A 199,565-nucleotide genomic window follows, 5' to 3' on the forward strand; every position below is an offset into this window, starting at 1 on the left:
CCCGTAATCGGGATGAACACCACGAGAGCGGTGCGAGAGGAGGAATAATCCCCTCGCACACAGCGTCCTCGCTGTGTTTTTTCAAAGGAACCTCGTCCCAGCCATGTTGGCCGGAGACGGGGTATCAACATATCTGGCGTTGATTTTTGGCACGCTGTTGAGTTCTCAAGGAACGGTCGCTTCCTTTGTACTCACCCTCTCGGGCTTTCCTCCGGGCGCTTCCCTTCGGTCTTGCGTTTCCGACTCTATCAGATCTTTTCTCGATCCGATTTCCTCGGTGCTTTCCAGGTTCCCGCTCTCGCGTTTCCCTTTCCGGCGGTTCCGACTTTATCAGAAGTTCTGAGTCGGTTTTCCCACCCGCTCCGGGCATCCGTGTCCAGCGCGTGAAGTGCTGGGGTTCCCGGTTGGGCGGAGCCGTAAACGTACTGGAGCGGGGCGCCCCGATGCAAATCGAGGCGCCCCGCTCCTGGCTCGTGCCGACGGGGCGTCAGACCTCCACGACCACCGGCAGGATCATCGGCCTGCGGCGATACGTCTCCGAGACCCACTTGCCGAGGGTCCGGCGGATGAGTTGCTGGAGCTGGTGGGGCTCCACGACGCCGTCCTGAGCGGACCGCTCCAGGACCTCCGTGATCCTCGGGATGACGTCGGTGAAGGCCGAGTCCTCGATGCCCGAGCCGCGGGCCTGGACGTGCGGGCCGCCGGTGATCTTGCCGGTGGAGGCGTCCACGACGACGAAGACCGAGATGATGCCCTCGTCGCCGAGGATCTTGCGGTCCTTCAGCGCCGGCTCGCCGACATCGCCGACCGAGAGGCCGTCGACGTAGACGTAACCGGCCTGGACCTTGCCGGAGATCTTGGCCTTGCCCTCGATCAGGTCGACCACCACGCCGTCCTCGGCGATGACGATCCGGTCGTGCGGCACGCCCGTGAGCGCGCCCAGCTCGGCGTTGGCGCGCAGATGGCGCCATTCGCCGTGGACCGGCATCAGGTTCTTCGGACGGCAGATGTTGTAGAAGTACAGCAGCTCGCCCGCGGACGCGTGGCCGGAAACATGCACCTTGGCGTTGCCCTTGTGGACGACGTTGGCGCCCCAGCGGGTCAGGCCGTTGATCACGCGGTAGACCGCGTTCTCGTTTCCGGGGATCAGGGACGACGCCAGGATCACCGTGTCGCCGTTGACGATGCGGATCTGGTGGTCCCGGTTGGCCATGCGGGACAGGGCCGCCATCGGCTCACCCTGGGAACCCGTGCAGACCAGGACCACCTCGTGGTCCGGCAGGTCGTCGAGCGTCTTGACGTCGACCACCAGGCCCGGCGGGACCTTCAGGTAGCCGAGGTCGCGGGCGATGCCCATGTTGCGGACCATGGAGCGGCCGACGAAGGCGACCCGGCGGCCGTACTCGTGCGCCGCGTCCAGGATCTGCTGGATGCGGTGGACGTGGCTGGCGAAGCTCGCCACGATGATCCGCTTGCGGGCGCCGGCGAAGACCTGCCGCAGGACGTTGGAGATGTCGCGCTCGTGCGGGGTGAAGCCCGGGACCTCGGCGTTCGTGGAGTCGGTGAGCAGGAGGTCGATGCCCTCCTCGCTCAGCCGCGCGAAGGCGTGCAGGTCGGTGAGGCGGTTGTCCAGCGGGAGCTGGTCCATCTTGAAGTCGCCGGTGTGCACCGCCATGCCCGCGGGGGTGCGGATGGCGACGGCCAGGGCGTCCGGGATGGAGTGGTTGACGGCGACGAACTCGCAGTCGAAGGGGCCGATGCGCTCGCGGTTCCCCTCCGCCACCTCCAGGGTGTACGGGCGGATCCGGTGCTCCTGGAGCTTGGCCTCGATGAGGGCGAGCGTGAGCTTGGAGCCGATCAGCGGGATGTCCGGCTTCTCGCGGAGCAGGAAGGGGACGCCGCCGATGTGGTCCTCGTGGCCGTGGGTGAGGACGATGCCCTCGATGTCGTCGAGGCGGTCCCGGATGGACGAGAAGTCCGGCAGGATCAGGTCGATTCCGGGCTGCTCCTCCTCGGGGAAGAGCACTCCGCAGTCGACGATCAGCAGGCGGCCGCCGTACTCGAAGACCGTCATGTTTCGGCCGATCTCGCCGAGGCCGCCGAGCGGGGTGACCCGCAGGCCGCCCTCGGGGAGCGGCGGCGGCGGGCCGAGTTCGGGATGCGGATGACTCAAAAGACTCTCCTCACCACACGCGCCACGTACCGGTACGGCACGTGGCGCGCATGACGTTCGTGCGGAAGCAGTTGTCGTTGTGGGGTGCGGGCACCGGTGACCCGCGTCTTCTGTTGTTCTTCAGTTGTGGAGCCCGTGTGGTGCCAAGTCTGTTGTCAGAGCTGTACCCCGCCGGCAGCAAGATCGATCTTGAGCTGGGCGATCTCCTCGGGCGAACACTCCACCATGGGCGAGCGCAGCGGCCCGCCGGGCAGGCCCTGGAGGGCGAGGGCGGCCTTGGTGGTCATGACGCCCTGGGTGCGGAACATGCCCGTGTAGACGGGGAGCAGCTTCTGGTGGATCTCGGTGGCCTTGACGACGTCACCGGAGACGTACGCGTCGACGAGGGCGCGCAGGTCGGGGGTGACCAGGTGGCCGACGACCGAGACGAAGCCGACCGCGCCCACGGAGAGCAGCGGCAGGTTGAGCATGTCGTCGCCGGAGTACCAGGCGAGGCCGGACTGGGCGATGGCCCAGCTGGCGCGGCCGAGGTCGCCCTTGGCGTCCTTGTTGGCGACGATCCGGGGGTGCTCGGCGAGCCGGACGAGGGTCTCGGTGTTGATCGGGACGCCGCTGCGGCCGGGGATGTCGTAGAGCATGACGGGCAGGCCGGTGGCATCGGCGACGGCCGTGAAGTGCCGGTACAGGCCCTCCTGCGGGGGCTTGTTGTAGTACGGCGTGACGACGAGGAGGCCGTGGGCGCCGATGCGCTCGGCCTCGCGGGCCAGCTCGATGCTGTGGTGGGTGTCGTTGGTTCCGACGCCGGCGACGACGTGGGCGCGGTCGCCGACGGCCTCCAGGACGGCTCGTACGAGGTCCGATTTCTCCGCGTCACTGGTGGTGGGGGACTCGCCGGTGGTGCCGTTGATGATCAGGCCGTCGTTGCCTGCGTCCACCAGGTGGGCGGCGAGCCGCTGCGCGCCGTCGAGGTCGAGTGCGCCGTCCGCCGTGAAGGGCGTGACCATGGCGGTGAGGACCCGCCCGAAGGGGGTCTGCGGAGTCGAGGTCGGAGCCATGGGTAACACGCTACTCGGTGCTCGATGCGGGGTGCGCCTGTGGGGTGCCGGGAAAGTCCGGACAAAGAAGGAGCCCGGCACTGCCTGCTCGGGGGTTCAAGCAGTGCCGGGTCCGTTTGATCAGGCTAGATGAACTTCTCTAAATGCCGCAATACGGACACTTCGCCAGGCTGATCAGTACATCCGTTCCCGGTGGGGGAACAAGGCTTCGTTACGGGGCCACACGCCCGTTCGCATTGAAGGCTGCGTACGTCAGCGGCATGAGCTTCGCCCACTCCGCCTCCATCTTCTCGCCGACCATCTCGATCTCCCGCTGCGGGAAGGACGGCACCTTGGCCAGCTCGTGCTGGGTGCGCAGGCCCAGGAAGTGCATGAGGGAGCGCGCGTTGCAGGTGGCGTACATCGAGGAGTAGAGGCCCACGGGGAGGGCGGCGCGGGCGACCTCGCGGGCGACGCCCTCGGCGAGCATCTTCTGGTAGGCCGCGTACGCCTGCTCGTACGACTCCCGCAGGGTGCCGCTGACCGCCTCGTGCTGGGCCGGGGTGCCCTCGACGAAGACGTACTTGCCGGGGCGGCCCTGCTGCACGAGCTTGCGGTCGGTGCCGGGGACGTAGAAGACCGGCTCCAGCTCCCGGTAGCGGCCGGACTCCTCGTTGTACGACCAGCCGACCCGGTGCCGCATGAACTCGCGGAAGACGAAGATCGGGGCGCTGATGAAGAAGGTCATCGAGTTGTGCTCGAACGGGCTGCCGTGCCGGTCGCGCATCAGGAAGTTGATCAGGCCCTTGGAGCGCTCGGGGTCCTTCTTCAGCTCGTCCAGGGACTGCTCGCCGGCGGTGGAGACGCGGGCGGCGAAGAGCACGTCGGCGTCCGAAGCGCTGGACTTCACCAGCTCGACGGTGACGTCACTACGGAACGTGAGCGACTCGGGGGTGGTCACGGGGGTCGGGGTCCTTCCCATCACTTCTGTGGTCGGCGACCACCTTACGGGGCGCCCGCCGGACGCCGGGCGGTGCCTCGTCGCCTCGCCTCCGAAAACACGGCGGCGAATTTTTCGGACATGGGCACCATTTGTGTCACTCGATCGTCTGTATCGGTGAGGTGTGCACGTTCGATCTTCAACCCGTCCATCGATCCCGAAAGGAGCGGCGACCGCGATGTTCCGTAGGCGCGAGCCCGTACCCTTCGCCTTCCTGGCCGAGGCGGACAGGTTCCGCAGCAATGTCACTCCCCCGCCCCGCCGTCGGGCGTCCGCCGGCGAGATGGCCGGGCGCTGGCTGCTGGGCCTGACCCTCGTCGCCGGGCTCGTGGGTGCCCTGGTCGTGGGCATGCCGGCGCTCTCCCCGTCGTCCGGTACGCCGGCTCAGCAGTCCCAGGCGTCCCAGGGGCGCTGAGCCGGGGGTACTGCCCCTTCCGGACGCTCAAGGCTGGTGAGCGGGAACACGGCCGGATAGCCTCACCGGCACAGCCCACGCGAGGACCGAGTGAGGACCAGCCGTGCCCCTGCCCTTTCTGACGGCCGACCGCACCTTCGAGACGGCAGCCGAGAGCGCGCTGCCCTATGACGCTCCGGAGCGCTGGCGGCGCCCGTACCGGCCCGGGCCCTGGCGCGTGGCCGTGGCCGCGCTGTGGCTGCTGCTGGCCTCGCTGGTCCTGTTCGCCGCGGTGCTCATCGCGCTGACCGGCTCGCTGTCCACCGCCGGGGCGGTCCTGGTCGCGGGCCTGGCGATCGTCGCCTGTGCGCTGCGGCTGCTGCGCATGGGGGTGTGGGTGAGCAGGCGCGGACTGCGCCGGACGGGCTTCCTGCTGACGCGGACGGTGCCGTGGGCGCGGGTCGTCTCGGTACGGACGGTGCAGCAGCCGGTGCGCTGGCTGGGGCTGCCGCGCACGGTGCAGGGGCAGGCGCTGGAGCTCGTGCGCAAGGACCGGCGTGCCGAGGACACCCCGCCGCTGCTGACCACGCACACGCTGGACTTCCTGGGCCGTCCGGTGGCCTTCGACCGGGCCGCGGACGCGGTGGAGGCGTGGGCCGCGGAGAACCGGCGCGGCTGACCCGGCAGGTACGGGGAAGGGGCCGGCCCGCGGTAATGCGGGCCGGCCCCTTCCGCGTCCGTGCCGAGGCGGAGCGGTGCTGCCGGTGGGCCTCAGGCCTGGACGGGTCTGCCTTCGTGCAGGGCGATGGCGCGCTGCATGGCCTTGCGGGCCCGTGGGGTGTCGCGGGCGTCGTGGTAGGCGACGGCCAGGCGGAACCAGCAGCGCCAGTCGTCGGGGGACGCCTCCGTCTCGGCCTTGCGCTTGGCGAAGACCTCGTCGGCCGAGTCGCGGTCGATCCGGCCGCTGGGGTGGCGCTTCAGCTCGTCGACCGGCAGGCCGCCCTCGGCGTCGAGCACGGCGGCGAGCTGGTTGGCCTTGCGGACGAACTGGGTGTTCTTCCACAGGAACCACAGGCCGATGACCGGCAGGATCAGCACCGCCACGCCGAAGGTGACGGTGAGGAGCGTGCCGGACTGGATGAGCATCACGCCGCGGCTGCCGACCAGGACGAAGTAGAAGACCAGGACGGCGGCCGTGACGAGGTAGGTGATCTTCGCGCGCATGGGAGTGGCTGTCAGCTCAGGTCCAGGAAGTGCTCCAGGCCGAAGGTCAGGCCCGGAGTCGACACCACGCGGCGGGCGCCGAGCAGGATGCCCGGCATGAAGCTGCTGTGGTGCAGGGAGTCGTGGCGGACGGTGAGGGTCTCGCCCTCGCCGCCGAGCAGGACCTCCTGGTGGGCCAGGAGGCCGCGCAGGCGGACGGCGTGCACGGGGACGCCGTCGACGCTGGCGCCGCGGGCCCCGTCCAGGGCCGTGACCGTGGCGTCCGGCGCCGGGGCCGTACCGGCCGCCCGGCGGGCCTCGGCGATGAGCTGGGCCGTGCGCGTGGCGGTGCCGGAGGGGGCGTCCACCTTGTTCGGGTGGTGCAGCTCGACCACCTCGACCGACTCGAAGTACGGCGCGGCGATCTGCGCGAACTTCATCGTCAGCACGGCGCCGATGGAGAAGTTCGGCGCGATGAGCACGCCGGTCTCCGGGGACTGGGCCAGCCAGCCCTTGAGCTGCGCGAGGCGCTCCTCGGTCCAGCCGGTCGTACCGACGACGGCGTGGATGCCGTGGCGCACGCAGAAGTCGAGGTTGCCCATGACCGAGGCGGGGGTGGTCAGCTCGACGGCGACCTGGGCGCCGGTCTCCGCCAGCGTCTCCAGCTTGTCGCCCCGGCCGAGGGCGGCGACCAGTTCCATGTCCTCGGCGGCCTCGACCGCCTTGACCGCCTCGGATCCGATCCGGCCCTTGGCACCGAGGACCGCCACGCGCAGCTTGCTCATGTTCCTGCTTCCTAACCGGTGGTGTTTCAGGCGACCGCGTCGTGCAGCCGGGAGGCCTGCTTGTCCTTGAGCGGGCCGATGACCGACAGCGACGGACGCTGTCCCAGGATGTCGCGGGCGACCGAACGAACCTCGTCCGGGGTGACCGCCGCTATCTTCGCGAGCATGTCGTCCACGGACATCTGCTCGCCCCAGCACAGCTCGCTCTTGCCGATCCGGTTCATCAGCGCGCCGGTGTCCTCCAGCCCGAGGACCGTGGAGCCGCGGAGCTGGCCGATGGCGCGGGCGATCTCGTCGTCGGTGAGGCCGTGCTGCGCGACATGGTCGAGTTCGTCGCGGCAGATCCGCAGCACGTCGTGCACCTGGCTGGGCCGGCAGCCGGCGTAGACGCCGAACAGGCCGCAGTCGGCGAAGCCGGAGGTGTACGAGTACACGCTGTAGGCGAGGCCGCGCTTCTCCCGGACCTCCTGGAAGAGGCGGGAGGACATACCGCCGCCGAGGGCGGTGTTGAGCACGCCCATGGCCCAGCGGCGGTCGTCGGTGCGGGCGAGGCCGGGCATGCCGAGGACGACGTGCGCCTGCTCGGTCTTGCGGCCCAGCAGCTCGACCTTGCCGGAGGTGCGGATCGTACGGCTGCCGTCGCGCGGGGCGATGGGCTGCACGTCGTGGTTCCGCAGGGCGCCCGCCTTCTCGAAGGCCGCGCGGACCTGGCGTACGACCTTGCCGTGGTCGATGTTGCCGGCGCAGGCGACGACGAGGTGGGTCGGGTCGTAGTGCTTCTTGTAGAAGCGGCGGATGCGGTCGGCGGTGAGGGCGTTGACCGTGTCGACCGTGCCGAGGACCGGGCGGCCGAGGGCGTTGTTGCCGAACATGGTGTGCGCGAACAGGTCGTGCACACAGTCGCCCGGGTCGTCCTCGGTCATCGCGATCTCTTCGAGGATCGCGCCGCGCTCGACGTTGACGTCCTCTTCGAGGATCAGCGAGCCGGTCAGCATGTCGCAGACGACGTCGATGGCGAGGGGCAGGTCGGTGTCGAGCACGCGCGCGTAGTAGCACGTGTACTCCTTGGCCGTGAACGCGTTCATCTCGCCGCCGACCGCGTCGAGCGCGGCCGAGATGTCCAGCGCCGACCTGCGGGTCGTGCCCTTGAAGAGCAGGTGCTCCAGGTAGTGCGTGGCGCCGTTCAGGGACGCGGTCTCGTCGCGGGAGCCGACGTGCGCCCAGATGCCGAAGGTGGCGGAGCGGACCGAGGGGAGGGTCTCGGTGACGATGCGCAGGCCGCCCGGGAGGGTGGTCTTGCGGACCGTGCCGATGCCGTTCTGACCCTTGATGAGGGTTTGGGTACGGGCGACGGCCCGCGCCTCCGAAGAGGGGCGGGCCGTCACCTTGGAGCTACGGGACGTCACTGCTCGGCGTCGTCCTTCGTCGTCTCGTCGGCTTCCTCGCCCTCGATCACCGGAACGAGGGAGAGCTTGCCGCGGGAGTCGATCTCGGCGATCTCGACCTGGACCTTCTGGCCCACGCCGAGGACGTCCTCGACGTTCTCCACGCGCTTGCCGCCGGCGAGCTTGCGGATCTGCGAGATGTGCAGCAGACCGTCCTTGCCGGGCAGCAGGGAGACGAACGCACCGAAGGTGGTCGTCTTGACGACCGTACCCAGGTACCGCTCGCCGACCTCGGGCATCGTCGGGTTGGCGATGCCGTTGATCGTGGCGCGGGCGGCCTCGGCGGAGGGGCCGTCGGCGGCACCGATGTAGATCGTGCCGTCGTCCTCGATGGTGATCTCGGCGCCGGTGTCCTCCTGGATCTGGTTGATCATCTTGCCCTTGGGGCCGATGACCTCACCGATCTTGTCGACCGGGATCTTGACGGTGATGATCCGCGGGGCGTGCGGGGACATCTCGTCGGGCCGGTCGATGGCCTCCATCATCACGTCGAGGATGTGGAGACGGGCGTCGCGGGCCTGCTTGAGGGCCGCGGCCAGGACGGAGGCCGGGATGCCGTCCAGCTTGGTGTCCAGCTGGAGGGCGGTCACGAACTCCTTCGTGCCGGCGACCTTGAAGTCCATGTCGCCGAAGGCGTCCTCCGCACCGAGGATGTCGGTGAGGGTGACGTAGTGCGTCTCGCCGTCGATCTCCTGGGAGATCAGACCCATGGCGATACCGGCGACCGGGGCCTTCAGCGGCACACCGGCGTTCAGCAGCGACATGGTGGAGGCGCAGACCGAGCCCATGGACGTCGAGCCGTTGGAGCTCAGCGCCTCGGAGACCTGGCGGATCGCGTAGGGGAACTCCTCGCGCGTCGGCAGGACCGGCACGAGGGCGCGCTCGGCAAGCGCACCGTGGCCGATCTCGCGGCGCTTCGGGGAGCCGACGCGGCCGGTCTCGCCGGTGGAGTACGGCGGGAAGTTGTAGTTGTGCATGTAGCGCTTGCGGGTCACCGGGGAGAGGGTGTCCAGCTGCTGCTCCATGCGGAGCATGTTGAGGGTGGTGACGCCCAGGATCTGGGTCTCGCCACGCTCGAACACGGCGGAACCGTGCACCCGCGGGATGGCCTCGACCTCGGCGGCGAGCGTACGGATGTCCGTGACGCCACGGCCGTCGATGCGCTTCTTCTCCTTGATTACGCGCTCGCGGACCAGCTGCTTGGTGAGCGAGCGGTACGCGGCGGAGATCTCCTTCTCGCGGCCCTCGAACTCCGGCAGGAGCTTCTCGGCGGCGAGGCCCTTGACGCGGTCCAGCTCGGCCTCGCGCTCCTGCTTGCCGGCGATGGTGAGCGCCTGGGCGAGCTCGGGCTTGACGGCGGCGGTCAGCGCCTCCAGGACGTCGTCCTGGTAGTCCAGGAAGATCGGGAACTCGCCGACCGGCTTGGCGGCCTTGGCGGCGAGGTCGGCCTGGGCGCGGCACAGGACCTTGATGAAGGGCTTCGCGGCCTCAAGACCGGCGGCGACGATCTCCTCGGTCGGCGCCTCGGAGCCGCTGTCGACCAGCTTGATGGTCTGCTCGGTGGCCTCGGCCTCGACCATCATGATCGCGACGTCGCCGTCCTCCAGGACACGGCCGGCGACGACCATGTCGAAGACGGCGTCCTCCAGCTCGGTGTGGGTCGGGAAGGCGACCCACTGGCCGCGGATCAGCGCGACGCGGACGCCGCCGATCGGGCCGGAGAAGGGCAGGCCGGCCAGCTGCGTGGACGCGGACGCGGCGTTGATCGCCACGACGTCGTACAGGTGGTCGGGGTTGAGCGCCATGATCGTGCAGACGACCTGGATCTCGTTGCGCAGGCCCTTCTTGAAGGACGGGCGCAGCGGGCGGTCGATGAGGCGGCAGGTGAGGATGGCGTCCTCGGACGGCCGGCCCTCACGGCGGAAGAAGCTGCCGGGGATCTTGCCGGCGGCGTACATCCGTTCCTCGACGTCCACCGTGAGCGGGAAGAAGTCGAGCTGGTCCTTGGGGTTCTTGGAGGCGGTGGTGGCCGACAGCACCATGGTGTCGTCGTCCAGGTACGCCACGGCGGAACCGGCGGCCTGCTTGGCCAGGCGGCCCGTCTCGAAGCGGATGGTGCGGGTGCCGAAGGGGCCGTTGTCGATGACGGCTTCGGCGTAGTGGGTCTCGTTCTCCACTAGCGTTTTCTCCTCGTCTTCGTCCCTGGGCTGCCCGTGTGGCAGGGGGACGGTGGTGGAGAAGCGCTCCGTGCGGTGCGGGCCGGTCTTCGATCGAAGCACCCGGGGCTCGCTTCCCCCCGGGGGCCACTACCGAGGACCGGCGGCGGCTAGGTGCGCTCCTCCTCGTTCTGTGTCGTACGTCGTTGTGCTGTCGTACGTCGTTGCGTGTCGTGCGTATTGCGTTGTGCTACCACACTACAAAGCGTGAGTGACACTCCGCACGTTTCCGCATGTACGACGAAGGGAGCGGTCCCCGAGTCCTTCCGGGAACCGCTCCCCTCACGGCGTCTTACTTGGCGCCCGCCGCACCGCGGCGGATGCCGAGGCGGTCGACCAGCGTACGGAAGCGCTGGATGTCCTTCTTCGCCAGGTACTGCAGCAGGCGACGGCGCTGACCGACCAGGATCAGCAGGCCACGGCGGGAGTGGTGGTCGTGCTTGTGGGTCTTGAGGTGCTCCGTCAGGTCGGAGATCCGACGGGAGAGCAGAGCGACCTGGACCTCGGGGGAGCCGGTGTCACCCTCCTTGGTACCGAACTCGGCGATGATCTGCTTCTTCGTAGCGGCGTCGAGCGACACGCGTACTCCTCATAGTCTGTTGAGTGCCACCGAGTGCCCCCGGTCTACATCTCGGGGGAGCTTCCGTTACTCGGGAGGCGGGGATCCGCTGGGCGCGGCCTCCAGAACACCGTGATGTCAGGGGTTCCGGGGGTGCGTACACAAACGGCCGTCACTCAGGGTACCAGGCGATGGCGGGGACCTTACGCCCGGTCGGTGAACCGTCCTGAGGGGCCGGTGTCCGCCACTAGGGTGAACGCCGGGACCGTACCTACCTCGGGAAGGGGTCGCTGCACCATGGCGGAGACGGAAGCGGAGATCAAGGCGCGCAAGGAGCGGGAGCGGGACGAGCTGTACGCGCTCGACATCTCGGGCGTGGAGTGGCACTGCGCGCCGGGCACGGAGGAGCACGAGGAGCGGGTCGAGATCGCATACCTGCCCGGCGGGGCGGTGGCGATGCGCTCCTCGCTCGACCCCGGCACCGTGCTGCGCTACACCGAGGCGGAGTGGCAGGCGTTCGTGCTGGGGGCGCGGGACGGGGAGTTCGATCTGAAGCCGATGGCGCACAACGGGGGCCTCGACGTGCAGTGAGCGGCACACGAGAAGGGGCGGCACGCGCGCGTGCCGCCCCTTTTCCTTGCCCGGATCCAGTGCCCGGGTCTAGCTGGTCATGGCGCGCGCCTTCGCGTACACGTCGAAGACGGCCAGGGTGAGCGGGATCAGCGTCAGCAGGACGAAGCCCTCGCAGATCTCCAGGAAGCGGCCCCAGAAGGGGGTCAGGCCGCCGCGCGGCAGGATCAGGCCGAGGGCCGTCACCAGGGTGGTGGCCAGGGCGATCGCCGCGATCAGCCAGATGGTGCGGATGTCGAGGTCGGTGCGGTCCCCGGCGAGCGCCGCGATCATGATGCGCCGCGGCGGGTTCAGGGCGAGGCCGAGGCCCAGCAGGACCAGGGAGCCGAGGCCGGCGGCCAGCACGGAGGCGACCTGGGCGGTGTAGCGGAAGAGCCCGGCGCGCATCAGCATGGCGACGCCGGTGGCGAACGCGAGCAGCTGGGCCCAGACGTCGTCGGAGAAGCCCAGTACGGCCGAGGCGCCGACGGCGAGCAGGGCGCAGCCGCCGACCATGCCGACGAGGAGTTCGTGGCCGCGCCGCGCCTGCGCCTCGATGCGCTCGGTGTCCACCGGCTCCTGGGTGGCGGACTCGGCACCGTAGGCGGAGCGGGGGGTGCCGCTGCTGGGGTTCTCGAAGCCGATCGGCAGCCGGGCGAACCGCATCGACATGCCGGGCAGGAAGGCGAGCGCGCCGACGGCGACGGGTGCGCACAGGGCGGCCGTCTCCCTGGGCGCCCAGTTCGTGAGGGTCGCGACGAAGACGACGATCGTGGCGACCGCGGAGGCGAACACGAAGGCGACGAAGGGGCCGTCGCCGTGCGGTGAGGACAGGGTGAGGATCAGGGCGGCGACGAGGACGGCCGCGCACGCCAGCAGGAACTGGAGTCTGCCGATGCCCTCGCCGCCGCTGAGCGGCAGCAGTCCGCTGCCCGCGACGCCGATGTTGGGCAGCGCGCCGAGGCCGAGGGCGACGGCGGAGCCGCGGTCGTCGTAGACGCGGGCGCGGACCGCGGAGAGCACGACCAGGAGGATGCCGGTGACGGCGGCGAGGATGCCGGCCAGCCCGTGCATGTCGTGGCGCGGCTCGGAGGTCCAGGCGACGAACGCGAGCAGCGCGGGCAGTACGCCGCCGCCGACGAGGCCGGCGGCCCGGGTCAGATCGCCGCTCCACAGCTTGTGCTGCTTGGTGACGGCGGAGGCGACGGCCTCGGCGACGTCGTCGAAGACGGCCGGCGGCAGGGACTCCGCGAACGGGCGCAGGGTGAGGAGTTCGCCGTCGAGAATGCGCTGGGCGGCGAAGGACCGGGCGCTGTCCAGCACGGTGCCGTCGGTGCGGACGAGGTGGTAGCCGACCGGGGCGCCCGCCGCGGGGCTCTGCTGGGACAGCCGGAGGATCTCCGGACAGAGGTCGGCGACCGGGACGTCGTCGGGCAGTGCCACGTCGATTCGGCTGTCCGGCGCGACGATGGTGACCCGGCAGAAACCGAGTCCGGTGCCGGATCCGGAAGGGGCTCCCGTCCCGGGTCCGCCGGTGGCGGCGGCCGTCATGCTCACCTGCTGCTCCCCCTCAGTGGTGGTGGTGCGTCTATGTCGTGAAGGTCCCGTGCCGGTTTGCCCGGTACTCGGTGACACGGGTGCCGCACGGCGGGATTCCGGGGTTCTCCCACCCCTCCATCGAGGGGTTTGTCCCCGTATATCCAGCCTGCTCGGCGTGTGCTCACGCGAACATCCGGCACCCTACCGCTCACCCGTGTCGTGTGAACTCAGTAGGATCACGCGGCGGCCTGCGCTCGCCGGACACGGGGCGGCGGGCGGAACGCCTGGGTCGGGCAAGGGAATTGGTGAGCGTGAGCCAGATTGTCGTAAAGCGCCCCCCTAGGGCGCTGCCGTCCGAAGTGCCCACGGAAGAGCTTGTTGTCCAGCCACCGCCCGAATTGCCGCGGGGGCACCAGGAGAGCGTGCTGATGCAGCTCCTGCCCACCCTGGGCATGGGCGGCTCCGTGGTCTTCTTCTTCACGAACGGCCAGCCGTTCATGAAGATCATGGGCATGATCATGATCGCCTCGACGGTGGCGATGTCCATCGCGATGGTGGTCCGCTTCCGCCGCGGCTCCCAGGGCCAGCTGGCGGACATGCGCCGCGACTACCTCAGCTATCTGTCGCAGACGCGCAAGTCCGCCGTGGCCACGGCCAGGACGCAGCGGGACGCGCAGTACTACCTGCACCCCTCCCCCGAGCAGCTCTGGGCGCTCGTCGCCGAGGGCAGCCGGGTGTGGGAGCGGCGGCCCGGCGACGAGGACTTCGCGCACGTCCGCATCGGTCTGGGCCCGCAGCCGCTGGCCACCCCGCTCGTCGCCCCGGAGACGGGTCCCGTCGAGCAGCTGGAGCCGCTGACCGCGGGCGCGATGCAGCGTTTCCTCGCCGCGCACAACACCGTCGGCGACCTGCCGATGGCGGTCTCGCTGCGCGCCTTCTACCACGTCACGGTCAGCGGCGAACCGCAGTCCGTACGGGCCTCGGCGCGCGCCCTGGTCGGCTCGCTGGCCTCGCTGCACTCCCCGCAGGACCTGCTCATCGCGGTGGCCGCGGGCCGGGAGGCGCTGCCGCACTGGGACTGGGCCAAGTGGCTGCCGCACGCGCAGGCACCCGGCGCCGTGGACGGTGCCGGTTCGCGCCGGCTGATCGGCATCGACCCGCGCGAGCTGGAGGACCTGCTGGCCGCCCGGCTGACCGGCCGGCCGCGCTTCCACCCCGCCGCCGCGCCGCTGCTGGACGAGCCGCACATCGTGCTCGTACTGGACGACCTGTCCCTGCTGCCGGACTCGGTGCTCGCCAACCCGGAGGGACTGCAGGGCGTCACCGTGCTGGAGGTGGTGGCCGGGGACCTCAGCACGGCGGGCGGCGACCTCTCCATCGTCGTACAGCCCGGCCTGCTGCGGCTGGAGTCCGGGCACGGCGAGGTGTACGAGGGCACCCCGGACGTCCTCTCCTACGAGTCCGCCGAGGCGCTGGCCCGGCAGCTGGCGCCGCTGCGCATGGCGTCGGGCGGCGACGACGACGAACCGCTGCTCGCGAACCTGGAGTTCACCGACCTCCTCGGCCTCGGTGACGCGGCGTCCGTCGACACCAAGCGGACCTGGCGCCCGCGCGCGCTCGCGGAACGGCTGCGGGTGCCGATCGGCCTCGGCGAGGACGGCCGGCCCGTGATGCTGGACCTCAAGGAGGCCGCGCAGGAGGGCATGGGCCCGCACGGCCTGTGCGTCGGCGCGACCGGTTCCGGCAAGTCGGAGCTGCTGCGCACCCTGGTCCTCGGCCTCGCGGTCACCCACTCCTCGGAGACCCTGAACTTCGTCCTCGCGGACTTCAAGGGCGGCGCGACCTTCGCCGGCATGGCGCAGATGCCGCACGTGGCGGCCGTCATCACCAACCTCGCGGACGATCTGACCCTGGTCGACCGCATGGGCGACTCGATCCGCGGTGAGCTGAACCGCCGCCAGGAGCTGCTCCGCGACGCCGGCAACTACGCCAACATCCACGACTACGAGAAGGCACGCGCGGCCGGCGCCCCCCTGCAGCCGATCCCGTCCCTCGTCCTGGTGATCGACGAGTTCAGCGAGCTGCTGACCGCCAAGCCGGACTTCATCGAGATGTTCGTGCAGATCGGCCGTATCGGCCGTTCGCTCGGCGTGCACCTGCTGCTGGCCTCGCAGCGCCTGGAGGAGGGCCGCCTGCGCGGCCTGGAGACCTACCTGTCGTACCGGATCGGTCTGCGCACCTTCTCCGCGGCCGAGTCCCGGGCCGCGCTCGGCGTCCCCGACGCCTACGAACTCCCGAACGTCCCCGGTTCCGGCTTCCTGAAGTTCGGCACGGACGAGATGGTCCGCTTCAAGGCGGCGTACGTCTCCGGCGTGTACCGCTCGGGCTCGCAGCGCCCGGCCCTGGGCGGCGGGCAGCTGCCCGTGGACCGGCGCCCGGTGCTGTTCACGGCCACCGAGGTGCCGGTGCAGTACACCGCGATCCCGCAGCAGCGCACGCAGTCCGAGCCCGAGGTGGACGAGGCGCTGGCCGACACGGTCCTCGACGTGATCGTGCGCCGGCTGGAGGCGCAGGGCCCGGCGGCGCACCAGGTGTGGCTGCCCCCGCTGGAGAGCCCGCCGTCGCTGGACGCGCTGCTGCCGGGCCTCGCGGCGGTGCAGGGCCGCGGCCTGACCCAGCCGGGCTACGAGGGCGCGGGCCGCCTGGTCGTCCCGGTCGGCCTCGTCGACAAGCCGTACGAACAGCGCCGCGACCGGCTGATGCTCGACTTCTCGGGCGCGGCGGGCCATATGCAGATCATCGGCGGCCCGCAGTCCGGCAAGTCCACCCTGCTGCGCAGCCTGATCTGCTCCTTCGCGCTGACGCACACCCCGCACGAGGTGCAGTTCTACGGCCTGGACTTCGGTGGCGGCGGTCTGGTCGCGGTGGACGGACTCCCCCACGTCGGCGGCATCGCCTCGCGCCTGGACCCGGAGCGCGTCCGCCGTACGGTCTCCGAGGTGTACGGCGTCCTGACCCGCCGCGAGGAGTACTTCCGTACGGCGGGCATCGCCTCGATCGCCGACTACCGCGCCCGGCGCGCCCGCGGCGACATCTCGGTCACCGACCAGCCGTGGGGTGACGTGTTCCTGGTCATCGACGGCTGGGGCAACTTCCGTACCGACTACGAGGCCCTGGAGTCGGCGGTCCTGGACATCGCCGCGCGCGGCCTCGGCTACGGCATCCACCTCGTCATCACGGCGTCCCGCTCGATGGAGGTCCGGGCGAACCTCAAGGACCACCTGATGAACCGCCTGGAGCTGCGCCTGGGTGACGTGATGGACTCGGAGATCGACCGCAAGGTGGCGGCGAACGTGCCCGCCGGCGTCCCCGGCCGCGGTCTGTCGCCGCAGAAGCTGCACTTCATGGCGGCGGTCCCGCGCATCGACGGCCTCACCTCCGACACGGACCTGGCCGAGGCCACGACCGCGCTGAACACCGAGGTCGGGCGCCACTGGCAGGCACCGGGCGCGCCCAAGGTACGGCTGCTGCCGCGCCGGCTGGAGGCGGCCGAGCTGCCCCCGGGCGACCGCTTCCGGCAGCGGGGCGTCGCCTTCGCGCTGGACGAGGAGAACCTGGAGCCGGTCTTCGTCGACTTCGAGCAGGACCCGTTCTTCCTCGTCTTCGGCGAGAGCGAGTCCGGCAAGTCCAACCTGCTGCGGCTGCTGATCAAGCAGCTGACGCTGCGGTACGGCGGCGACGAGGCGAAGTTCTTCGTGGTGGACAACCGCCGCTCACTGCTGGACGTCACACCGGCGTCCCACCTCGCCGAGTACATCCCGATGTCCAGCCAGATGGACCACCACATGGCGGCCCTGGCCGACCTCATGCAGCGCCGCACGCCGACGGCCGACGTCACGCCGCAGCAGCTGCGGGACCGGAGCTGGTGGCGGGGACCGCAGGTGTTCGTCGTCATCGACGACTACGACCTGGTCTCCACGTCCACCGGCAACCCGCTCGGCGGACTGACGGAGATGCTGCCGTTCGCCCGCGACGTCGGCGTCCGCTTCATCATCGCCCGCTCCTCCGCGGGCGCGGGCCGCGCCTCCTACGAGCCGTTCATGCAGCGCATGAAGGAACTCGGCGCCCAGGGCCTCCTCCTGGCCGGCGACCCGGCCGAGGGCGACATCCTCGGCGGCGTCCGGCCCCGTCCCATGCCGGCGGGACGAGGCGTCTTCGTGTCCCGGAAGCGGGGGAAGCCGTTGGTTCAGACGGGGTTGGTGGACGTGGAGTACTGAGACGCATCGGCCCTGCTCACTCGACGAGACTCCCGTCCCCCCTCGGGGGGGACGGGAGGAGGGGGAGGAACCGCGTATGGCGTGGGACGAGTGGCAACGGCTGAAGGCAGAGGCGGCGCAGGGCCAGTCGCCGCACATGCGCCTCAATCAAGTGGCTCCCGACAGCTCGGACAGCGGAAGTTCGCGTGGTGACCTCACCGTCCACCAGAAGGACCTCATGTTCCAGGACTTCGACCGGTTCAGCGATCACGCCCGCGCCTCTTCCATGAAGGCGGCCGGAGGGCTCAGGGGTGAGGGATTCTCGTCCATGAAGGCGGTCGGAGGGCTCCGGAGTGAGGGATTCGCCATCGGGGTCGCCCTCGACCATGTCGCCGAGCGCTGGGTCGACAGTGCCCGAACACTGAGCTGTTTCAGCGTTGCCGCTCCAGGGTGATGCCGGCGGCTTCACTCGTAGCGCCCTCAGCGGCCTGCGTTTCCGTGTCCCGGTCCAGCGCTCCGCTGTCGCCGTCCGGGCATGGCTGCGGGGTGGGCACCTCCCGTGCGTGCCCACCCCGCTGCCGTGATGTGTCGGTCGGTGCGGCCGACTTACATGAAGTAGCTGGCGGCCTTCCGGTCGCCGCCCTGGTAGTCACCGCCGGCCGCGTGCACGACCTTGCCGATCTGGACCAGGGCCTCGTGGATGCCCTTGGCCTCGCGGTCCCAGGCGGCCTGCTGCTCGGTGTACGCGTTGTGGGCCTCGCCCTCCCACATGCTGGCTACGCCGGCGACCTTCTGCTTGATCGCCTCAAGGCCCTCTTCGAGCTGACGCGCGTGGTTGGCCAGCTGGGTGGCGGTGTCGTCGAGGCTGCCATAAGTGACTTCGAGCTCGCCGCTGTTGTTGACGCCCATGATTGCTCCGTTGCTGAGAAGTGTTGGCCTGGCGGGGATCAGTAGCTGGACAGCGCCGAGTGCGAGCCGCCGAGGTCGACGTCGATGCTCTGGACCTGGGCGCGGACCTCGTCCTCCGTGCCGTCCTTGATCTTCCGGGTGTTGCTCATGGCCTCGATGAACTTGGCGAGGATGTTGCCGATCCGCACCATGCGCTCGTTGATCTCGGTCTGCTTGGCGTTGAACGCGCCGGCGCCGATGCCCTTCCAGTGGCCTTCGAGGCTGTCGATGAGGGCCTGCAGCTGCGTGAGCTGGCCCTTGATGCCCTCGAAACGGTGCAGAAGCTCCTTTTCGAGGACGATGATGTCCTTGTCACTTACCTTCTGGCGCCCTGTTGCCATTTCCATGCCTTTCTTTGTGAATTGACCTTGCCAGGCGCTGAGTCAGGCGCAGCACTGATGGCAAGCGGGCCGCTGCTCGCTCGGCGAGCGAGCAGGTATGTGGAAGTCCGCTCAGGCGTTACGGCGTGCGCGCAGCACGGCGAAGCCGGCGCCTCCGATGACGAGTACGGCTGCTGCGGCACCGATGATCACCCAGGTCTGGGTGCTGCTGCCGGAGTCGCTGTCCTTCGCGGCGGCGGAGGTGGGGCCGTTGGCGGAGCCGGCGTCCTTGGTGGGCTTCGTCGACGCCCCGGAAGAGGGCGCGGCGGAGGGGGACTTGGTGGCCGTGATGTCCTTGTCCGGGGCCGTTCCGTTCTCGGCGGCGAGGGGGTCGCGGTTTGCCGGGCCCGGGTTGATGTCCTTGTTGATCAGGACTCGGCGGGGACGGATGATGCCGTAGCCGAGGTACTTGCTGGGCTTGTCCTTGGCCCAGGTGCGGCCGGCGGTGTCGATGAACGAGCGGAGGACCTGGTTGGCCGTCCAGTCGGGGTGCTGGGACCAGACGAGGGCTGCGGAGGCGGAGGCGATCGCCGAGGCGTGGCTGGTTCCCCCCGTCGTGCAGTACTTGGTGAACGTGTTGTCGCACCAGGCTGGAACGTTGAGTCCTGGCGCCGAAAGGTCCACGTAGTTGCCGTACGTGGAGAACTTGCCAACAGTCCCGGACTTGTCAATCGCGGCTACACCGACGGCATACGGGTCACTTGCCGGATAGCTGCGTTTGTTTCCCTTGTCGCCGTCGTTACCCATGGCGGCGAACAACAGCTTGCCTTTGGAGGCCGCGTATTTGAGAGCCTCCTCCTCCTCCTCGGTGTAGTAAATGCTGCCGTAAGACATGTTTATGATCTTGGCGTCGCTGTCGGCCGCGGCTCTGATCGCCTTTTCGGAGGTGAGGGACCGGGCTCGCTCATCCTGATCCTTCAACGCATCGAGCCCCACGCGAATCGGAATGATCTTCGCTCCCGGGGCAAGGCCCTTGATGCCTCCACCAGCTCCCGTGCCAGCGATGATTTCCGCCATCGTCGTGCCATGGCCTACGTAGTCCTGGGTAACGTGGTACTTCGCGGCGCTCGGTACCTCGTCGAGGAGTACCTGCCCCTTCAGCGAAGGCGTATCCGGGTTTACCCCGGTGTCAATGACAGCGACCTTCACACCCTTGCCGGTGCTGTGCTTCCAGATCTCGTCGGCGCCCATCGCTTTCAGGTACCACTGCTTGGACTGAACATCATCCGCGGCCGCGGCTCCCGGGGCCAGTCCTGCCGACGCGATGACCAGCGTGCCCAGTACCGAGCACACAGCAGACAACCGTCTGGCGTTGCACCTCGTCAGGAGGGCGATTCTCGTGCCGCGTCGGCCGGTCCCTGGCTTCATGCCTGTGTACGTCCTCGCTCGTGTTCAGTCACTCGTCTGTGGCACATCGCGCCGCTGCTGCGACGGGCGGTGCTGTTCCTTCTCAGCGGTCCCGCCGGTACGGCCGGACTCACCACCCGAACCCTGCCGGCTGCCCAGCGCACCACGCCCGAGCCCCGCGCCACCGGACTCGGGGGTCTTGGCACTGTTACGGGGTGCACCGATCACACCCTCGGGGCTGCTCGCCGAGCGCAGCACCGCCTGACCCGCGCCGGGATCCGCCTTCGACGCAGGGGCGCCGACGACACCTCGCTGCCCGAGACCACCCTTCGTCGGCGGGGAGGAGACCGGGTCCTCGGCGCCGACGACCATACCGCGCGGGACCCGGGGGTTGGCCGCCCCTCCGGACGTCCGGCCCGTGACGGGCTTGCCACCCATGACACCGTTACGCGATGGGCCGGTGGGGCCAGTGACCCCTGTGCGTCCGCCAGGGTTATTGGTCGTCCTCGGCGTGCCACCGGTGACAGAGCGACCCATCGGCGTACGCCCGGACTGAACGGGCCCCCGGGCGCCGGGCTGACCTGCCGGCGTCGCACGTCCCAAGGCACGAGCGGGCTGTCCCGTTGGTCCCTGCGGCACTCGGCCACCGGCAACGGGGCGTGCGGTCGGGCCCGTCGGACCCTGCGACACCCGGCCACCAGCGACGGTGCGGCCCGTCTGGCTCGTGGGCCCCTGTGGCACTCGGCCGCCTCCAGTGCCCGATGGACCGGTGCGTCCTTGCGCGGAGGTGGGAATCCGGCCGGTCGGCCCATAGTTGGGGATACGACCAGTCGTCGGCGTGATGGGAGGTGCCATCGGACCCGTCGGCATCGGGGGCTGCCCGGGGCCGGCAGTCGGCACAGTGGGCGCCGGAGTGCTGGGCGGTGTGGCGGGCGCCTGGGGAGGCAGTGTTGTTGTGGTGTTGATCTCCGTGCCGACATCACGGCTGGAAGGAGCGCTGGGGTGGGGAACTTCCTTGAGGGGCTGTACACGCTCGCCGCCCCCTGTTCCGTTCGAGGGAACCGCCCCGTGGTGACTCTCGGCGCCGCCGCCGTGACTGCCACCGACGAACCCTTGACGCCCGCTCGCGGCGGACTCACCCGGACGAAGCGGTCCGTCGCTGTGCCCCGACGGCTTGGGCACTCCCACATCCGGAATAGGCGTATACGGCTTCGGGTCGGTCTCCATCGCCATACCCAGCGCCATCGCGGACACCGAATAGAACGACGCCAACCGGTTCACCTGGTTGATCGCCTCTTGCCGGTTCTTCTCGACCGCCAGGGCGGCAGCGTAGTCCGGGTTCCCGTCGACCTGCTTGGCCTTGGGCAGCTCGTGAGGCCGCTTCTGCTCGCCCGCGGGCCGGGTGTCCCGGGGCGGCATGGCCGTGCGTACGGAGGCCAGACCGGTGGCGGCGGCCGAGATCTCGGTCGCGGCGACGTCGGCGAAGGTCGCGAGTCCCTTGGTCCAGTCGACGAGGCCTTTGGTCCACGAGCGGAACTTCTCCGCGCCGTCGCCCTCCCAGTCGACGCCCTTGAGGTCCGTCTCCAGGTCCGTCGCCGCGTCGTGGATGGCCGTACGGGCGTCCCACAGAGCCCGGCTCGCCGTCTCCAGATGCTCGGGGTTGGAGTGATGGACCAGGTCGATCATCGCGTTGAGATCGTGGTTCTCGAAGTCTGTCCTGCCGAGGGACAGCGCCGCTCCGATCGGCGTACCCCTGAACCCGTTCTGCAGCCGACTGAACTTGTTGACGAAGCCGACCTGGCGGTTGGCCTGCTCGACGTCGGTCTTGTACTCGGGCTTCTGCTGCCAGTTGTCAGTCAATGGAACCCGCCCCCGCGGACTTGTGGTCGCCGCCGTGCTCACCAGCCCCGGCAGGCGGCTTCTCGGCGTGCTCGTCCTTCGGCTGCGTCGCCTTGTGATGCTCCTGAGCGAGGTGCGAGCGGATCTCCCAGAACCGGCGCCGTACCTCGTCCTCCGTGCCGTCGTATGTGACATCGGCCGCATGCGTCGCAAGCTTCAGAGCCTCGATCTGCAGGGCGAGGTTCTTCGACAGCGAAGTGAGGCGCTCATGCACCTGCTCGTACTTGCCGTGCAGATCGGTTGCCTCATGGAAGGGGATGTTCGAGCCGCTGAACGAGCTTGCGCTGAGCGTGTGCTCCGCAAGTCTGGACGGATTGCCTGGGGCCCCCTCGAAGGCAGCCAGCGCCCTGTCCACGTTCCCCTTGAACTTCGACAGCGCCTCGATCCCACGCCTCACGCCCGAGCCGTTGCCCACCACGACCCCTTCCCCGTCTCCCCGTTGATACAGCCGGACAGACCGGGCGGCACGCGGCCGCTCCCACGATCTATCGCTAGACCACTGTAGTCACTGTGTAAAACGCGGCCAACTGAACTCTGCGACGGTTCAGTTGCGATGGTGTCCCGAAGTGACCGACTCACGGCCACCCAAGACCGACAAGGCGGTCAATAGTGACAGAAGGCCCTGGGCATCTACGCAGAAGCTTCACATGCACGCGACAGGCAGGGGGCGAGGGAGCCCCGGGGAAGAACTTTGCGAGTACAAAACCTCACCCGCGCAGGAGCGACCCGGCGTTGCCGAACAGTTCGGACCCAGCGCCCGCAACGACCAACCAGGTCGGCCTCACCAGACGGTCTGGCGTACACGCCTCCGTCGAATTTTCACAGCCGACACTTCACACATAGCGGGCATGGTGCAAATTTTCCTCAGCACCGGTTGCTAGCTTGGCCCTGCACCGGTGTAACCACGGGGAGGGGTCCTTCCATGGCATGGGACGAGTGGGAACAGCTCAAGGCACGGGCTGCCGAGGGGCAGTCGGCACACATGCAGCTCAATCATGTCGACGGGGGCGGTGGCACCTACGGCCCCTACGTCCTCCCCAGCAAAACCGGTGATCTCAAGGTCGGCCACAAAGACCTGGAGAAGATCGGCAGCGCCGCCCACCACCTCTACGACCAACTCTGGGACAAGGCCCGCGTGGCGACCCCCAGCAGCGACTCCGCGGCCGGCGACCTCTCCAAGCAGGGCTTCGCCCTCGGCGCCGGGCTCCAGCACGTCTCGAACCGCTGGGAGGAGCAGCTGAAGTCCCTGATGGACGCCTGCGCCCAGATCTCCAACCACATGCAGGTCACCAAGGCCGTGCACGCGGACGACGAGAACTACATCCAGCGGCAGATGAGCAGCATCGACGCACTGGACGCCGGGTTCGACGAGAGGGTGGGGGCGCCGGGCAAGAAGAACCACTACGGGGCCGACGGCAAGGGCAAGAAGAAGGAGTAGCGGCGTCGTTGATGCCGCAGACGATCAGCCCATCCGGCACCGCTACCCCTGGGACGCCCGCCAATGAACTTCAACGCCCTCTACCACGCCAACTTCAAGCTGCTCGACGACGCCGTCACCGACTGGTCAACGCTGGTGAAGCACCTCGCGGACCTGAAGAAGGACGCTGAGGACAGCCTGCACAAGGCTGCCAACAAGGCCGAGTGGGCGGGAGTGAACGCCCATGTCTCCAAACAGTTCATCGGCAAGACGGCCGGCGAGTTCGGCGATGCCCACACGCAGGCGACCACCATCCACAAGATCCTGCTTGACACTCGGAACGAGCTGAAGTCGTTCCACCAGCAGCTCACGGACGCCGTCTCGCGGGGCAGGGAGAAGAATCTCACCGTCGTCGACGCCGGCGACGGCAAGTTCACGGTCATGGGCAACACACGGCCCGACTGGAGCTCGGACCCCAGCGGCAAGACGAGCGCGACCAACCAGAAGGACGTCGACGACCTCCGCGACGAGATCCAGGGCATCCTCAGCAAGGCCACCGAGAGCGACAGCACGGCCAAGACCGTCCTCATGGCGATCGTCGACCAGACCCAGATGGGCTTCTCCGACGCCAGCTACAAGGATCGGGACACAGCGGCGGAGGCAGTCAAGGAGGCCGACGAGCTTGCGAAGCTGGCGAAGAAGGATCCGGACGACCTCACGGTCAAGGAATTCGACCTCCTGAACGCCGGGCTGAAGAAGTACCACGACGATCCCCTGTTCGCCGAGCGCTTCACAACCAAGCTGGGAGCGAAGAAGACCCTGGAATTCTGGGCCGGTGTCGCAGATCCCATGGTGTCACCGGATCTCACCCGCGAGCGACGGGATCAGTTCGACGAATTGCAGAAGAGCCTGGGCCTGACACTGGCCACGGCGAGCCAGAGCGACACACCGGCGATGGCTCAGTGGAAGCGCGACGTCATCGAGTTGGGTGACCAAGAGGTAGGTACCCGAAGGAACTTCCTTGGTTTCCAGGTCATGAGCAATCTCATGCGTGTGGGCGACTATGACGACGCTTTCATGGCCGAGTACGGCAAACAGTTGATGGTGACAGAGCGGAAGTACACGAGCGACGGCAAGCACACCGGCTGGCAGCAGTTGCCTGTCAACCCGTATCTGAACCGGATGGGCGGCGACACCGGCTGGGACCCGCTGAGTGGATACCTGAAGGGTCTTTCCAACAGTCCGGCGGCGGCTACCGAGTTCTTCAACGACGACTTCATCCCGAAGGACGACGACCACAAGCACGCTGTCTCCAACTTCAAGTACCTGTTTGAAGAGCGCCATTGGCCGGAAGAAATCAAGAGCGACTTCAGCGGTGACGCAAGCGACGACGGGCGCAACAACCTGGCATCGGCACTGGAGGCCGCTGCCACGGGGCATCCCGCTGGGGAACTACCCACTGATGACACGCCGGCACACAATGCGGGCCAGGCCAAGCTGTTCGAGAACATCGTGTCTTCGATCTCGGACGACAATGGGCGCCTCACGGATCACAGTTACATGTCGGACAGCATCGGCCAGATCGCCTCGGAGTACCTACCGGATATCGACCGGGCGGCGACCGATGTCGACCCGCATCCGGAGAAAGGCGACGCGGACGGTCAGGCGGCGTGGGATCGTATCCAGAAGCTCTACCCGGCCCAAGGCGAGGTTGCCGAACTGGACCGCCGCGAGGTATCGCGTTTCCTCTTCGCCGTCGGCCAGGACCCACAGGGGTATGCAGCCGTCGAGGTGGGCCAGAAGAATTACATGGGCAAGTTGATGGAATACCATCTGAATCCGGACCTGCCCGAAAGCGAACGTCCCCATCACGATCTAGAACTCACCGTGCGGGATATTGCGCGACACTCCGGTCAGGTCTCAGGAACCCTGGCCATGGGGCGGAATGAAGCAGTCGCAGGACCAGCCGATGCCAAGGACAAGGACTTCGACCACTCGGTTGCCCAATGGAAGAACTTGCTGTCCGGAACTGTCGGTACCGGCATTGGCGTCGGCACCTCCTACATCGCGTCTCCGGCGGTCGGCGCTGGAGTGGGTGGTGCTGCCGGAACCGCCACCAGCATGATGCTGGAGGAACTCTTCAAGGACGCCGAGGGTAGCGCGAAAGATAACGCCGGCAACCAGATGGGCAAGGACTGGCAACTCGGCAACGAAAACAACATCAAGTACACCAGGAAGGCTGCCTTCAACGCAGCCAGGGCGTACCACCTCCCGCATGGTGACGACGTGTCCACGTGGGCGGAGGACTCCTCCTCCAAGGGATACATGGAAGGTGGCTCCTACATGCGGCAAGTCGGACCCGAGCTCGTAACGGACATCTGATGGCGACATCGAACGGACCGAAGAAGGCCGGATGCGCGTTTGCCCGGCGAGCCACGGCAGCCGCAGTGGCCGTTACCGTGCTCGGATTGATCTCCGGGTGCTCGGAGCCGGTGGCAAAGAAGGAGTACGACGTGCCCAGAGCTCTTTGTGGCATGCCGGTGGACTCGGGCCTCCTTTCCCCCTTCCTACCGGCGGGCAAGAAGGTCAGGGTCGTGGAAACGCGCCCGGTGCCTTCCAGGAAACTCTGCCGAGTTGATGTCGACGGCAAATGGGCGTTGATGGCGAATCTCCAGTGGTGGGAGGAGGACGTGGACGTCTCAACTGTCGTATTGGCCAACCCGCAGACGGATAAGTCCGCGCAGTCGACCGACGACGACTTCTTCTACACCGGCAGTGGAGCAGTCAAGTTGGTCAAAGGCTGCAAGAACCGCGATCACACACGGCACTTGCTGTACACCTCCGTGCAGCTCAGCGACCCCGACCGTGGCGACACTGCCGCCATGAAGAAGTTGGCGACCGCGTTCACAGAAGCCGTTGGGCGGTCCGATGAATGCTCGTAAGGCGGGCTTGGCCATCGCGGCCTGCCTGGCGTTGCTGAGCGGATGCGGTGGCGGGGAATCCGGAGAATCTGTCTCTCTCGATGCCGGTCAGGCGAGGGCGGTGCTGCCGGATGCCGCATCCGTGCCGGGATGGCAAAACACCGTGGAACCTGTCGTCTTCTCGCTGAAGAAGGAGAAGGCGATGGGATTCGGTCGGTGTTTCAAGGAGGGAGCACAAGACTCCTGCGCGCAGGTCCGCTTCATCGGCGCTTCGGGTCTTTACCGGCAGAAGAAGCCGAGCGTCGACTTCATCGTTCAGACGTACCGTGACGAGGCCACAGCCAAGTCCGCGTACGGGACCGTCTGGAAGATATGGAAGCAACAGATACTGCAGCCGAAGGCCACCTCGGCCGGCCAACTCGGCGATCAGCGGAGTGCGGTGGTCGGGTTGGGTCCATCGGCGGCTGAGGGGTCGAAGACTCTGATGATCCTGGTACGAGTGGGCAGCGTCATCACGTTGTCCATGGCCACATCGGCTCCCCAGGTCGATATGACGGATTCCTTCCTCACGCAGTTCGCCGATGCTTTCGCGAAGCGAGCCGAAGAAGCTCAGGCGGGCAAGACGCCATCGGCGGCGATCAAGGCGCCCACAAGCTGAACGGCAGGAGCGGCGAAGTCAGGAAGCGTGCCGGTGTACTCCTCGTCGCTGTCCTCTTGGCCAGCGCGGTGGCCGCCTGTTCCCGGTCGGCGCCCGCGCGCCACGGTATCCGCGGTCGGGGTCGAGCGCTGCCGGCTTGTCGTCGACGGGAAGACCGTGTTCTCCAGCAGTGTGGAGAAGCGCGGGTCGGGCACCTCCGCGAGAGACGTCGCCATGTCCGCCGTCGGGGTGGAGCCGACTGATGCGACCGCGGACGGTGGTCGCGTCATCTACTCCGCGACAGGCGCCGTAGGACTCGTCGAATGTCCCGGTGCCGTCTCGGCGGACAGCTCCCACTGGGCCACCCGTGCGGATCAAGGGCGGCTCGGACGCGTCGGACGTGCGCCGCCTCATCGAGGCCTACGCAGCCGCTGTGGCCGACGGACGGTGCCCATAGGGGGTCTGCCCGCTCAGCACTCCCCCGCCCGGCTCGTCACGCTGAAGACGGCCGCCCTCGTCGCGCCTCACCGTGTCGGAGTCCGTGGGTATGCCTTCGTGGGGCCGGCGTGGGCGACGTCGCCGTCCAGGGCGTCCGTGGCGCCCTGACCGCGCTGGTCAGTTCCCCTGACGCCTCATGCCCTGCCCCCCAGGGCCCTGCGCCTGCGTCGGGCGTCCCGCAGGGCGACCGCTCCTCCGCCCAGCCCCGCCACCAGGACCGCCACGCCTACCGCGACGTACGTCGCGATGCGGGCCGTGCGTTCCTGGGGGGTTTCGCCGAGGGTGAGTTCGGCGGGGGTGGGGGCCTCCGCATGGGTGAGGCCCGCGTCGGGGTGGGGGGACTCGATCGGGTGATCGTCCTCGGTGAGGGCGCGGACCGGGTCCACCACACCCCAGCCGACCAGGCGGTCGTGGCCAGCGATGGAGCGTTCGGCGGTCTGTTCGATCTGGGCCACGATCTCGCGGGGTGTCCAGTCGTCGTGCTTGGCCTTGATCAGTGCGGCCACGCCCGCCACGTAGGGGGCGGAGAAGCTCGTGCCGTTGTCCGAGCAGTGGCCGCCCTTCGGGACCGTGGAGATCATGTCGACGCCCGGGGCCGCCACGCCGACGAAGTCGCCGGACTGGGAGAAGGCCGCGCGTTCGTTGTTGCGGTCCGAGGCGGCTACGGCGAGGACGCCGTCGAACGACGCCGGGTACGTCTTCTTCACGTTGCCGCCCAGGCCGTCGTTGCCCGCCGAGGCGACGACGACGATCCGGGCCGCCAGTGCCTCGTTGATCGCGCGCTGCAGGTCGTCGTCCGGGGCGATGGCGTTGGCCGTGTCCTGGGAGATGTTGATGACGTCGGCCTTCTCCTTGATCGCGTGCCGGATCGCGTCGGCGAGAGTGGCGGCCGTGCCGTGGCCTTCCGCGTCGTTCTGCTTGATCGGGATGATCGTGGCCTCGGGGGCGAGGCCGACGAAGCCCGTGCCCTTCATGGGGCGGGCCGCGATGATGCCGGCCACGCGCGTGCCGTGGCCGACCGTGTCGGTCGTGCCCTTGGCGTTGCCGCGGTCGATGGGCTGGCCCTTCTTGTCCTTCGTGGGCAGGAAGTTGGCGCCCAGGGACGCGGCGACGGCCTTGGAGAGCTGCGGGTTGGCCGTGTCGACGCCGGTGTCGATGACGGCGACCTTCACGTCCTTGCCCTTGGACTGACTCCACAGCTCGTCGAGGTTGACGCGCTGCAGCGCCCAGGGTGTGCCCGTGTACTTGTGGTTCGTCCTGGAGAACGTGCACTGGTCGGAGGCCGGGTCGGCCGTGGCCGCGGGTGCGGCGACCAGCGTGGCGGTCATGGCCAGGGCCGTGGCCAGGGTCGTCCGGGTGCGGAGCGTGGGCGTCATCGTCGTACCCCTCGGGAGCATCGCCGTACCCCTCAGGAGCCCTGCGGCTGGCGGGCCGCCGCGGTCGACAGGCGGGGGCCGGTCGGCAGGAACTTGGACCAGGGCGCGGGGATGGGGGCGGGTTTCACGCCGGCGTAGCCGAGGCGGGTCTGCGCCAGCTTGGCCTCCTGCTGGAGCTGCTTGCTCTTCTTGGCCGACATGCCGATGCCCTTGTCGTCGGTGGCGCTGTCGTCGTTGGACTGCAGGGCGTAGCGCAGCCCGGTGTCGGTGACCAGGAACACACCGCCGACAGTGGTCTCGCTGCCCTGGAACTGGCGGTAGAGCTGGCCGGAGCCGGCGGTGACGTACGCGCTGGAGGAGCCGGTGGGCAGGACCGCCGGGAAGTCGGTGCCGGCCCAGGTGCTCAGGGTCGTGTCGCCGTTGTCGGGGTCGACGTGGTGCAGGACGTTGCAGACGGTGTTGCGGCTGCCGTCGGCCGTGGAGGGGTCGTTGACCGCGCTGGGCTTCTGGGTGGGCCACTTGTGGTCGGCGGCGAACGGCTCGCCCCGGGTGATGGCGCCCGCGCTGACCTCCTGGGGGTGCCCGGCCTGGCCGAGCTTGACGAGGTTCTCGCTGACCAGGAGGAGCTCGGCGACGAAGTCGGAGACGGGGGCGACCCGGCCGGGCAGGACGACGAAGTACTGCTCCTTGCCGTTGACCGGTGCCCTGAGCACCATGCCGACGCGGTTGGCCTGTGTGTCCAGCTGTCCGGGGGCGCCGGCGGCGGTGCCGGGGGTGCCGGTGATCGGCGGGAAGCTGATCGGGTCGCCCTGGTGCAGGGTTTCGATCCACGCCTTGTTCACCTGCTGCGGGGTGCGGTCCGCGCCCACGATGGTCTGCAGCAGCAGGCTGTCGGAGGCGTCCACCGGGTAGGCCCAGCCGGTGGCGTCGACCACGTACTGCTTCTTCTCCGGGGTGGTGACGTAGAGGAGTTCACCGCCGTGCAGCTTCTCCTTGGTGTCCCGCAGCTTGTCCTGGTCCCGGTCGGCCAGGACGAACGCGGCCTTCTGGATGGAGCTGCCGCTGCCGCTCGGGCGTTCGCAGACGGCCCACTCCTTGGCCGCGCCGGCCTCCTGCCCGGAGGGCAGCCGGTCGGGGGCGTAGGGGATGCCGATGGTGACCCCGTGCGGGATCTTGCCGTTGTCCAGGATCGACTCGTCGACGGTGACGACGTCGACGTCGCTCTGGCTGTCGAGGACGAGCTTGGCGGACGCCATGTTGAGCACCGGGTGCAGCTGGACCTTGTGCTTCGTCTCCAGCACCACGTACCGGGTGGTGGACTTGCTGGCGATGATCACCTTCTGCCCCGGCTTGTCCCAGCCCTCCGGTGCCGTCGGCTTGAACATGCCCCACGCGCCGAAGGCCGCCAGCACGACCGCGGCGACGATCGCGCCGGGCAGGATGGCGCGCAGCGGCCGGGGCGCCCCCTCGTCGGAGGCATCCGGTGACGACTGCACGAACGACGCGAGCATGCGGCGCTTCGCGAAGGTGTAGGCGTTGAGTTGATCCCGCCGAGATGCCATCTGTGCCCGTTTCTCCCCGTGTCTCACGCGGAGTGCGCCCGGGGACCTGCTCCCCCGCCCTCCGTTGTCGGACCCGGCCCCTACTATGCCTGGTACGGAGCGGGTCTCGTGGAGCGGGTAGGGTACCTGGGCCCTCAAGGGCCTTGTTCAGTGGCCTGGTTCCAGCGAGTTGTGAGCAAATCGGGGGGATGGAGTGATGGCTTCCGGAACGCGGACGCGAGCGCGCGGCCGGTCGGCGGCACAAGGTCGCGCGGCCGGGTCCGGGACGCCGCCGCGCGGGACGTCCGCCGGGCGCGGCGCGGAGCGGCAGCAGGTCACGCTCGGCCTCAGGCAACGGCCGGGCCAGGCCGGCTCGTTCCGTTTGCAACGGCTCGTGATGGTCGAGCTGGCGGCGGCCGTGCTGCTCGCCGGCTGGGTCGTCGGCATGGCGGCCCTGGTGCCGGCCGCGGTGGTCGCGCTGGTGCTGGTCCTGCTGGCCTTCGTACGGCGGCGGGGCCGGTCCCTGCCGGAGTGGCTCGCCACCGCGCGGGAGCTGCGGGCGCGTCAGAAGCGGGCCGCGAACACCCCGATACCGCCGGGCACGGAGCCCGGACTGGTCCCGGCGGTGGAGTGCGAGCCGGCCCTGCGGACGTACTCGTACGGCGCGCGTGACCGGCGGCCGGCCGGCATCGTCGGCGACGGGACGTTCGTCACGGCCGTGCTCCAGGTGGAGGCCGACGCGACCGCGCTGCGGGCCGAGCGGAGCCGCCAGCCGCTGCCGCTGGGCCTGGTGCGGGACGCGCTGGAGGTGGACGGGATCCGTCTGGAGTCCGCGCAGATAGTCCTGCACACGCAGCCGGCGCCCGCGCTGCACCTGCCCCAGCAGTCCGTGGCCGTCGCCAACTACCTTCCGTTGCAGGAGCAGACCGGCGCCCCTGCCGTGCGCATCACCTGGATCGCGCTGAAGCTCGACCCCGAGCTGTGCACGGAGGCCGTGGCCGCGCGCGGCGGCGGCCTCACGGGTGCGCAGAAGTGCGTCGTACGGGCCGCGGACCATCTGGCGAGCCGGCTGACCGGCGCCGGGTTCCGGGCGCGCGTGCTGGACGAGGAGGAGCTGGTCTCCGCCCTGGCCACCTCGGCCTGCGCCAATCCGCTGGTCACCGCCGAGGCGGGGCGCAGTGAGACCCGGGAGCGGCGCACGGAGGAGTCCGGGCGCAGCTGGCGCTGCGACAACCGGCGGCACACGACGTACTGGGTGCGGCGCTGGCCCCAGCTGGGCGGCGGCCGGGCCGAGTCCCTGCCGCAGTTCGTCGCCCGGGTCACGGCGATACCGGCCCTGGCGACCACCTTCAGTCTCACCCTCGCGCGCGGGGAGCGGCAGGAGGTGTCGCTGTGCGGGCACCTGCGGGTGACCGGGCGCAGCGACGACGAACTCGTGGCGGCGCGGCGGGCGTTGGAGGGCGCGGCCCGGCAGTCCGGGGCGGGCCTGGCCCGCCTGGACCGCGAGCAACTGCCCGGCATGCTGGCCACTCTGCCCCTCGGAGGTGCGCGGTGACGACGATCCCGACGACGGCGATGCCGCCGGGTACGGCTGCGCAAGGGGCGCAGGAGCCGTCCGGACCGCGGCGGACGGTCGACCGGCTGCGGCACGGGCTCGGCCTGATCGGGCCCCGGCACGGCCGGCACGGACTGTCCGTGCAGCAGCTGGACGCGCTCGCCCTGCCCATCGGGGACGACGGGGTGGTGGCCGGTGTCGACTCCGAGGGGCAGCCGGCCGTGCTGGGCATCAACCGGCCCACGCCGTACGACGTCGTCCTGATCGGCGGCCTGTGGACCGCGCAGGTGCTGGCGCTGCGGTCGGCGGCCACCGGCGCCCGGGTGGCGGTGGAGACGGGCCGGCCGCAGGCCTGGATGCAGATGGTGCACGCCATGGGCGGCGGGCAGAACGGCCTGTCGGTGTACGAGGTCGGGCGGGTGCCGCCGCAGGGCGCCTCCGCGGGTACGCCGGTGCTGGTCGTGCGGGACTGCGGTATGCGGCCCCCGCGCGGCCGGGTGGTCTCCGGACCCTGGCAGTCGGTGCTGACGCTGCTGCCGTACCTGAGCCCGGTCGCGCCCCGGCTGCTGCGGCAGGCACGGCTCGCGGGCATCCAGCGGGTCTCGCCGGACGAGGCGGCCGAACTGGGCCGCACGATGGGGCTGTCGCGGACCGAGGTGGAGTCGCTGCCGGGGCTGCCCGACGGTGTCACGCTGTGGTGCACCGACCGTGACCGGCAGTACGTGCTGACGCAACCCACCGACTCCGAGGTCGGATTGCTGGGCACACCGCGCCGGATGGACTGAACTGCCCTTACCTGTCCCTTTTGTTCGTGGTGTCGTGTACGGCTGCGCGGGGCGCGGACGGTGTCGGCGGGCGCGCGGTGGCCTGGTGGGCGCGTGCGGAAGGTGGGCGGGCCTGCCGAGGTGTGGCTCGTGGTGATTAGGCTGGGAGCGGGCGCGATGACAGGACCGGTGGACCGGGCGTCGGTGTCCCGGGGGGAGGGCCGGTGAATCGGCCTGCCCCGAACGACTACGGACGACTCGGTACGACACGACATGGTCGCCCCGGCACGGCATGAGGGTGCTCGACCACACCAGGAGGAACTGTGAGCAGCGATCGGGACGGGATGCGCGGGGGCTGGGACACACCCGGCGATGACCAGCCCGACGCGGAGGCCGTCGAGACCACCGGCGAGTTCACCATCGACTACGCTCCCCCCGCCTGGTACACGCAGAACGCGTCCGGTACGGCGGGCGGAGCGGGCGGCGTGGGCGGTTTCGGCGCGACCGGTGGCTCGGAGGCTGCCGGCGACTCGGGTGCCGCGAGCACTCCGGGTGCCGCTGCCGCTTCCGGGGCGCCGTTCCCGGCGGGCTCGCCCGCTCCGGGTGCGACGCCGCCGGCGCCGGTTCCGGGTGTGACGCCGCCGGCCACCCAGCCGACGGGCACGCCGCCGCAGGGCACTCCGTTCACTCCATCGCAGGGGACCGCATACGGTCCGGCGCAGGAGACTCCGTACGGTCCGGCGCAGGGTGCGTCGTTCACTCCTCCGCAGGGGGCTCCGTACGCTCCCCCGGCTCCGCCCGCGCCGCCGGTCGGCAGCCCTGTCCCGATGCCGCGGCTGCCCGAGGGCTTCGAGCTGCAGCAGCCGCAGCCGGCCCAGCAGGAGACGCCGGCCGCCTCCCCCGTGGTCGAGCCGGAGACGGACAGCGGGGACCTGGAGAGCGGGGCGACCATGCGGTTCTCCGCCGTCGCGCTGAAGCGCCAGATGGCCGAGATCGCCGAGCGCGAGGCAGCCGCCGCGAAGCCGGCCGAGTCCGGGGGCGAGGGCTCCGCGGAGGGCTCGGGTCCGGCGGACGACACGGGTACGGGAACCACCGCCGGTGCGGAGGAGTCCGGTGGTGAGGCTTCCGCGCGAGAGGGCGCGGTGACGGAGGGCGCCGTCTCCGCCGGTTCCGCGTCCGACGGGGACCAGGAGCAGAGCGAGAGCGGTCCGGCGGACGGGGCCGAGGGCTCGGTCGTGCCGGGAGCCGTGGAGCCGGCCGCCGCTGAGCCGACGGCCGCGGAGGAGGACGGCGCCGAGCAGGGCGAGGGCGGAGAGGGCTCCGCTGACGCCGCGCAGTCCGACGCGTCGGAGTCCTCGGACGCCGAGGGCAGCGTGGCTCAGCAGGGTGCGCCGGAGGACAGCGTCCCGGGTGACGGCGCCTCGGCCGACGCTGACCAGCAGACTGCCGCACCACACACGGACGCCCAGCAGACGGACGCCCCGCAGACGGACGCCCAGCAGACGGACGCCCCTCAGGCCGACGTCCAGCAGGCCGACGTCCAGCAGACGGGTACCCCGCAGACCGGTGAGCCGCTGCCCGCGGCCGCCCAGCCCGCCACCGGCCAGCCGGGCGGCTACGGCTTCCCGCACGCCCCCGTGGCCCAGCCCGGCCCCGTTGCCCCGGACCCCGCCGCGCCGCCCGCTCCCCCGGCTCCCCAGGGCGCCCAGCCCGGTTGGACCCCGCCGCCGGCCGCGCCGCAGAACGGGCTGCCCCCGCTGCCGCCCTCGTACCAGCCCGCCGCACCGGCTCCCGCGGCCCAGTGGCCCGCACAGCCCGCGCCGCAGCAGGCCGCCCCGCAGCCGCCCGGACCGATGCCCGGTCAGCAGCCGCAGCCGGCGGCTGGGCAGGGCCCCGCCGGTGTGCCCGGTCAGCAGCCGCCGTTCCAGCCGCAGGCCCCGCAGCCCGCACCCGCCGCGTGGCACCAGCCGAACCAGGCCGCCCAGCCGCACCAGCCCGGGCAGCCCAACCAGCCCACCGCGCCCGCCGCACCCGCCGCCGGGCCGCAGCCGTTCCCCAACGGCCCCACGGCACCCAACGGCCCCACGCCGGCCGGCGGTTACGGCTTCCCGCAGCCCGGCGGGCCCACCCCTCCGGCCCAGCCCGGCGGTTACGGCTTCCCGCAGCCCCCGGCTCCCCAGCCGAACCCCAACATGCCCACTCCGCCGAGCGGTTACGGCTTCCCCCAGCCGGGAACGCCCAACCCCCCGGCCCAGCCCAGCGGCTACGGCTTCCCCCAGCCCCCGCACACCCCGGGCTCCGCCGCCCCCGCGCCCGCCCCCGAGGCGGCGCAGGCCCCGGTCGACCCCCGGTCCGGTGCCGCGTGGCCGCAGGCCGTGCAGCATGACCAGCGGCAGCCGACCAACCCCGGTGCCGCGCCGCTCGGTTACACGGCGGCCGTGGAGCTGTCCTCGGACCGGCTGCTCAACAACAAGCGGCAGAAGGCGAAGAGCGGGCGGCCCGCCGCGGCGGGCGGCCGGTTCAAGATCGGTGGCAAGAAGGAGGAGGCCGAGCGGCAGCGCAAGCTGGAGCTGATCCGTACGCCGGTGCTGTCCTGCTACCGGATCGCGGTCATCAGCCTCAAGGGCGGCGTCGGCAAGACGACCACGACGACCGCGCTCGGCTCCACCCTCGCCACCGAGCGACAGGACAAGATCCTCGCCATCGACGCCAACCCGGACGCCGGTACGCTCGGCCGACGGGTGCGCCGGGAGACCGGGGCCACCATCCGTGACCTCGTCCAGGCGATCCCGTACCTCAACTCGTACATGGACATCCGGCGGTTCACCTCCCAGGCACCGTCGGGTCTGGAGATCATCGCCAACGACGTGGACCCGGCCGTCTCGACCACGTTCAACGACGAGGACTACCGGCGGGCGATCGACGTCCTCGGCCGGCAGTACCCGGTCATCCTGACCGACTCGGGCACCGGCCTGCTGTACAGCGCCATGCGCGGCGTGCTCGACCTCGCCGACCAGCTCATCATCATCTCCACGCCGTCCGTGGACGGTGCGAGCAGCGCCAGTACGACGCTGGACTGGCTGTCCGCGCACGGGTACGCCGACCTGGTCTCGCGGTCCCTCACCGTGATCTCCGGGGTCCGCGAGACCGGCAAGATGATCAAGGTCGAGGACATCGTGTCGCACTTCGAGACCCGGACCCGCGGGGTCATCGTCGTGCCCTTCGACGAGCATCTGGCCGCCGGTGCCGAGGTCGACCTCGACATGATGCGGCCGCGGACGCGCGAGGCGTACTTCAACCTCGCCGCGATGGTCGCCGAGGACTTCACCCGGCACCAGCAGGCGCACGGCCTGTGGACGAGTGACGGCAACCCGCCGCCGGTGGCCGCCCCGCCGATGCCGGGTCAGCAGATGCCGGGCCAGCCCATGCCGGGCCAGCAGCTGTACGGCGGCGGGCAGCCGTATCCGCAGGCACCGGGACAGCCGTACCCGCAGGCCCCGGCCCCCGGCCAGCCGTACGCCCCGCCGCAGCAGCCGTATCCGCCGCAGCAGCAGGGGCAGCAGCAGCCGTATCCGGGGGTGCAGCAGCCGGGCTACCCGCAGCCGGGGCAGCAGCCCCCGCAGGCCCCGCCCCAGCAGTAGGGACCCACTGAAAAGGGCGGCCGGTGCTCATCGCACCGGCCGCCCTTCGCACTCTGGGCGGTACGAGGTCTACTCCTCCGCCGCCACGATCTCCCGGCAGCGCTTCACGTCCGCGGCGATCTGCTCCAGCAGCGCCTCCAGCGACTCGAACTTCGCCTGGCCGCGCACGTACGCGAGGAAGTCGACGGCGACGTGCAGGCCGTACAGGTCGAGGCCGACGCGGTCGATGGCGTACGCCTCCACCGTGCGCTCGGTGCCGTCGAACTGCGGGTTCGTGCCGACGGAGATCGCCGCCGGCATGGCCTCGCCCTGGACGTGCAGATAGCCGGCGTACACGCCGTCGGCGGGGATCGCGGTGTGCGGGAGCGTCTCGACGTTGGCCGTCGGGAAGCCCATCTCCCGGCCGCGTTGGGCACCGCGGACGACGATGCCCTCCACCCGGTGCGGGCGGCCCAGGATCTCGCGGGCGCCCTCGACATCGCCCTCGGCGACGAGGCGGCGGGTCAGCGTGGAGGAGAACGGCTCGCCGCCGCCGGCCTCACCGGTGACGTACAGGTCGACGACCTCGACCTCGAAGTCGTAGACCTTGCCCTGCTCGGTGAGGAACTCGACGTTGCCGGCCGCCTTGTGGCCGAAGCGGAAGTTCGGGCCCTCCACGACCGCCTTGGCGTGCAGCTTGTCCACCAGGACCTTCACCACGAACTCCGCGGGCGAGAGCTTCGAGAACTCGGTGGTGAAGGGAAGGATCAGGACCGCGTCGACGCCCAGCTCGGCCATCAGCTCGGCACGGCGGTGGTGCGGGGCGAGCAGCGGCGGGTGGCTGCCGGGGCGGACGACCTCGCTGGGATGCGGGTCGAAGGTGACCACGACGGCCGGGACACCCAGTTCGCGGGCGCGGTCGACCGCGTGCTTGATGATCAGCTGGTGGCCGCGGTGGACGCCGTCGTAGGAACCGATGGTGACGACGCTGCGCCCCCAGTCCTGGGGGATGTCCTCCAAGCCACGCCAGCGCTGCACTGTGACCGCTCCTCGAACCCTTGTCCGTATCTACCTTGACCTCGTGGTGCAGGTCTAAGGGTGCCATGCCGGGTGCCCCGTGCCAGCATCGGCATAGGGGCTGTGACGGGGCGCACGTTCCCCGCCGCCGCTCGGGCCGGTGCGCGTACGCCCCGTACCCGCTCAGGCCGGTACATGATCGCCCCGTACCCACTCTCAGGCCGGTACCCGCACGCCCGCCAGATTCTCGATCATGCGGCGGGTGCTGGGGCCCACCACGGCGGCCCAGTCGTCCGGGGTGTCGGTCAGCCAGCGGGCCATGCGGGCGGCGAAGCCGGGCACGTGGCGGCCGAGGTCGACCAGGCCGCGGTCGAACCGGGTGGCGCCCTCGGGTGTGCGGACGAGGAGCAGGCCGGTGCGGTGGACGAGGCCCCGGACCTCCTCCTCCCCGGCATGCTCCGCCGCCGCGTGCAGGACGGCGTCCAGGACGGCCGGGTCCCGCTCCCGGGCGAGCAGGAACTCGAGCAGCTCGCGGCGGAGCGGGCGGGAGGCGGGCGTGCCGGCGGCGGCGAGGACGGTGGCGAGGGCGGCCCGGACCTGCTCCGGGCCGCCGTCCAGCAGGCCGGTGACCAGGGGCAGCAGGACCGGGCGGGCGGTGGGGCCCTGTTCGAGACGGCGGTCGACGTAGCCGGCGACGTGCCCGGCGGTCTCCGGGCGCAGCTCCACCGCCTCCCGGACCAGGGCGGCGACCCGGCGGGCCAGGGCCGGGGTGGTGACGTCGGCGAGGGTGCGCAGGGCCGCTCCGGTCTCCGGGCCGCCGGCGTCCGGGGCGCGCAGCCGGGCGCGGAAGGCCTCCAGGACGGGTTCCGGGTGTGTGGTCAGGGCCGGGACCAGGGCGCTCGGCGGGAACTGCGGGTCGCCGTCCGCGAAGTGCCGCAGGGCCGCGGTCAGATGCCGGTCGCGGGTCTGCGGGTCGCGGACCAGCAGGGCCAGGGCGCCGCCGTGCAGGGTGCAGTCGGCGGGGCGGGCGAGCAGGGCGAGGGCGGCGTAGCGCAGCAGCCCGCGGTCCGCGTCCGAGCGGACGTGCGGCGCCGTGCGCAGGCCGAACGCCACCGCGGCCACCCGGCGGGCGGGGCGTTCGTCGTGCGCCCAGCGGTCGACCGCCCGGCAGACGGCCGACGGCTCCTCCTCGGCGAGGACGGCGAGCAGCTCGTCGGCGCGCCGGTGCGCGCAGGCCACCAGCACCTCGGTGAGGTCGTCCAGGGAGCCGTGCCGGTGGGTGTGCAGCAGCGCCTGCGCGGCGGTGGCCACGGTGGCGTGCGGGGTCGCGGGCAACGGCCGCTCGTCGGTGAACCAGCGGGTGAGCAGGGGCTGTACGGCGTCCGGTGCGGCGGCGAGCAGTCCGGCGACGGCGTCCAGGTAGCGGTCGCCCGTCGCGGGCGGTGCCGGGTCCGCGAGCACGAGCCGGCGCAGCAGGTCGAGGCGCTCGGCGTCGGGGAGGGGCAGGGCGGTCCAGAAGGCGGGGCCGAACTCGGCGGGCACGGGCCGCTGGGTGCGGCGCCAGGCGACGACCCGGTCGGCGAGCAGCCGCAGCACTTCGGTGTACGGCGTCACGTCCGGGACCTGGAGCAGGGTACGGGCGAGCAGCCGGGCGGCCCACCAGGAACCGGTGTCGCGGTCCAGGGCGTCGGCCAATTCCCGCAGCCGCAGGGAGAGTTGACGCGGACCGTACTGGCGGGCGAGGAGCAGCAGGGCCTGGACGACAGGGCCGACGCGGTGGTGCGGCACCGGCACGGGCCGGGGCTCGCGCCCGGCTGGCAGCGGCTCGGCGGTGCGGTGCACCAGGACTCGCAGGGCCTCGTCCAGGTCCAGGTGCATGCCCTGGAGCCAGTCGGCCAGCTCCTCGTGGGCGAAGCGGTAGCCGCCGCCGGCCGGGACGAGGAGGCCCTCGGTGAGGACGGCGGAGGCCCAGCCGGTGCCGCCGCCGAGCCGTGCCGGGGCGAGGCCCCAGGGGAACACGGCCTCGAACGACTCCCGGTCCAGCTCCCCCTGCCCCGGTCCGAGGCTGCGCCGGGCCGCCTCGTGCACCTGCCCGGCCACCCGCGCGGCGAGCCGTCGTACGGCCGTACCGCGCAGGCCGCCGGCCGCGGCGAGCCGGACCGCGACGCGCAGGCACATCAGATCGAGGTAGGCGGCGAAGACGTCGTGCCGGTCGACGGGCCCGGCGGCCGGGGCGTCGGGTACGGCGGCCCGGACCTCGGACACCAGCCGGAGGGTGAGCGGATGCCGCGCGTCCCGTTCCCCGAGCACGCCGTCCGGGATCCCGTAACGGGCCCGGGCCCGCTCCCCCTCGCCGGCGGTGAGATCACCGAGCCGGAGACAGGGAGGGAGCGGGTCGGCGGCCGGACCGGCCGGCGCAGGAGCGGGAACCGGGTCTCCCGGGCGGGCCAGGACCGGGTGCGGAGCGACGGGGGCGGCCGGAGTGCGCCCGTCCCCGTCACCCGCCGGGACGTGCAGCAGCTCGCCGGGAAACACGCTTCCGGCCCGCTCCCAGTGCTCCTCGCGGCAGGCCACCGCGAGGCGGGCGCCCGTCTCGCGCAGCCAGTCGGCCGTGCCCCGGGCCCACTCGGGGAGGCGGTGGGCGAGGACGGGGGGCATCTCCTCGGGGCCGTCGAGGAGGAGCAGGAGCGGGCGGCCGGCGCGGGCGGCGAGGCGGGCCAGGTGTTCCGGGGTGACATCGCCGAGGTCGTCGGGCCGGACGGAGCGGGAGGCGGCGACGATCCGGGCGGCACGGGCCAGGGCGCGGCGGGCGGCGTCGGCCACCGAGCCGTCGGCGTCCATCAGGTCGGCGCCGCGCAGCCACAGCGTGGGGGCGGGCCGCTCGCCACGGGCGCGGCGGGCGGCGAGCGCCGCGAGTTCCGTCGTACGACCGCTGCCCGGGGCGCCGACGAGTCCGAGGACGGGCCGGTCGCCGTCGGCGAAGGCGGTCAACTCCCGGGCGACGCTGGCGCGTTCGACCGGCTCGACGGCGCCCGGGTGGCCGGTGAGGGCGCCCGGGGGGCCGTCCTGGCCCACGGAGGTGGTGGTCAGCTGGAGGATGCCGGCGAGGTTGAGGTCGGCGCCGTAGGCGGGCACGGTGGCCGCGTTGCGGGCGAGCAGGGCGGCGAGCGCGCCGTCGGCGGACCTCAGCGGCACCGCGAAGCCCGCATCGCGCCGGTCGGTCTGCAGGGCCGTGCCGAGGACGCCGACGACGGCGCCGGTGCGGGCGTCGAGCACCGGACCGCCGGCCGCGCCGCCGCCGAGCCGGAGCGCGTCCCGGCCGGCCGTGCCGATGGCCAGCTCCAGCGCGTCGTCCAGGAGGTGGAAGCGGTCCGTGGCGGTGTACGTGACCTGGGTGGCGGCCAGTACCCGCGCCTCGCGCCAGCAGCCGGCGGCGACCTGGACGTACGTACCGGCGTCGATCCGCTCCCGCACGGTCAGCGGCAGCGGCTCCGCATCGAGGCCCTCGGTGCGCACCAGGGCGAGGTCCAGGCCGGGCAGCGGGGTGACGGCGTCGGCGCCGACCACGCAGGTGCGGTCACCGGCGGCGTGCAGCACCAGCCGGGGCAGGCCGTCGACGGCCTCGTGGCTGGTGAGCAGGGTGCCCTCGTGGTCGGCGAGGAAGCCGAGGCCGCGCGGGCGTCCGGCCAGGTCCCGGATCCGTACGAGGGCGGCGTCGGCGCGGTCGGTGCCGGCGCGGGCACCGCCGCCCGGGGTGCCGTCGCCCCCGGGTGCGGCCTCCCCGAACGTACGCTCCCCGCACGCGCGCTTCCCGTCCGCAGGCCCCCGCTGTTCCCGGCGCCCGCCTCCGGTGCGCGGGCCCCGTCCCGCCATGGCCCTACCTCCCCGCCCGTCCCCGTGCCCTCACCTTCGACGGTAGGCGCGCGATGATCGGCGGGACAGATCGTGCGGCGAACGCGCCCCCTTCCGCTCCCCCGGTTCACTCCGAGCGCCTGCCCGGACGGGTGAATAGGCGGACGTTGCTGGATAACCCTAGGGGTGGGGGAACCGAGGGGGGATCGTGGAGCGGCGGCCGGGCCGGCCGCGTGGCCGGCTGGCCGCCGCTCCACGGCAGACAGTCCGGGGCCGGCTCGGGCGGAGCCGCCGAGAGGCGGAGCCGCCGGGAAGGGGCTCAGCCGAAGACGGCCAGGCTCTTCGCCTTGCCCCGGTGCTCCTCGACGAGCGCCAGGAAGCGGCCCTCGGCGTCGAAGACGGCCACGGGACCGGCGCCCGCGTACGCGTCGGGCATCTCCAGCCGTACGCCGTTCAGCAGCAGCCGGGACCGCTTGGCGTCGACCTGCCAGCGCGGGAACGCCGCCTGCGCGGCCTCGGCGATCGGCATCACGGTCAGCTCCTGCTGGAGCTGGTCCAGTGTCCTGGCCGCGTCCAGCTTGTACGGCCCGACGCGCGTCCGGCGCAGGGCGGTGAGGTGGCCGCCGACGCCCAGGTCGGCGCCCAGGTCACGGGCGAGGGCACGGATGTAGGTGCCGGAGGAGCAGACCACCGACACGACCAGGTCGAGCACGGGTGTGCCGTCCTCGGCGACCGCGTCCCGGACGTCGTACACGGCGAACGAGGAGACGGTCACGGGCCGGGCGGGGATCTCGAAGTCCTCGCCGTCCCGGGCCCGCTTGTACGACCGCACGCCGTCGATCTTGATGGCGCTGACCTTGGACGGGACCTGCATGATGTCGCCGGTGAGCTTGGCGATACCGGCGTCGATGGCGTCCCGGGTCACCCTGGAGGCGTCGGTGGACGAGGTGATCTCGCCCTCTGCGTCGTCGGTGACGGTGTTCTGGCCCAGGCGGATGGTGCCCAGGTACTCCTTCTCCGTGAGCGCGAGGTGCCCGAGGAGCTTGGTGGCGCGCTCGACCCCGAGGACCAGGACGCCCGTGGCCATCGGATCGAGGGTGCCGGCGTGGCCGACGCGGCGGGTCCTTGCGATCCCGCGCATCTTGGCGACCACGTCGTGCGAAGTGAAGCCCGACGGCTTGTCGACGATGACGAGGCCGTCGGGCGTGGTGTGCTTCTGCGTCATTCCGCGGCGTCGCCGTCCGTGTCGGTGTCGTCGGCGGGCTTCCTGTAGGGGTCGGCGCCGCCGGCGTACGAGGCGCCGGTGGCGGCGTCGCGCACCTTCTGGTCGGACTGCCGGGCCTTGTCGAGGAGGTCCTCGATGGTCCGGGCGGTGTCCGGCAGGGCGTCCGCGACGAAGGTCAGGGTGGGCGTGAACTTCACCCCGGCCGCGCGGCCCACCTCGGAGCGCAGGATGCCCTTGGCGCTCTCCAGGCCCGCCGCGGCTGCCTTCCGCTCCTCTTCGTCGCCGTAGACCGTGTAGAAGACGGTCGCCTCCCGCAGGTCACCCGTGACCCGGGTGTCCGTGATGGTGACGTGCGAGCCGAGCCGCGGGTCCTTGATCCCGCGCTGCAGCTTCTGGGCCACCACCTCTCGGATGAGGTCCGCCAGCCTTTTCGCCCGAGCGTTGTCGGCCACTGGTCCGTCTCCCGTTCTTTCTCTTGCTCGTGTTCTGTGATCAGTCGTCGTCGCCGTGGAACCGCCGTCGCACCGACAGCAGCTCCACCTCGGGGCGGGCGGCGACCAGCCGCTCACACCGGTCCAGTACGTCGGTGAGGTGCGCCGCGTCGCCGGAGACCATGGCGAGGCCGATGATCGCTCGCCGGTGGAGGTCCATGTGGTCCACCTCGGCCGCGCTCACCGCGTACTTCCGCTGGAGTTCGGCGACGATCGGGCGGACGACGGAGCGCTTCTCCTTCAGCGAGTGGACGTCGCCGAGGAGCAGGTCGAAGGACAGAGTCCCCACGTACATGTGTGTAACCGGTTCACCCGCCGGTACGGGATCGATGGCCCCGGGTCCGTGTGGCCGGGGACATCAAGAACGGTACCGCGTACCTGCCGGTGGCTCGACAGGGTTTCCTCGGCACCGCCTGCTGTGCGGGCCGTCCGGGGGCTCCGCTTCCGGACCCCCGTTTTCCGGGGGCGGAGCCCCCGGAACGGCGTGCTGGCCGACGGGACCGCAGTCCCGCCGGCCAGCACGAACCGTGGGCGTTACGCCCGCGGCTTCTCGCGCATCTCGTACGTCGCGATGACGTCGTCGACCTTGATGTCGTTGAAGTTTCCGAGGTTGATACCACCCTCGTAGCCTTCGCGGATCTCGGTGACGTCGTCCTTGAAGCGACGCAGGCCCTCGATGGTGAGGTTCTCCGCGACCACCTTGCCGTCCCGGATGAGGCGGGCCTTGGTGTTGCGGCGGACCTCGCCGGACCGGATGAGGACACCGGCGATGTTGCCCAGCTTGGACGACTTGAAGACCTCGCGGATCTCCGCCGTACCCAGCTCGACCTCTTCGTACTCCGGCTTGAGCATGCCCTTGAGGGCCGCCTCGATCTCCTCGATCGCCTGGTAGATGACCGAGTAGTACCGGACGTCCACACCCTCGCGCTCGGCCATCTGCGCCGCGCGGCCGGCCGCGCGGACGTTGAAGCCGATCACGATGGCGTCGGAGCCCATCGCCAGGTCGATGTCGGACTCCGTGACCGCACCGACGCCGCGGTGCAGGACGCGGATGTCGACCTCTTCGCCGACGTCCAGCTGGAGCAGCGAGGACTCCAGGGCCTCGACCGAGCCAGAAGCGTCACCCTTGATGATCAGGTTCAGCTGCTGGACCTCACCGGCCTTCAGCACCTTGTCCAGGTCCTCCAGGGACACGCGGCGCGTGCGCTTCGCGAAGGCCGCGTTGCGCTCACGGGCGGCACGCTTCTCCGCGATCTGGCGGGCCGTACGGTCCTCCTCGACCACGAGGAAGTTGTCACCGGCACCCGGGACGTTGGTCAGGCCCAGGACCTGGACCGGCGTCGACGGACCGGCCTCGGCGACGTTGTTGCCGTTGTCGTCGAGCATGGCGCGCACGCGACCGTAGGCGTCGCCCACGACCATCGTGTCGCCGACCCGCAGCGTGCCTCGCTGGACGAGCACCGTCGCCACGGCACCACGGCCGCGGTCGAGACGGGACTCGATCGAGATGCCCTGCGCGTCCTGGTTCGGGTTGGCCCGCAGGTCGAGCGAGGCGTCGGCGGTGAGGACGACGGCCTCGAGGAGGCTGTCGATGTGCAGACCCTGCTTGGCGGAGATGTCGACGAACATCGTGTCGCCGCCGTACTCCTCGGCCACCAGGCCGTACTCGGTCAGCTGACCGCGCACCTTGGTCGGGTCCGCGCCCTCGACGTCGATCTTGTTGACCGCGACGACGATCGGGACGTCGGCCGCCTTGGCGTGGTTGAGCGCCTCGACCGTCTGCGGCATGACGCCGTCGTTGGCCGCGACGACCAGGATCGCGATGTCGGTCGACTTCGCACCACGCGCACGCATGGCGGTGAACGCCTCGTGACCCGGGGTGTCGATGAAGGTGATCTTGCGCTCTTCGTCGTTGACCTCGGTCGCGACCTGGTAGGCACCGATGTGCTGGGTGATGCCGCCGGCCTCGCCCGCGATGACGTTCGTCTTGCGGATGGCGTCGAGCAGTCGGGTCTTGCCGTGGTCGACGTGACCCATGACGGTGACGACCGGCGGACGGACCACCAGGTCCTCGTCGCCGCCCTCGTCCTCGCCGAACTCGATGTCGAAGGACTCGAGCAGCTCGCGGTCCTCCTCCTCGGGGCTGACGATCTGAACCGCGTAGTTCATCTCGCCCGCGAGGAGCTGCAGCGTCTCGTCGGAGACGGACTGCGTGGCCGTGACCATCTCGCCGAGGTTCATCATGACCGCGACGAGGGACGCCGGGTTGGCGTTGATCTTCTCCGCGAAGTCCGTGAGCGACGCGCCGCGGGAGAGACGGATGGTCTCGCCGTTGCCGCGCGGCAGCATCACGCCGCCGACGCTCGGGGCCTGCATGGCCTCGTACTCCTGGCGACGCTGCCGCTTCGACTTGCGGCCACGACGCGCCGGACCACCGGGACGGCCGAAGGCGCCCTGCGTGCCACCACGGCCACCGGGACCGCCGGGACGGCCACCGAAGCCGGGACGGCCACCGCCGCCAGCGCCGGCGGGACCGCCGCCGAAGCCGCCACCGCCACCGGGACGACCGGCGAAGCCGCCGCCGCCACCCGGACGGGCGCCACCGCCGCCGGGACGGCCGGCGAAGCCGCCACCGGGACGACCGGCGCCGCCGGGACGACCCGCACCGCCGGGACCGCGACCGCCGCCACCGGGGCCGGGACGCGGACCCGCAGCGGGACGCTGCGGCATCATGCCGGGGTTCGGACGCGGGCCGGCCGGGCCGGGACGCGGACCGCCGCCCTGCGGGCGGGGCATGCCCGCCGGGCTCGGCCGGGGACCGCCGGGAGCCTGCGGACGCGGACCGCCGCCCTGGGCGCCGGGCGCCTGCGGACGGGGAGCGCCGCCGGGCCCGCCGGGGCCGGGACGCGGACCGCCCTGCGGGCGCGGGGCCTGCGGACGGGCCATGCCGGCGTTGCCGCCGGAGGTGAAGGGGTTGTTGCCCGGGCGCGGACCGGCCGGACGGGCACCCGGACGCGGGGCCTGGCCACCGGGGCGCGGAGCACCCTGGCCCGGACGGGACGCCTGGCCCTGACCCGGACCGGCCGGACGGCCGCCGGGCTTCGGGGCACCGGGACGGGCGCCCGGACGCGGACCCTGCGCGGCCGGAGCCTGCGGGGTCTGCGCGGCCGGAGCGGCCGGCGGAGCGGTGAACTCCGGGGCGGCCGGAGCCGGACGCGGCGCGGGCTTCGGACCCGGCACCGGACGCGGGCCCGGGGCCGGCGCGGGCGACACGGGCGCCGACGGGGCGGCCGGAGCCTGCGGGGCGGCGGGCGCCGTCGGAGGCTTGGGGGCGCCCGGCTTCGGAGCAGCCGGACGTGCCGCCTGCGCCGGAGAGGGCGCGGCGGGCTTGGGGGCGGCCTTGCGCGGGGCGGGCTTGCCGGCGGACTTGCCGGAGCCGCCCTGGAAGGCGTCGGTCAGCTTGCGTACAACGGGCGCTTCGATGGTCGAAGACGCCGAACGGACGAATTCACCGAGTTCCTGGAGCTTGGCCATGACGACCTTGCTCTCGACACCGAACTCCTTGGCGAGTTCGTAGACCCGGACCTTAGCCACTTCGCTCCTTTGAGGTCCGGGTTGAAGCCGGACCGTCGCTAGTTCATGGGCGTACTCATCGCGTACTCATCGAGTGCTCATCGCAATCTCGACCTGCTTTCGACTCGCGAGGTACCAAGCCGCACGGTGTTCCGTACGACATGTCTTACGGCGTTGCCTGCTCGGCAACTGTTGTCTCCTCGACGTACCGGCGCAACGCCTTTGTGTCGAGCGCTCCCGGGGCGCGCAGTGCCCGCGGGAACGCCCGGCGGCGTACCGCCTGGTCGAGACAGACCAGGGCGGGGTGTACATATGCACCCCGGCCGGGCAGCGTACCGCGAGGATCGGGGACGCAGGCGTCCTCGATCTTCACGATCCGCAGGAGATCGTTCTTGGCCGCCCGCTCCCGACACCCCACACAGGTGCGTTCAGGGCATGCTCGGGCGTGCGTCCGGCCAGACACCGTTAAGTCTACCTCCCCGTACCGACCTCACCCCTTTGGGGCAAGAATCGAACGGCTGTTGTCGTGATCTCAGCGACGTACGGCTTGGATCTATTCCCCGGCCTGCTCGGTGTCGGGCCGGATGTCGATCCGCCAGCCGGTCAGCCGGGCGGCGAGGCGGGCGTTCTGGCCCTCCTTGCCGATCGCCAGCGACAGCTGGTAGTCCGGCACGGTCACCCGGGCGGAACGGGAGGCCAGGTCCACGACCTCCACCTTGCTCACCCGAGCGGGTGACAGGGCGTTCGCGACCATCTCCGCCGGGTCGTCCGACCAGTCGACGATGTCGATCTTCTCGCCGTTCAGCTCGCCCATGACGTTGCGCACCCGGCCGCCCATCGGGCCGATGCAGGCGCCCTTGGCGTTCAGGCCCGTGCGGGTGGACCGGACGGCGATCTTCGTGCGGTGACCGGCCTCACGGGCGATCGCGGCGATCTCCACCGAGCCGTCGGCGATCTCCGGCACCTCCAGGGCGAAGAGCTTCTTCACCAGGTTGGGGTGGGTGCGGGAGAGGGTCACGGACGGCCCGCGGACGCCCTTGGCCACACGGACGACGTACGACCGCAGCCGCAGGCCGTGCGCGTAGGTCTCGCCGGGCACCTGCTCCTGCACCGGCAGGATGGCCTCCAGCTTGCCGATGTCCACGAGCACGTTCTTCGGGTCGCGGCCCTGCTGGACCACGCCGGTGACGATGTCGCCCTCGCGCCCCGCGTACTCGCCGAGCGTCGCGTCGTCCTCGGCGTCGCGCAGCCGCTGCAGGATCACCTGCTTGGCGGTGGTGGCGGCGATACGGCCGAAACCGGACGGCGTGTCGTCGAACTCACGGGGCTCCTGCCCCTCGGCCAGGTCCTCGGGGTCCTCCTTCGCCCACACGGTCACATGCCCGGTCTCCCGGTTGAGCTCCACGCGCGCGTGTCGGCGGCTTCCCTCGGTGCGGTGGTAGGCGATGAGGAGGGCCGACTCGATCGCCTCGACCAGCAGGTCGAAGGAGATCTCCTTCTCCCGAACCAAGCCCCGCAGGGCACTCATGTCGATGTCCACGGCTACGCCTCCTCCTCTTCCTTCATGTCCTTCTTGGTGTCCTTGCGGTTGAACTCGACCTGCACGCGCGCCTTGTCGATCTCCGGGAAGCCGAGTCTGCGGGTGGTGGCCTTGCGGCCCTTGACCCCGGGGACCTCGACGTCGAGACCGTCCTCGTCGACCTCCAGGATCCGGGCGATCAGCTCGCCGCCCTCCGTGAGCTGGAACTTCACGAGCCGGTCGGTGGCGCGCACGAAGTGCCGGTGCTCGGTCAGGAGGCGCTCCGCGCCGGGGGTTCCGACCTCCAGGTCGTACGCCGCGTCGCCCATCGCGTTGGTCTCGTCGAGCTTCGCCGAGAGCGCGCGGCTCACATCGGCGATCGCGTCCAGATCCGCTCCGGTGTCGGAGTCGACGACCACGCGCAGCACCCGCTTGCGTCCGACGGAGTCCACGGCGATCTCTTCGAGATCCAGTCCCTGGGACGTGACGAGCGGTTCCAGCAGCTCTCGCAGCCTCTCGCTCTGGGTGGTGCTCATCCGGGTGACTCCTCGGCCGCGTGTGCTGTTGTGGGATGGGTCGCGTGTCTGGTCAAAGGGTATCCGGTCGCGCGGGGTGTTGCCGTACACCTGTGGCCGGGCGGTGCCGGTGAGTGGTGCGCGCGGGGCGCGCGGGTACGGTGATCACGGGCGGCCCGCCCGCCGGTCGCTCTTCCTTCGCCGTTCCCTCCGCACGAGTTCCCGAGGACGTCCGCAGTGCCGTATCCCCCACCCCCGCGCACCCGCCCGGGACCGCGCAGAAGATCCCTGCTCGCCTCGGCCGCCGGGGCCGCCCTGCTGGCGGGATGCTCGGCCGGCCCGGACTCCGGCGACGACGGCCCCTCGGCCACGGAGCGTGCACGCGCGCGTGCGGCCCGGGACAGCCGGGGGCTGCTGGCCCGCTACGACGCCGTACTCGCCGCGCACCCCGCCCTGGCGGACCGGCTGCGCCCGCTGCGGACGCAGGTCGCGGCCCACGCGGCGGCCTTCGAGGACGGTACGACGGCCTCGGCCACGGCTTCGCCGACCGCCACGGCGTCGGCCTCCGCGACTGCCGTCCCGGCCGCCGAGAAGGACGCCGTGGCCGGGCTGGCGGCAGCCGAGCGGGCCCTCGCCGACCAGCGTGCGAAGGATCTGCTGAAGGCGCCGGGCGAGCTGGCGCGGCTGCTGGCGTCGGTCGCGGCGGCCGGTGCCGCGCACGCGTATCTGCTGACGGAGGGAGCCCGGTGAGCGACGGCACGGAGCAGGCCGAGATGACCGCGCTGCAGGCGGCGCTGGCGGCGGAGCACGCGGCGGTGTACGGCTACGGCGTCGTCGGCGGACGGATCGGCGAGCGGCGCCGGGGCGAGGCGCGGGCGGCGTACGACGCCCACCGGGCCCGCCGGGACGTGCTGGTGCGCGCCGTGCGTGACCTGGGCGGCACACCGGTCGCCGCGAGCGCCGCGTACGCGCTGCCGTTCCCGGTTCCGGACGGGACGGCCGCGGTACGGCTGGCCGCGCGGCTGGAGGAGCGGCTGGCCGGGGTGTACTCGGACCTGGTGCGGGCGGCGACCGGCGCGCGGCGGGCCGACGCGGCCGGGGCGCTGCGGGAGGCCACGGTGCGGGCGGTGCGCTGGAGCGGGGAGAGCGTAGCCTTCCCTGGGCTCGCCGAACGGTCCGGCGAACAGACGGGCGCGGCCGGCACGACTCCGTCACCGTCCGCGTCGATCCCGGCGTCGGCCTCCGCGTCGGTGACGCGTTAGGCGGCGGTACGGCGGGGCCGGTGCGGGGCCGTGCGGCGGGACCGCGAGAGGGCCTGCGGCAGGGGCCTGTTGCCCGGCGCCCGGCCGGGCAGGGGAGCAGGAACGGACGGGCCCCGGAGAGGGTCCCTGACAGAAGCAGACAGGGCCGACGGGCCCGACCGACAGGACCCGGAGGCCCCGGACGGCACGGCGGCACCGACAGGACCCGCGGGGCTCCGGGCACGCCCGGCAGGACTCGACGGGTCCGTCGGAACTCGACAGGAAGGGAACGGCTCGCGCATGGCTTTCGAAGCGCCGCAGCGGCTGGTGCGGGCGCTCGGTGAGACGGCACCGGCCGGGGACGACTGGCTGGCGCGGCTGCCCGCGACGGCCGAGCGGGCCGTCGCCCGGCGCGAGTTGACCGTCGAGCGGGTGCAGGTGCCGGGCGGGCGCAGCAGCCTTGTCGTGCTGGTGCGGCGGGTGGACGGCACGCCGGCCGTGCTGAAGCTGGCGCCGCCCCGGGCCCGCCCGGAGAGCGAGCGGGCGGCGCTGGCGCACTGGGCCGGGCTGGGCGCCGTACAGCTGCTGGAAGCCGACGCGGACGACGGGGCGCTGCTGCTGGAGCGCCTGCATCCGGATGTGTCGGTGCGGTCGCTGCCGGAGGCGAAGGCGTTGCTGGAGGCGGCGGGGACGCTGCGCAGGCTGTGGGTGGAGCCGCCGGCCGGGCATGTCTTCGAGACCGTCGCCGAGCGCACCGCGCGGCAGGCGGCGGCGATGCGGGCGAGTGCCGGGACCGATCCGGAGGCGGCCCCCCTGGTGGAGTCGGCGCTCGCCGCCCGGGAGGAGCTGCTGGCCGCGCCGCCCGAGCAGCTGCTGCTGCACGGCACGTTCCGGCAGAGCAAGGTGCTCGCCGGGGAGCGGATGCCGTGGCTCGCGGTGGGCCCGGACCCGGTGGTCGGCGAGAGCGCCTTCGACCTGGCCAGGCTGGTGCGGGACCGGGTGGAGGACCTGATCGCGACGCCGTCCGGCCCGGCCACCACCCGGCGCCGGATCAAGCGGCTCGCCGAGTCGCTGGAGGTCGACCAGGAGCGGCTGCGCGGCTGGACGCTGTTCCGGGCGGTGGAGTCCGGGGTGCGGGCCCGCCGGGTCGGCCGGGAGAAGGACGCGGAACTGCTGCTGGAGTTCGCCGGCTGGCTGTGACGGCGCGACGCCCCCGGAAAGTCCCCCGGGGGCGTCGTCTCCTCGTCCGGTGCTACGCGGTCAGGCGGGCGATCGCGTCCTCGACCGTCAGTTCCTCGCGCTCGCCGGTCTTGCGGTCCTTCAGTTCCAGGACGCCGTCGCCGGCGCGGCGGCCCGCCACCAGGATCTGCGGTACGCCGATCAGCTCGGCGTCGGTGAACTTCACGCCCGGGGAGACCCCGGCCCGGTCGTCCACCAGGACGCGGACGCCCGCGGCCGACAGCTTCTCGGCGACGTCGAGCGCCAGCTCGGTCTGCAGGGCCTTGCCGGCGGCGACGACGTGCACGTCGGCCGGGGCGACCTCCTTGGGCCAGCACAGACCCTGCTCGTCGGCGGTCTGCTCGGCGAGCGCGGCGACGGCGCGGGAGACGCCGATGCCGTAGGAGCCCATGGTGACGCGGACGGGCTTGCCGTTCTGGCCGAGGACGTCGAGCTTGAGGGCGTCGGCGTACTTGCGGCCCAGCTGGAAGATGTGGCCGATCTCGATGGCGCGGTCCAGCTTCAGGCCGGTGCCGCACTTGGGGCAGGGGTCGCCCTCCTGCACCACGACGACGTCCACGTACGCGTCGACCTCGAAGTCACGGCCGGCGACGACGTTCTTCGCGTGGGTGTTGTCCTTGTTGGCGCCGGTGATCCAGGCGGTGCCGGGGGCCACGCGCGGGTCGGCGACGTACGTGACCTTCTCGCCCAGGCCCTGCGGGCCGACGTAGCCGCGGACCAGGTCGGGACGCCCGGCGAAGTCCGCCTCGGTGACCATCTCGACGGTGGCCGGGGCGAAGTGCGCCTCGACCTTGTCCAGGTCGACCTCGCGGTCGCCGGGCACGCCCACGGCGACGATCTCGCCGTCCACCTTGACCAGGAGGTTCTTCAGGGTGGCGGAGGCCGGGACACCGAGGGAGGCGGCCAGGGTCTCGATGGTCGGGGTGTCGGGGGTGGGGATCTCCTCGAGCGCGGGCACGGCCGAGCCGTCGACCGGCTTCAGCTCGTACGTGATCGCCTCCGTGTTGGCGGCGAAGTCGCAGTTCGGGCAGTCGGCGAAGGTGTCCTCGCCGGCCTCGGCCGGGGCCAGGAACTCCTCGGACTTGGAGCCGCCCATGGCGCCGGCCGTGGCCGCGCAGATGCGGTAGTCGAGGCCGAGGCGCTCGAAGACGCGCTGGTAGGCCTGGCGGTGCAGGGCGTAGGAGTGGCCGAGGCCCTCGTCGTCCAGGTCGAAGGAGTACGAGTCCTTCATCAGGAACTCACGGCCGCGCAGGATGCCGGCGCGGGGGCGGGCCTCGTCACGGAACTTGGTCTGGATCTGGTAGAGGATCACCGGCATGTCCTTGTAGGACGTGCACTGGTCCTTGACCAGGAGGGTGAAGATCTCCTCGTGGGTGGGGCCGAGGAGGTAGTCGCCGCCCTTGCGGTCCTTGAGCCGGAACAGCTCCTGGCCGTACTCGTCCCAGCGGCCGGTGGCCTCGTAGGGCTCGCGCGGCAGCAGGGCGGGCAGCGAGACCTCCTGGGCGCCGATGGCGTCCATCTCCTCGCGGACGATGCGCTCGACGTTGGTGAGGACCTTCTTGCCGAGGGGCAGCCAGCTCCAGATGCCGGCGGCCGTGCGGCGGACGTAGCCGGCGCGGACGAGGAGCTTGTGGCTGAGGACCTCGGCGTCCGCCGGGTCGTCGCGCAGCGTCTTCGCCATCAACTGGGACATGCGCTGGACCGGTGCGTTGGCCATGGTTCTCGTACTCCTGCCGGGTAAGGGTGATGGCATAGGAGGTTAGCCGGGCCGCCTGTGCGGGCGGAAATCGGTTAACGCCTGCGCAGGGGGAGGGGGGCGCCCATCACGGCGTACGGCCGGGGTGCGCTCGGGAAGTGGACCTGGCGGGCCAGATCGACGTACCCGAGGGAGAAGTACAGGCCGCGGGCGGGGCTGTCGGTGTCGATCGCGGAGAGGATCGTGCGGGGTTCGTCGGCGGTGTCGGTGATGGTGGTGATCAGCCGCCGGCCGATGCCCCGGTTCTGGTGGTCGGGGTGGACGTGCAGCTCGGTGATGACGAAGGAGTCGTCCAGCCAGTGCTCGTTGCCGCCCGCGCGGAGGTAGGGCTCGACGACGGTGGACCACCAGTGGGTCCGGCTGTTGGGCATGCCGTAGACGAAGCCGATCAGCCGCCCCCGGCTGGTGGCGCCGAAGGCCCTCGCGCCGTTGTACTGCATGTGCCGCTGGACGATCTGGCGGCGTACGGCGACTTCGTCGGGGCCCAGCCCGAAGGCGACGGCCTGGACGGCCAGGGCCTCGTCGACGTGGGCTGCGAGGTCCAGGGGGCCGATCACGAGGTCCATGCCGGGAGCGTACAGGGGCCCCTCCGAAGAGGGCTCCTCAGAAGAGGATGCTCATGAAGGCGCCGGTCTCTTGGAAGCCCACCCTCCGGTACGTCCTGCGCGCCGCCGTGTTGAAGTCGTTCACGTACAGGCTCACCACGGGGGCGACGTCCGCGAGGGCGTAGCGCAGCACCGCCGCCATGCCGGGGGCGGCGAGGCCCTGCCCCCGGTACTCGGGGGCGACCCACACCCCCTGGATCTGGCAGGCCTGGGGGGTCGCCGCGCCGATCTCCGCCTTGAACACGACCCGGCCGTGCTCGTCGACGCGGGCGAAGGAACGGCCGGAGCCGACGAGTTCCGCGACCCGGGCCTGGTAGAGCAGGCCGCCGTCGCCGGCCAGCGGGGAGACGCCGACCTCCTCGGTGAACATCGCCACGCACGCCGGCATGATCGTCTCCATCTCGTCCTTGCGGACGCGGCGGACGTACGGGTCGGCGGCGATGTCGGCCGGCATGCGGTCGGTGACCATCAGGGGCTGGTGGGCCCGGACCTCGCGGGCCGGGCCCCAGTGCGGTTCCAGCAGCCGCCACAACTGGGCGGTGGATTCGGCGGGGCCGACGATGGAGGAGCAGCGGCGGCCGGCCCGCCGGGCGCGGTCGGCGAAGGCGCGGACGGCGCGCGGGGTGGCGCAGATGGGGACGAGGTTGGCGCCCGCGTAGCACAGGGACGTGAGCATGCCGTCCTCGTACCAGCCCCACATCTCGCCGCCGAGCCGCCAGGGGTCGAGACCCGCGACCTGGACCCGGGAGGCCACGAAGGCGTTCTGGACCGGCTCGCGGTCCAGAACGGCGAGCGCGGCGTCGAGGTCACTCGGTCCGAGCACCCGTGAGGTGGTCTGGGTCAACACGCGGCGGGGCCTCACGCTGGGGGTTCTGCTGGTCTCGGCACTGTACCTCGTGCGATTGCGCGGCGCTTCGGAGCAGGAACGGAGGGCGTCCGAGGCCGGTCCCGTCAAGGGCGTGTACGCGGTTCAGGTCTCCTGGGATTTCGGCGGAGGCATGGCTGAGTCCCGCCACCGGACAGTGGCGGGACTCGTGGAACAGGCAGGGGCGTCAGCCCGCCACCGACACCGACGGCTCGCCGGAGGCCGTGCCCTCGGCCTCCATCTGCTCGGCCAGCTTCATGGCCTCCTCGATGAGGGTCTCCACGATCTTGGACTCGGGGACGGTCTTGATGACCTCGCCCTTGACGAAGATCTGGCCCTTGCCGTTGCCGGAGGCGACGCCGAGGTCGGCCTCGCGGGCCTCGCCGGGGCCGTTGACGACGCAGCCCATGACGGCGACGCGCAGCGGGACCTCCATGCCGGTCAGGCCGGCGGTGACCTCTTCGGCGAGCTTGTAGACGTCGACCTGGGCCCGGCCGCAGGAGGGGCAGGAGACGATCTCCAGGCCGCGCTGGCGCAGGTTCAGGGATTCGAGGATCTGGATGCCGACCTTGACCTCCTCCGCCGGCGGGGCCGACAGGGAGACGCGGATGGTGTCGCCGATGCCCTGGGAGAGGAGGGCGCCGAACGCGACCGCCGACTTGATCGTGCCCTGGAACGCCGGGCCCGCCTCCGTCACACCCAGGTGCAGCGGGTAGTCGCACTGCTCGGCGAGCTGGCGGTAGGCCTCGATCATGACGACCGGGTCATTGTGCTTGACGGAGATCTTGATGTCGCGGAAGTCGTGCTCCTCGAAGAGGGACGCCTCCCAGAGGGCGGACTCGACGAGGGCCTCGGGGGTGGCCTTGCCGTACTTCTGGAGCAGGCGGCGGTCCAGGGAGCCGGCGTTGACGCCGATGCGGATCGGGGTGCCGTGGTCCTTGGCGGCCCGCGCGATCTCCTTGACCTTGTCGTCGAACTGCTTGATGTTGCCGGGGTTGACGCGGACGGCGGCGCAGCCGGCCTCGATGGCGGCGAAGACGTACTTGGGCTGGAAGTGGATGTCCGCGATGACCGGGATCTGCGACTTGCGGGCGATGGTCGCCAGGGCGTCGGCGTCGTCCTGGGTGGGGCAGGCCACGCGGACGATCTGGCAGCCGGACGCGGTCAGCTCGGCGATCTGCTGGAGGGTGGCGCCGATGTCCGACGTACGGGTCGTGGTCATCGACTGGACCGAGACCGGTGCGTCTCCGCCGACCGCCACGCTTCCGACCTGGATCTGCCGGCTCTTCCGGCGCTCGGCGAGCTTGGTCGGAACGGACGGCATGCCGAGAGAAATCGCAGTCATCTGCTGTGCAACCCCAAGTCGTGGATCAAGATCCGGCCCCGTGAACGGCGGGCTCCAGGGTCCGAGATTACGGCACCGGCCGGAGCGCCAGCACATCCCGCCCGTCAAACCCACTCGATGGAAGGCGGCCCGGCACTCCCCCACGCTCGGCTGCGCTCGCGCGGGGGAGCCCCATGACACCGGACCGCCCCGAACATCGGATGGCTACGAGATTTTCACCGGGTTGACCACGTCCGCGATCAGCACCAGCACGGTGAAGCACACGAAGATCCCCGCCACCACGTACGCCACCGGCATCAGCTTGGCGACGTCGAACGGGCCGGGGTCGGGGCGGCGCAGGACGCGGGCCACGTTGCGCCGCAGTGACTCCCACAGGGCGCCCGCGATGTGTCCGCCGTCGAGCGGGAGCAGCGGGAGCATGTTGAACAGGAACAGGGAGAGGTTGAAGCCGGCGACCACGAACAGGGCCATGGCCAGCTGCTGCGAGGCCGGGATGTCCAGCGTGGCGATCTCGCCGGTGACCCGGGCCGCGCCGATGATGCCCATCGGGGAGTCCGGCTCGCGCGGGCCGTCGCCGAAGGCCGCGTCCCACAGGGCGGGGATCTTGCCGGGCAGGGCGACGAGGGAGTCGACAGCGTCGCCGACCCGGTCGGACATCCAGGTCACGGACTGGCCGAAGTCCTGCTTGACGACGCCCCGGGCCGGGGTGAAGCCGAGGAAGCCGGCCTTGACGTACGCGTTCTGGATGTAGGCGCCGCTGGAGTCCTTCTTGTTGACCAGGTTGGTGGCGATCTTCGCGTGCAGGGTCAGCTGCCGGCCCTTGCGGTCGACGACGATCGCCACGTCCTTGCCGGCGCTCTCGCGGATCCGGTCCGAGAGCGTGTTCCAGTTCTCGGTCGGCACGCCGCCGAAGGAGACGATCCTGTCGCCCGCCTTCACGCCGGCGTCCGCGGCCGGGGACGCCGGGTCGGACTTCTTGCAGCTGTCGCGGTGCTGGCTCTGCGCGATGACGCAGGGCGAGACGGACTGGACGGTGGTCGTCTCCTGCTGGATGCCGAAGCCCATGAGCACGGTCAGGAACAGGCCGATCGCGAGGACCAGGTTCATGAAGGGGCCCGCGAACATGACGATGACCCGCTTCCACGGCTTGCGCGTGTAGAACATGCGCGTCTCGTCGCCCGGCTTGAGTTCCTCGAAGGCCGCCGAGCGGGCGTCCTCGATCATGCCGCGCCACGGGGAGGTGGAGCGGGCGGAGACCCGGCCCTCGTCGTCGGGCGGGAACATGCCGATCATGCGGATATAGCCGCCGAGCGGGATGGCCTTGATGCCGTACTCGGTCTCGCCCTTGTGCCGCGACCAGATGGTCGGGCCGAAGCCGACCATGTACTGCGGGACGCGGATGCCGAAGAGCTTGGCCGTGGACAGGTGCCCCAGCTCGTGCCAGGCGATCGAGACGAGCAGGCCGACCGCGAAGACCACTATGCCGAGGATGAACATCAAGGTCGTCATGCACGCGCCTCCGCGGTCGCCGTCGTGGCTGTGAGTTCACGGGCCCGGGCCCGTGCCCAGGTCTCCGCTTCGAGGACGTCCGACACCGTGAGTGAAGTTCCCGTGGCCGGGGTGCCGTGCTCCTCCACGACCCGGGTGACGGTCTCCATGATCCCGTTGAAGGGCAGCGCGCCGCCCAGGAAGGCTTCGACGCACTCCTCGTTGGCCGCATTGAACACCGCCGGAGCCGTCCCCGCGAGCTGCCCCACGTGCCGGGCGAGGCTCACCGAGGGGAAGGCCTCGGTGTCCAGCGGGAAGAACTCCCAGGTGGATGCCGTGCTCCAGTCGAAGGCGGGCGCCGCGTCCGGGACGCGTTCGGGCCAGCCCAGACCGATGGCGATGGGCCCGCGCATGTCGGGGGGCGTCGCCTGGGCGATCGTGGATCCGTCGGTGAACTCGACCATCGAGTGGACATACGACTGGGGATGCACGACCACCTCAATGCGGTCGAAGGGAATGTCGTAGAGGAGGTGGGCCTCGATGACCTCCAGTCCCTTGTTGACCAGGGTGGCGGAGTTGACCGTGATCACCGGGCCCATGGCCCAGGTGGGGTGGGCGAGGGCGTCGGCGACGGTGACGTGCGCCAGCTCGGCCCTGGTCCGGCCGCGGAAGGGGCCGCCGGAGGCGGTGACGACGAGCTTGCGGACGTCGGCGCGGGTGCCGGCGGCGAGGGACTGGAAGAGGGCGGCGTGCTCGGAGTCGACGGGGATGATCTGGCCGGGCTTGGCCAGCGCGGTGACCAGCGGGCCGCCGACGATCAGCGACTCCTTGTTGGCGAGCGCGAGGGTGCGGCCCGCCTCCAGGGCGGCGAGGGTCGGCGCGAGGCCGATGGAGCCGGTGATGCCGTTGAGCACGGTGTGGCAGTCGGAGGCGGCGGCCTGGGTGGCCGCGTCAGGACCGGCGAGGATCTCGGGCAGCGGCTCCCCGCCGCCGTACTCGGCGGCGAGCGCCTCGCGCAGCGCGGGTACGACGTCCTCGCGGGCGACCGCCACGGTCCGCACCCGCAGCCGGCGGGCCTGCTCGGCGAGGAGGGCCACCCGGCCGCCGTTCGCGGAGAGGGCGGTGACCCGGAAGCGGTCGGGGTTGCGCAGCACGAGGTCGATGGCCTGGGTGCCGATGGATCCGGTGGAGCCGAGGATCACCACGTCCTTGGGGCCGTCCCCGGAGACGGGGTCGTAGACGAGGTGCGGGTCGGCGAGGGGTGCCGGACGGGCGGGACTGTCGGTCATCCCCCCATTGTGGCCGCAACCGGTGACGGCCCGGACAGCGCATCCCTCGGGCGAGTGGGTCCCGCGAAGGTGTGGACGCGCCGTGAAGATCATGTGATAACACTTCGTTCCACACGATTCGCGGACGACATCCTTGGGGGGATCTCTCCATGCGTACTGTGCGCATACGCGCTGCCCTGCCCGCCCTCGCCGGCGCGGCCCTGCTCACCGGCACCCTGCTCAGCACCCCGGCCCAGGCGGCCGGCGGGGTGCACATCCACCACGTCTGGTTCGACAGCCCGGGCTCGGACAACCGGTCCAACAAGAGCCTCAACGCCGAGTGGGTACAGATCAAGAACTCCGGCAGCTCGGCCGTCTCGCTCAAGGGCTGGGTCCTCAAGGACGCCTCGAACCACAAGTACGTCTTCCCGAACGTCAAGATCGGCGCCGGGAAGTACCTGAAGATCCACACCGGCAGCGGCTCGGACACCGCGTCGGACAAGTACCAGGACCGCCGCGCCTACGTCTGGAACAACGACAAGGACACGGCCACGCTGACCAAGGCGAGCGGCACCAAGGTCGACTCCTGCTCCTGGACGACGCGGGACCCGAGCGACACGTACTGCTAGCCGCCGAACGGACGGCGGGCGTTCTCGTGGGTCGATGCTCCGGGGGTCGCGTCCGCGATCCACGGTCCTTCGCCCGAGGGGTCGAGGACGCCCTCCTCCAGCCAGGTGTAGGCCCCGCCGAGGACGCCCTTGACCACCTTGCGGTCCAGGTCGTCGGTGTTGGTCCACAGCCGGGCGAAGAGTTCGTCCACCCGGATGCGGGCCTGGCGGCAGAAGGCGTCGGCGAGCTGGTAGGCCTCGCGGCCGTGCTCGCCCTCGCGCCACAGCCGCTCGGCGCGGACACAGGCCGCGCTCATCGCGAACAGCTCGGCGCCGATGTCCACGATCCGGCCGAGGAAGCCCTGCTTAGTCTCCATCCGGCCCTGCCAGCGGGACATGGCGTAGAAGGTGGAGCGGGCCAGCTTGCGGGCGGTGCGCTCGACGTAGCGCAGGTGCCCCGAGAGGTCGATGCCGTGCCTGAACTCGCCGTACGCCATCGGCAGCTGGCCCGGTCCCGCGACCAGCTTCGGCAGCCACTTGGCGTAGAAGACGCCCGCGTTCGCGCCCGCCCTCGCCTTGGCGGACAGCGGCTTGTCGGGGTCGATGAGGTCACCGGCGACCGACAGATGGGCGTCCACGGCCTCCCGCGCGATCAGCAGGTGCATGATCTCCGTCGAGCCCTCGAAGATGCGGTTGATGCGCAGGTCGCGCAGGATCTGCTCGGCCGGGACCGCCCGTTCGCCGCGCGCCCGCAGCGACTCGGCCGTCTCGTAGCCGCGCCCGCCGCGGATCTGGACCAGTTCGTCGGCCATGAGCCAGGCCATCTCGGAGCCGTAGAGCTTGGCGAGGGCGGCCTCGATGCGGATGTCGTTGCGGTCCTCGTCGGCCATCTGCGAGGACAGGTCGAGCACGGCCTCCAGCGCGAACGTGGTGGCCGCGATGAAGCTGATCTTGGAGCCGACGGCCTCGTGCAGCGCGACCGGCTTGCCCCACTGCTCCCGCTCCGCCGCCCACTCGCGGGCGATCTTCAGGCACCACTTGCCGGCGCCGGCGCACATCGCGGGCAGCGACAGCCGGCCGGTGTTGAGCGTGGTGAGCGCGATCTTCAGCCCCGCGCCCTCGGGGCCGATCCGGTTGGCGGCGGGCACCCGGACCCGGTGGAAGCGGGTGACGCCGTTCTCGATGCCGCGCAGGCCCATGAAGGCGTTGCGGTGCTCGACGGTGATGCCCTCGGAGCCGGCCTCGACCACGAACGCGGTGATGCCGCCCTTGTGGCCCTCGGACTTCGGCACCCGCGCCATGACCACGAGCAGGTCGGCGACCACACCGTTGGTGGTCCACAGCTTCACCCCGTCGAGGACGTAGTCGTCGCCCTCGGGTACGGCCGTCGTGGCGAGGCGGGCCGGGTCGGAGCCCACGTCCGGCTCGGTGAGCAGGAACGCGGAGATGTCGGTGCGGGCGCAGCGGGGCAGGAAGGCGTCCTTCTGCTCCTGGGTGCCGAACATCTTCAGCGGCTGCGGTACGCCGATCGACTGGTGGGCGGAGAGCAGCGCGCCCACGGCGGGGCTGACGGAGCCGACCAGGGCGAGGGCCTTGTTGTAGTACAGCTGGGTGAGGCCGAGGCCGCCGTACTTGGGGTCGATCTTCATGCCGAGGGCGCCGAGTTCCTTCAGGCCCGCCACGACCTCGTCGGGGATGCGGGCCTCGCGCTCGATGCGAGCCGGGTCGATCGTCGTCTCGCAGAACGCGCGCAGCTTCGCCAGGAACTCCTCGCCGCGCCGGACGGATTCCTCGTCGGGGAGCGGATGGGGATGGATGAGGTCGAGCCGGAAGCGCCCGAGGAACAGTTCCTTGGCGAAGCTGGGCTTGCGCCAGTCCTGTTCCCGGGCGGCCTCCGCCACCTGGCGCGCCTCGCGCTCGGTGACGGTGGTACGGGGGGTGGTGGTGGCGGACATTGAGGCTCACCTCACCGCTGAGGGGGACGACTGGGACCGTTCCTTACCGACCAGTGCTACTGGATCGTTGGTACCCGAAACGGGCCGACCTCACCACCCCTCGCGCGTCCGCTCAGCCGATCCCGACCGAGCAGGACGTGGCGTCGAGGCGGCCCGAGCCCTGGAACACCTCGGTGCCGGCCCCGACCCCGGACACTTCCTCGTCGTTGCCCGGCAGCTTGCGCCGAACGGGTGCCCGGGTGAAGTCGTCCAGGTCGAGCGCGGCACCGGCGGTGTTATTCATGGGTGCCCGTCACCTCGAAATCGCCGCCCTTCACTGTCGAAGCGCTTCGACAGCCTATGGACACCCCGGCCCCGCTGAAGCTAGTGTCAATCACACCCTCACTCACCTTGTCGGCAATGCGCAGTGTCGAAGCGCTTCACAAAGCTTGGAGAGCTGGATGGTCACCCTCGCCGAGGTCGCCCAGCACGCCGGAGTCTCGGCGAGCACGGTGAGCTATGTCCTCAGCGGCAAGCGGTCCATCTCCGCCACCACCCGGCAGCGGGTCGAGCAGAGCATCCGGGAGCTGGGCTATCACCCGAACGCGGGCGCCCGCGCCCTGGCCGGCAAGCGGTCCAACATCATCGCGCTGATGATCCCGCTGCGCACCGACATGTACGTGCCGGTGATGATGGAGATCGCCATCGCGGTGGCCACCACGGCCCGCGCCCATGGCTACGACGTCCTGCTGCTCACCGGCGAGGAGGGCCCCGACGCGGTGCGCCGGGTCACCGGCAGCGGGCTGGCCGACGCGATGATCCTGATGGACGTCGAGCTGGACGACGAGCGGCTGCCGCTGCTGCGGGAGACCGACCAGCCCTCCGTACTGATCGGTCTGCCCGCCCACACCACCGGCCTGACCTGCGTGGACCTGGACTGGAGCGCGACCGGCGCGCTGTGCGTGGAGTATCTGGCGGGGCTCGGTCACCGTGACATCGCTGTCATCGGCGAGGCTCCGGCGGTCTACGAGCGGCACACCGGTTTCGCCGAGCGCACCCTGGACGGGCTGCGCTCCGCGGCCCGGGAGTCGGGGCTGCGGGTGCTGCACCGGCCGTGCGAGGGCGGGTACGACACGATGGCCCGCACCCTGGCCCGGATCTTCGACGAGCGTCCGGGGACGACCGGTTTCGTGGTGCAGAACGAGTCGGCGGTGGAGCCGCTGCTCGCGCTGCTGCGCCAGCAGGGCCGGGCCGTGCCCGAGGACGTGTCGGTGGTCGCGATCTGCCCGGACCAGGTCGCCGTCCAGGCCTCGGTGCGGCTGACCTCGGTCGCCATCCCCGCCCAGGAGATGGGCCGGTACGCCGTGGAGCACCTGGTGGCCAAGCTGGACGGGCGGGGCGGCGACGAGGTCGTGCTGCTCGCGCCCGAACTGACGGTACGGGCGAGTTCGGGACCGGCGCCGGCCGCGTCCTGACCCCCCGCCGGTCACGCCCCGTTGCGGGGCACACCTCTGCCTGCCTTCCCTGTCTGCACTCCTCGCTTCGGGAGCCGCCGTGAATCAGTCCGTCGTCGCGCAGCCCAAGGTCAGTCTCGCCCAGTCCTCCCCCACCGTCGGCACGTTCCGGGAACGGGACGGGGCGCTGGAGTGGAGCGGCCGTCAGGAGACGGTGCGGATCGAGCCGTGGGGTCCGGACGCGGTCCGGGTACGGGCCCGGCTCGGCGGCCCGGTGCTGGAGGGGCTTCCGGGCGCGCTGCTCGACCCTCCTCCCGCCCAGGAGGGCGCGGTCTCGATCGGGGACGGCGAGGGCCGGCTGACCGTCGGCGCGCTCACCGTCGAGGTGTCCGCCGAGGGCCTGGTCCGCTTCCTGCGCACCGACGACCGTACGGAGCTGCTCGCCGAGCACCCCGCCCACTTCTGGTGGCCGGGCCCCCGCCTCTACACCGCGGTGGGCAACGGTCACCACCGGCTGGAGCAGCGGTTCGCCGCCTACGAGGGCGAGAAGCTGTACGGCCTGGGCCAGCACCAGCACGGCCGGCTGGACCAGAAGGGCCTGGTCCTGGACCTGGTGCAGCGCAACGCCGAGGTGAGCGTGCCGGTGCTGGTGTCCAGCCGGGGCTACACCCTGCTGTGGAACAACCCGGCGATCGGCCGGGTGGAGCTGGCCGGCAACGGCACCCGGTGGGTCGCGGACTCCGCCCGGCAGATCGACTACTGGATCACGGCGGGCACTCCGGCCGACGGCCAGCGCGCCTACACGGCGGTGACCGGTCGTTCGCCGATGCTGCCGGAGTGGGCGGCGGGCTTCTGGCAGTGCAAGCTGCGCTACCGCACCCAGGACGAACTCCTCGCCGTGGCCCGCGAGTACAAGCGGCGGGGCCTGCCCCTGTCGGCGATCGTCTGCGACTTCTTCCACTGGACCCACCTGGGCGAGTGGAAGTTCGACCCGAAGGAGTGGCCGGACCCGGCGGCGATGGTGCGCGAGCTGGAGGAGCTGGGCGTCAAGCTCGTCGTCTCGGTGTGGCCGTCGGTCTCCCCGCTCTCCGAGAACCACGCGCTCATGGAGCAGCGCGGCTGGTTCATCGGCACCCAGTACGGCCCGCCGGCGCACGCCGACTGGCCGGACAAGGAGGTCGCCTCGACCGTCCAGGTGGCGTTCTACGACGCCACGAACCCGGAGGCCCGGGACTTCGTGTGGTCCCGGGTCCGCGACAACTACCTGACGCCGTACGGCATCACGGCCTTCTGGCTGGACGCGTGCGAACCCGAGCTGAAGCCCGGCTTCCAGGAGAACCTGCGCTACTGGGCGGGTCCGGGCCTGGAGGTCGGCAACCTCTACCCGGCCGAGAACGCGCGCACGTTCCACGAGGGCCTGCGGGCCGAGGGCGAGGAGGTCATCACCCTCAACCGCTCGGCGTGGGCGGGCAGCCAGCGCTACGGCGCCGCGCTGTGGTCCGGTGACATCGGCACCGACTTCGCGACCCTGCGCCGGCAGATCGCGGCCGGCCTCAACACGGCGCTGTCCGGCATCCCGTGGTGGAACACCGACATCGGCGGCTTCCACGGCGGCGACCCGGACGACCCGGCCTACCGGGAGGTGATGGTCCGCTGGTTCCAGTTCGGCGCGCTGTCCCCGCTGATGCGGCTGCACGGCTTCCGCGACCCGGGGATGCCGCTGGGCCCGGACATGACCGGCGGCCCGAACGAGGTGTGGTCCTACGGCGAGGAGGCCGGCGCGATCCTGGAGCGGTATCTGCGCCTGCGCGAGCGCCTGAAGCCGTACATCCTCACGGTGATGCGGGAGGCCCACGAGGAGGGTCTGCCGGTGCTGCGCCCGCTGTTCCTGGAGTTCCCGGACGACCAGGCGGCCTGGTCGGTGGACGACGCCTACCTCTTCGGCCGGGACCTCCTGGTCGCCCCGGTGCTGACGGCGGGGGCGACGGCCCGTACGGCGTATCTGCCGGCGGGCGCGCGCTGGACGGACGCGTGGACCGGCGTGTCGTACGAGGGCGGCGCGGCCGTGACGGTGGAGGCGCCGCTGGACCGCATCCCGCTGTTCCTGCGGGACGGGGCGCGGCTGCCGGTGACGGAGTAGCACACGGACGGGCCGGCCCCCGCGCGGGAGCCGGCCCGGTCGGGCTCAACCGCTGCTGACGGTCAGGTTGTTGGTGACGAAGTCCAGGCCGCCGGACGAGGACGTGATCTCGTAGCCGAACTGCACGTCCCCGATGGTGACGTTGCCGAACCAGCCCTTGGTGTCCTTGATCCACTTCAGGATGGGCAGGATGTTCACCGTGCCGGAGCTGGAGTTGGAGCTGCGGATGAAGGAGAAGACGTCGTTGGAGCCGTTGTTGCCCTTGTAGACGGTCCAGGTGGAGCCGCCGAGGGTGACCGTGCCCTGCGAGGTGCCGAGCGGGCCGACGGCGCCGGTCTTGTTGACCCAGAGCATGACCTCGTAGGCGTGGGCGGTGTCCCAGATGTCGTACGACGTGTTGTAGGCGCCGGACGACGGGACGGTGACGTTGTAGCTGCTGGTGAGCGAGGTCAGGGAGGTGATCGGCTTGTTGATCACCTTCTTGGCGTCGGGGTAGGACTTGATGCCTCCGGTGTTCGGGTGGTTGGCCCAGACCCCCCAGTTGGTGCCGGAGTTGGCCCAGACGCACTGGCTGCCGGCGCCGGAGCCCCAGATGTTGTTGTAGAGGGTGTAGCCGTTCAGGGTGGTGTTGCCCCACTGGTCGCAGGAGTTCCAGACGGCGGCGGAGGCGGGCGCCGAGGCGAGGCCGACGGTGGCACCGAGGGCGAGGGCGGGGGCGAGGAGGGCCTTGGCGGCCCTGCTCAGGGTGCTCGTTGCCATGGTGTCCCTTCCATGGGTGGGGGGAGGTGCTCCGGTCACCGCGCCCCCAGGGTGAGGACGCGGTCTTCTCCGGCGACGAGGTCGAGCGGCTCGGTGCCGGAGGAAGTCCGCAGTGCGATGCGGTGGGTGCGGCCGGGCCTGAGGACGACCGTGGCCCGGCGCGGGTCCCAGGTGAGGTCGATCTCCGCGCCGAACCGGGTGCGTACGCCGCGCAGCCGGCCGCGCGGGCAGGTGTCCGGGACGGCGGGCAGCAGCACGAGGCGGTCCGGGGTGGACTGGACGAGCATCTCGGTCAGCACGCCGGGCAGGGTGTGCGCGGCGTCCGCGTTGTAGACGTCCCGGCGCGGGTAGTGGGCGCTCATCAGGGAGGCATGGAAGAAGTCCCCGCGCAGCACCCGGCGCAGGGCGTCGGCGGCCCGTTCCCGGTCTCCGAGCCGGGCGGCGACCAGGGCGTGGTGGAGGTGGCCGTGGGCGGAGTCGTTCTCGGTGCCGCGCAGGGCGAGCGCCCGGCGGGCGGCGGCGGCCAGGCGCGGGGTGTCGTACGGGTCGATCTCCTCCAGCGGCCAGACGCCGTACAGATGGCTGAGGTGGCGGTGGTCGTAGGTGTCGTCGAGGCCGGGCCAGGCCCATTCGGCGAGGGCGCCGTCGGCGTTGATCCGGTGCGGGGGCAGCCGGTCGGCGAGCGCCCGCCACCGGTCGGCGTGTTCGGGGTGGTAGCGGGCGGCGGTGCGCAGGGCGTGCCGGGCGGCGGAGAGGTCCATGGCCGCGTTGATCGCGCCCCAGCTGCCGTTCCGCGGGCGGTTCTCGGGCGAGTAGGAGGGCACGACGACCGGCCGGCCGGCGGCGTCGGTGCGGGTGAGGAAGTCCTCGTAGAAGAGGGCCGCCTCGGCGAGGGCGGCGGCGGTGCGCGGATCCCGCTCGCCGCGGATCTCGTCGTGGTCGACCAGCGGCTTGAGCAGCCAGTCCGCGCCGGCGGTCCACAGGTGCAGCGGGTACTCGCGGCTGAAGTGGTACGACAGCCCGGACTCGCCGTCGGTGTGCGCGGGCGCGACCGCACCGCGGGCGCCGAAGATCGCGCGGGCGTTGGTCCGCCAGTCCGGCAGCTGCCGGGCGACGAAGGCGGCCAGCGCCTCGGTGACCTCGGGCAGGGCGGCGGCGGGCGCGCCGGCGGTCTGGAGGTTGAGGTTGGCGTTCGTGGTGAACGCCCCGGACCAGGCGGTGTTCCAGTCACCGGTCCACAGTCCGGTGAGCCGGGGCGGCAGCAGGCCGCTGCTGGAGAGCAGGTGGTAGCGGCCGGCGGCGAAGAGCCGCTCCAGCAGGGCCGGGCTGTGCGGGCGCTTCAGCAGCTCGGAGCCGGGCAGGGCGCGCTCGGCCGGGTCGGCGCCGAGATCGAGGGTGACCCGGAGGTAGGCGGTGCGGTGCAGGTCCACATGGCGGGCGAGGAGGCTGTCGTACGGCCGCTCGGTGCCGTCGAGCAGGCCCTGGAGGAGCCGGGTCTCGGTGACGACGTCCGCCTCGCCGGTGTGCCGGCGCACCCGGGTGAGCAGCAGCACCGAGCGGGCGCCGGTGACGCGGACGCCCGGCGGGACGAGTTCCGTCCGGCCGCCCGAGACGGCGACGAAGGTCACGCCGGTGTAGGCGCGGTCGCTGTCGGGGTAGCGGACGCGCAGGCTCAGCAGGGCGCCCTCGGGGGTGAGCAGCGCGCCGTGGCCGACCCGCAGTCCGGCCGGGGCGCCGGGCAGCCGGTGGTCCTGGCGGATGTCCAGGTCGCCCGCGGTGACCTCGTGCACGATCACGTCGTCGGCGCGGGAGACGAAGACCCGGCCGGCGGCGTCGGCGCGGACCGCGGTGGCCTCGCCGCTGGTGAAGTCGACGGCGCGGCGCGTGTCCCGCCCGCGGCCCCCTGCGCGCACCCGGATCTCGAAGGCGGGGTGGAAGGGCTGCACCCACTGCAGCGGGCGGCCGTCCGTGAAGCCCTCGGCGGCGGTGAGGTCACCGGCGAGCAACCGGTCCTGGAGCGCGGGGAGCCCGGCGGCGAGCCGGGGCGGGCGGGCGTACTCGCCGCCGCCCGGTCGGACCAGCGTGTGATGGGTGACGACGACCCGCTCATCGTTCGGATCACCGAACACAAGGGCGCCGTGGTGGCCGTTCCCCGTCAGGAAGGCGTCCTCCCAGCGCGCGGCCGGGGCCGGCTCCCAGGTGCCGTGGACCGGTGCCCGGCTCATGACCGCAGCACCGCCACGCCGTACCGGCCGAGGGTGACCGAGTCCGTGACGGCCGTGTCGCCGAGCAGCTCGCGATGGGTGCCCGGGACCCGGACGGTGACCGGCTCCCGCCCGTGGTTCAGCAGGAACAGCAGCTCGCCCCGGCGCACCGCCTCCACGCCCGCCGGGAGGCCGTCCAGGACCGGCCGCACGCCCGCCCCGTCGGCGATGCCGGCCAGCAGGGAGCGCAGCGCCGCCGGCTCCGGCAGCGTGGAGACGTACCAGGCGCGGCCCCGGCGCAGCACGGCGGGCAGCCCGTCCAGCTCACCGCCCCGGTACGGCACGGCCTTGGCGGCCCCGGGCACGGGCTCGATCTCCTCCGACCACAGCGTCCCGCGGAACCCCTCGCAGGCCACGGTCTCCCCCGCTTCCAGCGGCCACCACTCGTGCAGGGTGCGGATGCCGAACAGGTCGCGCAGCCGGGCGTCCATGCCGCCGGGCCGGACCCGGTCGTCCTCGTCGGCGACGCCGGTGAGGAAGCCGCAGACCAGGGTGCCGCCGCCGCGGACGTACCCGAGGAGGTTCTCGACGGCGGTGTCGGTGAGCAGGTACAGCTGCGGGGCGACGACGAGCCGGTAGCCGGACAGGTCGTGCTCCGGGTGGGCGAAGTCGGCGGTCAGGTGGGCCTCCCACAGGGCCCGGTGCCAGGCGTGCAGGACGTCGGTCAGGTCGGCCTCGGTGGACAGCCGGCCCTCGTGAGCACCGGCCCACCAGGAGTGCCAGTCGTGCAGGATCGCGATCTCGGCGCCGCTGTGCCGCCCGGCCACTTGTCCCCCGATCCGGGCGAGTTCGTTGCCGAGCTGTCTGACCTCCTGATACGTACGGCCCTGCTCCCCCGCGTGGCTGACCATCCCGGAGTGGAACTTCTCGGCGCCCTGCCGGGACTGGCGCCACTGGAAGTAGCAGACGGCGTCGGCGCCCCGGGCGACGGCCTGGAAGGACCAGAGCCGGTTGAGGCCGCGCGGCTTGGGGTGGTTCACCCCGCGCCAGTTGACGGGTCCGGCCGCCTGCTCCATGAGCATCCAGGGCCCGCGCGCCTGCGAGCGGGTGAGGTCGTGCACCAGGGCCCCGCGCTGGGCGCCCAGCGGGTCGCGCGGGTCGGGGTAGAGGTCGACGGAGACGACGTCCTCCTCCTCGGCCCAGCGCCAGGCGTCCTGCCCGAACCACAGCGGCATGAAGTTGGTGGTGACCGGGATGTGCGGGGTGTACCGGCGGACGATGTCCCGCTCGGCGGTGTAGCACTCCAGGAGCATGTCGGAGGTGAACCGCCGGAAGTCCAGCACCTGGCCGGGGTTCTTCAGGTAGTGGGCGTGGCGCGGGGGCAGGATGCCGTCCCAGGTGTCGTAGCCCTGGCTCCAGAAGGCGGTGCCCCAGGCGGCGTTGAGGGCGTCCAGGGTGCCGTACTTCTCGCGCAGCCAGCGGCGGAAGGCGGCTGCCGCCTCGTCGCCGTGGTCGAAGGTGCAGTACTCGTTGTTGATGTGCCACATGGTGAGGGCCGGGTGGCCGGCGTAGCGGGCGGCCAGGTCCTCGGTGAGGGCGGCGGCGTACCGGCGGTAGGTGGCGCTGGAGTGCGAGAAGTGCTGGCGCCCGCCCCACCACTCGATCCGTCCGTCCTCGTCCCGGGGCAGGGTGTCCGGGTGCAGCCGGCCCAGCCAGGGCGGCGGGGAGGAGGTCGGGGTGGCGAGGACGACCCCGACGCCGTTGCCGTGCAGCAGGTCCATCAGCCGGTCCAGCCAGCCGAACTCCCGGGCGCCGGGCTCGGGTTCGAGCCGGGACCAGGAGAAGACGCCGACCGTGACGGAGTTGACCCGGGCCTCCTTCATCAGCCGGACGTCGTCCTGCCAGGTCTCCTCCGGCCACTGCTCGGGGTTGTAGTCACCGCCGAAGAGGATGCGGCCCCGGGTGGCGTCGGCGAGCGCCGGCTTCATGCGGGCTCCCCGCTGTCGGTGTCGTAGGCGTGGCAGACGGCCGGGTCGACGGCGACGACCTGGATCCACCAGCCGAACGTGGCTTTGCCCTCACCCCGGTTCGGGTACGGCGTCTCGGAGACGTCGATGACCGCGGTGTCCTTGAGGGAGACCCGGCTGCGGCCGCCGTCGGTGCTCCGGTAGAGGGTGTCCACGGCGACTCCGCCGTAGCCGAAGGTGTCGGTTGCCGCTGCGGCTGCCGTTCCGGCGCGCACGGTTCCGCTGGTGGGCATGTGGGGTTACCTCAGGTGGGTTGGTCGGGTGGTCCGGAGCCGGCGCTGGGCGGGGGTGGGAACGCTCACCGGCGCTGGCGGGGTGCCGCCCGCTGCAGCTCCCTGGGGGCGCGGGGAACTGCGCGACCAGCCATCCACTCGCCCGCAGCCGCCCACGACACCGAACCGCCCCCTTCAGAAGACAGCCCCGTCACCCCTTCACCGCTCCCGTCAGCATTCCCTTCCGGAAGTGCTTCTGGACGAACGGTGACAGGACGGCGACCGGGAGCAGGGCCAGTACCATCACCGCCATCTGGATGGCCAGCGGCGACAGCTGGCCCGTGTTGATCTGGGCCGCCAGACCCATCGGCCGTTCCTGTTTCTGGACCAGCTGGATCATCACGTTCTGCAGCGGCATCATCTTCTGGTCGGTCAGATAGATCGACGCGTTGAACCAGGCACTCCAGTACCCGACCGCGTAGAACAGGGTGATCACGGCCAGCACGGCCCGGGACAGCGGCAGCACGATCTGCCGGAGGATCCGCCAGTCCCCCGCCCCGTCGATCCGTGCGCTGTCGATGAGTTCGGGCGAGATGCCCATGAAGAATCCCCGCAGCACGAGGACGTTGAAGACGCTCACCGCGCTCGGCAGGATCAGTGCCAGGTAGGTGTCGGTGAGCCCGAGCGCCTGCACCAGCAGGTACGTCGGGATCAGGCCCGCGCCGAAGAACATCGTCGCGAGCAGGGCCATCAGGATCCAGCGGTGGCCCAGTGAGCCCCGGCGGGAGAGTCCGTACGCGCACAGGACCGACACGGTCATGCTGAACAGCGTGCCGACGAGGGTCACGCCGACACTGACCAGCGCGGCCCGCTGCACCTGGCCGCCGCCGAGCAGCTCCTGGTAGGCGACGAAGGTGACGCCCTTGGGGATCACCACGAGCCCGCCGGTCTCGTCGATGACCTTCTTCGGGGACAGGCTGGTGACGACCACGATCCACAGCGGGAACAGGACGGCGAAGCACGCGATCCCGAGGACGAGGCCCTTGGCGGCGAGCCCGGTCTTCGCCGGTTCCTCCTCCCACACGGGCCGGGGCGGCGCCGCCCACCGGCTCCGCGTCCGCACGCCTTCCCGCACCGGCCGGCCGGCCACGGCGCTCATTTCTCGTACACCCCCTGCTCGCCCATGAGATGGGCGACCTTGTTCGCCACGAGGACGAGGGTCAGTCCGACGACGCCCTTGATCAGGCCGGCCGCCGCCGCATAGCTGAAGTCCTGGTTGCGGATGCCGTTCCACCACACATAGGTGTCGAGCACCTCGGAGGCGTCCGGGCCGACCGCCTGCCGCTGGAGCAGGAACTGCTCGAAGCCGACGGTGAGGGCGTCGCCGACGCGCAGCACGAGCAGCAGGGCGATCACCGGCCGCAGCGCGGGCAGCGTGATGTGCCACATGCGGCGCCGGCGCCCGGCGCCGTCCATCGCGGCGGCCTCGTACAGGTCCGGGGAGACGGCGGCAAGCGCGGCGAGGAAGACGATGACGCCCCAGCCGGCGTCCTTCCAGACCATCTGCGCGGTGACCAGGTACTTGAAGGCGGACGGGTCGGTCATGATGTCGAAGCCGGAGTGCCCGTGTTCGCGCAGGGTCTGCGCGAGGACGCCGGCGCCGCCGAAGACCTGCTGGAAGACGGTGACGACCAGCACCCAGGAGAAGAAGTGCGGCAGGTACATGATCGCCTGGGCGACCGCGCGGACCCGTGGCCGGATCACGCTGTTGATGAGCAGCGCGAGGGCGATCGGGATCGGGAAGAACAGCACCAGCTGGAGGAAGAACAGGACGAGCGTGTTCTGCACGGCGTGCCAGAACTCCGCGTCCTCGAAGACCCGTTGGAACTGCTCGAAGCCGGCCCAGGGGCTCTGGAAGACGGCGATGAAGCCGTTGTCGCTGAGGTAGGGGTCGTAGTCCTGGAAGGCGACGACGTTGCCGAGGATCGGGATGTAGTTGAAGACCAGGAGCAGCAGGACCACGGGCAGCGTCATCAGGATCAGGGTGCGGTCCCGCCGGAACCTGATCCTCAGGCTGAGCTTGCGACCGCGCTCCCGGCGGCCGGCGGCGCCCCCCGGCGCCACCGGTGACCGCTCCCCCGCCCGGCTGCGGGGCACGGTGCTGGTCATGTCGCCGAGCCGGTGGAGTCGAGCAGCTTGCGGTACCAGTCGCGCAGGTCGTCGCCGCCCTGCTTCTTCCAGTCGGAGACCGCCTGCTGCATGTCGCCGATCTTCTTCCGGCCGCGTACGACGTCGTCCTCCAGCTGCTCGAAGTCGTCGGCGAGGTTGGACCAGCGGCTGGGTTCGGTGATCGTGAGGCCGTAGAAGGAGGACTTCTTGGTGAAGGCGCCCATGCGCTGCTGCCACTCGATCATGCCCCGGGTGACCTCGGGGAAGTCGGGGTGGGCGACGTACGCGGCGGGCTTGCCGGTGTAGTCGAAGGCGCCGAGGACTTCGTTGACGCCCTTGGTGGTCTTGGTGGGGACGCCCTTGTCGAGGGTGAAGTCGGTCCCCTCGACGCCGTACTCGGCGAGCAGGCGCTCCTTGGTGCCGAAGGGGGCGGCGCAGAAGTTGGCGATGGCGAGGAAGTCCTTGATCTTCTGCTCGGACGCCTTCCGGTTGACGAAGGTGAAGAGGTTGGACGGTTGGGTGGCCCACAGGAGCGGGTCGCCGCCGTCGTGGGTGAAGATGTCCATCGCGGCCATCTCGAAGTCCGGGTTCTGGGTGTGCTGTTCGGAGGTCTTGCCGAACCAGTCGGACAGGTCCTGGTTGTAGACGAGGAGCTTGCCGGCGGTGAACCGGGTGCCGGGCGGGTTGGTGGTCTTGCCGGCCTTGTCGTCGGGGTGGACCACGCCGGCGGCGAACAGTTTGCGGGCCCACTCCAGGGCTTCCAGGTACTCCTGGGTCTCGACCCGGTTGATCAGCTTGCCGTCCTGGAGGTTCCACCACAGCGCCTTCTCGCCGCCGTTGAGGACACCGAAGGCGCTGAAGGCGGTCCACTTCATGTCGGCGCAGGCCCACACGCCGCCCTTGGCGTCGGTGGCCTCCTTCGCCCAGGCGAGGAACTCGTCGGTGGACCTGGGGAGTTTCCAGCCCCGCTTGTCGAAGATGTCCTTGCGGTAGAAGGGCGCGATGTTGGGGACGTAGGAGGCGGGCAGCGGGATCGCCCGCAGCTGTCCGCCGAAGATGGAGCGCTGCCAGGCGTCGGTGGGGACGGCGGCGAGATTGGGGTAGTCCTTGACCTTGTCGCCGGACAGATAGGGGCCGAGGTCGGCGAACTTGGCGTTGATGGCGTTGGGGATCTTGCCCATCAGGTTCCAGCCGGGGACGACCACGACGTCCGGGATGTCACTGGAGGCGAGGACCGCGCCGAGCTTCTCGTCGTAGGTGTTGCCGTCCTGGTTCTGCCAGCTGGTCTCGACGCCGATGGCCTCGTCCATGGCCTTGTAGTACGGGTTGCCGTTGTCCGGCGGGGTGCCCCACAGCGGGGCCATGATCGTGAGCTTGCCTCCGCTGCCGAGCTTCTTCGGTACGGAGGTCTTCAGCCGGTCCATCGCGACGGCCTTGGTGAAGCCGACCGCCGAGCCGTTCTTCGAGGGGATGTCCGGGGCGACGACGCTCGATGCCACGTACGCGGGGAGGATCTTCTGCGCCGCCTTGCCGGAGGTGGTGCCTTCCTTGCGGCCCTCCTGCCCGCCGCCGCAGGCGGTGAGCAGCGGCATCCCGCCGGTCGCCGCCGCGGCGGCGACCGCGGTGGAGGCGAGGAAGCTTCTCCGGCTCGGGGAGCTTCTCCGGGCGGGAGCGGAGGAGGCGGCGTTCGGCGTCATTGCGTCAACCCTTCATGCCTTCATGCCTTCATGGCGCAGGCGCGTCAGTCGAAGCGCTTCGATGTTGCTGCGAGGTTAAGTGAACGCCTGGGGGCGCACAAGGGTCGCTCCCAAGATTCCTCCGACGCCGGACCAGCACGGTAGGGCTCAGTCCGCCCTTGCGGTGTTGTGGAGATATCGGCGCCGATTCGGTACGGCACCTTGACACCCGACCACGGTCGAATAAGCATCGAAGCGCTTCGAAAGTGCTGCCTCGCTTCATTCGCAAGGGGACCGCTCGTGACCGTTGACCCGCCGTCCACGCCACCTTTCCGCGATCCGCACCTGCCGTTCGCGAAGCGCATCGACGACCTGCTGGCGCGGCTCACCCCGGACGAGAAGATCGCCTTCCTGCACCAGTTCGCGCCCGCCGTGGACCGGCTCGGCGTCGCCGCCTGGCGCACCGGCCAGGAGGCCCTGCACGGCGTGGCCTGGATGGGCCCGGCGACGGTGTTCCCGCAGGCGGTCGGCCTCGGCGCGACCTGGAACCCGGACCTGGTGCGGCGGATCGGCGAGGCGGTCTCCAAGGAGGCCCGGGCGATGCGCGCCCGCGACGACCGGGTCGGCCTCAACATCTGGTCCCCCACGGTCAACCTGCTGCGCCACCCGCTGTGGGGCCGCAACGAGGAGGGCTACTCGGAGGACCCCCGGCTGACGTCGGCCATCGCCACGGCGTACACGCACGGTCTGCGCGGCGACCATCCCCGGTACTGGCGTACCGCGCCCGTGCTGAAGCACTGGCTGGCGCACAACAACGAGACGGACCGGGCCACTTCGTCGGCCTCCGTGCGCCCGCGGGTGCTGCACGAGTACGACCTGCGCGCCTTCCGGGACACGGTCGGGGCGGGCGCGGTGGCGGGCGTGATGCCGGCCTACAACCTGGTCAACGGCCGTCCCAACCACGTCTCCCCGTACCTGCGCGAGCAGCTGCGCACCTGGACCGACGAGGAGCTGCTGGTCTGCTCGGACGCGGGCGCGCCGTCCAACCTGGTCGACGCCGAGCACTACTTCGACACCCACGAGGAGGCCACGGCGGCGGCCCTGCTGGCCGGCGTGGACAGCTTCACCGACCACGGCACGGACGCCTCGCTGATCACCGCGCGGGTCAAGGGGGCGGTGGAGCGGGGCCTGTTGACGGAGGCGGACATCGACACCGCCGTCCGCCGCCAGCTCTCCGTCCGCTTCCGGCTCGGCGAGTTCGACCCGCACTACGATCCGCACAGGGGCACCGGCGAGTTCGACACCCCGGCGCACCGGGCGCTCGCGCGGGAGGCCGCCGAGCAGGCGGTCGTCCTGCTGAAGAACGACGACGACCTGCTGCCCCTCGCGCCCGACACCCGGATCGCGGTGGTCGGGCTGCTCGCCGACGAGTGCAAACTCGACTGGTACAGCGGCAGTCTCCTGCACCGCTCCACTCCCCTGGAGGGGCTGTACGAGCGGTTCGGCGCGGAGCGCGTGGAGTTCGCGGAGGGGGTGGACCGGGTCCGGCTGCGGACGGCGGCCGGCGCGTTCCTGTCCGTGCCGCCGGCGAACGCCCCCGACCGGGCGCGCGGCGCCGAGGGCGCCCTGGACCCCGCGCTGCTGTCCGGCCGTACCGATCTGCCCCCGCTCACCGCCGACGCGACCGGCACCGAGTTCGCGCTGGCCGACTGGGGCGAGGGGGTGCTGACCCTGCGCGCACCCGACGGCCGCTACCTCTCGGTCGCCGAGGACGGCTTCCTCCGCGCCTCGGCCGACCAGCCGGGCGGCTGGGTCGTCCAGGAGACGTTCCGCCTCGAACCCCACCGCGGCGGTCACCTCCTCAAGCACCTGGGCACGGGTCGTCATGTGCGGGTCGCCGCCGACGGCGTGAAGGTTGCCGACAACGGCGACGTCTTCGAGGTCGTGACGGTCGAGCGCGGCGAGGAGGCCGTCGCCCGGGTGGCCGGCGGGGCGGACGTGGTCCTGGTGGTGGCGGGCAACGACCCGCACATCAACGGCCGGGAGACGGAGGACCGTACGACCCTGCTGCTGCCGGAGCACCAGCGGCGGCTGCTGCGGGCGGCCCGGGACGCCAATCCGCGTACCGTGCTGGTGCTGGTGTCGGCGTACCCGTACGCGGTGGACACGACCCGGCTGCCGGCCGCGCTGTGGACGGCGCACGGCGGCCAGGCGGCGGGCACGGCGCTGGCCCGGGTGCTGGCCGGCGACGTCTCCCCGGCCGGCCGGCTCCCGCAGACCTGGTACGCCTCCGACGCCGACCTGCCCGACCTCTTCGACTACGACGTGATCGGCAGCCGCCAGACCTACCTCTACTTCGAGGGCACCCCGCTCTTCCCCTTCGGCCACGGCCTGTCGTACGCGTCGTTCGCGTACGCCGACCCGTCGGCCCGTGTGGCGGCCGGCGCCCTGTACGTGAGCTGCACGGTCACCAACACCGGGGACCGGCCGGCGGACGAGGTGGTCCAGCTCTACGCCCGGGCGGCCGACCCGTCGGTACCCCGCCCGCGCCGCGAACTGCTGGCCCACCGCCGGCTCACCCTCACCCCCGGCGAACCGACCCCCGTCTCCTTCGAAGTCCCGCTGACGGCACTGGAGTTCTGGGACGTGACGCGAGCCGGCATGTGCCGGGAGCGGGGTCCGTACGAGCTGCTGCTCGGCGCTTCGAGCGAGGACATCCGCCTGCGCACGACCGTGCACGTCGACGGTGAGCCCCCGATGCCCCGCGCGGTACTGGAGCAGGGCCTCTTCGGCGCCGACTTCGACGAGCAGTCCGGCGCCGCGCTGGTCGACCGGACCAGGGCGGCGGGCGACGCGGTGACACCGGCCGGCGACGGGACGGCCGAACTGGTCTTCCGGGCCTGCGACTTCGGTGCGGGCGCGACCGAGGTGACCGCGCTGGTCGCGGGCGAGGGCACCGTGGAACTCGCCCTGGACGGCGGCCCGGTGCTGGCCGCGCTCACCCTGGACACCCCCACGGCCGGCCCGTACGCCTACACCACCCTCGCCGCCGGGCTCGTCGCCGAGGGCGTCCACGACGTCCGCCTCCGGCTGCGCGGCCCGCTGCGGCTCGCGCACGTCGGCTTCTCCGGTTGAGGGTCCGGAGGAGACCGACGCCAGGAAGGGGTCCGGCACCGGAAGGCAGCGGTGCCGGACCCCTTCGGCTCGGCGGCCCGGAGCAATGCTACATGAAAACGGTTCCCATTATCCATGCCGGTAACGGGGCGCGGACATGCGAACGGCCGCAGCCCCCGCACAGTGGGCTGCGGCCGTTCTCTTCCTGACCTGTCCGTGGCAGGTCAGAGCGCGAGACCGGTGAGAACCAGTACGCGCTCGTAGGTGTAGTCCTCCATCGCGAACCGCACGCCTTCGCGGCCCACACCGGACTGCTTGGCGCCGCCGTACGGCATCTGGTCGGCGCGGTAGGACGGGACGTCGCCGATCACCACACCGCCGACCTCCAGGGCGCGGTGGGCCCGGAAGGCGACCTGCAGGTCGTGGGTGAACACGCCCGCCTGGAGGCCGTACTTGGAGGAGTTGACGGCGGCGAAGGCCTCCGCCTCCCCGTCCACCTTCTGCACGGTGAGGACCGGCCCGAAGACCTCCTCGCAGGCGATCGTGGTGTCCGCCGGTACGTCGGTGAGGACGGTCGGCGCGTAGGAGGCGCCGTCGCGGTCGCCGCCGGTGAGGAGCGTGGCGCCGGCCTCGACCGCCTCCTTCACCCACGACTCGACGCGCTTGGCGGCATCCTCGCTGACCAGCGGGCCGACGTCGGTCTTGGCGTCGGACGGGTCACCGGTGACCTGGGCCTCGACGGCGGCGACGATGCGCGGCAGCAGCCGGTCGTACACCGACGCGTCGGCGATCACCCGCTGCACGGAGATGCAGGACTGGCCGCCCTGGTAGTTGGAGAAGGTCGCGATGCGGGTCGCGGCCCAGTCGAGGTCGGCGTCGGAGGCGAAGTCGCCGAGCACGACCGCGGCACCGTTGCCGCCCAGCTCCAGGGTGCAGTGCTTGCGCGGCACCGAGTCCATGATCGCGTAGCCGACCTTCTCGGAACCGGTGAAGGAGATGACCGGCAGGCGCTCGTCCTGGACGAGGGCGGGCATCTTGTCGTTGGCGACCGGGAGGATGCTCCAGGAGCCGGCGGGCAGCTCGGTCTCGGCGAGCAGGTCACCGAGGATCAGGCCGGAGAGCGGGGTGGCGGGCGCCGGCTTCAGGATGATCGGGGCGCCGGCGGCGATGGCCGGGGCGACCTTGTGGGCGCACAGGTTCAGCGGGAAGTTGAACGGCGCGATGCCGAGCACGACGCCCTTCGGGAAGCGGCGGGTGAGCGCGAGGCGGCCCTGGCCGCCGAGGTCGGTGTCGAGGCGCTGGGCCTCGCCGCCGTTGAACCGCCGGGCCTCCTCGGCCGCGAAGCGGAACACGGAGACGGCGCGCCCGACTTCCCCTCGGGCCCACTTGATGGGCTTGCCGTTCTCGGCGGAGATCAGCTGGGCGATCTCCTCGGTGCGCTCGGCCAGCCGCTTGCTGACGTGGTCGAGCGCGGCGGCGCGCACATGCGCCGGAGTGGCGGCGAACTCGTCCCGTACGGCGTACGCGGCGGCCACGGCCTCCTCGACCTGGGCGTCGGTCGGGACGCTGACCGTGCCGACGAGACGGCCGTCCCACGGGGAGGTGACGTCGAAGGTGTCCTCGCCGGTGACCTGGCGGCCGGCGAGCCAGAAGGCATGGGTGGAAGTCATGTTACGAGTCCCGGCCCTTCCGCGTTGGGGGTGTGCTTGGCTTGCGTGGTCCACGGTAGGGCGGACACGACCGGGGGTCGTTTGTCCGAGCCGTAGCAGTCGGGACAGGGGCTACGCCGGATTGGCGGGGTGGAGAGGTGGAGGGCGGGGGTCACTCGCTCGACGTCGCCTTCAGGGCGAGCCACAGCTCCATCCGTACGTCGGGATCGTCCAGGCTCCGCCCCAGGATCTCCTCGACCCTGCGCATCCGGTACCGCAGCGTGTGCCGGTGGACCCCCAGGTCGGCCGCGGCGGCGTCCCACTGCCCGTGCCGTGACAGCCATGCCCGCAGCGAGGCGACCAGATCCCCCCGCCCGGTCGCGTCATGCTCGTGCAGCGCCCGCAGCAGGCCGTCGGCGAACGCCTTCACCGCGTCGTCGGCCAGCAGCGGAAGCACGGATCCGGCCGCCAGCTGCTCGTGCTCCACGAACACCCGCCCCCGTCGCCGCGCCACCGACAGCGCCTGCTCGGCCTGCTTGTACGCCGCTGCCGCCGCGATCGGCCCGGCGGGTGCCGACAGCCCGACGACCAGTTCGTCCTCGTCCGCGCGCCCCTGCTCGGTCGCCCGCGCGGCCTCCAGCGCCGCCGTGTGCGCGGCGCACGCGGCCACCGCCGCACCGCCGTCGGCGGCCAGCACCACCAGCCGCTCCCCCTCCGGCACGACCAGCACGGCCTCCCCGGAGCGCGCGGCGGCGGACTCCACGGTCTCCGCGAGCTCGCTCAGCGGCTCGCCCGCCGTGCCGGAACCGGACTCGGCGACGATCATCCGGAACGGGGCGTCCAGCAGCCCGCCGTACAGGCCCCCGGCGACGGCGCGGGCGTGGTCGGGCTCGCCGGCGAGGAGCATGCGCAGTACGGCCGCACCGACGCGTTGCTCGGCCGCGTGCAGGGAACGGGAGCGCTCGGTGGTGAGGGTGAGCAGGGCGATGGCGGAGTGGACGGCGTACCGTTCGGCGGTGCCGAGCGCGGCGGCCGTGCCCACGGCGAGCGCGGCCCGCGGGCGGCGGCCGGTGCCGAGGCTGTGCAGTTCCACCCGGTCCTCGTGGTCCGGGCCGCCGACCACGGAGGAGGCGGGGGCGGTCCGCTCGCGCAGCCGTTCGACCTCGGTGGTGAGCCGGGCGGCGCGGCGGCCGGCCCACTCCGGTGCGGCGGCGACGACGGCGCCCGAGGCGTCGTACAGCGCCGCCCAGCCGTCGACCTGGGCGGCGAGCGCGGTGAGCACGCCTTCCGGGCCGGAGTTCAGGGCGTGTCTGGTGAGCTCGCGCTGGGCGGCGAAGCCTGCCGTGACGGCCCGGTACTGGTCCGCGGCGATCGCCGCGGAGACGGCTTTGCTGATGGCGAGGAAGGGGGTGCGGCGGGGCACCTCCAGCAGCGGCAGCCCCTCCTGCGCACAGGCGTCGACAAGAGCGGTGGGAATCTCCTCGTAGTTGACCCCGACGGCGAACCCGAGCCCGACGACGCCCGCGCCCGCGAGCCGCCGTACGTACCGCCGCATCGCCTCCGGATCCTCCGCGTCCAGCTTCAGCGCGGTGATCAGGAGCAGCTCGCCGCCCTCCATGTAGGGGACGGGGTCGGCCAGCTCGCTGACGTGTGCCCAGCGGACGGGCACGTCCAGACGGTCCTCGCCCGCGCGCACGGTCAGCTTCAGCGCGGAGTGGTGGACGAGCGAGGCGAGAGTCGGGGGCATGGGGCCTTCACCGTGAGGGGGGAATGATCTTTTGGCCGCCGTGTATGAACGGCCTACCCCGATTCTGCCTCACCGTACGAGCCGCCGCTGGCGTCTCACCCGCGCAGATCCACCAGCAACGGCGGCGCGTGCTCCCCCTGCACGGTGGTCAACGACAACACCGCATGCCCCGGCGGCACCCCATGAGCCAACTCAGAAGCCGACCACCGCTCCCGCTCGACCTGCCGGACGGTGACGGCGTCCGTGGTGACCGGCTTACCCGTACCGAGCTTCCGTACAGCATGGATCAACCGGGTCAACGGCTGATCCGCGAACACCGTGTGCTTGGCGACCTCTGTCGTCTCCACCCACTCCGTACCCCATGCTTGCGCGAACAGGGCGCCCTCCCAGGTGGTGATTCCCGAGAAGGCGGCGTGGCAGCCGACCGCGGCGATGAGTGGCTGCCTCAGGTGTTCCGGGACGTCTCCCAGGGCCCGCAGGCTCAGAAGCACGCCGGCGCGGCTCTCCCGCAGTCTCCGCAGGGCACGCACGGATCCGACGGTGATCGCGTGCGTCGCATCGTCCAGGACGAGACAGGCGAACAGGGACTGGTCCGAACGCGCGGTCATGCTCGCTGTGAACTGGGCGAGCAGCAAACGGGTCAGCAGTTGGGCTGCCTCCGGGTGGGACCGGTCCGGCAGGTCGATCCTGACCCTCAGCGGGTGGTCGAGTGAACGCAGCGTGAAGGGCCGAGCGTCCGCGGAAGTGTCGAAGAAGCCACTGAAAGCGGGACGGTCCAGGCAGGCGAGCCGGTCGGCGAGCAGTATCCCGGGGTCTCCGGCGACGCCTGTCTGACGCGCTCGCGCGTCCAGTTCCCGGAGGAGAAGGGAGTGCAGCTGCGGGTCGAGCATCCGCTTCAGCCGGTCCAATGCCGACGGCTCACCGTCCAGCAGTTCCCGGAGCTCCGGTACGGAAGGGAACCGGCCGTGGACAGCCCGGAAAGGCCCCAACAGCTGGGCCAGTACAGTCCCCGCGCGCCGCAGATCGACCTCGGCCCAGTCGCCGGCGAGGACGTCCGCGAGAAGCGTGGCAGCCTCGTCCGGGTCGTTCGTCCCGCCGTAGAGGTCGAGGTCATAGGCGGAAGCCCGGTCACCCGGCCTGATCACGATGTCCCAGGCCTGATCGCCCCCCAGGGGCGTGCCGGCTGCGCACACCATGACCAGAGCCGCCTTCCCGGCGAGGGCCTGCAGGGCGAGCGACTCGGCGACCGGGCGCACCAGGCGCTCGGTCTTGCCCGAGCCTGACGGACCGACCGCCAGCAGGGAAGTGCCCAGCGTGCTGGGGTCCACGGCTGCGCCCGCGGCGCGGCGGGGTGGTGGTGTCCGCTCGACGTCCGCATATCGGCCGATGCGTACCTGGGAGGTCAGCAGGTCGTGAGAGGCCGTCCGGACGGGAAGGTCGCGCTGTCCGGAAGGGTGCAGACATGCACGGGCGCCGTCGCTGAGCACGGCCGAGGTGAACGCGCGCAAGCGTGCAGGGTCGGCAACCACCGAGCTCCAGGCGCGCCGGATTCTCGCGCAGTCCACGTCGTTCATCCGACCGGTACGTGCCTCCTCGGCCAGTCGTTCGGCCGTCGCGCTCTGGCCGTACGCATGCAGTTCAGCCCAGTCCGCGACGGGGTCGGACACGGCCGCCTCGTGGTTCTCGGCCACGGCCCGGGGACGAGGCAGGCCGCGCAGAAGCCCCAGCCAGCCGCCTGCTGCGGCGAACGGCACCAAGGCGAGCAGCGTGAGCACGGCCTTGAGGACTTGGAGCCGGTGCAGGGTGCCTACAGGATCCCCAGGTGAAACGAACCAGTCGGACGGGGTCAGGCTCACGACGAGCTTGTAGTACGACAGCAGCCCGCGCCAGACGACGAGCCAGACGACGAGCGCCCCGACGAGTGCGGCGCGCAGGGCGCGCGACGGCTGTGGACGGTCGGTCAGGTACCGCCGAACCACTTCTTTCCAGTTGCCCACGCGCGCGAAGTAGTACAGCACCAAGGTCGCGAAGATGCTGTCATAGACGGCGCTCGCGGTCAGTGCCGCCCTGGGCGGGTCGAACCCCCACCAGTCGGACGGCGTGACCAGCTCCAGCAGGATCCTCTTGTGAGGCACCAGATTATTGACCCAGAGCGACCACACGAGCAGTGCCGCGAGCAGTGAGCCCACGGCTCCTGTCAGCAGCGACCGGTCTGAGACGTGGCCGGCGGTCTCCTGCGGCCTGGGCTGGTACCCGAACCGCCACACACCCGGTGTGGCCTGCGGCCGAGGGGTACGCAACCACGACACGAAAGCCGAGCCCTCGGGCTTGGGCGGGAAACTGGGGGGTGCCGAAGGCATCGGCGGTACCCCCGCCCCCTCAAGCGGTGCCGCAGGCCGCGGTACAGGGTTGCGATGTGTGCCGCGTGTGTCGTGCGTGCCCTCGCTGTCCATCGAGCCTGCCCCCTGACCAGCCGTTCCGTCCGTCATCAGCGAGCCAATCTAACGCCCGGGCAAGGGGAGTTCACCGCTTACGTGGCCGAGAGGGGCCGTACCCGCCCGGGTGGGCTATGTCCACCGCGGACAACGGGGCGCGTCGACAACGCCCACATGGAGCATGCCGACCCCCCGTAACCGGTCTTAGCCTGCGAGAAAAGAAGGTATGCGTCCGAAAACGCACCGCCCGGAACCGCCCGGGACCGCCCGGTACGCAAGATCATCAGGGAGCCCTCATGACCGCACTTCCGCAGGAGCGCCGCGTCGTCACCGCCATCCCCGGCCCGAAGTCGCAGGAGCTGCAGGCCCGCCGTACCGCCGCGGTCGCGCAGGGCGTGGGCTCCGTGCTGCCCGTGTTCACCACGCGCGCCGGCGGCGGCATCATCGAGGACGTCGACGGGAACCGGCTGATCGACTTCGGGTCCGGTATCGCCGTGACCTCCGTCGGTGCCTCCGCCGAGGCCGTCGTACGGCGCGCGAGCGCCCAGCTCGCCGACTTCACCCACACCTGTTTCATGGTCACCCCCTACGAGGGGTACGTGGAGGTCGCGGAGGCTCTCGCCGAGCTGACCCCGGGTGACCACGCCAAGAAGTCCGCGCTGTTCAACTCCGGCGCCGAGGCCGTCGAGAACGCCGTCAAGATCGCCCGTGCCTACACCAAGCGGCAGGCCGTCGTCGTGTTCGACCACGGGTACCACGGGCGGACCAACCTGACCATGGCGCTGACGGCGAAGAACATGCCGTACAAGCACGGGTTCGGCCCGTTCGCGCCCGAGGTGTACCGCGTCCCGGTCGCCTACGGCTACCGCTGGCCGACCGGTGCCGAGAACGCCGGCCCGGAGGCCGCCGCCCAGGCCATCGACCAGATCACCAAGCAGGTCGGCCCGGACAACGTCGCCGCGATCATCATCGAGCCGGTCCTCGGTGAGGGCGGCTTCATCGAGCCGGCCAAGGGCTTCCTGCCGGCGATCGTGAAGTTCGCCAACGACAACGGCATCGTGTTCGTCGCCGACGAGATCCAGTCCGGCTTCTGCCGGACCGGGCAGTGGTTCGCCTGTGAGGACGAGGGCATCGTTCCTGACCTGATCACGACCGCCAAGGGCATCGCGGGTGGTCTGCCGCTCGCCGCCGTGACCGGGCGCGCGGAGATCATGGACGCCGCGCACGCCGGCGGCCTCGGTGGTACGTACGGCGGCAACCCTGTCGCCTGCGCCGGTGCGCTCGGTGCCATCGAGACCATGAAGGAGCTGGACCTCAACGGCAAGGCCAAGCGCATCGAGGAGGTCATGAAGGGCCGCCTCACCGCCATGGCCGAGAAGTTCGACATCATCGGTGACGTGCGGGGGCGCGGCGCCATGATCGCGATCGAGCTGGTCAAGGACCGGGCCACCAAGCAGCCGAACCCCGAGGCCACCGCCGCGCTCGCCAAGGCCTGCCACGCCGAGGGTCTGCTGGTCCTCACCTGCGGCACCTACGGCAACGTGCTCCGCTTCCTGCCCCCGCTGGTGATCGGCGAGGACCTGCTGAACGAGGGTCTCGACATCATCGAGCAGGCGTTCGCGCGCATCTGAGCAGCAGGTCCGCACCTCTGAAGGGTGCCTGCGGCAGGCAGTGTGAAGAAGGTGTGCGAGGTGGATGACGGGAGCTGATTCCGTCTGCCCAAGCGCCCCGGCCTGCCGTAGGTTCTCTCCAGATGAGAGATACACCCCGCCCACAGGGGACTGTGGGCGACATCAGGCCGAGGCCTCCCCAGCTTCGACCTGGCCGTGCCCTCGCGCACACAACCGGCGCCTGACGGCTCCGGGATCTCCTCACCGATCGGACGGTCGCCGCCCCAAACCCCCCGGGGCGCGCGACGTTCCGATCCGGACGGCCGCCTCGGAACCACCCCCCCTGTTCCGGGGCGGCCGACCTCCTTCCCCGTACGTCCGGGTACGTCTGCCAAGCTGAGCGCCGTGTCGACCGTAGTCCGCCGTGCCCCGCTCCTCGGCCTTCCGGCCGTCCTCTTCGCGCTGATCACCTGGCAGGTCGTCGCGCACGGCCCGCTGCTGCGCCTGGACGCCCGCCTCAGCCGAGCCCTCGTCCGTCCGGACGGGTTCGCCGAGGCCCTTTCCGACCTGGGGAACGTCCAGGTCGCCGTCCCGGTCCTGGTACTGGCCGCCGGCCACGCCCTGTGGCGGGGCCGGACCGCCGGTGCGCGGCGCTGGTGGCTGCCGCCTCTCGCCGCGGCGGTGCTGATGGCGCTGGTCCCGGCGATCGTCGTACCGCTGAAGGTCTGGACCGCCCGGCCGGGGACCGCCGTGGTGCCGCCGGGCGTCGGCTACTTCCCCTCCGGGCACACGGCCACGGCGGCCGTCGCCTACGGCTCCGCGACCCTGCTCCTGCTCCCCTGGCTGCGCTCGGACACCGCCCGCCGGTGCCTGGTCGCGGGATGCGCGCTGCTGGTCCTCGGGGTGTCGTACGGCCTGGTCCGGCACGGCTATCACTGGCCGCTGGACGTGGTGGCCAGCTGGTGCCTGTGCACCGTGCTGCTGACCACCCTGTACCTCGTGGCCGGCCTCAGCCGAAGTAGGCGTCGAAGTTCCTCTGGAACTCCCAGTTCGCGTAACGGTCCCAGTTCACCGACCAGGTCATCAGACCGCGCAGGGCGGGCCAGGTCCCGTGGGTCGCGTACGAGCCGCAGTTCGTCCTCTTCGTCAGGCAGTCCAGGGCCTTCGTGACCTCGGACGGAGCCACGTAGCCGTTGCCCGCGTTCGTCGACGCCGGCATGCCGATCGCCACCTGGTCCGGGCGCAGCGGCGGGAAGACGTTGTTCGCGTCACCCGCGACCGGGAAGCCGGTGAGGAGCATGTCGGTCATGGCGATGTGGAAGTCGGCGCCGCCCATGGAGTGGTACTGGTTGTCCAGTCCCATGATCGGACCCGAGTTGTAGTCCTGGACGTGCAGCAGGGTCAGGTCGTCGCGCAGGGCGTGGATCACCGGGAGGTACGCGCCGCAGCGCGGGTCCTGGCCGCCCCACTTGCCGGTGCCGTAGTACTGGTAGCCGTTCTGCACGAAGAAGGTCTCCGGGGCCATGGTCAGCACGAACTTGGCGCCGTACTCGGCCTTCAGGGTCTTCAGCGCCGAGATGAGGTTGACGATCACGGGCGTGGTGGGGTTCTTGAAGTCCGTGTCGTTCGCGTTCAGCGACAGCGAGTGGCCCTCGAAGTCGATGTCCAGGCCGTCCAGGCCGTAGGTGTCGATGATGCGCGAGACGGAGGAGACGAAGGTGTCGCGGGCCGCCGTGGTCGTCAGCTGGACCTGGCCGTTCTGGCCGCCGATCGAGATCAGCACCTTCTTGCCGGCCGCCTGCTTGGCCTTGACCGCCGCCTTGAAGTCGGCGTCGGACTCGACGTTCGGGCACTCGGTGACCGGGCAGCGGTTGAAACGGATGTCCCCGGACGTGGCCGAGGTGGGCTCACCGAAGGCCAGGTCGATGACGTCCCAGCTGTCGGGAACGTCGGCGAGCCGGGTGTAGCCGGCGCCGTTGGCGAAGCTCGCGTGCAGGTAGCCGACGAGGGCGTGCGGCGGGAGGTCCGACGTGCCTCCGCCGCTCCCGGCGGTCGTCGTCGCCGTCACCGTCGCCGACTTCGCGGACTCGCCCGCGTCGCCCACCGCGGTGACCTGGAAGCTGTACGCCGTCGACGCCGTGAGGCCGGAGACGGTGGCCGAAGTGCCGGTCACCGTCTGGGACTTGATCCCGTCACGGTAGACCGCGTAGCTCGTCGCGCCGGTCACCGCCGACCAGGACAGCCCGACGGAGGAGGAGGTCACGGAGGTGGTCCGCAGGCCGGTCGGTGCGGCGGGCGGCTGCCCGGTGCCGCTGCCGCCGGGGCCGATCAGGGTGATGTCGTCGGCGTGGTAGGCGCCGGTGCCGTACCAGCCGTGGGTGTAGATCGTGACCTTGGTGGTGGACGCCCCGGTGCGGAAGGTGGTGCTCAGCTTCTGCCAGTCGGGGGCGGACTGGGTCCAGGTGGAGACGTCGGTGGTGCCGGTGCCGCTCGCGCCGAGATAGACGTAGGAGCCGCGGACGTAGCCGGACAGCGTGTACTGCGCGTCGGGCCGGACGGTCACCGTCTGGCTGCACTGGGCGTTGTCGCTGCCCGCCGGCGTGGCCCGGAGCGCGGAACTGCCGCTGTGCACGGGCGAGTCGACCGTCGTACCGGCGGTGCAGGTCCAGCCGGTCAGGCCGGACTCGAAACCGCCGTTGGTCGCGACGTCCGCGTCGGCCGCACGGGCGGCCGACGAGAGCGCGGTGATACCGGGCACGGCCAGCAGCGCGGCCGTGAGCACGGCGAGGACGGATCTGGGACGTCGGGCGCGGTCCACAAAGGCCTCCGGGGGCAGGGGAGTTGGAGGAGCGGAGCGCACACAATTTGGTCCAGACCAATCCTGTTGTCAAGGTGTCCGGGCGCTACCCGTCCTCGCGCCTCCCCCTGGCCGGCCCCGCCGCCGCCTCGTGCATCGCCAGTTCCAGCAGCGCCGGATCGGTCAGCGTGCCCGAGCCGTCCGGCGCCACCAGCCAGCGCACACCGCGGGTCGCCCGGCCGGGGTGCGGCACGACGATCCAGGTGCCGGCCCCGGCGGTGCGGACACCGGTGCCGAGCCAGCGGGCCGCGGTGCCCGGGGGCACGAAGAACCCGACCCGGTTGTCGCCGAAGTCGACGAGCACCGGGCCGGGCCGGCCGAGGATCCGGGTGAGCACGTCCAGCGTCGGGTAGCCGAGGTCACCCGGCAGGATCAGCACGTCCCAGGCCTTGCCGGCGGGCAGCAGGGCGACCCCGAGGGGGCTGCGCTCCCACTCCCAGCGGCAGGCCTCGGGGTCCGGTGCGACGGATGCCAGCCATTCGACCGCCGTCTTCGCCCCAGTCATCGAAGAGCCTCCCTCTCTCGTGCTCTCGCATGCGGCGCGGTCGCGCCAGGAGAAGAGAGGGAGGCTGTCCGGGGGCATTACGCGGGTTCCCGCCCCCTATCGAGTGATCTGGATCACAGCTAGCTGTCGAAGCCCAGTCCGAGGCGGTCCATCGCGCGCAGCCACAGGTTGCGGCGACCGCCGTGGGCGTCCGCGCGGGCCAGGGACCACTTGGTGAGGGCGATGCCGGTCCAGGCGAACGGCTCCGGCGGGAACGGCAGCGGCTTCCTGCGGACCATCTGCAGCTCGGTGCGCTCGGTGCGCTCCCCGTCCAGCAGGTCCAGCATCACGTCCGCGCCGAACCGGGTCGCGCCGACGCCCAGGCCGGTGTAGCCCGCCGCGTACGCCACCTTGCCCTGGTGCGCGCTGCCGAAGAACGCCGAGAAGCGGGAGCAGGTGTCGATCGCGCCGCCCCAGGCGTGGGTGAAGCGGACGCCCTCCAGCTGCGGGAAGCAGGTGAAGAAGTGGCCGGCGAGCTTGGCGTACGTCTCGGGCCGGTCGTCGTACTCGGCGCGCACCCGGCCGCCGTAGTGGTGGATCGCGTCGTAGCCGCCCCACAGGATGCGGTTGTCGGCGGACAGCCGGAAGTAGTGGAACTGGTTCGCCGAGTCCCCGAGGCCCTGGCGGTTCTTCCAGCCGATCGAGGCCAGCTGGTCGGCGCTCAGCGGCTCGGTCATCAGCGCGTAGTCGTAGACCGGGACGGTGTACGACCGCACGCGCCGCAGCAGGCTCGGGAAGATGTTGGTGCCGAGCGCGACCCTGCGGGCACGGACGGAGCCGTACGGGGTGCGGACGGCCATCCCGGCTCCGTACTGCTTCAGGGTGAGGGCGGGCGTGTGCTCGTAGACCCGGACGCCGAGCCTGACGCACGCCTGCTTCAGGCCCCAGGCCAGCTTCGCCGGGTGCAGCATGGCCACGCCCCGGCGGTCCCACAGGCCCGCCTCGAAGGTGGGCGAGTTCACCTGCTCGCGCACGGCGTCGGCGTCCAGGAACTCGATGCCGTCGGCGAGGCCCTTCTCCTCCAGTCGGCGGTGCCAGTCGCGCAGTTCCCAGGCCTGGTAGGTCTCGGTGGCGACGTCGATCTCGCCGGTGCGCTCGAAGTCGCAGTCGATGCCGTGCCGGGCGACCGCGGCCTCGATCTCGTCGAGGTTGCGCCGGCCCAGCTCCTCCAGCCGGTGGATCTCGTCCGGCCAGCGGCTCAGGCCGTTGGGCAGGCCGTGGGTGAGGGAGGCGGCGCAGAAGCCGCCGTTGCGGCCGGAGGCGGCCCAGCCCACCTCGCGGCCTTCCAGGAGCACCACATCGCGCTGCGGGTCGCGCTCTTTCGCGTTGAGCGCGGTCCACAGCCCGCTGTAGCCGCCGCCGACGACCAGCAGGTCGCAGGTCTCGGCGGAGGTGAGGGCGGGCTCGGCGTGGGGCTTTCCGGGGTCTTCCAGCCAGTACGGGACCGGCTGGGCTTCGGAGAGAGAGGCGATCCAGTTGTCTTTGCCACGGCTCATGGCGCTTGGGGCCATGATTTCAACTCCCTACAGAGGACTTTCCTGAAAAGGACTATGCCTTTTGCTTGTTCCGGCGATTGCTGATGACCATCGAGGTCAGGACGAAGAGGACGGCGATGAGGAACATGGCCGTGCCGATCACGTTGATCTGCACGGGCGTTCCGCGCTGCGCCGAGCCCCAGACGAACATCGGGAAGGTGACGGTCGAACCCGCGTTGAAATTGGTGATGATGAAATCGTCGAAGGAGAGCGCGAACGAGAGCAGCGCGCCCGCGGCGATTCCGGGTGCCGCGATGGGCAGGGTGACGCGCAGGAAGGTCTGCACGGGGCCGGCGTACAGGTCCCGGGCGGCCTCCTCCAGACGCGGGTCCATCGACATCACGCGCGCCTTGACCGCGGTGACGACGAAGCTGAGGCAGAACATGATGTGCGCGATCAGGATCGTCATGAAGCCGAGCTGGGCGCCCATGTTGAGGAACAGGGTGAGCAGCGAGGCCGCCATGACGACCTCGGGCATCGCCATCGGCAGGAAGATCAGCGAGTTGACGGCGCCGCGGGCGCGGAAGCGGTAGCGGACCAGCGCGAAGGAGATCATCGTGCCGAGGATCGTGGCGCCGACCGTCGCCCAGACGGCGATCTGGAGGCTGAGGGACAGCGAGCCGCACATGTCGGCGACGCCGCACGGGTCCTTCCAGGCGTCCGTGGAGAACCGCTGCCACTCGTAGTTGAAGCGTCCCTTCGGTTTGTTGAAGGAGAACACCGTGACGATGACGTTCGGCAGCAGGAGATAGCCGAGTGTCAACAGTCCGGCGATGACGACGAGATGGCGCTTGAGCCAGGTGACGAAGGGCATTTAGACCAGATCCTCCGTCCCGGACCGGCGGATGTAGAGCGTGACCATGGCCAGGATCGCGGCCATGAGGATGAAGGAGAGGGCCGCGGCCGTCGGATAGTCCAGAATCCGCAGGAACTGCGTCTGGATGACGTTGCCGATCATGCGGGTGTCGGTCGAGCCGAGGAGTTCGGCGTTGACGTAGTCACCGGCCGCCGGGATGAAGGTCAGCAGCGTCCCGGAGACCACGCCCGGCATGGACAGCGGGAAGGTCACCTTGCGGAAGGTGGTCCACGGCTTGGCGTACAGGTCGCCGGCCGCCTCGTGCAGCCGCCCGTCGATCCGCTCCAGCGAGGTGTACAGCGGCAGGATCATGAACGGCAGGAAGTTGTACGTCAGGCCGCACACCACCGCGAGCGGGGTGGCGAGGACGCGGTCGCCGGCCGTCCAGCCGAGCCAGCTGGTGAGGTCCAGGATGTGCAGCGAGTTCAGCGCGTGCACCACCGGGCCGTTGTCCGCGAGGATCGTCTTCCAGGCCAGGGTGCGGATCAGGAAGCTGGTGAAGAACGGCGCGATCACCAGGATCATGATCAGGTTGCGCCAGCGGCCGGCGCGGAAGGCGATCAGGTAGGCCAGCGGGTAGCCGAGCAGCAGGCAGAGCACGGTCGCCGCGGCGGCGTAGAAGACGGACCGCAGGAACTGCGGCCAGTAGTCGGCCAGGGCGTCCCAGTAGGTCACGAAGTGCCAGGTGACCTTGTAGCCCTCCTCCAGGGAGCCCTGCTGCACGGAGGTGGAGGCCTGGTAGATCATCGGCAGCGCGAAGAAGACGATCAGCCAGAGCATGCCGGGCAGCAGCAGCCAGTACGGGGTGAACCGGCCGCGCTTGCGCGGGGGCTTCGCCGCGGGTTCGGCGGGCGCGAGAGGCGGGGGCGCCTCGGAGAGCGTGGACATCAGGCGGCGACCTCTTCCTCGGTGCCCGCGTCGATGTCCTGGGCGGCGTCCAGGCCGAAGGTGTGCGCCGGGCTCCAGTGCAGGACGACATCGGCGCCGGGGACGAGCCGGCCGTCGCGCTCGACGTTCTGGACGTAGACCGCGAGTTCGTCGCAGACGGGGCTGTCGATGACGTACTGCGTGGAGACGCCGATGAAACTGGCGTCGGCGATCTTGCCGGTGATGCGGTTGCGGCCCTCGGGGATCTCCCCCGCGTCGTCGGCGTGCGTGAGCGAGATCTTCTCCGGGCGGATGCCGACCAGCACCTTGCCGCCGGCCGTGGTCGGGCCGGAACATCGGGCCTCGGGCAGCACCAGCTTGCCGCCGCCCGCCTTGAGCACGATGTCGTCGCCGCTCTTCGTGTCGACCTCGGCCTCGATGAGGTTGGAGGTGCCGAGGAAGTTCGCGACGAAGGTGGTCTGCGGGTTCTCGTACAGGTCGGCGGGCGAGCCGAGCTGCTCGACCCGGCCCCCGTTCATCACGGCGACCGTGTCAGCCATGGTCATGGCCTCCTCCTGGTCGTGCGTGACATGGATGAACGTGATGCCGACCTCGGTCTGGATGCGCTTGAGCTCCAGCTGCATCTGGCGGCGCAGCTTGAGGTCCAGGGCGCCGAGCGGCTCGTCCAGCAGGAGCACCTTGGGGTGGTTGATCAGCGCGCGGGCCACCGCGACACGCTGCTGCTGGCCGCCGGAGAGCTGGTGCGGCTTCTTGCGCGCCTGCTCGCCCAGCTGGACCAGCTCCAGCATGTCCTCCACCTGCTTCTTGACGCTCTTGATGCCGCGCCGGCGCAGGCCGAAGGCGACGTTCTCGAAGATGTCGAGGTGCGGGAAGAGGGCGTAGGACTGGAACACCGTGTTGACCGGCCGCTTGTACGGCGGCAGGTGGGTGACGTCCTGGTCGCCGAGGCGCACGGTCCCGGAGGAAGGTTCCTCCAGCCCGGCGATCATGCGCAGGGTGGTGGTCTTGCCGCAGCCGGAGGCGCCGAGCAGGGCGAAGAAGGAGCCCTGCGGCACGGTCAGGTCCAGCGGCTGTACGGCGGTGAAGCCGTTGTCGTAGGTCTTGCTGATACCGGAGAGGCGGACGTCGCCGCTGTTGTCTGGTGTCGTCATCGTCGTCACGCCCCTGTGAGCTTCGCGAACTTCTCTTCGTAGGCCGTCTCTTCCTTCTGGCTCAGGGAGCGGAAGGCATGGGACTTCGCCTGCATGGCCTTGTCGGGCACGATCAGCGGGTTGTCCGCCGCGTCCTTGTCGATCTTCGCAAGGTACGGCTTCACCCCGTCGACCGGCGTCACGTAGTTGATGTAGGCGGCGAGCGCGGCGGCCTGCTCGGGCTCGTAGTAGAAGTCCATGAGCCGCTCGGCGTTCGTCTTGTGACGCGCCTTGTTGGGGACGCACATGTTGTCGGTCGACGTCACGTAGCCGCTGTCGGGGATGACGAAGTCGACGTCCGGGCTGTCCGCCTTGAGCTGGACGACGTCACCCGCCCAGGCGATGCAGGCCGCGAAGTCGCCCTTGGTGAGGTCCGAGGTGTAGTCGTTGCCGGTGAAGCGGCGGATCTGGCCCTTGTCGACGGCCTTCTGGAGGCGGGCGATCGCCGCGTCGAAGTCGTCGTCGGTGAACTTCGCCGGGTCCTTGCCCATGTCGAGCAGGGTCATGCCGATGCTGTCGCGCATCTCCGACAGGAAGCCGACGCGCCCCTTCAGCTTCGGGTTGTCGAGCAGGTCGGAGACCGACGTCACCTCCACGCCGTCGAGCGCCTTCTTGTTGTAGGCGATGACGGTGGAGATGCCCTGCCAGGGGTACGAGTACGCCCGTCCGGGGTCCCAGTCGGGGTTGCGGAACTGGGGCGACAGGTTGGTGTAGGCGTGCGGCAGGTTGGACGGGTCCAGCTTCTGGACCCAGCCGAGACGGATCAGCCGGGCGGCCAGCCAGTCGGTGAGGACGATGATGTCGCGGCCGGTGTCCTGGCCCGCGGCGAGCTGCGGCTTGATCTTGCCGAAGAACTCGTTGTTGTCGTTGATGTCCTCGGTGTAGTTGACCGTGATCCCGGTCCGCCTGTGGAAGGTCTCCAGGGTGGGGTGGTGCTTCCCGCTGTCGTCGACGTCGATGTACTCGGTCCAGTTGGAGAAGTTCACGACCTTCTCCTTGGCCGAGTGGTCCCGGGCGGAGGTGCCGCCCTGACTCTTGCCCGCCGCGGGGATCCCGCAGCCGCTCAGCGCCCCGAGGCCGCCGGCCGCGAGCGCGCCGCCCGCGGAGGCCCTCAGCAGCGACCGGCGGGTGAGGGCGGCCCGGCCGCTGCGCAGGCTGCGCCGCATCGCGGCCACTTGGGGCGGGGTCAGACGGTCGGGCTCGTACTGCTCCATGCGCGTGGTGCCCTTTCGGGAGGGATCGGCCTGGTCACTGGCCTGGTCGTTCTCTAGCGGTCCCCGAAGACGGTGCGGTGCCAGTCCTTCCTCGGCACCGCGGTGTTGTCGAACATTACGTGCTTGACCTGCGTGTATTCCTCGAAGGAGTACGCCGACATGTCCTTGCCGAAGCCGGAGGCCCGGTATCCGCCGTGCGGCATCTCGCTGATGATCGGGATGTGGTCGTTGACCCAGACGCAGCCCGCCTGGATCTCGCGGGTGGCCCGGTTCGCGCGGTAGACGTTGCTGCTCCACGCGGAGGCGGCGAGGCCGTACGGGGTGTCGTTGGCCAGCCGGATGCCCTCATCATCGCTGTCGAACGGCAGTACGACCAGCACAGGACCGAAGATCTCCGACTGGACGATCTCGCTGTCCTGGGCCGCGTCGGCGATCAGGGTGGGCCGGTAGTAGGCGCCGTCCTCCAGGTCTCCCCGGGGGGCCTCGCCGCCGGTCACCACGCGCGCGTAGGCCCGCGCCCGGTCCACGAAGGCGGCGACCCGGTCGCGCTGGACGTGCGAGATCAGCGGCCCGAGGTCGGTGCCGGGCGCGAAGGGGTCGCCCAGCCGGACGGTCTCCATCAGGGCGGCGGTCCGCTCGACGAACGCCTCGTACAGCGGGCGCTGCACGTACGCGCGCGTGGCGGCGGTGCAGTCCTGCCCGGTGTTGATGAGCGCCCCCGCGACCGCGCCGTTGACGGCGGCCTCCAGGTCGGCGTCGTCGAAGACGACGAAGGGCGCCTTGCCGCCCAGCTCCAGATGGAGCCGCTTGACGGTGGCGGTGGCGATCTCGGCGACGCGCTTGCCGACGGGGGTGGACCCGGTGAAGGAGGTCATGGCGACGTCCGGGTGCCCGACGAGGTGCTCACCGGCCTCCTTCCCGGTGCCGGTGACGATGTTGATCACCCCGTCCGGGATGCCCGCGTCCGTCGCGGCCTGGGCGAACAGCAGCGAGGTCAGCGGGGTCAGCTCGGCCGGCTTCAGGACGATCGTGTTGCCGGCGGCGATCGCCGGGAGGATCTTCCAGGCGGCCATCTGCAGCGGATAGTTCCAGGGCGCGATGGACCCGACGACGCCGATGGGCTCGCGCCGGACGTACGAGGTGTGGTCGCCGGAGTACTCGCCGGCGGACTGCCCCTGCAGATGCCGGGCGGCGCCCGCGAAGAAGGCGGTGTTGTCGATGGTCCCCGGCACGTCGAACTCGCGCGTGAGCTTGAGCGGCTTGCCGCACTGGAGGGACTCCGCGCGGGCGAGGTCCTCCGCGCGGTCGGCGAGCACGGCGGCGAACCGGTGCAGGGCGTCCGAACGCTCGCCCGGGGTGGTGGCGGCCCACCCCGGGAACGCCGCACGCGCGGCGGCGACGGCCGCGTCGACGTCGTCGGTGCCGGCCAGCTCGTACGTGTAGACCTCGGCGCCGGTGGCGGGGTCGATCACGGTGTGGTGGCGGCCCGAGGTTCCCTTGGTCAGCCGTCCGGCGATGAACTGCGCGCCGTCCGCGAACCGGTCCTGCGCGGGGAATCGTTCCGGGGTGGCGGTGCCCGGGTTGTGCATGTCGCTCTCCTCCGCCGTTCGCCCCGTCCCGGGGGGTGGGTGGCGTAGCTCCAGCTCGATTTGACTGCCGATCCTGACAGAGCAATAGGACTCCAACAAGTGATTCCGTTGTTGCCTTTTGGTTACGCGACGGAATCTGTCGACCAGGTGTCGAGTCGGGACGGAAAAGGGCGGACGGAGTGTCAGTGGTGCGTGCCAGACTCGCGTGCATGGAAAAGATCGACGGGGTGGAATCCCTGATCAGGGAGGTCCGGGCGGGGTCCCGGATCAAGTACCTCCACTTCTGGGGGCACCAGCCGCTGCCGAACGGCCGCGTCGGCGCGAGCTGTCTGAGCCAGTGGTGGCCGTCACCGTTCGTAGTGGACGGTGTGGAGTACGCGACGGCCGAGCACTGGATGATGGCGGGCAAGGCCCGGCTGTTCGGGGACACGGAGGCGGAGCGCCGGGTGCTGGCAGCGGAGCACCCCGCGGCGGCGAAGAAGGCGGGGCGGCTGGTCCGGGGCTTCGACGAGGAGATATGGGAGCGGGAGCGCTTCCGGATCGTGGTCGAGGGCAGCGTGCACAAGTTCGCGGCCGACGACGATCTGGAGAGGTTCCTGCTCGGCACCGGGAACCGGGTGCTGGTGGAGGCGAGCCCCTTGGACCGGATCTGGGGCATCGGCCTGACGGCGGACGACGAGGCGGCCTCGGTGCCGGAGCGGTGGCGGGGGCTGAACCTGCTGGGCTTCGCGCTGATGGAGGCGCGGGAGAGGCTGGCGGGGGCGTAGCCCTGCGGGGCTCGGGCCGTCGCTCTCCGTGTCAGGCGTGGGCCGCGATGACCAGGGCGAAGAAGCACACCACAAGGACGATCCCGGCGATCCCGCAGATGAGGCCGGCCAGGGCCACGCCGGGGTTCGTGGCCTCGCCCCGGTTCGCCTTCCCGCGGCCGAGGGCGCCGAAGACGATGGCCAGGATGCCCAGCACGATGGCGAGCGGCCACGCCAGGAAGCCGACCGCCGACAGGATGCCCAGCACCAGCGATGCCGTACCCATGCCGTTGCTCGGGAGGGGCTGCATGCCGGGCCAGCCGTACCCAGGGGCGACGGGGTAGGGACCCACGCCGCCGTACGGGGCGGGGACGGGTGACGGTCCCGGGTAGCTGTGTCCCGCCGTGGTCCCCGGGTAGCCGTAGGGCACCTGCCCGGGACCGTCGGGGGCGATGGGCGGCGGGGGCACGGGTCCGCTCGCGGGGGCCACAGACGGGGCGAAGGGGTTCGGCTGGAGTGCGGCGGAGGCCGGGGGTGCGAAGGGGTTCGGCTGCGGCGCAGAGGGGGCCGGCGGGGCGAACGGGTTCGGCTGCGGCGCGGGGGCCGAGGACGCGGGTCCGTCCGCCGGGCTGGCCCACGGGGCGGGGGCGGTGGGCGCGGCCTGAACCGGGGTGGGGGCAGGGGCCTGGGCCGTCGGTAGCGAGGTCTGGGTCTGCTGAGCGTGGACGGAGGCGGGGGCCGAGGTCGGGACCGGGGCCGCGTCCACCGGTGCCTCGTCCCCTGCGGGTGCTGTCGGCTCTGACGGCACCACCGGTGCCTCGTCCGCTGCCGACGTCGTCGGTGTCGCTTCCTTGGCCAGGGAGATCGCGGGTATCGCGGGCCGGTGGCCGGTGGGCCGGGCCTCCGGCAGGGACTGCGGCACCTCGTCGGACATGGTGGAAGGACCCCTCTGCTCGCTGTCCCGTCATGCTACGGGCAGGCCGGGGCGCCATGGCCGGGGGCCTACGATGATCCCGCGTCACCGATCAGCCGATCACCGCGCCCCGACCGGCAGTCCCGGTCCGCGGGCGCCCTTCCCGGGGAGGACCCCTTGACCGACAGTTCCGTACCCGCCGCCGGCACCGCCGACCGCGATCTGCGTGCCTTCATCGCCGGGCTGCCCAAGGCCGAACTGCACGTCCACCACGTCGGCTCCGCCTCCCCCCGCATCGTCTCGGAGCTGGCCGCCCGCCACCCCGACTCCAGGGTCCCCACCGACCCCGAGGCCCTGGCCGACTACTTCACCTTCACCGACTTCGCGCACTTCATCGAGGTGTACCTGTCGGTCGTGGACCTGATCCGCACCCCGGAGGACGTCCGGCTGCTCACCTACGAGGTGGCCCGCGACCTGGCCCGGCAGCAGGTGCGGTACGCCGAGCTGACCATCACCCCCTTCTCCTCCACCCGGCGCGGGATCGAGGAGACGGCCTTCATGGACGCGATCGAGGACGCCCGGAAGGCCGCCGAGGCCGAGTTCGGGACCGTACTGCGCTGGTGCTTCGACATTCCCGGCGAGGCCGGTCTGGAGGCGGCCGAGGAGACCGCGCGGCTGGCCACCGAGGACCGGGTCCGCCCGGAGGGCCTGGTGTCGTTCGGGCTCGGCGGGCCGGAGATCGGCGTGCCCCGGCCGCAGTTCAAGCCGTACTTCGACCGGGCCATCGCCGCCGGGCTGCGCTCCGTGCCGCACGCCGGTGAGACGACCGGCCCCGAGACGGTGTGGGACGCGCTGACCGAGCTGCGGGCCGAGCGGATCGGGCACGGCACCAGCTCCGCGCAGGACCCGAAGCTGCTCGCCCACCTCGCCGAGCACCGCGTCCCGCTGGAGGTCTGCCCGACCTCGAACATCGCCACCCGCGCGGTCCGCGCCCTGGAGGAGCACCCGATCAAGGAGTTCGTCCAAGCCGGCGTGCTGGTGACGATCAACTCCGACGACCCGCCGATGTTCGGCACCGATCTGAACAACGAGTACGCGGTGGCCGCCCGGCTCCTGGAGCTGGACGAGCGCGGTCTGGCCGGCCTCGCGAAGAACGCCGTGGAGGCTTCCTTCCTGGACGCGGCGGGCAAGGCGCGGATCGCGCGGGAGATCGACACCTACACCGCCACCTGGCTCGCCGGCTGAGCACACGAGCGCCCCGTGAGCCCGTCCGGGTTCGCGGGGCGGCCACAATGGGGGCCATGCAGACCGTGACCGCCGTGGCCCACCGCGGCGACCCCTACCGCTTCCGTGAGAACACCCTCGGCTCACTGCGTTCCGCGCTCGGCCAGGGCGCGGACGCCGTCGAGTTCGACGTACGGCTCACCCGTGACGGCGTACCCGTGCTGCTGCACGACGAGACGCTTCAGCGGCTGTGGGACGTCGCCCGGCCGCTGCGCGCGCTGTCCGCGGAGGAGCTGCGCGGGCTGACGGCGGGCGGTGTGCCGACACTGGCGGAGGCGCTGGCCGCGACCGGGGACAGCCGGGTGATGGTGGACCTGTGCGGGCCGGTCGACCGCAGGACGGTCCAGCGGACCCTGGACGTGGTCCGGCAGTGCGGGGCCGGGGACCGCGTCTACTACTCCGCGCACGCGGAGGCGATGCTCGCCGTCCGCGCCGCCGACCCGGCCGCCGAGATCGCCCTGACCTGGACGACCCTGGCCCCTCCCCGGCCCGCGCTGCTGGCCGCGATCCGCCCGCGCTGGCTCAACTACCGCTTCTCCCTGGTGACCCGGGAGCTGGCGGCCCGCGTCCATCACGGCGGCCACCTCCTGTCCGTGTGGACCCCGGACACCCGCCGCTCCATGAGCCGCCTGCTGGACCTGGGCGTCGACTCGATCACGACGAACCGGATCGACACCCTGCACGCCCTGCGCACCGCCGCGGCCTAGACCCCGGCGAACTCCAGCGGTGGTGCGATGGCCTGGGCGTCCGCCTGCTCTGCCACCCACAGGCGGATGAGCAGCGCGGCCGTCGCCTCCAGCAGGCCGGACCGGTCCAGTCCGCCGGCGTGCAGCGGCACACAGCCGAGGTCGTGCACGAGGTGGCGTACGACCGTGAGCGCGTCCTCGTCGTCCCCGCACAGGGGGACGGCGAGCGGGCGGCCGGCGAAGACGGGCGGGGTCAGCCGCCAGACGCTCTCGTGGCAGAGGTTGAAGGCCTTGACCACGCGGGCGGCGGGCGCGGCGGCGGCGATCCGCTCGGCCGCCGCCGGGCCGCCGGCCGTGAGCAGACCGAAGTCCGGGCCCACCGGGTTGGTGCAGTCGATCAGCACCCGCCCGGCCAGGGCGTCCTCGAGGCCGGCGACGACGTCCACGGCCGCCGCGTGGGGCACGGCCAGCAGCACCGCGTCGGTGCCGTGCTCCGCCGCCGCGCGCACCCCGCCCCGCGACCTGCTGCCCGCGGCCACCTCGTGCCCGGCCCGTTCCCACTGCTCCCCCAGCGCCCGGGCCATCGATCCCGTACCGAGAATCCCTATGCGCACAACTGCCTCCTTCTGCGGGCCGGTTGGATACGGACACGACAGTAGGGAGCGGCTCGGGCACCATTCGGTATGTGAGCGACGACCATGCCTTCCTCGCCGACTGCCGGGCCCGCCTGGCCTTCGATCTGCTCGCCAACACCTGGAACTCGGTGGTGCTGTGGGCCCTGCGGGACGGTCCGCGCCGTCCGGGCGCGCTGCGTGCGCAGATCGGCGGGATCAGTCAGAAGGTGCTGACCGAGACGCTGCGCCGGCTGGAGTTCAACGGCCTGGTGGCACGCCGGGCGTACGGCGGCTCGCCGCCGCGCGTGGAGTACGGACTGACCTCGCTGGGGCGGACGTTGCTGGCGCCGATCGACGCGTTCGGGGCGTGGGCCTTCGAGCACGGCGACGAGGTCATGGCGGCCCAGGACCGCTACAGCCGGGAGCGCTGAGCCACCGTCGCGGGGTCGGTGCCGAGGGGGTCGTCCATGCGGCGGCCACCGCCCGAGGCCACGTGGAAGAGCTTGCCCTCAGGACCGGTCCGGGCCGGCACGGCCGGCGTCGGGTCCGTGCCGCTCTTCGAGGTCCTCGTCGGCGTGGGCGAGGCCGGCCGGGCCGGCGGACCCGTCGCTCGGCGCGGGCGGCGACCCGGCCCATCGTGCGGCCCGCGACCCGGCCGGACGCCTACCCGTAGGGGCTGTCCCGGACAACTCCCCCACTGTCCCGGCGGGTTGCTGGGGGACGGGCAAGGGTCGCGGGCCCTCCTCAGTGAGGATCCGGGGACCGGCCCGCCGCCGGAGGATGATCACGCATCGTCACCCGATCTCCTCAAGGAGTCCTTCATGCGCCGCCCCAGCCGTTCCGCTCTCGTGGCCGCCGGTCTCGTCGCCGCGCTGGCCGCCGGCCCGCTTGCCGTCCCGGCGTTCGCCGCACCCGCGCCGGCCTCCGCCTCCGCCACGGCCGGCCCCGACACCGAGGCCCTCGCCGCCGCGATCGCCGGGCTCCCAGACCACGACGCCACCGCCGCGCTGCTCCGCGTCGGCGGCGACGGCACCTGGCGCGGGACGGCCGGCGTGCGGGACGTCCGCACCGGGGCGCCCGCCCTGGAGAACGCGCGGTTCCGCGCCGGGTCGGTGACGAAGGTGGTCACGGCGTCGATCGTGCTGCAGCTGGCCGCGGAGGGCCGGATCGACCTCGACGGCACCGTGCAGCGGTATCTGCCGGGCCTGCTCACCGAGGACTTCGCTCCGATCACCGTGCGGCAGCTGCTGAACTACACCAGCGGCCTGCGCCCGGGAGCGTCCCTCGGGGACACGGTCGAGGAGGGATACGCGCACCGCTTCGAGACGCTGACGCCCCAGCAGGTCGTGGCGGCCTCCGTGGCACAGGGTCCGGCCTCCCCGCCGGGCACGCGGCAGAGCTACGGCAACATCCACTACACCGTCCTCGGCATGCTCATCGAGAAGGTGACCGGCGACTCGTACGCGCACCAGGCGCAGGTACGGATCTTCCGGCCGCTGGGCATGCGGCACAGCTCCTTCCCGGTGGGCGCGGACCCGAGGATCCACGGACCGCACAACCGGGGCTACGACTGGATCGACGGCAAGCTGGTCGATGTGACGGACTGGAACATGACCGACCGTTTCGCCGCCGGTGACCTGATCTCGACCACCGCCGACCTGGAGCGGCTGCTGGTCGGGCTGTTCCGCGGCCGGGTGGTGCCCGAGCCGCAGCTGAAGGAGATGTTCACGCTGCCGGACGTGCCCGGCGCGCGGTACGGCGCGGCGCTGGAGCGGTTCGAGGCGAACGGCAAGGTGATCTGGGGCAAGACCGGCTCGCGGCCGGGGTACGCCACGGTGATCGCCGCGACCCCGGACCTGTCCCGCACGCTGGTCTACTCGGTCAACTCCACGGACGCGAAGGGCGACGGACTGGCCGTCGCCCAGCGCTTCGCGTTCCCCGCGTTCAACCGCTGACGGGCGCGGTCGGCCGGCCGAGCGCCTCCAGCCGCTTGATCTTCTTCCGTACGACGTACAGCGGGACGACGCCGAAGATCCCGAAGGACATGTCGATCAGGCTCCACCAGAACGGGATCCCGCGGACCGGTCCGCAGGCGAGGGCGAGCGGGATGATCCCGGCGCAGGCGATCATCCCGAACTCGACGACCCAGATGTTGCGTACGGGGTCGCGGTACGGGCCGTAGAACGCGACCGCGATGACGAGGTGGGCGAAGGCCAGCCAGTCCGTGCCGTACAGCACGAAGGGGTACTCGGCGTCGACGGTGTCCAGGCCCTGCCGCACCCGCGAGATCCAGTCCATCAGCCCCGGGAGGTACTCCGGCACGGACAGGGACCGCAGCGCGTCCTCGGTCCAGCGCAGTTCGTGCACCAGCGGGAAGGCTGTGGCCCCGCTGAGCACGAGGCACACGACGAAGGAGACCAGCCAGACGCGAATGCCCTTGAGCAGGGCGGCTCTGTCGCTCATGGCAGGAGCGTACGCCCGGAATTGAACATGTTCAAAACCGGTCCCAGTGCAGCACCCGCTCCCGGGGGATGCGGCGCGCCGGCCGGAAGTCGGTGCCGACGGTGTACGCGACGGGGATGAGCGCCGCCTGCATGACGTCGTCGTACGGGATGCCGAGCACCCGGGCCGACTCCTTCTCGTCGACGAGGTTGCCGGTGGTCCAGCAGGTGCCGAGACCGCGGGCCCGGGCGGCGAGCATGAAGCTCCACACGGCCGGCAGGACGGACCCCCAGGTGCCGGCCTGGCGCAGCACGGGCGCGTCGTCGGTACGGCCCTCCACGCACGGGACGACAAGCGCCGGGACCTCGTGGAGGTGCTCGTAGAGGTGCGCGGCGCCGGAGTAGACCCGGTCCATCCGCGCCACGCTCGCGCGCCGCACGTCCCGGGCCGGCAGCGGATCACTGGCGCCGGGCGTGCTCACCCCGGCCCGCCACACCTCCGCCAGGGCGGCCCGCCGCTCCGGATCGGTGACGACGACGAAGTGCCAGCGCTGCCGGTTGCGTCCGCTGGGCGCCTGGACGGCCAGGTCCACGCACTCCTCAAGCAGCCGGCGCGGCACCGGCCGGGTGAGGTCGAGACGGTGCCGGACGGCACGGGTGGTGGACAGCAGCTGGTCGGAAGAGAGGTCGAGAGTCATGCGTTGACCCTGTCGGCGCGTGCCGTACGCCGGCAACGCCCGGCTTTCACTGAGCGAAAACGCGCGCGAGCAGTACCGACGGACGACGGACGAAGGGTGCGGAGGAACGGGATGGCCGAGAGTGTCGCCGGGCGGGTCTTCTCCGTGCTGGACGCGTTCGTCGACGCGCCGAGCACCCTGCGCCTGACGGACATCGCCCGCCGGACGGGGCTGCCGGTGCCGACCGCGCTGCGCATGGTGCGGGAACTGGTGGCCTGGGGCGGGCTGGAGCGGGCGGCCGACGGCTCCTATCGCCTCGGCACCCGTATCCGTACGGTCGGCGCCGCCGCCCCCTGCCCCCGCGGCATGCTCGCCACCGCCCTGCCGGCCCTGCGCACCCTCACCACCCGCACCGGCGGCCACGCGGACGTGGCGATCCCCGCCGACGGTACGGCCCTGTGCCTGGTCACGGGCGAACGGCTCCCCCTGCATGCCACGGCGGCCGGGAAGGTGCTGCTGGCCCACGGGACCGGCGAGGCCCTCGGCGACGGCCTCGCCCTTCGCAACGGCAACAGCCCGGTCATGCGCGACCGCAACGGTCCGGCCGATGTGCAGGGCACCGGGGCCCCCGCGACCGGGACCCCCGCGGGCGCCCACCCGCCACCCGCCTTCGAGCGCCACACCCCCTACACCGTCACCGCCCCCGGCGCGCTCGGCGCCCAGCTGGCCCGGGTCCGTACGGCCGGCCTGGCCGAGGCGCACCAGGAGTACCGGCTGGGCGAACTCTCCATCGCGGCACCGGTGTTCCGGAACGGCATCGCCCTGGCGGCCGTGTCCGTGACGGCTCCGACGACCGCCCCGCCCGACCGGCTGGCTCCGGCCGTACGGCAGGCGGCGGCGACGGTGAGCCGGGCGCTGAGCGGCTGACGGCCGGACCGTCACCGCCCGGTACGGAGCGGGAACAGTCCGACGCGCCGGTTACCCTTATCCGGGGGACCCGACCAGCGGTGACCGTTCGCGCCCGTGCACCCTGACCCGGTGCGGGGCGCCTCCGTTGCGTGGCACCCCACGCCGGCCGCTCCCGAGGGGCCACGGCAGGACGCAGCAGTCAGAGCAGGGGCCCAGTTTCATGCAGCGCGACAACTCCACCGACCGGACCGGCGGACAGCTGCCGGACGAGACGGTGGGACTGGCGGTGCTGCTGCGGGCCTGGCGGGCGCGCGCGGGCCGGAACCTGGGCCTCGGCAAACCGCTGCCGCAGACGGAGGTCGCCGCCGCGGTCGGCATGAGCGAGCGCTGGTACCGGGACCTGGAGCGCGGCACCCTGCCCCGGCTGGACTCCCGGACGCTGGGCGGGCTGGCGGACGCGCTGCGGCTGTGCGCCGACGAACGGGCGACCCTCTTCCTGTACGCCGCCGGCGGCGACCCCTTCCCCGCCGTGTCGCCCGGCGACGGCGTCGATCTGACCCCGCTGCGGCGACTGCTCGACCTGCAGCCCGCGCAGCCCGCCTATCTCACCGACAACGCCTGGAACGTGCTCGACCACAACGCGGCGATGGCCGAGTGGTTCCCCTGGGTGCGGGTCCCCGGCGCGAACCTGATCCGCTGGGGGCTGACCGACCCCGAGGCCCGCGAGCAGCTGGCCGACTGGCCCCGGCACGGGCGGGCGTACCTCGCGATGCTGCGCTACGCCCTGGCGCAGTACCCGGACCACCCCGAACTCCCCGAGATCCTGCGCACGGCGCTCGCCGACCCCGAGTGCCGGCGGATCTGGGACGCGGGCCCGGTCATCATCGCCAACCGGGACGGACACCGCTTCCGCCTGGCCATCCCCCGCTTCGCTCCGCGCACCGTCGACGTCGTCGCCCAGGTGCTGCATCCCGTCGGCTACCCCGGACTCCGGCTGACCTTCCTGAGCCTGCAGGACGGCTGAGTCCCCAGTCTTGCCGACGGCGGCGCCGCTTTTCAACAGCCGCCGACCGGCAAATATTTTCCGGTCCGCCGACCGGGAGAATTCTGCCGGTTCCGCCCGCTCCCACCGGCAAATTTCTGCCGGTTCCTTTCCGGTCCGACCGGCAGAACATTGCCGGTTGCAACCGTTGACATTCGCTACGCCTGGTTGCGAATCTCAGAACTCGACTGAGCAGCGCTTCGGGAGCGACCTTGCACGCCTTCATGAACATCAAGAAAACGATCGGGATAAGCAACGACTTCTGGGATGTCACCGCTGCTTCCGGAATGGCCGGAATCGTGGCCGGAAACCTCGGTGCCGGCCGTTACGCCACCCGCGCGGACGGCCATGAGTTCCTCAACATGTCGTCGTACTCGTACCTCGGTCTGGACTCCCACCCGGCGCTGATCCGCGCGGCGGCCGACGCCGTCACCGAGAACGCGTCGCTGAACACCTCGGTGTCCCGGATGCGCGTGCACTTCGGGATTCTGCGGGACGCCGAGGACGCGCTGTCGAACCTGTTCCGGGTGGAGGCGGTCACCCTCGCCTCCTGCGCCGCGGCGGCCTGGTCCGCGCTGCCCCTGCTGGCCTCCGGCGCGTTGACCGACGGCGTGCCGCCGCTCATGGTGTTCGACAAGCACGCGCACTTCTGCCTGAACGCGATGAAGCCGAGCGTCGCCGACGAGGCCGAGGTCAGGACCATCGCGCACAACGACCTCGACGCCCTGGAAGAGCTGTGCCGCACGCATCCGAACGTCGCCTACGTGGCCGACGGGGTGTACAGCACGGGCGGCCAGGCCCCGGTGCGCGAACTGCTGCGGCTGCAGGAGAAGTACGGGCTGTTCCTGTTCTTCGACGAGGCGCACGGGGTGTCGACGCGCGGCGACCAGGGGCGCGGGCTGGTCCTCGACACCATGGGCGAGATCAACGACCGCACGCTGATCATCACCTCACTGAACAAGGGCTTCGGGGCGTCCGGCGGTGCGATCTTCCTGGGCCCGCAGGGCTCCCGGCACCGCCGTGACCTCGCCCTGCGCTACGGCGGCCCGCTGACCTGGTCGCAGCGGATCAACACGGCCGGGCTCGGGGCGATCATCGCCTCCGCCGAGCTGCACCGCTCGCCCGAGCTGAAGGAGCTGCAGCGGCGGCTCCAGGAGAACATCGACCGGTTCGACGCGCTGGTGCCCACCGCCCAGAGCGGCGACGGACTGCCGATCCGGTTCATCGACATCGGCTCGGAGGAGAAGACGGTCCGCATCGGCCGCACCCTCCTTTCCGAGGGCTACTACACGTCGGCCCTCTTCTTCCCGGTCATCGCCCGCGGAAAGGCCGGACTGCGCATCATGCTGCGCGCGGACATGACGAAGACGGACATCGAGCACTTCGGCCGTCTGGTCAATGACCTGCGGAGCCAGAATGACTGACGTCTCCGCGTCCGAGGAGGCTACCGGGGAAAAGCAGACGGCCGGGGAGATTGCCCGGAATCAGGTGAACCGGCGCATCATGGCGCTTTCCTGTCTGCTGGTCTTCATGGCCCAGATGGCGACCACCATCTATCTGCCCTCGCTGCCGATCGTGGCGCACGATTTCGGAATGTCGCGCAGTTATGCGGCGCTTTCCATTTCGGCGTTCGTGATCGGTGCCGCGGCTCCGGTGGTGCTGTGGGGCGTGGCCGCGGACCGGTACGGCCGCCGGGGCCCGCTGCTGACCTCGCTGGCACTGTTCGTACTCACCAGCGCGGCGATCGCACTGGTCCGGTCCCCCGAGGCGCTGCTCGCACTGCGCGCGCTGCAGGGCATCGGCGCCGGTGGCGCGGCGATCATCGCGCGCATCCTGGTGCGGGACCGGTGGAACGGCGACGAGCTGGCCAAACGTCTGTCGGTGCTGTCGATCGCGTTCATCACGGCGATGGGCGGCGGCCAGTTCCTCGGCGGTCTGATCGGCCGGTACGCGCACTGGGAGGCCGGTTTCGCGGTCCTCGCCACGGTCGGCGCGGTCGCCGCGCTGCTCACCTTCACCGTGCCGTTCGAGTCGAGCCGTGCCGTGCAGCGGCCGTCCGAGGTACTGCGGATCTGCCTCACGATCAGCAGGCAGCCCGCGTTCCTGCTGCCGGCGCTGGCCGGCGGTGCCGGGTTCGCCACGATCGTGGTGCTCCAGGAGGTCAGCCCGTTCGTCTTCCAGCAGCACTTCGGGCTCGCCACCGACCAGTACGGCAGCCTCGGGCTGCTGCTCGGCGCCGCCTACTTCGGCGGCGCGATGGCCGTCAACCGGCTGGTGGCCAAGACGGGTTCGGGCCGGCTGATGACCGCCGGGGCGGTGGTGATGACCGCGGCCGGCGTGCTGATGATCGTCCTGTGGTCGGTGCCCGGCCTGCCGGACGGCGGCGCTCTGGTGGCGTTCGTCGCGCTGTACTGCGTGACCACGTTCGGCCAGTCCGTGCTGTTCCCGAACAGCATGGCCACCGCGGTCAGCAGCCAGCAGGGGCACGGCGCCTACGCCGTCTCCCTGTGCGGCTTCCTGCAGCAGTCGATGGCCGGCGTGGCCGCGTCCAGCGCCGCGCTGCTGCACGCCGACCTCGCCTGGGCCACGGTCGCCGCCGCGCTGGGCGCCGCGGCCTGGCTCATGACCCGGATCGCCGTCCCCGCGACACCGACGGCCGTCGCCACGGAAGGGAAGTGACATGGCGGTTCTGCGTTCGAACATCAGCCCCTCCAGCGAGGTGTTCCGCCGCAACAGCGAGGCCTACGACGGCCTGCGCGAGCGGGTCGCGACGGCACGCGCGGCGGCCACGGCCGGCGGCGGCGCCGCGGCGCGCGCCAAGCACGCCGCGCGCGGCAAGCTCACCGCCCGCGAGCGGGTGAGCCGGCTGCTCGACCCGGGGACCCCGTTCCTGGAGATCGGCCAGCTCGCCGCGCACGAGGTGTACGAGCAGGCCGTGCCGTCCGCGGGCATCATCACCGGTGTCGGCATGGTGGAGGGCCGGCCCACGGTGGTGTTCGCCAACGACGCGACCGTGAAGGGCGGGACGTACTACCCGCTGACCGTCCGCAAGCACCTGCGGGCCCAGCAGGTCGCCCGGGAGAACGGGCTGCCCTGCGTCTACCTGGTCGACTCCGGGGGCGTGTTCCTGCCGATGCAGGAGGACATCTTCCCGGACGAGAACCACTTCGGCCGGATCTTCCGCAACATCGCGGAGATGTCCGCGATGGGTCTGCCGCAGATCGCGGCCGTGATGGGCTCGTGCACCGCCGGCGGCGCGTACATCCCGGCGATGTGCGACGAGACGGTGATCGTGAAGGGCACCGGGTCGGTCTTCCTGGGCGGTCCGCAGCTGGTGCGGGCGGCGACCGGCGTGATCGTCGACACCGAGACCCTCGGCGGCGCCGATCTGCACACCACGACCAGCGGGGTCGCCGACCACCTCGCCCTCGACGACGAGCACGCGCTGACCCTGGTCCGGGAGATCGCCGCCCGGCACGGCAGGGACGTGCCGGCCGCGCCGCCCGGGACGCCGGTGCCGCCGCTGTACGACCCGGCCGAGCTGCCGGGCATCATCAGCGCCAACCCGCGCGAGCCGATCCCGGCCCGGGAGATCCTCGCCCGGCTGCTGGACGGCAGCGAGTTCACCGAGTACCGCGCCCGGTTCGGGACGACGATCGTGTGCGGCACCGGCCGGATCGGCGGCTACCCGGTGGGCGTGCTGATCAACGACGGCGTGCTGTTCTCCGAGAGCGCCCAGAAGGCCGCGAACTTCATCGAGCTGTGCTCGCAGCGCGGCATCCCGCTGCTCTTCCTGCACAACATCAACGGGTTCATGGTGGGCGCCGAGTACGAGGCGGGCGGCATCGCCAAGCACGGCGCGAAGATGGTGAACGCCGCGTCCTGCGCCGCCGTCCCGAAGTTCTCCGTGCTGATCGGCGGCAGCTACGGCGCGGGCAACCTGGCCATGTGCGGGCGTTCGATCGGCCCGCAGCTGATGGCCATGTGGCCCAACGCCCGTACGTCCGTGGTCGGCGGCGAGCAGGCCGCGACCGTCATGGCCCTGATGAAGAACGAACAGCTGGCCAAGCAGGGCGGCGAGATGACCCCGGAGGAGGAAGAGGCCTTCAAGAAGCCGATCCGGGACAACTACGACCGCGAGGGCCAGCCCCTCTATGTGGCCGCCCGACTGTGGGTGGACGCCCTGGTCGACCCCGTCGACACCCGTGAATGGCTGACGCTGAGCCTCGCTCTGGCCGCGGCAGCACCGCAACGAGAGACGCGCTTCGGCGTGTTCAGGATGTGATGACCAGCCATGGTGAAACGACTTCTGATCGCCAACCGGGGTGAGATCGCCCGCCGTATCGCCCGCACCTGCCGCCGCCTCGGCATCGAGTACGTCGCCGTGCACTCCGAGGCGGACGGCGCCGCCGCCCACCTGGAGGGCGCCTTCGAGCAGGTCCTGCTCGGCCCCTCCCCGGCGGCCAACAGCTATCTGCGCGTCGACGCCCTGGTGGACGCGGCCCTGCGCACCGGCTGCGACGCCGTCCACCCGGGCTACGGCTTCCTCTCGGAGAACCCGCAGTTCGCGGCGGCGGTGGCCGAGGCGGGCCTGGTCTTCGTCGGGCCCGGCGCGGACACGATCGCGGCGATGGGCGACAAGGCCACCGCGAAGCGGCTGATGGCCGAGGCGGGTGTGCCGGTGCTGCCGGGCTCGGCGGACGCCACCGAGTCGGCGGACGAGATCCGGGCGCACGCGGCCCGCATCGGCTACCCGGTGATCCTCAAGCCGGTCGCCGGGGGTGGCGGCAAGGGCATGCGGGTCATCGAGCGGGAGGACGACCTCGCCCCGGCCGTCGAGGCGGCGGTCCGGCTGGCCCGCGCGAACTTCGGCGACGGGCGGCTGCTGGTCGAGCGGTATCTGCGCCGCCCCCGGCACATCGAGGTCCAGGTCTTCGGCGACGCCCACGGCACCGTGGTGCACCTGTTCGAGCGGGAGTGCTCGCTGCAGCGCCGGCACCAGAAGATCGTGGAGGAGGCGCCGGCCGTCAACCTGCCGGCGGACGTGCGGGAGGCCCTGCTGTCGGCGGCCGTGCGCGGCGCGCGGGCCATCGGCTATGTCAACGCGGGCACGTTCGAGTTCGTCCTGGACGGCACCGGGGAGTTCTTCTTCCTGGAGGTCAACACCCGTCTCCAGGTGGAGCATCCGGTGACCGAGGCCGTCACCGGCCTGGACCTGGTCGAGTGGCAGCTGCGGGTAGCGGCGGGCGAGCGACTGCCCCTGTCCCAGGGCGAGATCACCGCGTCCGGGCACGCGATCGAGGTCCGGGTGTACGCCGAGGACCCCGACGCGGACTTCCGCCCCGCCCCCGGCCGGGTGCTGGACACCCGGTGGCCCACCGGTCTCAGGGTGGACGCGGCCTTCGACACCACGGGCGACGTGCCGGTCTTCTACGACCCGATGATCGCCAAGATCATCGCGCACGGCCCGGCCCGCCCCGCGGCCCTCGTCCGGCTGCGGGACGCCGTCCGCGACACCGCCGTCCTCGGCCTCACCACCAACCTGGGCTTCCTCGCCGACCTGCTGGGCGACACCCGGGTGAGCGCCGGGCTGATCGACACCCACCTGGTGGACGAGTTCACCGCCCGCGCCGCCGGGCACCCCCGGGACCTGGAGCCGGTGGCGGCGGCCTGCGCCGCGGCGATGACACTGCCCGCGGGCGGCGGGGCCGCCTCGCCGTGGAGCGGCTCCCTGGGCCCCCTGGACCGTGAGGTGCTCGACCCGGAGGCCCCGCTGGGCCGTGTCGCCTGCCGCGTGGGCAGCCGCCCGCTGGAGGCGGCACTGCTCTCCCGGCGGGCCGGGGCGCTCACGGTGGCCGTGGCCGGCGAGCGGTACGGCGTCACCTGCGCGCAGGACGGGACGCTGGTGCGCGGTACGGCGGGCGAGTCACGGTGGACGGGCCTGCGCCGGGCCGACGGCTGCGAACTGGTCGTGGACGGCCGCCGTATCGCCCTGACCCTCGCCGTATCCGGCGAGGACGACGGCGCGGCCGGCACCGACACGGTCACCTCCCCCATGCCCGGCACGGTGGTCCAACTCCCCGTATCCGTGGGCGACTTCGTCCGGCAGGGCGACACGGTGGCGATCGTCGAGGCGATGAAGATGGAGAACCGGATCCTCGCCCCGGCCGACGGTGTGGTGGAGGAGATCCGCTGCGCCCTGGCCGAGATCGTCTCCGCGGACCAGATCCTGGTCGTCATCGGCCAGGAGCAGGGCGAACAGGCCGCCTGAGCCGGTCGCCCCACCCGAAGATCACGCGATCAGCGCAACAAGAGGAAGCAGAGAACCAATGATCCCCATCCGCCGTGTCGGAGTGGTCGGCTCGGGCGCCATGGGCGCCGGAATCGCCGAGGTGAGCGCCCTGGCCGGCATGGACGTGCTGGTCGCGGTCTCCCGCGAGTCCTCGCTGACCACGGGCCGAAGGCGCGTCGCCGGCTCGCTCGACCGTGCCGTCGCCAAGGGCCGGATCGGCGAGGCCGACCGGGACGCGGCCCTGGCCCGTCTCCGCTTCACCACGGACCTCGGCGAGCTGGCCGACCGCCAGCTGGTGGTGGAGGCGGTCCGCGAGGAGGAGTCGCTCAAGCTGGACCTGTTCGCCACCCTGGACAAGGTGGTCGAGGACCCGGAGGCGATCCTGGCCTCCAACACCTCCTCGATCCCCGTCATGAAGCTGGCCGGCGCCACCGGCCGCCCGGCCCAGGTGATCGGCACCCACTTCTTCAACCCGGTGCCGGCCATGGCCCTGGTGGAGCTGGTCGGCTCGCTGCACACCTCCGAGGCCACCCTGGACCGGGCCGAGACGTGGGTCGCCGAGACGCTGGGCAAGCAGCCGATCCGCGCCAAGGACCGGGCCGGCTTCGTGGTCAACGCGCTGCTGGTGCCGTACCTGCTCTCGGCCGTCCGCATGCTGGAGACGGGCTTCGCCACGGCCGAGGACATCGACCGGGGCATGGTCCTCGGCTGCTCCCACCCGATGGGCCCCCTGCGCCTGACCGACATGGTGGGCCTCGACATCGTGGCGGCGGTGGCGGACGCCCTGTACGCGGAGTTCAAGGAGCCCCTGTACGCGGCTCCCCCGCTGCTGTCCCGCATGGTCGAGGGCGGCTTGCTGGGCCGCAAGACGGGCCGGGGCTTCTACTCGTACGCGTAGCCGCCGCCCGGAACGCCGAGGTGGCGGAGGGCCGAGGCCGCCGCTCCGGCGCCGCACATCCCGTGGGCTCCGGGGCCCGGCGGGGTGGCGGCGGAGCAGCAGAAGACGCCGGGCAGGCCGGTGGAGTACGGGTCGAGGGCGGGCCGTGGCCCGAGGACGAGCCGGGGCACGGTCTCCGCTCCCGTCAGGATGTCCCCGCCGGCGAAGTTGGGGTTGGCGGCGGCGAACTCGGCGGGCGAGGTCGCGTGCACGCCGACGACGCGGTCCCGGGTGCCGGGGGCGAAGCGTTCGAACTGGGCGAGGACGGCCTCGGTGGCGTCGCCGTCGTATCCGTACGGGACATGGGCGTAGGCCCAGACCGGGTGGACGTCGCCGACGGACCGCCCCGGATCGGCCAGGTACTGCTGGCCGGCCAGGACGAACGGCCGGGCGGGCATGCGTCCGGCGTTCACGTCCCGCTCCGCCTGCGCGATCTCGGCGAGCGTGCCGCCGAGATGCACGGTGCCGGCCCGCCGGGCGTGCTCGTTCGTCCACGGCACGCCCTGCTCCACGGCCAGGTCGACCTTGAAGGCGGCGGGCCCGCGGCGGAAGCGTGCGTAGGCTCCGCGGACGCGGTCGGGCAGCCGGTCGCCGTAGATCCGGGCGATCTGCGCGGGGTCGAGGGCGAGCAGGGTGACGTCGGCGGGCGGGATCTGGGTGTGGTGGGTGATACGGACGCCGGTGTGCACCCGGCCGCCGTGGGCGCGCAGTGCGCGTTCCAGGCTGTCGGCGATGGCCTGTGAGCCGCCTTCCGCGACGGCCCATCCGGCGGCATGCCCCGCGGTGAGGATGCCCAGCCCGATGGCCGAGCTGAGCGGGTGGGACAGCGGGCGGAAGGAGTGCGCCGCGACCCCGGCCCACAGCGCCCGGGCCCGCGGGGTGGAGAAGCAGCGGCCGAGGAGCGTGGCGGGCAGCGTCGTGGGCAGGCCGAAGCGCGCCAGGAGCAGGGGGTGCGAGGGGATGCGCAGCAGGGGGCCGAGCACGTCGTGGCTCAGCGCGTCCCACTTCCGTACCGAGGGCTCCAGCAGCCGCCGGTAGCGGGCGCCGTCGGCGCCGAGGCCGCGGGCGGTGTCCTCGACGGAACGCAGCAGCACGCCCGCCGTGCCGTCGTCCAGGGGATGCGCGCAGTCGACGTCCGGCAGCCGCCAGCGCAGTCCGTGGCGTCCGAGGTCCAGCGCCCTGTGGGCCGGCGAGGTGACGGCCATGGGGTGCACGGCCGAGCAGTGGTCGTGCAGCAGGCCGGGCAGGATCCGCTCCTGGCTGCGCGTGCCGCCGCCCACCTGGTCGGCGGCTTCCAGGAGGGTCACGTCCAGGCCGGCCCGGGCGAGGAGGGCGGCCGCGGTGAGCCCGTTGGGCCCGCCGCCGACGACGATCGCGGTGGTCATGAAGAGACACCCCGCGCCGGTCGCAGCGGGTGGCTGCGCTCCACGTCGTACACGGGCTGGGCGGGGCCGTCGGTGGGCCGGGAACGGCGGGTCAGCATGTGGTGCACTGTGACACACCCGCGCCCGGAGAAGGCCGACGTCCGGGGCGGAACGGCACTGGTGGCCCGGCATACCGCCAGGACGTTCTCGACGCGAGAGCGTGGCCACCGGCCGCCGAGTGCTAGCCGTTGACCAGCACGATCTTGCCGAAGTGCCCGCCCCTTTCGAGGAGCCGGTGCGCCTCGGCGGCCTCGGCCATCGGCAGGGTCCGCTCGATGACCAGCCGCACGGCACCGCTCTCGATCAGCGGCCAGACCTCGCGGTGCGCCTCGGCCACGATGGCGGCCTTCTGCGCCGCGGGCCGGGAGCGCAGGGTGGTGCCGTGCACCGAGGCACGCTTGAGCAGCAGCTCGGCGAGGTTGAGCGGGGCTTCCAGACCGTCCTGCACGCCGATGACGACGAGGCGCCCGTCGACGGCCAGGGACCGGACGTTGCGTTCCAGGTACCGGCCGCCGATGACGTCGAGGATCACGTCGTAGGGGCCGTGCTCGGTGAAGTCCTGGGTGCGGTAGTCGATCGTCACGTCGGCGCCCAGTTCCCTTACCCGGCCGGCCTGTTCGGGGCCGCCGACGGTGGTGACGACGCGGGCGCCCAGCGCCTTGGCGATCTGGACGGCCATCGTGCCGATGCCGCCGGCCCCGCCGTGCACGAGGAACGTCTCGCCCTCCGTCAGCCTCCCGGTCATGACGATGTTGGACCACACCGTGGCGACCGCCTCGGGCAGGGCCGCCGCCTCGACCAGGCCGATCCCCTTGGGCACGGTCATCAACTGGCCCGCGGGGACGGCGACTTTCTGGGCGTAGCCGCCTCCGGTCAGCAGCGCGCAGACCTCGTCGCCCACCTGCCATCCGGTCACTCCGGGACCGAGAGCGCTGATACGGCCCGAGACCTCAAGACCCGGATACGGCGACGCACCCGGCGGGACGGGATAGAGACCCATCCGCTGCGCGACGTCGGCCCGGTTCAGCGCGCTCGCCACCACGTCGACGACGACCTCGCCCGGCGCGGGGGCCGGGTCCGCGACGTCGGTCCATTCCAGGACCTCGGGGCCGCCGGGTTCCCTGATCGATATTGCCTTCATGACACTCCGTTTCGCACGGCTGGGGCGAGGGACCCCATGTGGACAGTGCACACATTGTGTACGCTGTGCACATTAGAAGACGGGAGTGTGCAGTGTCAACATCGAGCGGCGCTCGCTACCACCACGGCGATCTGCGGGCCGAGTGCCTGCGTGCGGCCCTGGACCTGCTGGAGGAGAGCGACGAGGCCGCGCTCTCGCTGCGCGCGGTCGCCCGGCGGGCCGGTGTGTCACCCAATGCGCCGTACCGGCACTACCCGGACAAGGAGGCCCTGCTCGCCGCCCTGGCCGTGCACGGCTTCCACGAGCTGCGCGGGACCCTGCTCGCCGCGCAGGAGGCAGCGGCGGCCGGCCAGGAGACCGTGGCCCTGGCCCAGGCGTACGTGCGCTACGCCCTGGACCACCCCGCCCTCTTCCGGCTCATGTTCAGCAGGCCCTGCAGTCCCGCCCACCCGGAGGTGACCGCCGCCGGGGACGCGGCCTACGCCGCCGTCTCCGCCCGGATCGGGCCCGACGTACCCGAGGATCTCCAGGAGGCGCAGCTGGCCGGCTGGTGGTCACTGGTTCACGGCCTCGCCTCGCTGGCCCTGTACGGAAAGCTGCCCCGCGGCGGCGACGTCCAGCAGATCGACGAACTGGTACGGGGCGCGGTCACCGCGATGTGCCACTCCTAGACGCTGCGCCCGTCCCGTCGTGTCACGCGGACGTCACGCGTGACCGGCTCCGGCAGGACCCTTCCGGAACCGGTGCTGCGCCGCGACGGTGAGCCGTCGGTCACGGCAGGTCGTCGCGCCCCAGCCACTTCGGCTTGACCGGCACCCCGTCCGCGTACCGCGCCACCTGCTCCTCCGGCTCCTCCGGCTCCTCCGGCTCCTCCAGTGGAGCGGCGGGCCGGCTCGGCACCTCCACCGGGTCCGGGTCGGCGGGCGCGGCGGAGTCCTCCAGCAGCTCCGCCACGGTGAACCGGGTGGCGAACGACTGGAACGACCCGTCGATGACGAGGAGGAACCCGTCGCCCTCCCGAAAGAGCCGACGGCGCCGGGGACTTCTGGGGTGCTCGGGCGAGTAGCTCCGGGCCCGCCGCTCCAGCTCCGCGACCGCCCCCGCACGGGATCCGGAGAAATGCGCCACCACATGCGCCTCGACGTGCTTGCGCTCACCGACGCCCACGGTCGTCTCGACGACCAACCCCCATACGGCCATGCTCTCCGGCCCCCTTCATGCTCGTACGGCTCTCCACGGTAGAAGACCGCCTGTAGCTAGAGGCCCACGATCCCGTTCCACCGCTTCGCGAACTCCGTCCGCTCCCTGGAGGTGATGTCCCGGGCGATGGCCAGGCGCCGCCGCATGCCGGGGTCCGGGAAGATCAGGGGGTTGTCGGCGAGGGCCGCGGTGTCCTTGTCCTTCGAGGCGGCCAGGACCTCCTTGGCGGCCGGGACCGGGCAGACGTAGTTGACCCAGGCGGCGAGCTTCGCGGCGACCTCGGGGTCGTAGTAGTAGTCGATCAGGCGCTCGGCGTTGGCCTTGTGGCGGGCCCGGTCGGGGATCATCAGGGAGTCCGACCACAGCTCGGCGCCCTCCTCGGGGACGACGAAGTGGATGTCGGGGTTGTCCGCCTGGAGCTGGATGACGTCGCCGGAGTACGCCTGGCAGGCCAGCACGTCCCCGCTGACCAGGTCCTTGGTGTAGTCGTTGCCGGTGAAGCGGCGGATCTGGCCCCGGTGGACCTGCCGCTCCACCTCGTCGCAGACCTGGTGGAAGTCGTCGGAGGTCCACCGGGTGATGTCCACGCCGTTGCCCTGCATGAGCAGCGCGAACGCCTCGTCCAGGCCGGACAGCAGGGTCACGCGGCCCTTCAGGTCGCTCGCCCAGAGGTCCTTCACGTGCCGGATCTCGCGGCCGAGCTTGCGGCGGTTGTAGGCGATGCCGGTGATGCCGGACTGCCAGGGCACGGTGCACAGCCGGCCCTTGTCGAAGGCGGGCGAGCGCAGCAGCGGGTCGAGGTACTTCGCGACGTTGGGCTGCCGGGCGCGGTCCATCTTCTGCACCCAGCCCAGCCGGACGTACCGCGCGCACATCCAGTCGCTGATGACGATCAGGTCGCGGCCGGTGGACTGGTGGTTCATCAGCGCGGGGCTGATCTTGCCGAAGAACTCGTCGTTGTCGTTGATCTCCTCCACGTAGTCGACGGAGATCCCGGTGCGCTTCTCGAACCCCTCCAGCGTGAGCCGCCTGTTGGGGTTGTCGTCGTCGGTGTCGATGTAGAGCGGCCAGTTCGCCCAGGTCAGCTTCTTGTCGGCCGCGGACTCGTCGGAGACGGCCCGGTCGCCGGGCTGGACGTAGGCGGCGGGCACCCCGCAGCCGGCCAGGGCGCCGAGCGCGGCGGTGCCGCCGAGGGCACGCAGAAGAGAACGGCGGGACGGCAGGGGTGTACGAGAAGAAGTCTGGGACACCCCGAAAGCATGCCGTCCCGCCGCAGGCAGGAACAATCGACGCTGCGTCGAGCGGGACCGCACCTGCCGGACACCCTGTCGATCACGCCCCTGGGGGCGCGGGGCTGCATTCGATATGCGGCTCCGCCGCGCGGGCGCGACCAGCCCCCACGCGCCCGCAGCCGGAGAACGACCGGACCCGGCAGGGACTGTCAGCCGTCCAGCGACGTCATCACGTGCTTGATGCGCGTGTAGTCCTCGAACCCGTACGCCGACAGGTCCTTGCCGTAGCCGGACTTCTTGAAGCCGCCGTGCGGCATCTCCGCGACCAGCGGGATGTGGGTGTTGATCCACACGCAGCCGAAGTCGAGCTTCTTGGACATGCGCATCGCGCGGCCGTGGTCCTTGGTCCACACCGAGGAGGCGAGGGCGTACTCGACGCCGTTGGCCCACTCGACGGCCTGGTCCTCGTCGGAGAAGGACTGGACGGTGATGACCGGGCCGAAGACCTCGTTCTGGATGATCTCGTCGTCCTGCTTCAGGCCGGAGACGACGGTCGGGGCGTAGAAGTAGCCCTTGTCGCCGACCTGCTGGCCGCCCGCCTCGACCTTGGCGTGGGCGGGGAGGCGCTCGATGAAGCCGGAGACCTGCTTGAGCTGGTTGGGGTTGTTCAGCGGGCCGAAGAGCACGTCCTCGTCGTCCGGCTGACCGGTCTTCGTCTCGGACGCGGCCTTCGCGAGCGCCGCGACGAACTCGTCGTGGATGGACTCCTGGACGAGGACGCGGGTCGCGGCCGTACAGTCCTGGCCCGCGTTGAAGAAGCCCGCCACCGAGATGTCCTCGACGGCCTTGGCGATGTCGGTGTCCTCGAAGACGACGACCGGGGCCTTGCCGCCCAGCTCCAGGTGGACCCGCTTGAGGTCCTTGGACGCGGACTCGGCGACGGACATGCCGGCGCGCACGGAGCCGGTGATCGAGGCCATCGCCGGGGTGTCGTGCTCGACCATCATGCGGCCGGTGTCGCGGTCGCCGCAGATGACGTTGAAGACGCCCTTGGGCAGGATCGAGCCGATGATGTCGGCGATCAGCACGGTCGAGGCGGGGGTGGTGTCCGAGGGCTTGAGGACGACCGTGTTGCCCGCGGCGATGGCCGGGGCGAACTTCCACACGGCCATCATCATCGGGTAGTTCCACGGCGCGACCTGCGCGCAGACGCCGACCGGCTCACGGCGGATGATCGAGGTCATCCCGTCCATGTACTCGCCGGCCGAGCGGCCCTCCAGCATCCGGGCCGCGCCCGCGAAGAAGCGGATCTGGTCGACCATCGGCGGGATCTCCTCGGAGCGGGTCAGCCCGGTCGGCTTGCCCGTGTTCTCCACCTCGGCCGCGATCAATTCCTCGGCACGCTCCTCGAAGGCGTCCGCGATCTTCAGGAGGGCCTTCTGCCGCTCGGCGGGGGTCGTGTCCCGCCAGGCCGGGAAGGCCGCGGCGGCAGCCGCCATCGCGGCGTCCACGTCCGCCTGCCCGGACAGCGGCGCGGTCGCGTAGGCCTCGCCCGTCGCGGGGTTGACCACCTCGGTGGTCCGTCCGTCGGCGGCGTCCCGGAACTCACCGTCGATGTAGTTGCGCAGACGACGCAGCTCGGTGCTCACTGCCGGCCTCCTGATCTGGTTCTGGCTGTCCAATCACTGAGACACCCACCCTAGTCGCCACTCCCACGTTTTCAACACCCCCACCGCCATCACATCTGCGAAATCCGCAAGCTCTGGGCTCTCAAACAACGAATTTCATCGATTGGGCCTTGCGAAACTGTCGAGACGTCGTGCACAGTGAGGTCGTGGCCAGTCGAAGCGCAGACCAGAGGGACTCGTCCCGCGAGTCCAGGAACGGCAACAGTCCCCAGCTGGACGCCGTCTCCCTCGCCATCATCCAGCAGCTCCAGGAGGACGGCCGGCGTCCGTACGCCGCGATCGGCAAGGCCGTGGGCCTGTCCGAAGCGGCCGTGCGCCAGCGCGTGCAGAAGCTGCTGGACCAGGGCGTGATGCAGATCGTCGCCGTCACGGACCCGCTCACCGTGGGCTTCCGCCGGCAGGCGATGGTCGGGATCAACGTCGAGGGCGATGTCGAGTCGATCGCGGACGCGCTCACTGACATGTCGGAAGTCGAGTACGTGGTGATGGCCGCGGGCTCGTTCGACATCCTCGCCGAGATCGTCTGCGAGGACGACGACCACCTGCTGGACGTCATCAACAAACGCATCCGGGCGCTGCCCGGGGTGCGCTCCACCGAAAGCTTCGTCTACCTGAAGCTGAAGAAGCAGACCTACATGTGGGGAACCCGATAACCGTGACCGAGAAGGACCTCAGCCGCAGCGCGTACGACCACTTGTGGATGCACTTCACCCGCATGTCCTCGTACGAGAACTCCCCCGTCCCGACCATCGTCCGGGGCGAGGGCACCTACATCTACGACGACAAGGGCAAGCGCTACCTCGACGGTCTCGCGGGTCTGTTCGTGGTCCAGGCCGGTCACGGCCGCACGGAACTCGCCGAGACCGCCTTCAAGCAGGCCCAGGAGCTGGCGTTCTTCCCGGTGTGGTCGTACGCCCACCCCAAGGCCGTCGAGCTGGCCGAGCGCCTCGCGGACTACGCCCCGGGCGACCTGAACAAGGTCTTCTTCACCACCGGCGGCGGCGAGGCCGTCGAGACCGCCTGGAAGCTCGCCAAGCAGTACTTCAAGCTCAAGGGCAAGCCGACCAAGTACAAGGTCATCTCGCGTGCGGTCGCCTACCACGGCACCCCGCAGGGCGCCCTGTCCATCACCGGCCTGCCGGGCCTGAAGGCCCCCTTCGAGCCGCTGGTGCCCGGTGCGCACAAGGTGCCGAACACCAACATCTACCGCGCCCCGCTCTTCGGCGACGACCCCGAGGCCTTCGGCCGCTGGGCCGCCGACCAGATCGAGCAGCAGATCCTCTTCGAGGGCCCGGACACCGTCGCCGCGGTCTTCCTGGAGCCCGTGCAGAACGCCGGCGGCTGCTTCCCGCCCCCGCCCGGCTATTTCCAGCGGGTCCGCGAGATCTGCGACCAGTACGACGTGCTGCTCGTGTCGGACGAGGTCATCTGTGCCTTCGGCCGCCTGGGCACGATGTTCGCCTGCGACAAGTTCGGCTACGTCCCGGACATGATCACCTGCGCCAAGGGCATGACCTCGGGCTACTCCCCGATCGGCGCCTGCATCATCTCCGACAAGCTCGCCGAGCCGTTCTACAAGGGTGACAACACCTTCCTGCACGGCTACACCTTCGGCGGCCACCCGGTGTCGGCGGCCGTGGGCCTCGCCAACCTCGACCTGTTCGAGCGCGAGGGCATCAACCAGCACGTGCTGGACAACGAGGGCGCCTTCCTGCAGACCCTGCAGAAGCTGCACGACCTGCCGATCGTCGGCGACGTCCGCGGCAACGGCTTCTTCTACGGCATCGAGCTGGTGAAGGACAAGAACACCAAGGAGTCCTTCAACGAGGAGGAGACCGAGCGCGTCCTGTACGGCTTCCTCTCCAAGGCGCTGTTCGACAACGGCCTGTACTGCCGTGCCGACGACCGCGGCGACCCGGTCATCCAGCTCGCCCCGCCGCTGATCTCCAACCAGGAGACCTTCGACGAGATCGAGCAGATCCTGCGCGCGACGCTGACGGAGGCGTGGACCAAGCTCTGATCCAGGAGCGCCCGATCAGCTGATCAACACCGGCCCCGGCGGCGCCCGTTCGAGTGAGAACGGCGGCCCGGGGCCGTGTGCTGTCCGGCCTCCCCGGGACGGCTGCCTAGCGTGCCAGTGACCGATCGGCCGAGCCTTCGTTCCCCCGGACGAGGGAACAGGCACGGGAAAACGGATCAGAACCGAGGTGTACGCCCATGGAGGCCCCGCCGGACAACGATGTGCTCTGGGCGCGATCCCTGCACTTCAGGCACCCCGACGGCTCGCCCGGACTCACCGGGGTCTCACTCGGCGTGCGGGACGGCGAGATCGTCGCCGTCAGCGGCCCGCGCGGCAGCGGCAAGACGAGCCTGTTGCGCTGCCTGTCCGGCCTGGTGCCGGTGCTGAGCGGCGAGGTCTGGTTCAACAGCGTGCCCGTGCACACGCTCGGCACGACGGCCCGCGAGCGGTTGCGCCGGGACCGCTTCTGCTGGATCGACCCCGTGCCGGCCCTGGTCCCCGAGCTGAACGTCTGGGAGAACGCCGCGCTCCCGCTGATGCTGCGCGGCACCGGCCGCCGCCGGGCCAAGGTGGCCGCGCTGGAGTGGCTGGAGCGCCTGGACGTCGGCGACAAGGCCCGCAGCCGCCCGCACGAGCTGCACCACGCCGAACGCCAGCGCGTCGCCATCGCCCGCGCGCTCGCCCCCGGCCCCGCGGTCCTCTTCGCCGACGAGCCCACGGCACCACTGCACCGCGCCGACCGCATCCAGGTGCTGCGCACGCTCGTCTCGGCCGCCCGCTCGCACGGCATCACGGTCGTCCTCGCCACGCACGACCCCGACATCGCCGCCCTCGCCGACCGCACGTTGGCCCTGCTGGACGGGCGGCGCGTGCACACGGTGCAGCTGCCGGACGCCCCCGAAGCGGAAGGCCGGGCCGCGTGCTCAGTCTCCGTCTGACCCGTGCCGCCCGGCCCGCCGTGCAGCTGCGCCGCCTGCTGGTGGCCGCGGCCTCGGCCGGCACCGGCTTCCTCCTCCTGTCCTGCCTCGGCTACGCCCTGATCCACCCGGAGAACGCGGGCGCCGCCGCGCTGCGCCTGGCCTGGTGCGCGGTGCCGCTCGCCGCGACGGTCCACCTCGCGGTCGCGGTCGCCCGCACCGACCCCGGCACCCGGCCCCGCACCGGCCTGTCCGCCGTCGGCCTCGGCCCCGCCCGCCTCATGGCCGTCTCCGCCCTGACCACGGCCCTGTCCTGCACCCTGGGCTCGCTGCTGGCCCTGCTGGTCTTCCTGCACCTGCGCGGCGACCTGACGGGGATGCCGTTCGACGGCGCGGCGGCGGACTTCCTGGCGGCGGGCGCCCCCCTCCCCCTCCCGGCGGCCCTGACCCTCCTCGCCCTGCTCCCGGCCACGGCGGCCACGACGGTGGCGGTCGCCCTCCAGCCGAAGGACCCCCGGCCGGTTCCCCTGGGCCCCAGGAAGTTCGGCCGCTTCGGGGCGCACGGCAACGCGCCGGAGCGGGAGACGTTCGGGGCGTACGGAAGGTTCGGGTCGCGCTTCGGCGGCCGGGGCCGAGGGAGCCGCGGCGCCGAGGGCACGGAGGAGAAGGCGGACCGCGCCGAGCACCCCGGCCGCCGGCCCGCGCGGCACGCCGACGACGGCGGGCGGGCCGGTGGCGGATCCGCGGCCGGCCCTGCCGCCGGGGCGGCTCCCGTCCCGGAGCAGGACGGCACCCCGCCGGCGCCGGGCGGCAGGGCCGACCCCGACCCCCCGCTCCCGGACGCCGACCGGACCACCCTCCGCTCTCCCCTCCAGACCCCGGCCGACTTCCCCTGGGGCGTGGCCCTCCTCACCGCCGGCCTCGCCGTGCAGGCCTACGCCGGCCGTTCCGCCCCCGCCCCCTCCCTCGCCGTGCTCCTCGGCTGGCTCCTCACCGGCACCGGGATCGTCCTGGCCTCCCCCGGCCTCACCCACCTCTGCGGCCGGCTCCTCCAGTGCAGCCGCCCGGGTGCGCTCCGGCTGCTCGCCGGGCGGGGCCTCATGTCGGAGGCCGCCCGGATCGGCCGCCCCCTCGGCGTGGTCTGCGCGGTGGCGTCCGCCGGGTACGCCATGACCGTCCTGTACGACGGCTCGGCCCGCGCCCTCGGCCCGCTGTCCTTCCTCGCCGCGCTCGTCGTCGCCGGCTCCACCGTGGCCACCCTCCTCACCGCGGCCGTGGAGGCCCGCCAGTGCCGCGCCGACACCACCGCCGCGCTGCTCCGCCTCGGCGCGCCCGCCCCCGTGCTGCGCATGGCCGCCGCCGTCCGCGCGCTCGCCCTGCTGGCCCTGTTCGGCCCGCTCACCCTGGGGATCGCCGCGCTGTCCGCCCTCCCCCTGGCCGGCTGACGGACGAGCCGCGAAAAAGTTCCGCGGTCACCGATGAGTCCGCGGCGGGGCGCCGGTCTACCCACCGAACGCGATGAACCGCGCACGACCCCGACGGGAGAGGCCCGCATGTACCAGCAGATGATCTTCGTGAACCTGCCCGTGAACGACCTCGACGCCTCGAAGAAGTTCTTCACGGAGCTCGGCTACTCGATCAACCCGCAGTTCAGCGACGAGAAGGCCGCCTCCGTGGTGATCAGCGACACCATCGTCGCGATGCTGCTGACCAAGCCGTTCTACGCGACCTTCACCAAGAAGGAGATCGCCGACGCGACGACCACCAGCGAGGTGCTGGTCTGTCTGAGCGCCGAGAGCCGGGAGAAGGTGGACGAGCTGGTCGACAAGGCGATCGCGGCCGGCGGCACGGCCAGCGGCGAGACCCAGGACCACGGCTTCATGTACGGCCGCGCCTTCGACGACCTCGACGGCCACACCTGGGAGATCATGTGGATGGACCCGGCGGCCGTCCAGGGCTGACCCCACGACTCGACACCGGCACGGCCCGCACGCCCGGTTCCGCGTGCGGGCCGTCGGTATGACCGGCCGTACCGGTGAAACGTCCGGGTGGTTAATAAGCGGGCAAAGTCAACGACCGTTGACGGCATATGCGTTGACACTTCTTACGGAGCACTTATAAACCTGTGAGCCTCCCGGGGTTGCTGGGGCCTCGCCTCATCCTCCGCCCCAACTCCCCCGCCACCCCCCGCAATTGCACTCTGTAAAGGACAAACGTTGTCCATGACTCGCCGTAGCGTACGCCGTGCCGCGCATCTCCTGGGTGTCGCCTCCGGGTCGACGGCGCTGGTGCTGGGCCTGTCCGGCTCCGCTCTCGCGTGCAGCATCAAGGACTTCTCCGCCGAAGCCAAGTGCGACGGCGACAAGGGCGTCATCGTCGTCACCGACACGGACCCCTCCGCCAAGGACGCCACCGTCACCGTCTTCCTCAAGGGCGTCGGCGGCATCGAGACCAAGGTCGGCGAGCAGCCGGTCAAGGGGTCGAAGGAGGGCACCCGGATCACCTTCGCGGAGGACTGGAAGCCGAACGCCACCTACCGGGTCCACGTCAAGGCCGACAAGGCCGTCGACGAGGACATCCAGCCCGACCTGGTGACCCCCTCCACCGCCTGCAAGACCGAGAGCCAGACCCCGACGCCGTCGGCCAGCACGACGCCGTCCCCGTCCCCGTCCAAGGCGGCGCCGGCCGAGCCGGCGACCCCGGCCCCGTCGGCCTCCGAGTCCAGCTCCGCCCCGGCGGGCACCTCGGACAACGCGCCGTCCCCGGCCGCCGGTGACTCCAACCTCGCCGAGACCGGCGCCGACTCCAACACCGGCCTGATCGCCGGGCTCGCGGCGGCCCTGGTCGTCGTCGGCGGTGGCGCGGTCTGGTTCGGCATGCGCCGCCGTGGGGCGAGCCGCAACGGCTGACGCCTCACCCGCACAACGCGCCGCGGCCCGTCCCCCTATCCCCAGGGGACGGGCCGCGGTCGCATGCGTCAGCCGAACGTGGTCCGCTCCAGCCAGAACTCCAGCAGCTCCCGGTCACCGAGCACCTCCAGGCCGGGGCCGTCCGGCGGCAGTCGACGGTAGAAGGCGAGCAGCACCGAGGTGAGCGGGCCGCGCAGGGCGACGGTGGCCTTCTCGTGGCCGCGCCGCCAGCTCATCCCGTCCTCGCCCAGTTCGACGAGCCACTCGGCGTTCAAGGCGGGTTCGGTGTCGGTGGCGTGCAGATGGATCGAGCGGTGCGGCCCGCGCAGGTCCCTCGCCGCGTCGTGCGGCGCGTTGTGCTGCACCCACTCCACCAGCTGCAGCCACTCGTCCAGCACGTCCGCCGCGATGTCCGGTGCCACCTCGTAGGGCAGTCCGGCGGCGAGCGTGGCGTCGGCCCGGTGGACGGTGATCTCGCAGACCATGCGGCGGGCCCAGAAGCCGGCGTTCAGCACCCCGGCCCAGCCCCACACCCGGGTGTCGGGGCCGGCCTCCCGGAGGGCGCCGACGACCAGCTCGCCGGTGTCCGCGAGCCACTGGTCCAGGGCCGCCGCGTCACCGCGCTTCTCCGGCCCGCCGGCCAGCGGAACGTCTTCCTCGGGGATGTTCTCCTGGGCCCGGCCGCGCACGACGGCGTCCACCCAGCGCAGGGCGCCGCCCACGTGCCGGACCAGCTCCTCCAGCGACCAGTCGGGGCAGGTCGGCACGGTCGCGGACAGATCGGCACCGGAGGTCACCACGGCCCGCAACTGTGCGACCTGGTGGGCGATTTCCCGGCAGTAGCGGTCATGCGCGAGCGGAGGCATGCCCCCAGCGTACGGGCGGGTGCTCAGTCGAGCACGACGATTTCGGCCACGTCGAACTCGACGCCGACCGAGGCGCCCGGCTCCGGCGCGTCCCGGAGCGTACAGGCCGCCTCAAGGCGCGGGCCGTCCGCCGGCTGGAGGTGGACGGCCACATGGGTGCCCCGGAAGGTGCGGGCGGTCACCGTGCAGGGCAGGCCCTGGTCGGCCGGCACCAGCCGGACCCCGGCGGGCCGGACGAGAACCGTACGGCCGCCCTGCGCGGAGCCGTCGGGCACCGGCAGCTTCCCCCACGGGCTGTCGGCGGCCGTACCGGCGACGGTCGCCGGGACCACGTTCTCGAAGCCGAGGAAGCGGGCCACGAACGCGTCGGCGGGCCGCTGCCACACCTCGATGGGCGTCCCGGACTGCGCGATCCGCCCGTCCCGCATCACCACCACCCGGTCGGCCAGTGCGAACGCCTCGCCCTGGTCGTGGGTGACGGCGAGCACGGTCGTCCCCAACCGGCCGAACAACTCCCGCAGTTCGACCACCAGGCGCTCCCGCAGCGAGCGGTCCAGCTGGCCGAGCGGCTCGTCCAGCATGAGCAGCCGGGGCCGGGGCGCGAGCGCCCGGGCGAGGGCCACCCGCTGCTGCTCGCCGCCGGACAGGGAGGCCACGGCCCGCCGGGCGGCCCCCGGCAGCCCGACCAGTTCCAGCAACTGCCCGACCTCGGTGCCCCGTTCGCCCTTGGCGACGCCGTGCATGCGCAGCCCGAACGCCACGTTCGCGCCGACGTCCCGCTGCGGGAACAGCTGGTGGTCCTGGAACATCAGCCCGACGCCCCGCCTGTGCGCGGGTACGCCCGTCTGGTCCCGGCCGTCGAGCAGCACCCGTCCGCCGGACAGGGGCTGGAGCCCGGCCACGGCCCGCAGCAGCGTCGACTTGCCGCTGCCGCTGGGTCCGAGGACGCACACCACCTCGTGCTCGGCGACCTCCAGGCCGACGGCGTCGAGCACGGCCCGCCCGCCGAAGCGCACGGTCGCGGCGTCCAGGCTCAGCAGCATCAGAACTCCCCCGTCCGGTCGGTGCGCAACCGCTCCAGGAGCAGCAGAGCGGCGGCGCACACCACCATCAGAATGGTCGAAAGGGCCATCGCCTGGCCGTAGTTGAGATCGCCGGGGCGGCTGAGCAGCCGGGCCACGGCGACCGGCAGGGTCGGGTTGTCCGGCCTCGCGATGAACACGGTCGCGCCGAACTCCCCCAGCGACACGGCGAACGCGAACCCGGCGGCGACCAGCAGCGCGCGCCGCACCAGCGGCAGGTCCACCTCCCGCCACACCCGCCAGGGCCCGGCCCCGAGCACGGCGGCGGCCTCCCTGAGGCGTACGTCCACCGCGCGCAGCACGGGCAGCATGGTCCGTACGACGAAGGGGGCGCCGACCAGCGCCTGGGCGAGCGGCACCAGGATCCACGACTGGCGCAGGTCCAGCGGCGGCTTGTCGAGGGCGATCAGGAAGCCGAAGCCGACGGTCACGGCGGAGACGCCGAGCGGCAGCATCAGCAGCGCGTCGAAACCGCGCACCAGGCGGCCCGCGTCCCGGCGGGCCAGCGCGGCGGCGGCGAGCCCTCCGATCACCACGGCGATGGCGGTGGCGGCGACGGCGTACTCCAGCGAGGTCCACACGGCGTGCAGGGGCGCCACCAGGAACGTACCGCCGTCCGCGTCGGCCAGCGCCCGGTAGTAGCCGAAGCCGGGCGCGTCGAGCGAGCGGCGGACGAGGACGGCGAGCGGCAGGACCAGCAGCAGGGCGATGGTGCCGAGGACCCCGGCGAGCAGCGCCCACTGCCCGGCGCCGCGCGGCCGGCGGGCGGTGACGGAGGCGTCCACCAGCCTCAGGGCGGTCTCCCGGCGCCGTACCGTCCAGGCGTGCACGGCGAGGATCGCGCCGACCGCGACGAACTGGACGAGGGTGAGGACGGCGGCCGTGGACAGGTCGAAGACCTCGGAGGTCTGCCGGTAGATCTCCACTTCGAGGGTGGAGAAGGTGGGCCCGCCGAGGATCTGCACGACGCCGAAGGAGGTGAAGGTGAACAGGAACACCATCAGCGCGGCGGCGGCCACGGCGGGCGCGAGCGCGGGCAGGGTCACCTTCCGCCAGGCCGTCAGCGGCGAGGCGCCCAGCATCCGCGCGGCCTCCTCCTGCCGGGGGTCGAGCTGGGCCCACAGCCCGCCGACGGTCCGTACGACGACCGCGTAGTTGAAGAAGACGTGGGCGAGCAGGATCGCCCACACCGTGGTGTCCAGCCGTACTCCCCACACCTCGTCCAGCAGGCCGCCCCGGCCGACCAGCGCCAGGAAGGCGCTGCCGGCGACGACGGTCGGGAGGACGAAGGGGACCGTGACCACGGCCCGCAGCAGCCGCTTGCCCGGGAAGTCGAGGCGGGCGAAGACATGCGCGGCGGGCAGCGCGAGGAGCAGGGTCAGCGCGGTGGAGGCGAGCGCCTGCCAGGTGGTGAACCACAGCACGTGCCTCAGGTCCGGCTGGGTGACGACGTCCGCGATCCGCCCGAACTGCCAGGCGCCGTCCGCCTTCAGCCCGCGCGCGACGATCGCGGCCACGGGCCAGGCGAAGAACAGCGCGAAGAACGCGACGGGCAGGGCCATGAGCCCGAGCCGCGCCGCGTTTCCCCGCCGGGTGCCGGCTACTTCAGTACGAGCGAGGTCCACGACTTGACCCACTGGTCGCGGTTGGCGGCGATCTTGTCCGGGGCCATGGTCTCGGGATCCTTGGCGGCCGGCCCGTACTCGGTGAAGTCGGCGGGCACGGCGGCCCCCTTCACGACCGGGTACACGAACATGTTCAGCGGCATGTCCTGCTGGAACTCCTTGGAGAGCAGGAAGTCGATGAACGCCTTGCCGCCCTCGGTGTTCTTCGCGTTGCTCAGCAGCCCGGCGAACTCGATCTGCCGGAAGCAGGTGCCGGTCGCGACGCCGGTCGGGGCGGTGCTGGGCCGCTTCTTGGCGTAGATCACCTCGGCGGGCGGGGAGGAGGCGTACGACACCACGAGCGGCCGGTCGCCGCCGGCCTTCTTCCCCTCGGACGAGCCGGAGAACTCCTGGCGGTAGGCCTGTTCCCAGCCGTCGACGACCTTGACGCCGTTGTCCTTGAGCTTCTTCCAGTAGCCCTGCCAGCCCTCGTCGCCGAACTGCGCCGCGCTGCCGAGCAGGAAGCCGAGGCCGGGCGAGGAGGCGGCCGCGTTCTCGGTGACGAGGAGGTTCTTGTACGCGGGCTTGGCGAGGTCGGCGAAGGACTGCGGCGGGGTCAGCTTGTGCTCGCTGAACCAGGCCTTGTCGTAGTTGACGCAGATGTCGCCGTAGTCGACCGGGGTGACCCTGTGCTTGTCCTTGTCGAGCTGGTAGGCGGCCCCGACCGTGCCGAGCCCCTTCGCCTCGTAGGACTGGAACAGCCCGTTGTCGAGAGCCCTGGACAGCAGGGTGTTGTCGACGCCGAAGAAGACGTCGCCCTGCGGGTTGTCCTTGGTGAGGATGGCCTTGTTGACGGCCTGCCCGGCGTCGCCGGTCGGCAGGACCCTGACCTTGTACCCGGACTGCTTCTCGAAGTCCTTGAGCACGTTCTTGGACACGAACCACGAGTCGTGGCTGACGAGGGTCACGGTCTTGGAGTCCGCGGAGCCCTTGCCGTCCGTCGATCCGCACGCGGACAAGGTGATCAGGCCGAGGCCGACCGCCGCAGCCACGAGGGTCTTGGTGTGCATGTGAGTGTCCTCCTGGGGTTGGCCAGGAAGAACGCGGCCCTGCCCGGGACGGACCCGGGCAGGGCGCAACAGCATGAGTGATGACCGAACTTCCTACCCAGAATGACCTGGGCGAGGTTCAGAGGGTCTGCGGCCCTGTCCGCCGCACTCTCAGCGCTGTGGCGCTCCCCTGTCGGAATATGAAGATATGTGGACCCGGTCAGATTACCGCTCGGTGGCCGCGAGCTGACCGCAGGCTCCGTCGATCTCCTGACCGCGGGTGTCCCGGATGGTGACGGGCACCCCGTGCGCGGCGATGGCCTCGACGAACGCCTTCTCGTCCTCGGGCCGCGACGCGGTCCACTTGGACCCCGGAGTCGGGTTCAGCGGAATGAGGTTGACGTGCACGGGCTTGCCCTTGAGCAGCCGCCCGAGCCGGTCCCCCCGCCACGCCTGGTCGTTGATGTCCCGGATGAGCGCGTACTCGATGGACAGCCGGCGACCGCTCTTCTCGGTGTACTCGAACCCGGCGTCCAGCACCTCGCGCACCTTCCACCGCGTGTTCACGGGGACGAGGGTGTCGCGCAGCTCGTCGTCGGGGGCGTGCAGGGAGATCGCGAGCCGGCACTTGAAGCCCTCGTCGGCGAACCGGTGGATGGCCGGCACGAGCCCGACGGTCGAGACCGTGATCCCTCGCTGCGAGAGCCCGAGGCCGTCGGGCGCGGGATCGGTGAGGGCCCGGATGGCACCCACGACCCGGTTGTAGTTGGCGAGCGGCTCGCCCATGCCCATGAAGACGATGTTGGACAGTCGCGCGGGCCCGCCCGGCACCTCGCCGTCCCGCAGGGCCCGCATGCCGTCGACGATCTGGTGGACGATCTCGGCGGTGGACAGATTCCGGTCCAGCCCCGCCTGCCCGGTCGCGCAGAACGGGCAGTTCATCCCGCATCCGGCCTGCGAGCTGATGCACATGGTGACCCGGTCCGGATACCGCATCAGCACGGACTCGACCAGCGTGCCGTCGAACAGCCGCCACAGCGTCTTGCGGGTGGTCCCCTCGTCGGTGGACAGATGCCGGACGACGGTCATCAGCTCCGGGAACAGGGCTTCCTGGAGCTTGGCACGCGAACCGGCGGGAATGTCGGTCCACTGCTCCGGGTCGTGCGCGTACCGCGCGAAGTAGTGCTGCGAGAGCTGCTTGGCACGGAACGGCTTCTCACCGATCCCGGCCACCGCGTCCTTGCGCTCGGCGGGCGTGAGGTCGGCGAGATGCCGCGGCGGCTTCTTGGCTCCGCGCGGGGCGACGAAAGTGAGTTCTCCGGGCTTAGGCATGGCTGTACCAGTGTCGCAGATCCACATGGGTGACCTGGAGCTGTCGCTCCGGACGACTGTCATCGGTGGTCGTCACCCTGTAGGACCAGGTCACGGCGCCATCTTTCGATCCCTACCGCCCGGCGCTCGGCAACCGGGTGTGCAGGCAGGGGCAAGAGATCACAATGTCTTGACCTGGCCGCCATCGATGGTGAACTCGGCTCCTGTGATGTTGCCGGCGAGCGGGGAGGCGAGGAAGAGAGCCAGATCGGCGACTTCGTGAGCTTCGGTGACGCGTCCTGTGGAGATGCCCATGCTCTGCGGCACGACCGCATCGATGGCTTCCTGCGCGGTGGTGCCGGCCTGGGCTGCCGTGGCATCGGCGAAGCCGCCCGGCGCGGTCCAGAAGGGAGTGCGAACCGGCCCCGGGGCGATCGCGTTGACCCGGACGCCTCGCGGTGCGAACTCCTCGGACAGCGACTTTGTCAGGCTGCTCAGCCCGGCCTTGGCCGCGGAGTAGTCCACGACCATGGGGAAGGGTAGACGCGCGTTGATGGAGCTGATGTTGATGATGGAACCCCCGTCCACGGCCAGCAGGTGAGGAAGCGCAGCGCGGCTGGCCCGGACCGCGCTGAACAGGGTCATGTCGAAGATCCGTTGCCACTCGGCGTCGTCGATGTCCAGGAAGCTCGGACGGGGCGTCGCGGTACCCACATTGTTGACCAGGACGTCGACCCTGCCGTACTGGTCCACCGCGTGTCGGACGAGTGCGCCCGGTCCGTCTGCGGTGGACAGGTCGACCGGGACTGCTGTGACGCCGTACTTCTCGTGGAGCCCTTTGAGCTCGGGAGTAATGCTCCGGCTGCCGACGGTGACATGTGCGCTTTCACGGGCGAACGCATCGGCGATGGCGAGGCCGATGCCCTTGCTCGCTCCGGTGACGACGGCGACCCTGCCCTTGAGCTGGAGGTCCATGGCGGTCCTTTTCCGGGTTGGTCACCCCCTGTATCGAGGGTAGGCAGAACCGGCGCCGCCGGCTCAGGCGGGCAGCAGATCGGGTTGTCGGCGGGACGATGCCGCTCCTCGGCATCCACGTCGAGGGCAGTCTGTTGCTGGGGCCGCTCATGCTCGTCGTCGGGCGAGGGACTCGACACGACCTGCCCTCGATCGGATGGGCCGCTGCCGCCGTTGGGTGGCGCGCTGAACCCCGTTTTGGCCGCAACACCAGGGGCATACGGGTACCAAGTGGTGCATAACGGGCAGATCAAGGGGGCTCGACCGCAATGTCAACAGGGACACTTCTGGCAATTATCATCCCCGTCGTAGTGGTGATCGCTCTCGTCGCCACGGCAGCCTTCTTGTACATGCGCCGCCGCCACCTACGCGAACGCTTCGGCCCCGAGTACGAACGAACAGTCGAGGGCGCTGACAACAGATTGGCCGCCGAGCGTGAGCTCAGTGCGCGGGAGAGGCGCCATGACTCTCTCGACATCAAGCCGCTGTCCAGCAGCGTGCGGGAACGGTACGCCCGGGACTGGACCAGCGTGCAGGACGAGTTCGTGGACCGGCCCAACGATGCCGTGCATGACGCCGACCGTCTGGTCACCTCTCTGATGCACGAGCGCGGCTACCCGACCGGGGAATTCGAGCAGCGCGTGAAGGATCTTTCAGTCGAGCATGGCCGCACGCTGGAGCACTATCGGGCCGCACACGAGATCGACGCACTCAGCGTCCAGCACAAGGCCACGACCGAGCAACTGCGCGGCGCCATGGTGCACTACCGCGAGCTCTTCGACGAACTGCTCTCCGACGGTGGTCAGCCTCGCCACGCCCGGGCCTGAACCCGCTCACCACCGCATGCCGACAGATCTTGAAGGACGAAGGGATGGAGGAGACATGGAACGCGAACACGCGCCGGGCCCCGAGAGGGGACTGTCCACCGAAGACCTGGCCCAGCCCCGCGCCGGCAGCAGGGGTGAACCGCGGGCGCAGTCCGAAGCGCCTGTCTACCCCGGCGAGAGCACAGCCCCGCCTCAAGAGACTGCCGAAGGGCAGGGGCGTGAGGCTGCCGCAGTACCGGACGACGAGAGTCTTCACCTCCTCGCGCCGGAGGAAGAGGAGCATCTCCGGGAGCGGTGGCAGGAGATCCAGAACGAGTTCATCGACGACCCCCAGGACGCCGTACACACGGCCGACTCCCTGGTCGCCGACGTCATGCAGCAGCTCGCCGAGACGTTCTCCGAGCAGAAGCACGAGCTGGAAGGCCAGTGGAACCGGGGCGAGGAGGCGGACACCGAAGATCTGCGTAGGGCCCTCCAGCACTACCGTTCGTTCTTCAACCGCCTGCTCACCGCATGACGGAACACGGGCCCAGGGCGGCTCTGGCGTCCGCCGTGGAGCGGGCGTGGTTCCTGGCGTCCAGGTGGAGCGTGCGACTGTAGATCCCCCGCCGGAGGCACTGTAAGTACCGGTCCGCTCGTGAACACGGCATGCATGCCCTGAGGCACTTCTACGCCTCGGCCCCCTATCCGCGCCGAACGCGCTGGTAGGGGGCTTGTTGCTGCCCGACTACCGCCAGTTCTCCGGGCTTGGGCATGGCCTTACCAGTGGCGCAGATCCACATGGGTGGCCTGAAGAGCGTGCGGATGCCCCACCTTCGGGTGGATTGAATGACGGATACCCGTCAATCCGCCCGTCTCCGTGCTCTGCTTTGCCTGCTCCTCATCGGAAGGAGCACCGGAAAGGGGGAACACATCGTGCGCCAGAAGATTCGTCCCAAGGCGTGGCTCGCTGCCCTCGCGGCCACTGTGAGCGCCGCGGCCGTATTGCTCGCACCGGCCACGGCCCACGCCCGTGGACCCGAGCGAGCAGCCGCCGGGTACCTCAACCTGCACCAGTGCCTGTACTACTCGGGCTCGGCGACCAACCACTTCACCACGGTGGTGCCGAGCAGCGACGGACGCTTCCTGGCGGGCAGCAACGTGTCCGCCACCGCCGACAGCCGGCCGACCTGCGGCGCGGGAGACGGCAACTACGGCCTCGTGCCGGTGCTGTCCGGAGTCAAGGCTCTCGACCTGCGGGCCGGGCGCTATCTGAACGTGCACCAGTGCATGTACTACTCGGATGCGGCCACCAACCACTTCTCGACGGTGGTGCCCAGCAGCGACGGACGCTTCCTGGCGGGGACCAACGTCTCCGACACCGCCGACACCCGTCCCACCTGCGGCGCGGGAGACGGCAACTACCAGCTCGTCCCCGTCCTGTCGGGCGTCAGGACTCTCGACCTGACCACGGGGCGGTACGTGAACCTGCACCAGTGCATGTACTACTGGGACGGGGCCGCCAACCACTTCTCGACGGTGGTGCCCAGCGGCGACGGACGCTTCCTGGCGGGGACCAACGTCTCCGCCACCGCCGACACCCGTCCCACCTGCGGCGCAGGAGACGGCAGGTACCAGGTCGTTCCGGTGCTGTCGGGCGCGAAGGCGTTCGACCTGGCCTGATGATCCGTCGCTCGCCCGGCCGGGCCTAGTCGTCGTCGCTGTCCATGCTGCTGCTCCCGCCCCAGCTTCCGCGCCGCTTCTTCTTCCCGGAGCTGCTCACCGCGTCGCCCAGCGCGAGCGTCAGGATCGCCACGACGCGGGCCCAGCGCGGCCCGCCGCGCTCCGCCCACACCACACAGACGCATCCGCCGACGACGAGCGCCAGGACGCCCAGCAGTAGAAAGATCATGTTCCCCACGACGCCGCACGTACGTGAGCGGTTCCGCCAGGTCCGTCACCAGGTCACGGGCAGGGTCCGCGGCCCGCGGATCAGGCCCTGGCGCTGGAACTCGACCTCCTCGGCGGGCACGGCCAGCCGGATGCCGGGGAACCGGGCCAGTACGGAGCCGATCATGACCTCCGCCTCCATACGGGCCATGCCAGCGGCCAGGCAGTGGTGCGGGCCGTGGCCGAAGGCCAGGTGGGCGCGGTTCTCGCGGTCGAAGTCCAGGGCGTCCGGGTCGGGGAACACCTCGGGGTCGCGGTTGGCGGCGACGTACGCGTTGTAGACCACGTCACCGGCGCGGATCAGTCGGCCGCCGACCTCGACGTCCTCGGTGGCGACGCGGGGGATGCCGACGCCGTTGCGGTGCGGGACGTAGCGGAACAGCTCCTCCACGGCTCGGGGCAGCAGCTCCGGCTCGCGGCGCAGCCGGTCCAGCCGGTCCGGGTGCGTGAGCAGCGCGTACATCATCGAACCGCTGTTGTTGCGGACCGCGTGGCCGCCGCTGACCTTGACGGCGATGGCGAGGGAGATCGCCTCGTCGTCGGTGATCTCGCCCGCCGCGGCCGACCGCGCCAGCACTCCGGCCAGGTCCTCGCGGGGTTCCTCGCGGCGGCGCCGGAGCAGTTCGACGATCCGGGCCCGGGTGGCCCGCGCGGCCTCCTTCGCGCGCTCCTCGGACCCGGCTCCCGCGGACAGCAGGGCCTCGCCCGTCTCCGCCCAGCGGTGCCAGTCCCTCTCCTCCACGCCGAGGAAGTCGCGGATCACGGCGATCGGGAAGGGGCCGTGCAGATGTTCCATGAGGTCGGCCGGTGCGCCGGCGCGTGCCATCCCGTCGAGCAGTTCGGCGGCCCGGCGCTCGGCGAGCGGGCGCAGCCGCCGCATGCTCTCCCCGGTGAACGCGCGGGCCACCACCCGGCGCAGCAGGCTGTGCCGGGGCGGATCGATGTACTGCAGGCCCGCCGTCTGCGAGGCCACCGGCACCGGGCGCATGGTGGTGACGTCCCGGCCGACGACCCGGGCCCGCGAGAAGCGCGGATCGGCGGTGACGAGGCGGACATCCTCGTACCTCGTGACCAGCCAGGCGTACCCGTCGCCGTACGGCAGCCTGATCCGGCTGACCGGCTCCTCACGCAACAGCTCGTCCAGGAACGGGTCGGGGTCGAGCGCGGGCAGATCATCCACGGGCCAGAACCGCACGGGCGGGGGTGGCGGGGCGAGCGGGGCCGGGGCCGGGTCGAGCGGGGCAGAGGCAGGGGCGGCTGTCGGATCGAGCGGGGCCGAGGCGGGGGTGGTGGTCGGGTCGAGGGGCATCGGGCGTACTCCCTGCTGCTTCGCCGGGCGGCGGGGACAGGCCGTCCTGTGAGGGAGTCTGCCGCGCACGGGCTTCGGCCGCCGATTTGTGCTGCGGCATCCGGGGGCCGGTCTCCTCGTGCGGTCCCGGATCCCGGGCACGACGACGGCCCCCGCCCTGCGATCAGGACGGGGGCCGTAGAGCCGTACCGCGTTCTGCGTCAGCTGCTGCCGACGAAGACCACCATCAGCAGCCACACCACGGGTGCCGTGGGCAGCAGCGAGTCCAGTCGGTCCATGATGCCGCCGTGCCCGGGAAGCAAGGTGCCCATGTCCTTGATGCCCAGGTCCCGCTTGATCATGGATTCGCCGAGGTCGCCCAGCGTGGCGCTGGCCGCGACCGCGAGGCCCAGCAGCAGGCCCTGCCACCAGGCGCCGTCGTCGATCAGGAACTGCATGCACAGCGCGCCCGCGACCATCGCGAACAGCACCGCGCCCAGCAGGCCCTCACGGGTCTTGCCGGGGCTGATGCGCGGGGCGAGCCTGTGCTTGCCGAAGCGCCAGCCGACCGCGTACGCGCCGGTGTCGCTGACGACGGTGAGGAGCAGGAAGGTCAGGACCCGCCAGGGTCCGTCGGCGGCGGTGAGCATCAGCGCGACGAACGTGGCCAGGAACGGCACGTAGAACGCCGCGAAGACGCCGGCCGTGACGTCCTTGAGGTAGCCCTCCGGCGGTTCCGTCATCCGCCAGACCAGCACGGCCAGCGCGGTGAGGGCCATGGCGACCCACGCGCCCTCGGCGCCGCGCACATAGCCGGCGACGACCATCGCCGCACCGCCGACCGCGAGCGGCACGAGCGGAGCCTTGATGCCCTTGCGCTCCTGGAGCCTGCTGGTCAGCTCCCACAGACCGACGACGACGGCGACCGCGATCACGCCGACGAAGACGGCCTTCTTGATGAACAGGGACGCGACGATCACCACACCGAGCCCGACACCGACACCTATGGCCGCGCTCAGGTCACGGCCCGCGCTCTTCTTCTGCGGCGCTGGCGCCGGCTGCGGGGCGTCGGGCATGGGCTCCGGGTTCTGGGTCTCGGCCGGGAGTTCCCGGGCCTGGAACGTCTCGTCTTGGAACAAGGGGCCGCTCAGCCGAGCGGCCCCCCGATCGTCGTCCTGGTCTCCGCCGTACGCGGGTCCGTCGGGCACGATGGGCATGGGGCGAGTCTGCTGCGCCTCAGGCGCATCGTACGCGGGACCCGCCGGGGCGGCCCCCTGGACAGGCCCGCCCGCGGTGGACCCCCAGTAGCCGGCCTGCCCCGCCGGTGGCGGCGCGCCCCAGGAAGAGTCGCTCATCAGACTTCGAGCAGCTCCGCTTCCTTGTGCTTGAGAAGCTCGTCGACCTGGGCGACGTACTTCGCCGTCAGGTCGTCGAGGTCCTTCTCCGCACGGCGGCCCTCGTCCTCGCCGACCTCGCCGTCCTTGATCAGCTTGTCGATGGCGTCCTTGGCCTTGCGGCGCACGGAACGGATCGAGACCTTCGAGTCCTCGCCCTTGGCCTTCGCGACCTTGATGTACTCGCGGCGGCGCTCCTCGGTCAGCTCGGGGAACACCACTCGGATGATGTTGCCGTCGTTGCTGGGGTTGACGCCCAGGTCGGAGTCGCGGATCGCCTGCTCGATGTTGCGCAGCGCGGACTTGTCGAACGGGGTCACGACCGCCATGCGCGGCTCCGGCACGGAGAACGAGGCCAGCTGGTTGATCGGCGTCAGGGCACCGTAGTAGTCGGCCACGATCTTGTTGAACATCGCCGGGTGCGCACGGCCGGTGCGGATCGCGGCGAAGTCCTCCTTGGCGACCACGACGGCCTTCTCCATCTTCTCCTCGGCTTCGAGGAGGGTCTCTTCGATCACCACTTGCTCCTGCGTGTCTTGAGTGAGGCCCGGCTGCGGTTCCTCGTCGGGGCGGCGGCCGGCTGCGTCGCGTCTTCTTCCTGCACGGTTCCCGACCGGCAGGACATTGTCCATCCCCCGGCCAGGGTGCGTCCCGTCCGTCCCTCGGACAGGTGTCTTACCCGGGTGCGGGGTGTGCCGGTCAGTTCCGGCTGCCCTGGTCACCCACCAGCGTGCCGATCTTCTCACCCTTGACGGCGCGGGCGATATTGCCCTCCGCCAGAAGCTCGAAGACGAGGATCGGGAGCTTGTTGTCGCGGCACAGCGTGATGGCGGTGGCGTCGGCGACCTTGAGGTCCCGGGTGATGACCTCGCCGTAGCCGAGGGCGTCGAACTTGACGGCGTCGGGGTTGGTCTTGGGGTCGGAGTCGTAGACCCCGTCCACGCCGTTCTTGCCCATGAGCAGCGCCTCGGCGTCGATCTCCAGGGCGCGCTGGGCGGCGGTGGTGTCGGTGGAGAAGTAGGGCATGCCCATACCGGCGCCGAAGATGACCACGCGGCCCTTCTCCAGGTGGCGCACGGCGCGCAGCGGGATGTACGGCTCGGCGACCTGGCCCATGGTGATGGCGGTCTGCACCCGGGACTGGATGCCCTCCTTCTCCAGGAAGTCCTGGAGGGCGAGGCAGTTCATCACGGTGCCGAGCATGCCCATGTAGTCGGAGCGGGCGCGGTCCATGCCGCGCTGCTGGAGTTCGGCGCCGCGGAAGAAGTTGCCGCCGCCGATGACGACCGCGATCTGCGCCCCGTCGCGCACGACGGCCGCGATCTCGCGGGCGATCTTGTGCACCACGTCGGGGTCGACGCCCAGGCCCCCGCCACCGGAGAAGGCCTCTCCGGACAGCTTCAGCAGAAACCGGCCGCGTACTTTGCCGTCGTCGCTCTTCTGGGCCTTGGTGGTCATGGGGGATCCCGCCTCTTTCACGTGTTGCACATACGAAGAAGGCCATTGCCGATGGGGTTGCTTTTCGCTCCCATGCGCGGCAATGGCCTCCTCGTCAGATCTGCTGCCGTCCGCCCCACGCCCGGGTGTGGCGGTGTGCGCGGACGACTGCGGTCGACCCTATCGGGAATTCCCGGGGGATTTCCCCGTGGGTCGGGAGTCGATCGCGGTACGGACTCAGATGCCGACCTTGATGCGCGTGAAGCGCTTCAGGGTGACACCGGCCTCGTCCAGAACCTTCTGGACCGACTTCTTGTTGTCGAGCGCGTACGGCTGGCCGAGCAGCGTGGCGTCCTTGAAGAAGCCGTTCAGACGACCCTCGACGATCTTGGCGATCGCGGCCTCGGGCTTACCCTCGGCGCGGGTGGTCTCCTCGGCGATACGACGCTCGGACTCGACGACGTCGGCCGGGATGTCCTCCTTCGCGAGGAACTTCGGCGCGAAGGCGGCGATGTGCTGGGCGACGCCCCTGGCGACCTCGGTGTTCGGCTTGTCCAGCTCGACCAGGACACCGATCTGCGGGGGCAGGTCGGGCATGGTGCGGTGCATGTAGGCGAGCACGAAGCCGTCGGCGAACTGCGCGAAGCGGTCCAGGACGATCTTCTCGCCGAGGTTGGCGTTGGCCTCGTCCACGAACGCCTGGACGGTCTTGCCGGGCTCGATCTCGGAGGCCAGCAGGGCCTCGATGTCGGCCGGGTTCGTCTTGGCGACGTGCTCGGCGATGGCGTTGGCCACGGCCTGGAACTTCTCGCCCTTGGCGACGAAGTCCGTCTCGCACTTCAGCTCGACCAGGACACCGGAGGAGTTGTCGTCGGCGATGATGGAGACCACGGCGCCGTTCTCGGCGGAGCGGCCCTCGCGCTTGGCGACGCCCTTCTGGCCCTTGATGCGGAGCGCCTCGACGGCCTTGTCGACGTTGCCCTCGGCCTCGTCCAGCGCCTTCTTGCAGTCCATCATGCCGGCGCCGGTCAGCTCACGGAGCTTCTTGACGTCGGCGGCGGTGTAGTTCGCCATGAGTCTGTGAGTCTTTCTCGAAGTCTGGAAGATCTTCAGATCCGCACGGTGTGCGCTCCACATGTTCCGCGGAACACCTACGCCGTGCCGACCTACGGGTGAACAGCGGGGGCGGACTTCACCGCGCCGGAAGCCCGGTGGGATGCCGTACCGCCCCCGCCGTCAACGCTGACGTCAGGCCTGCTCGCCCTCGGCGGCCTTCTCGCCCTCGGCCGGAGCGGCCTCGGCAGCGGCGGCCTCGGCGACGGGGGCCTCGGCGGCGGGGGCCTCGGCGGCCGGAGCCTCGTCCTTCTTCTCACCCTCGAGCAGGTCGCGCTCCCACTCGGCGAGCGGCTCGCCCGCGGCCTTCTCGCCCTTCTCGCCGGTGGCGACGCCGGAGCGGGCGATGAGGCCCTCGGCGACGGCGTCGGCGATCACACGGGTGAGCAGGGTGACGGAGCGGATCGCGTCGTCGTTGCCCGGGATCTTGTAGTCGACCTCGTCGGGGTCGCAGTTGGTGTCGAGGATCGCGACGACCGGAATGTTCAGCTTCCGGGCCTCACCAACGGCGATGTGCTCCTTCTTGGTGTCCACGATCCAGACGGCGCTGGGCACCTTCTGCATCTCGCGGATACCACCGAGGGTCTTCTCCAGCTTGGCCTTCTCGCGGGAGAGGACCAGGAGCTCCTTCTTGGTCAGACCGGAGGACGCGACGTCCTCGAAGTCGATCTGCTCCAGCTCCTTGAGGCGCTGCAGACGCTTGTAGACGGTCGAGAAGTTGGTGAGCATGCCGCCCAGCCAGCGCTGGTTGACGTAGGGCATGCCGACGCGGGTGGCCTGCTCGGCGATGGCCTCCTGCGCCTGCTTCTTCGTGCCGACGAACATGACCGTGCCGCCGTGGGCGACGGTCTCCTTGACGAACTCGTAGGCGCGGTCGATGTACGACAGCGACTGGAGCAGGTCGATGATGTAGATGCCGTTGCGCTCGGTGAAGATGAAGCGCTTCATCTTCGGGTTCCAGCGACGGGTCTGGTGACCGAAGTGGACGCCGCTCTCCAGCAGCTCCCGCATCGTGACGACGGCCATGGCCGTTTCTCCTTGGTGTTCTCGGTTGTGCCGCGTCCGCCGGACGGCGGTCGCGCCTGACGCCCGCGATGCGCCGTGCCGCGAGGGACCGAGGGGCGCTTGGTACGAACCGTTGCCGGAAGCCGTACCGGGGCGTGCGAAGTCGACCCGGTGACCCGGATCGCCAGAAGAAGTGTACGGGACCGCCGGGCCACCGGGTGACGCCGCTCTCCACAACCGGGGAGTTGTCCACAGGCTCCGGCCGTGACCGGCGGGGGTGCGGGACGGTTTACGCCATGCGATACGTGATGTTGCGGGCGGCTGTGCTGCTGGCGTCGGCGGGTGCTGCACTGACTCCCCCGGCCCGCGCGGGCACCCCGCCTCCGCCTCCCCCGCCGGCCCCCACCGCACCGGTCCCGGCCGTCGCCCGCGCCTGGCCGGTCGGCACCCGCCCGCCGGTCCTCCGTGGCTGGGAACCGCCGGCGACGGTGTACGGGGCGGGGCACCGGGGCGTGGACCTGGGAGCGCCGGCCGGGGCTCCGGTACGGGCGGTGGCGGCCGGCCGGGTGTCCTTCGCGGGGCGGGTCGCGGGCAGAGGCGTGGTGTCGGTGGAGCCGGCTGGCACGGATCTCCGCACCACGTACGAGCCGGTACGGCCATCGGTGCGGAAGGGGGACCGGGTGGCCGCGGCCCAGGTGGTGGGGGTGGTGGAGCCGACCGGCTCCCACTGCGGCCGTACGACATGCGTGCACTGGGGCCTGCTGAGAGGCGAGACCTATCTGGACCCGCTGTCGCTGCTTCCGCCCTGGCTGCTGGCGAGAGGACCGTCGAGGCTGCTCCCGGTCACGCCTTAGGCCCTCTCGTTTGGATCATCCCGGCGTCGCGGGGCCTGGCACGCACATCTGCCGCGCATCTGTCGTGGCTGGTCGCGCAGCCGCCCCGCGGGCGGCACGGGCGGGCTCAGCCCTTCACACCGCGCAGGGCCATGGCCACCGCGGCATCGGTGACGGCCGCAGGATCCTCCGCCGCCCCGAGCTCGATCCGCCGCACCGCCGCGTCCACGACCCCCTGCAGCAGCATCGCCGCCAGCCGAGGCTCCGCGTGCCCCATCTCCGCCAGCGCCTCGGCGATCATCGCGACCAGTCCGCCGTGCGCCGCCCGGATCTTCTCGCGCGCCCCGGCGTCCAGCTCACTCGCGGAGATGGCCACGACCGCCCGGTGCCGCCGGTCCCCCACCAGCGCCAGCTGCTGCCGCACATACGCCTCGACCTTGCCCTCGGCCGAGTCGGCACGCTCCATCGCCGCCGCGACCTCCGCCGCCCACACCGGGAAGTCGACCTCGCACAGCTCCTCGACCACGGCGGCCCGGGACCGGAAGTACTCGTAGACGGACGACCGCGCCAGCCCCGTCCGCTCGGCCAGCGCGGGAAACGTCAGCGCTTCGGTACCGCCTTCGGACAGCAGGGACCGAGCCGCGTCCAGCAGGGCGGCTCGCTGCATCGAACGGTGTTCGGCCACGGAGGCCGCTCGAATCCTTGGCACGTCGACCACTTTACGGATACGCCGTCCGGCGGGGGAGGAATCAGCGTCCGAAGCTCGCCAGCTTGGCCCGCAGCTGCAGCACCGACTTGGTGTGGATCTGGCTGACCCGGCTCTCGGTGACGCCGAGCACATTGCCGATCTCGGCCAGCGTGAGCCCCTCGTAGTAGTACAGGGTGACCACGGTCTTCTCCCGTTCGGGCAGCGTGTTGATCGCCCGCGCCAGGAACCGCCGCAGCTCCCGGTCCTCGGCCACCTCCACCGGGTTGTCGGCGGCGGTGTCCTCCAGCGTGTCCATCAGGCTGAGCCGGTCCCCGCCCTCGCCCCCGACGTGCAGCAGCTCCTCCAGGGCGACCACGTTGGCCAGCGACAGCTGGCTGAACACGGCGTGCAGTTCGTCGACCTCCATGTCCAGCTCGGCGGCGACCTCCGCTTCCGTCGGTGTCCGCCGCAGCCGCGCCTCCAGGGTGGCGTAGGCCCGCTCGACGTTCCGCGCCTTCTGCCGGACCGAGCGGGGGATCCAGTCCAGCGCCCGCAGTTCGTCGATCATCGCGCCGCGGATCCGGGTGATCGCGTACGTCTCGAACTTGATCTCCCGGTCGATGTCGAACTTCTCGATCGCGTCGATCAGCCCGAACACTCCGGAGGAGACGAAGTCGGCCTGCTCCACATTGGGCGGCAGCCCGACGCTCACCCGGCCCGCCACGTACTTGACCAGCGGCGAGTAGTGCAGGATGAGCTGCTCCCGCAGCCGGTCGTCCCCCGTCGCCTTGTACGACCGCCACAGCTCGTCGAGCGTCGAGGGGGCGGGCGGTCGCACGCTGCCACCGTCGCGGGCGGCTGGGGGGATCGCCGCCCGGTCGGACCCGGAGGTGTGCTGGGGCATTCGTCGCCTTGTGCCGTTCTGCCGTGAAGTGCCGTGAAGTGCTGTGAAGTGGGAGGGAGTGAGGTTCGTGCGCTGAAGTGGGCTGACTGGGTGAGGTGTCGGTCTGGTGTCGGGTTGGCTCGGTCTGCGCCACCGCCTTCGTGAGCGTAGCGTGACTGAGGAGTCGCGGTGTGCGAACAGTGAGGCTCCACCCCTGCGCGGGGCACTCGTGCCGGGCGGATGACCCCGTTCCGCAGCTCGCTCTGCGTGACCGGCCACAGGCGCCAACTCCGGGAAACGCCAAGGGCGTCGGGGGTTCCCCCGGACGGCCGAACACGGTCGGTCAGCATGGCCGACGACCACCCCGGACCGAGATCATCGACTGGCGTGTCAACTTCCAGCCATCGCCGTGTCGTTCGACGTAACCAAGTGCTCGGAGTTCGTACAGTCTCGCGATCGCCTCGTCCCGCGTGGTGCGCGCGTCGAGCGCGATCTCCTCGGCGGTGGCCGCACGGTTGCCGGGCAGGGCGGCGAGCACCGTGCGGGCGGCCGGTTCCAGCAGGTCACGCGGGAGGACCGGGCCGCGGCGGGCCGGCGCGAGATCACCCATGTCGCCCACGAGTTCGACGACTTCCGTGGCGTCGGTGACCAGCGTGGCCTCCCCGCGCAGCAGGTCGTGGACGCCGGCGGAGAGGGCGCTGGTGACCGGGCCGGGGACGCCCATGGTGAACCGGCCGAGGCGCTGCGCGGCCCGCGCGGTGGCCAGCGAGCCGCTGCGGCGGGCGGCCTCCACGACGACGGTCCCCCTGGTCAGGGCGGCGATGACGCGATTGCGCAGGATGAACCGGCTGGGTGTCGGATGGTCCCCCGGCGGCAACTCGCCCACCACCAGTCCCTGTTCCGCGATCCGGCCGATCAGGGCGGCGTGGCCGCGGGGGTAGGGCTGGTCGACGCCGCAGGCCAGGACGGCGACGGTGGCACCGCGGGCGGCGAGGGCGCCGCGGTGGGCGGCGCCGTCGATGCCGTACGCACCGCCCGAGACGACGACCCAGCCGGTCTCGGCGAGGCCGGAGGCGAGGGTGGCGGCCACATGGGTGCCGTACTCGGTGCAGGCGCGGGCGCCGACCACGGCCACGGAGCGGAGCGCCCACATCCGCAGACTGGGCCGGCCCCGCACCCACAGCCCGAGGGGCCGCGCGTCCCCGAGATCATCGAGCTGCCCCGGCCACTCGCCGTCCCCCGGACACACGAACCGCGCCCCCGCGGCCCGGGCCGCCGCCAGATCCCGCTCCGGTTCGGCCCGCCCGGCCCGCGCGACGAGCCCCGCCCACCGGGTCCCGCTCACCCCCGGCAGCGCCGCGTTGCCGCTCCGCAGCCGCCGCACCACCTCCCGCACCCCGAACTCCCGCACCCACCGGCCGCCGACCTCGTCCCCCGGCTCGATCACCCGCCCGAGAAAGACCCGTCCGAGCAGCTCGCCCCCGGGGTCCTCCTCTCCGGTCATGTCAGCGCTCCGATGGCCATCGGCACCCCTCGGGGGACACCGGTGCGCAGCTGCAGGGCCAGAGCGACGTCGGTGGCGTCCGGCCGGTCGTGCCCGACCAGGTCGGCGACCGTCCAGGCGACCCGCAGGACCCGGTCGATCCCGCGGGCGGTGAGCACGCCCCGCTCCAGACTGCGTTCGGCCTCGTCCATCGCCCCGGCGGCGGCGTGGTACCGGCTCCGGAGCTCGCGGCCGGGCACCTCGCTGTTGGTGCGCCACGGCGTGCCTGCGAGGCGGGCCGCCGACCGCTCCCGGGCCTGTCGCACCCGGTCGGCCACGGTCGCCGTGGACTCCCCGCGGGCGCCCGGCTCGGTGAGCTGGGCCCGGGTGACCGGATCGACCTCGACGCGCAGATCCACCCGGTCCAGCAGCGGGCCGGACAGCCGGGACTGGTAGCGCCGGATCGCCGACGGCGGACACTCGCAGAGCGAGTCACGGAGCGAGAAGCGTCCGCAGGGGCAGGGGTTGGCCGCCAGCACCATCAGGAACCTCGCCGGGAACCGGACCACGCCTGCGCTGCGGGCGATCACGACGTGCCCCGACTCCAGCGGCTGCCGCAGGGCGTCCAGGGTCTGGCTGTGGAACTCGGGCGCCTCGTCCAGGAACAGCACGCCGCGGTGGGCGAGGGACACCGCGCCGGGCCGGGCGATGCCGGGGCCGCCGCCGACGAGCGACTGCATCGTGGCGGAGTGGTGCGGGGCGCAGTAGGGGGCGACGTCGATGAGCGGCTTGCCCGGGGGCAGCAGCCCGGCGACCGAGTGCACCGCCGTGACCTCCAGCGACTCTTCCCGGGTGAGCCGGGGCAGGACGGCGGGGAGGCGTTCGGCGAGCATCGTCTTGCCCGCGCCGGGCGGCCCCTCCAGGAACAGGTGGTGCCCTCCGGCGGCGGACACCTCCACGGCCGTACGGGCGGAGGTCTGGCCCACCACGTCCGCCAGGTCGTGACCGTGGTCGTGCTGTGCGGCGCCGGTGCTGTGCATGCCGGTGGCGGCGCCGGTGCCCGGGACCCGCAGTCCCGCCAGGAGCGGGTCGGGCCGCCCCTGCTCGTCCGGTGCCTCGTCGGGGACGGGCTCGTCGGTCAGGACCGCGATGAGCTGCCGCAGGCTGCGGACACCGAGCACGGACACTCCAGGGACCAGCGACGCCTCGGCGGCGGCGCACTCGGGTACGACCACCTGCTCGTACCCCGCGTCGGCCGCCGCGAGGACGGCCGGCAGGATGCCCCTGACCGGCCGCACCCGGCCGTCCAGACCCAGCTCTCCGATCATGACGATGTCGGCGAGGACCCGTGGATCGATCCGCTCCGCGGCACCGAGCACCGCGCAGGCGACGGCCAGGTCGAATCCCGAGCCGGCCTTGGGGACCGAGGCCGGGCTGAGTCCGACGGTGAGCTTCTTCTGCGGCCACGCGCCGCCCGAGTTCACCACCGCCGCCCGGACCCGGTCCCGGCTCTCCGTCAGGCTCTTGTCCGGGAGGCCGACCAGGGTGAAGGCCGCCACGCCGGGTTCGAGATCTGCCTGGACCTCCACGACCACGCCCTCGACGCCGACCAGGGCCACCGAGCACGTACGGGCGAATGCCATTCAGGCCACCCCCCGCGCGTGCTCGACGGACGGGGCGCCCCGGCGGGGCAGGAGGACGCCGACGAGGTCGATGCGGACGCCGCCCGGCGGGGCTCCTCCGTGGGCCTGGATCCAGTGCTCGGCGAGTTCCCGGAGCCTGGCGGCCTTCTCGGGGGTCACCGCGGCCATCGGGTGCTCGTACTCCCCGCCCCTGCGGGTCTTCACCTCGCAGACGACGAGCGCGTCCCCGTCCCGCGCCACGATGTCGATCTCGCCGGACCGTCCGCTGCGCCAGTTGCGCTCCAGGATCGTCATCCCGGCCTGGGCGAGCCGCCGGGCGGCCAGGTCCTCGCCGTACTTGCCGATTGCTTCTCGTGCGTTCATGTCGGCACCACCTCCGGCGCCAACCGTCACGCATCCCGTCCCCAGATGTTGATCTTGGTGGACTACTCGGCGGTTGTGGAAAACTCCGTCACCCGAAGGGGCAACGCGGCACGACGCCTCACGAAGGCGCAGGTCATCAGCCGCCCGGCAGCTCCAGATCGCTCTTGTTCAGCTCCTCGATGTTCACGTCCTTGAACGTGAGTACGCGGACCTGCTTGACGAAGCGAGCCGGCCGGTACATGTCCCAGACCCAGGCGTCGGCCATGGTCACCTCGAAGAACACCTCGCCCTGGACCGAGTGCACCTGCATCTCGTAGTCGTTGGTGAGGTAGAAACGCCGCTCGGTCTCGATCACGTATTTGAACAGACCGACGACATCTCGGTACTCCCGGTAGAGCTTCAGCTCCATCTCGGTCTCGTACTTTTCGAGGTCCTCGGCGCTCATGGCATGTTCCCCTTCAGCCGTGCGATCCCACCATTGTGCGCCAGTCCCGGGGACCCTCAGACGATTTCCGTGTCAAGGGTCAGGGGCCTGGCGGGGGGACCTTCGACGAGCAGCGTGCGCAGCAGCTCGGCGAGTCTGGTCGGATACACCGTCTCATGTGCCCGGGTCAGTTCCTGACACGTCCACCAGCGCGCTCCGGCGACGCTGCGCCGCTCCAGCTCCGTCAGCGCCGTCGCCCCGGTGGCCGTCTGGGTCGTACGGGCCAGGTAGTACCACTCGTCCTGGTCCCAGCGGCGGCCCGCGAACGGGAAGGAGCAGCGGCGGCGCCACAGCACGGGACCGAGGTCGACGTCGGTGATGCCGGTCTCCTCGGCGAGTTCCCTGAGCGCGGCCTCCTCGCGCGTCTCGGTGCCCTCCAGGCCGCCGCCGGGGGTGAACCACCAGTCGTCGGCCGGGTCGCCCGGCTCGTGTCCGTGCAGCAGCAGGATGCGGTCCTCGGGATCGAGGAGGACCACGCGGGCCACCTTGCGGGGGCCTTCCTGGTCCTCGTACGACTCGTCCGCCGGCCGCGTGGTCTCAGCGGGCACCGGCGGCCTCCGGGCCGGCCGTGCGGGCGCGGGAGCGGCTCAGGCGCCCCGCGATCGGGCCGTAGGCGCCGCCGCCGAGGACCAGGACCGCGCCGGCCACGACCAGCAGCTCGATGGTGCGCAGCGGGCCGGGCCGGGAGAGCGCGCCGAGCGTCTCGAAGCCGGTGGGGCGCTTGAGCATGCCGTTCCAGGGCCAGATGACGGCGTCCACGCGGGCCGACACGGCGGAACGGGAGACGGTGCCCTGCGCCGCGTCGGTGAGGTGGGCGGTGGAGTCCAGGGAGCCCTGGCGTTCGTCGCCGAGGAGGAACAGCCGGCCCTCGGGGACGTCCACCGTGCCGAAGTTCTTGATCTCGGCCAGGCTGCCCTCGGGCAGATACGGTTCGTCGATCTGCTTGCCGTTGACGGTCAGCTTGCCGTCGGTGCAGCAGGAGACGGTGTCGCCGCCGACGGCGACCACGCGCTTGACCACCTTGGCGTTGGTGACCCAGCTCTTGTCCTCGAAGACGACCACGTCACCGCGGCGCACCTCGTCGCCGTCGACACGCTGGGCCAGCACCCGGTCGCCGGCGTCGATGGTGGGGGTCATGGAGCTGGTGGGCACGGTGTACGGCCGGTAGATCACCGCTCCCCACGCGAATCCGCCGAGGAACAGCACCAGACCCAGTGCCACGGCCAGTCCGGACAGCCGCTGCCCGAGCCGGCCGCCGCCGGCCTGTGCCGTGCCGGTGCCGCCGCCCTGCGGGGCCGTACGCGTCATGCTCTCGCCACCCATGGACCCGCACCCTACCCGGCGGTACCGAACGGGGGCAGCCCCTCTTTTCCGACCGGGGCGGGCGGGACCCGCCGGGGGTCACAGACCGCGGACGGCCTCGGCCAGGTCCGGGCCGTACGAGGCGTCCCAGCAGCACACCGATCCGTCGGGGCCGAGGAGCCCCAGGTACCACTCGCCCTCGTGCCCGACGAGGCACTGCTCGTGGAAGGACAGGATGTGGTCGGGCCGCGGCAGCGGCGTGCGGTCGCCGCGGTCGTCCAGGACGTACACCCGCCGGTCCAGCGAGAGCGGCTCGGCGCGGGAGTCGCCGGAGTGCCGGCGCAGGCGCTCGATCGTCCACCCGTCGGGGAGTTCCGGCTCCGCTCCGGGATCACGCCGGTCCGGCGAGGCCGGCCGGTCGGCCGACGGGGTCATCGCGGTCCGGTGGGGGCGGTCGGTCCGCAGGTCACGGTCGTCCGGCGGGCGTCTTCTCGACGGCCTTGGACTCCAGGCGGTCCGTGCGCCGGCGCCGCCACAGCGCCACCGGCAGTACCGCGGCGACGGCCAGGCCCTGCGGGGCCGCCGTCAGGGACCCGGCGGCGGAGGACTGCTCGCCGAGGCCGGGCTGGTCGAAGGTGTCCGGGACCGGCAGGGTGCCCCAGCGGTTGATCGGCCAGGCCTTGACGATGGCGCGGCCGACGACCTTGTCGACGGGGACCATGCCGTGGTTCTTGTCGGCCTGGTTGTACCGGGAGTCACGGGAGTTCTGGCGGTGGTCGCCCATCACCCAGATGTGGCCCTCGGGGACCTTCACCTTGAACTGGCCGCCCTGGTCGTCCACGCTGCACGGCGTGTTGCCCGGGTAGACGTACGGCTCGTTCAGCGCCTTGCCGTTGACCTTCAGCGGGCCGCTGCCCTTGCACTCGACCGTGTCGCCACCGACCCCGATCACCCGCTTGATCAGGTCCTTCTCCTCCGCCGACGGCATCAGGCCGATCCAGCTGAGCACCTTCTGCGCCGGGTTCGGCGTCGGCGTCGGCTCGCCCGCCAGCCAGTTGTCCGGGTCGTGGAAGACGACGACCTCGCCGCGCTCCGGCTCGGAGCCGAACCACGGGGTGAGCTTGTCGACCAGGACGCGGTCACCCTGCTGGAGGGTGTTCTGCATCGAGTCGGACGGGATCGAGAACGCCTGCACCAGGAAGGTCTTGATCAGCAGCGCCAGGACCAGCGCGATGCCGATCAGGATCGGCAGCTCCTTCCAGAAGGAGCGCGGCTTCTTCGGCAGGGCTGCGGACGCACTCGCGCCCGCGGCCTCGGGGCCGTGCGATCCCGCGCCGTCCGGCGTGCCTTCGTCGTTCGCCACCACATCATTCCCGGAGGTCATGGCGCCGTCCGGAGCGGGAACGTCCGGCTCCACGGGGTGCCCGCGGTGCTCCTCGCCGTCGTGTCCCGACCGTGCGCCAACCGCCACATCCCCCACGCCAACTCCTCACTCTGTGCCGCCGCCTGCCCCGCACGCGGTGCAGGCCCACCACTCCCATAACGAGCGGGAGTTCCGCAGGGGTCGGGAGCTGGGTCATTCCGTTCGGATTCTCCGAGGCAACCCTATGCGACGGCCGGGGAGCAGCGGTCGTACCCGGCGCCGCGTCGGTGACGCTTGCAAAGGTTTTAGGTTCTTCCAGACGCGTCCAGTGGCCGATCGGCCAGCCGATGACCATGGCCCGGCCGACCACCGAGTCCTCGGAGACCGTGCCGCCGTAGGGCGTGTTCTGGTGGGCGCGGGAGTCCGCCGAGTTGTCCCGGTGGTCGCCCATCACCCACAGCCGGCCCTTGGGGACGGTGATGTCGAACGGGGTGGAGGAGGGCGAGTTCCCCGGGTAGAGGTAGTCCCCCTCGGTGAGCGGTACGCCGTTGACGGTGACGCGGCCCTGCGCGTCGCAGCACTTGACGTGGTCACCGCCGACCCCGATGACCCGTTTGATCAGGTCCTTCTCGTTGTCGGACGGCAGCAGGCCGATGAAGGTCAGGCCTTCCTTGAGCTGTTTGACGACGACGGGGTCGCTCTTCTTGGTGGTCTGCTCGTCCTGGAGCCAGCCGCCCGGGTCGTGGAAGACGACGACGTCCCCGCGCTGCGGCTTGGAGCCGAACCACGGGGTGAACTTGTCGACCAGGACCCGGTCGCCGATCCGGATCGTCTGCTCCATCGACCCGGACGGGATCACGAACGCCTGGACGAGGAAGGTCTTCAGGACGAGCGCTATGAGGACGGCGACGCCCACCAGGAGGGGGATCTCCCGAACGGCCGACCGTCTGCGCTTGCGCTTGACCTTGCGCTGCAGCTTGCGGCGTTCCGCGCGCGTGCGTCCGCCACCGGGCGCGGAGGTGCGGCGGGATCCGGTGGGCAGCAGATTGTCGGCGGGGCTGCTGGGCACCCCGCGCGGCTTGCCGCGGTTACCCATGGGCGCCCTCCGCCGGGGCGGCGGGCACGCGCGCGTAGGCGGACGGCCGGGTCAGATGCGTCCAGTGGCGGTACGGCCACACGATCCAGTCGGCGCGGCCGATGACGTCACCGACGGGGATCATGCCGCCGCCGGGCGAGCCGAGGTGGTCACGGGAGTCGCTGGAGTCGCTGCGGTGGTCGCCGAGGACGAAGAGACGGCCCGAGGGCACGACGACGTCGAAGGGCACGCTGGAGGCGCTGTCCCCGGGAAAGAGGAACGCCGTCTCGTCGACGGACCGGCCGTTCACCTCGATCCTCCCGTTCTTGTCACAGCAGACCACATGGTCTCCCCCCACACCGACCACCCGCTTGATGTAGTCGGCGTCCCCGAAATACCCGGTGCCGTCGAACACAATCACGTCGCCGCGGCGCGGCTGGGCACCGAAACGGTATGCCAACTTATTTACGAGAACGCGGTCGCCGATCCTCAAACCCTGCTCCATGGATCCGCTGGGAATCTGGAACGGCTGCACCGCGAAGGCGTTGAGGAGCAGCAGGAACGCCAGTCCGGTGAGGAGAGCGAGGGTGATCCGGCCGCCCGGGAGCCAGTCGGCGACCCTCGCGACCAACGCGAAACGCGACCGGCCCTCCGTACCCGGAGTTCCGGGATGGGAGGAGCGGTCGCGTTCCGTCGGCTGTGCTTCGGTGTCCATCGGGGCGAGATGCTATCCCGCCCCGCTGTGGACGCCTGAGCAGAGCGCTCAGCTCTCGCGCTTCTCCTTGATCTTCGCGGCCTTGCCGCGCAGGTCACGGAGGTAGTAGAGCTTGGCGCGACGCACGTCACCGCGGGTGACGAGCTCGATCTTCTCGACGATCGGGGTGTGCACCGGGAAGGTGCGCTCGACGCCGACGGAGAACGAGACCTTGCGGACCGTGAAGGTCTCGCGGACACCGGAGCCCTGGCGGCGGATCACAACGCCCTTGAACTGCTGCACACGGGAGCGGTTGCCCTCGATGACGCGCACGTGGACGTTGACGGTGTCACCCGGGCGGAAGGCCGGGACGTCGCTGCGCAGCGACGCGGCGTCGACGGTGTCGAGCAGGTGAGACATTTCGTCTGCTTTCTTCGCTGATGCCACAGGTCATCAACGGAAACTAGGGGTTCCAAGAGGACTGCCGTGCGGGTCGGGGCGGGCGTCGTGTCCCCCTGCGGCAGGGGCGCACGCCGGACGGACGCACAACAGCGGTCTATTCTTCCACGCCCTCGGCCCGGCGCCAAAATCGGCCGTACGGCTTTCCTTCCGGGTCCGGTTCCCAGCCCAGGATGGAGAGCATCTCGCGGTCCTTCTTGTCGAAGGCCTCGGGGTCGCAGCGCTCGATCAGGTCGGGCCGGTTGGCCGTCGTACGCCGCAGGGCCTCGTCGCGGCGCCAGCGGGCGATCTTGCCGTGGTGGCCGCTGAGCAGCACATCCGGGATGTCCCGGCCGCGCCAGAGGGGCGGCTTGGTGTAGACGGGCCCCTCCAGGAGGCCGGCCATCGCGCCGGGCGCGAAGGAGTCGTCCCGGTGCGACTCGGCGTTGCCGAGCACGCCGGGCAGCAGCCGGGCCACGGCCTCCGTGATGACCAGTACGGCCGCCTCGCCGCCGGCGAGGACGTAGTCGCCGATGGAGACCTCGTAGACCGGCATCCGGGTCGCGTACTCGTCCATCACGCGCCGGTCGATGCCCTCGTAGCGGGCCGGCGTGAAGATCAGCCAGGGCCGCTCGGACAGCTCGACGGCCAGCTCCTGGGTGAAGGGGCGGCCACTGGGCGTGGGGACGATCAGCGCGGGGGCCTGGGCCCCGGTCTCGTAGCCGTCGGCGAGGACCGTGTCCAGGGCGTCGCCCCAGGGGTCGGTCTTCATGACCATGCCGGGGCCGCCGCCGTAGGGCGTGTCGTCCACCGTGTTGTGCCGGTCGTACGTCCACGCGCGCAGGTCGTGCACATGGACGTTCAGCTGTCCGCGCGCGCGTGCCTTGCCGACGAGGGAGACGTTCAGGGGCTCCAGGTACTCGGGGAAGATCGTGACGACGTCGAGGCGCATCAGGAATCGTCCTCGGACGAGTCGATCACCGCGCGGTCGTCGATCAGGCCCGGCGGCGGGGTGATGACCGCCTTCTGCTCCGCCAGGTCGATGTCGGCGACGATCTCCTCCACGAAGGGGATCAGCACCTCGCTGCCGTCCGGGCGCTCCACGATGAACAGGTCCTGCGAGGGCAGGTGCGAGATCTCGGTGATCCGGCCGACCTCCGTGCCGTCCTCGGTGACCACATCGAGGTCGATCAGCTGGTGGTCGTAGTACTCGTCCTCGCCCTCGGGGAGTTCCTCGGGGTCGATCTCGGCGATCAGCAGGGTGTTGCGCAGGGCCTCGGCGGCGTTGCGGTCGGCGACGCCCTCGAAGCGCAGCAGCAGCCGGCCGCTGTGGACACGGCCGGTGGCGATGGTGAGCGGCCCGGCGGAGGCCGGGTCGGTGGCCAGGACGGCGCCCGGCGCGAGCCGCAGCTCGGGCTCGTCGGTACGTACCTCGACGGTGACCTCGCCCTTGATGCCATGGGCGCGGCCGATCCGCGCGACTACCAGCTGCACGTGTACAGATCTCCTGTCATACGACTGCGGGCCGGGGACGGCCCAGTGGCCCTCCCCGGCCCGAGCCGGTTGCGATGAAGCGTCAGCGGACGTGGTCCACGTCGACCAGGTCGACGCGGACACCGCGACCGCCGATGGCGCCCACGACGGTACGCAGGGCACGCGCGGTGCGGCCGTTGCGGCCGATCACCTTGCCGAGGTCGTCGGGGTGGACCCGGACCTCCAGCACGCGCCCGCGGCGCAGGTTGCGCGAGGCGACCTGCACATCGTCAGGGTTGTCGACGATGCCCTTCACGAGGTGCTCAAGCGCCTCTTCGAGCATGCTGCTCAGGCCTCGGTCGACTCGGACTCAGCCGCGGCCTCGTCCTTCTTCTCAGCCTTCTTCTTCTGGGTGATCGCCTCACCCTTGCCCTCGTCGTCACCGCCGAGAGCCTCGAACGACGGACGCGCGGCCTTCGGCTCGGCGACGAGCAGCGGCGCCGGGGCGGGCTCGCCCTTGAACTTCTGCCAGTCGCCGGTCTTCTTCAGGATGGCGAGAACGGGCTCGGTCGGCTGCGCGCCGACACCCAGCCAGTACGCCACGCGGTCGGCGTCCACCTCGATGACCGACGGGTTGTAGGTCGGGTGGTACTTGCCGATCTCCTCGATGGCCCGGCCGTCACGGCGGGTACGGGAGTCGGCGACGACGATGCGGTAGTGAGGCGAACGGATCTTGCCCAGACGCTTCAGCTTGATCTTGACTGCCACGGGAGTGGATTCTCCTGGATTTGACGTGGTTGGGCACGGCGAGACTGCCGCGTGGGGTTGCGGTACCCGAGTGCCCGATGGACGCGTCAGCCGGAGGAGAGAGGGGTCCTGTGCGGCTGTCGAGTACAGCTAGCCATTGTGCCATACCCTCCGGGCCCCTTCCGGCCGAGGGTGGGCGGAGCGTACTCGGGCAGGTCCGATCGCCACCCGGCGCGGAGGTGAGGTACGTCGGGTGCGCGACTCGGCGCCACGAGGTGCCGCCGGGACAGCGGCACCCTGTCTCGCTCGACCACCCCGGCACCCACGAGATGCCGGCGCTCGTGGCCCGCGACTACGCCGCTCCCATGACCTCCGGGATCCGGAACGGCTTGCCGCAGCCGCCGCAGACGATCGGGGCCTGGGCCAGGACCGAGGGGACCACCCGGACGTTGCGACCGCAGTCGCACACCGCCTTGACGCGGACGCCGCCGCCCGAGGAGCCGTGCCGGGCCGCCGGGCCGCGGAAGGTGCGGGAGGTGTCGGCCGAGGTGGCCGCCGTGTGCGCCTTCAGCGCGCGCTGCAGCCGCTCGATGGTCGGGCGGTACCGCCGCTTCGCCTCGGGGTTGAGCGTGACCAGCGAGAAGCCGCTGCTCGGGTGCGGTTCGTCGGGGTGGTCCAGGCCCAGCTCCTCGGCGATCGCGAGGAAGCGGCGGTTGTGGTAGCGGCCGGCCCGGGAGGTGTCACGGATGCCGCGGGCGGCGGCGATGCCGTGCACTGCCTCATGGAGCAGTCGCTCGAAGGAGAGTTCGTGCCCGCACGCGGACGACGACTCCCCGATCAGGGACTCTGGCGCGGCAAGGTCCGGCAGCTCGGGGTGGTACCGCTGAATGTCGGCCCACGCCTGCGCCAGCTCTGCGGCGAGAACAGGTGGTGTCTGTGTCGTGCTCACGTAATGACAACGAGCGTGGGTGCCGCTGTGTTCCTATTCCGGGGCATCCCAAATAATTTGCACGTACCCGTCAGTTGCCGCTGATGCGTCCTGACGAGGGCGGGTGCGCTGATCTGCGGAGAAGCCGCACAGCTCCTACCAAGCTGGTGCGTAGTCCGCGCTACGTCCCGCTGGTGAGCCCTGAGGCGACGGTGGCCGGCTGCCGCGCAAGAGAGGTTTCGGCCGCTCTCGGCGCGCGGTCCCACTCCGCTCAGCGTCCCCGGCCGTCGTGACGTTACCGCCCGCCGTCCCGTCCCCCGTCACCGGCCCGCGCCCCGGAGCGGACACCGTACGGTCCTCCGGATTGCCGGGATGTGAAATCTCGCCACACCCGCGTCCTGGCACCAAGCCGGGCGCCACGACCCCTGGACGGCACCGCGAGCCGGGAGTTACCTGGCATACGTGGGAAGTGCGCGCGCACGGCACGGGGGCCACGCAACCGGGCACAGCGGCGAACTGTCGGCGGATTGGGGCGCTTACCTATGACACCTACGCTCGTGCGGCAGCACCCGTCTCACGCGGATCCCGCACCCCGCGTGGACCTGAGCGCACGCGCGCGTGACTGGTCCGAGATCCAGGAGCGGATGCTCGTACCGCTCTACGAAGCCGTGTACGACCGACTCGAAGTGGGCCCCGCCACCCGGCTGCTGGGCCTGCGCTGCGGTTCCGGGCTCGCCCTGCTGATGGCGGCGTCCAGAGGCGCCGCCATCACCGGTGCCGACTCCGCCTCCCCCGAACGGCTCGCCCTCGCCCGCGAACGCCTGCTGCCGGACCCCTCGCCCGGCGGCAGACACGGCACGCACGCGCGTACGGCGGCGAAACTCGTCGACGGCCCGCCCGCGGAGGCGGCCGACGCGGACGGGGCCGACGCGGAGACGGCCACGTACACCCTGGTGACCGCCTTCGAGCCGATCGGCGGCCTCGCGGGCGACTCCGAAGGACTCGGCGAACTGCTCGCCGGCGCGCTGCCGCTGGCCGCGCGCGGGGCCGCCGTGGTGCTGGCCGGCTGGGGGCCGCCGGAGCGCTGCGCCACCTCCTCGGTGCTGCGGGTGGCGGCCAAACTGGCCGACCCGCTGCGCGGCGCGCGCAGCTGGCGCCCCGCCCGGCGCGACGACCTGGAAGAGGTCGCCGGGCGCGCCGGGCTGAAGCCGGACGGCTCGGGCCGGGTCGCCTGCCCGTTCGGGTACGCCGACCTCGACAGCGCCGTACGAGGGCTGCTGTCGACCGGCCTGTTCGACGCGGCGATCACGGCGACCGACGCCAAGCAGGTCGACAAGGAGCTCACGGAGGCCCTGCACCCGCACCGGCGCCCGGACGGCACGGTGTGGATGCCGAACGTCTTCCGCTACCTGATCGCCCGCGTGCCCTAGGCGTCGCTGTCCTTGGCCAGGCGGGTGATCCCGGCGATCCGGTACGCGTCGCTCTCCTCCAGCGTCTCCCGTTCCAGCAGGGCCTGCGCGAGCGCGTCCAGGCGGCCCCGGTGGTCGCGGAGTTTGCGGCGCGCCTCCTCGTAGCACTCGTCCACGATCCGCCGCATCTCCGCGTCGATCACGTCCAGCGTCTGCGGGGCCGCGGCGAGACCGTACGCCTGCTGGGCGTCGTTCGGCAGCGCGGAGAGCCGGCCGACCCGCTCGCTCATGCCCCAGCGCGACACCATCCCGCGCGCGATGTTGGTGACCTGCTCCAGATCGCTCTCGGAACCGGTGGTGATCACGCCGTAGACGACCTGCTCGGCCGCCATGCCGCCCAGCGCGCCGATGATCCGCCCGCGCAGATACTCCTCGGTGAACGCGTACTTGTCCGATTCCGGTGTCGACAACGTGACACCGAGCGCCCGGCCGCGCGGCACGATCGTGATCTTGCGGACCGGGTCGGCGCCCGGCTGCAGCATGCCCAGCAGGGCGTGCCCGCTCTCGTGGTACGCGGTGCGCCGGCGCTCCTCCTCCGGCATCACCAGCGAACGCTCCGCACCCAGCTGGACCTTCTCCAGCGCCTCGGACAGGTCGGACCGGGTCACCCGCGGCTGCTTCCGCTTCACCGCGAGCAGCGCGGCCTCGTTGGCCAGGTTCGCCAGCTCCGCACCCGTCATGCCCGGCGTCGTACGGGCCACCTGCGCGAGATCGACGTCCTCGGCGAGCGGGATGTCACGGGTGTGGATCTCCAGGATGGCCTCGCGCCCGCCCCGGTCCGGCGGTGACACCTGGACCACCCGGTCGAAGCGGCCCGGCCGGGTGAGCGCCGGGTCGAGGATGTCGGCGCGATTGGTGGCCGCGATCACGATCACGCCCTCCGCGCCCGAGAAGCCGTCCATCTCGGTGAGGATCTGGTTCAGCGTCTGCTCGCGCTCGTCGTGCCCGCCCACCGACGCCCCGCCACCGCGCGCCCGCCCGATGGTGTCGATCTCGTCGATGAAGATGATCGACGGCGCCACCTTGCGGGCCTCCGCGAACAGCTCCCGCACCCGGGAGGCACCCACGCCCACGATCATCTCGATGAACTCGGAGGCCGAGGCGGAGAAGAACGGCACCCCCGCCTCCCCGGCCACCGCCCGCGCCAGCAGCGTCTTCCCGGTGCCGGGCGGCCCCGCGAGCAGCACACCGCGCGGCATCTTGGCACCCATCCGGCGGTACGCGTCAGGATTCTTCAGGAAGTCCACGACATCGTTCAGCTCGCCCTCGACCTCGTCGATGCCGGCCACATCCGCGAACGTGGTGCGCTTCTCCCCCGGCACCAGCTCCACCGGCTTCGGCGGCGCCTTGCGGCCCAGCATGCCGCCCGCGCCGCCCAGCCCCGCCCTCATCCGCCGCGCGATGAACACCCACACGGCGATCAGCAGCAGCATCGGCGCCAGCGAGATCAGCAGGTTGGCGAGAAAGCTCCGGTGCTGGACGACCGGCTCGGCCGTGACGTTGACCTGGTGCCTGGTCAGGTTCGCCCACAGGTCGTCGTCCGCGAAGGACGGCCGCTCGGTGTTGAACTTGGTGTACCGGCCGCCGCCCTCCGGGTTCTTCCGCTCCTTCTTGAGCTGACCCTGGATGGAGTCGCCCTTGGCGTAGATCTTGTCGACGTTGCCGTCGTTCACCTGCTTGCTGAACTCGGTGTACGAGATCGTCGGCTCGTTCGCCTGGTCGAGGTACGACAGCACCAGGTTCGCGACCAGGTACACGATCAGCGCGGTGAGGATCAGCCGCCACCAGCCGCCCCGCATCCTCCGCCCGCCGGGCGGCTGCCGCGACGGCTCCTCCGGGGCGCCCTCGGTACGCCAGGGCTGGTCCGGCGACTTGCGCGGCGGAGCGGGGTTGGTCATATCCGGACCGTACGACACCGGTCCGGCACCGGCATGCGCAAGGGCGCCCTTCCGGCGGAAGGGCGCCCTCGACGACGTACGGGCCCGGTCAGCCCATGAACTTCTTGAACTCGTCCGGCAGCTCGAAGTCCTGGCCGGACTGCTGGCCCGGCAGGCCGAAGGCGCCGCCGCCCTGCGCGGCGGCCTCCCGGCGCTGGGCCTCCTCCAGCTCCTGCTGCCTGCGCTTCATCGGGTTGCCGGAGCGCTGCTTGCCCTTGGCCTTCTTCGGCTGCTTCTTCTGCCGGCCGGGGCCGCCGCCCATGCCCGGGATCCCCGGCATGCCCGGCATACCGCCGCCCTGGGCCATGCGGGACATCATCTTGCGGGCCTCGAAGAACCGCTCGACCAGGTTCTTCACCGCGCTGACCTCGACACCGGAGCCCTTGGCGATACGGGCGCGGCGCGAGCCGTTGATGATCGTCGGGTCCTGGCGCTCGCCCGGGGTCATCGACTTGATGATCGCGGCCGTGCGGTCGACGTCCCGCTCGTCCAGGTTGTTGATCTGGTCCTTGATCTGGCCCATGCCCGGGAGCATGCCGAGCAGCTTGCTGATGCTGCCCATCTTCCTGACCTGCTCCATCTGGGACAGGAAGTCGTCCAGGGTGAAGTCCTGGCCCTTCTTCGACGCCAGCTTCGAGGCCATCTTCTGGGCCTCTTCCTGGCTGAACGTCTTCTCCGCCTGCTCGATCAGGGTGAGCAGGTCACCCATGTCGAGGATGCGGGAGGCCATCCGGTCCGGGTGGAACGCGTCGAAGTCGTCCAGCTTCTCGCCGTTCGACGCGAACATGATCGGCTTGCCGGTGATCTGCCGGATCGACAGGGCCGCGCCACCGCGGGCGTCACCGTCGAGCTTGGAGAGGACCACGCCGTCGAAGCCGACGCCGTCGCGGAAGGCCTCGGCGGTGTTGACGGCGTCCTGGCCGATCATCGCGTCGACGACGAACAGGATCTCGTCGGGGCCGACGGCGTCACGGATGTCCGCGGCCTGCTGCATCATCTCGGCGTCGATACCGAGACGGCCGGCGGTGTCCACGATCACGATGTCGTGGACCTTGGACTTCGCGTGGTCGATGGAGTCCTTGGCGACCTTCACCGGGTCACCGACGCCGTTGCCCGGCTCCGGGGCGTACACCGCGACGCCGGCGCGCTCGGCGACGACGCTCAGCTGGTTCACGGCGTTCGGGCGCTGGAGGTCGGCGGCGACCAGCAGCGGGGAGTGACCCTGCTCCTTCAGCCACCGGCCGAGCTTGCCCGCGAGGGTGGTCTTACCGGCACCCTGGAGACCGGCCAGCATGATCACGGTGGGCGGCTGCTTGGCGAACCGGAGACGCCGGGTCTCGCCGCCGAGGATGGTGACGAGTTCGTCGTTGACGATCTTCAGGACCTGCTGGGCAGGGTTCAGCGCCTTGGAGACCTCGGCGCCGAGTGCCCTCTCCTTGACGTTCTTGATGAACGTGCGGACGACAGGGAGGGCCACATCCGCTTCGAGGAGCGCGATACGGATCTCACGTGCCGTGGCGTCGATGTCCGCCTCGGAGAGCCGTCCCTTGCCGCGCAGGTTCTTGAAAGTCGCTGACAGGCGATCGGAGAGAGTGTCGAACACGGCGCTCGCGGTCCTCGGGGTCGGTGACGGTCTTGAAGGGAATCGCCCTCCAGGGTATCCCGGCGCCGAAGGCACCGGGGCAGGGTCATCCGCGCAGCGTCTCCTCCAGCACCCCCGCCAGCGACGCCGCGTCCCCGGCGGGCAGGGGTGCGCCGGCTCCCGTCGTGACATAGAACGCATCCACCGCGTTCGAGCCCAGCGTGCTCACGTGCATGCTCCGCACCCGCACTCCCGCCTTCTCCAGGGCCGTCCCGATCCGGTGCAGCAGGCCCGGGGCGTCCTGGGCGCGGACCTCGATGACCGTGGCGTGGTGGGAGGCGGCCGGGGCGACCGTGACACGGGGTGGCGGGGCGGTCCAGCCGCGGCGGCGGGGGTAGGCCGCGTCCCGCTCCGCCAGCCGGCCGGCGATGTCCAGGCTGCCGTCCAGGGCGCGGACGAGGTCGGCGCGGAGCCGGGTGGCCTGGGGCAGGGAGCCGTACTCGGCGGCGACGCGCCAGTTGAGGAGGAGGACCGCGCTGTCGTCCTCCACGTCGTCGGGGAGGCTCAGGGTGCGCAGTTCCGCCGTGCGGACGGTGAGGCGGTGGACGGCGAGGACGCCCGCGACCGCCGGGAGGACGCCCGGCTGGTCGGGGACGGCGATCAGCAGCTCCACGCCGAGGGGTTCCGGGTCGCCGGACGGCTCCCCGGTGGCCGGTTCGGTCTGGGCGCGCAGGGCGAGGACCGGGCCGCCGGTGCGGAAGGCCTCGATGGCGAGGCGCTCCTGCTCGGCGGTGGGCGCGGCCGGCTCCGGCTCGGCGGCGGCGTCCCCGGCCAGGTCGGCGGAGACCCGTCGTACGAGGTCGGCGACGAGGGAGCCGCGCCAGGAGGACCAGGCCGCCGGGCCGGTGGCGAGGGCGTCCGCCTCCGTGAGGGCGTGCAGCAGCTCCAGGGTGCTCTGGGTGCCGACGGCCTCGGCGACCGAGCGGACGGTGGCGGGGTCGTCCAGGTCGCGGCGGGTGGCCGTCTCGATGAGCAGCAGGTGGTGGCGGACCAGCAGGGACAGCACGGCCACCTCCGACCGGTCGAAGCCGATCCGCGCGGCGACGTCCTTGGCGATGATCTCGCCGGCCACCGAGTGGTCGCCGGGCCAGCCCTTGCCGATGTCGTGCAGCAGCGCGGCGACGAGGAGCAGGTCGGGGCGGCTGACCCGGCGGGTGAGTTCGGAGGCGCGGACGGCGGTCTCGATCAGGTGCCGGTCGACCGTCCAGATGTGGACCGCGTTGCGCTGGGGGCGGCAGCGGACCCGTTCCCAGTCGGGGAGCAGGCGGGTGATCAGGCCCTCGGCCTCCAGGGCCTCCCAGACCTCGACCGTCGGGCGGCCGGAGCCGAGCAGGGTGACCAGCTGCTCGCGGGCCTCGGCGGGCCAGGGCGTGGGCAAGGGGCGCGCGGTGGCGGCCATGCGCCGTACGGCGTGCAGGGAGAGCGGGAGGCCGGCCTGGGCTGCGGCGGCCGCGGCGCGCAGCGGGAGCACGGGGTCGCGTTCGGGGCGTGCGGCGCGGGCGAGCACCACCTCGCCGTCCTGTTCGACCACGCCCTCGGCCAGCGGGGAGCGCTCGGCGACCGGCTTTCCGCCGCCGAGCATGGCACGCAACCGGGGCCGCACGGCCCGCGAGCGCAGTACGCGCCCCACCTCCCGCCAGGTGACGTCACTGGCGTACGCGATCACGCGCGCCGCTTCGTACACCTGCCGCAGCAGGGTGTCGGCGTCGAGCAGCTCCAGCTCGGCGGCCACCTGGTCCTGCTCCTGCAGGGCGAGCCGGTCGGTGGCGCGGCCGGTGGCCAGGTGGAGGGCGTCCCGTACGTCGAGCAGCCGGCGGCGGGCGTCGGCCAGGCCCTCGCGCGGGGCGTCGGCGAGCCAGGAGGCGGCGACGGCGCGCAGGGCGGTGGCGTCGCGGAGGCCGCCGCGGGCCTCCTTGAGGTCGGGTTCCAGCAGGTACTGCAGCTCGCCCTGGCGTGCGCCGCGTTCGGCGCACAGTTCCTGGAGTTCGGGGAGGCGTTTGGGGGCCTGGTTGCGCCAGTCGGCGAGGGCGGCGGTGCGCAGTGCGGCGGTGAGGGCGGGGTCGCCGGCGAGGTGGCGGGCGTCCAGGAGGCCGAGGTGGACCTTCAGGTCCTCGCCGGCCGTCCTGCGGGCCTCGGCGGGGGTGCGGACGGAGTGGTCCAGGGCGAGGCCGAGGTCCCAGACGGGGTACCAGAGCCGGTCGGCGAGGGCGGCGACCGCGCCGGGGTCGGAGCCGTCGTGCAGCAGGACGAGGTCCAGGTCGCTGCGCGGGGACAGCTCCCCGCGGCCGTAGCCGCCGACGGCGACGAGCGAGGCGCCGGGCACCGCCGCCGCGCCGAACAGTCCGGCGAGCCAGTCGTCGGTCAGCTCGGCGAGGGCGGTACGGCGCGGCGGCCCGGACCGCGCCCCCTCGGTGAGGAGGCGCAGCCGGGCCGCCGCGTAGCCGCCGGGTCCCGAGTCTTCCGTCTCTTTCCGCACATCCGTACCCGTCACCCGGCGACTCCTGTCCTGTTTCCCCTGACCCAGATTCTCCTGCGTCAGAGCGCGTCCGGCCCGCGCTCGCCCGTGCGGACCCGTACGGCCGTCTCGACCGGCAGGGACCACACCTTGCCGTCCCCGATCTTGCCGGTGCGGGCCGCCTTGACGATGACGTCGATCAGCTGCTCGGCGTCGTCGTCCTCGGCCAGCACCTCGATGCGGATCTTGGGCACGAGGTCGACGGTGTACTCGGCGCCGCGGTAGACCTCGGTGTGACCGCGCTGCCGGCCGTAGCCGCTGGCCTCGGTGACCGTGAGTCCGTGGACGCCGAAGGCCTGGAGGGCCTCCTTGATCTCGTCGAGCCGGTGGGGCTTCACGACGGCGGTGATGAGCTTCATGCGTCCACCTTCTTGCTCTGCGCGGCGGCCAGGGCCGGGGCGGCGACGGATCCGGTGACTCCGCCACCGGCGCCGCTGAAGTCGTATGCGGTCTCGGCGTGCTCGGCCTGGTCGATGCCGGAGATCTCCTCGTCCTCGGTGACCCGCATGCCGATCGTCCTGTCGAGGAGGAAGGCGAGGACGGCGGAGACGACCAGGGAGTAGGCGAGGACCGCGCCGACGCCGGCGCACTGCTTCCACAGCTGGGTCCAGGTGTGGTCGCCGTAGAAGACGCCCGTGGCCTCGGACTGGCCCTTGCCGGTGGCGAAGAAGCCGATGAGCAGGGAGCCGATGATTCCGCCGACCATGTGGACGCCGACGACGTCGAGCGAGTCGTCGTAGCCGAACTTGAACTTCAGGCCGACGGCCGCGGCGCAGGCGACACCGGCGATGGCGCCGACGGCGATCGCGCCGAGCGGGGAGACCGCGCCACCGGACGGGGTGATGGCGACCAGGCCGGCGACCGCGCCGGAGGCGGCGCCGAGCGTGGTGAACGCGCCGTGCCGGATCTTCTCGTAGGCGAGCCAGGCGAGCATGGCGGCGGCCGTCGCGACCTGCGTGTTGACGAACATCAGCGCGCCGACGCCGTCGTCGTTGCCGAGCCACGAGCCGGCGTTGAAGCCGAACCAGCCGAACCAGAGCAGACCGGCGCCGAGCATGACCAGCGGGAGGCTGTGCGGGCGCATGGGGTCGCGCTTGAAGCCGACGCGCTTGCCGATGACGAGGATGACACCGAGCGCCGCCGCACCGGCGTTGATGTGGACCGCCGTACCGCCCGCGAAGTCGATCACGCCGAGCTTGTAGGCCCAGCCGTCGCCGCCCCAGACCCAGTGCGCGACCGGCACGTAGACGATCGTGACCCACAGGGTGATGAAGAGTGCCCAGGCGGAGAACTTGACCCGGTCGGCGAGGGCGCCGCTTATCAGGGCCGGCGTGATGATCGCGAACATCAGCTGGAAGACCATGAAGACGAAGACCGGGATGGTGTAGCCGTCCCAGAGTTCCGTGAGGCCGATGTCGCTGAGGCCGATCCAGTCGGCGTTGAAGCCGAGGAGGCCGTTGCCCGTGCCGAAGGCGAGGGAGAAGCCGTACAGCACCCACAGGATGGTGACGATCCCGAGGCTGATGAAGCTCATCATCAGCATGTTCAGGGTGCTCTTGACGCGGACCATGCCGCCGTAGAAGAAGGCGAGGCCCGGGGTCATGAGCATCACCAGGGCGGAGCAGATGAGCATGAAGCCTGTGTTGGCGGACGACAGTTTCGCGTCCGCCGCAAGCATGATGGCTGGTGCCATCGGCGTCTCCTCGTCGGTTGTACGGCCCCGTGCGGGCGGTGCCTGAGCGGTCCGGTGGTGTGAGGGGTGGGCCGGTTATGCGCCATGAGACTGGCGCAGCGCGGTTTCGGTGGAAGCCCCTCGTTGTTTCGCCGGGGTGACGAAGGCGCCCTGCGTGTTACGCGTCGATGAAGTCCGAGATGCGGGGCCGCGCGATCGTTATCGTGGCGCAACCTTCTCCGGGAGATCCTCCGCCGGATCCCCGCGGGGAGACAGACCGGCCGCGGCGGGCCTCTCGATGACCTGGCATGGGGGAGCCGAGTCGGGCAGTTCGGGAGGACCGGCCGCGGCCGGCGCATGGGGGCCGGGCGGGTCAGACCGCCTCGGCGTTCTCCGGTAGGTCGACGGCGAGCTGGTCGCTGAGGCCGACCACGGCGGCGAGGTCGCCGTGGTCGCGGACGGCCGTGTCGACCGTCTTTCGGATACGAGTGTTCACACGCTCGGAGCGGACCTTCTTGGCGATCTCCATGGCCTTCGAGGCGTACTCCGTGCTGTGCTCGGGCTCGCGCTGGAGCAGGTGCACGGTGGCCATGCCGATCAGGTTGAGCGCGTACGACCGCTGGTGCTCGGGGTCCTTGGCGAACAGCTCCACGGCCCGCTGCATGAGCGGCTCGGCGAGGGAGGCGTAGGTGGGGCTGCGTCCGGCGACGTAGGCCAGGTCGCGGAAGGAGTGGGAGTTCTCGCCGTACAGCTCGGCCTCGGAGAAGAAGCGGATCCAGTCGGGGTCCGGCTCGTCCCACTCGTCGGCCTCGGCGAAGGTGTCCTCGGCCATGCGGACGGCGCGCTTGGTCTTGCCGGGCTGGCCCATGTTGGCGTAGGCGCGGGCCTCCATCGCATACAGCATGGACTGGGTGCGCGGGCTCGCGCAGTCACGGCTGCCGTACTGGGCGAGGTGGATCAGCTCCAGGGCGTCCTCGGGCCGGCCGAGATGGATCATCTGGCGGCTCATGCTGGAGAGGATGTACGAACCGAGGGGCTTGTCGCCGGCTTCCTTGGCCGCGTGCAGGGCGAGGACGAAGTACTTCTGCGCGGTGGGCTGGAGTCCGACGTCGTACGACATCCAGCCGGCCAGTTCGGCCAGCTCGGCGGCTACCTGGAACAGCTTGCGGGTGGTCGCCTCGGGCTGGGGTTCCTGGAGCAGGTCGGTGACCTCGTGCAGCTGGCCGACGACCGCCTTGCGGCGCAGGCCGCCGCCGCACTGGGCGTCCCACTGGCGGAACATGCGGGTGGTGGACTCCAGCAGGTCCAGCTCGGGCTGGGAGAGCCGGCCCGGCCTGCGCGGGTCGAGAACGGGCTCGGGCTCGGGCGGGACCGGGGCGACCGGGGAGGGCACGAGCCAGCGCTGCATGGGCTCGATGAGGGAGGGGCCGGCGGACAGGGCGAGCGAGGTCCCGAGGAAGCCGCGCCGGGCGAGCATCAGGTCGCTGCGGGAGAACTCGCCGAGCAGGGCGACCGTCTGCGGGCCCGTCCAGGGCAGGTCGACACCGGAGGCGGCGGGCGACTGGCGGGCGGCGCGCAGGCCGAGGTCCTCGATGGAGACGACGCAGCCGAAGCGCTCGGAGAACAGCTCGGAGAGGATGCGCGGGATCGGTTCGCGCGGGTTCTCGCCGTCCAGCCAGCGGCGCACGCGCGAGGTGTCGGTGGAGATGTGGTTGGCACCCAACTGGCGTGCCCTGCGGTTCACTTGGCGGGCCAGCTCGCCCTTGGACCAGCCGCTGCGCACGAACCACGAGCCGAGCAGCTCGTTGGGGCGCTTGTCAGCGTTCGTCCCGCTACCGCCGTTGCCGCCCACTGGAACGCCCCCATCCCTGAGACCACTTGTCGCCTAGTGCGCCAAGCCCTATCAGAATGCCGGTAAATACGGCTTCCCGTCCTCCGGTTCTCACCCTTCGAACGGGATGACGACTTGCCTCCGGCATACCCACGAGTGGATGTGCCCCCAGGACTCGCACACTCACAGTAATCCTACGATCACCCGCCCACCACGGGGATCCCGGAAACGCCACCATTCGCCACCCCTTCGAATGAACTCACGATCGGCTCGGCGCGATTCACTTGACACAGGACAGCCGGAAGTGGGCGGAGTGATGCACTCGGGGGCGCGTGGCCCTCGACGTGCCACCCGTCGCGCTTCAAAGCGCCGCCTTGGCCCTGCGACCCGACGGGAAGGCGGAGCCGTAGCGTTACGGTCCGCTTCCGTCTCGTTCCGTGACGTAACCACCGGCGCGCTGGACCCGTTGGAGGGGGCATGGGCTTCACGATCGGCGGCATCCGCGAGATGCGTTCCGGCACGCGTCGGCGCGGCCGTTCCTCGGAGTGCACCACCGTCGCCGAGTTCACCGGACTGTGGGGCTGGGACGTGGTGCCGGGGGCACGGGCCGCCGGAGGCGCCTGTTCGTGCGGGCACCCCGACTGCGCGGCGCCGGGCGCGCATCCGCTGGACTTCGCGCCCGTGGTGCCGGCCGGGGCCACGCTGGACGAGGTGAGCAAGGCCTGGTCCGAGTTCCCGGGCGCCTCGGTGCTGCTGCCGGTCGGCCAGGCGTTCGACGTCATCGAGGTCTCGGAGCCGGCCGGCCGGCGCGCCCTGGTCCGTCTGGAGCGCATGGGTCTCCCGCTCGGTCCGGTCACCGCCACCCCGGACGGCCGCGCCCACTTCTTCGTCGCGCCCGGCGCCGCCGCAGGCCTCCCCCGACTGCTCTACCGCATGGGCTGGGACGACCCGGCCGCGCTGGACCTGCGCGGCCTCGGCCCCGGCACGCACATCACCGCCCCGCCGTCCGACCGGGGCGGCCTGGGCCCGGTCCGCTGGCTGCGCCCGCCCGCGCTGGACTCGGCGACGAGGCCTCCGGCGGCCCGGCTGCTGCTGGGGACGCTGGCGTACGTGGCACACCGGTCGCGGACGTAACCGCGCCGGACATGACGAAGCTCCCGTCCCCGACTGCACCTCGGGGCGGGAGCTTCTCGTCGGCACCTCCCGACGTCGGGAGGTGGTCAGTCGCCGATAAGGGCATCCACGAACGCCTCCGGCTCGAACGGCGCCAGATCGTCCGCGCCCTCGCCGAGCCCGACCAGCTTGACCGGCACGCCCAGCTCGCGCTGGACCGCGACCACGATGCCGCCCTTCGCCGTGCCGTCCAGCTTGGTCAGCACGATGCCGGTGATGTCCACGACCTCGGCGAAGACGCGGGCCTGGACCAGGCCGTTCTGGCCGGTGGTGGCGTCCAGGACGAGCAGGACCTCGTCGAGCGGCGCGTGCTTCTCGACCACGCGCTTGACCTTGCCCAGCTCGTCCATGAGGCCGGTCTTGGTGTGCAGACGCCCGGCGGTGTCGATGAGGACGACGTCGACCCCCATCTCCTTGCCTTCCTTGACCGCGTCGAAGGCGACGGAGGCGGGGTCACCGGCCTCCGGCCCGCGCACGGTGTAGGCGCCGACGCGCTCGCCCCAGGTCTGGAGCTGGTCGGCGGCGGCGGCACGGAAGGTGTCCGCGGCACCGAGGACGACGGTACGGCCGTCGGCCACCAGGACGCGGGCGAGCTTGCCGGTGGTGGTGGTCTTGCCGGTGCCGTTGACGCCGACGATCATCACGATGCCCGGCTTGCGGTCCTCGGGCTCGGTCTTCACCGTACGGTCGGCCTCGGTGCCGACCAGCTTGAGGAGTTCCTCGCGGAGCAGACCGCGCAGCTCCGCGGGGGTGCGGGTGCCGAGGACCTTCACGCGTTCGCGCAGGCGCTCGACCAGTTCCTGGGTGGGCTGCACGCCGACATCGGCGGTGAGCAGCGTGTCCTCGATCTCCTCCCATGTGTCCTCGTCCAGGTGCTCGCGCGAGAGCAGCGTGAGCAGGCCCTTGCCGAGGGCGTTCTGCGAGCGGGAGAGGCGGGCACGGAGGCGGACCAGCCGGCCTGCGGTGGGCTCCGGGATCTCGATCTCGGGAGCCGCGACCTCGGGCACCTCGACGACGGGAGGCTCCTCGACGGCGACCGGTGCGGGGCCGCCCGGGAGATCCACCTCCTCGATCGTCCGGCGCGGTTCGTCGCGCGGTGTCTCGGCCTCGTCGCCGACGTGCGGCTCGGCCGGGGGCGCGGTGATGTCGGGCGCCTGCGCGGGCGGCGGGGGCAGCTGCTTCTTGCGCCGGCTGCCGACCACCAGCCCGCCGAGCGCCGCGAGCACGACCACGGCGATGACTACAGCAAGGATGACGGTTTCCATAACCCGACCAGTATCGGCCATGGGGTTCGCCAGGAGCCTGTTTGTGCCTTCCTCCGAGAGACAAAGGCCACTTAACATGAGTACTCGTCGCAAAGTACGATGGTGGCCGCGCTATCCACGCGCGTAGAGTCCCCACGTCCCCTTGTCCCCCCACGTCTGGCACCTCTTCATGAGCACATCCGTCGAGACCGAGGGCGCTCTCGAGACCCGAGGTATCGAGCAGGTCCCCGACCACGAGCGCACGGCGAAGACCCGAGAGCTGTTCCCCACCTGGGTCGGCGCGAACATCAGCGTGCTGCTGCTGACGATGGGCGCGAGCCTGGTCGTGGCGTACCACCTGAACATCTGGCAGGCGCTGATCGTCGCCGTCGCGGCGCCGATCGTGTCGTACGGCCTCGTCGGCCTGATCGGCATCGCGGGCAAGCGGGGCGGCGCGCCCGGCATGGCGCTGTCGCGGGCGGTCTTCGGGCAGCGCGGCAACCTGCTGCCGGGTTCGCTGATCTGGGTGGCGCGCTGGGGCTGGGAGACGATCAACGCGGTGACCGGCGCGTACGCGATGCTCACCATCCTGGACATCCTGTTCGGCATCGAGGCGAACAGCGTGCTGGACATGGTGACGCTGCTGGTGTTCGTCGTCGCGACGTTCGCGATCTCCGGGCTCGGCATCAACGCCGTGCAGAAGTGCAACAAGTACGCGACCTACCTCTTCGGTGTCTTCTCGGTGCTCGTCCTGGGCTACCTGGCGGCGAACAGCGACTGGTCGAAGGTGATGGACCACAGCGCCGGCTCGACGGCCGCGGTGATCACCGGCATCGGCATGATCGCGGCCGGCGGTGTCAGCTGGATCCCGTCCGCCCCGGACTTCACCCGCTACCTGCCGCGCACGGCGTCGTCGAAGGCGATCGTGGGTACGGCGGTGGGCGGCGCCGGTGTCGTCGTCCTGCCCATGGTCCTGATGGGCGCGGTGATGGCGGTCTCCACGCCGGACCTGGCCTCGGCGGCCGACCCGGTGTCCTTCCTCGGCGAGATCCTGCCGACCTGGATCGCGGTGCCGTACCTGTTCATCGCGCTGATCGGCATGCTGCTGATCAACTCGATGTCGATGTACTCGGCGGGCTTCACCGCGCAGACCCTGGGCTTCAAGGTGCCGCGGCACTGGGCGGTCTCGGTCAACGCCGTGATCTCGCTGGCCTTCGGCGGGGTGCTGATGCTGGTGGCGACGAGCTTCATGGGCTCCTTCATCGCCTTCCTGTCGCTGCTGGCGGTCGCCTTCTCCGCGTGGGTCGGCGTGTTCGGCGCGGACATGCTGCGCCGTACGGAGTACGACGGCCGGGCCATGGCCGACACCACGCGCACCAGCGCCTACTGGTACAAGGGCGGCTTCTCCCCCGCGGCCGTCGCCGCCTGGGCGGCCGGCCTGGTGTCGGGCCTGATGTTCACCACCTCGGACTGGTTCACCGGCCCGCTCGCGACGAACAACGTGATCGGCGAGTACGGCCTCGGCTGGGTCGCGACGATCGTCGTCTCGGGTGTGCTCTACGTCGTGCTGCCGAAGCCGGCCGTGGCGCGTCCGGCGGCCGAACCCGCCGCGGAAGAGCCCGAGCCCCTGGCCGTCTGACGCACCGTCAGCTACCGTCCCCCTCCACCGAGTCCTACCGGAGGGGGACTTCGCATGCCCGTCACCGTCGTACGTTTCAACCTCGTCGCGCCCGGCGCCGGTCCCGCCGCCCTCTCCGCCCGCTACCGGGCCGCCCTGGAGATGGCCGCGTACGCCGACGAGCACGGGATCAGCACCGTGCAGACCGAGGAGCACCACGGCGCGGAGAACAACTGGCTGCCGTCGCCGTTCGCCTTCGCGGGCGCGGTCTTCGGGGCCACCCGCCGGATCGCGGTCACGGTGTCGGCGGTGATCGGCCCGCTGCACGACCCGTTGCGGCTGGCCGAGGACATCGCCGTGCTGGACCTGCTGAGCGGCGGGCGGCTGGTGACCGTGGCCGGGATCGGCTACCGGCCCGAGGAGTACGCACTGTTCGACGTGGACTGGAAGCGGCGGGGCCGGCTCCAGGACGAGCTGCTGGAGACGCTGCTCGCGGCGTGGACCGGCGAGGAGTTCGCGTACCGGGGCCGCAGGGTGCGGCTCACCCCGCGGCCGTACACCGATCCGCATCCCCTGCTGCTGGTCGGCGGCTCCTCGAAGGCCGCCGCCCGCCGCGCCGCCCGGCTGGGCCTGCCGTTCTTCCCGAGCGCGCATCTGCCGGAGCTGGAGGCGTATTACAAGGAGAAGCTCACCGAGTACGGCACCGAGGGCTGGACGATGATGCCGGCCGCCGAGACCCCGCTCCTCCATGTCGCCGAGGACCCGGACCGGGCGTGGGCCGAGTACGGCGGGCACTTCCTGCACGAGGCGCGGACCTACGCCTCCTGGCAGTCGGGGCAGGTCCGGTCGGCGGTGAAGTCGGCCGCCACGACCGTCGAGGAGCTGCGCGCCGAGGGCGTGTACCGGATCCTCACCCCCGAGCAGTGCGCGGCGCAGGGCCTGGACAGCCTGGTGCTGCATCCGCTGGCGGGCGGGATGCCGGTGGAGGAGGGGTGGCGCAGCCTCAGGCTGTTCGCGGAGCGGGTCCTTCCGGCGCTGAGCGGCTGAGCTGCGGGTATTCGGTGCGTCTGGTGGGACGAGAACCGCCGCCCCCGTTCCGGGCAGTGGCCGGAACGGGGGCGGCGGACGGTACGAGGAGAGGGGCAGCGGGGACTTGGCCCTTCTCCCCGAGTTCGGGGGCCTCGCTACGAGGCTCAGCCCATCTCCTCCAGGGACTTGCCCTTGGTCTCCTTGACGAACTTCAGGACGAACGGGATGGAGAGCGCGGCGAAGACCGTGTAGATCACGTAGGTGCCGGCCAGGTTCCAGTCGGCCAGCGACGGGAAGCTCGCGGTGATGGCCCAGTTGGCGATCCACTGCGCGGCGGCGGCCACGCCCAGGGCGGCGGCACGGATCTTGTTCGGGAACATCTCGCCGAGCATGACCCAGACGACCACACCCCAGGACAGGGCGAAGAAGAGGACGAACACGTGGGCGGCGATCAGGGCGATCCAGCCCTGGGTGGCGGGCAGCTTGCCGTCGACCAGGTGGGAGGAGAACGCCCAGGCCTCCAGCGCGAGGCCGACGGCCATGCCGACGGAGCCGATGAGGGCGAGCGGCTTGCGGCCGACGCGGTCCACGAAGATCATCGCGATCACGGTGCCGACGATGTTGATGATCGACGTCGTGAAGGAATAGAAGAACGAGTCCGTCGGGTCGACACCGACCGACTGCCACAGCGTCGAGGAGTAGTAGAACGCGACGTTGATGCCGACGAACTGCTGGAAGACCGACAGGCCGATACCGATCCAGACGATCGGCTTGAAGAAGAAGCCGCCGCCGAGCAGGTCCTTGAAGGAGGACTTGTGCTCGCTCGTCATCGCGTGCTCGATCTCGGCGACGCGGGCGTCCAGGTCGATGCCCGTGCCCTCGACCTCGGCGAGGATCTCCTTGGCGCGGTCGCGCTTGCCGACCGAGAGCAGGAAGCGCGGGGACTCGGGGATCGCGAAGGACAGCAGGCCGTACAGCGCGGCCGGGACGACCATCACGCCGAGCATGACCTGCCAGGCCTCCAGGCCCATCAGCTTGCCGCGCTGGTCACCGCCGGCGGCGTTGAGCAGACCCCAGTTGACCAGCTGGGAGATGGCGATGCCGACGACGATCGCGGCCTGCTGGAAGGAGCCGAGCCGGCCACGGTAGGCGGGCGGGGCGACCTCGGCGATGTAGGCCGGGCCGATCACGGAGGCCATGCCGATGGCGAAGCCGCCGATGACGCGCCAGAAGGCGAAGTCCCACAGGGAGAAGGGCAGCGCGGAGCCGACGGCGCTGACGACGAAGAGGACCGCGGCGATCTGCATGACCCGGATGCGGCCGATGCGGTCGGCTATGCGGCCGGCGGTCGCGGCGCCGATGGCGCAGCCGATCAGGGCGATCGCGATGACCTGGGCGAGGGCCGCGGAGCCGATGTCGTAGCGGTCCCGGATCGCCTCGACGGCGCCGTTGATCACGGAGCTGTCGTAGCCGAAGAGGAAGCCGCCCATGGCGGCAGCCGCCGCGATGAAGATGACGTGCCCGAGATGCTCGGGATGAGCCGTCCTGGCTCCTGACTGAGGTGCCTGCGCTGTGCTGGTCACGTGAATCTCCTCGGGCCACGGCAACGCTGCCGGTGGGGGTAGAGCCCTTACAGGTGAGACCTGAAGGTAAAAGCAACGTTGCAGAGACTATGCCTTCAAGTTTCGAAGTCAATAGTTCAAGTGCTGTGAGTTTTGAGATATGCCCGAGGGGTTTGTGTTCACTTCTTGAACAGAGGGGTAGCGGAGTCGCTGGGAGATGACCTTCGACACACCATCGCCCTGCATGGACACGCCGTAGAGCGCGTCGGCGACCTCCATCGTGCGCTTCTGGTGCGTGATCACGATCAGCTGCGAGGCCTCCTGCAGCTCCTGCATGATCCGGATGAGCCGCTGGAGGTTGGTGTCGTCCAGCGCGGCCTCGACCTCGTCCATGACGTAGAACGGGCTCGGCCGGGCCTTGAAGATCGACACCAGCAGCGCGACGGCCGTCAGCGAGCGCTCGCCGCCGGAGAGCAGGGAGAGCCGCTTGACCTTCTTGCCCGGCGGACGCGCCTCGACGTCCACGCCCGTGGTCAGCATGTTGTCGGGGTCGGTCAGCACCAGGCGGCCCTCGCCGCCCGGGAACAGCCGGCTGAATACGCCCTCGAACTCGCGCGCGGTGTCCCGGTACGCCTCGGTGAAGACCTGTTCGACGCGCTCGTCGACCTCCTTCACCACCTGGAGCAGATCGGCGCGGGTCTTCTTCAGGTCCTCCAGCTGCTCGCTGAGGAACTTGTGCCGCTCCTCCAGCGCCGCGAACTCCTCCAGCGCCAGCGGGTTGACCTTGCCCAGCTGCTGGTACGCCCGCTCGGCGGCCTTGAGCCGCTTCTCCTGCTCGGCCCGGACGAAGGGGCGGGGCTGGTTGCGCGGGTGCTCCGGGTCCTCGGGCAGCCGCTCGCCGTCGGCGGGGGGCGACGGGGGCACGAGCTGGTGCGGGCCGTACTCCGTCACCAGCCCCTCCGGTTCGACGCCCAGCTCCTCCAGCGCCCTGGTCTCCAGCTGCTCGATGCGCAGCCGCTTCTCGGCGCCGAGCACCTCGCCCCGGTGGACGGAGTCGGTGAGCTTGTCGAGTTCGGCCTTGAGGTCACGTCCCTGGGCGCGCGCGGCGGACAGCTCCTGCTCGCCGCGGACCTTGGCGGCCTCGGCGGCGGAACGCTCCTGCTCGGCCCGGGCGAGGGACGCCTCGACATGCGCGAGCAGCTGCCGGGCGCCGGAGGCGACGGCCTCGGCCACGGCCGCCTCGTGCCGCAGCCGGGCCCGGCGCTGCTCGGCACGCGCGCGTGCCTCGCGTTCGGCGCGGGCCGCGCGGTCGAGCGAGTCGGCACGCCCGGCGAGCCCCTTGACCCGCTCCTCGTGCGTACGGACCTGGAGGCGGGCCTCCATCTCGGTCTGCCGGGCATTGGCCCCGTCGGCGGCGAGCCGGTCCCGCACGGAGGTGTCCGGCTCCTCCTCCACCGGCATCTCCTCGGCGACGGCCAGCCGCTCGGCCAGCTCTTCGGCCTCCTGTACGGCCTTGTCCAGCGCCTCCTGCGCGCGTGCCGCCGCCGCGGCCGAACGCTCGGCCTCCCCGGCGGCGCCGCGCGCCTGGCCGGCGAGCCGGCCGAGCTGCTGGGCGACGGCCGACTTCTCGCGGTCGGCGGCGCGGCGGCGCTCTGCGATCTCTTCCACGAGGGCGGCGGTCCGCCTGCGGCGCTCGGCCGCCACCTGCTGTTCCTCGGCCAGCTCCGCGCACCGCACCGCCAGCTCGGCCAGCTCGGCCGCGGCCTCGTCGACGGACGCCTGCACCTCCAGCAGGCTGGGCGCCCCGGCGGAACCGCCGTGCGCGAAGTGGGCGCCGAGGAGGTCGCCTTCAGTGGTGACGGCGGTCAGCTCCGGGCGGGAGTAGATCAGGGCCTCGGCGTCGTCCAGGTCTTCGACCACGACCATTCCGCGCAGCAGGCGTCGTACGGCGGGCATCAGCTCGGCGGGGCCGCGGACGAGGCGCTCCGCAGAGAGGGCGGTGGCAGGCAGTCCGGCGTCCACCGGTTCGTCGTGGCCGGTCACGCCCCGCGGCGGAACCGCACACTGATGCTGCCCCGCGCCCCCGCGGGGCGCTTCCTCCGGGGCGCCTGCCAGGAGCAGGGCCGCCCGGCCGCCGTCCTGCTTACGCAGCAGCTTGATCGCCTCGGCGGCCGCCGCGGGGGTCGTCACGGCGATCGCGTCCGCCGCCGCGCCGAAGGCCGCGGCCAGTGCGACCTCGTAACCCGGCGTCACGGTCAGCAGCTCCGCCGCCGGACCCAGCACCCCGGTGAGCCGGTCCCTTGCCCCCAGCAGTATTCCGGTGCCGTCCTTCCGGCGCAGGCCCAGCGCCAGCGCCTCGTGGCGAGCCTGGGTCGCCGCACGGCTGCGCTCGGCGGCGCTGAGTGCCTCGCGGGCCGTGCTCAAGGCGGTCTCGGCGTCGGTGAGCTGCTGCTTCGCGGCCTCGTGCTGCTCGGCCAGGTCCGCGTCGCCGGCGTCCCGGCCGTCGACCTCGGCCTGCAGTGCCTCGTACTCCTCCTGCGCGCGCACCGCACGTTCCTGTGCCTCGTCGCGGGCCGTGGCCAGCCGGTCGATCTCGGCCTGGGCGGAGGCGGCGCGCGAGCGGGCCGCGCCCACCTGCCCGGTCAGCCGGGCCAGGCCCTCACGGCGGTCGGCGATGGCACGCGCGACATCCTTCAGCCGGCGCTCCTCCATGGCCAGCTCGCGCTCAAGTTCGGCGCGGTGGGCGACGGTGTCGTCCAGTGCGCGCTGGGCCGCTTCCAGGGCGGCTTCCAGTTCCGCCTCCTGCTCGCGGATGCGGGCGGCCTCGCGCTCCAGGTCCTCGGGGTCCCGGCCGCGCCGCTCGTCGGGGGGCGCGGAGGTGGCGCTCTTGACCCGGGCGTCGGCCAGCGAGACGGTGCCGCGGACGCGCTCGGCCAGCTGGGACAGCTCGTACCAGGTCTGCTGGGCGCGCTGGAGGCGCGGAGTGAGCCGGCGTACCTCGTCCTCCAGCAGGGCCTCGCGGGTCAGGGCCTTCTTCAGCTCCTGCTCGGCGCTCTCCTTGCGTTCCTTCAGGGCCGCCTCGTCGGCGATCTCGGCCCGCAGGGCTTCGCGCAGGCGAACGAGGTCGTCGGCGAGGAGCCGCAGGCGGGCGTCGCGGAGGTCGGCCTGGATGACGGCGGCCCGGCGCGCCACCGCCGCCTGCCGGCCCAGCGGCTTGAGCTGGCGGCGCAGTTCGTCGGTGAGGTCCTGCACGCGCGCGAGGTTGGCCTGCATCGCGTCCAGCTTGCGGAGCGCCTTCTCCTTGCGCTTGCGGTGCTTCAGCACGCCCGCGGCCTCTTCGATGAAGGCGCGGCGGCCCATGGGATCGGCGTGCAGGACGGAGTCGAGCTGGCCCTGGCCGACGATGACGTGCATCTCGCGGCCGATGCCGGAGTCGGAGAGGAGTTCCTGGATGTCCAGGAGGCGGCAGGTGTCACCGTTGATCTGGTACTCGCTGCCGCCGTTGCGGAACATGATCCGCGTGATGGTGACCTCGGCGTACTCGATGGGCAGCGCCCCGTCGGAGTTGTCGATGGTCAGGGACACCTCGGCGCGGCCCAGCGGCGGACGGCCGGTGGTGCCGGCGAAGATGACGTCCTCCATCTTGCCGCCGCGCAGCGACTTGGCGCCCTGCTCGCCCATGACCCAGCTGAGCGCGTCCACGACATTGGACTTGCCCGAGCCGTTCGGGCCGACGACACACGTGATCCCCGGTTCGAACCGGAGTGTGGTCGCCGAGGCGAACGACTTGAACCCGCGGAGGGTCAGGGCCTTGAGGTGCACGCCGCCGGACTCTACCCGCCGCCGCTATCTCACTCCATGAACCCTCGCAACCGCGCGGTTTCACCATTGAACATGCAGGGCACACCAGACGTTAAAGAAGGTGAAAGGATGCGCGGGGGAAGAAAGAAGGGACGCCGAAGCGTCCCTTGCAACTCTCTGACGGCTGGGTCTCAGCCGTCCGACCAACTGAGCGGTTGATACGGGCAGCCCGATCGCTGTGACTGCTGTCGTGGAGCGATGCAACGATCAGGTGAGCGCAGGCTCCGCCTGGTGTGCGTCGATGCTCTCCATGATCCTGTCCTGAGAGGCGGCAGCCGTCAGCGCTTCGTTCTCCGCCTGGATCCGTACCAGCTCGGACTCCAGGTCCTGGACACGCTGCTGCAGCCGTCGCATCTCGGCGAGGAGTCGAGGGTCGGAGCCGCCGACGTAACCGAGAAGCGCCTTTGCCATGATGGATGGTCCTCCACACTGAGTGACCGACCGATGCGGTGTGGGTCGTGAGGGATTCGCACCCGCGGTGCTTGGCACATCCGGGTGTTGCTCTGCTGTTGTTCCATGCCAAACAGCTAAGGTGCGCGGGGCTTTCAGCGTCTCACCAAAAAGTTTGACGGTCAACACGATCACGCCCTGTATTGGTGGGCAAACCGGGGCGCGCGGCCGGAAAAACGGCGGCGCTGTGACCTCTCCGGAACCCTCAGGGCGTGGTGACCAGCAGTACCTGCGGAGCCTGCCATGCCCCGCCCGTCTTGGCAACCACCAGGGCGTTTTCGCTTCGCGCACGTGCCTTTGGCAGCTCCCCGCGCCCCGGCCCGCGGGGCTCTGCCGTATCGGTTCAGCGAACGGCGAAGCCGTCGTAGCCGCCGCGGGGTGTGTCCCAGATCTCGGTGACGCCGTCCACGCGCCCGGGCGTGTCGCTGCCCTGGAGCCAGCCCAGCAGCCCCTCGCAGCCCTCCCGTGACCCCTCCGCGACCACCTGGACCCGGCCGTCGGCCAAATTGAGAGCAAAACCACTCAACCCGCCGATCTCCAGTGCCTTGGCACGCGTGAACCAGCGAAAACCCACGCCCTGCACGTGTCCACGCACCCAGGCGACCAGTCGTACATCCTCGCTCATGGGTGCAACCTAACCGGCCGGTGTCGCTCGGGACACATCGTCCCCCAGCGCCATGGGGTACCGTCCGGACCCAATGAATCGCATATGAAAACCCACTCGATCGAGTGGGTGGGGTCGGCCAGAAGGAGTCCCTCGCCAGCGAGTCACTCGCCGTGCGGACACGGGTCGACCGCGAGCACGAGGAAGAGGGCAAGGACATGGGACGCCACCGACGCTCCGCCGCCGGCCGCGCCGCCAAGGGCCGCGCCACGGGGGTCACGGACACGCAGCGTTCCGGCGCGGGGAGCGGCGACGCCCGGCACTCGTCCGCGGGGGAACGGCCGATACCCATGGGCATAGCGCCCTACCTGAACCCGGAGGCGTACGCCGAGGCCGACGCGAAGGCCCAGGCGTATCTCTTCGCGACGGACCACGACGGGGCACCGGCCACACCCGGCTCCAGCCCCAGCTCCTCCGGCTCCGGCTCCGGCTCCGCGGGGGGCGGTTTCACCCCGGCCGATGGGCCGTCCGCCGACCGCCCCCGGCGCGGCAAGGCCGCACGACCGGTGCGTATGGGGCTGCTCGGGGTGTCCGTGGCCGTCGCCCTCGGCACGATCGCGGTGGCCACGGGCGTCGTACCAGGCCTGGAGAACTACCAGCTCGGCGGCAGCACGCACACCACCGGCGGGGAGCGGCCGCAGGTCGCCGACTCACCCGGCAACACGGCGAGCGAACAGGGCGGCACCTCGGGCAGCGCCCACAGCGGTCCCACCGGCAGCTCCACCAGCGGGACAGTCGGCGGAAGCGCCGGACGTGGTGATTCCCCGAGCCCGTCGGCCTCGACCGCGGCCTCTGCCTCCAGTTCTGCGTCTGCCTCTGCCTCTGCCTCGAAGTCGGCGTCCCCCAAGCCGACCCCGACGAAGACGGCCTCGCCGAAGCCGGCCCCTACGAAGACGGCTCCATCGAGGACGGCCCCGTCGAAGCCCGCCCCCTCGAAGACGGCCGCCAAGAAGCCGGCGCCGAGGCTCACCCCGTCCACGCCCTCCACGCCCACCACGCCCAGCAAGCCCTCCAAGTCGGCCGAGCCCGCTGAGCCGAAGGCCACCCCGTCCCGTACGGCCACCAAGGCGCCCGCGCCGTCCTCCTCCCCGGTGACGGTGTCGAAGGAGGCCGCCGCCGAGGCCGAGGTGCTGAAGCTCGTCAACGACGAGCGGGCGAAGGCCGGCTGCAGCCCGCTGGCGGCGAACTCCTCGCTGACCGGGCTGGCCGAGACGTTCAGCGACGACATGGCCGCGCGGGGCTTCTTCGACCACACCGACCCGGACGGCAACTCGCCGTGGGACCGGGCCGCGAAGGCCGGCATCACCGACCTCGGCGGCGAGAACATAGCCCGCGGACAGGCCGACGCGGCGGCTGTGATGGCTGCCTGGATGAACAGCCCCGGCCACCGCGCCAACATCCTGAGCTGCAACTTCAAGACCCTCGGTGTCGGCGTCCACTTCGGCCCGGGCGGCCCCTGGTGGACACAGGACTTCGGGTACTGAGAATCCCGCGGCTCAGCGCCCTGGTGGTGGGGGGCACGCGGCTCTGCGGCGCAACCCCCACGCCCTGAACCGGCCGCTCACGAAGATGCCGGCGCCGAGGGACAGCGCGATCGACACGGTCGACGGCACGACGTCGAGAGTCACGTGACGGCCGCCGGCGGCCGACGATCCCAGGAACGCGATCGCCGTGAGGGTCGCGGCGGCCACGGTGAGGCAGACCGCCGTCTCGGCCCACCACATCGCCCGCGTCGGTCGTGTCGTCATGGCGATGTTGTACCTCGCGCGTCCGGCTGCTGTACAGCAAGGATGTACAGCAGCCGGACGGGCGCGGCCTTACGCGGCGGCGCGTCCGCGCGCGAAGATCTTCGCCGTCTCCGTCACCCGGCGGCCCAGGTGCTCGGCGGTGGCTATGTCGGCCTTGTGGACGCCCTCGGGACCCTGGTCGTTGTTGCTCTGGGCGGCGGCGCCGGTGAAGAAGCCGAGGCGGTTGAGGTCGTTCTCGGAGGCGGTGCTGCTGTTCCAGCCGGGGAGCAGGCCGAGGTTGACCCAGTGCATTCCGTGCTGGGCGGCGAGCGTCTGGAAGAACTGCAGGGTGTGCAGCTTGTCGCCGCTCTTGGAGGCGGAGTTGGTGAAGCCGGCGGCCAGCTTGTCCTTCCAGTCCTGGCCGAACCAGCGCTTGGAGGTCGCCTCGGCGAACGCGTGGAAGGCTCCGGAGGCGGTGCCCATGTAGGTGGGCGAGCCGAAGACGATCACGTCGGAGCGGTCCAGCGTCTCCCACTGCTCCTCGGTGATCTCGTCCACCTTGATCAGGTGCACCTCGGCACCCGCCTCGACGGCACCGGTGCGCACGGCCTCGGCGATCACGGTGGTGTGGCCGTAGCCGGAGTGGTAGGCGATGGAAACGACGGGCGTGGTCATGCGGACTCCTCGAAAGGGGCAGCGGAAAGGGCGGCTCGACTGAGAGAGCAGCTCGCGAGCGATGACAAAAGGAAAGCACTAACTTCTGGTTAGTGCAACCTGGTGGTAAGCGCTGCTTCGGCGTACCCTTGCCGTCATGACCGCCACCACCGCCCAGGACCAGGACGACCTCGCGTACAACGTCTTCGCCAAGGCCTGCCCCTCACGGGACACGCTGGAGCACGTCACGGGCCGCTGGGGCGGGCTGACGCTCGGCGCGCTGTACGAGGGTTCGCTGCGCTTCAACGAGCTGCGCCGGCGCGTCGACGGGGTGAGCGAGAAGATGCTGTCCCAGACGCTGCACGCGCTGGAGCGCGACGGTCTGGTGCACCGCGAGGCGCAGCCGACGAACCCGCCGCGCGTGGACTACGAGCTGACCCCCCTCGGCCGCCAGGTCGCCGAGCGGCTGCTGGCGCTCATCCACTGTGTGGAGGGCTCGATGGACGACGTGCTCGCCGCCCGCGCGCGTTACGACGAGACGCGCGGCGCCCTCTGACACTTCGGGCAGAAGTAGCTGGAACGGTTCATCCAGGGCCGGCGGCGCATGGGCGTACCGCAGCGCTTGCAGGGCAGGCCCTCGCGGCCGTACGCGTCCAGGGAGCGGTCGAAGTAGCCGGACTCGCCGTTGACGTTGACGTACAGGCTGTCGAAGCTGGTGCCGCCGACGGCGAGGGCCTCGTTCATCACGTCCCGGACGTGGCCGAGGAGTTCCCGCGTGACCGGGCGGGTGAGGCCCGCGGTCGGGCGCTCGTAGTGGATGCGGGCGCGCCACAGGGCCTCGTCCGCGTAGATGTTGCCGACCCCGCTGATCAGCGACTGGTCCAGCAGGGCCCGCTTGATGGTGGTCCGCTTGCGGCGCAGCGCCTGGTGGAAGGCCTCGTCGTCGAAGAGCGGGTCCAGTGGGTCGCGGGCGATGTGCGCGATGACGTCGGGCAGGCCGTCGGGGGTGTTGTCGTGCAACGACAGTCCGCCGAAGGTGCGTTGGTCGACGAAGCGGAGTTCGGTGCCGAGGGCGTCGGCGAACCGGACGCGGATGCGCAGGTGCTTCTCGTCCGGCGCGTCGTGCGGCTGGACCAGCAGCTGGCCGCTCATGCCGAGGTGGGCGAGGACGGACTGGTTCGTCTCCTCCAGCGGCAGCCACAGGTACTTGCCGCGCCGGCGGGGCGTGCCGATGTGGTGGCCCTTGAGCCGGTGCGCGAAGTCGTCGGGGCCGGCGAGGTGCCGGCGTACGGCACGCGGGTGCAGCACCTCGGTCTCGGCGACGGTCCGGTGGGCGACCCAGCGCTCCAGGCCACGCCGGACGACCTCGACCTCGGGCAACTCGGGCATCGGGACCCCTGTCAGAACCGTACGGACCGGTGGACGAGCCGAGCGCCCGCGCCGGCGTGGACGGCCGGGCGGGCGCTCGCGTGCTGCTTGTGCAGCGTGTACCGCTCGGTCAGGCGGTGGCGGACGGCGTGTCGCCGCCCTTGACGGCTTCGTCGGCCGTCTCCTTCACAGGCTCCTTGGCCGGCTCCTTGGCCGCCTTGGCGCGCTCGTCCGCGGCGGCCCGGATGGACCGCCAGGCGGACTCGGCTGCCTGCTGCTCCGCCTCCTTCTTGCTGCGGCCGGTGCCGGTGCCGTACGAGACGCCTCCGACGCGGGCGGCAGCAGTGAAGGTCTTCTCGTGGTCGGGGCCGGTCTCCGTGACCAGGTACTCGGGCACGCCGAGTCCCTCGATCGCGGTCAGCTCCTGGAGGGACGTCTTCCAGTCCAGGCCGGCGCCCAGGTTGGAGGACTTCTCGATCAGCGGGTCGAACAGGCGGTGCACCAGTTCGGAGGCCGCGTCGAGGCCCTGGTCGAGATAGACCGCACCGATCACCGCTTCAAGGGTGTCGGCGAGGATGGATGCCTTGTCCCGGCCGCCCGTGCCCTCTTCACCCCGGCCGAGCCGGATGAAGGCGCCCAGGTCCAGGCCGCGGCCGACCTCCGCCAGTGCACGCGAGTTGACCACCGCGGCCCGCAGCTTGGCCAGCTGGCCTTCGGGCAGGTCGGGGTGGGTGCGGTACAGCGTGTCCGTGACGACGAGGCCGAGCACGGAGTCCCCGAGGAACTCCAGCCGCTCGTTCGTCGGCAGACCGCCGTTCTCGTACGCGTAGGAACGGTGGGTCAGCGCTCGCACCAGAAGGGCGGACTCGACGTGGTAGCCGAGCCGCCCTTCCAGAAGCGTGTGGGACGAGGCCGTGTTGTCCGCTGAGTTCTTCTTTGGCGTGGACACGGTGCCTCTCACCAGCCGCTCAGACTTCGAGGACCTGGCGCTTGTTGTAGGTGCCGCAAGACGGGCACGCAATGTGCTGCTGCTTGGGCTCGTGGCAGCGCTCGCACGCAACCAGGGTGGGGACCGCAGCCTTCCACTGCGACCGGCGGTGGCGCGTGTTGCTGCGCGACATCTTCCGCTTCGGAACAGCCACGGCTACTTCTCCTGCTTCTCGTCGACGCCCGCTTCGGCGCCGCTCATCTCGTCCTTCTCGCCGTCCTTCAACGAACCGGCGAGTCCCTGCAATGCCGCCCAACGGATGTCGACGGCGTCGTGGTGGTGGTCCGGGTCGTCCGCGAGCCGGGCTCCGCACTCGGAGCACAGGCCGGGGCAGTCGTCCTGGCACACCGGCTGCATCGGCAGTGCGAGCACCACCGCATCGCGCAGCACGGGTTCGAGGTCGATCAGACCGTCCTCGATGAAGAGCCTGTCCTCGTCGTCCTCGGCGTCGTCGCCCGGTTCCGCGATCACACGGCCCCGGTCGTCGGCGTCAGGGTACGAGAACATCTCCTGGAAGTCCGCTCGAAGCTCCAGCTCGACCGGCTCCAGACACCTTACGCACTCCCCCTCGGCCGCTGCACGGGCGGTGCCTGTGACAAGCACCCCTTCCATGACCGACTCAAGGCGGAGTTCGAGTTCCAGCGGGGCGCCTTCCGGCACTCCGATGACTCCCTGGATGCCGAGATCCCTGGGAGCGTCGACGTCGCGGGTCAGGCGCTGCAGCGCACCAGGACGCCGGCCCAGCTCGTGCGTGTCGATCACGAGGGGGTTGCGGTGGTCGAGGCGGGCGTTGGAAGCCATTCCTGCTTTCGATCTACGAACTCGAAGGGACGCCGCCCGCAGGGGTCTTTGGGCAGCGGTGATCGCGGGCATACGCGCGACCGAACAGCCAGGATACTGGACCTTTCGCTCAGCGCCCAATCCGGTGGGCCGCTAAAGGCCCCGCCCCTGCTCGTAGGCCCTCAGCTGCTCCGCGCTGATCATGCTGGTGTCGAAGAGGCTGGTCTCTTCCAGGGCGTAGCCCTGCTGGGACTGGGGCTGCTGGTGGGGCTGTTGCTGCTGCGCCTGGTGGGGGTCGTAGCCGGGCTGCTGGGCGTCGTAGCCCTGATAGGCGTAGGGGTCGGCCTGCTGGTAGCCGTACGGGTCCCGCTGCGGCGCGTACTCCGGCTGCTGCGGGAAGCCCGCATACGGGTCCGGCTGCTGCTGGTAGCCATAGGCCGGCTGCGGCTCGTACGACGGCTGCGGCGGCTGCGAGGGATCGGGCCGGCGCCGGTCCTCGCGGTCGCTGTCCGCGAGGGCCGCCAGGTCGGCGAGGTAGTCGGCGTCGCTGGAGTGCTGGAAGGTCGTGGTGTCGTCGGCGAGGGCGCCGAGGTCGTCGGTGGCGATCCGGCCGTGCAGCTTCTGCCGGCCGCGGCCGACGGCCTCCAGGGTCTTGGCGAGGACCGCCTCGAAGGCGCCCAGCTTGGCGTCGACGTAGGCGTCCGCGTTGTGGCGCAGGGTCTCCGGGTCCTGGCTGCGCTCGGGGGCGTCCTCGTCCTCGTAGCCGTTCTCGTCCAGGCCGGGGCCGGTGCCGAGGAGCTTCTCGCGGCCCCGGCCGACCGAGCCGAGGGTCTTGGTGAGAACCACCTCGAAGTTGGCGAGCTTGGAGTCGACGTAGTCGTCGGCCTCCGCGCGGACCTCCTCGGCCTCCGTGCGGGCCTCGGCGAGGATCCGGTCGGCCTCGGCCTGGGAGCGGCGGGCGATCTCGGTGTCGGAGATCAGCGAGCCGCGCTGGGCGTGCGCGCTCTCGATGATCCGCTCGGCCTCCTGGCGGGCCTGCTCGACCATCTGCTCACGGTCGCCGATCAGCTCCTGTGCCTGGGCGAGGGAGCCGGGCAGCGCCTGGCGCACCTCTTCGAGCATCGCGAGCAGCTCGGCCCGGTTGATCACGCACGACGCCGACATGGGCATGGACCGGGCGCCGGAGACCGTGGAGACGATCTCGTCGAGCTTCTTCTGCACGTCCACCTGTGCTCGCCACTCTCTACAGCCGGGTTGGAGACGGACGGGACGACTGTAGCCCCATCAGTCCCTGCCGAGACGCTTGTTCAGCGCCTCCAGGACCTGGGCCGGCACCAGGTGGGAGACGTCGCCGCCCCAGGCCGCGACCTCCTTGACGAGGGAGGAGGAGAGGAAGCTGTAGGTGGGGTTGGTGGGCACGAACAGCGTTTCGACGCCGGTGAGGCCGTTGTTCATCTGGGCCATCTGGAGTTCGTAGTCGAAGTCGCTGACGGCGCGCAGGCCCTTGACGATGGCGGGGATGTCGCGCTGCTTGCAGAAGTCGACGAGGAGGCCGTGGAACGCCTCCACGCGGACGTTGGCGTACTCGGAGGTGACCTCGCGGATCAGCTCGATCCGCTCCTCGATCTCGAACAGGCCCTTCTTGGCCTTGTTGATCATCACGGCGACGTAGACCTCGTCGTAGAGACGGGAGGCTCGGGCAATGATGTCGAGGTGTCCGTTGGTGATCGGGTCGAACGACCCGGGACAGACGGCGCGGCGCACTTGTGATCCCTCGCTCTCCGGTCCGGTCATCGTGCGTCTTCGCACGTAGAGGCGGCGCGACCGTACCAAAACGTTCCCTCGCCGTAGCGACGGGACCGGATCGCCTCGAAGCCGTCCGGCCAGTGGAATTCGCCGCCTCTGGTGCTGCGCTCCACGGTGACGAGCGCTTGCTCAGCGAGCCAGCCTTCCGAGTGGAGTGTGAGCAGAATCTCGCGAAGATCGTGATCTGTGACGGCGTACGGGGGGTCCAGGAAGACGAGGTCGTACGGCTCTTCCGGTGCCGGTTGCTTGATGATCTGTTCCGCTTTGCCCGCTCTGACCTCCGCACCGGGGAGGCCCAGGTTCTTCACGTTCTCCCGGACGACTCTGGCCGCGCGGGCGTCGGCCTCGACCAGGAGGGTGTGGCTCGCGCCCCGGGAGAGCGCTTCGAGACCTACGGCGCCCGAGCCGGCGTAGAGGTCGAGGACCCGCTCGCCGTCCAGGGGGCCGCCGAGGAGGGACTGCCAGGTGGAGAAGAGGCCTTCGCGTGCGCGGTCCGAGGTGGGACGGGTTCCGGTGCCTGGCGGTACGGAGAGGCGCCGTCCGCCGGCGGCGCCGGCGATCACGCGGGTCATGTGGGCGTCCTTCTTTGTTTGCGGCTTTACCGTTCAGTTTGGCAGGCCGCAGGGGCAGGTCCACTTCAGCCCTTTTCCAAGTACTGCTCTCTCTCCTCGTCCAAGAGGGCGTCCAGGGCCGTGCGCAGGCCGGCGAGGTGCTCCAGGTCAGGATCGGCCGCCACGACCGCCGCCGCTTCCTCCCGCGCCTCCGCGATGACCTCCTCGTCCTCGATGACCGCCAGGACCCGGAGGCTGGAGCGGGCGCCGGACTGGGCCTGGCCGAGGACGTCGCCCTCCCGGCGCTGTTCGAGGTCGATGCGGGAGAGTTCGAAGCCGTCGAGGGTGGAGGCGACCGCGTTCAGCCGCTGGCGGGCCGCGCTGGCCTCGGGCATCTCGGTGACCAGGAGGCACAGGCCGGGCGCGGAGCCACGGCCGACCCGGCCGCGCAGCTGGTGGAGCTGGGAGACGCCGAAACGGTCGGCGTCCATGATGACCATGGCCGTGGCGTTGGGGACGTTGACGCCGACCTCGATGACGGTGGTGGCGACCAGGACGTCCGTCTCGCCTGCCGCGAAGCGGCGCATCACGGCGTCCTTGTCGTCGGGGTGCATACGGCCGTGCAGGACCTCCACGCCGAGGCCCTGGAGGGGGCCCTTGGCCAGCTGGTCGGCCACGTCGAGGACCGCGAGCGGGGGGCGCTTCTCGGCCTCGTCCTCGGGGGACTTCTTCTTGCCCGCCTTCTTCGGGTCGTCCTCCTCGTCGCCGATGCGGGGGCAGACCACGTACGCCTGATGGCCGTTCCCCACCTCCTCGCGTACCCGCTCCCAGGCCCGGGCCAGGAAGTGGGGCTTGTCGGCGGCGGGGACCACGTGGGTGGCGATCGGGGAGCGGCCGGCCGGGAGCTGGTCCAGGACCGAGGTCTCCAGGTCGCCGAAGACCGTCATGGCGACCGTGCGCGGGATGGGCGTCGCCGTCATGACGAGGAGGTGCGGGGGCTGCTTGCCCTTGCCGCGCAGGGCGTCGCGCTGCTCCACGCCGAAGCGGTGCTGTTCGTCCACCACGACCAGGCCGAGGTCGTGGAACTGGACCTTGTCCTCGATCAGGGCGTGGGTGCCGATGACGATGCCGGCCTCGCCGGTGGCCAGGTCGAGCAGGGCCTGACGGCGGGCCGCCATGCCCATGGAGCCGGTGAGCAGCACCACCTTGGTGGCGTGCTCGGCACCGCCCAGCATGCCGCCCTGGGCCAGCTCGCCCATCATCTCCGTGACCGAGCGGTGGTGCTGCTGGGCGAGGACCTCGGTGGGCGCGAGCATGGCGGCCTGCCCGCCCGCGTCGACCACGGCGAGCATGGCGCGGAGGGCGACCATCGTCTTTCCGCTGCCCACCTCGCCTTGCAGCAGGCGGTGCATCGGGTGGGCGGTGGCGAGGTCGTCGAAGATCTCACGGGAGACCTTCTGCTGGCCCTCGGTGAGCGTGAAGGGGAGACGGTCGTCGAAGGCGGTGAGGATGCCGTCCGCGCGGGGGGTGCGCGGGACGGCCGGGAGCTGGGCGTCGGCGTGCCGGCGGCGGGCCAGGGCGACCTGGAGGACGAAGGCCTCGTCCCACTTCAGGCGGGCGCGGGCGTCGGCGATGTCGGCCTTGGTGTGCGGGCGGTGGATCTTGAGCAGGGCCTCGGGGAGCGGGAGCAGGCCGCGTCCGGCGCGCAGCGAGTCCGGCAGGGGGTCGAGTGCCTCCTGGGCGGTGGGGAGGACCGTCTGGACCGCCTTGCCGATCTTCCAGGACTCCAGTTTGGCGGTGGCGGGGTAGATCGGGATCAGGGCGCCGGCCCAGGTCTCGACGGCCTCGTCACCGTCGCCCCGCAGCAACTCGTACGCCGGGTGGGCGAGTTGGAGGCGGCGGTTGAAGACGGAGACCTTCCCGGCGAACATCGCGCGGGTGCCCGGCAGCAGTTCCTTGTGCGGCTTGTGCACGCCGTTGCCGAAGAAGACCAGCTGGAGCCGGCCGCTGCCGTCGGTGATGGTGACTTCGAGCCGCTGGCCCTTGCCGCGGGGGGCCTTGGCCGAGGCGAAGGAGTGCAGGCGGGCGTCGGCGACCTGGGCGACCACCGTCACGTGCTCGTCCATGGGGAGGTCGGCGAGGTGGGTGAGCTGGCCGCGCTCCTCGTATCTGCGCGGGTAGTGGTGCAGGAGGTCGCCGACGGTGTGCAGGCCGAGGTGCTCGGCCATCACCTTCGCGGTGGCGGGGCCGAGCACTGACTTCAGGGGCTGCTTCAGTGGTTCTTCCAGTGCGGGCACGAGATCCATTGCACACCACGGCACTGACATTCCCGTAGACGCCGCCCTGCGGGTTCCCGGCGAGCTGCCGTAAACATCAGGGAAACTCCTGGTCAGGCGGGGTGCTCCGGCTCTAGGATGACGCGCTCCGGCCATCCTTCGCGGTCACCGCCCGTCCGGGACCGCCCGACCCCGCGCCGCACGCACTCCCCCACCGGCGCAGTGACGATGGACTCCCAGACCTCCCAGTCATCCCAGGCATCCCAGTCACCTCACTCACCTCATACGTTCCAGGTCGACCTGCGCGGTCTGGTGGACCTGCTCTCCCATCACCTCTACTCCAGCCCCAAGGTCTATCTGCGCGAGCTGCTGCAGAACGCCGTGGACGCCATCACCGCCCGGCGCGCCGCCGAGCCCGACGCCCCGGCGCGGGTGCGGCTGTACGCGGCGGACGGCGGGCTGCGGGTGGAGGACACCGGTGTCGGGCTCACCGAGCCGGACGTGCACCGTCTGCTGGCGACCATCGGGCGCAGCTCCAAGCGGGCCGAGGGCCTGCAGGAGGCCCGGTCGGACTTCCTCGGGCAGTTCGGCATCGGGCTGCTGGCCTGCTTCGTGGTCGCCGAGCGGATCCGGGTCGTCAGCCGCAGCGCCCGTACGCCCGAGGCGCCCCCGGTGGAGTGGACGGCCCGTGACGACGGGTCGTACACCGTGCGGACGCTGCCCGCCGCGGAGCGGCCCGAGCCGGGTACGACCGTGTACCTGACGGCACGGGCCGGCGCGGCCGAGTGGCTGGCGCCCGACCGGGTCCGCGCCCTGGCCCGGGACTTCGGCTCGCTGCTGCCGTACGACGTCCGGGTCGGCGAGGAGCCGGTCACGGATCTGCCCGCGCCCTGGGACCGTGCCCATCCGAGTCCGGCCGGCCGGCGGGTCGCGCTGGCCCGGCACTGCCACGAGCTGTTCGGGTTCACCCCGCTGGACTCGATCGACCTGGACGTGCCGCTGGCCGGGATCCGCGGGGTGGCGTACGTGCTGCCGTCGGCGGTCAGCCCGGCCCAGCGGGCGACGCATCGCGTGCACCTGAAGGGCATGCTGCTCACCGAGCGGGCCGAACAGCTGCTCCCGGACTGGGCGTTCTTCGTGCGCTGCGTCCTGGACACCGACAGCCTGCGGCCGACCGCCTCGCGCGAGGCGCTGTACGAGGACGAGACGCTCGCCGCCGTGCGCGACGCACTGGGCGAAAGGATTCGGTCCTGGCTGACCGGGCTCGCGGCCGGTGACCCCGAGCGCCTGTCGGCCTTCCTCGCCGTGCACCACCTGGGCGTGAAGTCCCTGGCCCGGCACGACCGGGAGATGCTGCGCACGATGCTGCCGTGGCTGCCGTTCGAGACGACCGACGGGCAGATCTCCCTGGAGGAGTTCGCGCGGCGGCACCCGGTGGTGCACTTCACACGGACGGTCGAGGAGTACCGGCAGGTCGCGCCGATCGCCTCGGCGCAGGGCGTCGGAGTGGTCAACGGCGGCTACACGTACGACAGCGAGCTGGTCGAGGCGCTGCCGCGGGTGCGGCCGGGGACCGTGGTCGCCGAGCTGGACGCGGACACCGTGACCGCGCACCTGGACGCGGTCGATCCGGGCGAGGAGCTGGCGCTGTCCGGGTTCCTGGCCGCCGCCCGGGACCGGCTCGACCCGCTGGGCTGCGACGTCGTCCTGCGGGCCTTCCACCCGCTGACCGTGCCCGCGCTGCACCTGGACGACCGGGCCGCCCGGCACGAGCAGGCCCGCGCGGCGGCCGAGGAGCAGGCCGACGACCTGTGGGCGGGCATCCTGGGCTCGCTGCGCGGCAGCGCCCCGCGCGCGCGTCTGGTGCTCAACCACCTCAACCCGCTGGTCCGGCGGATCGGTTCGCTCGGCGACCCGGAACTGATCGGCACGGCGACCGAGTCGCTGTACGGGCAGGCGCTGCTGATGGCGCAGCGTCCGCTGCGGCCGGCCGACTCGGCACTGCTCAACCGGGCGTTCATCGGGCTGCTCGAGTGGGCGACCCACGGGGAGGGGGACGGACGATGAGCGAGATCACCGACTTCGACGCGCTGCGCCGGGCGCTGGCGGAGAACTCCGAGGAGCCGGAGGGCCCGGCCCGCAACGCGCGCGCGGAGCAACTGCTCGCCGAGGCCGAGCGGCTGGACATCCCGCTCGCCGTGATCGAGGCGCTCGGGCACCAGCTGAAGGTCTACAACTACAGCTCCGAGAAGGACAAGATGTTCGTCCCGTTCGCGCGGCTGCTGCGCATGTGGGACGAACGGCCGGAGGACTTCGACGAGTACGAGACGCACTCGCTGCACTGGGTCTTCAAGTGGATGTCGGCGGGCATGCTGGACCAGCCGCACATCCCGCTCGCCTCGGTCGAGAAGTGGCTCGCCGAGATGGAGCACCGCTACCGGATCGCCGGACACTCCGAACGGGCGGTGCGCAGCGCCGAGTTCAGCGTGGCCGCGCACATCGGGGACCTCGCGCGCGCGGAGCGGGCGTACGGCGCGTGGCTGGCCGCCGACCGGGACGCGATGGCCGACTGCCACGCCTGCGAACTGCACGGGCAGGGCACCTGGCAGGTCCGGTGCGGCCGGGACGCTCAGGCGCTGGAGCTGTGGCGGCCGGTGCTGGAGGGCGAGTTCGCGTGCGCGCACGAGCCGCACACCGTGCTCGCCTCCTCGCTGGCGCCGCTGCTGCGCCTGGGCCGCGTGGACGAGGCCCGGGCCCACCATCTGCGGGGCTTCCGCCTCGTACGTCCCATGGAGAGCATGCGGGGCGCGTACGCGGATCACGTGGAGTTCTGCGCGCTGACCGGCAACGAGGCGCGCGGCCTTGAGCTGCTGGCCGAGCGGCCGGCGTACTTCACGGACACCGGGCATCCGCGCAGCCGGCTGGACTTCCTGGCCGTGGTGACGCTGCTGATGGACCGGCTGTCCGGGCTGGGCCTCGGTGAGGAGCGGGTGCCGGGGCCCGCCGGGCGGGCCTGGACCGCGCGGGAACTGGCCGCGCACGCGCGCGTGGAGGCGACGGACCTGGCCGGCCGTTTCGACCGCCGCAACGGCACCTCGTCCGTCGGGGACCGGATCCGCGCGCGGATGGACCAGCGCCCCTTGGTGGAGCGGCTGCCGCTGGGTGTTCGGGCGGTACGCCCCACGGCGGCACCGCCGGCCACCCGGCAGGCCCCCATGGCGGCCGCCGAGCCCGACCTGCCCGCCCTCCTCGCCGAGGCCCGACGGCTGTCGGACACCCTGCGGCCGCACGCCCTGGAGGCATGGGCGGCGGTCGCCCGGGCCGCGCGGGACGGCGCCGCGCTGGAGCCCCGCGACCGCGCGGAGATCGCCGAGCACGAGGCGATGGCCCGCGGCCCCGAGGGACTCCCCCTGTTCGAGCGGGCGGCCACGCTGTACGCGGAGGCGGGCGACCCCGGCGAGGCCCTGGCGGCCCGCGCGCGCGGGGCGTACGTCCGCGCGCTGACCGGCGAGGTGAACGCGGCCCTGGCCACGGTCACGGGCCTGTACGACGAGGTGCTCGCGCTGTACGCCGACGAGGGCACCGGCGTCCGGCAGACCGCGTCGGTGGTGATCAGCCGGGCCCGCGTCCTGATGCGCCGGGTGCACGAGGCCGCCGGACACCCGGGTGCCGAGCGGGCCCTCGTGGACGCCGAGGCGGCTGTGCGGGAGGTGCTCGCGCTCGTCGAGGGGCGCGGCGGGGACGATGTGCGGCTGGCCGCGCGGGAGGCCGAGGCCCGGGCGATGCTCGCCGAGCTGGCCGGGCTCACCGGGGACGCGGAGCGGGCGGCGGAGCTGTTCCGGCGGGCCGCCGACGCGTATGTGGGCGCCGGGCTCGCGTGGTTCGCGGTGGAGTACGAGGTGCAGGTCGCCGCCCTCGCCCACCAGGCCGGTGACCTGGCCAGGGCCGAGCAGGCGCTGCGGGCGGCCCTGGAGCACGGCGGGCCGTACGTGGAGCCGGTCGGGCGGGCCCAGCTGCATCTCCAGCTCGCCGAGGTGCTCGGCGGCCGGGACGAGCCCGCGGAAGCGGCCGAGCACGCGCTGGAGGCCGCGCACTGGGCCGACGAGGCCGGTGAGAGCGGCACCCTGGGCGCCTGGGCGCGGCAGCAGCTGGGCGGCTTCCTGCTGCGCCGGGGCCGCTGCGCGGAGGCCGCCGAGGTGCTGGAGTCCGCACTGGCCGACCTGAGCGTCGACACCCACGGCGACGGGGCGGTCGTCCAGGCCCGCTGGTGGCTCGGGGACTGCCTGGGCGAACTGGGCGAGCACCGGGCCGCCGCCGAGGAGCGGCTCAAGGCCGCCGAACTCGCCCGGCACTGGCCCGAGCAGCAGGACCACGCCACGCTCGCCCACCTCGCCGCCGAGTCGCTGGGCAACGCCGGCCTGTCGGACGAGGCCGACCGGGCCTACGCGCGCGCGGGCGACCTGTGGCGCTCGCTCGGCAACACACAGTTCCTGGTCCGCTCGCTGCGCGCCCGGGCCTGGCTGGCGCTGGGCGGGGAGTCCGGGGCGGCGGACGCCCGCGCGCTGATGGGGCGGGCGGTCCAGGAGTGCGAGACGGCGCTGGCCGCGGCGGGCCCGGCGGACCGGGACGAGCTGGCCGCCGAACTCGGGGGTACGCACCGTCAGTTCGCGGAGCTGCTGGTCCGCTCGGTGTCCGAGGAGGCCGAGGACCCGGCGATCCGGGCCGCGTTCGAGGCGGCGCTGGAGCGGATGACCCGGGCGGTGGCGGTGTTCGCCGCGCTCGGCACGGCCGGGCTGGACAGCCGTACCGGCGCCGAACTGGCCGCGGGCCGGCTGGAGGCGGAGCTGGGCCGGCCGGCGCGGGCCGCGGCACGCGCGCGGGCCGTCCTCGCGGCCTACGAGGGCGCCGACGACGGGGACGAGACCGTCCGGGCCCGGCGGGCGGAGGCGGGCCAGCTGCTGGAGGCGGCGGAGGCGAAGGCGCCGCGGGACTGAGCCGCCGGGTCACTCCACGCCGATGAGCAGCAGCGCCCCCCTGCCGGTGTGACTCCCGTACACGCGCCTCCAGGTGCGCGACGGCGGTCTCGGGTGCCTCGTCGCCGACGACGGGACGAGACCCACCGGGCACGGCGGGCCGAGGCGGGCCAGCTGCTGGAGGCGGCGGGGACGGACGCGCCGCCGGAATGAGCCGCCGGGTCACTCCACGCCGATGAGCAGCAGCGCCCCCTGCCGGCCGCCGCGGTACACCACCGTGTCCACGGCCAGGTAGGACTCCCGTACACGCGCCTCCAGGTGCGCGACGGCGGTCTCGGGTGCCTCGTCGCCGACGACGAGCGTGACCAGCTCGCCGCCGGCCTGGAGCATGCGGTCCAGGACGGTCTGGGCGGTGGCGGTGACGTCCGCGCCGATCACCGCCACGTCGCCCTCGATCAGGCCGAGCACATCGCCGGCCTGGCAGATGCCGGCCGTCGTCCAGGACTGGTGCTCGGCCACGACGACCTCGGCGTACCGGGTGGCACCGGCCGCCGAGGTCATCTGGACGACGTCCTCGTCGAACCGGCGCCCGGACTCGTGCACGGCGAGCGCGGCGATGCCCTGGACCGCCGAGCGGGTCGGGATCAGGGCCACGCGGATGCCCTCGGTGCGGGCCTGCTCGGCCGCGGCGGCGGCCGTGTGGCGCAGCTCGGCGTCGTTGGGCAGCAGGACGACCTCGCGCGCGTGGGCACGCCGTACCGCCTGCACCAGCTCCCCGCTGGCGGGCGGCTCTCCGGGGCGGGCCAGCACGGTGGTCGCGCCGGCCTCGGTGTACAGCCCGGCCAGCCCCTCGCCCGGTACGACGGCGACGACCGCCCGCTGGACGGGCTCGCGCGGGGGCCGCTCGCGGCCGGTGTGGACGTCGCCGAGCCCGAAGTGGGTGATCCGGATCCGGTAGGGCCGCCCGGCCTCCACGCCGGCCTCCACGGCGGCGCCGGCGTCGTCGACGTGCACATGGACGTTCCACAGCCCGTCGCCGCCGACCACGACCAGGGAGTCCCCGAGGGCGTCGAGCCGCGTGCGCAGCCGGGCCACGGCCGCGTCGTCGGCCTCCAGCAGGTAGATCACCTCGAACGCGGGCCCGCCGGCGCCGGCCGCGTCGGCGCACAGGTCGGGTGCGCACAGGCCGGTCTCGGAATCGCCCTCCACGCGCGCGTGCCCGTCGGAAACCGCCTCCGCGACCTGGGGCGCCTGCCGAAGCGGAGCTTCCTGGAGCGCGGCCGCTCGAAGCGGAGCCTCCCGTGCCGCCTCCCCCGTGAACGCCTCCACCAGCGCCCCCAGCACCGCCACCAGCCCGCGCCCGCCCGCGTCGACCACGCCGGCCCGCCGCAGCACGGCCAGCTGGCCCGGGGTCGCCGCCAGCGCCGCCCGAGCGCCCTCGTAGGCGGCCCGCGCGACCGTCCCGCAGTCGCCCTCGGCCTCCTCGGCGGCGTCGGCGGCGGCCGAGGCGACCGTCAGCACCGTGCCCTCGACCGGGTGGGCCACGGCCTGCCGGGCGGAGTCGGCGGCCCGGCGCAGGGCCAGCCGCAGCGCCGAGCCGTCAAAGCGGGACGCGTCGGCGGCCTCCGCGAGCACCTGGGCCATCCCCCGCAGCAGCTGCGCGAGGATCGTCCCGGAGTTGCCCCGGGCGCCGATCAGCGCCCCGTGGGCCATGGCCCGGACGGCGTCGGCGGGCGAGGGCTCCCCGGCACCGGTCTCGTACCCGGCGAACACCGCCTCCACTGCCGTCGCCGCCGACTCCAGGGTCAGATAGAGGTTGGTCCCGGTGTCGCCGTCCGCCACCGGGTAGACGTTGATCGCGTCGATCTCCTCACGGGCCCGTCCCAGTGCCCGGAGCGCCAGACCGCACCAGGTGCGCACCGCGAGAGCATCGAAGAATGTCTGCGGCACCTGCGCCACCTGCGCCTCCCTGAGCTGGCTGGACGTGGGACGCAGCGTAGACCCCGGACCGGTGCCCTCCGGAAGAGGGCCGGGAGCGAGGCCCTGATCTGCCATGGTAGTTTCGTTGTCCGGACGCAGTCGTTGTATGCTGCTCCGGTTGCCCGATCCGATCGGGCTGTTCCCCTGGCAACGCCACTCAAGATCTCAGGTTTTAGGATCTCGATCCCGGCATGCCGGGATTAACCGTAAGTGCATCTGAAGTCTTTGGAGTGACCCGTGGCTGCCAACTGCGACGTCTGCGGCAAGGGGCCGGGCTTCGGCAACAACATCTCGCACTCGCACCGCCGTACGTCCCGCCGCTGGAACCCGAACATCCAGCGTGTGCGTACCGTGGTCGGCGGGACGCCGAAGCGCGTGAACGCTTGCACCTCGTGCATCAAGGCCGGCAAGGTCTCGCGCTGACGCGTCAGCTGAGCGCGCGGCCACTGTCTGGTTCGCTGCACGGAGCCGGTCCACCTCAGGGTGGGCCGGCTTTTTGCCGTACCTGCGCGCGGGCGGGGAGCGCCGCGGCGGACCCGCGCGCGTTCAGCCCCTGAACCGCCAGCCGTGATCCACCGGCCCGATCCCCGCCCCGAGCGCGAACCCGGCGGCGATCGCCCCGGTGACGTACTCCTTGGCCCGGCCGACCGCCTCCGGCACCGGCAGCCCCTGTGCCAGCCCCGACGCGATCGCGGAGGCCAGCGTGCAGCCCGTGCCGTGCGTGTGCCGGTTGTCGAGGCGCGGGGCCCGCAGCCAGTGCTCCTCGGAACCGTCCGTGAGCAGGTCCACGGGGTCCCCGGACAGATGGCCGCCCTTGATCAGCACCCAGCGCGGCCCGTACTCCAGCACGGCCGCCGCGGCCCGTCGTAGATCGTCCTCCGACTCGACCCGCACCCCGGTGAGTTGGATCACCTCGTCCAGGTTCGGGGTCGCGACCGTCGCCACCGGCAGCAGCTTGGTGCGCACCGAGCCCAGCGCGGAGGCGGCCAGCAGCGGATCGCCGTGCTTGGAGACGCCCACCGGGTCCACCACGGCCGGGGCGTCCGTGCCGGAGATCAACTCGGCGACCGTCTCGACCAGTTCGGCGGAGGCCAGCATGCCGGTCTTCACGGCCTGGACGCCGATGTCGTCCACCACGCTGCGGTACTGGGCCCGGACCGCCTCCACGGGCAGCTCCCAGGCGCCCTGCACGCCCATGGAGTTCTGCGCGGTCACCGCCGTGATCACGCTCATCCCGTGCACGCCGAGCGCCAGCATCGTCTTCAGGTCGGCCTGGATGCCCGCCCCGCCGCCGGAGTCCGAGCCCGCCACCGTGAGCACCCGGGGGATCACGACTCGATGTCCCCGAAGTGGTCCCAGCCGCCCTTGCTGGTCCAGGGCGCCCCGTCGACGGTCACCTGGGGCAGCGCGGACGGGTGGAGGACCTCGCCGATGACCTTCCAGCGGGCCGGCAGCTTGGCGTCCGGCGGGAACGTCGCCACGATCGCGTGGTCCTCTCCCCCGGTCAGCACCCACTGCAGCGGGTCCACGCCGACGGCCTGCCCGATGTCGTTCATCTGCGTCGGGATGTCGATCGCGCCGGAGCGGATGTCGATGCGGACCTTGCTGGCCTCGGCGATGTGCCCGAGGTCGGCGATCAGACCGTCGCTCACGTCGCACATCGCGGTGGCGCCGAGCGCGGCGGCGGCCGGGCCCGCGTGGTACGGCGGCTCGGGGCGCCGGTGGGCCTCCACGAAGGCGCGCGGCGAGCGGAAACCGCGGGCCAGCACCGCGTAGCCGGCCGCGGACCAGCCCAGCCAGCCGGTGACGGCCACGAGATCGCCGGGCTGGGCACCCGCGCGCGTGACCGGCTCCTGGTTGCGCAGATCGCCGAGCGCGGTGATCGACACCATGATCGTGTCGCCGCGTACGACGTCGCCGCCGACCACGGAGGCCCCGGCGACCTGGCACTCGTCGCGCAGGCCGTCCATCAGCTCGGTGGGCCAGGTGACCGGCAGTTCGGCCGGGACGACCAGGCCGAGCAGCAGCGCGGTCGGTACGGCGCCCATCGCGGCGATGTCCGCGAGGTTCTGCGCGGCGGCCTTGCGGCCGACGTCGTACGCCGTGGACCAGTCGCGGCGGAAGTGCCGGCCCTCCAGCAGGATGTCGGTGCTCGCCACCACCCGCCGGTCGGGCGCGGCGACCACCGCGGCGTCGTCGCCGGGGCCGACCCGGACCGCCGGGGTCGCGGTGAGACGGGAGGTCAGCTCCCTGATGAGCCCGAACTCACCTAGCTCACCCACTGTGCCCTTCATTGCCCTCAAGCCCCTTCTGTGCCTTGCCGTGCCCAGTCGCGCGTCATCAGTGTCCCCGATACGGTCGAGGTGACCGCCGTCGCAGTCCTGGTGACTGCCGACACGGCCGTGCTGACCGTCGAAACGGTCCAGGTGACCGTCAACTTCCGTCGTGCCTGCACCCTGGCGCGCAAGCCTGGTTCCCGCAGGTCTCCCCGCGGGGAGCGGCGACGCGATACCGTGGCGTTCCTTTTCCCCACATGATCCTCGTGGCCGCCCTGGAGGTTCCGTGGTACAGGCGTACATCCTGATCCAGACGGAGGTCGGCAAGGCGTCGACCGTCGCCGAGACGATCAGCAAGATCCCTGGAGTGCTCCAGGCCGAGGACGTGACGGGACCGTATGACGTCATCGTGCGCGCCCAGGCCGAGACGGTCGACGAACTCGGCCGCATGGTGGTTGCCAAGGTCCAGCAGGTGGACGGCATCACGCGCACCCTGACCTGTCCGGTCGTGCATCTGTAGCCCCCGTCTACGCTTGGCCGGTGAACATCTTCCGTCACCGGCCCTTCGGCCTGCTCGCGCCCGCCCTGCTGGTCGCGGTCGCGAGCTGCTCCGCAGCAGACGACAGCGACACCGTGGCGGTTCCCACCCCGGACGCGAAGACCGCCCCGATCTGCCGGGACCTGGACAAGGTGCTGCCGCGGCAGGTGAACGGGCAGCGCCGTCAGGACCCCGAGCCCCGGTCCGCCTACACGGCGGGCTGGGGAAGCCCGGCGATCATACTGCGCTGCGGCATCGTCCGGCCGCCGAAGATGGTCGACCCCAAGGTGGCCCTCGGCGACGACCCGAACGCGGTCGGCGGCGGGGTCAACGGCGTCGACTGGCTGATGGAGAAGGAGGACGACGGGACGTGGCGGTTCACCACGTCCGGTCGTCGTGCGTATGTGCAGGTGACGCTGCCCAAGAAGCTGTCCGGGTCGGACGACAGCGCGCAGGTCCTGATGGACCTGGCGACGGCCGTCAAGAAGGCCGTCCCGGAGGGGATGGCCTCCATGCGGCACTGACCCGCCGCGGGGTCAGCGCAGGCCGGTCGAGCGGCGCAGCGCCGCCTGCACCAGGCGGTCCACCAGCTCGGGGTAGCTGATGCCGGTGGCCTGCCACATCTGCGGGTACATCGAGATCGGCGTGAAGCCGGGCATCGTGTTGATCTCGTTGATCACGAACTCGCCGTCCTCGGTGAGGAAGAAGTCCGCGCGGACCAGGCCCTCGCAGGAGGCCGCCTCGAACGCCTCGACCGCGAGCCGCCGCACCTCGGCGGTCTCCTCGTCGGTGAGCGGGGCGGGGACGATGCCGGGCGTGGAGTCGATGTACTTGGCCTCGAAGTCGTAGTACGCGTGCGCGTCCGGCGGAGGGATCTCGGCCGGGACGGAGGCGCGCGGGCCGTCCTCGAACTCCAGGACGCCGCACTCGATCTCGCGGCCCCGCAGCGCCGCCTCGACCAGGATCTTCGGGTCGTGCCGCTGTGCTTCGGCGATCGCCTCGTCCAGGCCGGACAGGTCGTCGACCTTGGTGATGCCGATGGACGAACCCGCGCGCGCGGGCTTCACGAACAGCGGCCAGCCGTGCTCGCCCGCGAAGTCGACGATCTTCTTGCGGGCGGCGGACTCGTCCTGCGCCCACTCGCGGGGCCGGATCACCACGTACGGGCCCACCTTGAGCCCGAAGGAGGTGAACACCCGCTTCATGTACTCCTTGTCCTGGCCGACGGCCGAGGCGAGCACGCCCGAGCCCACGTACGGCACTCCGGACAGCTCCAGGAGGCCCTGGAGGGTGCCGTCCTCGCCGTAGGGGCCGTGGAGCACCGGGAAGACGACGTCGACCTCGCCGAGGGCCTTGGGCACGGAGCCGGGCTCGCTGTATACGACCTCGCGGTTGGCCGGGTCGACGGGGAGCACCACGCCGCCCTCGTGCGACTCCGCCAGCTCCTCCACGTTCGGGGTACGGCGGTCGGTGATGGCCATCCGCTCCGGCTCGTCGGCCGTCAGCGCCCAGCGGCCGTCCGCGGTGATGCCGATCGGCAGGACGTCGTACTTCGTCCGGTCGATGGCCTTGAGGACGGCGCCGGCGGTGACCACGGAGATCCCGTGTTCGGAGCTGCGCCCGCCGAACACGACGGCCACGCGGGGCTTGCGCGACGGCTGCTCAGGGCTCTGGGGAAGGTTCTCGGTGCTCATATCGCGTTGAGAGTACCCGTAGGTAGCGCCCAAGTCAGCGCGCGCTCCCGGGCCGTCGCTCAGCGTCGCACGGACGGTCGCGGAGCGTCGCGTGGCAGGCCCGGACGGGACCGGTGTGGGCCGGTCGCGGGCCCGTCGCGGCCCGGTCGCGGGCCGGCTTCAGCGTCGTTCGGGCTTGGCGCTGCGCGCCATCAGCTCCTTGAGCGCGACGACCGGCGACTTGCCCTCGTGCACGATGCTGACGACCGTCTCGGTGATGGGCATGTCGACGCCGTGCCGGCGGGCCAGATCCAGTACCGACTCGCAGGACTTGACGCCCTCGGCGGTCTGCTTGGTGACCGCGATGGTCTCCTCCAGGGTCATGCCCCTGCCGAGGTTGGTGCCGAAGGTGTGGTTGCGGGACAGCGGCGAGGAGCAGGTGGCCACCAGGTCGCCCAGGCCCGCGAGTCCGGAGAAGGTCAGCGGGTCGGCGCCCATGGCGAGGCCGAGCCGGGTGGTCTCGGCGAGGCCGCGCGTGATCAGCGAGCCCTTGGCGTTGTCGCCGAGTCCCATGCCGTCGGCGATGCCGACCGCGAGCCCGATGACGTTCTTGACCGCGCCGGCGAGTTCGCAGCCGACCACGTCGGTGTTGGTGTACGGCCGGAAGTACGGCGTGTGGCAGGCGGCCTGGAGCCGCTGGGCGACCTGTTCGTCGGTGCAGGCCACGACGGCCAGGGCGGGCATGCGGGCGGCGATCTCGCGGGCCAGGTTGGGTCCGGTGACGACCGCGACCCGGTCGGCGCCGACCTTGGCGACGTCCTCGATGACCTCGCTCATCCGCATGGTGGAGCCGAGTTCGACGCCCTTCATCAGGGAGACGAGGACGGTGTCCGGCGCCAGCAGCGGGGTCCACTCGGCGAGGTTGGCGCGCAGCGTCTGGGAGGGGACCGCGAGAACGGTGAAGTCGGCGTCGCGCAGGGCCTTCGCCGCGTCGGCGGTGGCGCGCAGGTTGTCCGGGAGTTCCACCCCGGGCAGGTAGTCCGGGTTGGTCCGGGTGGAGTTGACCGCCTCGGCCAGCTCCGGGCGGCGGGCCCACAGGGTCACGTCACAGCCGGCGTCGGCGAGGACCATCCCGAAGGCGGTGCCCCACGAACCGGTGCCCATGACGGCCGCCCGCACAGGCTTGCTCACTTGCTCTGCCCTTCCGTCTGCCTGCCCTGTGCCTGCGCCTGGGTGCGGCGCCGCTGCTCGATCCGCTCGCGGCGCGGGTCGTACGGCGTCTCGGGCGCCTTCTCGCCGCGGATCTCCTCCAGCTGGCGGGTGATGGCCGCCATGATGACCTCGGTGGCCTCCTTCAGCACCTCCGGGGTCATCTCCTGGTCGTAGAAGCGGGT

Annotated in this window: 170 protein-coding genes, 3 pseudogenes and 1 riboswitch; of the genes and pseudogenes, 55 read left to right on the forward strand and 118 right to left on the reverse strand. The window is 71.4% G+C overall.

From position 1 onward, the window contains the following. Positions 1–487: 487 nt before the first annotated feature. The 3 genes from ABZ937_RS19925 to thyX all read right to left on the reverse strand — a co-directional run bounded on the left by ABZ937_RS19925 (position 488) and on the right by thyX (position 4,189). A complete protein-coding gene (locus ABZ937_RS19925) occupies positions 488–2,173 on the reverse strand; it encodes a ribonuclease J (protein ID WP_361693541.1) in 1,686 nt (561 codons plus the stop codon). Between the two features lie 155 nt (positions 2,174–2,328). Beyond that, positions 2,329–3,228, reverse strand: coding sequence for a 4-hydroxy-tetrahydrodipicolinate synthase (gene dapA / locus ABZ937_RS19930; RefSeq protein ID WP_361693543.1), 900 nt, complete (start codon positions 3,226–3,228; stop codon positions 2,329–2,331). A gap of 211 nt (positions 3,229–3,439) precedes the next feature. Further along, on the reverse strand, positions 3,440–4,189 hold the full coding sequence (thyX, locus tag ABZ937_RS19935) for an FAD-dependent thymidylate synthase (protein ID WP_361693545.1): 750 nt from the start codon (positions 4,187–4,189) through the stop codon (positions 3,440–3,442). 196 nt (positions 4,190–4,385) lie between these two features. On the opposite strand from thyX, the gene ABZ937_RS19940 reads away from it, so the two are divergent. Then, positions 4,386–4,622 (forward strand): hypothetical protein, encoded by a 237-nt coding sequence (locus ABZ937_RS19940; RefSeq protein WP_361693547.1) that lies wholly within the window; start codon positions 4,386–4,388, stop codon positions 4,620–4,622. A 103-nt stretch (positions 4,623–4,725) separates the two neighbouring features. Continuing rightward, positions 4,726–5,280 (forward strand): hypothetical protein, encoded by a 555-nt coding sequence (locus tag ABZ937_RS19945; protein WP_361693549.1) that lies wholly within the window; start codon positions 4,726–4,728, stop codon positions 5,278–5,280. Positions 5,281–5,372: 92 nt separating this feature from the next. Here the strand turns inward: ABZ937_RS19945 and ABZ937_RS19950 are convergent, their stop codons facing one another. The 5 genes from ABZ937_RS19950 to rpsO all read right to left on the reverse strand — a co-directional run bounded on the left by ABZ937_RS19950 (position 5,373) and on the right by rpsO (position 10,830). Then, positions 5,373–5,825 (reverse strand): tetratricopeptide repeat protein, encoded by a 453-nt coding sequence (locus ABZ937_RS19950; protein WP_361693551.1) that lies wholly within the window; start codon positions 5,823–5,825, stop codon positions 5,373–5,375. 11 nt (positions 5,826–5,836) lie between these two features. Continuing rightward, entirely contained in the window at positions 5,837–6,589 is a 753-nt protein-coding gene (dapB, locus tag ABZ937_RS19955) for a 4-hydroxy-tetrahydrodipicolinate reductase (protein ID WP_361693553.1), read from the reverse strand. A gap of 26 nt (positions 6,590–6,615) precedes the next feature. After that, a complete protein-coding gene (locus tag ABZ937_RS19960) occupies positions 6,616–7,995 on the reverse strand; it encodes a pitrilysin family protein (protein WP_361693555.1) in 1,380 nt (459 codons plus the stop codon). Then, positions 7,992–10,211, reverse strand: a complete 2,220-nt coding sequence (locus ABZ937_RS19965) for a polyribonucleotide nucleotidyltransferase (RefSeq protein WP_361693557.1) — start codon at positions 10,209–10,211, stop codon at positions 7,992–7,994. Before ABZ937_RS19965 ends, ABZ937_RS19960 begins: the two co-directional genes overlap by 4 nt. A 331-nt stretch (positions 10,212–10,542) precedes the next feature. Continuing rightward, positions 10,543–10,830: a 30S ribosomal protein S15 gene (gene rpsO, locus ABZ937_RS19970; protein ID WP_030619140.1), complete on the reverse strand. Its 288-nt coding sequence runs from the start codon at positions 10,828–10,830 to the stop codon at positions 10,543–10,545. A gap of 276 nt (positions 10,831–11,106) precedes the next feature. Between rpsO and ABZ937_RS19975 the strand changes: the two genes are divergently transcribed. Beyond that, positions 11,107–11,400 carry a DUF397 domain-containing protein gene (locus tag ABZ937_RS19975; RefSeq protein WP_361693559.1) on the forward strand — a complete coding sequence of 98 codons (294 nt, stop codon included), beginning with the start codon at positions 11,107–11,109 and terminating at the stop codon, positions 11,398–11,400. Positions 11,401–11,469: 69 nt separating this feature from the next. Here the strand turns inward: ABZ937_RS19975 and eccD are convergent, their stop codons facing one another. Then, positions 11,470–12,969 carry a type VII secretion integral membrane protein EccD gene (eccD, locus tag ABZ937_RS19980; protein WP_361693842.1) on the reverse strand — a complete coding sequence of 500 codons (1,500 nt, stop codon included), beginning with the start codon at positions 12,967–12,969 and terminating at the stop codon, positions 11,470–11,472. Between the two features lie 299 nt (positions 12,970–13,268). On the opposite strand from eccD, the gene eccCa reads away from it, so the two are divergent. Next, positions 13,269–17,234, forward strand: a complete 3,966-nt coding sequence (gene eccCa, locus ABZ937_RS19985) for a type VII secretion protein EccCa (protein WP_361693560.1) — start codon at positions 13,269–13,271, stop codon at positions 17,232–17,234. 76 nt (positions 17,235–17,310) lie between these two features. After that, positions 17,311–17,667 carry a hypothetical protein gene (locus tag ABZ937_RS19990; RefSeq protein ID WP_361693562.1) on the forward strand — a complete coding sequence of 119 codons (357 nt, stop codon included), beginning with the start codon at positions 17,311–17,313 and terminating at the stop codon, positions 17,665–17,667. Between the two features lie 152 nt (positions 17,668–17,819). On the opposite strand, the gene ABZ937_RS19995 is transcribed toward ABZ937_RS19990, so the two are convergent. The 5 genes from ABZ937_RS19995 to ABZ937_RS20015 form a co-directional block, all read right to left on the reverse strand. Then, positions 17,820–18,122 (reverse strand): WXG100 family type VII secretion target, encoded by a 303-nt coding sequence (locus tag ABZ937_RS19995; RefSeq protein ID WP_361693564.1) that lies wholly within the window; start codon positions 18,120–18,122, stop codon positions 17,820–17,822. Positions 18,123–18,160: 38 nt separating this feature from the next. Continuing rightward, positions 18,161–18,502, reverse strand: coding sequence for a WXG100 family type VII secretion target (locus tag ABZ937_RS20000; protein WP_361693844.1), 342 nt, complete (start codon positions 18,500–18,502; stop codon positions 18,161–18,163). 111 nt (positions 18,503–18,613) lie between these two features. Further along, positions 18,614–19,834 (reverse strand): S8 family serine peptidase, encoded by a 1,221-nt coding sequence (locus tag ABZ937_RS20005; protein WP_361693566.1) that lies wholly within the window; start codon positions 19,832–19,834, stop codon positions 18,614–18,616. Between the two features lie 99 nt (positions 19,835–19,933). Beyond that, positions 19,934–21,748 (reverse strand): hypothetical protein, encoded by a 1,815-nt coding sequence (locus ABZ937_RS20010; RefSeq protein ID WP_361693568.1) that lies wholly within the window; start codon positions 21,746–21,748, stop codon positions 19,934–19,936. Continuing rightward, on the reverse strand, positions 21,741–22,205 hold the full coding sequence (locus ABZ937_RS20015; protein ID WP_361693570.1) for a hypothetical protein: 465 nt from the start codon (positions 22,203–22,205) through the stop codon (positions 21,741–21,743). The genes ABZ937_RS20010 and ABZ937_RS20015 overlap by 8 nt, the downstream gene beginning before the upstream one ends. 504 nt (positions 22,206–22,709) lie before the next feature. Between ABZ937_RS20015 and ABZ937_RS20020 the strand changes: the two genes are divergently transcribed. From ABZ937_RS20020 to ABZ937_RS20035, 4 genes are all read left to right on the forward strand, one after another. Further along, positions 22,710–23,225, forward strand: coding sequence for a hypothetical protein (locus ABZ937_RS20020; RefSeq protein ID WP_361693572.1), 516 nt, complete (start codon positions 22,710–22,712; stop codon positions 23,223–23,225). A 63-nt stretch (positions 23,226–23,288) separates the two neighbouring features. Further along, positions 23,289–25,586, forward strand: coding sequence for a hypothetical protein (locus tag ABZ937_RS20025; RefSeq protein WP_361693574.1), 2,298 nt, complete (start codon positions 23,289–23,291; stop codon positions 25,584–25,586). Beyond that, positions 25,586–26,146, forward strand: coding sequence for a hypothetical protein (locus ABZ937_RS20030; protein WP_361693576.1), 561 nt, complete (start codon positions 25,586–25,588; stop codon positions 26,144–26,146). Before ABZ937_RS20025 ends, ABZ937_RS20030 begins: the two co-directional genes overlap by 1 nt. Then, entirely contained in the window at positions 26,133–26,783 is a 651-nt protein-coding gene (locus ABZ937_RS20035) for a hypothetical protein (protein ID WP_361693578.1), read from the forward strand. The genes ABZ937_RS20030 and ABZ937_RS20035 overlap by 14 nt, the downstream gene beginning before the upstream one ends. Positions 26,784–27,394: 611 nt before the next feature. Here the strand turns inward: ABZ937_RS20035 and mycP are convergent. Together mycP and eccB are read right to left on the reverse strand one after the other, a co-directional pair. Next, a complete protein-coding gene (mycP, locus tag ABZ937_RS20040) occupies positions 27,395–28,636 on the reverse strand; it encodes a type VII secretion-associated serine protease mycosin (RefSeq protein ID WP_361693580.1) in 1,242 nt (413 codons plus the stop codon). A 32-nt stretch (positions 28,637–28,668) separates the two neighbouring features. Then, a complete protein-coding gene (gene eccB, locus ABZ937_RS20045) occupies positions 28,669–30,198 on the reverse strand; it encodes a type VII secretion protein EccB (RefSeq protein WP_361693582.1) in 1,530 nt (509 codons plus the stop codon). A gap of 196 nt (positions 30,199–30,394) precedes the next feature. On the opposite strand from eccB, the gene eccE reads away from it, so the two are divergent. From eccE to ABZ937_RS20060, 3 genes are all read left to right on the forward strand, one after another. Further along, complete coding sequence (eccE, locus tag ABZ937_RS20050; protein WP_361693584.1) at positions 30,395–31,732, forward strand: type VII secretion protein EccE; 1,338 nt, start codon at positions 30,395–30,397, stop codon at positions 31,730–31,732. A 20-nt stretch (positions 31,733–31,752) separates the two neighbouring features. Further along, positions 31,753–32,517 carry a hypothetical protein gene (locus tag ABZ937_RS20055; RefSeq protein ID WP_361693846.1) on the forward strand — a complete coding sequence of 255 codons (765 nt, stop codon included), beginning with the start codon at positions 31,753–31,755 and terminating at the stop codon, positions 32,515–32,517. A 302-nt stretch (positions 32,518–32,819) separates the two neighbouring features. Further along, entirely contained in the window at positions 32,820–36,137 is a 3,318-nt protein-coding gene (locus ABZ937_RS20060; protein ID WP_361693586.1) for an SCO5717 family growth-regulating ATPase, read from the forward strand. Between the two features lie 69 nt (positions 36,138–36,206). Here the strand turns inward: ABZ937_RS20060 and ABZ937_RS20065 are convergent, their stop codons facing one another. From ABZ937_RS20065 to rimP, 9 genes are all read right to left on the reverse strand, one after another. Further along, positions 36,207–37,154, reverse strand: a complete 948-nt coding sequence (locus tag ABZ937_RS20065) for a bifunctional riboflavin kinase/FAD synthetase (protein WP_361693588.1) — start codon at positions 37,152–37,154, stop codon at positions 36,207–36,209. 195 nt (positions 37,155–37,349) lie between these two features. After that, positions 37,350–41,006, reverse strand: a complete 3,657-nt coding sequence (locus tag ABZ937_RS20070; RefSeq protein ID WP_361693590.1) for a trypsin-like peptidase domain-containing protein — start codon at positions 41,004–41,006, stop codon at positions 37,350–37,352. Positions 41,007–41,304: 298 nt separating this feature from the next. Next, on the reverse strand, positions 41,305–42,210 hold the full coding sequence (gene truB, locus ABZ937_RS20075; RefSeq protein ID WP_361693592.1) for a tRNA pseudouridine(55) synthase TruB: 906 nt from the start codon (positions 42,208–42,210) through the stop codon (positions 41,305–41,307). Beyond that, positions 42,207–42,662 carry a 30S ribosome-binding factor RbfA gene (gene rbfA, locus ABZ937_RS20080; RefSeq protein ID WP_361693594.1) on the reverse strand — a complete coding sequence of 152 codons (456 nt, stop codon included), beginning with the start codon at positions 42,660–42,662 and terminating at the stop codon, positions 42,207–42,209. The genes truB and rbfA overlap by 4 nt, the downstream gene beginning before the upstream one ends. A gap of 40 nt (positions 42,663–42,702) precedes the next feature. Further along, a complete protein-coding gene (locus ABZ937_RS20085; protein WP_360739639.1) occupies positions 42,703–42,996 on the reverse strand; it encodes a DUF503 domain-containing protein in 294 nt (97 codons plus the stop codon). A gap of 239 nt (positions 42,997–43,235) precedes the next feature. Then, entirely contained in the window at positions 43,236–46,295 is a 3,060-nt protein-coding gene (gene infB / locus ABZ937_RS20090; protein ID WP_361693596.1) for a translation initiation factor IF-2, read from the reverse strand. A gap of 145 nt (positions 46,296–46,440) precedes the next feature. Beyond that, positions 46,441–46,737 carry a YlxR family protein gene (locus tag ABZ937_RS20095; RefSeq protein ID WP_361693598.1) on the reverse strand — a complete coding sequence of 99 codons (297 nt, stop codon included), beginning with the start codon at positions 46,735–46,737 and terminating at the stop codon, positions 46,441–46,443. Positions 46,738–46,827: 90 nt separating this feature from the next. Continuing rightward, entirely contained in the window at positions 46,828–47,814 is a 987-nt protein-coding gene (gene nusA / locus ABZ937_RS20100) for a transcription termination factor NusA (protein ID WP_361693600.1), read from the reverse strand. A 2-nt stretch (positions 47,815–47,816) separates the two neighbouring features. Further along, positions 47,817–48,329 (reverse strand): ribosome maturation factor RimP, encoded by a 513-nt coding sequence (gene rimP / locus ABZ937_RS20105; RefSeq protein WP_361693602.1) that lies wholly within the window; start codon positions 48,327–48,329, stop codon positions 47,817–47,819. A 216-nt stretch (positions 48,330–48,545) separates the two neighbouring features. On the opposite strand from rimP, the gene ABZ937_RS20110 reads away from it, so the two are divergent. The 3 genes from ABZ937_RS20110 (at position 48,546) to ABZ937_RS20120 (ending at position 50,749) form a co-directional block, all read left to right on the forward strand. After that, positions 48,546–49,058 carry a hypothetical protein gene (locus tag ABZ937_RS20110; protein ID WP_361693604.1) on the forward strand — a complete coding sequence of 171 codons (513 nt, stop codon included), beginning with the start codon at positions 48,546–48,548 and terminating at the stop codon, positions 49,056–49,058. Beyond that, positions 49,055–49,570 carry a ferritin-like domain-containing protein gene (locus tag ABZ937_RS20115; protein ID WP_361693606.1) on the forward strand — a complete coding sequence of 172 codons (516 nt, stop codon included), beginning with the start codon at positions 49,055–49,057 and terminating at the stop codon, positions 49,568–49,570. Before ABZ937_RS20110 ends, ABZ937_RS20115 begins: the two co-directional genes overlap by 4 nt. A gap of 279 nt (positions 49,571–49,849) precedes the next feature. Then, complete coding sequence (locus ABZ937_RS20120; protein WP_361693608.1) at positions 49,850–50,749, forward strand: aminoglycoside phosphotransferase family protein; 900 nt, start codon at positions 49,850–49,852, stop codon at positions 50,747–50,749. A gap of 52 nt (positions 50,750–50,801) precedes the next feature. On the opposite strand, the gene ABZ937_RS20125 is transcribed toward ABZ937_RS20120, so the two are convergent. The 6 genes from ABZ937_RS20125 to dxr all read right to left on the reverse strand — a co-directional run bounded on the left by ABZ937_RS20125 (position 50,802) and on the right by dxr (position 58,136). Next, a complete protein-coding gene (locus ABZ937_RS20125) occupies positions 50,802–52,505 on the reverse strand; it encodes a proline--tRNA ligase (protein WP_361693610.1) in 1,704 nt (567 codons plus the stop codon). A 74-nt stretch (positions 52,506–52,579) separates the two neighbouring features. Continuing rightward, positions 52,580–53,110 (reverse strand): GNAT family N-acetyltransferase, encoded by a 531-nt coding sequence (locus ABZ937_RS20130; protein ID WP_361693612.1) that lies wholly within the window; start codon positions 53,108–53,110, stop codon positions 52,580–52,582. A gap of 37 nt (positions 53,111–53,147) precedes the next feature. Continuing rightward, positions 53,148–53,996, reverse strand: coding sequence for a GNAT family N-acetyltransferase (locus tag ABZ937_RS20135; RefSeq protein WP_361693614.1), 849 nt, complete (start codon positions 53,994–53,996; stop codon positions 53,148–53,150). Positions 53,997–54,201: 205 nt separating this feature from the next. After that, entirely contained in the window at positions 54,202–55,359 is a 1,158-nt protein-coding gene (ispG, locus tag ABZ937_RS20140) for a flavodoxin-dependent (E)-4-hydroxy-3-methylbut-2-enyl-diphosphate synthase (protein ID WP_361693616.1), read from the reverse strand. Positions 55,360–55,563: 204 nt separating this feature from the next. Continuing rightward, complete coding sequence (locus tag ABZ937_RS20145; protein WP_361693618.1) at positions 55,564–56,868, reverse strand: site-2 protease family protein; 1,305 nt, start codon at positions 56,866–56,868, stop codon at positions 55,564–55,566. Then, on the reverse strand, positions 56,865–58,136 hold the full coding sequence (gene dxr / locus ABZ937_RS20150) for a 1-deoxy-D-xylulose-5-phosphate reductoisomerase (protein ID WP_361693620.1): 1,272 nt from the start codon (positions 58,134–58,136) through the stop codon (positions 56,865–56,867). Before dxr ends, ABZ937_RS20145 begins: the two co-directional genes overlap by 4 nt. A gap of 149 nt (positions 58,137–58,285) precedes the next feature. Here dxr and ABZ937_RS20155 point away from each other — a divergent pair, with 149 nt between their 5' ends. Continuing rightward, the gene (locus ABZ937_RS20155) at positions 58,286–58,744 is read left to right on the forward strand and encodes a lamin tail domain-containing protein (protein WP_361693622.1); all 459 of its coding nucleotides are present in this window, start codon (positions 58,286–58,288) and stop codon (positions 58,742–58,744) included. Here the strand turns inward: ABZ937_RS20155 and ABZ937_RS20160 are convergent. Both ABZ937_RS20160 and ABZ937_RS20165 read right to left on the reverse strand, forming a co-directional pair. After that, positions 58,741–60,678, reverse strand: coding sequence for an acyl-CoA dehydrogenase family protein (locus tag ABZ937_RS20160; protein WP_361693624.1), 1,938 nt, complete (start codon positions 60,676–60,678; stop codon positions 58,741–58,743). The two genes, ABZ937_RS20155 and ABZ937_RS20160, sit on opposite strands and share 4 nt — an antisense overlap. Positions 60,679–60,790: 112 nt before the next feature. Further along, complete coding sequence (locus ABZ937_RS20165; protein WP_361693626.1) at positions 60,791–60,961, reverse strand: hypothetical protein; 171 nt, start codon at positions 60,959–60,961, stop codon at positions 60,791–60,793. Between the two features lie 157 nt (positions 60,962–61,118). Here ABZ937_RS20165 and ABZ937_RS20170 point away from each other — a divergent pair, with 157 nt between their 5' ends. Then, the gene (locus tag ABZ937_RS20170; RefSeq protein WP_361693628.1) at positions 61,119–62,132 is read left to right on the forward strand and encodes a LacI family DNA-binding transcriptional regulator; all 1,014 of its coding nucleotides are present in this window, start codon (positions 61,119–61,121) and stop codon (positions 62,130–62,132) included. A gap of 79 nt (positions 62,133–62,211) precedes the next feature. Beyond that, positions 62,212–64,251, forward strand: a complete 2,040-nt coding sequence (locus tag ABZ937_RS20175; RefSeq protein WP_361693630.1) for a glycoside hydrolase family 31 protein — start codon at positions 62,212–62,214, stop codon at positions 64,249–64,251. Positions 64,252–64,296: 45 nt separating this feature from the next. Here ABZ937_RS20175 and ABZ937_RS20180 read toward each other — a convergent pair whose 3' ends face one another. From ABZ937_RS20180 to ABZ937_RS20210, 7 genes are all read right to left on the reverse strand, one after another. Then, positions 64,297–65,010 (reverse strand): hypothetical protein, encoded by a 714-nt coding sequence (locus ABZ937_RS20180; RefSeq protein WP_361693632.1) that lies wholly within the window; start codon positions 65,008–65,010, stop codon positions 64,297–64,299. A 35-nt stretch (positions 65,011–65,045) separates the two neighbouring features. Beyond that, on the reverse strand, positions 65,046–67,235 hold the full coding sequence (locus ABZ937_RS20185) for a glycoside hydrolase N-terminal domain-containing protein (RefSeq protein ID WP_361693634.1): 2,190 nt from the start codon (positions 67,233–67,235) through the stop codon (positions 65,046–65,048). Then, positions 67,232–69,202 (reverse strand): beta-galactosidase, encoded by a 1,971-nt coding sequence (locus ABZ937_RS20190; RefSeq protein WP_361693636.1) that lies wholly within the window; start codon positions 69,200–69,202, stop codon positions 67,232–67,234. The genes ABZ937_RS20185 and ABZ937_RS20190 overlap by 4 nt, the downstream gene beginning before the upstream one ends. Continuing rightward, on the reverse strand, positions 69,199–69,474 hold the full coding sequence (locus tag ABZ937_RS20195) for a hypothetical protein (protein WP_361693854.1): 276 nt from the start codon (positions 69,472–69,474) through the stop codon (positions 69,199–69,201). Before ABZ937_RS20195 ends, ABZ937_RS20190 begins: the two co-directional genes overlap by 4 nt. Positions 69,475–69,664: 190 nt before the next feature. Continuing rightward, positions 69,665–70,612, reverse strand: a complete 948-nt coding sequence (locus ABZ937_RS20200) for a carbohydrate ABC transporter permease (protein ID WP_361693638.1) — start codon at positions 70,610–70,612, stop codon at positions 69,665–69,667. Beyond that, a complete protein-coding gene (locus tag ABZ937_RS20205; RefSeq protein ID WP_361693640.1) occupies positions 70,609–71,622 on the reverse strand; it encodes an ABC transporter permease subunit in 1,014 nt (337 codons plus the stop codon). Before ABZ937_RS20205 ends, ABZ937_RS20200 begins: the two co-directional genes overlap by 4 nt. Then, positions 71,619–73,319 carry an extracellular solute-binding protein gene (locus tag ABZ937_RS20210; protein ID WP_361693642.1) on the reverse strand — a complete coding sequence of 567 codons (1,701 nt, stop codon included), beginning with the start codon at positions 73,317–73,319 and terminating at the stop codon, positions 71,619–71,621. The genes ABZ937_RS20205 and ABZ937_RS20210 overlap by 4 nt, the downstream gene beginning before the upstream one ends. 279 nt (positions 73,320–73,598) lie before the next feature. Here ABZ937_RS20210 and ABZ937_RS20215 point away from each other — a divergent pair, with 279 nt between their 5' ends. Then, positions 73,599–76,433, forward strand: a complete 2,835-nt coding sequence (locus ABZ937_RS20215; protein ID WP_361693644.1) for a glycoside hydrolase family 3 C-terminal domain-containing protein — start codon at positions 73,599–73,601, stop codon at positions 76,431–76,433. A 203-nt stretch (positions 76,434–76,636) separates the two neighbouring features. Here the strand turns inward: ABZ937_RS20215 and ABZ937_RS20220 are convergent, their stop codons facing one another. From ABZ937_RS20220 to ABZ937_RS20230, 3 genes are all read right to left on the reverse strand, one after another. Further along, positions 76,637–78,082: an aldehyde dehydrogenase family protein gene (locus tag ABZ937_RS20220; RefSeq protein WP_361693646.1), complete on the reverse strand. Its 1,446-nt coding sequence runs from the start codon at positions 78,080–78,082 to the stop codon at positions 76,637–76,639. A 151-nt stretch (positions 78,083–78,233) separates the two neighbouring features. After that, positions 78,234–79,808, reverse strand: coding sequence for a PucR family transcriptional regulator (locus tag ABZ937_RS20225; protein WP_361693648.1), 1,575 nt, complete (start codon positions 79,806–79,808; stop codon positions 78,234–78,236). A 95-nt stretch (positions 79,809–79,903) separates the two neighbouring features. Next, entirely contained in the window at positions 79,904–81,997 is a 2,094-nt protein-coding gene (locus ABZ937_RS20230; RefSeq protein WP_361693650.1) for an ATP/GTP-binding protein, read from the reverse strand. Between the two features lie 542 nt (positions 81,998–82,539). Between ABZ937_RS20230 and gabT the strand changes: the two genes are divergently transcribed. Together gabT and ABZ937_RS20240 are read left to right on the forward strand one after the other, a co-directional pair. After that, a complete protein-coding gene (gene gabT / locus ABZ937_RS20235) occupies positions 82,540–83,874 on the forward strand; it encodes a 4-aminobutyrate--2-oxoglutarate transaminase (RefSeq protein ID WP_361693652.1) in 1,335 nt (444 codons plus the stop codon). 666 nt (positions 83,875–84,540) lie between these two features. Continuing rightward, positions 84,541–84,795 (forward strand): annotated as a pseudogene (locus ABZ937_RS20240) (phosphatase PAP2 family protein); the annotation flags it as partial. Between the two features lie 67 nt (positions 84,796–84,862). Here the strand turns inward: ABZ937_RS20240 and ABZ937_RS20245 are convergent. The 8 genes from ABZ937_RS20245 to ABZ937_RS20280 form a co-directional block, all read right to left on the reverse strand. Next, entirely contained in the window at positions 84,863–86,671 is a 1,809-nt protein-coding gene (locus ABZ937_RS20245) for a glycoside hydrolase family 18 protein (protein ID WP_361693654.1), read from the reverse strand. An 85-nt stretch (positions 86,672–86,756) separates the two neighbouring features. Beyond that, positions 86,757–87,215, reverse strand: coding sequence for a hypothetical protein (locus tag ABZ937_RS20250; protein WP_361693656.1), 459 nt, complete (start codon positions 87,213–87,215; stop codon positions 86,757–86,759). A 119-nt stretch (positions 87,216–87,334) separates the two neighbouring features. Then, positions 87,335–88,765 carry an FAD-dependent oxidoreductase gene (locus ABZ937_RS20255; RefSeq protein WP_361693658.1) on the reverse strand — a complete coding sequence of 477 codons (1,431 nt, stop codon included), beginning with the start codon at positions 88,763–88,765 and terminating at the stop codon, positions 87,335–87,337. Positions 88,766–88,802: 37 nt separating this feature from the next. Beyond that, positions 88,803–89,603 carry an ABC transporter permease gene (locus tag ABZ937_RS20260; protein ID WP_361693660.1) on the reverse strand — a complete coding sequence of 267 codons (801 nt, stop codon included), beginning with the start codon at positions 89,601–89,603 and terminating at the stop codon, positions 88,803–88,805. Beyond that, positions 89,604–90,533, reverse strand: a complete 930-nt coding sequence (locus ABZ937_RS20265) for an ABC transporter permease (RefSeq protein ID WP_361693662.1) — start codon at positions 90,531–90,533, stop codon at positions 89,604–89,606. After that, positions 90,533–91,693 carry an ABC transporter ATP-binding protein gene (locus ABZ937_RS20270; protein ID WP_361693664.1) on the reverse strand — a complete coding sequence of 387 codons (1,161 nt, stop codon included), beginning with the start codon at positions 91,691–91,693 and terminating at the stop codon, positions 90,533–90,535. Before ABZ937_RS20270 ends, ABZ937_RS20265 begins: the two co-directional genes overlap by 1 nt. Then, positions 91,690–92,937: a spermidine/putrescine ABC transporter substrate-binding protein gene (locus tag ABZ937_RS20275; RefSeq protein ID WP_361693666.1), complete on the reverse strand. Its 1,248-nt coding sequence runs from the start codon at positions 92,935–92,937 to the stop codon at positions 91,690–91,692. The genes ABZ937_RS20270 and ABZ937_RS20275 overlap by 4 nt, the downstream gene beginning before the upstream one ends. A 53-nt stretch (positions 92,938–92,990) precedes the next feature. Next, positions 92,991–94,526 carry a gamma-aminobutyraldehyde dehydrogenase gene (locus ABZ937_RS20280; protein WP_361693668.1) on the reverse strand — a complete coding sequence of 512 codons (1,536 nt, stop codon included), beginning with the start codon at positions 94,524–94,526 and terminating at the stop codon, positions 92,991–92,993. Positions 94,527–94,735: 209 nt separating this feature from the next. Between ABZ937_RS20280 and ABZ937_RS20285 the strand changes: the two genes are divergently transcribed. Further along, on the forward strand, positions 94,736–95,293 hold the full coding sequence (locus ABZ937_RS20285; RefSeq protein ID WP_361693670.1) for an NADAR family protein: 558 nt from the start codon (positions 94,736–94,738) through the stop codon (positions 95,291–95,293). Between the two features lie 31 nt (positions 95,294–95,324). On the opposite strand, the gene ABZ937_RS20290 is transcribed toward ABZ937_RS20285, so the two are convergent. Next, entirely contained in the window at positions 95,325–96,206 is an 882-nt protein-coding gene (locus ABZ937_RS20290) for a DUF4190 domain-containing protein (RefSeq protein WP_361693672.1), read from the reverse strand. Positions 96,207–96,221: 15 nt separating this feature from the next. Between ABZ937_RS20290 and ABZ937_RS20295 the strand changes: the two genes are divergently transcribed. Together ABZ937_RS20295 and ABZ937_RS20300 are read left to right on the forward strand one after the other, a co-directional pair. Then, a complete protein-coding gene (locus tag ABZ937_RS20295) occupies positions 96,222–97,430 on the forward strand; it encodes an adenosine deaminase (protein WP_361693848.1) in 1,209 nt (402 codons plus the stop codon). A 56-nt stretch (positions 97,431–97,486) separates the two neighbouring features. Beyond that, positions 97,487–98,176, forward strand: a complete 690-nt coding sequence (locus ABZ937_RS20300; RefSeq protein WP_361693674.1) for a glycerophosphodiester phosphodiesterase — start codon at positions 97,487–97,489, stop codon at positions 98,174–98,176. Here ABZ937_RS20300 and ABZ937_RS20305 read toward each other — a convergent pair. Beyond that, on the reverse strand, positions 98,173–98,769 hold the full coding sequence (locus ABZ937_RS20305) for an NAD(P)-binding domain-containing protein (RefSeq protein ID WP_361693676.1): 597 nt from the start codon (positions 98,767–98,769) through the stop codon (positions 98,173–98,175). The genes ABZ937_RS20300 and ABZ937_RS20305 overlap by 4 nt on opposite strands. Positions 98,770–98,840: 71 nt before the next feature. On the opposite strand from ABZ937_RS20305, the gene ABZ937_RS20310 reads away from it, so the two are divergent. Next, positions 98,841–99,200, forward strand: a complete 360-nt coding sequence (locus ABZ937_RS20310; protein WP_361693678.1) for a helix-turn-helix domain-containing protein — start codon at positions 98,841–98,843, stop codon at positions 99,198–99,200. A gap of 390 nt (positions 99,201–99,590) precedes the next feature. Beyond that, entirely contained in the window at positions 99,591–100,724 is a 1,134-nt protein-coding gene (locus ABZ937_RS20315; RefSeq protein WP_361693680.1) for a serine hydrolase domain-containing protein, read from the forward strand. Here the strand turns inward: ABZ937_RS20315 and ABZ937_RS20320 are convergent. Together ABZ937_RS20320 and ABZ937_RS20325 are read right to left on the reverse strand one after the other, a co-directional pair. Further along, positions 100,714–101,232 (reverse strand): hypothetical protein, encoded by a 519-nt coding sequence (locus ABZ937_RS20320; protein WP_361693682.1) that lies wholly within the window; start codon positions 101,230–101,232, stop codon positions 100,714–100,716. The genes ABZ937_RS20315 and ABZ937_RS20320 overlap by 11 nt on opposite strands. Before the next feature lie 31 nt (positions 101,233–101,263). Further along, positions 101,264–101,908 carry a nitroreductase family protein gene (locus ABZ937_RS20325; RefSeq protein ID WP_361693684.1) on the reverse strand — a complete coding sequence of 215 codons (645 nt, stop codon included), beginning with the start codon at positions 101,906–101,908 and terminating at the stop codon, positions 101,264–101,266. A 111-nt stretch (positions 101,909–102,019) separates the two neighbouring features. Between ABZ937_RS20325 and ABZ937_RS20330 the strand changes: the two genes are divergently transcribed. From ABZ937_RS20330 to ABZ937_RS20360, 7 genes are all read left to right on the forward strand, one after another. Then, positions 102,020–102,814 carry an IclR family transcriptional regulator C-terminal domain-containing protein gene (locus ABZ937_RS20330; RefSeq protein WP_361693686.1) on the forward strand — a complete coding sequence of 265 codons (795 nt, stop codon included), beginning with the start codon at positions 102,020–102,022 and terminating at the stop codon, positions 102,812–102,814. Between the two features lie 202 nt (positions 102,815–103,016). After that, entirely contained in the window at positions 103,017–103,820 is an 804-nt protein-coding gene (locus ABZ937_RS20335) for a helix-turn-helix transcriptional regulator (RefSeq protein WP_361693688.1), read from the forward strand. Between the two features lie 242 nt (positions 103,821–104,062). Then, complete coding sequence (locus ABZ937_RS20340) at positions 104,063–105,262, forward strand: aminotransferase class I/II-fold pyridoxal phosphate-dependent enzyme (RefSeq protein ID WP_361693690.1); 1,200 nt, start codon at positions 104,063–104,065, stop codon at positions 105,260–105,262. Between the two features lie 79 nt (positions 105,263–105,341). Beyond that, positions 105,342–106,517, forward strand: a complete 1,176-nt coding sequence (locus ABZ937_RS20345; RefSeq protein ID WP_361693692.1) for an MFS transporter — start codon at positions 105,342–105,344, stop codon at positions 106,515–106,517. Position 106,518: 1 nt separating this feature from the next. Then, complete coding sequence (locus ABZ937_RS20350; protein ID WP_361693694.1) at positions 106,519–108,123, forward strand: carboxyl transferase domain-containing protein; 1,605 nt, start codon at positions 106,519–106,521, stop codon at positions 108,121–108,123. A 9-nt stretch (positions 108,124–108,132) separates the two neighbouring features. Beyond that, the gene (locus ABZ937_RS20355; protein ID WP_361693696.1) at positions 108,133–110,109 is read left to right on the forward strand and encodes a biotin carboxylase N-terminal domain-containing protein; all 1,977 of its coding nucleotides are present in this window, start codon (positions 108,133–108,135) and stop codon (positions 110,107–110,109) included. Positions 110,110–110,167: 58 nt separating this feature from the next. Next, positions 110,168–111,028, forward strand: a complete 861-nt coding sequence (locus ABZ937_RS20360) for a 3-hydroxybutyryl-CoA dehydrogenase (RefSeq protein ID WP_361693698.1) — start codon at positions 110,168–110,170, stop codon at positions 111,026–111,028. On the opposite strand, the gene ABZ937_RS20365 is transcribed toward ABZ937_RS20360, so the two are convergent. Both ABZ937_RS20365 and ABZ937_RS20370 read right to left on the reverse strand, forming a co-directional pair. Further along, a complete protein-coding gene (locus tag ABZ937_RS20365) occupies positions 111,013–112,452 on the reverse strand; it encodes an NAD(P)/FAD-dependent oxidoreductase (RefSeq protein ID WP_361693700.1) in 1,440 nt (479 codons plus the stop codon). The genes ABZ937_RS20360 and ABZ937_RS20365 overlap by 16 nt on opposite strands. A 220-nt stretch (positions 112,453–112,672) precedes the next feature. Continuing rightward, on the reverse strand, positions 112,673–113,632 hold the full coding sequence (locus ABZ937_RS20370) for an NAD(P)H-quinone oxidoreductase (protein ID WP_361693702.1): 960 nt from the start codon (positions 113,630–113,632) through the stop codon (positions 112,673–112,675). A gap of 92 nt (positions 113,633–113,724) precedes the next feature. On the opposite strand from ABZ937_RS20370, the gene ABZ937_RS20375 reads away from it, so the two are divergent. Next, the gene (locus tag ABZ937_RS20375; RefSeq protein ID WP_361693704.1) at positions 113,725–114,303 is read left to right on the forward strand and encodes a TetR/AcrR family transcriptional regulator; all 579 of its coding nucleotides are present in this window, start codon (positions 113,725–113,727) and stop codon (positions 114,301–114,303) included. A 100-nt stretch (positions 114,304–114,403) separates the two neighbouring features. Here ABZ937_RS20375 and ABZ937_RS20380 read toward each other — a convergent pair whose 3' ends face one another. The 3 genes from ABZ937_RS20380 to ABZ937_RS20390 all read right to left on the reverse strand — a co-directional run bounded on the left by ABZ937_RS20380 (position 114,404) and on the right by ABZ937_RS20390 (position 117,713). Further along, positions 114,404–114,832, reverse strand: coding sequence for a hypothetical protein (locus tag ABZ937_RS20380; protein ID WP_361693706.1), 429 nt, complete (start codon positions 114,830–114,832; stop codon positions 114,404–114,406). A gap of 56 nt (positions 114,833–114,888) precedes the next feature. Further along, a complete protein-coding gene (locus tag ABZ937_RS20385) occupies positions 114,889–116,082 on the reverse strand; it encodes an extracellular solute-binding protein (RefSeq protein ID WP_361693708.1) in 1,194 nt (397 codons plus the stop codon). 191 nt (positions 116,083–116,273) lie between these two features. Then, on the reverse strand, positions 116,274–117,713 hold the full coding sequence (locus ABZ937_RS20390) for a gamma-aminobutyraldehyde dehydrogenase (RefSeq protein ID WP_361693710.1): 1,440 nt from the start codon (positions 117,711–117,713) through the stop codon (positions 116,274–116,276). Between the two features lie 170 nt (positions 117,714–117,883). On the opposite strand from ABZ937_RS20390, the gene ABZ937_RS20395 reads away from it, so the two are divergent. The 6 genes from ABZ937_RS20395 (at position 117,884) to ABZ937_RS20420 (ending at position 123,598) form a co-directional block, all read left to right on the forward strand. Further along, positions 117,884–118,405, forward strand: coding sequence for an Lrp/AsnC family transcriptional regulator (locus tag ABZ937_RS20395; protein ID WP_361693712.1), 522 nt, complete (start codon positions 117,884–117,886; stop codon positions 118,403–118,405). Beyond that, positions 118,390–119,772: an aspartate aminotransferase family protein gene (locus tag ABZ937_RS20400; protein WP_361693714.1), complete on the forward strand. Its 1,383-nt coding sequence runs from the start codon at positions 118,390–118,392 to the stop codon at positions 119,770–119,772. Before ABZ937_RS20395 ends, ABZ937_RS20400 begins: the two co-directional genes overlap by 16 nt. 197 nt (positions 119,773–119,969) lie before the next feature. Then, positions 119,970–120,710 (forward strand): ATP-binding cassette domain-containing protein, encoded by a 741-nt coding sequence (locus tag ABZ937_RS20405; protein WP_361693716.1) that lies wholly within the window; start codon positions 119,970–119,972, stop codon positions 120,708–120,710. Beyond that, complete coding sequence (locus tag ABZ937_RS20410; RefSeq protein ID WP_361693718.1) at positions 120,692–122,134, forward strand: hypothetical protein; 1,443 nt, start codon at positions 120,692–120,694, stop codon at positions 122,132–122,134. The genes ABZ937_RS20405 and ABZ937_RS20410 overlap by 19 nt, the downstream gene beginning before the upstream one ends. Positions 122,135–122,242: 108 nt before the next feature. After that, positions 122,243–122,650, forward strand: a complete 408-nt coding sequence (locus tag ABZ937_RS20415) for a VOC family protein (RefSeq protein ID WP_361693720.1) — start codon at positions 122,243–122,245, stop codon at positions 122,648–122,650. A gap of 261 nt (positions 122,651–122,911) precedes the next feature. Continuing rightward, the gene (locus tag ABZ937_RS20420; protein WP_361693722.1) at positions 122,912–123,598 is read left to right on the forward strand and encodes an LAETG motif-containing sortase-dependent surface protein; all 687 of its coding nucleotides are present in this window, start codon (positions 122,912–122,914) and stop codon (positions 123,596–123,598) included. 68 nt (positions 123,599–123,666) lie between these two features. Here the strand turns inward: ABZ937_RS20420 and ABZ937_RS20425 are convergent, their stop codons facing one another. The 6 genes from ABZ937_RS20425 to ABZ937_RS20450 form a co-directional block, all read right to left on the reverse strand. Further along, positions 123,667–124,464 (reverse strand): maleylpyruvate isomerase family mycothiol-dependent enzyme, encoded by a 798-nt coding sequence (locus ABZ937_RS20425; RefSeq protein ID WP_361693724.1) that lies wholly within the window; start codon positions 124,462–124,464, stop codon positions 123,667–123,669. Between the two features lie 23 nt (positions 124,465–124,487). Next, on the reverse strand, positions 124,488–125,507 hold the full coding sequence (locus ABZ937_RS20430) for an ABC transporter ATP-binding protein (protein WP_361693726.1): 1,020 nt from the start codon (positions 125,505–125,507) through the stop codon (positions 124,488–124,490). After that, positions 125,507–127,108, reverse strand: coding sequence for an iron ABC transporter permease (locus tag ABZ937_RS20435; protein WP_361693728.1), 1,602 nt, complete (start codon positions 127,106–127,108; stop codon positions 125,507–125,509). The genes ABZ937_RS20430 and ABZ937_RS20435 overlap by 1 nt, the downstream gene beginning before the upstream one ends. A gap of 38 nt (positions 127,109–127,146) precedes the next feature. Beyond that, a complete protein-coding gene (locus ABZ937_RS20440) occupies positions 127,147–128,220 on the reverse strand; it encodes a thiamine ABC transporter substrate-binding protein (RefSeq protein WP_361693730.1) in 1,074 nt (357 codons plus the stop codon). Positions 128,221–128,292: 72 nt separating this feature from the next. After that, positions 128,293–128,401, reverse strand: a riboswitch (TPP riboswitch). 23 nt (positions 128,402–128,424) lie between these two features. After that, the gene (gene rlmN, locus ABZ937_RS20445; protein ID WP_361693732.1) at positions 128,425–129,531 is read right to left on the reverse strand and encodes a 23S rRNA (adenine(2503)-C(2))-methyltransferase RlmN; all 1,107 of its coding nucleotides are present in this window, start codon (positions 129,529–129,531) and stop codon (positions 128,425–128,427) included. A 159-nt stretch (positions 129,532–129,690) separates the two neighbouring features. Next, on the reverse strand, positions 129,691–130,485 hold the full coding sequence (locus ABZ937_RS20450; RefSeq protein WP_361693734.1) for an oxidoreductase: 795 nt from the start codon (positions 130,483–130,485) through the stop codon (positions 129,691–129,693). 308 nt (positions 130,486–130,793) lie between these two features. On the opposite strand from ABZ937_RS20450, the gene ABZ937_RS20455 reads away from it, so the two are divergent. From ABZ937_RS20455 to ABZ937_RS20465, 3 genes are all read left to right on the forward strand, one after another. Further along, positions 130,794–131,351: a hypothetical protein gene (locus ABZ937_RS20455; protein WP_361693736.1), complete on the forward strand. Its 558-nt coding sequence runs from the start codon at positions 130,794–130,796 to the stop codon at positions 131,349–131,351. Positions 131,352–131,406: 55 nt separating this feature from the next. Next, complete coding sequence (locus ABZ937_RS20460; protein ID WP_361693738.1) at positions 131,407–131,868, forward strand: YtxH domain-containing protein; 462 nt, start codon at positions 131,407–131,409, stop codon at positions 131,866–131,868. A gap of 398 nt (positions 131,869–132,266) precedes the next feature. Next, a complete protein-coding gene (locus ABZ937_RS20465) occupies positions 132,267–133,013 on the forward strand; it encodes a hypothetical protein (protein WP_361693740.1) in 747 nt (248 codons plus the stop codon). A 25-nt stretch (positions 133,014–133,038) separates the two neighbouring features. On the opposite strand, the gene ABZ937_RS20470 is transcribed toward ABZ937_RS20465, so the two are convergent. From ABZ937_RS20470 to rpsB, 7 genes are all read right to left on the reverse strand, one after another. Continuing rightward, the gene (locus ABZ937_RS20470) at positions 133,039–133,242 is read right to left on the reverse strand and encodes a hypothetical protein (protein ID WP_361693742.1); all 204 of its coding nucleotides are present in this window, start codon (positions 133,240–133,242) and stop codon (positions 133,039–133,041) included. Between the two features lie 45 nt (positions 133,243–133,287). Further along, positions 133,288–134,589, reverse strand: a complete 1,302-nt coding sequence (locus tag ABZ937_RS20475) for a cytochrome P450 (protein ID WP_361693744.1) — start codon at positions 134,587–134,589, stop codon at positions 133,288–133,290. A gap of 200 nt (positions 134,590–134,789) precedes the next feature. After that, on the reverse strand, positions 134,790–135,923 hold the full coding sequence (locus ABZ937_RS20480; protein ID WP_361693746.1) for a phosphatidate cytidylyltransferase: 1,134 nt from the start codon (positions 135,921–135,923) through the stop codon (positions 134,790–134,792). Further along, positions 135,923–136,480, reverse strand: a complete 558-nt coding sequence (frr, locus tag ABZ937_RS20485) for a ribosome recycling factor (RefSeq protein WP_361693748.1) — start codon at positions 136,478–136,480, stop codon at positions 135,923–135,925. The genes ABZ937_RS20480 and frr overlap by 1 nt, the downstream gene beginning before the upstream one ends. A 181-nt stretch (positions 136,481–136,661) precedes the next feature. Then, positions 136,662–137,420 carry a UMP kinase gene (gene pyrH, locus ABZ937_RS20490; RefSeq protein WP_361693750.1) on the reverse strand — a complete coding sequence of 253 codons (759 nt, stop codon included), beginning with the start codon at positions 137,418–137,420 and terminating at the stop codon, positions 136,662–136,664. Between the two features lie 216 nt (positions 137,421–137,636). Then, positions 137,637–138,473: a translation elongation factor Ts gene (gene tsf, locus ABZ937_RS20495; RefSeq protein ID WP_361693752.1), complete on the reverse strand. Its 837-nt coding sequence runs from the start codon at positions 138,471–138,473 to the stop codon at positions 137,637–137,639. Positions 138,474–138,647: 174 nt separating this feature from the next. Then, on the reverse strand, positions 138,648–139,538 hold the full coding sequence (gene rpsB, locus ABZ937_RS20500; RefSeq protein ID WP_361693754.1) for a 30S ribosomal protein S2: 891 nt from the start codon (positions 139,536–139,538) through the stop codon (positions 138,648–138,650). Positions 139,539–139,813: 275 nt separating this feature from the next. Here rpsB and ABZ937_RS20505 point away from each other — a divergent pair, with 275 nt between their 5' ends. Beyond that, positions 139,814–140,371 carry a M23 family metallopeptidase gene (locus tag ABZ937_RS20505; RefSeq protein ID WP_361693756.1) on the forward strand — a complete coding sequence of 186 codons (558 nt, stop codon included), beginning with the start codon at positions 139,814–139,816 and terminating at the stop codon, positions 140,369–140,371. Positions 140,372–140,477: 106 nt separating this feature from the next. Here ABZ937_RS20505 and ABZ937_RS20510 read toward each other — a convergent pair whose 3' ends face one another. The 18 genes from ABZ937_RS20510 to ABZ937_RS20595 form a co-directional block, all read right to left on the reverse strand. Continuing rightward, a complete protein-coding gene (locus tag ABZ937_RS20510) occupies positions 140,478–141,035 on the reverse strand; it encodes a helix-turn-helix domain-containing protein (protein ID WP_361693850.1) in 558 nt (185 codons plus the stop codon). A gap of 64 nt (positions 141,036–141,099) precedes the next feature. Further along, positions 141,100–141,942: an RNA polymerase sigma factor WhiG gene (gene whiG / locus ABZ937_RS20515; RefSeq protein ID WP_361693758.1), complete on the reverse strand. Its 843-nt coding sequence runs from the start codon at positions 141,940–141,942 to the stop codon at positions 141,100–141,102. Between the two features lie 322 nt (positions 141,943–142,264). Further along, positions 142,265–143,425 carry a DNA-processing protein DprA gene (dprA, locus tag ABZ937_RS20520; RefSeq protein WP_361693760.1) on the reverse strand — a complete coding sequence of 387 codons (1,161 nt, stop codon included), beginning with the start codon at positions 143,423–143,425 and terminating at the stop codon, positions 142,265–142,267. Next, positions 143,422–145,047, reverse strand: a complete 1,626-nt coding sequence (locus ABZ937_RS20525; RefSeq protein ID WP_361693762.1) for a YifB family Mg chelatase-like AAA ATPase — start codon at positions 145,045–145,047, stop codon at positions 143,422–143,424. Before ABZ937_RS20525 ends, dprA begins: the two co-directional genes overlap by 4 nt. Beyond that, the gene (locus tag ABZ937_RS20530) at positions 145,048–145,440 is read right to left on the reverse strand and encodes a YraN family protein (protein ID WP_361693764.1); all 393 of its coding nucleotides are present in this window, start codon (positions 145,438–145,440) and stop codon (positions 145,048–145,050) included. It lies immediately after the preceding gene. A 106-nt stretch (positions 145,441–145,546) separates the two neighbouring features. Further along, a complete protein-coding gene (locus tag ABZ937_RS20535) occupies positions 145,547–145,855 on the reverse strand; it encodes a DUF2469 domain-containing protein (protein WP_014675276.1) in 309 nt (102 codons plus the stop codon). Positions 145,856–145,911: 56 nt separating this feature from the next. Beyond that, the gene (locus tag ABZ937_RS20540; protein WP_361693766.1) at positions 145,912–146,442 is read right to left on the reverse strand and encodes an NUDIX hydrolase; all 531 of its coding nucleotides are present in this window, start codon (positions 146,440–146,442) and stop codon (positions 145,912–145,914) included. Then, the gene (gene lepB, locus ABZ937_RS20545; RefSeq protein ID WP_361693768.1) at positions 146,432–147,217 is read right to left on the reverse strand and encodes a signal peptidase I; all 786 of its coding nucleotides are present in this window, start codon (positions 147,215–147,217) and stop codon (positions 146,432–146,434) included. Before lepB (ABZ937_RS20545) ends, ABZ937_RS20540 begins: the two co-directional genes overlap by 11 nt. A 78-nt stretch (positions 147,218–147,295) precedes the next feature. After that, the gene (locus ABZ937_RS20550; RefSeq protein WP_361693770.1) at positions 147,296–147,631 is read right to left on the reverse strand and encodes a hypothetical protein; all 336 of its coding nucleotides are present in this window, start codon (positions 147,629–147,631) and stop codon (positions 147,296–147,298) included. 31 nt (positions 147,632–147,662) lie between these two features. Further along, a complete protein-coding gene (lepB, locus tag ABZ937_RS20555; RefSeq protein ID WP_361693772.1) occupies positions 147,663–148,676 on the reverse strand; it encodes a signal peptidase I in 1,014 nt (337 codons plus the stop codon). Continuing rightward, positions 148,564–149,655 carry a signal peptidase I gene (gene lepB, locus ABZ937_RS20560; RefSeq protein ID WP_361693774.1) on the reverse strand — a complete coding sequence of 364 codons (1,092 nt, stop codon included), beginning with the start codon at positions 149,653–149,655 and terminating at the stop codon, positions 148,564–148,566. The genes lepB (ABZ937_RS20555) and lepB (ABZ937_RS20560) overlap by 113 nt, the downstream gene beginning before the upstream one ends. Further along, the gene (gene lepB, locus ABZ937_RS20565; protein WP_361693776.1) at positions 149,648–150,349 is read right to left on the reverse strand and encodes a signal peptidase I; all 702 of its coding nucleotides are present in this window, start codon (positions 150,347–150,349) and stop codon (positions 149,648–149,650) included. The genes lepB (ABZ937_RS20560) and lepB (ABZ937_RS20565) overlap by 8 nt, the downstream gene beginning before the upstream one ends. A 48-nt stretch (positions 150,350–150,397) precedes the next feature. Next, the gene (gene rplS / locus ABZ937_RS20570; protein ID WP_181807497.1) at positions 150,398–150,748 is read right to left on the reverse strand and encodes a 50S ribosomal protein L19; all 351 of its coding nucleotides are present in this window, start codon (positions 150,746–150,748) and stop codon (positions 150,398–150,400) included. Positions 150,749–150,884: 136 nt separating this feature from the next. Then, positions 150,885–151,718 (reverse strand): tRNA (guanosine(37)-N1)-methyltransferase TrmD, encoded by an 834-nt coding sequence (trmD, locus tag ABZ937_RS20575; protein ID WP_361693778.1) that lies wholly within the window; start codon positions 151,716–151,718, stop codon positions 150,885–150,887. Then, entirely contained in the window at positions 151,718–152,260 is a 543-nt protein-coding gene (gene rimM, locus ABZ937_RS20580; RefSeq protein WP_361693780.1) for a ribosome maturation factor RimM, read from the reverse strand. The genes trmD and rimM overlap by 1 nt, the downstream gene beginning before the upstream one ends. An 82-nt stretch (positions 152,261–152,342) precedes the next feature. After that, the gene (locus ABZ937_RS20585) at positions 152,343–152,582 is read right to left on the reverse strand and encodes an RNA-binding protein (RefSeq protein WP_003973401.1); all 240 of its coding nucleotides are present in this window, start codon (positions 152,580–152,582) and stop codon (positions 152,343–152,345) included. 5 nt (positions 152,583–152,587) lie between these two features. Then, complete coding sequence (gene rpsP / locus ABZ937_RS20590; RefSeq protein ID WP_184970374.1) at positions 152,588–153,007, reverse strand: 30S ribosomal protein S16; 420 nt, start codon at positions 153,005–153,007, stop codon at positions 152,588–152,590. A gap of 331 nt (positions 153,008–153,338) precedes the next feature. Beyond that, positions 153,339–153,935, reverse strand: coding sequence for a hypothetical protein (locus tag ABZ937_RS20595; protein ID WP_361693782.1), 597 nt, complete (start codon positions 153,933–153,935; stop codon positions 153,339–153,341). 521 nt (positions 153,936–154,456) lie between these two features. On the opposite strand from ABZ937_RS20595, the gene ABZ937_RS20600 reads away from it, so the two are divergent. Continuing rightward, complete coding sequence (locus ABZ937_RS20600) at positions 154,457–155,344, forward strand: SAM-dependent methyltransferase (RefSeq protein ID WP_361693784.1); 888 nt, start codon at positions 154,457–154,459, stop codon at positions 155,342–155,344. Here ABZ937_RS20600 and ftsH read toward each other — a convergent pair. The 6 genes from ftsH to ABZ937_RS20630 form a co-directional block, all read right to left on the reverse strand. After that, positions 155,341–157,281 (reverse strand): ATP-dependent zinc metalloprotease FtsH, encoded by a 1,941-nt coding sequence (gene ftsH, locus ABZ937_RS20605; RefSeq protein WP_361693786.1) that lies wholly within the window; start codon positions 157,279–157,281, stop codon positions 155,341–155,343. The genes ABZ937_RS20600 and ftsH overlap by 4 nt on opposite strands. 88 nt (positions 157,282–157,369) lie before the next feature. Next, complete coding sequence (gene ffh / locus ABZ937_RS20610) at positions 157,370–158,923, reverse strand: signal recognition particle protein (protein WP_361693788.1); 1,554 nt, start codon at positions 158,921–158,923, stop codon at positions 157,370–157,372. Between the two features lie 85 nt (positions 158,924–159,008). Beyond that, entirely contained in the window at positions 159,009–161,453 is a 2,445-nt protein-coding gene (locus tag ABZ937_RS20615; RefSeq protein ID WP_361693790.1) for a [protein-PII] uridylyltransferase, read from the reverse strand. A gap of 44 nt (positions 161,454–161,497) precedes the next feature. After that, entirely contained in the window at positions 161,498–161,836 is a 339-nt protein-coding gene (locus ABZ937_RS20620) for a P-II family nitrogen regulator (RefSeq protein ID WP_003997576.1), read from the reverse strand. After that, positions 161,833–163,170, reverse strand: a complete 1,338-nt coding sequence (locus ABZ937_RS20625; RefSeq protein ID WP_361693792.1) for an ammonium transporter — start codon at positions 163,168–163,170, stop codon at positions 161,833–161,835. The genes ABZ937_RS20620 and ABZ937_RS20625 overlap by 4 nt, the downstream gene beginning before the upstream one ends. 352 nt (positions 163,171–163,522) lie before the next feature. Continuing rightward, the gene (locus ABZ937_RS20630) at positions 163,523–165,001 is read right to left on the reverse strand and encodes a hypothetical protein (RefSeq protein WP_361693793.1); all 1,479 of its coding nucleotides are present in this window, start codon (positions 164,999–165,001) and stop codon (positions 163,523–163,525) included. Between the two features lie 456 nt (positions 165,002–165,457). Between ABZ937_RS20630 and ABZ937_RS20635 the strand changes: the two genes are divergently transcribed. Next, a complete protein-coding gene (locus ABZ937_RS20635) occupies positions 165,458–166,114 on the forward strand; it encodes a bifunctional DNA primase/polymerase (RefSeq protein ID WP_361693795.1) in 657 nt (218 codons plus the stop codon). Between the two features lie 86 nt (positions 166,115–166,200). Here ABZ937_RS20635 and ftsY read toward each other — a convergent pair whose 3' ends face one another. Next, the gene (gene ftsY / locus ABZ937_RS20640) at positions 166,201–167,418 is read right to left on the reverse strand and encodes a signal recognition particle-docking protein FtsY (protein WP_361693797.1); all 1,218 of its coding nucleotides are present in this window, start codon (positions 167,416–167,418) and stop codon (positions 166,201–166,203) included. Between the two features lie 169 nt (positions 167,419–167,587). Here ftsY and ABZ937_RS20645 point away from each other — a divergent pair, with 169 nt between their 5' ends. Continuing rightward, positions 167,588–169,036: a cytosine permease gene (locus ABZ937_RS20645; RefSeq protein ID WP_361693799.1), complete on the forward strand. Its 1,449-nt coding sequence runs from the start codon at positions 167,588–167,590 to the stop codon at positions 169,034–169,036. A 54-nt stretch (positions 169,037–169,090) separates the two neighbouring features. After that, positions 169,091–170,062 carry an LLM class flavin-dependent oxidoreductase gene (locus ABZ937_RS20650; RefSeq protein ID WP_361693801.1) on the forward strand — a complete coding sequence of 324 codons (972 nt, stop codon included), beginning with the start codon at positions 169,091–169,093 and terminating at the stop codon, positions 170,060–170,062. 146 nt (positions 170,063–170,208) lie between these two features. Here the strand turns inward: ABZ937_RS20650 and ABZ937_RS20655 are convergent, their stop codons facing one another. The 4 genes and pseudogenes from ABZ937_RS20655 to ABZ937_RS20670 form a co-directional block, all read right to left on the reverse strand. Next, on the reverse strand, positions 170,209–171,627 hold the full coding sequence (locus ABZ937_RS20655; RefSeq protein ID WP_361693803.1) for a sugar porter family MFS transporter: 1,419 nt from the start codon (positions 171,625–171,627) through the stop codon (positions 170,209–170,211). Between the two features lie 180 nt (positions 171,628–171,807). Continuing rightward, positions 171,808–175,428, reverse strand: a pseudogene (gene smc / locus ABZ937_RS20660) (chromosome segregation protein SMC); the annotation flags it as partial. Between the two features lie 246 nt (positions 175,429–175,674). Continuing rightward, positions 175,675–175,878 carry a hypothetical protein gene (locus ABZ937_RS20665; RefSeq protein WP_014675251.1) on the reverse strand — a complete coding sequence of 68 codons (204 nt, stop codon included), beginning with the start codon at positions 175,876–175,878 and terminating at the stop codon, positions 175,675–175,677. Between the two features lie 382 nt (positions 175,879–176,260). After that, entirely contained in the window at positions 176,261–176,542 is a 282-nt protein-coding gene (locus ABZ937_RS20670; RefSeq protein ID WP_361693805.1) for an acylphosphatase, read from the reverse strand. A gap of 197 nt (positions 176,543–176,739) precedes the next feature. Here ABZ937_RS20670 and ABZ937_RS20675 point away from each other — a divergent pair, with 197 nt between their 5' ends. Next, positions 176,740–178,065 (forward strand): CAP domain-containing protein, encoded by a 1,326-nt coding sequence (locus tag ABZ937_RS20675; protein WP_361693852.1) that lies wholly within the window; start codon positions 176,740–176,742, stop codon positions 178,063–178,065. 12 nt (positions 178,066–178,077) lie between these two features. On the opposite strand, the gene ABZ937_RS20680 is transcribed toward ABZ937_RS20675, so the two are convergent. Then, positions 178,078–178,329: a hypothetical protein gene (locus ABZ937_RS20680; RefSeq protein ID WP_361693807.1), complete on the reverse strand. Its 252-nt coding sequence runs from the start codon at positions 178,327–178,329 to the stop codon at positions 178,078–178,080. Between the two features lie 69 nt (positions 178,330–178,398). Next, a complete protein-coding gene (locus ABZ937_RS20685) occupies positions 178,399–178,983 on the reverse strand; it encodes a flavodoxin family protein (protein WP_361693809.1) in 585 nt (194 codons plus the stop codon). Positions 178,984–179,119: 136 nt separating this feature from the next. On the opposite strand from ABZ937_RS20685, the gene ABZ937_RS20690 reads away from it, so the two are divergent. After that, positions 179,120–179,518, forward strand: a complete 399-nt coding sequence (locus ABZ937_RS20690; protein WP_361693811.1) for a helix-turn-helix domain-containing protein — start codon at positions 179,120–179,122, stop codon at positions 179,516–179,518. Here ABZ937_RS20690 and mutM read toward each other — a convergent pair. The 8 genes from mutM to recG all read right to left on the reverse strand — a co-directional run bounded on the left by mutM (position 179,491) and on the right by recG (position 186,761). Beyond that, positions 179,491–180,351, reverse strand: a complete 861-nt coding sequence (mutM, locus tag ABZ937_RS20695) for a bifunctional DNA-formamidopyrimidine glycosylase/DNA-(apurinic or apyrimidinic site) lyase (protein WP_361693813.1) — start codon at positions 180,349–180,351, stop codon at positions 179,491–179,493. The genes ABZ937_RS20690 and mutM overlap by 28 nt on opposite strands. Positions 180,352–180,460: 109 nt before the next feature. Continuing rightward, positions 180,461–181,279, reverse strand: coding sequence for a ribonuclease III (gene rnc, locus ABZ937_RS20700; RefSeq protein ID WP_361693815.1), 819 nt, complete (start codon positions 181,277–181,279; stop codon positions 180,461–180,463). A gap of 19 nt (positions 181,280–181,298) precedes the next feature. After that, positions 181,299–181,472 (reverse strand): 50S ribosomal protein L32, encoded by a 174-nt coding sequence (gene rpmF / locus ABZ937_RS20705; protein ID WP_003951102.1) that lies wholly within the window; start codon positions 181,470–181,472, stop codon positions 181,299–181,301. A gap of 2 nt (positions 181,473–181,474) precedes the next feature. After that, a complete protein-coding gene (locus tag ABZ937_RS20710) occupies positions 181,475–182,119 on the reverse strand; it encodes a YceD family protein (RefSeq protein WP_361693817.1) in 645 nt (214 codons plus the stop codon). Positions 182,120–182,251: 132 nt separating this feature from the next. Beyond that, a complete protein-coding gene (locus ABZ937_RS20715) occupies positions 182,252–183,325 on the reverse strand; it encodes a cell division initiation protein (RefSeq protein ID WP_361693819.1) in 1,074 nt (357 codons plus the stop codon). A gap of 57 nt (positions 183,326–183,382) precedes the next feature. After that, positions 183,383–183,862: a pantetheine-phosphate adenylyltransferase gene (gene coaD, locus ABZ937_RS20720; protein ID WP_361693820.1), complete on the reverse strand. Its 480-nt coding sequence runs from the start codon at positions 183,860–183,862 to the stop codon at positions 183,383–183,385. Positions 183,863–183,888: 26 nt separating this feature from the next. Beyond that, positions 183,889–184,476 (reverse strand): 16S rRNA (guanine(966)-N(2))-methyltransferase RsmD, encoded by a 588-nt coding sequence (gene rsmD / locus ABZ937_RS20725; protein ID WP_361693823.1) that lies wholly within the window; start codon positions 184,474–184,476, stop codon positions 183,889–183,891. A gap of 65 nt (positions 184,477–184,541) precedes the next feature. Beyond that, complete coding sequence (recG, locus tag ABZ937_RS20730) at positions 184,542–186,761, reverse strand: ATP-dependent DNA helicase RecG (RefSeq protein WP_361693825.1); 2,220 nt, start codon at positions 186,759–186,761, stop codon at positions 184,542–184,544. A gap of 198 nt (positions 186,762–186,959) precedes the next feature. Between recG and ABZ937_RS20735 the strand changes: the two genes are divergently transcribed. Beyond that, positions 186,960–188,798 (forward strand): HSP90 family protein, encoded by a 1,839-nt coding sequence (locus ABZ937_RS20735; protein ID WP_361693827.1) that lies wholly within the window; start codon positions 186,960–186,962, stop codon positions 188,796–188,798. Then, positions 188,795–191,725: a tetratricopeptide repeat protein gene (locus ABZ937_RS20740; protein WP_361693829.1), complete on the forward strand. Its 2,931-nt coding sequence runs from the start codon at positions 188,795–188,797 to the stop codon at positions 191,723–191,725. The genes ABZ937_RS20735 and ABZ937_RS20740 overlap by 4 nt, the downstream gene beginning before the upstream one ends. Before the next feature lie 201 nt (positions 191,726–191,926). On the opposite strand, the gene ABZ937_RS20745 is transcribed toward ABZ937_RS20740, so the two are convergent. Further along, a complete protein-coding gene (locus tag ABZ937_RS20745) occupies positions 191,927–193,663 on the reverse strand; it encodes a DAK2 domain-containing protein (protein WP_361693831.1) in 1,737 nt (578 codons plus the stop codon). A 258-nt stretch (positions 193,664–193,921) separates the two neighbouring features. Between ABZ937_RS20745 and rpmB the strand changes: the two genes are divergently transcribed. Continuing rightward, positions 193,922–194,107 carry a 50S ribosomal protein L28 gene (gene rpmB / locus ABZ937_RS20750; RefSeq protein ID WP_003993230.1) on the forward strand — a complete coding sequence of 62 codons (186 nt, stop codon included), beginning with the start codon at positions 193,922–193,924 and terminating at the stop codon, positions 194,105–194,107. 123 nt (positions 194,108–194,230) lie between these two features. On the opposite strand, the gene thiD is transcribed toward rpmB, so the two are convergent. Beyond that, entirely contained in the window at positions 194,231–195,016 is a 786-nt protein-coding gene (thiD, locus tag ABZ937_RS20755) for a bifunctional hydroxymethylpyrimidine kinase/phosphomethylpyrimidine kinase (protein WP_361693833.1), read from the reverse strand. Then, positions 195,013–195,978, reverse strand: a complete 966-nt coding sequence (locus tag ABZ937_RS20760) for a thiamine-phosphate kinase (protein ID WP_361693835.1) — start codon at positions 195,976–195,978, stop codon at positions 195,013–195,015. The genes thiD and ABZ937_RS20760 overlap by 4 nt, the downstream gene beginning before the upstream one ends. 268 nt (positions 195,979–196,246) lie before the next feature. Between ABZ937_RS20760 and ABZ937_RS20765 the strand changes: the two genes are divergently transcribed. Together ABZ937_RS20765 and ABZ937_RS20770 are read left to right on the forward strand one after the other, a co-directional pair. After that, positions 196,247–196,480, forward strand: coding sequence for an Lrp/AsnC ligand binding domain-containing protein (locus tag ABZ937_RS20765; RefSeq protein WP_030649166.1), 234 nt, complete (start codon positions 196,247–196,249; stop codon positions 196,478–196,480). 20 nt (positions 196,481–196,500) lie between these two features. Beyond that, the gene (locus ABZ937_RS20770) at positions 196,501–197,022 is read left to right on the forward strand and encodes a DUF3515 domain-containing protein (protein ID WP_361693836.1); all 522 of its coding nucleotides are present in this window, start codon (positions 196,501–196,503) and stop codon (positions 197,020–197,022) included. Positions 197,023–197,034: 12 nt separating this feature from the next. Here the strand turns inward: ABZ937_RS20770 and ABZ937_RS20775 are convergent, their stop codons facing one another. The 3 genes and pseudogenes from ABZ937_RS20775 to ABZ937_RS20785 form a co-directional block, all read right to left on the reverse strand. Next, a complete protein-coding gene (locus tag ABZ937_RS20775; RefSeq protein WP_361693838.1) occupies positions 197,035–198,192 on the reverse strand; it encodes a D-alanine--D-alanine ligase family protein in 1,158 nt (385 codons plus the stop codon). 159 nt (positions 198,193–198,351) lie between these two features. Next, positions 198,352–199,362: an NAD(P)H-dependent glycerol-3-phosphate dehydrogenase gene (locus ABZ937_RS20780; protein ID WP_361693840.1), complete on the reverse strand. Its 1,011-nt coding sequence runs from the start codon at positions 199,360–199,362 to the stop codon at positions 198,352–198,354. Then, positions 199,359–199,565, reverse strand: a pseudogene (locus ABZ937_RS20785) (1-acyl-sn-glycerol-3-phosphate acyltransferase); the annotation flags it as partial. The gene ABZ937_RS20780 and the pseudogene ABZ937_RS20785, both read right to left, overlap by 4 nt.

It is taken from the genome of Streptomyces sp. NPDC046727 (assembly GCF_040645635.1).
Lineage (GTDB): Bacteria > Actinomycetota > Actinomycetes > Streptomycetales > Streptomycetaceae > Streptomyces.

Bases quoted from the DNA above. Each gene is read 5' to 3' on its own strand.
- ABZ937_RS20315 (WP_361693680.1), top strand. From the start codon at position 99,591: ATGCGCCGCCCCAGCCGTTCCGCTCTCGTGGCCGCCGGTCTCGTCGCC.
- ABZ937_RS20450 (WP_361693734.1), bottom strand. From the start codon at position 130,485: ATGGACCTCCAGCTCAAGGGCAGGGTCGCCGTCGTCACCGGAGCGAGC.
- ABZ937_RS20505 (WP_361693756.1), top strand. From the start codon at position 139,814: ATGCGATACGTGATGTTGCGGGCGGCTGTGCTGCTGGCGTCGGCGGGT.
- ABZ937_RS20355 (WP_361693696.1), top strand. From the start codon at position 108,133: ATGGTGAAACGACTTCTGATCGCCAACCGGGGTGAGATCGCCCGCCGT.
- ABZ937_RS20145 (WP_361693618.1), bottom strand. From the start codon at position 56,868: ATGACGACCTTGATGTTCATCCTCGGCATAGTGGTCTTCGCGGTCGGC.
- ABZ937_RS19950 (WP_361693551.1), bottom strand. From the start codon at position 5,825: ATGCGCGCGAAGATCACCTACCTCGTCACGGCCGCCGTCCTGGTCTTC.
- ABZ937_RS20350 (WP_361693694.1), top strand. From the start codon at position 106,519: ATGGCGGTTCTGCGTTCGAACATCAGCCCCTCCAGCGAGGTGTTCCGC.
- ABZ937_RS20690 (WP_361693811.1), top strand. From the start codon at position 179,120: ATGACCGCCACCACCGCCCAGGACCAGGACGACCTCGCGTACAACGTC.
- ABZ937_RS20435 (WP_361693728.1), bottom strand. From the start codon at position 127,108: ATGGCCCTGCCCGTCGCGTTCTTCGCGCTGTTCTTCGCCTGGCCCGTG.
- ABZ937_RS20020 (WP_361693572.1), top strand. From the start codon at position 22,710: ATGGCATGGGACGAGTGGGAACAGCTCAAGGCACGGGCTGCCGAGGGG.
- ABZ937_RS20380 (WP_361693706.1), bottom strand. From the start codon at position 114,832: ATGGCCGTATGGGGGTTGGTCGTCGAGACGACCGTGGGCGTCGGTGAG.
- ABZ937_RS20285 (WP_361693670.1), top strand. From the start codon at position 94,736: ATGGAAAAGATCGACGGGGTGGAATCCCTGATCAGGGAGGTCCGGGCG.
- ABZ937_RS20325 (WP_361693684.1), bottom strand. From the start codon at position 101,908: ATGACTCTCGACCTCTCTTCCGACCAGCTGCTGTCCACCACCCGTGCC.
- ABZ937_RS20170 (WP_361693628.1), top strand. From the start codon at position 61,119: ATGGTCACCCTCGCCGAGGTCGCCCAGCACGCCGGAGTCTCGGCGAGC.
- ABZ937_RS20185 (WP_361693634.1), bottom strand. From the start codon at position 67,235: ATGAGCCGGGCACCGGTCCACGGCACCTGGGAGCCGGCCCCGGCCGCG.
- ABZ937_RS20055 (WP_361693846.1), top strand. From the start codon at position 31,753: ATGCCGCCGGGTACGGCTGCGCAAGGGGCGCAGGAGCCGTCCGGACCG.
- eccE (WP_361693584.1), top strand. From the start codon at position 30,395: ATGGCTTCCGGAACGCGGACGCGAGCGCGCGGCCGGTCGGCGGCACAA.
- ABZ937_RS20535 (WP_014675276.1), bottom strand. From the start codon at position 145,855: ATGAGCGCCGAGGACCTCGAAAAGTACGAGACCGAGATGGAGCTGAAG.
- ABZ937_RS20675 (WP_361693852.1), top strand. From the start codon at position 176,740: ATGGGACGCCACCGACGCTCCGCCGCCGGCCGCGCCGCCAAGGGCCGC.
- ABZ937_RS20195 (WP_361693854.1), bottom strand. From the start codon at position 69,474: ATGCCCACCAGCGGAACCGTGCGCGCCGGAACGGCAGCCGCAGCGGCA.
- ABZ937_RS20670 (WP_361693805.1), bottom strand. From the start codon at position 176,542: ATGAGCGAGGATGTACGACTGGTCGCCTGGGTGCGTGGACACGTGCAG.
- ABZ937_RS20470 (WP_361693742.1), bottom strand. From the start codon at position 133,242: ATGATCTTTCTACTGCTGGGCGTCCTGGCGCTCGTCGTCGGCGGATGC.
- ABZ937_RS20265 (WP_361693662.1), bottom strand. From the start codon at position 90,533: ATGTCCACGCTCTCCGAGGCGCCCCCGCCTCTCGCGCCCGCCGAACCC.
- eccB (WP_361693582.1), bottom strand. From the start codon at position 30,198: ATGGCATCTCGGCGGGATCAACTCAACGCCTACACCTTCGCGAAGCGC.
- ABZ937_RS20125 (WP_361693610.1), bottom strand. From the start codon at position 52,505: ATGGCCAACGCACCGGTCCAGCGCATGTCCCAGTTGATGGCGAAGACG.
- rsmD (WP_361693823.1), bottom strand. From the start codon at position 184,476: ATGACCCGCGTGATCGCCGGCGCCGCCGGCGGACGGCGCCTCTCCGTA.
- ftsY (WP_361693797.1), bottom strand. From the start codon at position 167,418: ATGGAAACCGTCATCCTTGCTGTAGTCATCGCCGTGGTCGTGCTCGCG.
- ABZ937_RS20155 (WP_361693622.1), top strand. From the start codon at position 58,286: ATGCGTACTGTGCGCATACGCGCTGCCCTGCCCGCCCTCGCCGGCGCG.
- ABZ937_RS20085 (WP_360739639.1), bottom strand. From the start codon at position 42,996: ATGTACGTGGGGACTCTGTCCTTCGACCTGCTCCTCGGCGACGTCCAC.
- ABZ937_RS20420 (WP_361693722.1), top strand. From the start codon at position 122,912: ATGACTCGCCGTAGCGTACGCCGTGCCGCGCATCTCCTGGGTGTCGCC.
- ABZ937_RS20360 (WP_361693698.1), top strand. From the start codon at position 110,168: ATGATCCCCATCCGCCGTGTCGGAGTGGTCGGCTCGGGCGCCATGGGC.
- lepB (WP_361693774.1), bottom strand. From the start codon at position 149,655: ATGGGTAACCGCGGCAAGCCGCGCGGGGTGCCCAGCAGCCCCGCCGAC.
- ABZ937_RS20480 (WP_361693746.1), bottom strand. From the start codon at position 135,923: ATGAGCGACTCTTCCTGGGGCGCGCCGCCACCGGCGGGGCAGGCCGGC.
- ABZ937_RS20210 (WP_361693642.1), bottom strand. From the start codon at position 73,319: ATGACGCCGAACGCCGCCTCCTCCGCTCCCGCCCGGAGAAGCTCCCCG.
- ABZ937_RS20460 (WP_361693738.1), top strand. From the start codon at position 131,407: ATGGAACGCGAACACGCGCCGGGCCCCGAGAGGGGACTGTCCACCGAA.
- dapB (WP_361693553.1), bottom strand. From the start codon at position 6,589: ATGAGCAAGCTGCGCGTGGCGGTCCTCGGTGCCAAGGGCCGGATCGGA.
- ABZ937_RS20070 (WP_361693590.1), bottom strand. From the start codon at position 41,006: ATGGCGGGACGGGGCCCGCGCACCGGAGGCGGGCGCCGGGAACAGCGG.
- lepB (WP_361693768.1), bottom strand. From the start codon at position 147,217: ATGGGTGGCGAGAGCATGACGCGTACGGCCCCGCAGGGCGGCGGCACC.
- ABZ937_RS20365 (WP_361693700.1), bottom strand. From the start codon at position 112,452: ATGACCACCGCGATCGTCGTCGGCGGCGGGCCCAACGGGCTCACCGCG.
- recG (WP_361693825.1), bottom strand. From the start codon at position 186,761: ATGGATCTCGTGCCCGCACTGGAAGAACCACTGAAGCAGCCCCTGAAG.
- ABZ937_RS20625 (WP_361693792.1), bottom strand. From the start codon at position 163,170: ATGGCACCAGCCATCATGCTTGCGGCGGACGCGAAACTGTCGTCCGCC.
- ABZ937_RS20405 (WP_361693716.1), top strand. From the start codon at position 119,970: ATGGAGGCCCCGCCGGACAACGATGTGCTCTGGGCGCGATCCCTGCAC.
- ABZ937_RS20475 (WP_361693744.1), bottom strand. From the start codon at position 134,589: ATGCCCCTCGACCCGACCACCACCCCCGCCTCGGCCCCGCTCGATCCG.
- ABZ937_RS20735 (WP_361693827.1), top strand. From the start codon at position 186,960: ATGGACTCCCAGACCTCCCAGTCATCCCAGGCATCCCAGTCACCTCAC.
- ABZ937_RS20250 (WP_361693656.1), bottom strand. From the start codon at position 87,215: ATGACTGGGGCGAAGACGGCGGTCGAATGGCTGGCATCCGTCGCACCG.
- ABZ937_RS20335 (WP_361693688.1), top strand. From the start codon at position 103,017: ATGCAGCGCGACAACTCCACCGACCGGACCGGCGGACAGCTGCCGGAC.
- whiG (WP_361693758.1), bottom strand. From the start codon at position 141,942: ATGCCCCAGCACACCTCCGGGTCCGACCGGGCGGCGATCCCCCCAGCC.
- ABZ937_RS20260 (WP_361693660.1), bottom strand. From the start codon at position 89,603: ATGCCCTTCGTCACCTGGCTCAAGCGCCATCTCGTCGTCATCGCCGGA.
- ABZ937_RS20200 (WP_361693638.1), bottom strand. From the start codon at position 70,612: ATGAGCGCCGTGGCCGGCCGGCCGGTGCGGGAAGGCGTGCGGACGCGG.
- ABZ937_RS20035 (WP_361693578.1), top strand. From the start codon at position 26,133: ATGAATGCTCGTAAGGCGGGCTTGGCCATCGCGGCCTGCCTGGCGTTG.
- ABZ937_RS20130 (WP_361693612.1), bottom strand. From the start codon at position 53,110: ATGGACCTCGTGATCGGCCCCCTGGACCTCGCAGCCCACGTCGACGAG.
- rplS (WP_181807497.1), bottom strand. From the start codon at position 150,748: ATGTCTCACCTGCTCGACACCGTCGACGCCGCGTCGCTGCGCAGCGAC.
- ABZ937_RS20345 (WP_361693692.1), top strand. From the start codon at position 105,342: ATGGCGCTTTCCTGTCTGCTGGTCTTCATGGCCCAGATGGCGACCACC.
- ABZ937_RS20320 (WP_361693682.1), bottom strand. From the start codon at position 101,232: ATGAGCGACAGAGCCGCCCTGCTCAAGGGCATTCGCGTCTGGCTGGTC.
- ABZ937_RS20525 (WP_361693762.1), bottom strand. From the start codon at position 145,047: ATGGCATTCGCCCGTACGTGCTCGGTGGCCCTGGTCGGCGTCGAGGGC.
- ABZ937_RS20680 (WP_361693807.1), bottom strand. From the start codon at position 178,329: ATGACGACACGACCGACGCGGGCGATGTGGTGGGCCGAGACGGCGGTC.
- dxr (WP_361693620.1), bottom strand. From the start codon at position 58,136: ATGACCGACAGTCCCGCCCGTCCGGCACCCCTCGCCGACCCGCACCTC.
- gabT (WP_361693652.1), top strand. From the start codon at position 82,540: ATGACCGCACTTCCGCAGGAGCGCCGCGTCGTCACCGCCATCCCCGGC.
- ABZ937_RS20160 (WP_361693624.1), bottom strand. From the start codon at position 60,678: ATGTCCGCCACCACCACCCCCCGTACCACCGTCACCGAGCGCGAGGCG.
- ABZ937_RS20025 (WP_361693574.1), top strand. From the start codon at position 23,289: ATGAACTTCAACGCCCTCTACCACGCCAACTTCAAGCTGCTCGACGAC.
- ABZ937_RS20710 (WP_361693817.1), bottom strand. From the start codon at position 182,119: ATGGCTTCCAACGCCCGCCTCGACCACCGCAACCCCCTCGTGATCGAC.
- ABZ937_RS20120 (WP_361693608.1), top strand. From the start codon at position 49,850: ATGGCTTTCGAAGCGCCGCAGCGGCTGGTGCGGGCGCTCGGTGAGACG.
- rlmN (WP_361693732.1), bottom strand. From the start codon at position 129,531: ATGCCTAAGCCCGGAGAACTCACTTTCGTCGCCCCGCGCGGAGCCAAG.
- mutM (WP_361693813.1), bottom strand. From the start codon at position 180,351: ATGCCCGAGTTGCCCGAGGTCGAGGTCGTCCGGCGTGGCCTGGAGCGC.
- ispG (WP_361693616.1), bottom strand. From the start codon at position 55,359: ATGACTGCGATTTCTCTCGGCATGCCGTCCGTTCCGACCAAGCTCGCC.
- ABZ937_RS20330 (WP_361693686.1), top strand. From the start codon at position 102,020: ATGGCCGAGAGTGTCGCCGGGCGGGTCTTCTCCGTGCTGGACGCGTTC.
- ABZ937_RS20255 (WP_361693658.1), bottom strand. From the start codon at position 88,765: ATGGCCCCAAGCGCCATGAGCCGTGGCAAAGACAACTGGATCGCCTCT.
- ABZ937_RS20645 (WP_361693799.1), top strand. From the start codon at position 167,588: ATGAGCACATCCGTCGAGACCGAGGGCGCTCTCGAGACCCGAGGTATC.
- ABZ937_RS20225 (WP_361693648.1), bottom strand. From the start codon at position 79,808: ATGCCCCCGACTCTCGCCTCGCTCGTCCACCACTCCGCGCTGAAGCTG.
- ABZ937_RS20585 (WP_003973401.1), bottom strand. From the start codon at position 152,582: ATGCTCGAAGAGGCGCTTGAGCACCTCGTGAAGGGCATCGTCGACAAC.
- ftsH (WP_361693786.1), bottom strand. From the start codon at position 157,281: ATGACCAACCCCGCTCCGCCGCGCAAGTCGCCGGACCAGCCCTGGCGT.
- ABZ937_RS20000 (WP_361693844.1), bottom strand. From the start codon at position 18,502: ATGGCAACAGGGCGCCAGAAGGTAAGTGACAAGGACATCATCGTCCTC.
- thyX (WP_361693545.1), bottom strand. From the start codon at position 4,189: ATGGGAAGGACCCCGACCCCCGTGACCACCCCCGAGTCGCTCACGTTC.
- ABZ937_RS20220 (WP_361693646.1), bottom strand. From the start codon at position 78,082: ATGACTTCCACCCATGCCTTCTGGCTCGCCGGCCGCCAGGTCACCGGC.
- rimP (WP_361693602.1), bottom strand. From the start codon at position 48,329: ATGAGCACCACCCAGAGCGAGAGGCTGCGAGAGCTGCTGGAACCGCTC.
- dapA (WP_361693543.1), bottom strand. From the start codon at position 3,228: ATGGCTCCGACCTCGACTCCGCAGACCCCCTTCGGGCGGGTCCTCACC.
- ABZ937_RS19975 (WP_361693559.1), top strand. From the start codon at position 11,107: ATGGCGGAGACGGAAGCGGAGATCAAGGCGCGCAAGGAGCGGGAGCGG.
- pyrH (WP_361693750.1), bottom strand. From the start codon at position 137,420: ATGACCACCAAGGCCCAGAAGAGCGACGACGGCAAAGTACGCGGCCGG.
- ABZ937_RS19940 (WP_361693547.1), top strand. From the start codon at position 4,386: ATGTTCCGTAGGCGCGAGCCCGTACCCTTCGCCTTCCTGGCCGAGGCG.
- ABZ937_RS19995 (WP_361693564.1), bottom strand. From the start codon at position 18,122: ATGGGCGTCAACAACAGCGGCGAGCTCGAAGTCACTTATGGCAGCCTC.
- ABZ937_RS20280 (WP_361693668.1), bottom strand. From the start codon at position 94,526: ATGCACAACCCGGGCACCGCCACCCCGGAACGATTCCCCGCGCAGGAC.
- ABZ937_RS20635 (WP_361693795.1), top strand. From the start codon at position 165,458: ATGGGCTTCACGATCGGCGGCATCCGCGAGATGCGTTCCGGCACGCGT.
- trmD (WP_361693778.1), bottom strand. From the start codon at position 151,718: ATGCGCCTCGACGTCGTCACGATCTTCCCCGAGTACCTGGAGCCCCTG.
- ABZ937_RS20775 (WP_361693838.1), bottom strand. From the start codon at position 198,192: ATGAGCACCGAGAACCTTCCCCAGAGCCCTGAGCAGCCGTCGCGCAAG.
- lepB (WP_361693776.1), bottom strand. From the start codon at position 150,349: ATGGACACCGAAGCACAGCCGACGGAACGCGACCGCTCCTCCCATCCC.
- ABZ937_RS20030 (WP_361693576.1), top strand. From the start codon at position 25,586: ATGGCGACATCGAACGGACCGAAGAAGGCCGGATGCGCGTTTGCCCGG.
- ABZ937_RS20190 (WP_361693636.1), bottom strand. From the start codon at position 69,202: ATGAAGCCGGCGCTCGCCGACGCCACCCGGGGCCGCATCCTCTTCGGC.
- ABZ937_RS20650 (WP_361693801.1), top strand. From the start codon at position 169,091: ATGCCCGTCACCGTCGTACGTTTCAACCTCGTCGCGCCCGGCGCCGGT.
- ABZ937_RS20600 (WP_361693784.1), top strand. From the start codon at position 154,457: ATGACACCTACGCTCGTGCGGCAGCACCCGTCTCACGCGGATCCCGCA.
- ABZ937_RS20620 (WP_003997576.1), bottom strand. From the start codon at position 161,836: ATGAAGCTCATCACCGCCGTCGTGAAGCCCCACCGGCTCGACGAGATC.
- ABZ937_RS20665 (WP_014675251.1), bottom strand. From the start codon at position 175,878: ATGGCAAAGGCGCTTCTCGGTTACGTCGGCGGCTCCGACCCTCGACTC.
- ABZ937_RS20275 (WP_361693666.1), bottom strand. From the start codon at position 92,937: ATGGAGCAGTACGAGCCCGACCGTCTGACCCCGCCCCAAGTGGCCGCG.
- ABZ937_RS20340 (WP_361693690.1), top strand. From the start codon at position 104,063: ATGAACATCAAGAAAACGATCGGGATAAGCAACGACTTCTGGGATGTC.
- ABZ937_RS20455 (WP_361693736.1), top strand. From the start codon at position 130,794: ATGTCAACAGGGACACTTCTGGCAATTATCATCCCCGTCGTAGTGGTG.
- rpsB (WP_361693754.1), bottom strand. From the start codon at position 139,538: ATGGCCGTCGTCACGATGCGGGAGCTGCTGGAGAGCGGCGTCCACTTC.
- ABZ937_RS20740 (WP_361693829.1), top strand. From the start codon at position 188,795: ATGAGCGAGATCACCGACTTCGACGCGCTGCGCCGGGCGCTGGCGGAG.
- ABZ937_RS20205 (WP_361693640.1), bottom strand. From the start codon at position 71,622: ATGACCAGCACCGTGCCCCGCAGCCGGGCGGGGGAGCGGTCACCGGTG.
- ABZ937_RS20425 (WP_361693724.1), bottom strand. From the start codon at position 124,464: ATGCCTCCGCTCGCGCATGACCGCTACTGCCGGGAAATCGCCCACCAG.
- ABZ937_RS20415 (WP_361693720.1), top strand. From the start codon at position 122,243: ATGTACCAGCAGATGATCTTCGTGAACCTGCCCGTGAACGACCTCGAC.
- ABZ937_RS20300 (WP_361693674.1), top strand. From the start codon at position 97,487: ATGCAGACCGTGACCGCCGTGGCCCACCGCGGCGACCCCTACCGCTTC.
- dprA (WP_361693760.1), bottom strand. From the start codon at position 143,425: ATGACCGGAGAGGAGGACCCCGGGGGCGAGCTGCTCGGACGGGTCTTT.
- ABZ937_RS20430 (WP_361693726.1), bottom strand. From the start codon at position 125,507: ATGCTGCTGAGCCTGGACGCCGCGACCGTGCGCTTCGGCGGGCGGGCC.
- ABZ937_RS20760 (WP_361693835.1), bottom strand. From the start codon at position 195,978: ATGAAGGGCACAGTGGGTGAGCTAGGTGAGTTCGGGCTCATCAGGGAG.
- ABZ937_RS19990 (WP_361693562.1), top strand. From the start codon at position 17,311: ATGGCGTGGGACGAGTGGCAACGGCTGAAGGCAGAGGCGGCGCAGGGC.
- ABZ937_RS20370 (WP_361693702.1), bottom strand. From the start codon at position 113,632: ATGAAGGCAATATCGATCAGGGAACCCGGCGGCCCCGAGGTCCTGGAA.
- ABZ937_RS20685 (WP_361693809.1), bottom strand. From the start codon at position 178,983: ATGACCACGCCCGTCGTTTCCATCGCCTACCACTCCGGCTACGGCCAC.
- ABZ937_RS20180 (WP_361693632.1), bottom strand. From the start codon at position 65,010: ATGGCAACGAGCACCCTGAGCAGGGCCGCCAAGGCCCTCCTCGCCCCC.
- truB (WP_361693592.1), bottom strand. From the start codon at position 42,210: ATGACGCAGAAGCACACCACGCCCGACGGCCTCGTCATCGTCGACAAG.
- eccD (WP_361693842.1), bottom strand. From the start codon at position 12,969: ATGACGGCCGCCGCCACCGGCGGACCCGGGACGGGAGCCCCTTCCGGA.
- ABZ937_RS20290 (WP_361693672.1), bottom strand. From the start codon at position 96,206: ATGTCCGACGAGGTGCCGCAGTCCCTGCCGGAGGCCCGGCCCACCGGC.
- ABZ937_RS20165 (WP_361693626.1), bottom strand. From the start codon at position 60,961: ATGAATAACACCGCCGGTGCCGCGCTCGACCTGGACGACTTCACCCGG.
- tsf (WP_361693752.1), bottom strand. From the start codon at position 138,473: ATGGCGAACTACACCGCCGCCGACGTCAAGAAGCTCCGTGAGCTGACC.
- ABZ937_RS20440 (WP_361693730.1), bottom strand. From the start codon at position 128,220: ATGCACACCAAGACCCTCGTGGCTGCGGCGGTCGGCCTCGGCCTGATC.
- mycP (WP_361693580.1), bottom strand. From the start codon at position 28,636: ATGACGCCCACGCTCCGCACCCGGACGACCCTGGCCACGGCCCTGGCC.
- ABZ937_RS20550 (WP_361693770.1), bottom strand. From the start codon at position 147,631: ATGACCCCGTCGGCCGACCGGCCGGCCTCGCCGGACCGGCGTGATCCC.